Source organism: Winogradskyella thalassocola, from assembly GCF_900099995.1.
Taxonomy (GTDB): Bacteria; Bacteroidota; Bacteroidia; order Flavobacteriales; family Flavobacteriaceae; genus Winogradskyella; species Winogradskyella thalassocola.
This window is the reverse complement of the sequence record NZ_FNCZ01000003.1, coordinates 1-230,686: the sequence shown is the minus strand read 5'-3', so window position 1 is coordinate 230,686 and position 230,686 is coordinate 1. Positions and strand designations below refer to the sequence as shown.

221 protein-coding genes, 2 other RNA genes and 1 pseudogene (1 of these 224 cut by a window edge) are annotated in these 230,686 nt (G+C 33.0%); 126 read left to right on the top strand and 98 right to left on the bottom strand.

The features are described 5' to 3' along the window. The 5 genes in view from BLT80_RS10220 to BLT80_RS10200 are tightly spaced (at most 38 nt apart) and all read left to right on the top strand, a layout consistent with a single transcriptional unit that may run on beyond the window. Positions 1 to 533: the 3' portion of a DegT/DnrJ/EryC1/StrS family aminotransferase gene (locus BLT80_RS10220; RefSeq protein WP_092467586.1), read on the top strand. The gene continues 595 nt to the left of window position 1, outside the view; the window shows 533 of its 1,128 coding nt (coding positions 596-1,128); its start codon lies beyond the left edge, outside the window; its stop codon occupies positions 531 to 533. Then, a complete protein-coding gene (locus tag BLT80_RS10215; RefSeq protein WP_092467584.1) occupies positions 527 to 2,422 on the top strand; it encodes a polysaccharide biosynthesis protein in 1,896 nt (631 codons plus the stop codon). Before BLT80_RS10220 ends, BLT80_RS10215 begins: the two co-directional genes overlap by 7 nt. Positions 2,423 to 2,458: 36 nt before the next feature. Next, the gene (locus BLT80_RS10210) at positions 2,459 to 3,235 is read left to right on the top strand and encodes a polysaccharide biosynthesis/export family protein (RefSeq protein ID WP_092467582.1); all 777 of its coding nucleotides are present in this window, start codon (positions 2,459 to 2,461) and stop codon (positions 3,233 to 3,235) included. A gap of 28 nt (positions 3,236 to 3,263) precedes the next feature. After that, positions 3,264 to 5,618 (top strand): GumC family protein, encoded by a 2,355-nt coding sequence (locus tag BLT80_RS10205; RefSeq protein ID WP_092467580.1) that lies wholly within the window; start codon positions 3,264 to 3,266, stop codon positions 5,616 to 5,618. A gap of 38 nt (positions 5,619 to 5,656) precedes the next feature. After that, entirely contained in the window at positions 5,657 to 6,805 is a 1,149-nt protein-coding gene (locus BLT80_RS10200) for a polysaccharide deacetylase family protein (protein ID WP_092467578.1), read from the top strand. On the opposite strand, the gene BLT80_RS10195 is transcribed toward BLT80_RS10200, so the two are convergent. Beyond that, positions 6,806 to 7,978: a proline dehydrogenase family protein gene (locus BLT80_RS10195; protein WP_092467576.1), complete on the bottom strand. Its 1,173-nt coding sequence runs from the start codon at positions 7,976 to 7,978 to the stop codon at positions 6,806 to 6,808. 99 nt (positions 7,979 to 8,077) lie between these two features. On the opposite strand from BLT80_RS10195, the gene aroB reads away from it, so the two are divergent. Continuing rightward, entirely contained in the window at positions 8,078 to 9,148 is a 1,071-nt protein-coding gene (gene aroB / locus BLT80_RS10190; protein WP_092467573.1) for a 3-dehydroquinate synthase, read from the top strand. On the opposite strand, the gene BLT80_RS10185 is transcribed toward aroB, so the two are convergent. The 3 genes from BLT80_RS10185 to BLT80_RS10175 all read right to left on the bottom strand — a co-directional run bounded on the left by BLT80_RS10185 (position 9,145) and on the right by BLT80_RS10175 (position 11,420). Further along, complete coding sequence (locus BLT80_RS10185) at positions 9,145 to 9,657, bottom strand: DinB family protein (protein ID WP_092467980.1); 513 nt, start codon at positions 9,655 to 9,657, stop codon at positions 9,145 to 9,147. The two genes, aroB and BLT80_RS10185, sit on opposite strands and share 4 nt — an antisense overlap. Before the next feature lie 66 nt (positions 9,658 to 9,723). After that, the gene (locus BLT80_RS10180) at positions 9,724 to 10,203 is read right to left on the bottom strand and encodes an Lrp/AsnC family transcriptional regulator (RefSeq protein ID WP_092443151.1); all 480 of its coding nucleotides are present in this window, start codon (positions 10,201 to 10,203) and stop codon (positions 9,724 to 9,726) included. 74 nt (positions 10,204 to 10,277) lie between these two features. Next, on the bottom strand, positions 10,278 to 11,420 hold the full coding sequence (locus BLT80_RS10175; protein WP_092467571.1) for a M14 family zinc carboxypeptidase: 1,143 nt from the start codon (positions 11,418 to 11,420) through the stop codon (positions 10,278 to 10,280). 303 nt (positions 11,421 to 11,723) lie between these two features. Here BLT80_RS10175 and BLT80_RS10170 point away from each other — a divergent pair, with 303 nt between their 5' ends. The 3 genes from BLT80_RS10170 to BLT80_RS10160 are packed head-to-tail and all read left to right on the top strand — an operon-like array spanning position 11,724 to position 13,325. Then, the gene (locus BLT80_RS10170) at positions 11,724 to 12,104 is read left to right on the top strand and encodes a helix-turn-helix domain-containing protein (RefSeq protein WP_092467569.1); all 381 of its coding nucleotides are present in this window, start codon (positions 11,724 to 11,726) and stop codon (positions 12,102 to 12,104) included. Between the two features lie 41 nt (positions 12,105 to 12,145). Further along, on the top strand, positions 12,146 to 12,532 hold the full coding sequence (locus BLT80_RS10165) for a hypothetical protein (protein WP_092467567.1): 387 nt from the start codon (positions 12,146 to 12,148) through the stop codon (positions 12,530 to 12,532). Between the two features lie 4 nt (positions 12,533 to 12,536). Further along, on the top strand, positions 12,537 to 13,325 hold the full coding sequence (locus BLT80_RS10160; RefSeq protein ID WP_092467978.1) for a TerC family protein: 789 nt from the start codon (positions 12,537 to 12,539) through the stop codon (positions 13,323 to 13,325). A 29-nt stretch (positions 13,326 to 13,354) separates the two neighbouring features. Here the strand turns inward: BLT80_RS10160 and BLT80_RS10155 are convergent, their stop codons facing one another. The 10 genes from BLT80_RS10155 to BLT80_RS10110 all read right to left on the bottom strand — a co-directional run bounded on the left by BLT80_RS10155 (position 13,355) and on the right by BLT80_RS10110 (position 26,916). Continuing rightward, complete coding sequence (locus tag BLT80_RS10155; protein ID WP_092467565.1) at positions 13,355 to 16,012, bottom strand: DNA gyrase/topoisomerase IV subunit A; 2,658 nt, start codon at positions 16,010 to 16,012, stop codon at positions 13,355 to 13,357. Continuing rightward, complete coding sequence (locus tag BLT80_RS10150; protein ID WP_092467563.1) at positions 16,013 to 16,489, bottom strand: hypothetical protein; 477 nt, start codon at positions 16,487 to 16,489, stop codon at positions 16,013 to 16,015. It lies immediately after the preceding gene. After that, positions 16,486 to 18,345: a DNA topoisomerase IV subunit B gene (locus BLT80_RS10145; RefSeq protein ID WP_092467561.1), complete on the bottom strand. Its 1,860-nt coding sequence runs from the start codon at positions 18,343 to 18,345 to the stop codon at positions 16,486 to 16,488. The genes BLT80_RS10150 and BLT80_RS10145 overlap by 4 nt, the downstream gene beginning before the upstream one ends. A 199-nt stretch (positions 18,346 to 18,544) precedes the next feature. Beyond that, on the bottom strand, positions 18,545 to 19,957 hold the full coding sequence (locus tag BLT80_RS10140) for a glycosyltransferase family 39 protein (protein ID WP_092467558.1): 1,413 nt from the start codon (positions 19,955 to 19,957) through the stop codon (positions 18,545 to 18,547). A 9-nt stretch (positions 19,958 to 19,966) separates the two neighbouring features. Continuing rightward, positions 19,967 to 21,061, bottom strand: a complete 1,095-nt coding sequence (gene ychF / locus BLT80_RS10135; protein ID WP_092467556.1) for a redox-regulated ATPase YchF — start codon at positions 21,059 to 21,061, stop codon at positions 19,967 to 19,969. 303 nt (positions 21,062 to 21,364) lie between these two features. Then, positions 21,365 to 23,389: a DUF3857 domain-containing protein gene (locus BLT80_RS10130; RefSeq protein ID WP_092467554.1), complete on the bottom strand. Its 2,025-nt coding sequence runs from the start codon at positions 23,387 to 23,389 to the stop codon at positions 21,365 to 21,367. Continuing rightward, the gene (locus tag BLT80_RS10125; protein WP_092467552.1) at positions 23,355 to 25,184 is read right to left on the bottom strand and encodes a transglutaminase-like domain-containing protein; all 1,830 of its coding nucleotides are present in this window, start codon (positions 25,182 to 25,184) and stop codon (positions 23,355 to 23,357) included. Before BLT80_RS10125 ends, BLT80_RS10130 begins: the two co-directional genes overlap by 35 nt. 246 nt (positions 25,185 to 25,430) lie before the next feature. Next, positions 25,431 to 25,808, bottom strand: coding sequence for a hypothetical protein (locus BLT80_RS10120; RefSeq protein ID WP_092467550.1), 378 nt, complete (start codon positions 25,806 to 25,808; stop codon positions 25,431 to 25,433). 29 nt (positions 25,809 to 25,837) lie between these two features. Then, entirely contained in the window at positions 25,838 to 26,167 is a 330-nt protein-coding gene (locus BLT80_RS10115; RefSeq protein ID WP_092467547.1) for a hypothetical protein, read from the bottom strand. 236 nt (positions 26,168 to 26,403) lie between these two features. Beyond that, a complete protein-coding gene (locus BLT80_RS10110) occupies positions 26,404 to 26,916 on the bottom strand; it encodes a lactoylglutathione lyase family protein (protein ID WP_092467545.1) in 513 nt (170 codons plus the stop codon). A 157-nt stretch (positions 26,917 to 27,073) separates the two neighbouring features. Between BLT80_RS10110 and BLT80_RS10105 the strand changes: the two genes are divergently transcribed. Beyond that, a complete protein-coding gene (locus tag BLT80_RS10105) occupies positions 27,074 to 27,349 on the top strand; it encodes a winged helix-turn-helix transcriptional regulator (protein WP_092467543.1) in 276 nt (91 codons plus the stop codon). Positions 27,350 to 27,461: 112 nt separating this feature from the next. Here the strand turns inward: BLT80_RS10105 and BLT80_RS10100 are convergent, their stop codons facing one another. The 9 genes from BLT80_RS10100 to BLT80_RS10060 form a co-directional block, all read right to left on the bottom strand. Continuing rightward, positions 27,462 to 28,067, bottom strand: a complete 606-nt coding sequence (locus BLT80_RS10100) for a DUF6515 family protein (protein ID WP_092467541.1) — start codon at positions 28,065 to 28,067, stop codon at positions 27,462 to 27,464. A 254-nt stretch (positions 28,068 to 28,321) separates the two neighbouring features. Next, complete coding sequence (locus tag BLT80_RS10095) at positions 28,322 to 28,621, bottom strand: EF-hand domain-containing protein (protein WP_092467539.1); 300 nt, start codon at positions 28,619 to 28,621, stop codon at positions 28,322 to 28,324. Between the two features lie 135 nt (positions 28,622 to 28,756). Then, positions 28,757 to 29,485 (bottom strand): LytR/AlgR family response regulator transcription factor, encoded by a 729-nt coding sequence (locus tag BLT80_RS10090; RefSeq protein ID WP_092467537.1) that lies wholly within the window; start codon positions 29,483 to 29,485, stop codon positions 28,757 to 28,759. 2 nt (positions 29,486 to 29,487) lie between these two features. Further along, complete coding sequence (locus BLT80_RS10085) at positions 29,488 to 30,525, bottom strand: sensor histidine kinase (protein WP_092467535.1); 1,038 nt, start codon at positions 30,523 to 30,525, stop codon at positions 29,488 to 29,490. Positions 30,526 to 30,531: 6 nt separating this feature from the next. Continuing rightward, positions 30,532 to 31,752 (bottom strand): ABC transporter permease, encoded by a 1,221-nt coding sequence (locus BLT80_RS10080; RefSeq protein ID WP_092467532.1) that lies wholly within the window; start codon positions 31,750 to 31,752, stop codon positions 30,532 to 30,534. A 90-nt stretch (positions 31,753 to 31,842) separates the two neighbouring features. Beyond that, complete coding sequence (locus BLT80_RS10075; protein ID WP_092467530.1) at positions 31,843 to 32,586, bottom strand: ABC transporter ATP-binding protein; 744 nt, start codon at positions 32,584 to 32,586, stop codon at positions 31,843 to 31,845. A gap of 6 nt (positions 32,587 to 32,592) precedes the next feature. After that, positions 32,593 to 33,795 (bottom strand): efflux RND transporter periplasmic adaptor subunit, encoded by a 1,203-nt coding sequence (locus BLT80_RS10070; RefSeq protein ID WP_092467528.1) that lies wholly within the window; start codon positions 33,793 to 33,795, stop codon positions 32,593 to 32,595. A 15-nt stretch (positions 33,796 to 33,810) separates the two neighbouring features. After that, positions 33,811 to 35,139: a TolC family protein gene (locus BLT80_RS10065; protein WP_092467526.1), complete on the bottom strand. Its 1,329-nt coding sequence runs from the start codon at positions 35,137 to 35,139 to the stop codon at positions 33,811 to 33,813. A gap of 218 nt (positions 35,140 to 35,357) precedes the next feature. Next, entirely contained in the window at positions 35,358 to 35,711 is a 354-nt protein-coding gene (locus BLT80_RS10060) for a 4Fe-4S dicluster domain-containing protein (protein ID WP_092467524.1), read from the bottom strand. A gap of 155 nt (positions 35,712 to 35,866) precedes the next feature. Here BLT80_RS10060 and BLT80_RS10055 point away from each other — a divergent pair, with 155 nt between their 5' ends. The 9 genes from BLT80_RS10055 to BLT80_RS10015 all read left to right on the top strand — a co-directional run bounded on the left by BLT80_RS10055 (position 35,867) and on the right by BLT80_RS10015 (position 44,498). Beyond that, the gene (locus BLT80_RS10055; RefSeq protein ID WP_092467522.1) at positions 35,867 to 36,925 is read left to right on the top strand and encodes an acyl-CoA reductase; all 1,059 of its coding nucleotides are present in this window, start codon (positions 35,867 to 35,869) and stop codon (positions 36,923 to 36,925) included. A 118-nt stretch (positions 36,926 to 37,043) separates the two neighbouring features. Beyond that, positions 37,044 to 38,105, top strand: a complete 1,062-nt coding sequence (gene serC, locus BLT80_RS10050) for a 3-phosphoserine/phosphohydroxythreonine transaminase (protein ID WP_092467520.1) — start codon at positions 37,044 to 37,046, stop codon at positions 38,103 to 38,105. Positions 38,106 to 38,251: 146 nt separating this feature from the next. Beyond that, positions 38,252 to 39,202, top strand: coding sequence for a D-2-hydroxyacid dehydrogenase (locus BLT80_RS10045; RefSeq protein WP_092467518.1), 951 nt, complete (start codon positions 38,252 to 38,254; stop codon positions 39,200 to 39,202). Between the two features lie 100 nt (positions 39,203 to 39,302). Beyond that, on the top strand, positions 39,303 to 39,938 hold the full coding sequence (locus BLT80_RS10040; protein ID WP_092467516.1) for a DUF937 domain-containing protein: 636 nt from the start codon (positions 39,303 to 39,305) through the stop codon (positions 39,936 to 39,938). A gap of 216 nt (positions 39,939 to 40,154) precedes the next feature. Then, entirely contained in the window at positions 40,155 to 40,592 is a 438-nt protein-coding gene (locus tag BLT80_RS10035; protein ID WP_092467514.1) for a DUF6146 family protein, read from the top strand. A gap of 49 nt (positions 40,593 to 40,641) precedes the next feature. Beyond that, on the top strand, positions 40,642 to 41,136 hold the full coding sequence (locus BLT80_RS10030; RefSeq protein ID WP_092467512.1) for a DUF6787 family protein: 495 nt from the start codon (positions 40,642 to 40,644) through the stop codon (positions 41,134 to 41,136). Beyond that, on the top strand, positions 41,133 to 41,474 hold the full coding sequence (locus tag BLT80_RS10025; protein WP_092467510.1) for a hypothetical protein: 342 nt from the start codon (positions 41,133 to 41,135) through the stop codon (positions 41,472 to 41,474). Before BLT80_RS10030 ends, BLT80_RS10025 begins: the two co-directional genes overlap by 4 nt. A gap of 37 nt (positions 41,475 to 41,511) precedes the next feature. Next, positions 41,512 to 43,911: a TonB-dependent receptor gene (locus BLT80_RS10020; protein ID WP_092467508.1), complete on the top strand. Its 2,400-nt coding sequence runs from the start codon at positions 41,512 to 41,514 to the stop codon at positions 43,909 to 43,911. 17 nt (positions 43,912 to 43,928) lie between these two features. Further along, a complete protein-coding gene (locus BLT80_RS10015; protein WP_092467506.1) occupies positions 43,929 to 44,498 on the top strand; it encodes a type 1 periplasmic binding fold superfamily protein in 570 nt (189 codons plus the stop codon). A 49-nt stretch (positions 44,499 to 44,547) separates the two neighbouring features. On the opposite strand, the gene BLT80_RS10010 is transcribed toward BLT80_RS10015, so the two are convergent. Beyond that, positions 44,548 to 44,826, bottom strand: coding sequence for a hypothetical protein (locus tag BLT80_RS10010; RefSeq protein WP_092467504.1), 279 nt, complete (start codon positions 44,824 to 44,826; stop codon positions 44,548 to 44,550). 217 nt (positions 44,827 to 45,043) lie between these two features. On the opposite strand from BLT80_RS10010, the gene BLT80_RS10005 reads away from it, so the two are divergent. Both BLT80_RS10005 and BLT80_RS10000 read left to right on the top strand, forming a co-directional pair. Next, positions 45,044 to 47,485 carry a DUF5916 domain-containing protein gene (locus BLT80_RS10005; RefSeq protein ID WP_092467502.1) on the top strand — a complete coding sequence of 814 codons (2,442 nt, stop codon included), beginning with the start codon at positions 45,044 to 45,046 and terminating at the stop codon, positions 47,483 to 47,485. A 39-nt stretch (positions 47,486 to 47,524) separates the two neighbouring features. After that, positions 47,525 to 48,202 carry an ABC transporter ATP-binding protein gene (locus BLT80_RS10000; protein ID WP_092467500.1) on the top strand — a complete coding sequence of 226 codons (678 nt, stop codon included), beginning with the start codon at positions 47,525 to 47,527 and terminating at the stop codon, positions 48,200 to 48,202. Positions 48,203 to 48,209: 7 nt separating this feature from the next. On the opposite strand, the gene BLT80_RS09995 is transcribed toward BLT80_RS10000, so the two are convergent. Together BLT80_RS09995 and BLT80_RS09990 are read right to left on the bottom strand one after the other, a co-directional pair. After that, positions 48,210 to 49,403 carry a DUF3999 family protein gene (locus tag BLT80_RS09995; protein WP_092467498.1) on the bottom strand — a complete coding sequence of 398 codons (1,194 nt, stop codon included), beginning with the start codon at positions 49,401 to 49,403 and terminating at the stop codon, positions 48,210 to 48,212. A 19-nt stretch (positions 49,404 to 49,422) separates the two neighbouring features. After that, a complete protein-coding gene (locus BLT80_RS09990; protein WP_245710212.1) occupies positions 49,423 to 51,831 on the bottom strand; it encodes a DUF2339 domain-containing protein in 2,409 nt (802 codons plus the stop codon). A 207-nt stretch (positions 51,832 to 52,038) separates the two neighbouring features. Between BLT80_RS09990 and BLT80_RS09985 the strand changes: the two genes are divergently transcribed. The 5 genes from BLT80_RS09985 to BLT80_RS09965 all read left to right on the top strand — a co-directional run bounded on the left by BLT80_RS09985 (position 52,039) and on the right by BLT80_RS09965 (position 56,960). Then, complete coding sequence (locus BLT80_RS09985) at positions 52,039 to 52,806, top strand: alpha/beta hydrolase (RefSeq protein ID WP_175455585.1); 768 nt, start codon at positions 52,039 to 52,041, stop codon at positions 52,804 to 52,806. A gap of 2 nt (positions 52,807 to 52,808) precedes the next feature. Further along, a complete protein-coding gene (locus BLT80_RS09980; protein WP_092467494.1) occupies positions 52,809 to 54,221 on the top strand; it encodes a leucyl aminopeptidase family protein in 1,413 nt (470 codons plus the stop codon). 100 nt (positions 54,222 to 54,321) lie between these two features. After that, the gene (locus BLT80_RS09975; protein WP_092467492.1) at positions 54,322 to 55,521 is read left to right on the top strand and encodes an ATP-grasp domain-containing protein; all 1,200 of its coding nucleotides are present in this window, start codon (positions 54,322 to 54,324) and stop codon (positions 55,519 to 55,521) included. Between the two features lie 51 nt (positions 55,522 to 55,572). Continuing rightward, complete coding sequence (locus tag BLT80_RS09970; RefSeq protein WP_092467490.1) at positions 55,573 to 56,181, top strand: hypothetical protein; 609 nt, start codon at positions 55,573 to 55,575, stop codon at positions 56,179 to 56,181. Positions 56,182 to 56,195: 14 nt separating this feature from the next. Beyond that, the gene (locus tag BLT80_RS09965) at positions 56,196 to 56,960 is read left to right on the top strand and encodes an RDD family protein (protein WP_092467488.1); all 765 of its coding nucleotides are present in this window, start codon (positions 56,196 to 56,198) and stop codon (positions 56,958 to 56,960) included. A gap of 83 nt (positions 56,961 to 57,043) precedes the next feature. Here BLT80_RS09965 and BLT80_RS09960 read toward each other — a convergent pair whose 3' ends face one another. From BLT80_RS09960 to BLT80_RS09940, 5 genes and pseudogenes are all read right to left on the bottom strand, one after another. Further along, positions 57,044 to 58,246, bottom strand: coding sequence for a hypothetical protein (locus BLT80_RS09960; protein WP_092467486.1), 1,203 nt, complete (start codon positions 58,244 to 58,246; stop codon positions 57,044 to 57,046). Positions 58,247 to 58,252: 6 nt separating this feature from the next. Beyond that, positions 58,253 to 59,071: a type 1 glutamine amidotransferase gene (locus BLT80_RS09955; protein WP_092467484.1), complete on the bottom strand. Its 819-nt coding sequence runs from the start codon at positions 59,069 to 59,071 to the stop codon at positions 58,253 to 58,255. A gap of 45 nt (positions 59,072 to 59,116) precedes the next feature. Beyond that, a complete protein-coding gene (locus tag BLT80_RS09950; protein ID WP_092467482.1) occupies positions 59,117 to 60,211 on the bottom strand; it encodes a carboxylate-amine ligase in 1,095 nt (364 codons plus the stop codon). Positions 60,212 to 60,554: 343 nt separating this feature from the next. Then, positions 60,555 to 61,502, bottom strand: a pseudogene (locus BLT80_RS09945) (ATP-grasp domain-containing protein); the annotation flags it as partial. 42 nt (positions 61,503 to 61,544) lie between these two features. Then, the gene (locus BLT80_RS09940) at positions 61,545 to 62,249 is read right to left on the bottom strand and encodes an esterase family protein (protein WP_092467478.1); all 705 of its coding nucleotides are present in this window, start codon (positions 62,247 to 62,249) and stop codon (positions 61,545 to 61,547) included. Positions 62,250 to 62,712: 463 nt separating this feature from the next. Here BLT80_RS09940 and fumC point away from each other — a divergent pair, with 463 nt between their 5' ends. The 3 genes from fumC (at position 62,713) to hutI (ending at position 66,956) form a co-directional block, all read left to right on the top strand. Next, complete coding sequence (gene fumC, locus BLT80_RS09935) at positions 62,713 to 64,110, top strand: class II fumarate hydratase (protein WP_092467476.1); 1,398 nt, start codon at positions 62,713 to 62,715, stop codon at positions 64,108 to 64,110. A gap of 82 nt (positions 64,111 to 64,192) precedes the next feature. Next, on the top strand, positions 64,193 to 65,623 hold the full coding sequence (locus BLT80_RS09930; protein WP_092467474.1) for a T9SS type A sorting domain-containing protein: 1,431 nt from the start codon (positions 64,193 to 64,195) through the stop codon (positions 65,621 to 65,623). A 97-nt stretch (positions 65,624 to 65,720) separates the two neighbouring features. Further along, positions 65,721 to 66,956: an imidazolonepropionase gene (gene hutI / locus BLT80_RS09925; RefSeq protein WP_092467472.1), complete on the top strand. Its 1,236-nt coding sequence runs from the start codon at positions 65,721 to 65,723 to the stop codon at positions 66,954 to 66,956. Positions 66,957 to 67,014: 58 nt separating this feature from the next. Here the strand turns inward: hutI and BLT80_RS09920 are convergent, their stop codons facing one another. Next, on the bottom strand, positions 67,015 to 67,902 hold the full coding sequence (locus BLT80_RS09920; RefSeq protein ID WP_092467470.1) for a chromosome partitioning protein ParA: 888 nt from the start codon (positions 67,900 to 67,902) through the stop codon (positions 67,015 to 67,017). A gap of 111 nt (positions 67,903 to 68,013) precedes the next feature. On the opposite strand from BLT80_RS09920, the gene BLT80_RS09915 reads away from it, so the two are divergent. Beyond that, positions 68,014 to 69,033 carry a formimidoylglutamase gene (locus tag BLT80_RS09915; protein WP_092467468.1) on the top strand — a complete coding sequence of 340 codons (1,020 nt, stop codon included), beginning with the start codon at positions 68,014 to 68,016 and terminating at the stop codon, positions 69,031 to 69,033. Positions 69,034 to 69,189: 156 nt separating this feature from the next. On the opposite strand, the gene BLT80_RS09910 is transcribed toward BLT80_RS09915, so the two are convergent. The 6 genes from BLT80_RS09910 to BLT80_RS09885 form a co-directional block, all read right to left on the bottom strand. Then, complete coding sequence (locus BLT80_RS09910; protein ID WP_092467466.1) at positions 69,190 to 70,017, bottom strand: mechanosensitive ion channel family protein; 828 nt, start codon at positions 70,015 to 70,017, stop codon at positions 69,190 to 69,192. A 25-nt stretch (positions 70,018 to 70,042) separates the two neighbouring features. Beyond that, a complete protein-coding gene (locus tag BLT80_RS09905; RefSeq protein ID WP_092467464.1) occupies positions 70,043 to 70,225 on the bottom strand; it encodes a hypothetical protein in 183 nt (60 codons plus the stop codon). Continuing rightward, on the bottom strand, positions 70,209 to 70,802 hold the full coding sequence (locus BLT80_RS09900; protein ID WP_092467463.1) for an RNA polymerase sigma factor: 594 nt from the start codon (positions 70,800 to 70,802) through the stop codon (positions 70,209 to 70,211). Before BLT80_RS09900 ends, BLT80_RS09905 begins: the two co-directional genes overlap by 17 nt. An 81-nt stretch (positions 70,803 to 70,883) precedes the next feature. Beyond that, entirely contained in the window at positions 70,884 to 71,288 is a 405-nt protein-coding gene (locus tag BLT80_RS09895) for a DUF2721 domain-containing protein (protein WP_092467462.1), read from the bottom strand. Positions 71,289 to 71,425: 137 nt separating this feature from the next. Beyond that, positions 71,426 to 72,649, bottom strand: coding sequence for an alpha/beta hydrolase-fold protein (locus BLT80_RS09890; RefSeq protein WP_092467974.1), 1,224 nt, complete (start codon positions 72,647 to 72,649; stop codon positions 71,426 to 71,428). A gap of 11 nt (positions 72,650 to 72,660) precedes the next feature. Next, positions 72,661 to 73,059: a MotA/TolQ/ExbB proton channel family protein gene (locus BLT80_RS09885; RefSeq protein ID WP_092467461.1), complete on the bottom strand. Its 399-nt coding sequence runs from the start codon at positions 73,057 to 73,059 to the stop codon at positions 72,661 to 72,663. Between the two features lie 337 nt (positions 73,060 to 73,396). On the opposite strand from BLT80_RS09885, the gene BLT80_RS20280 reads away from it, so the two are divergent. The 3 genes from BLT80_RS20280 to BLT80_RS09870 all read left to right on the top strand — a co-directional run bounded on the left by BLT80_RS20280 (position 73,397) and on the right by BLT80_RS09870 (position 75,666). Continuing rightward, entirely contained in the window at positions 73,397 to 74,305 is a 909-nt protein-coding gene (locus BLT80_RS20280; protein WP_317041771.1) for a sensor histidine kinase, read from the top strand. Beyond that, complete coding sequence (locus BLT80_RS09875; protein WP_092467459.1) at positions 74,298 to 75,008, top strand: LytR/AlgR family response regulator transcription factor; 711 nt, start codon at positions 74,298 to 74,300, stop codon at positions 75,006 to 75,008. The genes BLT80_RS20280 and BLT80_RS09875 overlap by 8 nt, the downstream gene beginning before the upstream one ends. 67 nt (positions 75,009 to 75,075) lie before the next feature. Further along, entirely contained in the window at positions 75,076 to 75,666 is a 591-nt protein-coding gene (locus BLT80_RS09870; protein ID WP_092467458.1) for a hypothetical protein, read from the top strand. Here the strand turns inward: BLT80_RS09870 and BLT80_RS09865 are convergent. From BLT80_RS09865 to BLT80_RS09840, 6 genes are all read right to left on the bottom strand, one after another. Next, positions 75,661 to 76,500 (bottom strand): DUF922 domain-containing protein, encoded by an 840-nt coding sequence (locus BLT80_RS09865; protein WP_092467457.1) that lies wholly within the window; start codon positions 76,498 to 76,500, stop codon positions 75,661 to 75,663. The two genes, BLT80_RS09870 and BLT80_RS09865, sit on opposite strands and share 6 nt — an antisense overlap. Before the next feature lie 61 nt (positions 76,501 to 76,561). Then, a complete protein-coding gene (gene fabV / locus BLT80_RS09860; protein ID WP_092467456.1) occupies positions 76,562 to 77,752 on the bottom strand; it encodes an enoyl-ACP reductase FabV in 1,191 nt (396 codons plus the stop codon). A gap of 10 nt (positions 77,753 to 77,762) precedes the next feature. Continuing rightward, positions 77,763 to 79,163 (bottom strand): dihydrolipoyl dehydrogenase, encoded by a 1,401-nt coding sequence (lpdA, locus tag BLT80_RS09855; protein ID WP_092467455.1) that lies wholly within the window; start codon positions 79,161 to 79,163, stop codon positions 77,763 to 77,765. 99 nt (positions 79,164 to 79,262) lie between these two features. Beyond that, complete coding sequence (locus BLT80_RS09850) at positions 79,263 to 80,870, bottom strand: S41 family peptidase (protein ID WP_092467454.1); 1,608 nt, start codon at positions 80,868 to 80,870, stop codon at positions 79,263 to 79,265. Positions 80,871 to 81,199: 329 nt separating this feature from the next. After that, a complete protein-coding gene (locus BLT80_RS09845; protein ID WP_092467453.1) occupies positions 81,200 to 81,970 on the bottom strand; it encodes a LuxR C-terminal-related transcriptional regulator in 771 nt (256 codons plus the stop codon). 162 nt (positions 81,971 to 82,132) lie between these two features. Next, entirely contained in the window at positions 82,133 to 82,591 is a 459-nt protein-coding gene (locus BLT80_RS09840) for an Lrp/AsnC family transcriptional regulator (protein ID WP_092467452.1), read from the bottom strand. Positions 82,592 to 82,846: 255 nt separating this feature from the next. On the opposite strand from BLT80_RS09840, the gene BLT80_RS09835 reads away from it, so the two are divergent. The 24 genes from BLT80_RS09835 to BLT80_RS09720 all read left to right on the top strand — a co-directional run bounded on the left by BLT80_RS09835 (position 82,847) and on the right by BLT80_RS09720 (position 102,115). Then, the gene (locus BLT80_RS09835; protein WP_092467451.1) at positions 82,847 to 84,046 is read left to right on the top strand and encodes an aminotransferase class I/II-fold pyridoxal phosphate-dependent enzyme; all 1,200 of its coding nucleotides are present in this window, start codon (positions 82,847 to 82,849) and stop codon (positions 84,044 to 84,046) included. A gap of 147 nt (positions 84,047 to 84,193) precedes the next feature. Further along, positions 84,194 to 85,663: a Na+/H+ antiporter NhaC gene (nhaC, locus tag BLT80_RS09830; RefSeq protein ID WP_092467450.1), complete on the top strand. Its 1,470-nt coding sequence runs from the start codon at positions 84,194 to 84,196 to the stop codon at positions 85,661 to 85,663. 141 nt (positions 85,664 to 85,804) lie between these two features. Then, positions 85,805 to 86,443, top strand: a complete 639-nt coding sequence (locus BLT80_RS09825; RefSeq protein ID WP_092467449.1) for a peroxiredoxin — start codon at positions 85,805 to 85,807, stop codon at positions 86,441 to 86,443. 104 nt (positions 86,444 to 86,547) lie between these two features. Then, positions 86,548 to 86,856, top strand: coding sequence for a thioredoxin family protein (locus BLT80_RS09820; RefSeq protein WP_020897038.1), 309 nt, complete (start codon positions 86,548 to 86,550; stop codon positions 86,854 to 86,856). Positions 86,857 to 87,077: 221 nt separating this feature from the next. After that, a complete protein-coding gene (locus BLT80_RS09815; protein ID WP_020897037.1) occupies positions 87,078 to 87,335 on the top strand; it encodes a DUF6952 family protein in 258 nt (85 codons plus the stop codon). Between the two features lie 273 nt (positions 87,336 to 87,608). Further along, positions 87,609 to 88,961 carry a TrkH family potassium uptake protein gene (locus tag BLT80_RS09810; RefSeq protein ID WP_092467448.1) on the top strand — a complete coding sequence of 451 codons (1,353 nt, stop codon included), beginning with the start codon at positions 87,609 to 87,611 and terminating at the stop codon, positions 88,959 to 88,961. A 199-nt stretch (positions 88,962 to 89,160) separates the two neighbouring features. Next, positions 89,161 to 89,634, top strand: coding sequence for a Crp/Fnr family transcriptional regulator (locus BLT80_RS09805; RefSeq protein WP_092467447.1), 474 nt, complete (start codon positions 89,161 to 89,163; stop codon positions 89,632 to 89,634). 83 nt (positions 89,635 to 89,717) lie between these two features. After that, a complete protein-coding gene (locus tag BLT80_RS09800) occupies positions 89,718 to 90,128 on the top strand; it encodes a DoxX family protein (RefSeq protein ID WP_092467446.1) in 411 nt (136 codons plus the stop codon). A 207-nt stretch (positions 90,129 to 90,335) separates the two neighbouring features. Continuing rightward, positions 90,336 to 90,917, top strand: coding sequence for a Crp/Fnr family transcriptional regulator (locus BLT80_RS09795; protein ID WP_092467445.1), 582 nt, complete (start codon positions 90,336 to 90,338; stop codon positions 90,915 to 90,917). A gap of 83 nt (positions 90,918 to 91,000) precedes the next feature. Then, positions 91,001 to 91,891, top strand: a complete 891-nt coding sequence (locus tag BLT80_RS09790; RefSeq protein ID WP_092467444.1) for an MBL fold metallo-hydrolase — start codon at positions 91,001 to 91,003, stop codon at positions 91,889 to 91,891. Between the two features lie 68 nt (positions 91,892 to 91,959). Further along, positions 91,960 to 92,349 carry a nuclear transport factor 2 family protein gene (locus tag BLT80_RS09785; protein WP_092467443.1) on the top strand — a complete coding sequence of 130 codons (390 nt, stop codon included), beginning with the start codon at positions 91,960 to 91,962 and terminating at the stop codon, positions 92,347 to 92,349. Then, entirely contained in the window at positions 92,330 to 92,605 is a 276-nt protein-coding gene (locus BLT80_RS09780; RefSeq protein ID WP_092467442.1) for a hypothetical protein, read from the top strand. Before BLT80_RS09785 ends, BLT80_RS09780 begins: the two co-directional genes overlap by 20 nt. Positions 92,606 to 92,816: 211 nt before the next feature. Continuing rightward, entirely contained in the window at positions 92,817 to 93,386 is a 570-nt protein-coding gene (locus tag BLT80_RS09775) for a Crp/Fnr family transcriptional regulator (protein ID WP_092467441.1), read from the top strand. Between the two features lie 62 nt (positions 93,387 to 93,448). Next, entirely contained in the window at positions 93,449 to 94,453 is a 1,005-nt protein-coding gene (locus BLT80_RS09770; RefSeq protein WP_175455584.1) for an NAD-dependent epimerase/dehydratase family protein, read from the top strand. Positions 94,454 to 94,804: 351 nt separating this feature from the next. Then, positions 94,805 to 95,260: a hypothetical protein gene (locus BLT80_RS09765; protein ID WP_092467439.1), complete on the top strand. Its 456-nt coding sequence runs from the start codon at positions 94,805 to 94,807 to the stop codon at positions 95,258 to 95,260. Between the two features lie 58 nt (positions 95,261 to 95,318). Then, complete coding sequence (locus BLT80_RS09760; RefSeq protein WP_139181049.1) at positions 95,319 to 95,690, top strand: hypothetical protein; 372 nt, start codon at positions 95,319 to 95,321, stop codon at positions 95,688 to 95,690. Positions 95,691 to 95,848: 158 nt separating this feature from the next. Beyond that, a complete protein-coding gene (locus tag BLT80_RS09755; protein WP_139181048.1) occupies positions 95,849 to 96,898 on the top strand; it encodes an ABC-three component system protein in 1,050 nt (349 codons plus the stop codon). Continuing rightward, the gene (locus tag BLT80_RS09750) at positions 96,898 to 97,380 is read left to right on the top strand and encodes an ABC-three component system middle component 2 (RefSeq protein WP_139181047.1); all 483 of its coding nucleotides are present in this window, start codon (positions 96,898 to 96,900) and stop codon (positions 97,378 to 97,380) included. The genes BLT80_RS09755 and BLT80_RS09750 overlap by 1 nt, the downstream gene beginning before the upstream one ends. Further along, on the top strand, positions 97,380 to 99,185 hold the full coding sequence (locus tag BLT80_RS09745; protein WP_092467435.1) for an AAA family ATPase: 1,806 nt from the start codon (positions 97,380 to 97,382) through the stop codon (positions 99,183 to 99,185). The genes BLT80_RS09750 and BLT80_RS09745 overlap by 1 nt, the downstream gene beginning before the upstream one ends. 156 nt (positions 99,186 to 99,341) lie before the next feature. Further along, a complete protein-coding gene (locus tag BLT80_RS09740; protein WP_092467434.1) occupies positions 99,342 to 100,073 on the top strand; it encodes a BatD family protein in 732 nt (243 codons plus the stop codon). Between the two features lies 1 nt (position 100,074). Then, positions 100,075 to 100,680 (top strand): hypothetical protein, encoded by a 606-nt coding sequence (locus BLT80_RS09735; RefSeq protein WP_092467433.1) that lies wholly within the window; start codon positions 100,075 to 100,077, stop codon positions 100,678 to 100,680. 88 nt (positions 100,681 to 100,768) lie between these two features. Next, complete coding sequence (locus tag BLT80_RS09730; RefSeq protein ID WP_092467432.1) at positions 100,769 to 101,110, top strand: hypothetical protein; 342 nt, start codon at positions 100,769 to 100,771, stop codon at positions 101,108 to 101,110. 28 nt (positions 101,111 to 101,138) lie between these two features. Then, the gene (locus BLT80_RS09725) at positions 101,139 to 101,732 is read left to right on the top strand and encodes a hypothetical protein (protein WP_092467431.1); all 594 of its coding nucleotides are present in this window, start codon (positions 101,139 to 101,141) and stop codon (positions 101,730 to 101,732) included. Positions 101,733 to 101,842: 110 nt separating this feature from the next. After that, positions 101,843 to 102,115 carry an FAD-dependent oxidoreductase gene (locus tag BLT80_RS09720; RefSeq protein WP_092467430.1) on the top strand — a complete coding sequence of 91 codons (273 nt, stop codon included), beginning with the start codon at positions 101,843 to 101,845 and terminating at the stop codon, positions 102,113 to 102,115. 508 nt (positions 102,116 to 102,623) lie between these two features. On the opposite strand, the gene BLT80_RS09715 is transcribed toward BLT80_RS09720, so the two are convergent. The 4 genes from BLT80_RS09715 to BLT80_RS09700 are packed head-to-tail and all read right to left on the bottom strand — an operon-like array spanning position 102,624 to position 107,677. Continuing rightward, positions 102,624 to 103,373, bottom strand: coding sequence for a LytR/AlgR family response regulator transcription factor (locus tag BLT80_RS09715; RefSeq protein WP_092467429.1), 750 nt, complete (start codon positions 103,371 to 103,373; stop codon positions 102,624 to 102,626). Further along, complete coding sequence (locus BLT80_RS09710) at positions 103,370 to 104,404, bottom strand: sensor histidine kinase (protein WP_092467428.1); 1,035 nt, start codon at positions 104,402 to 104,404, stop codon at positions 103,370 to 103,372. The genes BLT80_RS09715 and BLT80_RS09710 overlap by 4 nt, the downstream gene beginning before the upstream one ends. 13 nt (positions 104,405 to 104,417) lie before the next feature. After that, on the bottom strand, positions 104,418 to 105,287 hold the full coding sequence (locus tag BLT80_RS09705) for a DUF4249 domain-containing protein (protein ID WP_092467427.1): 870 nt from the start codon (positions 105,285 to 105,287) through the stop codon (positions 104,418 to 104,420). 11 nt (positions 105,288 to 105,298) lie between these two features. Further along, positions 105,299 to 107,677 carry a TonB-dependent receptor gene (locus tag BLT80_RS09700; RefSeq protein ID WP_092467426.1) on the bottom strand — a complete coding sequence of 793 codons (2,379 nt, stop codon included), beginning with the start codon at positions 107,675 to 107,677 and terminating at the stop codon, positions 105,299 to 105,301. A 302-nt stretch (positions 107,678 to 107,979) separates the two neighbouring features. On the opposite strand from BLT80_RS09700, the gene BLT80_RS09695 reads away from it, so the two are divergent. After that, entirely contained in the window at positions 107,980 to 109,056 is a 1,077-nt protein-coding gene (locus BLT80_RS09695; RefSeq protein ID WP_092467425.1) for an FAD-dependent oxidoreductase, read from the top strand. A gap of 7 nt (positions 109,057 to 109,063) precedes the next feature. After that, positions 109,064 to 109,219, top strand: coding sequence for a hypothetical protein (locus BLT80_RS20070; protein ID WP_175455583.1), 156 nt, complete (start codon positions 109,064 to 109,066; stop codon positions 109,217 to 109,219). Between the two features lie 58 nt (positions 109,220 to 109,277). Here the strand turns inward: BLT80_RS20070 and BLT80_RS09690 are convergent, their stop codons facing one another. After that, on the bottom strand, positions 109,278 to 110,027 hold the full coding sequence (locus BLT80_RS09690; RefSeq protein WP_139181045.1) for a hypothetical protein: 750 nt from the start codon (positions 110,025 to 110,027) through the stop codon (positions 109,278 to 109,280). 299 nt (positions 110,028 to 110,326) lie between these two features. On the opposite strand from BLT80_RS09690, the gene BLT80_RS09685 reads away from it, so the two are divergent. The 3 genes from BLT80_RS09685 to BLT80_RS09675 all read left to right on the top strand — a co-directional run bounded on the left by BLT80_RS09685 (position 110,327) and on the right by BLT80_RS09675 (position 113,587). Then, entirely contained in the window at positions 110,327 to 111,562 is a 1,236-nt protein-coding gene (locus BLT80_RS09685; protein WP_092467423.1) for an ATP-binding cassette domain-containing protein, read from the top strand. Positions 111,563 to 111,664: 102 nt separating this feature from the next. After that, positions 111,665 to 111,961, top strand: coding sequence for a hypothetical protein (locus BLT80_RS09680; RefSeq protein ID WP_092467422.1), 297 nt, complete (start codon positions 111,665 to 111,667; stop codon positions 111,959 to 111,961). 138 nt (positions 111,962 to 112,099) lie between these two features. Beyond that, entirely contained in the window at positions 112,100 to 113,587 is a 1,488-nt protein-coding gene (locus BLT80_RS09675; RefSeq protein ID WP_092467421.1) for an ArnT family glycosyltransferase, read from the top strand. Between the two features lie 171 nt (positions 113,588 to 113,758). On the opposite strand, the gene BLT80_RS09670 is transcribed toward BLT80_RS09675, so the two are convergent. Next, on the bottom strand, positions 113,759 to 113,956 hold the full coding sequence (locus tag BLT80_RS09670) for a hypothetical protein (protein WP_092467420.1): 198 nt from the start codon (positions 113,954 to 113,956) through the stop codon (positions 113,759 to 113,761). A 377-nt stretch (positions 113,957 to 114,333) separates the two neighbouring features. On the opposite strand from BLT80_RS09670, the gene BLT80_RS09665 reads away from it, so the two are divergent. From BLT80_RS09665 to BLT80_RS09655, 3 genes are all read left to right on the top strand, one after another. Further along, positions 114,334 to 115,287 carry a hypothetical protein gene (locus BLT80_RS09665; RefSeq protein WP_092467419.1) on the top strand — a complete coding sequence of 318 codons (954 nt, stop codon included), beginning with the start codon at positions 114,334 to 114,336 and terminating at the stop codon, positions 115,285 to 115,287. Positions 115,288 to 115,437: 150 nt separating this feature from the next. Then, the gene (locus BLT80_RS09660) at positions 115,438 to 116,352 is read left to right on the top strand and encodes a VOC family protein (RefSeq protein WP_092467418.1); all 915 of its coding nucleotides are present in this window, start codon (positions 115,438 to 115,440) and stop codon (positions 116,350 to 116,352) included. A 92-nt stretch (positions 116,353 to 116,444) separates the two neighbouring features. Further along, on the top strand, positions 116,445 to 117,227 hold the full coding sequence (locus BLT80_RS09655; protein ID WP_092467417.1) for a hypothetical protein: 783 nt from the start codon (positions 116,445 to 116,447) through the stop codon (positions 117,225 to 117,227). A 57-nt stretch (positions 117,228 to 117,284) separates the two neighbouring features. Here the strand turns inward: BLT80_RS09655 and BLT80_RS09650 are convergent, their stop codons facing one another. The 3 genes from BLT80_RS09650 to BLT80_RS09640 form a co-directional block, all read right to left on the bottom strand. Further along, on the bottom strand, positions 117,285 to 118,424 hold the full coding sequence (locus BLT80_RS09650) for an acyl-CoA dehydrogenase family protein (protein WP_092467416.1): 1,140 nt from the start codon (positions 118,422 to 118,424) through the stop codon (positions 117,285 to 117,287). Between the two features lie 32 nt (positions 118,425 to 118,456). Continuing rightward, entirely contained in the window at positions 118,457 to 119,323 is an 867-nt protein-coding gene (locus BLT80_RS09645; protein WP_092467415.1) for an AraC family transcriptional regulator, read from the bottom strand. Between the two features lie 162 nt (positions 119,324 to 119,485). Beyond that, positions 119,486 to 120,208, bottom strand: coding sequence for a cupin domain-containing protein (locus BLT80_RS09640; protein WP_092467414.1), 723 nt, complete (start codon positions 120,206 to 120,208; stop codon positions 119,486 to 119,488). Positions 120,209 to 120,907: 699 nt separating this feature from the next. Between BLT80_RS09640 and BLT80_RS09635 the strand changes: the two genes are divergently transcribed. Genes BLT80_RS09635 through BLT80_RS09620 form a run of 4 tightly spaced genes read left to right on the top strand, consistent with a single transcriptional unit; the run spans position 120,908 to position 123,857 of the window. Then, positions 120,908 to 121,348, top strand: a complete 441-nt coding sequence (locus BLT80_RS09635) for a thioredoxin family protein (protein WP_092467413.1) — start codon at positions 120,908 to 120,910, stop codon at positions 121,346 to 121,348. A 1-nt stretch (position 121,349) separates the two neighbouring features. Continuing rightward, positions 121,350 to 122,330, top strand: coding sequence for an FAD:protein FMN transferase (locus BLT80_RS09630; protein WP_394331388.1), 981 nt, complete (start codon positions 121,350 to 121,352; stop codon positions 122,328 to 122,330). Beyond that, entirely contained in the window at positions 122,327 to 122,539 is a 213-nt protein-coding gene (locus tag BLT80_RS09625) for a DUF4266 domain-containing protein (protein WP_092467411.1), read from the top strand. The genes BLT80_RS09630 and BLT80_RS09625 overlap by 4 nt, the downstream gene beginning before the upstream one ends. After that, entirely contained in the window at positions 122,502 to 123,857 is a 1,356-nt protein-coding gene (locus tag BLT80_RS09620) for a DUF3570 domain-containing protein (protein WP_245710208.1), read from the top strand. Before BLT80_RS09625 ends, BLT80_RS09620 begins: the two co-directional genes overlap by 38 nt. A gap of 168 nt (positions 123,858 to 124,025) precedes the next feature. On the opposite strand, the gene BLT80_RS09615 is transcribed toward BLT80_RS09620, so the two are convergent. Continuing rightward, positions 124,026 to 124,496 (bottom strand): ankyrin repeat domain-containing protein, encoded by a 471-nt coding sequence (locus BLT80_RS09615; protein WP_092467410.1) that lies wholly within the window; start codon positions 124,494 to 124,496, stop codon positions 124,026 to 124,028. 76 nt (positions 124,497 to 124,572) lie between these two features. Beyond that, positions 124,573 to 126,804: a catalase/peroxidase HPI gene (gene katG / locus BLT80_RS09610; protein WP_092467409.1), complete on the bottom strand. Its 2,232-nt coding sequence runs from the start codon at positions 126,802 to 126,804 to the stop codon at positions 124,573 to 124,575. Positions 126,805 to 127,015: 211 nt separating this feature from the next. On the opposite strand from katG, the gene BLT80_RS09605 reads away from it, so the two are divergent. Continuing rightward, positions 127,016 to 127,258, top strand: coding sequence for a putative signal transducing protein (locus tag BLT80_RS09605; protein WP_092467408.1), 243 nt, complete (start codon positions 127,016 to 127,018; stop codon positions 127,256 to 127,258). Positions 127,259 to 127,382: 124 nt separating this feature from the next. Here BLT80_RS09605 and BLT80_RS09600 read toward each other — a convergent pair whose 3' ends face one another. Beyond that, on the bottom strand, positions 127,383 to 129,008 hold the full coding sequence (locus tag BLT80_RS09600) for an ABC-F family ATP-binding cassette domain-containing protein (RefSeq protein WP_092467971.1): 1,626 nt from the start codon (positions 129,006 to 129,008) through the stop codon (positions 127,383 to 127,385). A 339-nt stretch (positions 129,009 to 129,347) separates the two neighbouring features. On the opposite strand from BLT80_RS09600, the gene BLT80_RS09595 reads away from it, so the two are divergent. Further along, positions 129,348 to 130,808: a TlpA family protein disulfide reductase gene (locus BLT80_RS09595; protein WP_092467407.1), complete on the top strand. Its 1,461-nt coding sequence runs from the start codon at positions 129,348 to 129,350 to the stop codon at positions 130,806 to 130,808. 51 nt (positions 130,809 to 130,859) lie between these two features. Here the strand turns inward: BLT80_RS09595 and fsa are convergent, their stop codons facing one another. From fsa to ffs, 5 genes are all read right to left on the bottom strand, one after another. Further along, a complete protein-coding gene (fsa, locus tag BLT80_RS09590) occupies positions 130,860 to 131,513 on the bottom strand; it encodes a fructose-6-phosphate aldolase (protein ID WP_092467406.1) in 654 nt (217 codons plus the stop codon). 101 nt (positions 131,514 to 131,614) lie between these two features. Next, positions 131,615 to 132,028: a hypothetical protein gene (locus BLT80_RS09585; RefSeq protein WP_092467405.1), complete on the bottom strand. Its 414-nt coding sequence runs from the start codon at positions 132,026 to 132,028 to the stop codon at positions 131,615 to 131,617. A gap of 66 nt (positions 132,029 to 132,094) precedes the next feature. After that, entirely contained in the window at positions 132,095 to 132,658 is a 564-nt protein-coding gene (locus tag BLT80_RS09580; protein WP_092467404.1) for a hypothetical protein, read from the bottom strand. 4 nt (positions 132,659 to 132,662) lie between these two features. Continuing rightward, positions 132,663 to 133,466: an SDR family oxidoreductase gene (locus BLT80_RS09575; RefSeq protein ID WP_092467403.1), complete on the bottom strand. Its 804-nt coding sequence runs from the start codon at positions 133,464 to 133,466 to the stop codon at positions 132,663 to 132,665. Between the two features lie 144 nt (positions 133,467 to 133,610). After that, an RNA gene (ffs, locus tag BLT80_RS09570) (signal recognition particle sRNA small type) lies at positions 133,611 to 133,709 on the bottom strand. A gap of 126 nt (positions 133,710 to 133,835) precedes the next feature. Between ffs and BLT80_RS09565 the strand changes: the two genes are divergently transcribed. The 6 genes from BLT80_RS09565 to BLT80_RS09540 all read left to right on the top strand — a co-directional run bounded on the left by BLT80_RS09565 (position 133,836) and on the right by BLT80_RS09540 (position 139,509). Next, positions 133,836 to 134,837 (top strand): glutaminyl-peptide cyclotransferase, encoded by a 1,002-nt coding sequence (locus tag BLT80_RS09565; RefSeq protein ID WP_317041770.1) that lies wholly within the window; start codon positions 133,836 to 133,838, stop codon positions 134,835 to 134,837. 7 nt (positions 134,838 to 134,844) lie between these two features. After that, entirely contained in the window at positions 134,845 to 135,234 is a 390-nt protein-coding gene (locus BLT80_RS09560; RefSeq protein WP_092467402.1) for an acyl-CoA thioesterase, read from the top strand. 83 nt (positions 135,235 to 135,317) lie between these two features. Continuing rightward, entirely contained in the window at positions 135,318 to 136,091 is a 774-nt protein-coding gene (locus BLT80_RS09555) for a hypothetical protein (RefSeq protein WP_139181044.1), read from the top strand. A 152-nt stretch (positions 136,092 to 136,243) separates the two neighbouring features. Continuing rightward, positions 136,244 to 137,821 (top strand): right-handed parallel beta-helix repeat-containing protein, encoded by a 1,578-nt coding sequence (locus BLT80_RS09550; protein WP_092467400.1) that lies wholly within the window; start codon positions 136,244 to 136,246, stop codon positions 137,819 to 137,821. A 3-nt stretch (positions 137,822 to 137,824) separates the two neighbouring features. After that, complete coding sequence (locus tag BLT80_RS09545) at positions 137,825 to 138,748, top strand: alpha/beta hydrolase (RefSeq protein ID WP_092467399.1); 924 nt, start codon at positions 137,825 to 137,827, stop codon at positions 138,746 to 138,748. 167 nt (positions 138,749 to 138,915) lie between these two features. Next, positions 138,916 to 139,509, top strand: a complete 594-nt coding sequence (locus BLT80_RS09540; RefSeq protein ID WP_092467398.1) for a hypothetical protein — start codon at positions 138,916 to 138,918, stop codon at positions 139,507 to 139,509. A 124-nt stretch (positions 139,510 to 139,633) separates the two neighbouring features. Here BLT80_RS09540 and glyA read toward each other — a convergent pair whose 3' ends face one another. Continuing rightward, positions 139,634 to 140,908, bottom strand: a complete 1,275-nt coding sequence (gene glyA, locus BLT80_RS09535; protein ID WP_092467397.1) for a serine hydroxymethyltransferase — start codon at positions 140,906 to 140,908, stop codon at positions 139,634 to 139,636. Between the two features lie 110 nt (positions 140,909 to 141,018). Here glyA and fahA point away from each other — a divergent pair, with 110 nt between their 5' ends. Beyond that, positions 141,019 to 142,311, top strand: a complete 1,293-nt coding sequence (gene fahA, locus BLT80_RS09530; RefSeq protein WP_092467968.1) for a fumarylacetoacetase — start codon at positions 141,019 to 141,021, stop codon at positions 142,309 to 142,311. A 215-nt stretch (positions 142,312 to 142,526) separates the two neighbouring features. Here the strand turns inward: fahA and BLT80_RS09525 are convergent, their stop codons facing one another. Beyond that, the gene (locus tag BLT80_RS09525; RefSeq protein WP_092467396.1) at positions 142,527 to 144,419 is read right to left on the bottom strand and encodes a M61 family metallopeptidase; all 1,893 of its coding nucleotides are present in this window, start codon (positions 144,417 to 144,419) and stop codon (positions 142,527 to 142,529) included. Between the two features lie 84 nt (positions 144,420 to 144,503). Between BLT80_RS09525 and BLT80_RS09520 the strand changes: the two genes are divergently transcribed. From BLT80_RS09520 to BLT80_RS09500, 5 genes are all read left to right on the top strand, one after another. Continuing rightward, entirely contained in the window at positions 144,504 to 145,511 is a 1,008-nt protein-coding gene (locus BLT80_RS09520; RefSeq protein ID WP_092467395.1) for a glycosyltransferase family 2 protein, read from the top strand. A gap of 112 nt (positions 145,512 to 145,623) precedes the next feature. Further along, positions 145,624 to 147,549, top strand: coding sequence for a BatA domain-containing protein (locus tag BLT80_RS09515; RefSeq protein ID WP_092467394.1), 1,926 nt, complete (start codon positions 145,624 to 145,626; stop codon positions 147,547 to 147,549). Further along, positions 147,546 to 148,799 carry a dihydroorotase gene (locus BLT80_RS09510; RefSeq protein WP_092467393.1) on the top strand — a complete coding sequence of 418 codons (1,254 nt, stop codon included), beginning with the start codon at positions 147,546 to 147,548 and terminating at the stop codon, positions 148,797 to 148,799. Before BLT80_RS09515 ends, BLT80_RS09510 begins: the two co-directional genes overlap by 4 nt. Next, positions 148,799 to 149,128, top strand: a complete 330-nt coding sequence (locus tag BLT80_RS09505; RefSeq protein WP_092467392.1) for a hypothetical protein — start codon at positions 148,799 to 148,801, stop codon at positions 149,126 to 149,128. The genes BLT80_RS09510 and BLT80_RS09505 overlap by 1 nt, the downstream gene beginning before the upstream one ends. A gap of 5 nt (positions 149,129 to 149,133) precedes the next feature. Continuing rightward, positions 149,134 to 149,778 (top strand): alpha/beta hydrolase, encoded by a 645-nt coding sequence (locus BLT80_RS09500; RefSeq protein ID WP_092467391.1) that lies wholly within the window; start codon positions 149,134 to 149,136, stop codon positions 149,776 to 149,778. Here the strand turns inward: BLT80_RS09500 and BLT80_RS09495 are convergent. Beyond that, positions 149,775 to 150,281, bottom strand: coding sequence for a DUF4315 family protein (locus BLT80_RS09495; protein ID WP_245710206.1), 507 nt, complete (start codon positions 150,279 to 150,281; stop codon positions 149,775 to 149,777). The genes BLT80_RS09500 and BLT80_RS09495 overlap by 4 nt on opposite strands. Positions 150,282 to 150,283: 2 nt before the next feature. Next, positions 150,284 to 151,045: an MBL fold metallo-hydrolase gene (locus tag BLT80_RS09490; protein ID WP_092467390.1), complete on the bottom strand. Its 762-nt coding sequence runs from the start codon at positions 151,043 to 151,045 to the stop codon at positions 150,284 to 150,286. A 205-nt stretch (positions 151,046 to 151,250) separates the two neighbouring features. Between BLT80_RS09490 and BLT80_RS09485 the strand changes: the two genes are divergently transcribed. Next, complete coding sequence (locus BLT80_RS09485) at positions 151,251 to 152,705, top strand: nicotinate-nucleotide adenylyltransferase (protein ID WP_092467389.1); 1,455 nt, start codon at positions 151,251 to 151,253, stop codon at positions 152,703 to 152,705. Positions 152,706 to 152,785: 80 nt separating this feature from the next. On the opposite strand, the gene bcp is transcribed toward BLT80_RS09485, so the two are convergent. Next, the gene (gene bcp, locus BLT80_RS09480) at positions 152,786 to 153,241 is read right to left on the bottom strand and encodes a thioredoxin-dependent thiol peroxidase (protein WP_092467388.1); all 456 of its coding nucleotides are present in this window, start codon (positions 153,239 to 153,241) and stop codon (positions 152,786 to 152,788) included. A 46-nt stretch (positions 153,242 to 153,287) separates the two neighbouring features. Here bcp and BLT80_RS09475 point away from each other — a divergent pair, with 46 nt between their 5' ends. Together BLT80_RS09475 and BLT80_RS09470 are read left to right on the top strand one after the other, a co-directional pair. Then, positions 153,288 to 153,944 (top strand): endonuclease III domain-containing protein, encoded by a 657-nt coding sequence (locus tag BLT80_RS09475; protein ID WP_092467387.1) that lies wholly within the window; start codon positions 153,288 to 153,290, stop codon positions 153,942 to 153,944. Positions 153,945 to 153,991: 47 nt separating this feature from the next. After that, positions 153,992 to 154,543, top strand: a complete 552-nt coding sequence (locus BLT80_RS09470) for a hypothetical protein (protein ID WP_139181043.1) — start codon at positions 153,992 to 153,994, stop codon at positions 154,541 to 154,543. Between the two features lie 33 nt (positions 154,544 to 154,576). On the opposite strand, the gene BLT80_RS20065 is transcribed toward BLT80_RS09470, so the two are convergent. Next, the gene (locus tag BLT80_RS20065) at positions 154,577 to 154,720 is read right to left on the bottom strand and encodes a hypothetical protein (RefSeq protein WP_175455582.1); all 144 of its coding nucleotides are present in this window, start codon (positions 154,718 to 154,720) and stop codon (positions 154,577 to 154,579) included. A 57-nt stretch (positions 154,721 to 154,777) separates the two neighbouring features. Next, the gene (locus BLT80_RS09465; RefSeq protein WP_092467385.1) at positions 154,778 to 155,362 is read right to left on the bottom strand and encodes an RNA polymerase sigma factor; all 585 of its coding nucleotides are present in this window, start codon (positions 155,360 to 155,362) and stop codon (positions 154,778 to 154,780) included. A 318-nt stretch (positions 155,363 to 155,680) separates the two neighbouring features. On the opposite strand from BLT80_RS09465, the gene uvrA reads away from it, so the two are divergent. Together uvrA and BLT80_RS09455 are read left to right on the top strand one after the other, a co-directional pair. After that, entirely contained in the window at positions 155,681 to 158,470 is a 2,790-nt protein-coding gene (uvrA, locus tag BLT80_RS09460) for an excinuclease ABC subunit UvrA (RefSeq protein WP_092467384.1), read from the top strand. 1 nt (position 158,471) lies between these two features. After that, positions 158,472 to 159,134 (top strand): hypothetical protein, encoded by a 663-nt coding sequence (locus tag BLT80_RS09455; protein WP_092467383.1) that lies wholly within the window; start codon positions 158,472 to 158,474, stop codon positions 159,132 to 159,134. Here BLT80_RS09455 and BLT80_RS09450 read toward each other — a convergent pair. Then, positions 159,131 to 160,210, bottom strand: a complete 1,080-nt coding sequence (locus BLT80_RS09450; RefSeq protein ID WP_092467382.1) for a DUF3667 domain-containing protein — start codon at positions 160,208 to 160,210, stop codon at positions 159,131 to 159,133. The two genes, BLT80_RS09455 and BLT80_RS09450, sit on opposite strands and share 4 nt — an antisense overlap. 190 nt (positions 160,211 to 160,400) lie before the next feature. Here BLT80_RS09450 and BLT80_RS09445 point away from each other — a divergent pair, with 190 nt between their 5' ends. Continuing rightward, positions 160,401 to 161,666, top strand: coding sequence for a hypothetical protein (locus BLT80_RS09445; RefSeq protein ID WP_092467381.1), 1,266 nt, complete (start codon positions 160,401 to 160,403; stop codon positions 161,664 to 161,666). An 82-nt stretch (positions 161,667 to 161,748) separates the two neighbouring features. Here the strand turns inward: BLT80_RS09445 and BLT80_RS09440 are convergent, their stop codons facing one another. From BLT80_RS09440 to BLT80_RS09425, 4 genes are all read right to left on the bottom strand, one after another. Then, positions 161,749 to 163,206: an oligosaccharide flippase family protein gene (locus BLT80_RS09440; protein ID WP_092467380.1), complete on the bottom strand. Its 1,458-nt coding sequence runs from the start codon at positions 163,204 to 163,206 to the stop codon at positions 161,749 to 161,751. Positions 163,207 to 163,330: 124 nt separating this feature from the next. Beyond that, positions 163,331 to 164,620, bottom strand: coding sequence for a glycosyltransferase (locus BLT80_RS09435; protein ID WP_175455581.1), 1,290 nt, complete (start codon positions 164,618 to 164,620; stop codon positions 163,331 to 163,333). A 75-nt stretch (positions 164,621 to 164,695) separates the two neighbouring features. Further along, positions 164,696 to 167,128: a YfhO family protein gene (locus BLT80_RS09430; RefSeq protein WP_092467378.1), complete on the bottom strand. Its 2,433-nt coding sequence runs from the start codon at positions 167,126 to 167,128 to the stop codon at positions 164,696 to 164,698. 85 nt (positions 167,129 to 167,213) lie between these two features. Then, positions 167,214 to 167,486 (bottom strand): DUF4834 family protein, encoded by a 273-nt coding sequence (locus tag BLT80_RS09425; RefSeq protein ID WP_092467377.1) that lies wholly within the window; start codon positions 167,484 to 167,486, stop codon positions 167,214 to 167,216. Between the two features lie 133 nt (positions 167,487 to 167,619). Between BLT80_RS09425 and BLT80_RS09420 the strand changes: the two genes are divergently transcribed. Both BLT80_RS09420 and BLT80_RS09415 read left to right on the top strand, forming a co-directional pair. Beyond that, a complete protein-coding gene (locus BLT80_RS09420) occupies positions 167,620 to 168,576 on the top strand; it encodes a transporter (RefSeq protein ID WP_092467376.1) in 957 nt (318 codons plus the stop codon). 20 nt (positions 168,577 to 168,596) lie between these two features. Beyond that, the gene (locus tag BLT80_RS09415) at positions 168,597 to 169,715 is read left to right on the top strand and encodes a GTP cyclohydrolase (RefSeq protein WP_092467375.1); all 1,119 of its coding nucleotides are present in this window, start codon (positions 168,597 to 168,599) and stop codon (positions 169,713 to 169,715) included. A gap of 98 nt (positions 169,716 to 169,813) precedes the next feature. Here BLT80_RS09415 and BLT80_RS09410 read toward each other — a convergent pair whose 3' ends face one another. After that, a complete protein-coding gene (locus BLT80_RS09410) occupies positions 169,814 to 171,073 on the bottom strand; it encodes a cysteate-C-fatty acyltransferase (RefSeq protein WP_092467374.1) in 1,260 nt (419 codons plus the stop codon). A 404-nt stretch (positions 171,074 to 171,477) separates the two neighbouring features. On the opposite strand from BLT80_RS09410, the gene BLT80_RS09405 reads away from it, so the two are divergent. From BLT80_RS09405 to BLT80_RS09340, 15 genes are all read left to right on the top strand, one after another. After that, entirely contained in the window at positions 171,478 to 173,664 is a 2,187-nt protein-coding gene (locus BLT80_RS09405; protein ID WP_092467373.1) for a tetratricopeptide repeat-containing sensor histidine kinase, read from the top strand. Continuing rightward, on the top strand, positions 173,664 to 174,401 hold the full coding sequence (locus BLT80_RS09400) for a LytR/AlgR family response regulator transcription factor (protein WP_092467372.1): 738 nt from the start codon (positions 173,664 to 173,666) through the stop codon (positions 174,399 to 174,401). Before BLT80_RS09405 ends, BLT80_RS09400 begins: the two co-directional genes overlap by 1 nt. Positions 174,402 to 174,560: 159 nt before the next feature. Continuing rightward, positions 174,561 to 174,794 carry a hypothetical protein gene (locus tag BLT80_RS09395; RefSeq protein WP_092467371.1) on the top strand — a complete coding sequence of 78 codons (234 nt, stop codon included), beginning with the start codon at positions 174,561 to 174,563 and terminating at the stop codon, positions 174,792 to 174,794. 22 nt (positions 174,795 to 174,816) lie between these two features. Beyond that, the gene (locus BLT80_RS09390) at positions 174,817 to 175,386 is read left to right on the top strand and encodes a hypothetical protein (RefSeq protein WP_092467370.1); all 570 of its coding nucleotides are present in this window, start codon (positions 174,817 to 174,819) and stop codon (positions 175,384 to 175,386) included. A gap of 78 nt (positions 175,387 to 175,464) precedes the next feature. After that, positions 175,465 to 177,561, top strand: a complete 2,097-nt coding sequence (locus BLT80_RS09385; protein ID WP_092467369.1) for a leucine-rich repeat domain-containing protein — start codon at positions 175,465 to 175,467, stop codon at positions 177,559 to 177,561. 123 nt (positions 177,562 to 177,684) lie between these two features. Continuing rightward, a complete protein-coding gene (locus tag BLT80_RS20275) occupies positions 177,685 to 177,927 on the top strand; it encodes a hypothetical protein (protein ID WP_245710204.1) in 243 nt (80 codons plus the stop codon). Next, on the top strand, positions 177,924 to 178,073 hold the full coding sequence (locus BLT80_RS20270; protein ID WP_245710201.1) for a hypothetical protein: 150 nt from the start codon (positions 177,924 to 177,926) through the stop codon (positions 178,071 to 178,073). Before BLT80_RS20275 ends, BLT80_RS20270 begins: the two co-directional genes overlap by 4 nt. Then, complete coding sequence (locus BLT80_RS09375) at positions 178,073 to 178,651, top strand: hypothetical protein (RefSeq protein WP_092467368.1); 579 nt, start codon at positions 178,073 to 178,075, stop codon at positions 178,649 to 178,651. Before BLT80_RS20270 ends, BLT80_RS09375 begins: the two co-directional genes overlap by 1 nt. Before the next feature lie 4 nt (positions 178,652 to 178,655). Then, the gene (locus BLT80_RS09370) at positions 178,656 to 179,273 is read left to right on the top strand and encodes a hypothetical protein (RefSeq protein ID WP_139181042.1); all 618 of its coding nucleotides are present in this window, start codon (positions 178,656 to 178,658) and stop codon (positions 179,271 to 179,273) included. A gap of 28 nt (positions 179,274 to 179,301) precedes the next feature. Next, a complete protein-coding gene (locus tag BLT80_RS09365) occupies positions 179,302 to 179,754 on the top strand; it encodes a hypothetical protein (RefSeq protein ID WP_092467366.1) in 453 nt (150 codons plus the stop codon). Positions 179,755 to 180,121: 367 nt separating this feature from the next. Continuing rightward, positions 180,122 to 180,466 carry a hypothetical protein gene (locus tag BLT80_RS09360; protein WP_139181041.1) on the top strand — a complete coding sequence of 115 codons (345 nt, stop codon included), beginning with the start codon at positions 180,122 to 180,124 and terminating at the stop codon, positions 180,464 to 180,466. Positions 180,467 to 180,487: 21 nt separating this feature from the next. Beyond that, on the top strand, positions 180,488 to 181,048 hold the full coding sequence (locus tag BLT80_RS09355) for a hypothetical protein (RefSeq protein ID WP_092467364.1): 561 nt from the start codon (positions 180,488 to 180,490) through the stop codon (positions 181,046 to 181,048). A gap of 142 nt (positions 181,049 to 181,190) precedes the next feature. Beyond that, on the top strand, positions 181,191 to 182,309 hold the full coding sequence (locus BLT80_RS09350; protein WP_092467363.1) for a DUF6688 domain-containing protein: 1,119 nt from the start codon (positions 181,191 to 181,193) through the stop codon (positions 182,307 to 182,309). A gap of 3 nt (positions 182,310 to 182,312) precedes the next feature. Then, complete coding sequence (locus tag BLT80_RS09345; protein WP_092467362.1) at positions 182,313 to 182,816, top strand: carbon-nitrogen hydrolase family protein; 504 nt, start codon at positions 182,313 to 182,315, stop codon at positions 182,814 to 182,816. A gap of 219 nt (positions 182,817 to 183,035) precedes the next feature. Next, positions 183,036 to 183,548 carry a GNAT family N-acetyltransferase gene (locus BLT80_RS09340; RefSeq protein WP_092467361.1) on the top strand — a complete coding sequence of 171 codons (513 nt, stop codon included), beginning with the start codon at positions 183,036 to 183,038 and terminating at the stop codon, positions 183,546 to 183,548. A 56-nt stretch (positions 183,549 to 183,604) separates the two neighbouring features. Here the strand turns inward: BLT80_RS09340 and BLT80_RS09335 are convergent, their stop codons facing one another. Both BLT80_RS09335 and BLT80_RS09330 read right to left on the bottom strand, forming a co-directional pair. Next, positions 183,605 to 184,642 carry a cysteate synthase gene (locus tag BLT80_RS09335; protein ID WP_092467360.1) on the bottom strand — a complete coding sequence of 346 codons (1,038 nt, stop codon included), beginning with the start codon at positions 184,640 to 184,642 and terminating at the stop codon, positions 183,605 to 183,607. A 70-nt stretch (positions 184,643 to 184,712) separates the two neighbouring features. Next, positions 184,713 to 186,776 carry a S9 family peptidase gene (locus BLT80_RS09330; protein WP_092467359.1) on the bottom strand — a complete coding sequence of 688 codons (2,064 nt, stop codon included), beginning with the start codon at positions 186,774 to 186,776 and terminating at the stop codon, positions 184,713 to 184,715. 74 nt (positions 186,777 to 186,850) lie between these two features. On the opposite strand from BLT80_RS09330, the gene BLT80_RS09325 reads away from it, so the two are divergent. Continuing rightward, positions 186,851 to 187,174 carry a YbaB/EbfC family nucleoid-associated protein gene (locus BLT80_RS09325; RefSeq protein ID WP_092467358.1) on the top strand — a complete coding sequence of 108 codons (324 nt, stop codon included), beginning with the start codon at positions 186,851 to 186,853 and terminating at the stop codon, positions 187,172 to 187,174. On the opposite strand, the gene BLT80_RS09320 is transcribed toward BLT80_RS09325, so the two are convergent. Further along, positions 187,167 to 188,183 (bottom strand): threonine aldolase family protein, encoded by a 1,017-nt coding sequence (locus tag BLT80_RS09320; protein ID WP_092467357.1) that lies wholly within the window; start codon positions 188,181 to 188,183, stop codon positions 187,167 to 187,169. The two genes, BLT80_RS09325 and BLT80_RS09320, sit on opposite strands and share 8 nt — an antisense overlap. Positions 188,184 to 188,291: 108 nt before the next feature. Further along, positions 188,292 to 190,694 carry a zinc-dependent metalloprotease gene (locus BLT80_RS09315; RefSeq protein WP_092467964.1) on the bottom strand — a complete coding sequence of 801 codons (2,403 nt, stop codon included), beginning with the start codon at positions 190,692 to 190,694 and terminating at the stop codon, positions 188,292 to 188,294. Between the two features lie 103 nt (positions 190,695 to 190,797). On the opposite strand from BLT80_RS09315, the gene prfB reads away from it, so the two are divergent. The 4 genes from prfB (at position 190,798) to BLT80_RS09295 (ending at position 195,473) form a co-directional block, all read left to right on the top strand. Further along, positions 190,798 to 191,908 (top strand): peptide chain release factor 2 gene (prfB, locus tag BLT80_RS09310; protein WP_139181040.1). Its coding sequence is split into 2 segments (ribosomal slippage): positions 190,798 to 190,860 and positions 190,862 to 191,908, totalling 1,110 coding nucleotides; the frame shifts between segments, so codons are not numbered across the junction. A 32-nt stretch (positions 191,909 to 191,940) separates the two neighbouring features. Beyond that, positions 191,941 to 192,282 carry an arsenate reductase (glutaredoxin) gene (gene arsC, locus BLT80_RS09305; RefSeq protein ID WP_092467355.1) on the top strand — a complete coding sequence of 114 codons (342 nt, stop codon included), beginning with the start codon at positions 191,941 to 191,943 and terminating at the stop codon, positions 192,280 to 192,282. A gap of 97 nt (positions 192,283 to 192,379) precedes the next feature. After that, the gene (locus tag BLT80_RS09300; RefSeq protein WP_139181039.1) at positions 192,380 to 192,850 is read left to right on the top strand and encodes a hypothetical protein; all 471 of its coding nucleotides are present in this window, start codon (positions 192,380 to 192,382) and stop codon (positions 192,848 to 192,850) included. A 124-nt stretch (positions 192,851 to 192,974) separates the two neighbouring features. Continuing rightward, positions 192,975 to 195,473: a TonB-dependent receptor gene (locus BLT80_RS09295; RefSeq protein ID WP_092467353.1), complete on the top strand. Its 2,499-nt coding sequence runs from the start codon at positions 192,975 to 192,977 to the stop codon at positions 195,471 to 195,473. Between the two features lie 79 nt (positions 195,474 to 195,552). Here BLT80_RS09295 and BLT80_RS09290 read toward each other — a convergent pair whose 3' ends face one another. Continuing rightward, positions 195,553 to 198,141, bottom strand: a complete 2,589-nt coding sequence (locus tag BLT80_RS09290; RefSeq protein WP_092467352.1) for a zinc-dependent metalloprotease — start codon at positions 198,139 to 198,141, stop codon at positions 195,553 to 195,555. 253 nt (positions 198,142 to 198,394) lie between these two features. Continuing rightward, positions 198,395 to 199,057: an HAD family hydrolase gene (locus BLT80_RS09285; protein ID WP_092467351.1), complete on the bottom strand. Its 663-nt coding sequence runs from the start codon at positions 199,055 to 199,057 to the stop codon at positions 198,395 to 198,397. A 127-nt stretch (positions 199,058 to 199,184) separates the two neighbouring features. On the opposite strand from BLT80_RS09285, the gene BLT80_RS20060 reads away from it, so the two are divergent. After that, the gene (locus BLT80_RS20060) at positions 199,185 to 199,340 is read left to right on the top strand and encodes a hypothetical protein (protein ID WP_175455580.1); all 156 of its coding nucleotides are present in this window, start codon (positions 199,185 to 199,187) and stop codon (positions 199,338 to 199,340) included. A gap of 80 nt (positions 199,341 to 199,420) precedes the next feature. On the opposite strand, the gene acs is transcribed toward BLT80_RS20060, so the two are convergent. The 3 genes from acs to BLT80_RS09270 form a co-directional block, all read right to left on the bottom strand. After that, on the bottom strand, positions 199,421 to 201,328 hold the full coding sequence (gene acs / locus BLT80_RS09280) for an acetate--CoA ligase (protein WP_092467350.1): 1,908 nt from the start codon (positions 201,326 to 201,328) through the stop codon (positions 199,421 to 199,423). 35 nt (positions 201,329 to 201,363) lie between these two features. Beyond that, positions 201,364 to 201,720 carry a DUF779 domain-containing protein gene (locus tag BLT80_RS09275; protein WP_092467349.1) on the bottom strand — a complete coding sequence of 119 codons (357 nt, stop codon included), beginning with the start codon at positions 201,718 to 201,720 and terminating at the stop codon, positions 201,364 to 201,366. Positions 201,721 to 201,810: 90 nt separating this feature from the next. Then, positions 201,811 to 203,310, bottom strand: a complete 1,500-nt coding sequence (locus BLT80_RS09270; protein WP_092467348.1) for an aldehyde dehydrogenase family protein — start codon at positions 203,308 to 203,310, stop codon at positions 201,811 to 201,813. Between the two features lie 172 nt (positions 203,311 to 203,482). Between BLT80_RS09270 and BLT80_RS09265 the strand changes: the two genes are divergently transcribed. Next, complete coding sequence (locus tag BLT80_RS09265) at positions 203,483 to 204,397, top strand: AraC family transcriptional regulator (protein ID WP_092467347.1); 915 nt, start codon at positions 203,483 to 203,485, stop codon at positions 204,395 to 204,397. A gap of 28 nt (positions 204,398 to 204,425) precedes the next feature. Here the strand turns inward: BLT80_RS09265 and BLT80_RS09260 are convergent, their stop codons facing one another. From BLT80_RS09260 to BLT80_RS09250, 3 genes are read right to left on the bottom strand one after another with little or no spacing between them, the layout of a single operon-like run. Continuing rightward, positions 204,426 to 206,120, bottom strand: a complete 1,695-nt coding sequence (locus BLT80_RS09260; RefSeq protein WP_092467962.1) for a sodium:solute symporter family protein — start codon at positions 206,118 to 206,120, stop codon at positions 204,426 to 204,428. 19 nt (positions 206,121 to 206,139) lie between these two features. Then, positions 206,140 to 206,397 (bottom strand): DUF4212 domain-containing protein, encoded by a 258-nt coding sequence (locus BLT80_RS09255; RefSeq protein WP_092467346.1) that lies wholly within the window; start codon positions 206,395 to 206,397, stop codon positions 206,140 to 206,142. Beyond that, positions 206,375 to 207,775: an alanine/glycine:cation symporter family protein gene (locus BLT80_RS09250; RefSeq protein WP_092467345.1), complete on the bottom strand. Its 1,401-nt coding sequence runs from the start codon at positions 207,773 to 207,775 to the stop codon at positions 206,375 to 206,377. Before BLT80_RS09250 ends, BLT80_RS09255 begins: the two co-directional genes overlap by 23 nt. 170 nt (positions 207,776 to 207,945) lie before the next feature. Between BLT80_RS09250 and BLT80_RS09245 the strand changes: the two genes are divergently transcribed. From BLT80_RS09245 to BLT80_RS09230, 4 genes are all read left to right on the top strand, one after another. Further along, the gene (locus BLT80_RS09245; protein ID WP_092467344.1) at positions 207,946 to 208,482 is read left to right on the top strand and encodes a hypothetical protein; all 537 of its coding nucleotides are present in this window, start codon (positions 207,946 to 207,948) and stop codon (positions 208,480 to 208,482) included. A 128-nt stretch (positions 208,483 to 208,610) separates the two neighbouring features. Then, positions 208,611 to 209,708: a heparan-alpha-glucosaminide N-acetyltransferase domain-containing protein gene (locus BLT80_RS09240; RefSeq protein WP_092467343.1), complete on the top strand. Its 1,098-nt coding sequence runs from the start codon at positions 208,611 to 208,613 to the stop codon at positions 209,706 to 209,708. A gap of 35 nt (positions 209,709 to 209,743) precedes the next feature. Next, the gene (locus BLT80_RS09235) at positions 209,744 to 210,196 is read left to right on the top strand and encodes a hypothetical protein (protein ID WP_092467342.1); all 453 of its coding nucleotides are present in this window, start codon (positions 209,744 to 209,746) and stop codon (positions 210,194 to 210,196) included. Positions 210,197 to 210,339: 143 nt separating this feature from the next. Further along, positions 210,340 to 210,816 (top strand): nuclear transport factor 2 family protein, encoded by a 477-nt coding sequence (locus BLT80_RS09230; RefSeq protein ID WP_092467341.1) that lies wholly within the window; start codon positions 210,340 to 210,342, stop codon positions 210,814 to 210,816. Positions 210,817 to 210,928: 112 nt separating this feature from the next. On the opposite strand, the gene BLT80_RS09225 is transcribed toward BLT80_RS09230, so the two are convergent. From BLT80_RS09225 to BLT80_RS09195, 7 genes are all read right to left on the bottom strand, one after another. Then, complete coding sequence (locus BLT80_RS09225; protein WP_092467340.1) at positions 210,929 to 211,477, bottom strand: 1-acyl-sn-glycerol-3-phosphate acyltransferase; 549 nt, start codon at positions 211,475 to 211,477, stop codon at positions 210,929 to 210,931. Position 211,478: 1 nt separating this feature from the next. Next, a complete protein-coding gene (locus BLT80_RS09220) occupies positions 211,479 to 212,561 on the bottom strand; it encodes an iron-containing alcohol dehydrogenase family protein (RefSeq protein ID WP_245710200.1) in 1,083 nt (360 codons plus the stop codon). Between the two features lie 41 nt (positions 212,562 to 212,602). Further along, entirely contained in the window at positions 212,603 to 213,226 is a 624-nt protein-coding gene (locus BLT80_RS09215; RefSeq protein WP_092467339.1) for a CatA-like O-acetyltransferase, read from the bottom strand. Position 213,227: 1 nt separating this feature from the next. Beyond that, on the bottom strand, positions 213,228 to 213,935 hold the full coding sequence (locus BLT80_RS09210) for an HAD family hydrolase (RefSeq protein ID WP_092467338.1): 708 nt from the start codon (positions 213,933 to 213,935) through the stop codon (positions 213,228 to 213,230). Further along, a complete protein-coding gene (kdsB, locus tag BLT80_RS09205; protein WP_092467337.1) occupies positions 213,926 to 214,654 on the bottom strand; it encodes a 3-deoxy-manno-octulosonate cytidylyltransferase in 729 nt (242 codons plus the stop codon). The genes BLT80_RS09210 and kdsB overlap by 10 nt, the downstream gene beginning before the upstream one ends. A gap of 62 nt (positions 214,655 to 214,716) precedes the next feature. Next, on the bottom strand, positions 214,717 to 215,274 hold the full coding sequence (locus BLT80_RS09200) for a DUF4126 domain-containing protein (protein ID WP_092467336.1): 558 nt from the start codon (positions 215,272 to 215,274) through the stop codon (positions 214,717 to 214,719). Positions 215,275 to 215,281: 7 nt separating this feature from the next. Further along, a complete protein-coding gene (locus BLT80_RS09195; RefSeq protein WP_092467335.1) occupies positions 215,282 to 216,721 on the bottom strand; it encodes an ATP-dependent DNA helicase in 1,440 nt (479 codons plus the stop codon). Positions 216,722 to 216,876: 155 nt separating this feature from the next. On the opposite strand from BLT80_RS09195, the gene BLT80_RS09190 reads away from it, so the two are divergent. The 4 genes from BLT80_RS09190 (at position 216,877) to BLT80_RS09175 (ending at position 219,651) form a co-directional block, all read left to right on the top strand. Further along, on the top strand, positions 216,877 to 217,602 hold the full coding sequence (locus tag BLT80_RS09190; RefSeq protein WP_092467334.1) for a hypothetical protein: 726 nt from the start codon (positions 216,877 to 216,879) through the stop codon (positions 217,600 to 217,602). Position 217,603: 1 nt separating this feature from the next. After that, positions 217,604 to 218,410 carry a DUF3822 family protein gene (locus BLT80_RS09185; protein WP_092467333.1) on the top strand — a complete coding sequence of 269 codons (807 nt, stop codon included), beginning with the start codon at positions 217,604 to 217,606 and terminating at the stop codon, positions 218,408 to 218,410. Continuing rightward, entirely contained in the window at positions 218,410 to 218,946 is a 537-nt protein-coding gene (gene rsmD, locus BLT80_RS09180; protein WP_092467332.1) for a 16S rRNA (guanine(966)-N(2))-methyltransferase RsmD, read from the top strand. The genes BLT80_RS09185 and rsmD overlap by 1 nt, the downstream gene beginning before the upstream one ends. A 180-nt stretch (positions 218,947 to 219,126) precedes the next feature. Continuing rightward, positions 219,127 to 219,651, top strand: coding sequence for a sigma-70 family RNA polymerase sigma factor family protein (locus BLT80_RS09175; protein WP_092467331.1), 525 nt, complete (start codon positions 219,127 to 219,129; stop codon positions 219,649 to 219,651). 52 nt (positions 219,652 to 219,703) lie between these two features. On the opposite strand, the gene rnpB is transcribed toward BLT80_RS09175, so the two are convergent. After that, positions 219,704 to 220,014, bottom strand: an RNA gene (gene rnpB, locus BLT80_RS09170) — RNase P RNA component class A. A gap of 101 nt (positions 220,015 to 220,115) precedes the next feature. On the opposite strand from rnpB, the gene dnaX reads away from it, so the two are divergent. The 3 genes from dnaX (at position 220,116) to miaE (ending at position 223,240) form a co-directional block, all read left to right on the top strand. After that, on the top strand, positions 220,116 to 221,840 hold the full coding sequence (gene dnaX / locus BLT80_RS09165; protein WP_092467330.1) for a DNA polymerase III subunit gamma/tau: 1,725 nt from the start codon (positions 220,116 to 220,118) through the stop codon (positions 221,838 to 221,840). Positions 221,841 to 222,071: 231 nt separating this feature from the next. Further along, positions 222,072 to 222,656: a hypothetical protein gene (locus BLT80_RS09160; protein WP_092467329.1), complete on the top strand. Its 585-nt coding sequence runs from the start codon at positions 222,072 to 222,074 to the stop codon at positions 222,654 to 222,656. A 2-nt stretch (positions 222,657 to 222,658) separates the two neighbouring features. Beyond that, complete coding sequence (gene miaE / locus BLT80_RS09155; RefSeq protein ID WP_092467328.1) at positions 222,659 to 223,240, top strand: MiaE family protein; 582 nt, start codon at positions 222,659 to 222,661, stop codon at positions 223,238 to 223,240. An 80-nt stretch (positions 223,241 to 223,320) separates the two neighbouring features. On the opposite strand, the gene BLT80_RS09150 is transcribed toward miaE, so the two are convergent. From BLT80_RS09150 to BLT80_RS09135, 4 genes are all read right to left on the bottom strand, one after another. Continuing rightward, complete coding sequence (locus BLT80_RS09150; protein WP_092467327.1) at positions 223,321 to 223,851, bottom strand: porin family protein; 531 nt, start codon at positions 223,849 to 223,851, stop codon at positions 223,321 to 223,323. Between the two features lie 105 nt (positions 223,852 to 223,956). Further along, positions 223,957 to 224,862, bottom strand: coding sequence for a Ppx/GppA phosphatase family protein (locus tag BLT80_RS09145; protein ID WP_092467326.1), 906 nt, complete (start codon positions 224,860 to 224,862; stop codon positions 223,957 to 223,959). A gap of 2 nt (positions 224,863 to 224,864) precedes the next feature. After that, positions 224,865 to 226,919: a polyphosphate kinase 1 gene (ppk1, locus tag BLT80_RS09140; RefSeq protein WP_092467325.1), complete on the bottom strand. Its 2,055-nt coding sequence runs from the start codon at positions 226,917 to 226,919 to the stop codon at positions 224,865 to 224,867. Further along, the gene (locus BLT80_RS09135) at positions 226,916 to 227,404 is read right to left on the bottom strand and encodes a SixA phosphatase family protein (protein WP_092467324.1); all 489 of its coding nucleotides are present in this window, start codon (positions 227,402 to 227,404) and stop codon (positions 226,916 to 226,918) included. Before BLT80_RS09135 ends, ppk1 begins: the two co-directional genes overlap by 4 nt. A gap of 326 nt (positions 227,405 to 227,730) precedes the next feature. On the opposite strand from BLT80_RS09135, the gene BLT80_RS09130 reads away from it, so the two are divergent. Further along, positions 227,731 to 228,174 carry a hypothetical protein gene (locus tag BLT80_RS09130; protein WP_092467323.1) on the top strand — a complete coding sequence of 148 codons (444 nt, stop codon included), beginning with the start codon at positions 227,731 to 227,733 and terminating at the stop codon, positions 228,172 to 228,174. 32 nt (positions 228,175 to 228,206) lie between these two features. Beyond that, on the top strand, positions 228,207 to 230,686 hold a 2,480-nt coding region (locus tag BLT80_RS09125), incomplete at its 3' end, for an HYR-like domain-containing protein (RefSeq protein WP_449488740.1).

Sequence of the window (230,686 nt, the reverse complement as noted above, 5' to 3'; positions counted from 1 at the left end):
GAGCTATAGTTACTAAAACATTAAAGCTTAAAGAAAAAGCAGTTTTCTTAGCAACACAAGCTAGAGATAATGCACCTCATTACTTGCACTCAGAAATTGGGTATAACTATAGGATGTCTAACATTGTTGCTGGTATCGGTCGAGGGCAAATGACAATCTTGGATAGCCATGTCGCAAAACGTCGCTCTAATCATCAATTCTATTTAGATTCACTTAAAAATAATGATAGGATTACTTTTCTGCAGGAACCAGAAGGTTATTTTTCTAACCGTTGGTTGTCTTGTATTCTTTTAGATTCTGAAGAAACTCGTGAAGGCTTAAGATTAGCATTGGAAAAAGAAAACATTGAGTCTAGACCATTATGGAAACCAATGCACCAACAACCTATTTTCAAAAAATATCCTAGCTATCTTAACGGTGTTTCTGATGAACTATTTAACAAAGGGCTATGTTTACCTAGTGGCTCAAATCTTACTGATATTGAATTAGAAAGAGTTATTTCTGCAATAAATGCGTATTTTGTAACATGTTAGTTAAACTTCTAAATAAAATATCGAAAAAATATGCTTCAAAATGGCTTGTTCTATTATTTGATGTTATAATTGTAGTCGCTTCATTCTTCCTAGCATATCTAATTCGTTATAATTTTCAAATAGATTTTGATTTTATCAATCTACTAAATCAAGTTCCATATGTAACTGTTTTAGCAGCTATTAGTTTTATTGCTGTTGGTTCCTATAAAGGTGTTGTTCGGTTTACCGGATTTAAAGACATTATAAATATTATTATTGGTGCGAACATTTTGGCGACAATTCTAATATTTTGCACATTTTTAAGTAGAAAAGCATTAGGAGACGATAGTATTTTTAATATATCTGGCTCTATTATTTATATACACCTATTATTGAATATCTTATTCTTAATAGGATCAAAACTGTTTATAAAATCTATTTATAATCATATCACTCAAGATTTTCAATCTATTTCTAAGGTCTTAATTTTTGGTGCAGGCAATTCAGGAATGTTAACCTATGATGCCATTCAAAATGACACTAAAAGTGGCTTTGAAGTTGTTGGTTTTATTGATGACGATGAGCGTAAAATAGGAAAAAAAATTAACTTATTAAAAGTATACAACATAGCTTCAATTGACGAAAAATTCATTAAAAATAATGATGTTGAAGATGTTATCATTTCAATTCAAAATATAGACCCTACTAGATTACTCCAAATTACTGGTAACCTTTTCTCATTGGGTTTAAAAGTTAAAATTGTACCCCCTGTTCAAAGTTGGATAGATGGTGATTTAAGTGTTGGTCAGATTAAAGAAGTTAAAATTGAAGACCTTTTAGGAAGAGACCCTATCAATATAAAAAATCCTGATTTAGAAGAACAGTACGATAATAAAGTTATTTTAATAACAGGAGCTGCTGGTTCTATAGGAAGTGAAATTTGTAGAAAAATTAGCTTGTATAATTATAAGAAATTAATCTTAGTAGATAATGCAGAGTCTGCGCTTTATGATATTCAGCAAGAATTTAGACAAAAAGGCTTAGAAAACGTTGAAGCTATTGTTGCAGATGTTCGTAACAGAAGTCGAATCGACCAAATATTCAATCAATATAAACCTAAAATAATTTTTCACGCAGCGGCATATAAACATGTACCTCTAATGGAAAACAACCCCTTTGAGGCGGTAAGTGTAAATATCGGCGGCACTAAAAATGTTGCAGATATAGCTGTGAAACACAGTGTTGATAAATTTGTTTTAATTTCGACCGATAAAGCAGTGAACCCAACAAACGTAATGGGTGCAACTAAGCGAATAGCTGAGCTATATGTAAGCTGCTTGAAAGGAAAAGGGCACACAAAATTTATAACCACTAGATTTGGAAATGTTTTAGGATCAAATGGATCCGTTATTCCTTTATTTAAAAAACAGATTGAAAAAGGAGGTCCGTTAACCGTAACTCATAAAGATATCACTCGTTATTTCATGACCATCCCAGAAGCTTGTCAATTAGTTCTCGAAGCAGCAGCTATGGGTAATGGTGGGGAAATTTTTGTATTCGACATGGGAGAACCTATTAAGATTTTTAATCTTGCAACTAACATGATTATTTTATCTGGATTAAGATATCCTGAAGATATTGACATTAAAATAACAGGATTAAGACCAGGTGAAAAAATTTATGAAGAACTTTTAGCTGATGGTGAAAACACAAAAAAAACTTATCACGAAAAAATTATGATTGCAAAATCTAGACACGTTGATATCAGTAATGTTGAAAAACAAATTAATAAACTCACCGCTGTAAATTCTTTAACACAACCATTAGAAATAGTATCTTCAATAAAGCATTTAATACCAGAATACATCTCAAATAATTCAACTTACGAAGTGTTAGATATTAAGAAATAATCAGCGCTTTTAAACAAACTTATAACAATCAAAAAAATGAAAACACGTATTCTTATTATTTCCATACTAGCAATAATTACAGCAACATCCTGTGGATCTAGAAAAAATATAATCTATTTTCAAGATGAGCCTCTTTCCGAAGGACAATTATCATCAGAGCCAACTGAATTAACCTATAAGCCAGATGATATATTAACAATTAATGTTACTGCATTAGACCCAGAAACTGTAAGACCTTTTAATTTGTCTGTCGTTTCAAACGGTACTTTGGATGTAACAAGTAATCAAGGAGGTTTAAAACAACAAACCTACTTAATAGATTATAATGGTAATATTGAGTTTCCGGTTTTAGGAACGCTAAAGGTTGAAGGTTTAACACGTACTGAATTAACGGCTTTACTTACTGAACGTATTAAGGCAATGGCAAACGACCCTATTGTAAATGTTAGATTAGTAAATTTTACTATAACAGTAATAGGAGAAGTCAATAGTCCTGGAACATTTACAATGCAAGATGAAAGAGTTACGATCTTAGAAGCACTTGGTTATGCTAATGATTTAACAATATTTGGAAAGCGACGAAACGTTAAATTAATTCGAGAAGTTAACGGGAAAAAGAAATTCGCTAATATTGATCTAACTTCTATTAACTCCGTGAATTCTCCACTCTATTACTTACAACAAAATGATGTAATATATGTAGAACAAAATAATGCAAGAGTGCGCTCTTCAACATATAACCAAAATAATGGTGTCTTAATTTCAGCAATAGGTACGCTAACAACCATCTTAGCGGTGTTCTTAATAAAGTAGTTTATAAAACTATAACAGAAAAAAAAACATGAAAAGCAAATCTAAGTTAGCTAATAACGAATTAAAAGAACAGTTAGAATTAATTTTATCTCATTGGATAATAATATCACTTTGTTTAACAATTGCAGTTTTTTCAGCCTACTCTTTCTTAAGATATGAAACAAACCAATACAGTGCTAGTGCTACAATAAAAATTAAAGATGAGAAACAATCTCAAAAATTACCAAGCCTAGAAGATATCACCAGTAAAGGTTTATTTGCTAATGGGTCGAACCAAATTCTTGACGAAGTAGAAGTTATTAAATCAAGATCATTGATGTCTAATGTTGTAAAAAAACTAAACCTAAATATTGAATATTACGCGCAAGGAAGAATTAAAGAACAAGAAATCTATAAAAACCCACCGTTAATATTAAATTTTTTTGCTAGTGACTCCGTTGTTCATAAAGTAGACACAACACTTTTTATCAAAGTTGTCTCGCCAACAAAATACTTAATGTTTAAAGATAATGGAAAATCACTTATTGACAGAGATGAATCTTTAGGTAAATCCTATAATTTTGGAGACAGAATAAAAACTGGATTCGGAGATTTAGTCATTCTTCCGAATATTGGTAAATTTGCACCTATGATTGGAAGCAATCTAAGAGTCTCTTTAATTCCAACTAGAAAACTTGTAAATAGGTATCAAAAAAGTTTAAGTATTACCACAGAGACTGGATCTAGTGTCGTAAAATTAGGATTGAGTGACAATATTCCTCAAAGAGCAATAGATATTCTAAATCAAATAATTCGTGAATATAATACAGACGTTATCTTAGATAAAGAATCTGTTATCAAGGTTACATCAGATTTTATCACTAATAGACTCCAAATAGTATCAAAAGAATTAGAAGAGGTTGATTATACCGCAGAACAACTTCAAAAAAACAACAAGCTTACAGCTTTAAATTCTCAAGCTAATTTATATTTAGAAAGTGAAAAAATTACGGAAAACAGAATTAATGAGACTTCTAACACAATACAATTAATTGATTACCTAAAGGAAGAAATAAAACAAAAAAATAAAAGTTCAGATTTACTTCCACCCAACATTATTGAAGATGCAAATATTTCTCAAGTCACCAAAACGCACAACGAATTAGTTGCTCAACGTGATAAATATCTAAAGAATTCTAGCGAAAAAAACCCGATTGTTATAAACTTAAACAATCAAATAGACGCTCTTAAAGGAAATTTAGAAAACTCATTAGAGAACATGAAAAGAACGAGTGAGATAACTTTAAATAACCTTAATAGAGAAGAAGCCAGAATTCGAGGTCAAATTTATTCAGCACCAACAAAACAAAGACAATTTAGAAATATTGAGCGCCAACAAGGAATAAAAGAGTCACTATACCTCTACCTCCTGCAAAAAAGAGAGGAATCTGCTATAAGTTTAGGTATGTTCTCTCCAAATGCTAAAATTATTGATAAAGGCTATTCTTCTTATTCAATTGTGTCTCCCAATAAGATGTTAACCTATTTAGGTGCTATATTATTTGGACTAGCTTTACCTATTGGTTTCATCTATGGAAGAAAACTACTCGACAATAAAATCCATAAAAAAGAAGATTTAGAGAAAATTTTAGAGATTCCATATATTGGTCATATACCACAAACAAGTAAGAAACACAAACTAATTAACAAAGTAGATTATTCATCTAAAGCAGAAGCATTCAGGATATTACGATCCAATATTGATTTTTATTTAGCGAATACAAAAAGCCATTCTAAGAAATTATTTGTAACATCTACGACATCTCAAGAAGGTAAATCACATACTAGTACTAATCTTGCCATGTCAATTTCATTTTCAGAAAAAAAGGTTCTCTTAATAGAAGCTGATATTAGAGTCCCTAAAATACTAGAATATTTAAATAGAAAAGATAAACCCGAAAAAGGTCTAACAGATTATATTGTTGATAAATCTATTAAGCCTCTAGATATCGTAATAAAAAATAAAGAGAATCCCTTTTTCGATATTATCCCTTCAGGTACAATACCACCAAACCCGTCAGAATTATTAATGAATGATAGAGTTGGTGAACTTTTCAATTATTTTGACGAAAAGTATGATTATATCGTTGTTGATACATCTGCAGTTGGTTTAGTTAGCGACACATTACTTATATCGCAATATTCTGATATGTTTATTTATGTAGTAAGTGCTGACAACATTGACAAGCGACAATTAGTTCATATTGCTCAACCACTATTTGAAAAAAACCGTTTACCAAATATGACTTTATTATTAAATGGTGTAAAATCGAGCACTAAAGGATACGGTTACGGCTATGGAAATAGTCCTCAAAAACAAAAGAAATCGGTATTTAAAAAATAGAATACTCAAATTAAATATTATAATTTAGATAAAATTGAATGAGTGTATTAATGTTCCACAGTATCGGTTGCGAAAATGAAAATTGGTATCGTAAATGGCTTTCTGTTTCTTTAGATCATTTTGAGGCTTTTTGTAAGTTTTTAGTAAAGGAAAACTATAAAACAGTTTTTCTTGAAGAGTGGTATAATACTTCTACTGATCCCAATTACCAATCATCGAAGCAAGTTGTTTTAACTTTTGATGATGGGTACTTAGATAACTGGGTATATGTATATCCTATTTTAAAAAAATATAATTTAAAAGGCACCATATTTGTGAACCCTGAATTTATTGATGATTCTGTGGGAGTTAGAAAAAACTTGGATGATGTTTGGGAGAACAAAACAACGAGAAATCAATTAACTCCATTGGGGTTTGTAAATTGGGATGAAATAAAAATGATGGATAACTCTGGAGTTATTGACATACAATCACATAGTATGAGTCATAATTTTTATTTTCATTCTAATAAAATTAAAGATATATATGAAGGTCAACCGCATTTAGATTGGCTAGCTTGGTTCCATAAACCTGAGCGCAAACCCTACTACGTCACTGAGGACCAAAAAGGTTACGTTGCAAAAGGAACGCCTGTTTTTGAATTTGGAAGAGCATTAGAATTACGACGATATTTTCCAGATGAACGCTTAGTTAAGTATGCTACTGAAATGTATTCTGATACTGCAGACACAAAAGACAGTGCTTCATTAATACATAAATTAAATGAAAAACTAAGTATTTATCCTGGCTCATACGAATCAGATGAAGATATGGAAAAGAGATATCGTTATGAGATTTTTGAAAGCAAGAAAGTACTAGAAAATAAACTTAACAAAAAAATCGAATACTTCTGCTGGCCTGGAGGAGGATATAATGAATTGAGTGTTGATCTATGCATAGAAGCTGGTTACAAAGCGTCCACCGCTTCGTTTAAAAATAAACCATATGCAAAGAACTATTCAGACTTTAGAAAAATTAAAAGGGTTTCAATGACGTCCTTTGTTTCTACATCTAAAAAGAATTATTACGCAAACAGCTCTAATTTTCTAGTCAATTTATTCAAATCACATGAGGGTAAAATTCTTAACAAAAACTTATATCGTGCACATAAATTAAAACTAATGCTTTTAGAGAAATTTATTAAGTAATTACAACTTTCGTCTTCGTTTCTCCGCCTTCAATAAAGTTAACTCTCGACTAGTCTGACCAGAAACAGATGTATTCTCCTCTGCCCTTCTAATTAAATAAGGCATCACATCCTTAACAGGACCAAATGGAATATACTTCGCTACATTATAACCTTGAGCTGCCAAATTAAAGCTAATATGATCACTCATGCCATATAATTGCCCAAACCAAACGTTATTATCTTCCTTAGATATATTATGAGTTTCCATAAGCTCCATTGCTAAAAAGCAACTTGCTTCATTATGAGTCCCGATAAAAACTGAGATATCCTTTAAATTGTTGAGAATATATTTCAGTGTTTCGTTAAAATTATCATCAGTAGCTTTTTTGTTTTCACAAATAGGAGAATCATACCCTTTTTCTAAAGCTCTTTCGCGTTCTTTTTCCATATAAGCACCACGAACAATCTTCATCCCTATTTTAAACCCACTATCTTTAGCGCGTTGGTGTAAATCTTTTAAATAATCTAAACGGTCACAACGATACAATTGCAAGGTGTTATAAACGATAGTAACCTCTTTATTATAGCGTCGCATCATCTCCTCTACTAAATCATCAGCAGCATCTTGCATCCAGCTTTCTTCTCCATCGATAAGAACTTCAACATCTTTTTCTTTAGCAAGTTTACAAACCACATCAAATCGGTTTACTATTCTCTCCCATTCAGCGTCTTCCTCAGTGGTTAATTCTACTCCTTCAGTCTTCTTTTGATATAACAAAAAGCGTCCAAAACCAGAAGGTTTAAAAACCACAATCGGCATCGCTTCTCTATCATCACAAAAACGAATGATTTTTAATATTTTCTCTAAAGCATTATCGAATTGATTTTCCTCGGCTTTCCCCTCTACAGAATAATCCAAAACAGAACTGACACCTTCTGTATATAATTTATCTATTACAGGCAAACAATCTTCTTCGCTCACACCACCACAGAAATGATCGAACACCGTTGCTCGTATCAATTTTTCTACTGGCAGGTGAGCTTTCAATGCAAAATTTGTTGCTGCAGTCCCAATACGAACCAAAGGCTCAGAAGAAATCATTTTGAATAAAAAATACGCGCGTTCTAATTCTGAATCAGATTTTAAAGTAAATGCCGTAGCTGTGTCCTCAAAGAGTGATCTATTTATCATTAGCTAAAAGAATATAAATGCAAATATATTTATTATAGTCTTACATTTTTTTCTAAAAAGGAAGTATTTTCACGTCATATTTTGCACATAATTTTTAATATGGAATCTATTTCAACAAAAAATGCCGTAGTACACTTTAATTCTGAGGTTTATACGCAGCTAAACAACTACATAAAAACAGTAAAACCTTCTAAGATATTCATCTTAGTAGATACGAACACGCACGATTATTGTTTGCCTAAGTTCCAAGAGCGCATAGAATCTGGAGACATAGCTATTGAAGTTATGGAAATGCCAAATGGTGAAGAACATAAATCCATTGATATTTGTACTGGTGTTTGGGAAGCGTTGTCAGAATACAATGCGGATCGTAAAAGTTTATTAATCAATTTAGGTGGCGGGGTCGTTACGGATTTAGGTGGTTTTGTCGCTAGCACATATATGCGTGGCATAACTTATATAAACATACCAACCTCATTATTAGCGATGGTAGATGCATCTGTTGGAGGAAAAACAGGAGTAGACTTAGGGGCTTTAAAAAATCAAGTAGGAATTATAAATGAAGGAGAAATGGTCGGAGTAGATACCTCTTTTTTAGATACACTTCCACAAAATGAAATGGTTTCTGGTTTTGCCGAAATGCTAAAACATGGATTAATTTATGATGAAGCCTATTGGAATACCTTAACTCATCTCGAAAATTTAGATCTTTCGGATTTAGACGGCTTAATATACGATTCAATTGTCATTAAAAATACAGTAGTAACCTCTGACCCTACCGAACAAGGATTAAGGAAAATCTTAAATTTCGGACACACTTTAGGTCATGCTATAGAAAGTTATTTCATGGAAAATGCAGATAAAACTCCGCTCCTTCATGGTGAAGCTATAGCAATAGGAATGATTTTAGAAACTTATTTATCAACTCAAGTTTGTGGACTAAGCCATGATCACTTAGAAATAATCACAAAAGGGATTTTAAAAACATTTTCTAAAGTTGAAATCACTAAAGCAGATCAACAACATATCATCGAATTATTAAAATACGACAAGAAAAACAGTCATGGTGTTGTAAAATTTGTACTTCTTGAAGCTATTGGAAAACCAAAACTAGACTGTGTAGTTAGTAATGATTTAATTTTAGAAGCGTTTGATTATTACGCCAATTAAACATAACGTTCGTTTATAATTTCGAGGTGATGATTTTCATGTCCCATTATAATATAACCAATTGCTCTAACGGATACAGGAAAACCAGATGCTTCACCAATAAAAAGTAATGTATCTGTATCGAATGAACTAAATAGTGTAATTGTTGCTTGTCGTACAGCTCTATATTCCTCTAACAAGCTATCCATAGTACGCTTTTCTGCATTAGCATGCACAACATAATCGTCTTGCTCAAAACCTGCTAACGGTGTTTTATCTTGCCTAGAGATTCGTAGAGCTCTGTACGCAAAAACACGTTCAGTGTCTATAGTATGAAGTAATATGTCCTTTATAGTCCACTTTCCTTCCGCATAGGCATAACTATGTTTTCCTTGAGGAATATTAGAATAAAAAGAAACCATATCATCTAAATTTTGTTTCAATCCTTCAACGATACCTAAATCCTTATTTGTTGCCTCAATATAGGGTTTATAATAAGGATTGTATTCTGATATTTTTATAACACTCATATGATTAAATAAAAAAAGCCCTAAGTTAGAGTAACTAAGGGCCATTGTTAAAATATTCTATTTTGATTACAGTTCATTAAAAATGGTATGCATCAAACGTTTTTTATCATTAAGACTCTCTTCTAAAGAGATCATCGTTTCTGTTCTATAAACACCATCAATATCATCTAACATAAAGATAATATCCTTTGCATGCATCGTATCTTTAGCTCTAATTTTACAGAAAATATTGAATTTTCCTGTTGTAATATGCGCTACCGTTACATAAGGTATATCTGAAATTCGTTCTAAAACAAATTTAGTCTGCGATGTATTTTGTAGAAAAACACCAACATAAGCTATAAACGAATAATCTAGCTTTTGGTAATCTAACGTTAAGGATGACCCCATTATAATACCTGCTTCTTCCATTTTCTTTACTCGTACATGGACGGTACCTGCAGAAATCAACAATTTTTTTGCTATATCTGTAAAAGGAATACGTGTATTATCGATAAGCATATCGAGAATTTGGTGATCAACTTCATCTAATTTAAACTTTGCCATAATTATATAATCTTTAAACTAAACGCAAAAATAAAACATTTACATTAACAATTATGCATTAAAACTGAATATTTTTACGGTTTTAATGAGATTCTTTCATTATTCACAATTACGAAATCGATTTCGGAACCTGTAATTAGGTCAAAATTATCTGTCGTTTTAACTAAAAACCCGTTGGCTTCTATTTCTTTATGCCCATACTTATTATTTAGTTTAGAGAGTTCTTCAACTATTGGCACAAATTGTAATTTACCTTCAATTAAGACTTCTTTATATTGAATTGCAATATCAACCAAATCATCTAAATGAGAACACTTGGCATTTCTTATAATGATATCATAGAAACATTTTGCATTTTCTGGAATACCAAAATAGGCTTCATACTTACTAATATCAACTCCATTTACAATGACATCTAATCCTTTTAAAATAGCGACAAACATTAATCGCCTTACCTCTTCTCTATCGTAATCATTTTTGTAATGCCCCGCTTCATATAATAATGTTGGTACACCAAAGTTCTGAAACGTATCTCCAACACAATTCAAATTAAAGCCATCATCATAACGTCCAATTGCATTAGGAATCTCAGACTGTAACAATTCATTAATTTCAGCAATAATTGCCATGGCAGCTTTTCTATTGGTGGTTAACTGTCGTTCTTCGTCTTGTGCTGGTGACAAAAACGAAAGCGTTGCCACATGTTCTGTTTCACCAGCACTAAAAATTGTTCGTTGCCCATGAAGGTTAAAACAATAATCAGGCTTAAAGTCTGTATATATATGACGTAATACTTTACTTTCTGGCTGAGACAAATCTTGCGCATCTCTATTTAAATCAACTTCATTAGCATTAACACGTGTATAGCGTTCTGCTCCATCAGGATTTAAAACAGGAATTACCATTAAGGTGCACTCTTCTAAAAAACGTTTTCCAAGTTCATGGTCGGTTTCAAATAGATTAAAACAATCAAAAAGTGCTTTAGTCGATGTCGATTCATTGCCATGCATTTGCGACCATAATAAAATTTTAATCGGTCCATTACCTAATTTCAAACTATATATTGGTCGCTCCTCAACGGAATATCCTATAGTAGAAATTTTAGGTTTTGATAAGTTTCCTAAACATTTTTCTATATCAGAATTGGTAATATATCGACCATAAAGTTCTGGTGTTTTTACCTCAGAAAAAAGGTGGTTTAAAAGCTCTAAATTCATATGACTAAATTAATGGTTACAAATGTAATCATTTGATTAATTACATTTATAAACAATCAAAACACCACGATTAGTTACAATAGTAAACAAAGAATCCGACCAAAACGATTGACTAAACCAAAGGAACTGATAATTATTCGATCAGAACCCAAGTTGATCGTTAATGCATGTGTTTTCAGTGTTTTAACGCATAAAATCAAACTTAAAGTTTAACACCCATAAATATATATCACCACATTTAACGATTACACAAATACTATTGTTTACATTTGTATCGTTATACTTATAAAACCCAAGTTTACAATGATAAACTCAGTCGAATTCACAGAACGCCTACAAAAAGTTATCGATTTCTACAGCGAATCCGCCTCAAGTTTCGCAGAAAAAATAGGAGTACAACGCTCTAGTATTTCACACATTTTAAGCGGCAGAAACAAACCAAGTTTAGATTTTGTAATGAAGATACTTCACTCCTATCCAGAAGTTGAATTGTATTGGCTAATGAATGGAAAAGGGAGTTTTCCGAGAAGACCCAATATATCCGAGTCACCAAACTCAAACACACTCAAAACAAACCCAAAACCACAACCCCCTAATTTAAACGCTATCTCCGATTCTAATTCCGAAATTGACAAAATCGTAATCTTTTATAAAAACGGTACATTTAAGAGTTACAAGCCCTAATATTAATTGCAGTATTCATTACCTTTGTAAAAAGGATTTATATGAAGTTTTTTCTTTCAATATTAGCACTAACACTATTATCAAGTTGCTACTCAATAGAACGCGACTGTTCTGATTTTAAAACCGGAACTTTTGAATTTACGTACACTATAGATGGAACTGAGCACACCTCACGATTCAAGCGTACAGAAGAGTTTAATATTGATTACCACGAAGAAAAAGCTGACTCATCATCTATTCGTTGGATTAATGATTGTGAATTTATATTGAAGAAACTACACCCAACGAGCAATTCCGAAAAAGAGGCTATCCACATGAAGATCTTATCTACCACTGAGGATTCATATGCTTTTGAATACAAACTCGCTGTTAAAAGACCCAATAAGCCTTCACGAGTCGAAAAAGGTATCGCAATAAAAATTGAATAACATTATGCTCGATTTCTTACTGAGTTCTGACGCCATAATAGCGTTATTAACCTTAACGTTTCTAGAAATTATACTAGGTATAGATAATATTGTATTCATATCTATTGCCGCAAATAAATTACCAGAACACCAACGAAGCAAAGCTACCCGAATAGGCCTATTACTAGCCTTAGTACAACGGATTATCCTACTCTTCTTTGTTTCCTTTTTAGTTGGTCTTAGCAAACCTTTTTACACCATAGAAACCAGCTGGCTATCCATAGGGATCAGCTGGCAAGCCATAATTTTATTTGCAGGAGGATTGTTTTTAATCTATAAAAGCACTTCTGAAATACGAGAAAAAGTAGAAAATCCAACTCACGACGAGGATGCCGTAAAATCCAAAGCTATAAAATCACTTAGCAATGCTATTGTTCAAATAGTAATTATAGATTTTATTTTCTCAATAGACTCTATCCTAACAGCTGTAGGTATGACAAATGGACTACACCCAAATCACAACTACACGTTAGCCTTAATGATTATAGCCGTTATGATTTCCATTGGTATAATGATTGGCTTTGCGAATCCAATTAGAAAATTCATAGACAAACACCCAAGCGTACAGATTTTAGGACTTGCTTTCTTAATTTTAATAGGCTTTATGCTTATTACAGAAGCAGCACATTTATCACATACCGAATTTTTCGGAAATACCGTTGGTGCCATACCTAAAGGTTATTTGTATTTTGCTATAGCATTTTCACTTTTTGTTGAATTCTTAAACTATAAAGCCGTCAAAAAAAGCAAATAATAAACATAAAACTACTTTCTTAAATACTATTAGAACAAGGTCACCTGCCCTTTTTCATCCATCCCTAAGTCATGATCGTCGTCATCATCCTTAGACGAATTGCCGGATTCAGATTGAGACTCTACCACATCAACAGTTTCTTCATCAACCACTTCTATTTCGTCTGCAGGCACTTCCTCTGGCGCCTCATAAGGCAACGATTCAAGTAAGCTAATTTGATTTATTTTATCTTTAGTAAGCTGATTTCCAAGAGCATTAACCCCTTTTACTGAAATGAATTCTTCAAGATCAACCTCCATGTTTGGCTTACGCTCTTTACCACGTTCTTTGGTAAATTCCACATCTGCCATAGGCCTCCAATCGGTTGAAACAATCTCTAATTGCGAGTCTGGATGGTCTGATATAAAATCTTCTTCTCTACCTTCTTGCTCAATAATAAAACGTTTCACATAATAGCGTTCTTTTTCTCCGTCGTAATAAATAGCCGAAATAGGTTTTTTTGGAATCCATTTTTCTAATACAATCATATCGCTATCAAAATGCGTTGTCAATTCTGGAATAATCGTTTTTACGACTCCTGATTGATTAATAACAAGAAGCCTATCTTCACCTCTGAACTCGCCAATCAACTCACCTCTATTATCAACATTTAGGCGCTGAACTGTATCGTCAAACCAAATTTTACGCGGTTTTAAAGTAGACACACCTCTTTCTTTTAATTCTACACGTTTAATCGCATATTTAGTAACACGATTCCCCTTAGAAGCCCTACCTTTTATAAGAACTTCCGCAAAATCTAAATCCCATTTTAATTTTTTAATACTACCAACTTGACGCAACATAATAGTCACAACCTCTGCTTCTCCATTCGGGTTAGCTGAAAAATACCACAACGCAGAACCTTTACTTCCATTGGTTAAATCATATTCACGATCCCGAGTCATACTAGTCACAGCAAATCGTTTCACATAAGAAGGCCCTCCTTTACCATCGCGATAAATTAGATTATAAATAGTACGCTTGTCTTTTTTCTTAAAAACAGCGACATGAATAATATTCTTACCGATAAAGGTCTTAGAGTCCACTTTGGTCACCATCATAGTTCCCTGATCTGTAAAGACAATAATATCATCGATATCACTACAATCACAAACATACTCATCGCGTTTTAATGCCGTACCGACAAACCCTTCTTCTCTATTAACGTAAAGTTTTGTATTTCTTATCACCACTTTTGTAGCGTCAACATCGTCAAAAATTCTGATTTCTGTTTTGCGTTCCTTTCCTTCTCCGTAATCCTTTTTTAATCTTTCGAAATACGCTATAGCATAATCAATTAGGTTAGCTAAGTGATGTTTTACTTCAGCTATTTGATCCTCTAAGGCATCGATCTTTTGTTGCGCTTTATCAATATCAAATTTCGAAATACGCTTAATTCTAATCTCTGTTAAACGCGTAATATCTTCAACAGTAATAGCACGTTTTAAATGCTTAATGTGTGGCTGAAGTCCCTTATCAATAGCATCGATAACCCCATCCCAAGTTTCTTCCTCTTCAATATCACGATAAATACGTTTTTCAATAAAAATACGTTCAAGGGATGCAAAATGCCATTGTTCTTGAAATTCTGCTAATCGTATTTCTAATTCACTTTTTAAAAGCTGAACGGTGTTATCCGTAGAACGACGCAACATTTCGGTGACACCAACAAAATAGGGCTTATTATCCTCAATTACGCAGCCTAAAGGAGAAATAGAAGACTCACAACTGGTAAACGCATACAGCGCATCAATCGTTTTATCTGGCGACAAGCCAGAAGGTAAATGAATTAAAATCTCTACTTCCGCTGCCGTATTATCTTCAATCTTTTTAATTTTAATCTTCCCTTTCTCATTCGCCTTAAGAATAGAATCTATTAGCGATGTTGTTGTGGTACCAAAAGGAATTTCGGTAATCATTAAAGTGTTCTTATCACGTTGCGAAATCAAGGCTCTAACCCTTACCTTTCCGCCTCGTAAACCATCGTTATAATTGGTAAAGTCAGCGATACCAGCCGTTGGAAAATCTGGCAATATTGTAAAACGTTTTCCCTTTAAGTGCTTAACAGAAGCATCAATCAGCTCAATAAAATTGTGAGGTAATATTTTTGTAGATAAACCAACAGCAATCCCTTCTCCTCCTTGTGCCAATAACAAAGGAAACATTACGGGAAGGTTTATAGGCTCTTTACGTCTGCCATCATATGACGATTGCCACTCTGTGATTTTCGGATTATAAACAACATCTAAAGCAAACTTAGAAAGTCTTGCTTCAATATAACGCGATGCAGCCGCACGGTCACCAGTTAATATGTTCCCCCAGTTTCCTTGAGTATCTATTAATAAATCTTTCTGACCAATCTGCACCATGGCATCCGCTATACTCGCGTCACCGTGAGGATGGTATTGCATGGTATGACCAACAATATTCGCTACCTTATTATAACGACCATCATCTAAATCTTTCATAGAGTGCATTATACGACGCTGCACTGGCTTAAAACCATCTTCAATCGCTGGTACTGCACGCTCTAAAATTACGTAGGATGCATAATCTAAGAACCATTCTTTATACATTCCGGTAACCTTTGTAATCGTTTCTTGGCTACCGTCGTCCTCATTTAACAACTCGTCATGTTCTTCTATCATCTATATATCCAACTTTTTGCTTTTATTTTCCTTTATAATCTTTTTCAAAGACTGCCTTACATACTTTACCTTTTTACGCTTTAAAAGTGTAATATTAAAACGCTCACTAGAAATTTTCCCATTACTTTGTGTTGTGTAAACAACCAAACTTTTATAAAAATAGTAATTGACAATCTTGTAACCTGTAATTTTATGTCTAGCGACTTCTACTTTATTTTCTCTATAGTTGAAATGATCTGTGAGTATTAATCCACTATTCGTTATAATTACATTTGCGCCATCACTATCATACTCAAAGAATCGCGCTACAAAATGCACTATAATCACAGCTACCAGCAAGCCTATTAGCACATACATCGAGCTCCCTTCTACTAAATTATAAGATTGAAAAACCGTAGCCAATAAAACAGCTGCGATAATTAAGATAAAATAGATAGAAATTATAGTGTTTTTTATGTCTCTGTTATCAGTTCTCATAATGTATCTTCAATAACATCTAGTTCAACTTTAAGATTGTCAATAATAAATTCTTGACGAGTTGGCGTGTTTTTCCCCATATAGAAAGACAACAACTCCTCAATAGACATGTCTTTATCTAACATCACAGGATCTAAACGAATATCTTCCCCAATAAAATGCACAAATTCATCCGGAGAAATCTCACCTAAACCTTTAAATCGCGTAATTTCTGGCTTTGGCTTTAATTTCTCCATAGCATCGCGCCGTTCTTCTTCAGAATAACAATAAATCGTTTCCTTTTTATTTCGAACTCTAAATAAAGGGGTTTGCAAAATATACAAATGACCTTCTTTTATCACTTCTGGAAAAAACTGTAAGAAAAATGTTATTAATAATAAACGAATGTGCATCCCATCGACATCGGCATCAGTTGCTATGACAACGTTGTTATAACGCAAATCCTCAAGTGATTCTTCAATATTTAAAGCCGCTTGCAAAAGATTGAATTCTTCATTCTCGTAAACAATCTTTTTACTTAAACCATAACAGTTTAAAGGCTTTCCTTTTAAACTAAAAACTGCCTGTGTGTTCACATCACGTGATTTTGTAATACTACCAGAAGCTGAATCTCCCTCTGTAATAAATAAGGTTGATTCTAGATTTCTATCGTGCTTTGTATCCCCAAAATGCACTCTACAGTCACGTAATTTCTTATTATGAAGACTCGCTTTCTTCGCTCTGTCTTTTGCTAACTTCCTAATACCAGACAACTCCTTACGTTCTCGCTCAGCCTGAAGGATTTTGCGTTGAATTTTCTCTGCTGTATCCGGATTTTTATGTAAAAAATTATCTAAATATGTTTTTACAAAATCATTAATATAAGTCCTAACTGTTGGCAGTTCACCCCCCATATCTGTTGAACCTAACTTTGTTTTCGTCTGACTCTCAAAAACAGGTTCCATAACTTTGATTGCAATTGCCGTAACAACTGATTTTCTAATATCAGATGCTTCGTAGCTCTTTCCGTAAAACTCTCTTATGGTTTTAACTATAGATTCTCTATATGCTGCTAAATGCGTCCCTCCTTGAGTTGTATTTTGTCCATTAACAAAAGAGTGATACTCTTCACTATATTGCGTTTTACTATGTGTAATTGCTATTTCTATATCATCACCTTTAAGATGAATGATTGGATACAGCATATCTGACTCGTTGATATTCTCAGACAATAAATCTTTTAAACCATTTTCGCTGTAAAATTTTTCACCATTAAAAACAATGGTTAATCCAGGATTTAGATATACATAATTCTTAAGCATCTTAACCACATACTCGCTACGATACTTGTAATTTTTAAATATAATTTCATCCGGAATAAAAGATACTTTCGTTCCTTTTCTTCGAGAGGTATCATCTAAAAGTTCTTGATTGGTTAGATTCCCTTGTTCAAATTCTGCAGATGCTGATTTACTATCTCTAGTAGATTCTACTCTAAAATAAGATGACAACGCATTAACCGCTTTGGTACCTACACCATTTAAACCTACAGATTTTTTGAAGGCTTTAGAATCATACTTTCCACCCGTATTCATTTTAGACACCACATCTACCACTTTCCCTAGCGGAATACCACGACCATAATCGCGCACTATAACGCGTTCACCTTGAATCGAAATTTCAATGGTCTTACCAGCTCCCATCACATACTCATCAATGGAATTGTCTAAAACTTCTTTTAGCAGAATATAAATACCATCATCTGGAGATGAGCCATCACCTAATTTACCGATATACATACCAGGTCGCATTCGGATGTGTTCTTTCCAATCGAGTGAGCGTATGTTATCTTCAGTATAAGTGGACTCTTCTGACATAAAATTAAGCGGATATTTAGATGAAAGGCTAATATAAGATTATACCTTAAAACATGAAATAAGGAAGCGGTAAAGTAATTAACAAAACGGCATTAATATGTTGAGAACATTAGGTTTTACGAAATCAATCTCTAAAACACGACCGTTTATCATTTTTAAGACTATTCTCGAATACTTTTAAAGACAAACAAGCTATCAATTACTCTCTTTCGTACAACGACATAAAAACTCCTAACTGAGAATAACGTTTAACCAATTTCCAATTATTCATAATTTCATTTAACTCATCGTCTTTAGTCTGGTTATCTATATTAGATAGCAGTATGAATTTATTTGTTGCTAAATTAAAATCAGCATAGCGATCCGTTTCTGTTATAACTTTAAATTCTGAAAAGTTCCGTTCATTAAACCGAACTCTTGTACCTATTTCTGAAGTCTTAATTCCAACGGAATCAATATAATCTTCCATTTGATCCTCAACCGTATAACTATTTAAATACGCTAATGAGCTATCCCAAGACTGAGAAATCGTCGCAGGATAAATCCAAAAATGGCCTGAAACAAACATAAGCACAATAATAGAATAGATTAACGATTTATTAACTAGATTATAATGTGCTATTAAGTTGATAAGTAAGATGATTGCCAATAAGTAACAAATCATAAAATACCGATCACCAATCGGATTAGAAAACGGCACCATACCTATAAAAAAGATAAATGCAAACACAAAAAAGGCAATGGCTATTCTATCAATTTTAATGCTTCTATTCGTTTTGTTTTTAATATATCTCACTAAGAGAGGCAACAAAAATAGGGCAACAATAAAGCGTCCGTATTCTAGAAAACTTTTTACATACACTATACTATTAATCAGCACTTGTTTCACCCCTACAGATTGCCTCTGCATATTATAATTTTCCTTCTGCGTGATTAAAAACCAACCTAATTTTTCATATTGAAAATAACAAAATACTACAAAACTTAAAAGAGCAATTCCATATGCTAAATAGATAGATCTCTCGTTTTCTATCAATTTTAAGCGCGAATAAACAACATGAATTAACACTATAGCTATCACTATATAAATACCTCTAAGATTGATAAATAGCAAACCTGTCAACGCTAAAGAAAAGAGTACTGATTTAGTTTTGATAAGCGCATTTAAACTTAGTAACGTAAAAAACAACAATAGCATATCGTTATTTAAATTAGTCGTTTGAGCTACAAACGTAGGCTCTAAACACACGACCAAAACTGCAAATGCAGACACCGTTTTCAAGAAATTAGTTTTACAAAACAGTACTATTTGCCAAACCACACCAATATTAACAATTAGCAATAATAATCTTGAAGACCAAAGCGCTTTCTGAAAAATGGTCCAAAAAACAGCCAATAAAGCAATCCATAAAGGGGGATGACCAGAATTGTGATCTGTTGGGACAATAAACTCTGTTAAGCCATTAGCATAAATCCAAGTAGCGCGGGAAGATTTACTAATACCATCCCAAAAAAAAGGTGTCTGTTTTAGCAGTAGAAATTCTACAACTAACACACACACCAAAAAAAATAAAATCTGTTTAAAGCTTATCTTTTTAAAATAATTTATCATTTATGCAAGTTACACATTAAACAAGAAATGCATTACATCTCCATCTTTAACGATATAGTTTTTTCCTTCTACTCGCATTTTACCAGCTTCTTTTACTTTAGCTTCACTTCCAAATTCTACAAAATCGTTGTAAGCAATAACTTCCGCTCTAATAAATCCTTTTTCGAAATCGGTATGAATAACTCCTGCCGCTTGTGGACCTGTTGCACCTATATTTACAGTCCAAGCCCTTACTTCTTTAACTCCCGCAGTAAAATACGTTTGCTGCTTTAACAATTTATAAGCTGAACGAATTAATTTAGCAGAACCAGGTTCATCTAAACCAATATCAGCCAAAAACATCTGACGCTCTTCGTAATCGTCTAATTCGTTAATATCTGCTTCTGTACCAACTGCTAAAACTAAAACCTCAGCGTTTTCATCTTTAACGGCCTCTCTTACTTTATCTACATAAGCATTTCCTGTAGTCGCCGCACCTTCATCAACGTTACATACGTACATTACAGGTTTATCTGTAATAAACTGTGATGGCTTTACAAACTCTTCATAATCTTCTTCCGAAAACTCTAAAGCTCTTACCGAAATACCAGCTTCTAAATTTTGCTTTATTTTTAAAAGTACTGCTTCTTCTTTCTGCGCTTCCTTATTACCTGTTTTGGCAGCACGCTTCACTTTTTCTAACTTCTTATCAGCTGTTTCTAGATCTTTAAGCTGCAGTTCCATATCGATAGTCTCCTTATCTCTAATAGGATTTACATTACCATCAACATGCACAATATTATCATTATCAAAACAACGTAATACATGTAAAATAGCATCCGTCTCTCTAATATTAGCTAAGAACTGATTCCCTAAACCTTCACCTTTAGAAGCCCCTTTTACTAAACCTGCAATATCAACAATCTCTACAGTTGCTGGCAACACACGCTCTGGGTTAACGAGTTCTTCTAATTTTTGTAATCTTGGATCTGGTACATTTACCACACCAATATTAGGCTCTATTGTACAAAACGGAAAATTAGCACTTTGCGCTTTTGCATTAGATAAACAGTTAAATAAGGTTGACTTTCCTACGTTTGGTAATCCTACAATTCCAGCTTTCATCGAAAAACTTGTTTTTCGTTCCCACAAAAGCGGGAAACTTGTTAATTTTTAATCGCAAATTTTGCGATTGCAAATGTAGTTAATTAGTGGAATACTTGGATTATATTTTTTTGAAATGATTAGCACTAAGATTTTCGGCTCAATTCTTATTAAGAAAAAGCAAATATGTCTTACGTAGCTTCCATAACACATACGCATGACTCATCATAGATGCGCAAGAATTCAATAGCCATTACGATATATAAAAATTTAGTTAGAACGCCGCTTCTCAAATATTTATACTAGCAATTAATCAACATACAACTAAGTCCTTTTTAATTTAATAATCAATCTTTTGTTTTTTGCACTTTTCACCTGCTCATTTAGCAGTTTCAAGTCTTCAAATTCACCACTTGAGATTGTACTCTTTAAGACATTGTAATAAGAGTCTACTCTAAGTTGGTTGTCCTGTATCGTTTTTGCCTCAAATGTATAGTCTCCAACATCACTATTAAATTTAATATTACCATCTTCGATACCTAATACCTCTATAGCGCATGGAAATTCTAAATTAAACATTAAGATATCAGAGTAACTAAAGTCTAAATAATAGCTCAACTCAGAAGTCTCCGAATTAGTCTCTATCGTTTTATGGTTAATCAATTTATCAATAGAAAGACTAACTAAACTATCATTAATAAATGTCACTGCATTATTTAAAGTACCCTCACCGTTAATTATATAAGTAAATGGCTTATTACTATTTAGAGTTCTGTTAAAGACAGTGTCGATCTGTATGGTATTGTCCTCACCCTCAAATTCGGTTAAAGAATCGTAAAAATCACTTATTTCTTCATTTTGATTAAGTATACTAAAAAATGATCTCAATTCCGTTGACGGCCCTCCCGAAACCCTAAACCTATATTTAAAGGCTGTCGTTTTTTGTTCAATATCTACTTTACCGTAAATCGTTTGATTAAGGTTGTTATGATTTGAATTCATTTCTGGCAAATCAATGACGTTCACAGCTACCGAATCAACTTCTGCTAGTTTTAAATCTCTATCAATAAATTTATCTTTCTTCTTTTTCTTACTACTATAATAAGACTTAACCAATACAGCTTCAGTATTATAAAGAGCTGTAGGAATTTCATCAATTTGATACATATAAAAATCTTCGTGAGGATATAAGAACTTTAGATGACCATTTTCATTTTCAAAAGCAAAAAATATGTGTCCAAATTCACCCTTTCTAATTAAGTGGGTATCTATTGGCCCCAAACGTTTTTCTCTACCAAATACAGCCCAATAGTCAATCTCTAAATCTTCTAATAGCTGCCTGTAAAATCGTCTAATACTGAACGGATCGAACCTCTGCTCCTTTAAAAAATAACCATTCGATTTTATAAACTCGTTTCCATCTGTCGGTTGCATCGTAAAGTTATTTAAGACTTCATTATGCAATAAATTAAACTTGTAATATTTAGAGCTGTCTTGAGCAGCTCCAATCACTCTGCGCTTCCATCTTTTATAATACGATGACCTATCAGAATCTAAGGCCATTGGTTGCGTAAGAAAATTAAACTCTATGTTATATACATCCTTCCAAGTTTTCAATTCACTGTCTTTATTTTCTAATGTATAATACAAGTATGGTTTTTCACACGGCAAACAGTTTAAGTCATTTTTAACTACACCTTCAATTTTATCCTTTGAAAATTGTAAATAAATAATAGAATCATTACTCACTATTTTTGGCTCTGGAAAATCATTATAAGATTTATATCGCACTAACAAATTCGTACCCGTTTTTACTGAATATTGCGAATTTACACTCGGTAAATCTGAATATAAATCAACATAATTCAACAACTCCGATTCTTTTAAATTTTTATAATACACATATGAGGTTTCAATGGTATCTCCAGGCTCAACTGCCGGTACAGGATAGCTTATAGTACCAAATTTCTCTCTTTCAGAACTTCGTTTAAATACCAAACTAGAATCTAGCTCTACAACAGAACCATCTGCCTTTAGAGTTCTAATTTTAATTGTCTGTAAATGATTACTAACATATTCATCTAAATTTAAAAAAGCATAATCCTCTACCCCCTTCGTCGTATTGACAACTAACTTATTATTAACTGACACATACATTTTGTATCTCAGCCAGTTTTTTGCATACGTAACATCTCTGTAAGAATGTAAATAATAAGCATCCGAATTCTTACAAAGCTCTAAAAACGGATCTTCTGTTTTTACTTCTGAAGGTTTAAGACTTAAAAAGAGTAAACTTATACCTATAATAAATATGTTAGCCTTTAAGTTTTTTGAGAACAATCGGTTCATTAATTATCGTTTTAAATGAATTCAAAATTTTATTAATAGCATTGATATTTTCCTTTTCCACAAAAATATGGTCGAAAACGAAATCGTAATAATATTCAATTTCCATATTAGAAACAGCATTAATAGTCACTTTTAATGACACACCTTCTTCTTCATAATAATGCTCAATGGACTCAAACAACTCAATAGACTCGTTTAGTTTGATTCGCGCATTGACTATTTTATGAAACGTATTATTTAAATAGGTGCCCTCTATCAGTGTCTCTCTACTCTCCACATCTATTAACCTTGGTAGAAAATCAACAAACAAATATCTGCTTGAACCATCATTAAACGTTTTTCCATTAATAGAAATATCTCCTTTAAACTCTAATTCTTCTGGCACATCTGCCATGACTAAATTAGATATTTTTTGATTTCCTAAAATCCCTTCAAAAAAAGTGTTGCTAGATGTCGCAAAATCCTTTTGCCCTTCATAATCTTTAAGGCGTCTTAAATAATTACCAGAAACTCCTTTGTAATTAATTTGAAAGTCTCCTTCTATCAAATCATTATTTGGGTTGATTTTTAAATCTAATTGATAATTAATTTTGTTATCATTTGGTCTAAACCGCTCTACCTTATAAAATGAACCACCTTCGGCATTGACAATTAATATTGTGCGATCTTGAAGACTTTGCACAGGTGTACCTTCAACATGTATGGGATCTGTTGGATCTAATAATATCTTTGTATCATTAATATACGCTACACAAATCACATGATTAGCAGAACTCAATGATGGAAAATCACAATCACTAATATGATCGAAAGTCGCAGCTAAAGCCAAATCACTAATAATACCTTTGTACTGTAATGCTTCTGACAAAAAATTTGAAAGATCCTTACAATCCCCTTCTTTGTTAAGAAAAACAGTATTAGCATGTGAGGGAATAAATGCCCCCATCCCAATTTCTATGGCTACATATTTAAAATTACGCCTAACATAGTCATAAATAATATTAACTATTTCTGATAAATCCGAAACTCCATAAGTTAATTCATCTAATTTTTGCTTTACATCTGCATTTAAGCCTTTTTGAGGTAATACATTTTCAAAATACCAATCATTCATATATTTAGTAGATTGGTTTTTATACGATTTAGGCATGACTAACATTCGCATTAATGGCACTTTCATGTTTTTATAAATCCCAAAAAACTGCAATGGGTCTGGCTCTACTTTCATCGGTGACACTTTTATTTTCCATAAACAACTGTTTTCTGTATTAGTTGAATCGATCGAATGAGATGTTAATAACTCTTTATGAATGGTATTATGCTTTAGTTCAAACTCATGAGGAATATCTATTTCATAATTTAAAGTATCAATCTGATTATATGAAAACAACGGCAATCTTGAAAAATACATTAATTCGTTACACGTCACTGTATAGGTTAATTGTACTTCTATTTCTGCCGGAATAAAGACAGATTTCACTTTTTGACTTGTTATAAAATCTAAATCAACTTGCTCTTCTTTGATCTTTTTTAAGGCTATCTTTTTTAGGCGCCTCCCTTTTTTCTCAAAAAGCTCAATATCTGATACCTTCTCTAGTTCTATGTCATAAAAAATAGGATAAAGTCTTGGCTCTTCACTATACGGAAAATTGATAGTGATTTCATTCGCAAAAGATGAATCCTTAAGAATCTTAATTTTTTCAAACTTCGATACTATATGCATATTTTGTGAAGACCCTTCTGAAAACATGCATATTAATAGGATTAAAATAGATACTTTAAATAAACTATTCATAAAAAGAGGCAAACATTTTAGAGAATTGATTACATCTTGCAATATATATTTAATTTGTTTTTTTTTATGAATAATCCTTGATTTTTATAAATATAGACTTAAACTTAGATAGCTACTAAGTAATCTAAATGATATGCACTTGTGTTGTTTTAAACTAAAAAAAATCCCAAGTCAAAGACGCGGGATTCTATAAAATTTTAAAATTATTATGATATATCTAGCAACAAATGAGCGCCTAGTTTTAATCTAAGCCTGCATCACGTTTTTAAACGTAGGCGAACTTTCCGTAATACTACCTATTCCTTTTTTATTCACTTTAAAAGCAACATCTTTTGTAGTACTAAATAATATAACCGATAAAAAAGAGGTTTTCAAATGTGCTTTTAAAATAATTAATGCTTCCTCTAAAGCTATCTCTTCTTCGATGTCTTCAGTTTCTCTTGGCCTAAAACTGTATTTAAGCATCACCCTAAAATCATCTTTATCATAGATTGGTCTAAGAAATATATTTTTTAATTCGGGTTTACCTATAGTTTTAGCCATAGTTAGTTTTGCAAAAGTACGATCTTCTATACTTTGCTTTACCAGTTCCCAGAACTCTATAAAAACATCTTGGTAGTTCATAAATTTAAAAATGTGAGATCAATAAAATCTTACTCGCGGTCTAAAAGCTTTTTAGAAACTTTGTAAGCCGCAGAATATACCAATCCTTCTTGAAGTTTCTTAAAGTCTGAAAAGGCCTTAGTATACCATTTTGGATCGGTGGCCTTCTTTCTAAAAGCATCATGATCAGCAACATTAAATGCCTTACCTTCTAATGACGGTTCAATTTTATAAATACTAAGCCCAAAATGCTCAGCTCTTTTAAGAACGGTTGCAAAATCTGCTTCCGAAAAATAATGAATAGACACATCGTCAAACCCATCATTCACATTTTCTAAATCTATAAATATATTTTTTTCTAAAAATTCTGATTGCTCCATAGTAGTATTAATTCGTATTAAATCACTCGACACAGATAGTTACACCTAGTAAAGCGCAAAGTTAGTTTTTCTATGTCTCATATTTGTCCAAAGCATCATATATTTAATAAATTATCCGAAGCTAATACCTCACCCCATTAAATATTCGCTGAAACATATTTAAAAACATTCAGAGGAATTAAAATACAACCATCGTTCTGAATAAAACTATTAATAGCTTCTTTAACTGCAGTGACCTACTTCGCATAAGCTCCAGAAGAATACGTTAATTCATAACTGTGTGTATAAATCTCAAATACAATCCCAAAAGGGTCTTGAACATACACCATTTTATAAGGCTTGTCATTTGGATAATACTCACGAATAGGCATACGTTGCTTCCCGCCGTAATCCACAATTTTTTTAGTCAAACCTTCGATATCTGGGTCTTGAATACAGAAATGAAAAAGTCCTGTATTAAAAGGATTAAACTCCGGTGCTTCTTTTACTCCATTCGGAAAAGAAAACAACTCAATACCAATACCGTCTGACGTGGACATGTGAGCAATTTCAAACGTTTCCCAATCGTCTCCAAAAACATCAATACACATGAGACCAATAGCGGTTTCACTTTCTTTTTTAACGGTTGAAGGTTCCATAATAATGTACCAGCCCATAACTTCAGAATAGAATTTAACGGCTTTTTTAATATCAGGGACTGTGATCCCAATATGTGAAAATGATTTCGGGTAATTTTTATTTATAGTCATAACTTATAATTTAGATTACAAAATTAATCTATATTTGCCATATTGGCAATAACTTACTAAAAAGTAGTATAGTTACCAAAACGAGTAAAATAATGATTGCCAACATTATAAAAACATAATTTTGAAAAAAGAAATTAACTGCCCTTTAAATTTCACCATGAGTTTAATAGGAACAAAATGGAAACCTCTAGTCTTATTTCATTTACTAGAAGGAGGACTGCGCTCTGGAATATTACAAAAGAAAATACCAGGCATTTCTAATAAAATGTTTACACAAACGGTTAGAGAGTTAGAAAAAGATGGACTAATTAAACGAACTATTTTTCCCGTTGTACCTCCAAAAGTAGAATACAAATTAAGCTCTAAAGGAGAATCTTTAGAAGCTATTTTAAGAAACTTAGACCAATGGGGCTTGGATAATTCTAAAAACTAATACTCAATTTTCAACTCTGTTTTACACTTAGAAACAGAAAGAGGATAGCTTTTAAAACTACCCTCCTTCTCTTCTAAACAACTAATCTAATCTATCTAATTCATTCTTTGTTCTATTCTATATCTATAATACCAACAACCTCATAAGCTCTTGTGCCATCTACTTGTACTTTTTCGTAAAGTATATTGGCATATTCGTAATAGGTTTGTCCGTCTATGGTTACTTTTTCGTAATCTTCTGGAAGCTCGTAAACAACGGTGCCTACTTCTGGATCTACCACTTCATATTCATTATTTATTTGAACATAAAAGATACCTTGTGCGTTGTAATAGTTACGCGTATTATAACTAATACGTTTATAGTTAACAGGTAACGTTTTTATTCTAAACCCTACCTTTGGTGCTATAACAATGTAACGTCCTCTAGATTGGGTATAATACTTATTATTTCCATAATAGTAATTTTGACCATTATGTGTCACAACCGTTCTATTCGGCACCGATCTTACGGATACCACTTTCTTAGTCGGTTTTTTGTAGGTTACTTTTGAACTCGAAATTCTATTGTATGTTGTCTTTTTTGCAATGGCGCTAATTCGCTTTGTTGTGGTCGTAGTTACTGTTTTAGAATTACTTCGTTTTGTTTGAGCTGAAACCTGTGTTGACATTCCTATCAGCACCAATGCTGACAATACTATTGTTTTGATAAGTACTTTCATAATTTTAGTTTTTAATATGTTCAACTTTTTTAATCTTTAAATAAGACTTTATTTGTAATTGATAGTTTAAAGGTATTTGTATTATTTATGAAATAAAAAGCAAATAGACGGTTGCTACAATTGTATCTACGAACAAGAAAACTATATCGATATAGACATCTTAAAGTTTATACTTAAGCCATAATTATTAGTCATAAAAAAAGGCATGCTAAATACAAGCACACCCTTTTCAGCTATTAAATAAACTAGGGTATTTATTTTAATAAACTTAATAAGCCTGTTAATTCAGTTAGATTTAAACTTGAATTGCTATCTGTATCTAACACATTAAAATTCTCAGAAACAGAACCAATTGCCTCTGTTAAACTGATTACTTCATCATTATTAGTGTCTAATAAACTAAACAGAGTTGTGATTTGCTGCACCGATAAATTAGAACTTAATGAGCTTAATAACGTTGCTGCTTGAGATAGCGTTGATGTGTTAACGTCCTTTACACTATTACAACTAAAGAATACAGCAACCACAGTTAATGATAGTATTGTTTTTTTCATGTTTCTAAGATTTCTTTCTATTGGTGGTGCAAATGAAATTTGACTACATGGCATTGCGAAAAAGAATATACAAACCCAATTTATTTACCTCCTAATTGAGGTGTTCTATAGACGAAACATGAAAAAGATTTGTTATTATAAGGAGTTATTATTGATAAACTCCAAGAATTTAGATTTGTATTGCTCCGATACCGTTATACGTTGCTCGTTAATGATAATCTGACTGCGTTCAATAACATCTATATTATGTAAGGATACAATAAATGATCGGTGCACACGCATAAATTGAGATTCGGGTAGTTCTTCCTCTAACGATTTTAAACTCATTAAGGTTAAAATAGGTTTTGGATTGTCCTTTAACCATATTTTAATATAATCTTTTAAGCCTTCAAAGTATAAGACATCTGCTAATTTGACCCGTAGTTGCTTGTATTCGGATTTTACAAAGAGGAATTCTTTTTCTTTAGACAGGATGCTTTCTCGTTTCCCTTTTACCAATTCAAACCAGGTATTGGCTTTGTTGGCTGCTGCTAAAAATTCAGCATAATCAAACGGTTTTAGTAAATAATCTATCGCTTCAACTTTAAAACCTTCTAAGGCATAATGATCGAAGGCTGTAGTGAAAATAACACGAGTTTCTTTAGGCAACATTTTAGAAAACTCAATACCTGTAAGATCTGGCATTTGTATATCTAAAAAGAGTAAATCTACAGGATTGCTTTTAAGCACCTCCATCGCTTCAATCGCACTACTAAATTTGTTTTTTAGATCTAGGAACGGAGTTTTCTCTACATAACTTTCTACTAAATTGAGCGCCATAGGTTCATCGTCTACAATACTACAGGTGATTTTAAAGTTGCTCATGTTTAGTTGATTTCAATTTTTAAAGTGACTAAAAAACGGTCGTCTTTTACAATTGTTTTAAAGCTGAATTTATCTGGGTATAACAGTTCTAATCGTTTTTCTAAATTTTGAAGTCCGATACCAGAGCCACTTTTATCGTCAGTTTTCTTCGGGAAATTATTGTTTTCCACTGAAAATAAAACGGTGTTGTCGTCACTAGTCATGTTAATATCAATATTACTTGTTTTAGTCGCAGAGACACCATGTTTAAATGCATTTTCGATTAAGGAAATAAATAACAACGGCGCTATTTGAATGCCTGTTTCTTTGATAGGAAAACTATAACTCACAGTTGTTTTGTCTGATAGCCTTAACTTCATTAGATCGATATACTTTTTAAGAAAATCGATTTCCTTAGTAAGTGGCACCACTTCCAAATTAGTTTCGTACAACATATAACGCATTAGTTTGCTTAAACTATGTATAGACGATTTGGCTTGGTCTGGTGAAATATCAACTAAAGAATAAATATTGTTTAAGGAGTTAAAAAAGAAATGCGGTTGCAATTGGTAATGCAAATGCTGTAACTCGGACTTTAACTTTACATGCATTGCTTCTTTACGTTCCGCTTCGGTTTTATTCCAACGTTTTGTCGTTTTTAAAGCAATTGAAAACAACAGTGGCGCCATATAAGATAAGACTTGTATGTAAATAGCCATTTTAAATGGCGGCGCAACTCTGTTTGAGTTCTCAAGTCGTTTTTTTAGAATCTGTTGAAAGAAATTATCTTCAATATATTCTTTTAAAAACAAGAAAAAGGTAATCATTGCTGCATTTACAACTATAAACTGTAGCATTTTTTTAGGGAACAAAAAGCGATCTACTAAGACAAAATAATTGAAGTAGAATATAATAACAGAAAATACTAAAGGGATCCAGAAATGTGCTTTAACTCTATCTAACTCTTGTTCTTCACCATAAGACAACAAGTAAGGCAAACTAAATAGTGTTAACCAAACTAGCAGGTGTAAAAGGGCTGTAATTGTTTTATTCTTGTACATAATCTATTATTCGTAACGCAAAGCTGTGATTGGGTCTAAAGCTGATGCTTTTCTTGCAGGATACCATCCGAAAAATATACCAGTTACTGCACATACAGCAAATGAAATTACAATGGAATACAATGCCACGCTTGTAGGCCAATTTAAGAATTTTTCGATGAACACCGTTGCTCCGAGTCCTAATAATACACCCAAGACACCACCTGTGATACTAATTAGGATGGCTTCGATTAAAAACTGCATTAAAATATCGGATCCCTTACCTCCTACTGCCATACGTAAACCAATCTCTTTAGTTCGTTCTTTTACAGAAACATACATGATATTCATAATACCAATACCACCAATTAATAAGGAAATACTTGCGACTGCCACTAGTAATATCGTTAGCATTTCGCTGGTAGAACTAAATGTTGAAATTAATTCCTCCATTGAACGCACCGTAAAATCATCGTCATTACTATCCGTTAATTTATGTTGCACACGCAAAATATTAGAAACTTCTAAAACGGCTTCTGGCGCTTTTTCTTCGCTGATCGCAGAAGCCATAATTTGATTTAAATGATCGATAGCCAAAATACGTTTTTGTACCGTTGTATATGGTGCAATAACCACATCATCCTGATCTTGACCAAAAGTGTTTTCACCTTTTTCTTCTAAAACACCAATCACTTTAAACGGAATATTATTAAAACGAATCATTTGTCCGACCGGTTCTTCACCATCAGGAAACACATTTTCTACAACGGTTTGACCAATTACAGCTACTTTTGAAGCGGTTTGAACTTCTGCATCTGTAAACATGCTTCCACTCTGTAAACCGACGACTTTAATGTTTAAATATTCAGGATTAACACCATAAATTGATGATGGCCAGTTACTAGAACCGTTTATAACCTGACCTCTACCTTCTACCACAGGAGAACTATAACTTATTAAAGTCGATTGTGCTTTAATCGCTTCATAGTCACTTAATGTTAGCGATTCCATAACGCTAGCTTCTTGTCGTACACCACCTCTGGTATCAGCTCCCGCTTTTATAGTTATCATATTAGAACCCATTGCAGAAATGGAAGTACGAATACTTTCCTTTGATCCTTCTCCAATGGCTAACATAGCGATAACAGATGCTACACCTATAATAATTCCAAGCATCGTCAACAACGTTCTTGTTTTGTTAAGAATGATGGCTTTTGTTGCGATTTTAAATAAATTTAATAGTCTCATCTGTTTATATTTATTGTTTTTTTAAGGTCAAAATGGAATGCCACAATTACATATAAATTCATATTAGAATTTTGATATGGCATTTTATAATTAATCATCTTGTTTAGGTAATTTGGCTAATTCGTTTGCTGCAGATTGTACATTATGATTGTTATAATCTTGCATGACTTGTCCATCTTTTAATACAATGGTTCTGCTGCTAAAGGTGGCAATATCAGGCTCGTGTGTTACGAATGTAATGGTAATACCTTGCTTATTTAATTCTTGAAATAAGGACATAATCTCGTACGAGGTACGTGTATCTAAGTTTCCTGTGGCTTCATCGGCTAATATCATTACGGGATTATTCACTAAAGATCTCGCAATGGCTACACGCTGTTGTTGTCCACCAGAAAGCTGTGACGGTGTATGATGCAAACGTTCACCTAAACCTACTTTCTCTAAGGCTTCAATAGCACGTTTTCTGCGTTCTTCTGTAGATACCTTACTATTGTATAGTAATGGTAATTCTACATTTTCAATAGCCGATGTTCTTGCTAAAAGATTATAAGATTGAAAAATAAACCCAATCTTTTCGTTTCTGATGGTTGCTAATTCATTCCTGCTGAGGTCTTTTACACGTACACCATCAATTTCATAGGTTCCAGAAGTCGGTTGATCCAAGCATCCTAAAATATTCAGCATGGTACTTTTACCTGAACCACTCGATCCCATAATGGTCACAAATTCTCCTTCTTTAATATCAAACGAAATACCTTTTAACGCATGTACCGTTTCGGTTCCCATGGTAAACTCACGTTTTAAATCTTCAATTTTTATGATTGCTTTACTCATGATTCTTTATTTTTTCTTACCTCCTGGGCGTTGTGGCATAAAAGGACTTTCGCTTTTAGCTGCCGTACTCACTTCTGATTTGTCAACTTCTTTTAAACTATAAACGAGTTGATCTCCTTTAGAAATACCGCTTAAAATTTGTACGTTAACGCCGTCACTAGCTCCAAGAGTTACTGTTTTTTGTGTTATAGAACCGTCAGATCCCAATACCCAAAGGGCAGTTTCTTCTCTAGACCGTTCGCTCGTATTGCCCTCTAACTGATGTTGTAGGTTACACGCGCTTAGCGTTTCTCTTTCCGGTTTAAAATTGATGGCTTTGGCTTCTGCTGTTAATACATCATTCAATTCTAAAGTATAAATAGAGATGGTCGCTGTTAATCCTGGCTTTAGTTTTAAGTCAGGGTTATCTGCTTTAATTACAACGGTGTACGTTACTACATTTGAAGTAACCGTTGGATCTAATCTTACTTGAGTCACTTCACCTTCAAAGGTTTCACCGATATAAGCATCTACAGTAAATTCTACACGTTGCCCTTCTGTTACCTGTCCGATATCAGCTTCATCCACATCCGCTTCCACTTGCATTTCTTTTAAGTCTTGTGCAATGGTAAATAAGGTTGGCGTGCTCAAACTTGCTGCTACGGTTTGTCCTTCATCAATCGCTCTCGACAATACTACACCATCAATTGGTGAGTAAATATTGGCATACTCTAAATTGGTTCTGGCTTGTTGTAAATCAGAATAGCGTTGTGTTACAGTACCTACTGCAGTATGATAATTGAATTCAGCATCATCAAAATCAGATTTACTAATCACTTGATTGTCAAACAATGTTTTTTGTCTGTCGTAAATGGTTTTTGTGTAATTTCTTTGGCTTACAGCATTGTCATACACCGCCTGTGCTTGGGTTTTAGCAGCATTAAGATTCGTTTTATCTAATTCTGCAATCAACTGGCCTTCTGTAACCACACTGTTATAGTCTACATATATTTTTTCTACCACACCAGAAACTTGTGTTCCAACTTCTACTTGTGTAATGGGCTCCATGGTACCAGTAGCCGTTACCATTGTAGTGACATTCGCTTTTTTAGCTGTAATGGTTTTTGCTTCTATTACTATAGCTTCATCTCCACTTAGAAAAGTGTAGCCTACAACAGCTAATACTGCCGCAACTATGATGATGATTATGTTTTTTTTATTTTTCATGATGTTTCTATTTGTTGATTAAAGTGTAATTGCGTTTCCTTGATAAAATTGTAATAATTGATGGTATAAAATGCTTAAGTATTTCGCTTGTAAATAGTTTTGTTGTGCATTAGTATAGGTGTTTTGACTAATTACTAAATCGGTAGTGCTTAAGCCGCCTAGTTCATATTTTTTCTGCGCTAGATTATAAGATTGTTCTGCCGCTGTTTGCGATGCTTCTGCTGCGACCAATTGCTCTTGTGCTGACACTGCATTTTGATACGCAGTCTCCACTTTTTTGTACACCGTCTTTTCGGTTTGTTGCTGATTTATTTGTGCTTTTTCAATATTAATCTGTGCCGATTGCACTGCTGCTTTTGTCTGATTTCTATTGAAAATCGGAATGTTTAATGACAACGCTAGTCGTTGATTAAAATTCACATTAAACTGATCTGAGAAGTTATTATCATTGACACTTGTAAATCCAGAACCCAAACTACTTACTAACGATAAGGTTGGTAAATAGGCGCCTTTAGCAATGTCTAAACCTTTTTCGCTTACCTCTACGCCAATTTTACTCGCGCTAACTTCAGGTAGAATACCAAGTGCTTTATTATATATTGCCACTTTATCTAGCTCTAGCATAATGTAATCTGTATCGGTATTTAAAGTTTCAATCTCTATATCTTGAGTTGGATCTAACTCTAATAATTGTTTTAAGGCTATAATGTATTGTTGATAGTTGTTTTTAGCCGTGATAACAGCATATTTGTTTGTTGCCGTTTGACTCTGTGCTTCGGTGTAATCACTTAAGGCAATAGTACCTGCATCTAACCTTGCTTTGGCACGCTCAACTTCCTTTTCTGATGCTGCGACATTATTTTCAGCGATAGTAACAGCTTCTTTAGCATATAGAATTTGTAAATAGTTTTCTAAGATGCTTAGAATAATGTTGTTCTTCGTTTCTTCCTCTAGAAATACACTTTGGTTGAGTAATAACTCATTTTGAGCAATTTGATTATTAATCTGATTGCCTTGAAACAAAGTCATAGAACTATTAAGACTGACGTTGGTACTATATATTTGATCCGTAACATAATCGCTTGTAATCGGGTCAATAGAATTTCCGTTAGAAAATGTTTCAGATGCTGTACCGTATAGGTTTGGAAGTCTAGATGATTTCGCTTTACTGTAATCTACAACGGCTTGGTCGTAATTTAAAGCCGCATCCTTTATAGTAATATTGTTTTCTAAGGCATATTGAAGACACGCTTCTAAAGTCCAAAGTTCTGAGGTTTCAGAATTAGTCTCTTGCGAAAAGATAAACTGTGTGACTAGCAGTGTTATGATGATAAAAAGATGTTTCATTTTTGAGTGTATTTGATTTTACACTACAAAGATGAAACGATATCCTATCTTAATATAAAGCGATAGACGTTTGCGCTAATTCACTATATGAATTGTGGTATTTTATCGATGAGATTTTTTTATAGAATTTGATTTAAGCTGATGTAACCATTTCTGAAACAAAAAAATCCCAAGTCAAAGGCTCAGGATTTAATTATAATTTAGTGTCGATTGACGACTTAACCGTCAGGATGCATAAACTTCTGTTTCCCTAATAAAACGTCCTCAGTTTCCACATGGTCCTCATCTGGCACACAACAATCTACAGGGCAAACCGCCGCGCATTGAGGCTCTTCATGAAAACCAACACATTCCGTACACTTATCTGGAGAAATATAATATACTTCATCACTTATAGGTTCTTGCGTTTCGTCTGCATCTACTTCTTTTCCATTAGGCAAAACTAATTTACCTTTTAAACTTGTACCATCAGAATAGCGCCAATCATCAGCACCTTCGTAAATAGCAGTATTTGGACATTCTGGCTCACATGCTCCACAATTTATACATTCGTCTGTGATTATAATTGCCATAGTAATTTCTATTTTTATTGATCATTTAAAATGAGACTCACTTAATTCTGAAAAATTTAATTTATTATCAAAATCAAACCTTTTCTTGCTCATTTGCTTTGCTTAAATTTGCAATTGCAAAAATAAAGCCAAAACATCGCATAACCAAACCCATTATGGATTTAGAACAAAGAATTAACGCATTTGTAAAATTAGGTGCCTTTTTAAATCAATTTCAAGAAAACGAAGTCGTTAAAAATGAGACTTTAGAAGCTAATGATTTGTTTTTTGATGGCTTCAAACACCAACTAAAGCTTGCTCAAGAATATAATGGATGGTTCACAAAACAAAACATCACATTCACCATAAGCAATTGGTCTAATGCACTGACCGACAAAAACGTTAGACAATGGCTAAGCAAGTATAACTTCAACACTGCAAAACCACAAACGGTTGCCATTATTATGGCAGGAAATATTCCGCTAGTTGGTTTTCACGACTTTTTAAGTGTACTTATATCCGGACATAATGTATTAGTTAAGCAGTCATCTAACGATAAGCATCTACTTCCATTTTTAGCCAAATATTTAGAAGTTGTAGAACCTGATTTTAAAGGAAAAATCAAATTCACGGAAGAAAAATTAGAAAACTTCGACGCCGTTATTGCTACAGGAAGCGATAATACAGCGCGATATTTTGAATACTACTTTAAAAACAAACCGTCTATTATTAGAAAAAACAGGAATTCCGTTGCCATATTAACTGGCAACGAAACGAAAAAAGAACTAGAAGCGTTATCTGATGATATTTTTAGATATTATGGTTTAGGCTGTAGAAATGTATCAAAATTCTTTATCCCAAAGGATTATAATTTTGATGCCTTTTTTAATGCCGTTTACAAATGGCATCCTATTATAAATGAATCTAAATACGCTAATAACTACGATTATAATAAAGCTGTTTATTTAATGAGCGAATTTGATATGCTAGAAAATGGTTTTCTTATGATAAAAGAAGACGGCAGTTACGCTTCACCTATTGCCACATTGTTTTATGAAAGATATACTGACATCTCAGAATTACAAGAAAAACTAGCAACGGATTCAGACAAAATACAATGTATAGTTGCTAATGGATTTAGCAATAATGAAATTGCTTTTGGAGAAACTCAAAATCCTCAACTTTGGGATTATGCAGATAATGTGGATACTGTTGACTTCTTGCTAAAAATATAGCTTAAAAATTATCATTTTCATAACATCTTTTAGGCAATTAATTAGCACCTTTGTATCTGTTTAAAAATAATAGATTCAAGATTAATTTGTTAAAATCTTGAATTAAATTCAGAATAAAATGAAAAAACACAATTTTAGTGCAGGTCCATGTGTACTACCAAAATCGGTAATGGAGCAAGCAGCAGCAGCAGTTTTAAACTTTGACGATGGGCTTTCGCTTTTAGAGATTTCGCACCGTAGTAAACCTTTTGTTGATGTTATGGAAAATGCACGATCCTTAGCTTTAGAGTTGTTAGGACTTGAGGGTAAAGGTTATAAGGCGTTATTTCTTCAAGGTGGGGCTAGCACACAATTCTTAATGGTTGCTTTAAACTTATTAGAAAAAAGAGCAGGCTATTTAAATACAGGTACATGGGCAGATAAAGCGATTAAAGAAGCAAAAATCTACGATGATATTTACGAAATAGGCTCTTCTAAAAGTGCTAACTATAACTATATACCAAAAGGTTACGATATTCCTGAAGATTACGATTATTTTCACTGTACATCAAACAACACCATTTTTGGAACACAGATGAAGAGTTTTCCAAACTCTCCGATTCCTATGGTATGTGATATGAGTAGCGATATTTTTTCACGTCAGTTAGATTTTTCAAAATTTGATTTAATCTATGCTGGTGCTCAAAAAAATATGGGTCCTGCAGGAACAACTTTAGTGGTTATAAAAGAAGATATTTTAGGTAAAGTATCGCGTAAGATTCCTTCAATGATGAATTACAAAGAACATATTAGCAAAGGAAGTATGTTTAATACACCTCCTGTATTTGCTGTTTATGTTTCTATGTTAACTTTAGAATGGTTAAAAAACTTAGGTGGTATCAAAGCTATTGAAGAGGAAAATGAAAAGAAAGCGAGATTAATCTATTCTGAGATTGATTTGAATCCTTTATTTAAAGGCTATTCAGTTAAAGAAGATCGTTCTATAATGAATGCCACTTTCACTTTAGAAAATGAAAATCTAAAGGAAACGTTTGAATCTATGGTAAAAGAAGCTGGTATTAACGGCATTAATGGACATAGAAGTGTTGGAGGTTACAGAGCATCTATGTATAACGCGTTGTCTTTAGATAGTGTAAAAGCACTAGTTGAAGTGATGAGCGAGTTAGAAAGTAAGGCTTAAATTTTAGTATTCAGAAAGCAGTATTCAGTGCTCACTCAGATGCAATAAAAAAAGAGTTTTTCAGCAAGAAAAAATAAAATTTAATATTAACTATAAAATTACCCGAATCAGTTCTCTTTCTTCAAGAAAGAGTTAGGGATAGGAAAATGAAAGTATTAGCAAACGACGGAGTTTCTCAAAGTGGAATTAATGCATTAGAAGCAGCTGGTTACGAAGTCATCACAACAACAGTTGCACAAGAACAATTAGAAAACTACATAAACAAAAATGACATTTCTGTTTTATTAGTTAGAAGCGCAACGACAGTACGTAAAGATTTAATAGACAACTGCCCTAGCCTAAAAATTATAGGTCGTGGTGGAGTTGGTATGGATAATATCGATGTAGACTATGCACGTAGCAAAGGCTTAAGCGTAATTAATACTCCTGCAGCATCTTCTCATTCAGTTGCAGAATTAGTATTTGGACATTTTTATGGCTTAGCACGTTATTTACATAACTCTAACCGTGATATGCCATTAGAAGGTGATTCTAAATTTAAAAATTTAAAGAAAGCTTACGCTAAAGGCACTGAGCTTAAAGGTAAAACTTTAGGTGTTTTAGGATTTGGACGTATTGGTCAAGCGACAGCGAAAGTGGCTATTGGAGCAGGAATGAAAGTTGTTGCTTTTGATCCATTTTTAGAAAAAGCGAATTTAGAATTAGAGTTCTTTGATGGTCAGAAATTGAATTTTGAAATTGAAACGATATCAAAAGAAGAGGTTCTAAAACAAGCAGACTTTTTAACACTTCATGTACCAGCACAGAAAGACTATGTAATTGACGAAGCTGAATTCAAACAAATGAAAGATGGTGTTATCATCGCTAATGCTGCACGTGGTGGAGTTGTTAACGAAATTGCATTAGTTCAAGCTATTCAAAGTGGAAAAGTCTCTAGAGCTGCTCTAGATGTTTTTGAAAAAGAACCACAACCAGAAATTCAATTATTAATGAATCCTGCGTTATCATTAACTCCACATACAGGAGCTGCAACGAATGAAGCACAAGATCGAATTGGTACTGAGTTAGCTGAGCAAATCATAACTATTTTAGGTTAACAAATAAAATGTGACCAAACCGAATAAATTGAGTCCTACTATTGTGGGACTTTTTTTTGTACCTTGAAACATTCAAACTATTAACCTTAATTAAATAAAAATGGCAGGAATATTAGATTTATTAAACAGTGACTTAGGAAAAAGCATCATTAGTGGTGTTTCTGGTTCTACAGGAACAGATCAAGATAAGACAAGTAGCGTATTAACAATGGCGTTACCAGTACTTATGAAAGCAATGGAACGTAACGCTTCTACCCCAGAAGGTGCAGCAGGACTTATGGGCGCTTTAAGTAGCAAGCATGACGGAAGCATTTTAGACAACCTTAGTGGTTTATTTGGAGGTGGTGTTGATGATAATGTAAAAAATGATGGAGCTAAAATTCTTAGTCATGTATTAGGTAGTAAACAACAAGGCGTAGAACAAGTCATTGGTCAGAAATCTGGTTTAGATGCGGGTTCAGTAGCTAATATTTTGAAAGTAGCAGCTCCGATTTTAATGGGAGTTTTAGGTAAACAAGCTAGTCAGAACAACGTAAGTTCTCAATCTGACATTAGTGGCCTTTTAGGTGGTTTACTTGGTGGAAGCAGTACACAAAACGAACAGAGTTTCTTAGAAAAAATATTAGATGCAGATGGTGATGGAAGCGTTATTGATGATGTTGCTGGTATGGTTTTAGGAGGAAGCAAAAGCAAAGGAGGCCTTGGTGGTCTTTTAGGTGGTTTATTTGGTAAATAAAATTCCATTTTATAAAAATTATAAAGCAGTTCGTTTTTAATGAGCTGCTTTTTTATGTTCTAAAAACTAAACTTTACAAATAGATGGTGTTGCGCATTCAGAAGGTTAGTTTACTTAGTTTAGATTGTAATAAAGATAAATCTACGGTTACTTTGTGGTGTTAAATCGAAGTAAAAATCTAATCACACTAACATTTTTTTAATACCTTTAATACTTATGAAAAAGATTATCCCATTTATTATTATCCTAATTTTAATTGCTAGTTGTAAATCTTACAACACCAATCCAGTTATTGATAATGACAATAAGCACAGCTTAGTGCTAAGCGACACCGTTTCTATTAGTAGCGATGAAAACGATTATGAAATCATCATTATAGAACCCGGATTTAATTCATGGTTATTAAGCACTGCAAGACCAGAAGGCTATCACTCTCAACAATGGTTAGAATCTAGAAATGCTATTTTAGTGCAAGCTTGGAACCAAAGAAATTTACAACCACAGACGTATGACCCTAATCTATATGAAGTTAGAATTGATTATGACACACGTACAGACTACGGTTACGAAGTAAATTATAAATTATACAACTACTTTCTCTATTTTCAATTAACGTACAACCAACGTTTATCTTCTTTTACACCTAGAATTTAGCATAGAAAGACATCATAATTTATTAAATTTGCAGCACTGAAAGAGTGCTATGGAAAAATTTAAAAAACATTGGGAAATTCAACACAATTGGCAGTTGTTATTTCCCTTTTTTGGTTTAGTTATTTTAGGATATTCAGCTTTTAAAATATCTAATGCTTTTTTGGACAATTATGGATTGACTTTAACGATAGTTGCTGCACTTTTTGTTTTCTTTTTTTTATTAAAACTGACCTTATTCATATTTAAGAAACTTGAAAAGAAATGGATCCTCGATTATAAATGGGAAATGATCCGTGTATTTATGGTTTTTGCCTTTACAGGTACATCATCTTTATTTATTGGAAGGCCAATTATAAAGTTAATAGGAATTACTAAAGAAAACTTAAATCCTATACTCTACTGGTTTTTATTTATTATCATTGGGCTCGTTTTCTACCAAATTCTATTAGTAACTTTTGGATGGCTCTTTGGGCAATTCAAGTTTTTCTGGGAATTTGAAAAGAAAATGCTTAGTCGGTTTGGATTAAAACGCTTTTTAGATTGAAAATAAATACAGTAATAACATCACTATTTAAAACATTAGCAATTATGCTAGTGCTTTCTGTGTTGTTACCTTCTGTTGTAAAATTAACACACGCTTTTAATCACCATACACATGAAGTTTGTGATTCTGACAATGAGCTTAAAACTCACTTTCATGAGTCTGATTTAGATTGTGACTTTTATAAATTTAAGCTCACCAACAATTTATTTCTTGTATTTAATAACTACGAGATAATTACTGAAAAAACAGCTACTAAACAGCTATCTTCACATTATAGTTCTTTTAATAACTATCAGTATTCAAAAAGATATGTAAGAGGTCCACCTATGGTGAGTTAGAATTATAATTTTCTAATACTCTCATAAATCTATTTGAATGAAATCAATAATTATTGGTGTGCTCATCGCTATTTCTAGCTTTAGCTACAGCCAAAACTGCAATTATATTTTTTTAGGTGAAGTCAAAGATTTTCATGATGGAACAGCTATAGAATCTGCCACTATTCACATTAAAGAAAGTGATAAGTATTTAATTTCAGATTTAGATGGTAAGTTCAAAATTGAAAACCTTTGTTCTGGTACCTTAACCTTAACTATTTCTCATATTGGATGCGAAACAAAAACCGTTTCATATTCTATTGAAAATGATGTTTTTAAAATCATTTCTTTAGAACATCATTTAGAGGAACTTAATGAAGTTGTGGTGAATTCTCACTTAAAAACAGAAGGTACCAGTATAGAACAAACCCTAAACAAAGCCGATTTAGAAAAATACACCGATAAATCTTTAGGTGATGCTCTAAATTCGGTAAGTGGTGTGTCGTCGTTAAATACAGGAAATACAATTGTTAAACCTATGATACATGGTTTGCATAGTAGTCGGTTATTAATTATTAATAATAACGTGCGTATGTTTGACCAAGAGTGGGGAGACGAGCATGCACCAAATATTGATATTAATGCTAGTAACAAAGTTGAAGTGATTAAAGGAGCCAACACTTTAAAATATGGTAGTGATGCCATTGGTGGCTTAATCCTTATACAGCCTAAACGCTATGTTGCACGAGATAGCTTATTTGGTAGCACTATGTTATCGCTAAATTCAAATGGACGTGGTGGAAATGTAAATTCAGAACTGATTAAAACCTATAAATCTGGATTTTATGGTAGAATTCAAACAAGCTACAAACAATTCGGAGATTTTGAAGGTCCCGATTATAAGTTAACTAATAGCGGCTTAAAAAACATCAATGCTTCTGCCAGAATTGGCTACAGAAGTTTTGAAAAAGGTTTTGATGCCTATTATAGCGTTGTAAGTAATGAATTGGGTATTTTACAAGCATCACACATTGGTAATGTTAATGATTTAGTGACAGCAATTAATAGTAGAACACCACGTGTTATTGAAGATTTCTCATACGATATAGATTATCCTAAACAAAATATCTTACATAATTTAGCAAAGATAGAAGCCTATAAAAGGTTTAAGAATTTCGGAAAATTATCAGTACAGTATGATATGCAAATTAACAGACGGAAAGAATATGATTTAAGACGTGGTGATTTAGCAAACACACCTGTTATTGACCTTAGGTTGTTTACAAATTCTTTACAGACCAATTTGAATATTGATGCTATTGATAATCTTAAACTAGATACAGGCATATTAGTACGCTACCAGCAAAATGATGCTATTTCGGGCACTGGAGTCAGTCCTTTAATTCCTGATTTTGAAAAGTATGACGCTAGTATTTATGCTATTGGAAATTTTGATTTAAATGATTCTTCTGAATTAAGTGCTGGCGCACGTTATGATTTTACAAGAATCAATGCTGAGAAACTATACAACCTCACGGATTGGGAAGAGACCTATAATTACGATGAATTATTTCCACAGTTTGAAACCAATACTGTTGAGAATTCAAAAATATTAACACGTCCAGAATTTACATTCCATAACATTTCTGCTAATGTGGGCTATTCAAAGCAATTCAATAATGACATATCTTTATTTGTTAATTATGGTTTGGCAACGCGAGTACCTAACCCATCAGAATTGTTTAGCGACGGTTTACATCATAGTGCTGCGAGAATAGAAACTGGTTTGTTAACCCTCAATAAAGAAATCGCGAATAAGTTTGTGGCATCTTTAGAGAGAAATAATCAGAATTTTGGATTTTCAATCAGTCCGTATTTCAAGCATATTAACGATTATATACAACTCATTCCTGTTGGTATCACCACAACCATCAGAGGAGCGTTTCCTGTTTGGGAATATAATCAGATCAATGCACAAATTTTCGGTGTTGATATTGATGTCAATAAAAAAATAACCGATAAATTTAATTATAAAGGCAGTATAAGTCTTTTAAAAGGTGAAAACCTTACCGAAGACATACCACTTATACATATGCCTTCAACAAATTTCACTAATAGTATATCCTATTATAATGACGAGTTAAATCAATTATCAATTAATTTAACTCACAAAACTGTATTACAACAAAACGAATTTCCAGATTATAACTTTTATACATTTAACCCAATACTACAAGAAGATGTTTATGTAGACATTAGCTCTACTCCACCTGCGTATTCATTATTTAGTTTTAATAGTTCCGTTAGTTTTAAAGCGTTTAAAACCGGATCGTTAAAATTAGAACTTAATGTCGAAAATCTATTAAATACCAAGTATAATGAGTATTTAAATAGACAACGGTATTTTGCTGATGAATTGGGCAGAAACATTAACTTAAAAATAAAAATTAATTATTAATACAATAAATTCAAATTATGAAAAATATCAAATCAATAAAAGCAATAAAATTCTTAGCCTTACTTTTTGTTTCTAGTATAGCATTTGTAGGCTGTTCTAGTGATGACGATCATGGAGACGATCACGATCATGAAGAGGAACTTATAACGACAGTACGATATACACTTACCAACGGAACAGATGTTGTGATTTTAGAGTTTCAAGATTTAGACGGTGAAGGTGGTGCAGAAGGAACTTTTGATGTGTCTGGTCCATTAACAGCAAACACAACTTATTCTGGTGTTATTCAATTATTAAATGAAACAGAAAGTCCTGCTGATAATATTACTTTAGAAGTTGAAGACGAAGGTGATGACCATGAGTTCTTCTACACTCCAACAATTTCAGATATCACTGTTAGTAAAGATGATTTAGACGAAGATGGCAATCCAGTAGGAATTCTAACAACACTAGTTACTGGTGGTGCTGGAACTGGGTCTCTTACAATAGAGTTAATTCACGAACCTACAAAACCAAACGATGGAACCTCTATAAATGCTGGTGGTAGCACAGATGTAGAAGTTACATTTTCTATAGAAGTTCAATAATCTAAAATTGTAATACAGTTAAAAAAAAGCACTCTTCTGAGTGCTTTTTTTATGCTTTAGTTTCAACCTTATCCTTATTGAAAACATAAGTATAGACCCACATCAAAGTAAATGTTGGTATCACATCAAAGCCAGGTAACGCTTCCTCTACTAAAGTGATGACTCCTGCGACCTTACCAGCTTTTCCTGCATATAATTTGGTCATTAACCAGCCCGAAATTGGCGCCCAAATGATATCCGAAAATTCACCGATTCCGGGAATTATAAACGAGACTAAACCTAAAGCGTCTAAAAGCAGACCAATTACTAATTTTTTGTATTTATTCATATAGTGTCTTAATTACTAATGTGTTTAGAGCAATAATTATTCCAAATAAAATAGACTGCCATCTTCAAATTTAAATCTATAAATGGTAAGTGATGTCTTTTATTTTAACGTTTAATTAAGAACTTTGCTCAGCGTGAGAACTTAATTTTGTAAATATCGATGTAACAACCGCCAAATAATAACATCTATATCCTATTCTAAACGACTAAAACCATTTATGAACGCTCGTTCTTTAATTCTTTTGCTTACCGTATTAGGCGTTGCTACTTCTAGTATTGCTCAAAACAAAAAACCATTAAATATTCAACGTACCACACTAGAGCCAAAAATAGATGGCATTTTAGACGATGCGATTTGGGAAAATGCAGAAAGTGCGACAGGCTTTGTTTCTAATAGACCAGAAATTGGAAAAGAAGCTCCGCACGACGAACGTACAGAAGTAAAAATGACGTACGATGATAAAGCCATTTATGTTGCAGCTTATCTTTATGACGACCCTTCTAAAATAATGAAACAACTGACCAATAGAGATAATTTTGGTCAGACAGATTACTTTATATTAGTACTAAATCCCAATAACGACGCCCAAAACGACACCGCTTTTTATGTTTTTAGCTCTGGTCAGCAAGCTGATGCTATTCAAAGTCCAACTATTGGCGAGGATTTTGGTTGGAATGCCGTTTGGGACAGCGCTGTAAAAATTGTGGACGACGGTTGGATTGTAGAAATGAAAATCCCATACCGTACGTTGCGTTTCGCAGACCAAGACGAACCTACTTGGGGAGTGCAGTTCCATAGAGAGCTTAGACGATCTAGATCACGATATACTTGGAATCCAATTGATCCAACCCAAGGTTATTCCGGATTATACCATGCCGAAGTTAAAGGTCTTAAAGACGTAAAACCTCCCGTTAGGTTAAATCTCTATCCTTTTACAACAGGAATTGTAAATAACTATGACGGAGACACAGACACAGATTTAAAATTCGGAATGGATGTAAAGTACGGACTCACAGATAATTTTACCTTAGATGCGACATTGGTTCCTGATTTTAGTCAAGCCGGATTTGACAATGTTGTTTTAAACCTTGGTCCTTTTGAACAAACCTTCACTGAACAACGTCAATTTTTTACAGAAGGTGTCGATTTATTTTCTAAAGGTGGCTTGTTCTTTTCTAGACGAATTGGAAACAGACCTAGCGGAAGACTTAGTCTTGATGAAAATGAAGACGTCAACACACCTAATGAGGTTAAAGTTTTGAATGCGGTAAAGGTTTCAGGTAGAACTAAAAATGGCTTAGGTATTGGTTTCTTTAATGCGATTACAGAAAAAACAACGGCTACCATTAAAAACACAGTTACAAATGAAAAACGGAATGCCGTTGTCGAACCATTTGCTAATTACAATATCTTAGTTGTAGATCAACAATTTAATGGTAATTCGTCCGTAAGTTTAATTAATACCAATGTGCTTAGAGAAGGTCATTTTAGAGATGCTAATGCTACAGCACTAGTTGCGAATATTATTAATAAACGAAATACTTATAGTGTTGCAACAGATTTACGAATGAGCAATGTAAACTACCAAAACACAAGTAGTGAAACCGGTTTTAGCACCTATTTAAAGCTTGCTAAAATTCATGGTAATTTACGCTACAGCATAGAACACAGTTTCGCTGACACTGAATTTAATATCAATGACTTAGGTTTGCTATTGAGAAATAACTACAACTCTTTTAGTTCTGATATGTCATATCAAACCTTTGAGCCTAGCGGGAATTTAAATAACTATCGCATTAATGCCTTTTTTAATTACAATAGATTAGTAGAACCTAGCGTGTATTCTCAATCTAACTTCGGAGCCACATACCAAGCTACTACAACAAAATTAGATGGTTTTGGTTTTAGACTAAATATTGAGCCCGGCAAACAAAACGACTATTTTGAATCTCGAGATGGTAGACCATTTATATATGAAAACTATGTAAGTACTGGTGGCTGGATTTCATCGAATTACAACCGGAAATTTGCTTTCGATTTTAGAGCAAATGCTGGATCAATGTTTGAAGATGGCAGGGATTTATTTAATTATGATATTGAAGTTGAACCGCGTGTAAGGCTCAATGACAAACTTTTACTGATTTATCAATTTTACTATGATTTTACTAATGGTGGACGCGGTTATGCAACAGAAGAAGATGACCAATCGATTTTTGGCGAACGTAATAGACAAATTGTAACCAATAGTGTTTCTGCTAACTATGCATTTAATCCTTATAAATCTTTAGCCCTTAGTTTTAGACACTATTGGGATACGGTAAAATATGATGATGATTTATTTACGTTATTAGACTCTGGTAGATTAACTACAGATTCTGGTTATACAACAGATAACATAAGTAATGATCCCAATATTAATTTTAGCACTTGGAATATCGATTTAAGCTACTCTTGGCAATTTGCTCCCGGAAGTTTTTTAACGGCTTTATATAGAAATCAATTATTTAACAAGGATGCAATAGCTGAGTACAACTATTCAGAAAGTATTAATAATTTATTTGACCAACCTGTTCAACATACTTTTTCTATTCGACTTCAGTATTTTATTGACTTTAACGGTATGAAATCTATATTCAATCCTAATAAATCTGATTCTTAGTATTGTAGAATTAGGCATTAAGTATTACTTTCACATCGTATGAGTAAAACCGTTATTTCCGCAAAGCAAATTAAGAAAGCCTATAAAGACCTCGAAGTCTTAAAAGGTGTAGACTTAATCATTTTAGAAGGTGAAATCATTTCTATTGTTGGCGCATCTGGTGCCGGTAAAACGACACTGCTTCAAATTTTAGGCACCTTAGATAAACCCGATTATAAGTCAGATACAGAACTGATTATAAACGATCAATCTATTAAAACTTTAAATGATAAAGATTTAGCAAAATTCAGAAATAAGAACATTGGTTTTATATTTCAGTTTCATCAATTGTTACCTGAGTTTTCTGCTTTAGAGAATGTATGTATTCCTGCGTTTATTAATAACACATCAAAAGCTGATGCTGAAAAGCGCGCTATTGAATTGTTAGATTATTTAGGTTTAAAAGATCGCATTCATCACAAACCTAATAGCATGTCTGGTGGCGAGCAACAACGTGTAGCTGTTGCTAGAGCATTAATCAACAGTCCGAATATCATTTTTGCCGATGAACCTTCTGGGAATTTAGATAGCGAATCTGCAGATCAGCTTCATAATTTATTCTTTAAATTGAGAGATGAGTTTAATCAGACCTTTGTCATCGTAACACACAACCACGAATTAGCTGAAATGGCAGACCGTAAGTTGACTATGGTTGATGGGAAGATTGTTAGTGAATAACAAAAGACTAGCTCTTCTTCAACATCTTCAATGTAAAGCCTCCAAGGATTAAAATGACAATAAGAATAATGGCCCAAAGCCAATAACTGTTTTCAAATAGTGGTTTTACTTTTTCTTGTTTTTGCTTTATGATAACTTGCTCTGCTCCTATTTTTAAAGCTTTTAATGCTTTAGGTATTTTAGTTTCAAACTTAGCAATGTCGTAATTTGGTGTTCTCGCTGCGGGATTGCCATAAACCAACATATAATTTGCTGGTTCTGTAAATCGTCCCACTAATTGATGCTCGTAACCTTTTACAGAAATATCTTTTGTGGTTAGCGGCTGATTGTCGCCATTGTATATTGTTATTTTTAGATCCTTCGCAATCGTATTTGAAATTTTAAAACGATTGGCTTCAAGCGAGTTTAATATCGCATTTTTAATCGTTCTATAACTGTATTTCCACCCTTTTTCGGTTTTTATACTATCGCTTTTATATTCAATCTTTAAAGGTCTGTAATAATCAAACGTATTAGCAACGTCAATTTGTAATTGACTTATGGATACCGATTGTTCTAAGTCTAAATTAATTACGGTCGCTTTTTGATTCTTATCATCTGTGATTGCCATAGTCTTAATAGCATGATTCACAAAACTTCCTTCAGTAATTACGTATTTAAAAATCTGCGCTGATTGTAGTTCTAGCTGGTCTTTTTGTTTCACTAAAAGTCTAAAAAAACGGTATTTAGCATCCGGAAAATCTAGCTTGGTAAATTTAAAATCGGTCGTTTCATTTTTAATAGACATAATTCTATAATCTTCAAGAATTGTAAACCATTCTTGTTGATTTTGGCTGCCTTGCAATTCGATTCGCCAATCAAAATTTTGCTCTTTAAAATTTAGATGAATCTGATTAATAATATCTTCAGAATTTAACTGAAACGTAAAATAATAACCATTGGCTCCTTTCGTTTTATTGATGATATCAAATGAAATGGTTTTACTCACGATTTTTTCAGAAAGCACTTGCAATAAATACGGAGCTTCAATGGTATCCTTTTTTGTTATGCCATAAATCCGAAAGTCTGACAAATCAGAATTCACTTTTCCGAAGACAGCATCTGGCAATGTGAGCTTGTGCCACTCAGTACTCACATCATTTAATGCTCTTTTATAATTATAGCTTTCTATTTGTGCAGAGCAAAAGGCAAAACACCCCATAAGAAAACCTATAAATAGCCTAGTCGTTAACCTCATCCGTAATTTGGTTTTTGTATTTGTTGTATAAAAATGAAATGATTAAAAGCAGCACACCTAGCGATACAAATACAATGGTTTTTGAAATGGTATTAAGGTGTACAATATCATAAAAGAATAGTTTTATTAAGGTAATACCAAAGAAAATCATACCTCCAATTCGCAAATACGCTTTGTCTTTCCAGATACCAAAAGCAATTAATAAGAACGAATACACGCCCCAAAGTATGCTCAACCCAAGTTTATACGATTGCGTAGATTCCGATAGATCCATCCAATGAATAAGTTCGCTACTCAATACCCAGATTATGGAAACATGAAGTATAATATCGTAACCGATTTTATAGCCTTTGGCTATGCCTTCACGCTTAATAAATTTATAACACGTATATAATGCTAGTGCTAAAAAGGCAAAACACACATAACGAATCCATAAATGAAAGCTGCTTTGTGCAAAATATTCTGAAGGGTTTAAATAACTTTCTCTTAAGTCACTTAAGGCTAATAAACCTTGCGTTAAGAAAACGAATATACTGACCACTGTTAAGCCTAGGGCGATTTTCTCTAGCAATGTGTTTTTTATAAACTTGAAGTTGATAAACGACAACACTGCTACACATATTAAAGAATAATTGAGAACCCAAATGGTTTTAAAGTCTCTTAAGTCATAATTAAAGATCGACTCCTTATAATTGTCTTGAGTCGCGATGGATAAATTTGTAGTATGATATAACTGATCCCAATACATTTCAATTTCTAATCTAAAGGCGTAATAAGCAGTAAACACGAAAATTATTGGGATACCATATGACCATAAACGGTGCCAAATAGAAGTCGGTTGTGGTGCAGACGGATAGTCTTCTTTTCTATATAACCAAACAATAAATCCAAATGCCGAAACGAACAGTAACGAGGTTAAAAAATGAATATTAAAAATAAAAGGTATTTTATCCTCTAGTTCTAAGCCATAATAAGCACTATATGCAAAGGACCAATCTTGAAGAAGACTTATAAAGGCCAAAAGCATTAGCGGATACGATAATTTCTCATACACCGTAATGCCTTTTGTTCTCCCTAACCAGAACAATAACGCTGCTTCACTCACCCATAGTAAGGTCACCCAATTACCATCTAATTGTACCGGAATTGTAATGGTGATAAATACTAAAACCATAGCTGAAGCTAAGTAAAACAAGTTTTTATCTCCCAACTTCATTTTATAGAAAAGTACACTAACTATAAAATGAATAACCGCATTGCCAAGTGTAAACAATCCTAGCAGTTGTGTACCCGTTTCGTGGTTATCTAGAATAGCAAACCCAAAGCCGTAAAAGAAAAAGGAATTAAGTAGTAATAAAACAATATCACTCGTTTTAAACACCTCTTTTTTCAACATTTTATAAGCTAAAAATGTGACATAAAATATAATGAAGAATATACTTAAAAAACTTAAAGCCAGACTGAATTGTTCGTATTCATAGTATTCAAAAAAGAACCAGGACGCAAAAATGAGCCACGTAAATATGAACGCTGAATAGTAAAGTGATTTCCAATATTTTTTAAATGAAATAATTAAAATTCCAATATTAATTATAGCCATATAACTAAACAATACCTCTACTTGCCCAGAACCATTACTCAATAAAAACGGTACGGCATAAGCACCAACTAAACCAATATGTGCAATCACTTGCTTATTATAACTGATAGCTGCAACCACGGTAAATGTGGTAAAAACCACCATAAGTGCAAACGCAAAAACTTGAGGTATTAAATCGTAAAAACTATAGGCGAAAAAGGTGATAAAATATAAAATCACAATAGCACCACTAACTAAAACAGCACTGTAAGATTCATATGTTTCTTTTAGTTTAATACCAAATCCTAATAAACCAATAGCTGTTAAATAACCAAGGATAATCCGTGTTAATGGACTTATTAAATCATTTTCAATGGAATATTTAGCACCAATAGCCACACCAATTATAGTAATGATAATTCCAATTTTATTTAAAAGATTTTCACCAATAAACTTTTCAATACTCGATTTCGATTTTGGCTTTTTATCAGCTATAATTTTTTCTTCAGCTTGATATTCAGTTTCTAAAATAGGCTGCGTTTCATGATCAACAGATTCGCTAGCTTCAGTGATAAGTTCTACGACCTCTTTTAAATCTTTTACTGGTGATTCATCTGGCTGAATTTCCTCAAAAGTTGAAACGGTATTATCTTCAACGGAACCCGATTTTAAGTGATACAGTTCCTCTTTTAAACTATTAATTTCAGAAGAAAACTCGGCTTGCTTTTTAAATAGCAGCTCTAACTTCTCAATGAGTTTGTCAATAAGCTCTTGATTTGTTGCCATATACAATTGATTTGGTTGTCTTTTCATTAAGAAAGACAAGGCTAAAATAGTTTATATTATTAGAATCCTACAATTCAACAATTAAAGTTAGGTTTTAAACCATTTTAATCTCATTTCAAATTTAGCATATTAATTAACCTATCCTTTAAACATTGTTAACATCTGTTCAACTTTTTATGGCAATTAATATCATAAAATAGTACTTTCGTTATGCCTTAATTAAATTATATGACAGTGACGGAGTTCGAACCTATAATAGAAACACTAGAAGAAGCCTACGAAATACCACATCTTAATGCGACGCGTAAGATCTCGGCATTATTACCGCATGACTATTATGAAACTGAAAAACGCTATCCTGTACTCTACTTACAAGATGGTCAAAATCTATTTAATCCTGCTGCGCCTTTTGGTGATTGGGCTATAGATAAATCCATGGCACAGCTCGCAGAACAAGGTCTTGGTGATCTTATTATTATTGCTGTCGATCATGGAAATGAAGAACGTATAAGTGAATATTTACCTTATTATCATCCACGTTTTGGTGAAGGAAAAGGAAATTTTTATATTCAATTTATGATTGAAAAATTAATCCCATACATCAACAGCCATTATAGAACCTTAACCGATTTTGAAAACACAGGAATTGGAGGTAGCTCCATGGGAGGCTTAATTAGTTTACATGCAGGCCTCAAAAACCCTGGTGTTTTTGGTAAAATGATGATTTTCTCACCTAGCCTATGGTTATCTAATAAAATTTTTAAAAGCACTAAATCTTTTGAACCATTAGAAAAATCAAAAATATATTTGTATTCTGGTGGACAAGAAAGTGCAGAGCATTTGCCAAATGCACATAGACTTGGAGGTATTATTCAAGAAAAAATGATTAATGGGTATCATATTGATTTCCGTTTTTCTATAAATGAACATGGAAATCATTCTGAAGCGCATTGGAGAGAGGAATTTCCAAAAGCCGTAAAATGGCTCTATTTTAATTCATAATTATGACTTATAAACATACAAAAGCATTAGATACCACAAAGGACTTTATACTACCTTGTAGAAAAGACCAACTAGATACGATCAAAGAATTTTTACCTGTAGAAAATCCCGATTTCGACGGTAGTTTTTCTACGTATCAATTACTTTACGGTAAGGTAGGTAATCGTATATACCTCATTGGTTTAGGGGAAGATAAATATAGTGCTCAAACAGAAAATACATTTCACAAATTAGCATTCGAAACTCAGAAGCATTGGGATAAATCCATTCAAGTTTATGCGGAAGATTTAAGTGATGATGAAACAAAGAAAGCAGTCATTGGAATTGAAATGGCGCAATATGAAATTGGTGAATTCAAATCTAAAAAAGAAAAAGCCAATACCACTACAGTGTCATTTTCAGCATCTAAAAATCTTAAAAACATTTTAGAAGAAGGTACCTATACAGGTGAAACCATCAATAAAATAAAAGCCTTGGTTGATGCTCCACCAAATATTAAAACTCCAGAATATCTAGGAGATTGGGCAGAAAAATCAGCAAAAAAAGCAGATTATAAATGTACCGTTTTAAAGCATAAAGAACTCAAAAAACAAGGCTTTGACGCTGTTCTATCCGTTGGAAAAGGAAGTGTAAACAAACCTGTAGTGATCATTACAGAATATACACCAAAAACAACTAAAAAAGTAGATATCGCTTTAGTTGGTAAAGGTATTACGTTCGATTCTGGTGGATTATCTATAAAACCATCAACCAACCTTCACTACATGAAAAGTGATATGGGTGGAGCTGCTGTAGTTTTAGGTGTTGTAGAATTGGTGGCTAAATTGAAACTAAACATTAATATCGTTGGTATTGTGTGTTCAGCAGAAAATGCTGTTGATGCAGAAAGCTATAGACCAGGTGACGTGATTAACTCCTACTCTGGTAAAACCATTGAAATAATTGATACAGATGCTGAAGGCCGATTGGTTTTAGCAGACGGCTTAAGTTATGCTGTTAAAAACATTAAACCAGAATACTTAATTGATTTAGCAACCTTAACAGGAAGCGTGGTAAGAACTTTAGGTTACGAAGCTGCAGGCATGTTTACGCATAACCAAGATATGGCGAGCACTATGTCTGACATTGGTTACAAAGTTCACGAACGCGTGTGGCAATTACCAATGTTTGAAGAATACAAAACTGACTTACATAGCGATATCGCAGATATCAGGAATTTTAGTGGTAAACCTTTAGCTGGTGCGACTAATGCAGCACAATTTTTAGAGTCGTTTATTGAAGACCACAAAAACTGGATGCACTTAGATATTGCCGGAGTATCATTTGGATCTTCGCCTTATGCAAAGATGAAAAGTGCTTCAGGTTATGGCATTCAATTAATTACAGAATTTATTAAGAAAAAAGCTTCAAAATAATTATCAGTTTCGTAAATTGTTTGTTCATTATAATTATCAACCAATCAAACTGTGGCTTTACTATAACAAGCGAAGCCATAGAGATTCTAACTAAGAAAACATGTCCAAACAACCATTAAATTTCCTTTGTATTTCTACCTATTTTAAAGGTGAAGATTTTCTAAAAAGTGTTAAAGCTGAAGGTAATAATGTCTATTTATTAACTAAAAAGAAGTTAGATAAAGAACCTTGGCCATGGGAATCCATAGATGACACTTTCTATATTGAAAAGTGGAATCATGAAGACGTGGTAAAAGGTATCGCTTATAAATCGAGAACCATAAAATTTGATCGTTTTGTAGCACTCGATGATTTTGATGTTGAAAAAGTAGCACTACTTCGAGAGCATTTTAGAATGCCAGGAATGGGCAGAACTACGGCACACTATTTTAGAGATAAGCTCGCCATGCGTATGAAAGCTCTAGAAGAAGGAGTTAACGTCCCAGAATTTACAGACTTATTTAATAACGATTCTATTAACGACTATGCAGATCGTGTTAGTCCACCATGGTTAATTAAACCAAGAATGGAAGCCTCTGCAACTGGTATCAAAAAAATACAGTGTAAAGATGAATTGAGGCAAGTCATCAACGACTTAGGTGACGAACGTGATAATTATTTAGTCGAGAAATTTGCGCCAGGAGATGTTTATCACGTTGATGGATTAAATGTTGATGGGAAAGTGGTCTTTGCCAGAGTCAGTAAATATTTAGACACACCATTTGAAGTCGCTCATGGTGGTGGTATTTTTAGATCGGCAAGTTCAAAAATTGGTTCTAAAGAAGAAAAAGGCTTACAAAAAATGAATGCTTCAGTGATGAAAGCCTTCGGTATGCAATTTGGTGCGTCTCATACAGAGTTTATTCAATCTAAAGCTACAGGCGAATTGTTCTTTCTAGAAACATCATCTCGTGTTGGAGGAGCTAATTTAGCAGAAATGGTAGAAGCTGCTTCTGGTGTGAATCTTTGGGGAGAATGGGCAAAAATTGAGGCTGCTAATCTTAGAAAGAAAACCTACAAACTTCCTAAAATAAACAATCAATATGCAGGCATCGTGGTGTCTTTAAGTCGATTTGAACACCCTGACACTTCTAGTTTTACAGACAAAGAAATTGTTTGGCGTATGAATAAAGCTTGGCACATCGGATTAATCGTCGTTTCTGACTCTAGCGAACGTGTTTTAGAATTGTTAGATCAGTATACAGAACGTATTGGCAAAGAGTTTCATGCGAGTTTACCTGCACCTGATAAGTCTGTGTAATTTTTAAATCAATCTTTTATAATAGCCTTTTATCTAAAATCGGAAAATAATATGCTAAAATTATGGAAATTAAGTGATTCTAAAACCAATAAATTAATTCTAGTAAAAGACAACTGTATTTATAAAGGAAACCCAAAACCTGATGAATTAAATAAGCTAAATTCAGATTCGTCTGATCTCGCATTTTTAAATCACCTTTTTAGTATCCCATATTCATATATCACGAGTATTCAAAGTCAAGTTGGAAAGAATGAAATTAAAATATATTTTGGTAATGGTTCAGAAGAAGAACTAATTATAAAAGATAAAAACACAAAAAAAGAAGTTTTTGATTTTCTAAAACAAGATATTCCCCATTTTAAATATAGTTCTGAATTGCCAAGTGTCTTGAGATATGCCAAACCTCAATTTTTCGCTTTATTATTTATGACGGCATTATTTATTTGGTCTTTATATTTAGCAATTCAAATTGAAAATGGTGCTGAATACGAAATTATTGGAGGCGGAAGAAGTATTACTAGTATAGTCCTAGCCATTGCAAATTTAGGTGTTTTTAAAAATATTATAGGTTATATTATATTGCTTGGAATAATATCAATATCACTATTTGGAAAATTAAAATCACGCAGTGAAACAGAGTTTTTAATTAGGCAGAAGTAATAGATAACTATAGAATGAAAACAGAAACGAATAACCAATTTCAATTAGCAAGTAGAAAAAGAAGAATCGCAGCGTATATAATCGATCATTTTGCGATGAGTTTTCTAATCGTTTCAATTACATTTTTGGCGCTTGGATCAGATTTTTTAAACGAACCTGATTTTACCACCATCACAGCAACTATGTTAGTTGTTTTGCTTCCTGGATTTGTAGTCTATTTTGGGAAAGATGCAATTAAAGGCATCAGCATTGGTAAATGGATTATGGGAATAATGGTTAGAGATGAGGCCAATTCTGAAAATGTACCTTCATTTGGAAAACTATTATTTCGGAATTTATTTCTTATCATCTGGCCTGTTGAATTTATTGTACTGGCGGTAAGTAATGAGAAAAAACGACTTGGAGATAAAGTCGCTAAGACTATTGTAGTTAAAAACCCTAATAAACCGAGTAAAACACCTCGAGTTATTGCTTTAATTGGTATTGGTATCGTTTTTATAACTTTTATGGTGCTGTTCACAGGGTCTGCAATGAAAAATTCGAACGCTTACAAAATAGCCGTTGAAAACATAGAACAAAATCAAAAGATTTTAGATGAAACAGGCGGCATAACAGGTTACGGTATGATACCAACTGGCAGTATAAATATTAGTAATGGTTATGGAGAAGCGCAATTAAAAATTAAAGTTCTAGGAAAAGACAATGATCTCAGTGTTGGTGCTTACTTAACTAAGCAACCGAATGGTGAATGGGAGGTCATAAATCTTTCTAAAGAATAGTAATTTTAGCGCTGATAACAATCTTAATCATCAGCATTTCAATAAATCAATAACTTACTTCTAGAAAATAGCAACGAGAGATATTATCCCTCAAAAAAACCAGTGCTACCTCCTACCCACGTTTTATCCTTATTGTATTTTACTCCAACCATTTCACCTTTACTTAAGCGCATCAAGTTGCTTACAATTTCGGTTTTGTTGGTTTTAGAATTGTGAAGCATCATCATTCTTATTTCGCATTTTGCTGGCACATCCATCGTTTCAATAACTGGTGCATAGGCCACTTTTTCTTGCAATAAATAATTCGATTTATTAGAAATAGCATCAATCATATCTCGTGTTACATGAATCTGAACTCCTGCGCCTGCAAATGAATACAACGGTTTTAAAACGTAGTTTTCTAAGTCAGTCGGAATTTGCTCAAGCGTATCTAAATAATAAGATTTTGGCACATAATCCCCTTTTAATAAAGGCATGGTGTATTTGCTAATTCGGTAAAACCAGTTAGGGTGACCAATCCATTCGGCATCAATCTCATCTTGAAAACTGAATTCTGTCTTCAAATCTGTACGTTGGTGTAATTCATCAAAAATAATACGATTGTATATTTTAAGAACTTCCACTTCACCTCCATCTTTATCTAAATAAAACAGTGTTTTCCCTCTCTTTTTTAAATCAGTAATACAAAGTACTTTTATACCAAGCTTTGCAGCTGTAGCATAGAAATCTATAGCTGTAGCTTGTTGTTCTGGTTCTATTTCTAGTAGAATAACTTGCTTAGGATCAGTATCACCTACAATTTCTTGCTTTAAAAGGTTTATATAATCGTTGGTAGTCATGCCATTAAGATGTTGCGAAAAATCACTTGGAATAGTGTCTCCAAAATGCTCGCGATACTTACTACCTATCAATTCTTGAAAAAAGTATAACGAAGGAAACCCTTGTAATTCGATCAATTTCGGAGTCAATTCGCCATTTTCATCTTTACAAATTCCAAAATCTAATTGTATAAATTTTGAATGTTCATCCTCGTTTGGCACAATCGTATTGGCATCAAAAAAAGCACCATCTGTTAGCTCCTTAAAGTTCGGCTTATCAATAACAGACATAATATCATTACAAGCGTCAACCAATTTTTGTTTTAAACCTTTCGGAATAAAAACGGGTGTTTCTGCAATTTTAAATTTAACCTTAAAATTAAATGACGTATCAATATCGTCTAAGAAAGATTGATACTTTTCTTCAGAGAAATTAGCATTATAAGCGTCGCGGATAGTCTTTATCATCTTAAATTATGACATTACAGGTTGATTAACTTTACTAATTGCATTTCGAATAAACTTTGGTAAAATAGTATTATAAGTCAACTCAATTTTTTCAGGATCATCAATACGATCCATCATTTGGTTATACTTTTCTTCGCCAAAACTATCAATAACCTTCTTTTTATTTTCCGCTTCTCCAAAATAGGCCTCCATGCTCACAGGTTCAGCTTCAGGATGAAATTGCGTTCCCACAAATTCGTCAGAAAAACGAACGGCCATAATAGCACGTTCTAATTCGACATGTGTTCTAATCTTTTCTAAACTTAAAATAGTTGCTCCATGGTTTTTAAAAACAGTTAAGCGTGGCTGAATAAGTTGCCAATCGCGAGAATCTACCGCAAAAAACGGATCGCTTAAACCTTCAAAAATGAGATCATTATGCCCTTTTTTCGTTTTATGAACACGTAAAATTCCAAAAGAAGTACTACGTCTAGGTTTTAACTCTCCTAATTGAAAATAATGACACATCACCTGAAATGAATAACAGATAAAAAAGACAGATTTTTTTTGTTCAGAAGATGATTTATTAAAATCCCAAAGCTCTTGCATTAATTGCAAGTATGGTTTCCTCCACGCGCCGTCATCTAAAGGACTTCCTGGTCCGCCACTAGAAATATAAATATCGAAGGATGTATCTGGTATTTCTAATTTTGCTCTAACATTGAAGATTTGGAAATCAACTTCATCATTAAATGTACTCACAATTTCTTTAATGCAACGCAGCCCCTGATTGGGTGCATCGTTATTCATATCTAAAATTGCTAGTTTCAATTTATCTTTTTTCATATCAATTTGCCGCAAAAGCGGTAATCCATTAAGTAGGGTTTATTTTTATAATCCTGAAATAGTTTGTTCTGTAATATAGTCAACCACTTTAGTAAGGTCGTTTGTTTGTTTAAAAATTTCTAATTGACGGTCTGCACCTGTACCATTCTTAAGCATTTGGTGAATGTATTCAATTTCTTTTCTAGAACCTAAATCATCTACAACATCGTCAATAAACTCAAGTAATTCTAGCATTAAAAGTCGCGTTTCTACTTCAGCTTCTTTTCCAAAGTCAATCATTTTTCCATCAATTCCATAACGACTTGCTCTCCATTTATTTTCGTTTATCAACGCACGATGGTAATTCATAAAATTAAGATTATGCTTTCTTAAATCATATAATTTAGCCACTAATGCTTGTATAATTGCAGTAATACAAATGGTTTCGTCAACGGTCAAAGGTACATCACAAATTCGAACTTCTAAAGTTGGAAAAAATGGGTGTACTCTAATATCCCACCAAATTTTCTTTGGGTTATCAATACATTTCGTCTTCACTAAAAGATTCACATAATTTTCGTAATGTGCATAATTTTCAAAAACACCAGGAATACCTGTTCTAGGGAATTTATCAAATACTTTAGATCTAAACGACTTAAAGCCTGTATTTCTGCCTTCCCAGAAAGGAGAATTGGTTGATAAAGCATATAAATGTGGTAAAAAATAACGCATGGCATTTACCAAATGTATAGCCATCTCCTTATCTGCCATTCCAACATGAACGTGCAATCCAAAAATTAAATTAGAACGTGCTGTATCTTGTAATTCCGTAATTATTTCATCGTAACGCGGATTAGGTGTAATGAGTTGATGTTCCCATTTTGAAAATGGATGTGTGCCTGCTGCACCAATTTTAAAACCTAAATCGTTCGCAATACCTGATATTGATTTTCGTAAATGCGTAATTTGTTGTCGAGCATCAGTAACATCTTCACAGATATTTGTTCCTACTTCTACCACAGCTTGATGCATTTCAGCTTTAACTTGGTCGTTAAGGACTTTGGCTGCCTCTATAACTATTTGTTGGTCGTGAGAAATTAACTCGCGAGAAACAGGATCAATAATTTGATACTCTTCTTCAATACCTAATGTGAACTTCATATAAAACGAGGGTTAGATGAAACCTGACTATTAAAAATAATCAGGTTTTTGAGAAATTCTATTTTTTGGCAGCTTTGGTCTTAGTTGCCGCTTTTTTAGCAGAAGCTTTCTTTTTAGCTACTTTTGGTGCTGGAGCTTTTTTTACAACCGGTTTTGGTGTCGTTGAAGCTTCACTAGCGACAGTCTTTGCTGGGGCTTTTTCAACCTTTGCTTTTGCTGGAGCTGTTTTTTTACTTGAGACTGCTTTAGTTGAAGTCTTTTTAACTGCTGCCTTTTTTACAGGTGCTTTTTTAGATGACGCTTTCTTAGTAGAAGTCTTCTTCTTTGGTGCTTTTGGAGCTGCAATTTGATCTGTAACAAAACTTCCCCAAGTAAGGTTCATTTGACCCTTTTTGTATTTCTTTGCTTTTGCAATCGCCATATCAGCTGCGTTCTCCACAATCCAATCAAAATTTTCTTGGCCTACAGAATTAATATCAGCATCTGGTGCCGGATTACAAAAATCAATAGCATAAGGAATACCATCTCTTACTGCAAACTCAACAGTATTAAAATCGTAACCTAAAGCTTTATTTAATTTGATACAGTAGTCTTCTACTAAATCTAAAATTTTCTTATCAACTGGATCTCCATCTAATACATAACGTAAGTGGTGTGGATTTCTAGGCTCATATTGCATAATATGAATTTTATCAGTTCCTAAGGCGTAACATCTAAAATATTCAGTAAAGTTGATTTCTTCCTGAAGCATCATCACTAAATTCTCAGTTTCACCATGCTTTTCCCATAAATCTTCCGGACTTTCTACACGGTAAACACTTTTCCAGCCTCCACCATCATGTGGTTTCATGTATGCAGGAAAACCGATTGTTTTAAACATTTTTTCCCAATCGAAAGGAAACTTCATGTTTCTAAAAGAATTGGCATCGGTATCTGGTGGACGATGAGATGATGGTAAAATAAACGTTTTAGGCACTGGTACTCCAATAGATTCAGCTAATGCATTATTAAAGAATTTTTCGTCTGCACTCCACCAAAAAGGATTGTTTATGACAGCTGTTCCTGTAATAGCTGCATTTTTTAAATACGCTCTATAAAAAGGAACATCTTGAGATATTCTATCTACAATAACTGCATATTCATCAGATTTTGCTTGTTCTACAGTATCAATAGACACAGCTTCTGCAACCATATCTTCTATACCTTGTGCTTTAATTTTTTCGTTAACTCTGTCTATAAATGCCCAAGGGAAGGTATCTTCTTGACCAAATAAAATGCCTATTTTTCTCATATTGAAAATAAATTTGATGGTTTAATTAATTAGTTAGTTAGTTTATAGTTTTGATAGATAATGTGGAAACATTTTATTCCATAACGGCCAGTCGTGCTTAGCTGATTTATGTTCATCGTACCAGAAAGGTATGTTTTTTTCTGTTAATATACTAGCCATTTTTTTATTGGCATCTAAACAAATATCCCACTCACCTACTCCTAGAACAATTTTCATATTCCATAAATCAGGATGGTTAGCTCCTGGTAGAAAATCTACAGGATTGTTGAAAAACACATTATCGTCATAGTGGCCGTCTACGAAAGATTTAATATCAAAAGAGCCACTCATACTAAACATATGACTTACACGTTCTGGATGTCTAAAAGCAAAATTCGCAGCTTGATACCCCCCAAAACTAGGACCTGCAACCGCTACCTTATCTGTACCTTTATCATGGCATACTTTATTAACCACTTCGTTCATAATGAATTCATCGTACCATACATGATTTTTAGCACGTTCTGCAGGATGAATATTCTTATTATACCAGCTTAATTCGTTGATACTGTCTGGACAATAAATTTGAACCAAACCTTGCTCAACAAACCATCTTGCAGATTCCACAAGTTTCATGTCTCTACATTCATTATGCTTTCCCATTGTTGTAGGGAATAGAATTACCGGATAACCTGCATGTCCAAAAACAAGCATTTCAATATCCTTGCTTAATGTTGGTGAGTACCATTTAAAATGTTCTTCTTTCATGTATTTTATAAATTATTCCTCAAAGGTCACATAGAACATCCTTATAAAGTCTATAGCTACCCATGCAGCTTTTAGACAAGGACGTTTCAATTGTTTAATTTTTAGTTAGTTAATCGAAATTTTAAGTCGGCTAAAATAAGCTATTTGTATCAATATTTAATTCATTGTTATTGAAAACTAAACAGTTAATCAATCACTTAATATAAGGACGTTTTTAAATATCGTTATTTAAATTGTAAATCGATTAACTATAGTAATTGTTTTTATACCTTTTTAATAATTCTACATTTATAGCAGTTTAAAATTGCTAAATCTGTAAAAGTTAAAATGTACTTATTTTTATGAAAAAAAATTTAATACTTATTAACTATTTGAATTAAAACCTGTTCAAATAAAACCTTCTTTTAAATCAATAAAAACTTACAAAACCGTTAAATTTGTAGTACATCAAATATCAGTACACATGAATTACCGAATAGAAAAAGACACAATGGGCGAGGTTAAAGTGCCTGCCGACAAACTTTGGGGAGCACAAACTGAACGCTCTCGTAATAACTTTAAAATTGGTGCTTCTGCATCTATGCCTTTAGAAATCGTTTATGGCTTTGCCTATTTAAAGAAAGCAGCGGCTTACACCAACTGTGATCTAGACGTTTTATCTAAGGAAAAACGCGATTTAATTGCACAAGTTTGTGATGAAATATTAGAAGGCAAGCATAATGATCAATTTCCATTAGTCATTTGGCAAACAGGTTCTGGGACGCAGAGTAACATGAATGTGAATGAAGTGGTAGCTAATAGAGCGCATCAAATTGCCGGACAAGTTATTGGTGAAGGCGAAAAAACAATTCAACCAAATGATGATGTCAATAAATCACAATCCTCTAATGATACGTTTCCTACAGGAATGCATATTGCAGCGTATAAAAAAGTTGTAGAAACTACGATTCCTGGTGTTATTCAATTACGAAATACGTTACATAAAAAATCTTTAGAATTTAATACGGTTGTAAAGATTGGTCGTACACATTTAATGGATGCGACTCCATTAACTTTAGGACAAGAATTTTCTGGTTATGTGTCTCAATTAGATCATGGCTTAAAAGCTTTACAACACACTTTACATCATTTAAGTGAACTCGCTTTAGGAGGTACTGCTGTAGGAACAGGAATGAATACACCAGAAGGTTATGATGTTTTAGTAGCGAAATATATTGCTGAATTTACAGGCTTACCTTTTGTTACTGCTGAAAACAAATTTGAAGCTTTAGCGGCACATGATGCTATAGTAGAAACGCATGGTGCCTTAAAATTATTAGCAGTGTCATTAAACAAAATAGCCAATGATATTAGAATGATGGCTTCTGGTCCTCGTTCTGGAATTGGTGAAATTATAATTCCTGCAAACGAACCAGGTAGTTCAATAATGCCAGGAAAAGTAAACCCAACACAATGTGAAGCATTAACTATGGTTTGTGCACAAGTTATGGGTAATGATGTTGCGATCTCTGTTGGAGGCACTCAAGGCCATTATGAACTTAATGTGTTTAAACCAATGATGGCCGCTAATATTTTACAGTCTGCTCAATTATTAGGAGATGCATGTGTTAGTTTTGAAGAACATTGTGCAAGTGGCATTGAACCAAATCACCAAGTAATAAAAGAGTTATTAAACAACTCATTAATGCTAGTAACAGCACTAAACACTAAAATCGGCTATTATAAAGCAGCTGAGATTGCAAATACAGCACACAAAAACGGTACTACTTTAAAAGAAGAAGCTGTAAATTTAGGTTATGTTTCTGCTGAAGATTATGACGAATGGGTAAAACCAGAAAACATGGTTGGGAGTATAAAATAACGATTAAAAGCACAAATACACGTTGAAACGCATTGGGTTGCATTTATTTACTATATTCGTATCTTACAAAAACTATGAAATTATGAAACAAAAATTACTTCTACTATCTGGTTTGTTATTATTAAGTTTAACCAGTAATGCTCAAATTGAAGTTACTAAAAGCACAATTGATGCTAGTACGCCTGCTAAGCCGTATGCTGTAGCAACAGCAGACTTAACTAACGATGGTAATATCGATTTAGCGATTGGCACCTATGATAGTAGTGTAGTAACATGGTATAAAAATAATGGTGATGACACCTTCGAAACAGGAATCACTCTTGAAGCAACGGGTACAGCTGCACTATCCTATATTGAAAGCATTACCATTGCTGATTTAAATACTGATGGTCATAATGATATTTTAGCTACAGGATCTTATAATGATAATTTAGTGTGGTTCGAAAATAACGGAGATGAAACTTTTCAACCTGCTGTATTAATCGCAACAGGAATTGCAGGAGCTGGAGCAGTAAAAGTCGCTAATATTGACAATGATGTTAATGATAATCTAGATATTATTGTAACCGCTTATACTTCAAACTCAGTTGTTTATTTTTTAGGAAATGGAGATGGAACTTTTGGAACGATGCGAACCTTAGCTCTGGAAGGTACCGGAGCGGGACCTGCATCTTTTGATATAGGAGATTATGACGATGATGGTGATTTAGATGTTGTTGTTGGCTATACCGGAAATGGAGACGTTAAATTATACGATAATACGGTTGCACAAGACGGTCTTGATATCGATGGAAACGTAATATTTGTACCATATACTAATACTGTAGACGCTGACAATGGATGGCTATGGTCTGTGATTTTTGCTGATGTAAATAATGATGGAAATCTAAACATAGTTAAATCTGATTCTGAGCCAACTTCAGGAAATCCAACATTAGCTTGGTTTACTAACGCTTCTAGTGGAATAGACACTACTTTTACGGAAGCTATAGTTTCAACAAGCTTTTCACATGGTGGAGCTGTTAGTGTTGCAGACCTAAATAATAATGGTTCCAACGATCTAATTCTGGGAAATAGTTACGTGTCTGGAGTAGATTTAATTTGTTTTGAAGGCCATGCGTCAGGAACTTTAAGTGATGAGATTGTTTTAGATGATACTACTGGTTCCATCTTCTCAATGGCTTTAGCAGATTTCAACAACGATAATAAATTAGATATTGCTGCAATTAGTTACCTCGCAAATGACGTAACTGTTTTTTATAACAACACAACCCTATCTACAACTCAATTTAAATTAACAGATGTAGTTCTATATCCAAACCCAACAAAAGATTTTTTAATGTTTGAAGGTTTAGATAATAACATCACAGTTTCTGTTTACGATCTTTTAGGAAAACAAGTCATTTCTCAACCTCTAGCTATTGGAGAAACACTTGATGTTTCAGAATTAGCACTTGGTATTTATACGCTAAAAATAAATAATGAAGTGACTTCAAAATTCATAAAAGAATAAAATAAGAGTATTAAATACTTATAAAACGCTAGTAAATTATGACTAGCGTTTTTTTTTGTTCAAAAAAATAGCAATCTTTACAAAAACACCAATCCATATGTCCATACTTATTACTAATATTAAGCAGCTACTTCAAGTTCACGAACATAACGTTACAATTATTAAAGGTAGTGCTATGAAAGAGCTTTCATATATAGAAAATGCGTACGTTTATATTGATTACGATACCATTATAGAATATGGTAAAATGGAAGATTGCAGTAGTATTGAAGCCGATACCATTATAGACGCCACCGGAAAAATAGTATTACCATCTTGGTGCGATTCTCACACGCATATTGTTTATGCAGGAGACAGAACTTCAGAGTTTGTGGACCGAATTAATGGATTAAGCTATGCCGAAATAGCCAATAAAGGCGGTGGAATTTTAAACTCTGCAAAAGTACTTCAAGAAACGTCTGAAGACGATTTGTATGACCAATCTATAAAGCGACTTAATGAACTTATAGCCATGGGAACTGGAGCTGTGGAGATTAAAACAGGCTACGGTTTAACGGTTGAAGCCGAATTAAAAATGCTTCGGGTTATAAAGCGTATAAAACAAGAAAGTTTAGCAATAATCATTCCCACCTTATTAGCGGCACACGCTATTCCTGAAGAATTTCGATCAAAAAAACAAGATTATATTAAGTATATCACTCAAGAATTGATTCCAAAAGCTGCTAAATTAAATATCACTAAATATGTTGATGTGTTTTGCGAAGAAGGCTATTTTGATATTAAAGATACAGAAGCCATTTTAGAAGCTGGAAATAAATATAATTTACGACCAAAAATTCATGTTAATCAATTTAATATTCTTGGTGGTATTGCGCTTGGTGTAAAACACAATGCTTTATCCGTAGATCATTTAGAAGAATTAAATGACAAGGATATTGAAGCTTTAAAAGGAAGTGATACGATACCTGTAGCTTTACCAGGTTGCTCCTATTTTTTAAGTATTCCTTATACCCAAGCACGAAAAATTATTGATGCTGGTTTGCCTTTGGCAATTGCTACGGATTACAATCCTGGATCCGCACCAAGTGGAAATATGAATTTTATAGTCAGTGCTGCTTGTGTAAAACTAAAACTGACTCCAGAAGAAGCGATAAACGCTGCAACTGTAAATGGCGCTTATGCCATGGGAATCAGTAATATGTACGGCAGCATTACACGAGGAAAAAAAGCAAATCTCATTATTACTAAACCAATGAATCATTATAGTGAAATACCATATGCTTTTGCTCACAACCCTATTGAACAAGTGATAATTAACGGTCAAATATTATAACAAAAAAAATCCAGAAGCGAACTTCTGGATTTTTTTTATCAATTTATCAAAGGTGTTTTTATTTCAATTCAAATTCTGAAGAAGACACTAATGCTTTATCACTAAAGACATTTACTTGATAACGTCCTTTTTCGAATTTTGAATCTTTCAATTCATTTATATATTCACAAATATTTAAATTTCTATTCTCGTAATTAAATCTACTAATTAGACTGTAGTTTAAGACTTGGTCTTCAAATTCAATCTGATCGTTAGAACCTAATACATTATTCTTAGGATCAATGACTTGTACATACAATTCTTTATCTCCTGCTTCTGTTAGCATGTTCTTAGCTACAGTAAAACAAACTTTAATTTTATCACTGCGGGTTGCACGCTCTGTTGGTATTTGTTTACCACTGTTTCGTTCAATAACCCCCATCCCGACTAAACCAACAGTTTGTAATGCTGCTGCATCTTTAACAACTGTTGCAAGTTCTGTGTTTTGGACTAATAACGAATCGGTAAACATGGTGCGCTCAGCTAACTGAACTTGTGTACTATCTAAAGACGATGCTAAGTATTGGTTCTCCCCTTTTAAACGATCGTTTTCAGTTAATAAAACGTCCATTTCTTCTTGTAAGGCCATATACTTCTTTTTGTAGTTCCATAAACTACCAACGCTATTTTGAGATACTTTTAATGAATCCATTAAGCCTTGTATACGCTCTCTTGCAGCAATTAAATCTTGATTTTTAATTTCACTCTCAGCGATGGCTTCATCATAGTCTTTTGCCATGTTGTTGAGATCATTCATCACCTGTTTCTTTTCATTCACTAATAATTTTTCATTCTCCTGCTTTTCGCTGTAAAGTTTAGAGGTGTAAAAAGCAGTGACTAAGAATAATACTAATAATATGCCTAATCCTACTTTTAATCCTGTACTTGATTTTTGTGAACCTTCCATAAATTGTTTGTTTTAAGTATTGTTAATTCTTGTTTTTTTAATCTTAATTTAGAGGCCAAAGTAATTAAATAAAAATGTACTTTTAATTTATTATTCTAATTTTTTATCCAAATGGAGCATCTTATAGTATTTACAGAAAAAGAAAAACAATTGCTTTTAAAGAAACGTAAGGGTGAAACAAAATTTGGAGAACATATTCAGCTAATACCTAACCTCACTAAGATATACGATGATATTGTAAATTTAGATGTTGACTATGTTGTTTTCGGAATAAAAGAGGATATTGGCGTCACTGCAAACTTCGGTAATACAGGGACTCACAAAGCTTGGGACGCTACTCTAAAAGTTTTGTTAAATATACAGAGTAATGAGTTTACTGCCGCAAAGCGAGTTTTAATCTTAGGGCATTTAGATTATAACGAGGAACGCAATGCTATAGCGGATTTAGATCTTTCGAAAAAAAAGCAGATATCTAGAGTAAGACATCTTGTAGAAACTATAGATAAAGATGTTACCTATGTTGTGTCGTCAATTATTAATGCTGGTAAAATTCCTATTATTATAGGAGGTGGTCACAATAATGCTTACGGCAATATTAAAGGTTGTGCTTTAGCAAACAACGGAAAAATAAATGTGGTGAATTTTGACGCACATTCTGATTTTAGAGCTGAAGAAGGCAGACATAGCGGTAATGGATTTAGCTATGCTTTTGCGGAGGGATTTTTAAAGAACTATTTTATTTTTGGATTGCACGAAAACTATACGTCTGATACGTTGTTAAAAACGATGAAGAAAGTTAAAACGATAAAACACAATACTTACGAGGCTATTGAAGTTAGAAATGAATTCGATTTTACTTCTGAAATAAAATATGCTTTAGACTACATTTCTGATAGAAAATTTGGAATTGAAATTGATTGCGACGCCATTAGAAATATACAAAGTAGCGCTATGACACCGAGCGGTTTTAGTGTCAAACAAGCTAGGCAATTTGTGAATGGTTTTGGGAAGCATGAAAATGCAACATATCTTCATATTTGTGAAGCGGCACCTACTAATAAAACCGAAACTAAAATTGGGAAGTTAATTACCTATTTAATTACTGATTTTATTCGGGCCAATAAGTCATAACCATGCTGTATTACTACATAGCAGTAAATAGTTTTTACGCTATTATTGGTTAAATAAAAAACCCTCTTCAAATTATTGAAAAGGGTTTTAAATAGCTCAAGCACATGCAGGATCGTATTTTATGCAAGCATAAAATCTATAATCCTAACCTTATAGTTAATCCTGCATTTGAACTTGATTTTCTGTAATATCTTTTATAGGAACAATAAGTTTACCTTCTGAATTTTTTAATATGACAGAGATACTTTTTACAGCTTCTATTTCATAAATCTTATCATTAAAGATAATTTTCTGCCCAACCTCAAAGGTCTTACGCGCATAAAATGTATTTAATAATTTAGCGACAACTTCTCTTGCTCCCAAACCAAAAGCGATGGAAAAGGCTAACAAGAAGCCTGCGATTATCATATTAATATTGTTGGTAATTATATCCGTGTTAATACCAGCTTGATTTAAAGCTGTAATAGATATAAATGTCAGTAATAAGAAAAACACCACTTGGCTAATCATCTTACCACCTGACAAATCCATTGATTCGAATAATTTTTTCAAACCATTCTTAACAAAATTGGCAAAGATTAAACCAATTACAAATATAATTAGCGCTGCAAATAATTGTGGTAAATAAGACAACAAGGCACTAATCTGATTAGAAATAATCTCTAATCCCATAATATCTGATGCTGTAATTAATAAAATGATATACATCAACCATTTTACAGAACTAGAAACAATCTTAACAGTATCAAAATTGAGTTTTTTACCTTCAATAATCTCAATTTCATTTAACTTATCATCTAACTTATTGGCCTTTGCTAATTTTAAAACCTTCTTAATAAGCTTAATAACAAGCTTCGTTATAATCCAACCAATAATTAACACAATTACTGCCCCAATTATATTAGGAAATACTTTAGTAATCTCTAACCACATAGTAGTTAACGATTGCATAGCAATATCTTTAAATTCTGTTACTTTTTCCATACTAATACTATTACACTAAGATTTTCTACTTATTATCGTTTTTTCGTCTACTTGTTACACTGTCTATAATATGACCAATATTATACGAAAACAATTCTGCCAATTCCATAAAGAGTTTTGCTATAGCAATATCATGCATAACTTTCTCTTTCAGTTCCAGCGGGACCTCCTGTAAAGGTTTATCTAATTGCTTAAATGGATTCTCCATCTTTCGTATAATTTGTGTACTTATGTACAAGTTTATCTTTCGCTCTTTTTAATCGCATTTTAACTGCGCTTTCTCCAATATCTAAAACGTCAGCCAATTCTTTAATTGATAAATTATCTTGATACTTTAATAATAACATCATTTTATCATCTGGTGAGATGAGTTCCATAACGTGCTTCAACTGCTCTACTCTCATGCTTTCAAACTCTAGAGTAGAATCAACATCTTCACCTATATTCTCAATATCAATATTTTCAGTACTAATAGTTTTTTTCTCAAACTTTTTGGCAGTATTTCTAGTGACATAATTCACACAATGATTATACGTAAAAGCATACAACCATGTCGAAAATTTAGACTTCCCTTTAAAACTACCTAATTTGACATAAACTCTTAAAAACACATCTTGAGTTAAATCCTTGGCTTCATCAGCTCCATTCGCAAATCCATAACATTTATTATAGACCATGTTCGCAAATCTATCGTACAGCACTTCGAACAACAAAGTGTCGTTAGTTTTTACGATAGCTTCTACGAGCGCTTCATCGGTTAGACTATGAATAGCGTCTTTTGTCAAGGGATTTTTTAGTCGGTATTAAATTGGTTATTAATATTAAGACACTCAATATTTAAAGAGGTCACAAAAAAATTAAACTATTTATTTTTTAACATGATTTTCAATATCTCCTAAATGATGTTGTAAAGATTTTGCTGATATTTGGATTTCCCATATTAAAAACAATAAGGATAAAATAAGAAGTACTAATCCTAAACCAAATGCCCAAACTGCTACAATAGGATAATGTATATAAATTAAGAACATCGTTAAAACACAAAATAATAAACTCGTAATCCCTGCAATCTGCATATACCGAGTTAACTGTATTCTTAATTTTAAATTCTTAATTTGTCTGAGAACGGAAGCGTCTTGATCCTTTAAATACTTATCGCTAAGATTTCGGATGATAGCAGCATAGGCTAAAAACCGATTTGTATAGGCTAACATGATTAATGATATTGCCGAGAATAAAAGTGCTGGTGTTGTGAGCGTTAGTTCTTCCATAATCTATTTTTACAAAATTACAGAAATAAAACTCTAGATAATAAAAAAGCGAACTTTATAAAGTTCGCTTTTAAAATAATATTTGATTGTGTTTCAAGAAGTTGTTCTATTACATCGCTCTATGAAGATACGACCTTCTACTCCCCTAATTTCAGAAGTTTGGCTTTTGCATCCTCATTACCATCTATCTCAATAGCTTTTTTATAATATTCAATAGCTAAAATTTTGTCTTTTTGAGCTACATAATAATCCCCTAACGCAACATAACTGTTTGAGTCATTTGGATAGAAATCGAGATTCATTTCAAGAAATGCCAAGGCTTTTTTGGGTAGATTATGACCTTGAAGCATAAAGAAACCAACATCATTTAGCAATTGCCAATTGGGCTTAACGTCACGTTTCATGCGCATACTCAATTTTTTATAATGCACATAATAGGGTTCTGTTAATTGTTTTATTGAATAGCTTTTTGGGGTATTAAATCTCCACATTTCAGGAAATGGAAACCAAGAATATATAGATCGCAACCCATTGTATTGAGCTGGTATAACAACACTTCCGTGATCTTCGCTTTTAAAATACTCCCATGTAAAATTAAGTTTGTTATTATGTTTAACCAATACATCATGAAACTTTAAATTAGCTCTAATTCCTTCAGTAGACTCAGTTTTATCTCTTCTTACCTTTACTGTATCCATAGCTTTACCAAGACTATTAGCGACTGCGATATATAATGATTTCTCTTTCAGGTTTTTCGTATTGATTTTTTCTTCAGCTTCTTTGACCAAATATTCATTATCCCACCAAAGGCTCGGATCTATTGCTAAATAGTTATCAAAAACACTATCATAATTCAAAAAAGTGTAGAGTACAAATAAGCCACCTGTGGAATGACCAATGATTGTGTTATTATTCTCTGCTGGGTATTTATTATTTATAAAAGGTTGTAATTCTTGTTCTACAAACTTTAAGAAATTACGAGCCCCTCCAGAAGTTTTTGATTCATGTCCACGCTGAAATGGAACATTGGTTGGTGTAAAATCCCTTGTTCTATCGGTATTCGTTATGCCTACAATAATTGAATTGGGAATCGTCCATGGTATTAATTGCTTAAGCATCGCAGTGATAGAATAAAAATTCTTTGATGCATCTAGCACATAAATTACTGGATATTTTTTTGAGCTATCCGTACCTTCTGGGACTTGCACCCAAATTTCTCTTTGCTCTTTTAATACTTCAGAATACAAACTATCAAGTTCACCAATTATAATTTCTTTACTATCATTTTGCTTGTGCTGTGCGTTGCTTTTAGCATAAAGACACAAAACTATTAGGACTATTATTATTTTATATTTTTTCATTTTAATACGCATTAGGCTTCTTCTTCAGATTTCAATGTCCATTTGAAAATTAAAATACCTAATCTGCCTATGATAAAAGCAAACAGGCCAAATGTTACGGTAAGTAAGGCGACTTTTAAACCTGCTGAAAAAAGATCTGGTCGCGTCTCGCCTAAAGCTTCTACCATATCAAATAGTCCAATAACGCCTAATAATGAACCTAGACAACCTATAACTAGTGATAATAAGCTTGAATCCACAGCTAAGCCAATCATTTTTTTAGATGTCTGTTGGTCATGCTTATTAATAAATGCTCTTGCTATAAAAAATAAAGACAATAGAAAACAAATTAGAATTATGTACATTACAGGTCCTCCGTCTGTAAATATTCTTCCAATGAAAAGGTGTTTAGGTGCAAATGATAAAGTCATGATTTTGTTTTTAAAGTTAAATTCATTCAAATTTACATCAAGAATTCATTGATAGAAATACAATGCGACAAAATACCGTTTTAGGATTGGATTTAACTGAATTGTCAAATCCGGTATTAAATTGGTCATTTGTCTACAAAACCTTAATCAGAAAAAAAAATAATCTAATATTGTAATAGAGAAAGACCTTTTTAATAAAAAAACGCACATTATCAAACAATTAACCCAATCATTATTACATATATTATTCTGGTGCACAGTACTATTATTTTTCGCATACCTTATTGGTGTAGACAATACAATTAACAGTAATATATTTTACTTCTCATTATTTTTAATGCCTGTAACCATTGGCACAACTTATATTTCAATATATAATCTTATTCCTAATTATTTAATTGTCAAACGGTATTGGTTATTTGGTCTTTATTGTATTTATACGTTGATCATTTCCATATGCGCTATAGCCTTTTCAATGTTTTTGGGCTTATTTTTCCTGTCAAGCCTAGAAATTGATATCAATACAATAAGTCGAAGTGCCATATTTATAATGATATGTATTTACTTAGTCGTCATTATAGTTAGTGCATTTAAGTTGTTAAAATTTAATCTTCAACAATCTAAAACCAATATCAAACTCGAAACCAAAATCCTCGAAACACAACTAAAATTAAAAGAGCAAGAATTAAAATATTTAAAAATGCAGATTCATCCGCACTTTTTATTCAATACCCTAAACACCATGTATGGTTTTGCGTTAAAGAAAGCTGATGAAACGCCAGAAATGATTCTAAAACTATCTAATCTTTTAGATTATTTGCTATACCAAGTTGATAAGCCCTTTGTGCCTTTAACGGATGAGATTAACCATATTAAAGATTATATAAGTTTAGAACAACTGCGTTTTAATGATACTCTAGAAGTTAATTTAAGTGATAAAAGTTGCTCTGAGAATATGAAAATTGCCCCAATGTTATTTTTACCTTTTGTAGAGAATAGCTTTAAGCATGGCAAGATTAAAGATGGCAAACTGACTATTAACATTGCATTTAAATGTAAAAACAACAGTATCCATTTTAGTATTAAAAATTCGCATTCTAAAACAGGTACAATTCAACCTGGTATAGGATTAGACAACATAAAGAAACGACTAGAACTACTCTATAAAAATCAGTATGATATAAATATTATAGAGAATAACCATTTTTTCGAAGTACAACTAAAACTATCATTAATCAATGTCTAAAAGCATCTCTTGTATTATCGTTGACGATGAATCTATAGCTAGAGACATCATAGCTTCTCATTTATCTAAGATTGATACTATTGAGGTTGCTGCACAATGCAAAAATGCCATCGAAGCTTTTAACTTTATGAGCAATAATACAGTGGACTTAGTCTTTTTAGATATTAACATGCCAGAGATATCAGGAATCGCTTTTGCAAAATCCATAAACAAAGACATTAAGATTATTTTTACCACAGCCTATAGAGATTATGCTGTGGAAGGTTTTGATCTACAAGCTGTCGATTACCTACTAAAACCTATTGCTTTTCCGCGTTTACTACAGTCTGTAAACCGGTATTTTGAAGTCTTTTCGAGTTCTGAAGAAACAACTACGAACGCGTTAGATAACAATGATTTTATATTTGTACGTTCTGACCGAAGAATGCAAAAAATAAACTTTGACGACCTTCTCTATATTGAAAGTTATAGCGATTATATTAAAATTTATCTTTCAGACAGTGTTATAGTCACCAGAGAAACGATTACCGCCATTGAGGCGAAATTACCAAAAACACGTTTTTTAAGAATTCACAGATCTTATATTGTGGCGTTAGAACACATACAGTCATTTACAAATGAACATGTTACAGTTAATCGGAAAGCGCTTTCCATTAGTCGAAGTTATAAGAAAGAAGTTTTAAAACATCTAGAAAATTTTTAACTTTAAGAAATAAACGCCCAAATCGCAACGTTACAAAGCAACGACCTTTGTATTGAAACCTCATTAAATGAATGATTACCTACATAATACTATTCCTAATTTAAAACCATTTAACTATGAGGTTCATCACGATTCTCATTTTATAAATAAACAATGGGTTTTAATAAATGGCATTTCTAAAAAGAAATCGATTTATACATTTAAAGCAGATAATATTCTGGAAATTTCCAGGAAAGATCATGTGATTAAAACCTCATGGAACATTACTATTCAGAATATCTTTTCTATTGAAACCGAAGATGGAATGATTACTGTAAAAGCGTTTTTTAAAGATGATGATATTTTGGTGCTAAACAACCAGAGCAAAGAAGAATTTGCTATGTACATTAACGCGACCAACTATGATGACGATATAAATTCAGTCGAAGATATCCAAGCCTTCCTAAAAGACAAATATAAAAAGAAGGTCAGTACTATAATTTATGATCACGAATTCTATTACATCGAAAAATCAGAAGAATTTGGACCTTTTAAAGTTGAAGTCTTAGCCGAAAAAGTAAAAAATGGGGATATCAGTGCCTATTGCTTTGTGCGCGATATTAATGAACACGATTATAAGAACCGTATGCGAATTGAGGATTTACTACACGAATTATAATACTTGTTTCTTATATAAATCATATTTGGCGAGTTCAATTTCTACAATGGCTTCCCAATGTTCCTGAGTTTCTTTTTTATCACCATATTTGGTTTCATCGTCATATCGGTTTTGACGTTCGTTCAATTCATTAAAAACTTTATCAAAAATGGCTTTAGCTCGCACAAGATTCTCACTAGTTACCTTGGCATCTATTAACTCTTTTCTAAGTTTTCTTGTATATATTTCGGTAATATCGAAGTGAATTTGCTCATGTCTTAACACATAATCATTTCGTCCATTTAAAGCCACCCAACTTTCATTGGTATTAAATACGCTTTGAACAAAAATTTGCCCCTCTTTTAAGTAATTAATACCCGACTCGTATCCAAAACCAGAGTTCGTTAAGGCTAAGGTATTTGGATTATTAATTACATCTGGCTCACCTTTAAAATCATCCCAAGTTAATTTTCTATTTTCACTCCATTCAATCTCAGTTTCATAAATCTTTGGATCGGCAACCTTATAAATTGTGGCTCGTAATCTATGGCATGTACTCCATTTATCTGGAGTTTTATATTCCGTTATTTTTATAAGATTAGCACCGGCTTCTCTTGCCATTTTCTTAAGACTGAGAACATTCTCATAATATGTGCAATTCACTGCTAAGCCACCGTCTTTAGCCTGTATAACACCAATAACATCACCTGTAATTAATTGAGTATCGTGTATAACTAAAACAACCACTAATTCATCCTTAGAAAGTGGAGGGAAATTTTTATCTATTTTACTTTTTAACCTAGGTGAACAGGTCATAAAAATCACAAATAAAAAATAAAAGAATTCTTTTTTCATTAAAACTTAATTAAAACAAAAAAGCGAACTCCATGAGTTCGCTTTTAAAAATAAAATTGTTTTACGATTGCAATCCAGGAATAGCAACCATTTCATTAACATCCTTATCGTAATCAACACCATCAACATTAAAGCCAAATAGGTTGAAGAAATCTGTTTTATAACCGTCTAAATCACCAATGTTTGGTAACGTTTCAGTCGTCGCTTCTTTCCAAAGCTCTAATACTTTTGCTTGAATATCATCTCGCATTTCCCAATCGTCAATACGAATTCGCCCTTCGGCATCCAATTGTAAATCTTCAGCATATAAACGCTCATTAAATAAACGTTCAATTTGCTCTATACAACCTTCATGAATCCCCTCTTCTTTCATCACTTTATACAATAATGAAATGTATAACGGAATTACCGGAATTGCAGAACTCGCCTGCGTTACTAAAGCTTTGTTTACAGAAACATAACCTTTTCCGTTGATATCTTTTAAAGAATCTGTAATCTCAAAAGCAGTAGCCTCTAAATGATCTTTTGCACGACCAATCGTTCCTTTTCTATAAACCGCTTCTGTTAATGAAGGGCCGATATAAGAGTACGCAACCGTTTTAAAATCTTCAGATAATACATCTGCAGATTTTAAGAGGTCAATCCACATTTTCCAATCTTCACCTCCCATTACGGCAATCGTATTATCAATATCATCACCTGAACAAGGCTCTATTGAAATTTCTTTTACGACTCCTGTATGAAAATCTACGGTGTTATTTGTAAATGTTTCTCCAATCGGTTTCAAAACAGATTTAAAACGCTCTCCTGTATCTGGATGTGTTCTTACTGGCGACGCCAAACTGTAAATAACCATATCAATCTTCCCTAAGTCGTCTTGAATTAATTTTAAAGTTTGTGCTTTAATTTCGTTTGAAAATGCATCTCCATTGATACTCTTAGCATACAAGCCATCTTTATGCGCTTGGGTTTCAAAAGCGGCACTGTTGTACCAACCTGGTGACGCCGGACGGCCTTCTGTAGGTGGCTTTTCAAAAAACACACCAATTGTTGAGGCGTTAGAGCCATAAGCACTAGTAATTCTAGATGCTAAGCCAAAGCCTGTTGATGCTCCAATAACTAAGACCTTTTTTGGGCCATTAGTTGTTGGGTTTGATTTAATATAGTCTATCTGACTTAATACATTTTGCTCACAGCCAACTGGATGTGATGTTAAACATATAAACCCTCTAGTTTTTGGTTCTATTATCATATTATATAGTCTAAACGTGTAATGCTCTATCTTCTGTTGCTGCTAAAGCGGCTTCTTTTACGGCTTCTGCAAATGTTGGGTGTGCATGAGACATCCGTGAAATATCTTCGGCGGACGCTCTAAATTCCATAGCGACTACAGCTTCTGCAATTAAATCGGCACAACGTGCACCAATCATATGAACTCCTAAAACCTCATCTGTAGTTTTATCTGCTAAGATTTTTACAAAGCCATCAAGATCTCCACTTGCTCTAGCACGACCTAATGCTCTAAATGGAAACTGACCCACTTTATACTCAACATTAGCTGCTTTTAATTCTTCTTCTGTTTTACCAACAGCAGCCACTTCTGGCCATGTGTAAACCACTCCTGGAATTAAGTTATAATCAATATGTGGTTTTTGCCCTGCTAATGTTTCAGCAACAAAAACACCTTCTTCTTCCGCTTTGTGTGCTAGCATCGCTCCTTTAATAACATCACCAATAGCATAGATGTTGTCGACGCTAGTTTGTAAGTGGTCATTAACCTCAACCTGTCCTCTATCATTCATTGCCACTCCTGCTGCATCAAGATTTAAACCAGCGGTATATGGCTTACGACCCACAGATACTAAACAATAATCTCCTTTAAATTCTACAACTTCGCCTTTCTTATTTTCTGCCTTCACAATCACTTCATCTCCATGGCGCTCTACAGACTGCACTTTATGAGACAACATCATTTTACATTTGGCTTTCTTAAAGACTTTATTCAATTCTTTAGATAAGCCTGCATCCATCGTTGGTAAGATTCTGTCCATATATTCAATGACAGTAACCTCAGCACCTAAACGACGATACACTTGTCCTAACTCTAAACCAATAACTCCACCACCAATGATAATAAGATGTTTTGGAATCTCTTTCAATTTTAAAGCTTCAGTAGATGTGATAACACGTTCTTTATCTAAAGTAATAAACGGTAATGTTGATGGTTTAGATCCTGTAGCAATAATAATTTTCTTTGCTTCAATCTCTTGTGCATCTTTACCTTCTATTGTAATATGAGTGGCATCTTTAAAAGACCCAAGACCTTCAAAAACATCGATATTATTTTTCTTCATTAAGAAATCAATACCACCTGTAGTTTGATCTACAACAGCTTGTTTACGACCAATCATCTTTTCTAAATTCACTTTGATGTCTCCAGGGATTTCAATACCGTGTTCTTCAAAATGTTTAGTCGCTTCTTCGTAATGATGCGAAGAACTTAATAAGGCTTTACTTGGAATACAACCTACGTTTAAGCACGTACCACCAAGCGTTGAATATTTTTCAATAATAGCTGTTTTCATGCCTAATTGTGCGCAACGGATTGCCGCTACATAACCTCCAGGTCCAGAACCAATTATTGCTACATCGTATGATTTCATAAAGAATAGTGTTTATCTGATTAAATATAATGCCTGCAAAAGTACAATTTTGATTACTGATTTACGAATTTTAAAAGTCATTATTAAAGACCGCTATATTTATTTATTTTGTTCTAAATCCTTTAAAACCCACTCTAATTCTGGATCAACGTTATGTAAACGATCTTCATACGTTGGAAGTATTTCAACATCTGGTTTTACACCATAACCGTCTATCTCAGTTTGATTGTTAGGGCCAATATATACTAGGGGTATTCTAATTTGCATTTTGGTATTGGGTAAATTATAATATTTATACATCCCTGCAACTGTTCCATTGTAAGCACCACCTGTTTCTTCACCTACAAAAATTGCGCGTTTTTTTCCATGCAGTTTTGCTGATAAAACAGCTGAGGCAGAAAACGAATTCCCATTAATTAGGACATAAATTTTACCTTTAAAATTTAATGGTTTTGCCTCTTTCTCTTTAGAGGACTTAAGCTTGTAATATAGAACACCCTCTTTTTTTTCTGTTTTAAGAACTTCTAATGTCGCAATTATTGGAGACACTAAAACAAAAGCACCTTTAATCATGTTAGGTGAATTACTAATCATACTTTTTAGAAACGGAGTCCTTGAATTGACTTCACTCGGATTAATCATGTTAAAATTTTCATCGGTGAGGTATGAATACAAATAAGTAATTTGATCTAAACTTCCACCAAAGTTATTTCGCAAATCAATAATTAATGTTTCTGTTTTTAGAGAGTCTAGGGTTTTAAAAGTCTCATCATAAAAATCTTCATAGTTTCCATATGAAAATCCTCTAATTTTTAATAAGGCTGAAGCACTATCCTTACCTACAAAATCTAAGTTACGCGCATATTCATCTTTAACATAGTCATAGCCGTATTTTTGATTGTTCTTTCTTTTGGCTTTACTTTCTAATTTTTTCGCTTTGCGTTCGGCTTTAGTCAGCCTCGAAGTTCGCTTATTTATGTTCGTTAATGAATCTGATTTGATAGCGTCTTGCTTAAGCGTGGTAGTATCTTTTATTAAGACACGTTTATACATTTTTACAAATGTAGAATCCATATTTCTTAAGGTAAAAGTAAGACTATCAAAACGACCTTTATCTTTTGAATATAACGACATAAAACGAGTCCCAGTATATCTATTATAGAAGGTGGTGTTGTAACCATCAGAAGCTATAATTTTTTTATAATTATTGATTAAATCCTGAGGGGTTTCGTCTTCAATTTTTAGAACTTCTGCATTATTATAAACAGAGTCATTACCTCTAGCGTTAACAATAATGAGCTTTTCATCTAAGTATTCAAAATTCAAATTATTGATATCAAATTTAGTTTTATTTAAGGCTTGACGCTCTTTTTTAGTAAACTTAATGCTTGGTGGAGATAGTGACATATGGCCTTGACCTACATATTTAGTAACCGCAGCGAGTTGCTTATAAAATGTTCTACTATCCATAGGCTCGTCGATGGCACTCTTTAAACTATCGAACTTAAAATCGAGTACGTCTTTAGAGGTGAACTGATACAAATGCGGATGATGACGCTGCAATTGGTCATAAACCTTATCTATATCTTCATGTAAGTCTTCAACGGAATGTAATTTGGTGACTTGCATATTGTGTTTTTCAACACTGGCGCAAGATGTTAATAGTAATAATATGGTACAAAGAAATAGTAATGTTATTTTACTCATGGTAATTGATTTTAAAACTGATTGATGATTGCATTATAGCTTATATCTATAAAGACGTAAAAATATTAAGAAAGGTTGCTTATCAAATAGTTTTTAAGATAGAAGTTCAGAAATTTCTTAAAACTGAGACAAAATAATCGACACTAAAGTGGCAGAATCAATGTGGATATAGCGGTATAAACTAAGGCTTGAAGAAAACAAAATAGTCCAAACTTTCGATTAATGACAATAATCTTAAGAATGGACTTATTTTACCCTTGATTTATAGCTCTACAAAATTGCATATAAATATATTACGCGGCAATACTCAATTTAAGTATTTATTAATTTTACAACCAATGTTGATTCATTTTTAACATCCCTACAAGCTCTCCTGTTGATGAAATATTAAGCTTTTTCAATATATTTCTTCGGTGTGTATTTACCGTATGAGAACTTATATTTAACTTCTTTGAAATTTCTTTACTAGATTGATTTAACACAAGTAAGCGAATCACATCGCGCTCTCGATGACTAATACCATCATTCAATAATTTTTGAGAGAAGTTATTAAAAAACAGCGTTTCGTACTCCTTGTTGGTATTTAACAATTTAGCTGTTGCGGTTATTTCCATTTTTATATTTGGATCTAAAACCGTGTAATGAGCTAAACCAATAATAGGCTTGCCTTCAGAATCAAAAACTAAAGGAGTGGTATTCTGAACAATATTCATGTAAACATCATCACTATTTTTAAGTCTAAAATTCCATGTGTAATTAGCATCTTTTCGTTTGTCTTCCGGAATTTCTTCAAGTGTAAACGTCATCAAGCTATTGAGTGCGCTTAACCAAGCATCAATATCGTCTGGGTGAATTCTACTCCAGAAATAACGCATACCTAATGCCTTTAACTCATTAGCATCTAGACCTAAACATGTTGTAAAGTTTTTACTTATATATTCAAAAGTTAAATCTTGCGTATTAGTGACGCAAAAAAAAGTAGAGCTGTAAGGTAAGTATTCATCGAGTTCTATAAACTTCTCGATGTGCTCTTTTAGAAACGGCTTGTCGTAGGATTTAAATATAAACTTGTATAAATCCTTAATTTCAGTGTATCTCATAGTGTAAAATTATGAAATTTATCGAATTACAATATCCTAGCCTTTAATTAAATGAAACACAAACACCATAACCAACATATTATCAGCACTTTTACCGCTCTGAATTCATTGTTAAAGACACAAAATGAGGACACATTTTTAACCTAAAGCGTTCTTCCCATGTTAAAGTGTAATGGCCGTGGTATGCTTTACTTCATTAATCATAAACATACTGTGTGTACTGCCTATATGATCAATTTTGGTGAGTTTCTCGACCATAAATTCTCTAAAGGCTTTCATGTCTTTAACAAGTACTTTTAGCAAGTAGTCATAATCACCACTCAAATGGTAACACTCTAAAACCTCATGTAGCTGATTCACTTCACGCTCAAATTTCACGACATAATCTTGAGAATGTTGGACTAACTTTATGTGACAAAACGCGACAAAGTCTTTCTTAACTTTACTCTTATCCACCAAAGCCACATACTGCTTTACAATACCGCTTTTTTCGAGTTTTTTAATGCGTTCATAAACGGCAGTGACCGATAAATTTAATTGAAGAGATAAGGCTTTGTTGGTTTGCTTACTATCATTTTGTAGTAATTTAAGAAGTTCTCTGTCAATAGCATCAAAGGTCATACGTTTATTTTTTCGGAAATAATTATAGAATACCCAAATTTAGCGATAATAAACCCATTAAAAATGAAATTTGTAGATAATTAAACCATAAATCAGAGTCGCTATTGATTAATCATCTAAATATGTCGAAATTTGGAATACATAAACACTAAATAAAATTATTATAACACGAGCATATTCGAAATCTTATCGCCTTAAAAGAGATGGTAAATAGCGAATTGCATGTGACCATTAACAAACACTAAAAATAAACTCATGACTTTTAAACCTGCAAACAATATACAAGACTTACAATACTTTGGAGAATTCGGTGGGGTTAACCCATCTATTTCAGATTCATCTACATACACCTTTTTATCAGCAAAAACCATGTTCGATACTTTTGAAGGTAATGCCGATGGTTGTTATTTATACTCACGTCACTCTTCTCCATCTAATTTATATTTAGGGGAAGCCTTAGCGGCTATGGAAGGTACAGAAACGGCTACAGTTACCGCTTCTGGTATGGGAGCTATTACTCCGGTAATATTACAACTTTGTGATGCTGGTGACCATGTAGTGAGTAGCAGAACCATCTACGGCGGGACTTATGCCTTCTTAAAAAACTTTACTCCACGTTTAGGGATCTCTACAACCTTTGTGGACATTACGAAGTTAGATACGGTTGAAGCGGCAATTACTCCAACAACAAAAATATTATACTGCGAATCGGTTAGTAATCCACTATTAGAGGTTGCAGACATTAAAGGCTTGGCTGCCATCGCTAAAAAACACAATCTGAAATTGGTGGTAGATAATACCTTTTCACCCTTATCCATTTCACCTATTAATTTGGGTGCTGATATTGTAGTACATAGTTTAACCAAATTCATCAATGGCTCGTCTGATACGGTTGGTGGAGTCGTTTGTGGTACACACGAGTTAATTAACGATTTACGAAACGTCAACAGCGGAGCGGCCATGTTATTAGGATCGACAATGGATAGTCTACGTTCTGCGTCGGTATTAAAGAATCTAAGAACCTTGCATATTAGAATGATGCAACACAGTCATAACGCCACCTATTTAGCAGAACAGTTTGAAAACGATGGTTTAAAAACGGTATATCCAGGATTAGCCTCTCACCCATCGCATGAGTTATTCAAATCGATGATGAATGAAAAATACGGTTTTGGTGGTATGATGACCATTGATGTAGGGTCTTTAGATAAAGCCAATGCCTTAATGGAAATGATGCAAGAACGCAACTTAGGTTATTTAGCAGTGAGTTTAGGATTCTACAAAACTTTATTCAGCGCTCCTGGTAGCTCTACCTCTTCTGAAATTCCGGAAGACGAACAAGAAGCCATGGGCTTAAGCGATGGCTTAATTCGCTTCTCTATCGGATTGGATGCCGATATTGAACGTACTTACAAAACCATGAAAGCCTGTATGAAAGAATTAAACATTCTCTAAGTTAAAATCATATGTACTTTATTAAAGGTTAGATGCTTATACAACAGTAAGCGTCTAACCTTTTTTTGGTGTCCTAATCTAGGATTCGTATTCCATTTGCAAATGGCTTAACAAAATCGTAACATTACGACACTAAACTGAACGAAAATGCAAGAAAACGACAACCTAAGTGAGATTAAAACAGAAGATCAAGTAATTATAGACAATAAAGAACTTAGTTTTTTTGAAGCACTTATACCTGTTGTGATTCTAATGGCCATGTTAGCCTATAATATCTTTCTCGTTGAAGATCAAGAATGGCTTGGCGCGTATACCAATCAAATTATTTTAGTTTTAGGTGGAGCGGTTGCTGCAATTGTGGGCTTTTTTAATAAAGTGAGCCTCAGTGTTATGCTAAAAGAGATTTGGGAAAACCTGAGAAGTGTGTTTGTGCCCATCATGATTTTATTCTTAGTCGGAGCCTTAGCGGGTACATGGCTCGTTAGTGGTGTCATCCCTGCTATGGTCTATTACGGTTTACAAGTTTTAAGCCCAGAAATATTTTTACCCGCTTCCGTTATCATTGCCGCTGTCATCTCTATTGCTACAGGGAGTTCTTGGACTACCTCTGCAACCGTTGGTATTGCTTTAGTGGGTATTGGAACCGCTTTAGGTATTAATCCAGGTATGATTGCCGGAGCCGTGATATCTGGAGCGTATTTTGGAGATAAAATGTCACCTTTAAGTGATACCACTAATTTAGCACCTGCTATGGCAGGGACGGACTTGTTTACGCACATCAAATACATGGCCATTACAACCGTACCTACAATCATTATCACTCTTATTGTTTTCGGTATTATTAGTTTCAATATAGATACAACCGGAAGTGCGGATATCAGCAACCTTCTCGCGTCTATAGATCATACTTTTAATATCTCACCATGGTTGTTTTTAGTGCCTGTTGGTGTAGTGACCTTAATCTTATTAAAAACAAAACCTTTATTAGCATTAGCGTCCGGAATTATCTTAGCGATCATCTTTGCGTTCGTGTTTCAAGGTAATATTTTAGAAGGGCTGTCTGAATCGAAATTTACGGCTATTACAAATTCAATTCTTACCGATACGGCTATCGTTACAGATAATCCTAAATTAAACGATCTGTTCTCATCTGGTGGAATGAACGGCATGCTTTGGACCATCTATTTAATTATATGTGCCATGATTTTTGGTGGCATCATGGATGGTATCGGAGCACTTTCTAGAATCACAAAAGCCTTACTGTCTATAGCCACATCTATATTCGGATTATTTGCCAGTACCGTGCTAAGTTGTTTAGGCTTAAATCTTATTGCTTCAGATCAGTATTTAGCGATTGTTATTCCTGGAAAAATGTTTAAACAAGCCTATGAAGATAAGGGCTTAGCTCCAGAAAACTTAAGTCGTACACTCGAAGATTCTGGTACCGTAACCTCTGTCCTAATTCCTTGGAACACTTGTGGAGCTTACCAAAGTGGCGTTCTAGGTGTCGGTGTGGGCGAATATATTGGCTATGCTATTTTTAACTACTTAAGTCCATTTACAACCTTATTATTTGCAGCCTTAAATCTTAAAATTAAGATGCTAAAAGCGAAATAGTTTTTAATTATTCAAAATAAAACTTAGTATAGCTAAAAGCTATTGCTTTATAAAAAATTAAAATTTGCTTAACGTATTAATTCCCTAATGAAAAGTATCTTTGTAGTAGAAAATTAATAATCAATTTAAAACTATAAAAACATGGCATTAGTAGGAAGACAATTTCCAGATTTAGACGTAAACGCAATGAATGATATGGGCGACACTTTTAAAGTGAACGTTCTAGAAGAAGCACGTAATAACAATAAAAAAGTAGTATTATTCTGGTACCCAAAAGATTTCACTTTTGTTTGTCCAACAGAATTACACGCATTTCAAGCCGCTTTAGGTGAATTCGAAAAAAGAAACACCCTTGTAATTGGTGCATCTTGTGACACAGCTGAAGTACACTTTGCTTGGTTAAGCACATCTAAAGATAATGGTGGAATTGAAGGCGTAACATACCCAATTTTAGCAGATTCTAATCGTAACCTAGCGTCAGCATTAGGGATCTTAGATATTTTCAACGAACAATTTGATGAAGAAACTGGTTTAGTAACTGTTGAAGGTGATAACGTAACATACAGAGCTACGTACATCATTGACGAAGAAGGAACCATTCAACACGAAAGCGTTAACAACATGCCTTTAGGTAGAAACGTTAACGAATACTTAAGAATTATCGATGCGTTAACGCACGTACAAGAAAAAGGTGAAGTTTGTCCTGCAAACTGGGAAGAAGGTAAAGAAGCAATGCAAGCCAATGCAAAAGGGACTGCTGCTTATTTAGCATCTCATTAATCTAAAAATTTAAAATTTATGTCATTGCGAGCAAAGCGTGGCAATCTGTTTATTAAAATAGAGATTGCTTCACGTTGTTCGCAATGACGTATAAAACAAAAATCATGATACAAGAATTAGAACAAGATAATCTTCAAGAGATTATCAATAGTAATGATACAGTGATCGTACAATATTCAGCGACGTGGTGTGGAAATTGTAGAATAATGAAACCTAAGTTTAAGAAATTAGCAACAGAGCACGAAGGAGCAACCTTTGTGATCGCTGATGCTGAAAAATTTCCTGAAAGTAGAAAATTAGCAACGGTAGATAATTTACCAACTTTTGCAACATTCAAAAACGGTGAATTTAAAAGTCAAGTACAAACTAATAAGTTCGATGTTTTAAAAGAATTGGTGGACGACGCTGTGTAACACACCATTTTTAGGTTGAGCACAGTCGAAACCTATCTGTCAGGTTGAGCGCAGTCGAAACCTATTGGTCCGGTTGAGCATTAGCGAGATCAAAATACATGTTGAGCGAAGATAGCTTACATCGTAAATCAAAACCTCTATAACAGGTTAAACTCAGTCGAAACCTATTTGTCAGGTTGAGCGCAGTCGAAACCTCTTAATAATACAAAACACCATCAGCAATGAAACTACCCGTAATAAAACACCTAACACAATTCATAGAAGACAATGACGAAGATTACATCATTGAAACTATAGAAACACTTGAGGCCTTAACCGAAGTACCGTCTTTAAAAGATGAAGAGCTCGACGTGATTGGAGAATTAATCTCTAATATGTATGGAGCCATTGAAGTCAATAAAATGATCAAAGATGGAGCCACTAAAAAAGATGCCGTTAACAACTTTATGAAACGCGTTTTAGGGTCTATAGATAAGTAATTGAAAAAGAGAATTACCCCTTTTAAACAGTTTCAGTTCCTATGAGTTAGCTATCATGGTTTTCCGTAACCTATATGCATTAGAGGATTGCAACTTGGCTTTTATCTGAGAAAACCAGTATGTAACTTTTCGTATAGATTTTTGACGAAATACACTTAACTTCGTTGCTAGAATATAAAAAGCTACTATATTTTGCTCTATTTTCGGGATATGAGTAATAAAAGTTACTGTATAACGAATTGTGTGTCATTAAAAAAAACCGAAATACAAAGAATGGAAAATAAAACATACAAGAAAATATCTAATTGGTACCGAAAATTCCAAATTAGTAAATCACCTCAAATGAATTTAGTTTGGGGATTCTTTTTGTATACGCTAATTGGATTTATTTTACTGTCTATTCCTTTATTTCACAAAACCGACATTTCTTTTTTAGATAATTTATTTATTTCAACTTCTGCTATTTCAACTACTGGACTTGTGACAATAAGCGTTTTCGATTCCTATAATTTTTTCGGTCAATTTGTTATTATGGCTTTAATACAAATTGGCGGAATTGGATATATGACGCTAACGACATACTATTTATTGTTTACTACCAAAAAAATAACACATTGGCATAGTAAATTAATAGGAACGGAATTTACATTACCTAATACAATTCAGATAAAAGATTTTATCAAAAGCGTTATTGTTTTTACCCTAATAATGGAAACTATTGGAGCTATACTTTTCTACTTTGCCTTTACCAATTCTGGAATGGGGAGTTTAAAAGCAATTTGGTTTTCAATTTTTCATAGTATTTCATCGTTTTGTACAGCTGGTTTTGGATTGTTTAATGATGGTTTCGAAAGCTATCAAGACAATACTTTTATAAACACAATTATTTCTGTATTGGCAATTTCTGGTTCTTTGGGTTTTATTGTAATTACAGATTTGTGGTATCGAATTAGGGGTAAATCAAAAGAAATTTCGTTCACAACTAAAATCATTATCTATGGGTTTTTGTTTTTACTTTTTTTAGGAACTTTACTCATTTACACAACAGAATCATCCTCTATTCTCGGTTCGAATAGTTCACTTATGACCTCTTTCTTCCAAGCAATGTCAGCTATGACAACAGTTGGGTTTAACACAATACCTATCGGTCAATTATCCTTGCCAATATTATTGCTTATAACCTTTCTTATGTATATTGGAGCTTCGCCTTCAGGAACAGCAGGAGGAATGAAAATAACGACATTGACGGCAATGCTATCGATATTAAAAAGTCGATTGTTTGGTCAGAAAAAAATCACATTTTTAAACAGACTTATTCCATTTGAAAGAATATACGTTGCCACATCAACTTTTATGCTTTACACGAGTTTAATTTTCTTGTTTTCATTTTTACTTTCTTACTTTGAAAACTTTTCTTTTGACAGCATATTATTTGAAGTAGCATCCGCTTTAGGAACAGTTGGATTAAGTACTGGAATTACAGGAGATTTAACTAACGTTGGGAAAATATTGATTATTATTTTAATGTTTATTGGACGAGTTGGAGTTCTAACTTTTGGATTTGCATTATTGCAACAAAAAGAGAACGATTCTAAAAAAATTAGAACTGATGATTTGGCTGTATGAAAAAATTAATAATTAGAAAAATAGAAAAAACGCCACACAACACCGTATAAAATTCATTGCTAGTTATAGCCTACTTACGAAAACCTTCTCGGATTTTCTATTCGGTTTGTATTTGCTAACTTTAATGCTTAAACACGCAACGAAATCATACACAAAACCGTTGTTTGCCATTTAAACAAACCTTAATAAGACTTGAAAATTGAAAAAAATAAACGTAAAAAAAGGAGCTGTATTACAACGAAAAGGGGATATAAGTTCCAAGGTTTATCTTGTTGAAAGTGGTTTGTTACGAAGCTATACAATTGATGATAAAGGGAAAGAACATATATATATGTTTGGTCCTGAAAATTGGTTAGTTGCTGACAGTTGTGAACCCAATACACCTTGTCAATTATTTATAGATGCTCTTGAAGACACCATTATAAATGTCGCTACAAAAGAAGAATTACTAAAGGAAGGTCCAGACCTAACTGCCTTATTAAGACGTTTAGATACTATGCAAAATAGAATTATAATGTTAATGAGTTCAAATGCAAAAAAAAGGTATGAGCATTTTACTAAAACGTATCCAAACATTATTCAAAGAGTTCCGCTAAAAATGGTAGCTTCTTATTTAGGAATTACACCTGAAGCCTTGAGTCGTATCAGAAATGAACTTTCTAAAAAAAAATAAACCAATATTATTTCTTGATGAACATCAATGCATAGGCTTTCAAAAACTATGAATTTTGTTCTATAAATAAAATTTAAAGTATAATGACAAATCAAAAAAGTAACAAAGCAATTAATATAGCATTATGGATTGCGCAAGGATTATTAGCCCTAATGTTTATCATGGCTGGATTAATGAAAGCTACACAACCGGTTGAAGCACTTACAGAAGCGCTTCCATGGGTAGCAAATACACCGATTGCATTGGTTAAATTTATAGGAGTTAGTGAACTATTGGGTGGTTTAGGATTATTAATCCCTTCAATTTTCAGATGGAAACCTAATTTAACGATATTGGCAGCTCTTGGCTTAGCCTTGATTATGGTATTAGCCGGTGGATTTCATGCTTCTAGAGGAGAGTTCTCTGCAATAGGAATGAATGTAATTTTACTAGGACTTGCACTTTTTATTGCTTGGGGACGAAGAAAAAAAGCACCTATACTTGCCAAGAAATAATGTGAAATTACTGGCTTTATAAATTACGTAAGCTGAATAAAAACAGGATACAACAATGTTTAAAAGCAATAGCGGTTCAGGTGTAAACTTGAACCGCTATTGCTTTTATTTAACTATATTGCTTAGTGAGATGTAAGTGCAGATAAATCCGCTACTACTCTTATACTAAAGACTAAACATTGGGCGTAATATTGAAATCCTTCGAATATGACAGAATTACTAACACAAAATATATTAAACCATATTACGCTTTCAAAAAAAGAGCTAGAAAGTTTTTGCAGCTTATTTAACCAAAAAGAAGTTAGAAAAAAACATTTCCTCATGCAAGAAGGTGAAATTTGCAAGTTTGAGGGCTTTGTTACCAAAGGGCTTTTCAGAGTATATCACATAGACAGTAATGGATTTGAACAAGTACTTTATTTTGCTCAAGAGAATTGGTGGATAACCGACATAGACAGCTTCACTAATGAAAAACCATCACAACTTTATATTCAAGCATTAGAGGATAGTGAAGTATTATTAATTTCAAAAAAAGATAAAGAGTTTGCTTATAATAAAATTCCTAAAATAGAGAAACTGTTTAGAGTCATGACTCAAAAAACACATATCGCTTTACAACGAAGAATCATAGATAATTTAAGTAAAACAGCAGACCAACGTTATATAGACTTTATTGAAAAATATCCCAAGCTCTTTCAACGATTAACCAATGTGCAAATTGCCGCTTACTTGGGCATAAGCCACGAGTTTTTGAGTAAAATTAGACGAAAAATCGCTAGTAAAAAATAATTAAAAATTCATTTATTGAACTTGTTCAATGTTTTGAAGTAGGTAATAATCGCATCTTTGTACCATCATTAAATACAAGCAAAATGAAATCAATTATTTCAACATCATTATTAACAATTTTAATTTTATTCAAAATGAACGCACAAGCACAAAGTTTCAAAACAATAGAAACAAACAAATTTAAACTTCAAGTTTACAACGCATCAGAAAACAGTTTTGGCGTAGCATCAGTAATTATCTCAGGTAAAAACGATGCCGTATTAATAGATGCACAATTTACATTAGCAGAGGCAGAACAAGTTGCTCAAGAAATTAAAAACTCAGGTAAAACATTAACGACTATTTATGTGTCTCATGGTGACCCTGATTTTTATTTCGGATTAGAAGTATTCAAAAAATATTTCCCAGAGGTTACGGCTTATGCATCGCCTGCAACAGTAGAACATATTAAGGCAACAGCTCAAAAGAAATTGGAAGTTTGGGGAGAAAGATTAGGTGATAAAATTACATCTAACGTTATTTTACCTCAAGTTCTAAAAGAAAATTATATTGAGTTAGAAGGCGAAAAACTAGAAATCATTGGATTAGAAAATTTCCCAAAAAGAACCTTTGTATGGATTCCATCAATTAAAACAGCTTTAGGCGGAATTAATGTGTTTGGCACAACATTTAATGTATGGATGGCAGATGCACAAACAACAGAAGTACGTAATAATTGGATTTCAATTTTAAATACCATCAGTGATTTAAAACCTGAAATAGTAATTCCTGCACACGCAAATACTAATTCCGATTTCACTATTGATGCTGTAAACCACACTAAGAATTACATTCAATTTTATGAAGACGCTTTAAAAAGCAATACTACTTCTGAAGATTTAATAGCAACAATAAAATCAAAATATCCGAATTTAACTTTTGAAACAGCTTTAATGCTAGGAGCAAAAGTGAACACAGGAGAAATGAAATGGTAAGATTTATAATAATTATCAACTTGACATTGCTTTTAGTAGTGTCAAGTTGTTCATTTAAAAATGAAACGATGACGAATTTAGAAATCATAAAAAGTACATATGAAGGTAAAACTTCAGAAGAAAACGGTAAAAACTTGGCCAAACATGTTGCTGAAAATATTAGTTGGACAGAAGCTAAAGGTTTTCCTTATGCAGGAACTTATATTGGTTTAGAAAGTGTGACGGAAAATGTTTTTCAGCGCTTAGGTAGCGAGTGGATTGATTATAAATTTTCACCCGAAGATTATATAGCAAATGAAGACAAAGTAGTTGCTTATGGCACATATTCCGGCACCTATAAAAAAACAAACAAGTATTTTGAAGCTCGGGTTGCCCATATATGGAAACTAAACAATGGTAAGATTATCAGTTTTGAGCAGTTTGTAGATAGCAAATTGGTTGACGAAGCAATACGTTAAAACACTATGCCCAACACCGTATAATAAGATTGACTCAATTGATCCTTATGAAATAAACGTAGCGATTTATAACAATGGAAAACCAATAGAAATTAATGAAGAGAATGGTTTTTTTTTTAGTGATTCAGGTCGAGAATATGAATTGAAATTAAAATTTACAAATGCCAACTCGAAACCGAATAGTCTAAATGTTGGAATTCAAACAAATGTGCCTGGACCAAGTTATGAATTACTAATTGAAAGAAAATATGAATAGACATTTTGGATAATTAACGGTGTGATTATGTTATTCGCTCTAATTTGTGGATACTATGGATTTAGAAAAAAAAAGCCAGCAGGTAAAACCGTGTATAATTAATTGGGTAGTGCACTGCCAACTTACAAGCATTCCTGCGGAATATACTATCTGTGATATATTTGCTAAATTAGGTGCTTAACCATACACAAACACTATTTAAATCATACCCATGAAAAACTTACACCACTATATCCAATCGCGATGTACCCTATCTCAAACCGATAGCCGTTTAGTGGAAACCTATTTTACCTCCCAAAATGTACCAGCCAACACCCTACTCTTAGAAACCGGAAAAATAGAACGCTATGTGTATTTTCTAAGTGAAGGCATTGTAAAAGGTTATGAAAATGTTGATGGTAAAATTGTAGTGCAACATTTAGTAGCCGAACACGATTTCTTCACCTCCCTAGAGAGTTTTATGAGTGAAACTCCAGCGCCAGACTATTACGAAACTGTTACCGATTGTAAACTTCTTAAAATCTCTAAACCAGATTTCGAGTTAATTCAAGCACAATCGACATTTTGGAGTGACTTTATAAAAACGGTCACCAACGAGCACCTCAATTGTAAAATAGAACGTGTTAAAGATTTCCAGGTATTATCAGCAAAAGAACGCTATCTAAAATTTATAACACAACAGCCTAACCTAGCCCTAAACGTCTCTATAGACAATATCGCTTCCTTCTTAGGTATGGAACCGCAATCTTTAAGTCGGATTAGAAAACAGATCACTATCTAACATTTGTTATTTTTCAACGCGGCATTACGGCAGACCTTTACGCAAACAAAAAAACAATAGTGATGAGTAAAGACTTAGCCTTAGTAACCGGTGGCAATGGCCATTTAGCAAACAATCTAATCCGTTTGTTGGTATCCAAAAACCAAAACGTAAGAACAACCGTTAGAGATATAAATAACACCGCACCGTTTAAAGGTTTAGATTGTGAAGTGGTACAAGCCAATCTTCTAAACAAAGCAACCCTAAGAAAAGCATGTAAAGACGTCACGCACATCTATGCTGTAGCCGCCAACTTTAGCATGTGGGCAAAAGACCCAAAAACGGAGATTTACGACAACAACCTAAAAGGCACCCAAAACCTGTTCGATAGCGCTAAAGCATGCGGCGTTAAAAACATCGTCTATGTCAGTTCTGTGGCAGCTTTAGACTTTAACACCTTACCGGCCAACGTAGATAACGGTTATAATACAGACCGACGAAACTGGTATTACAATTCTAAAAACGATTCTGATAAACTGGCTTTAGCCTTAGGTGAAACATACAACATCAGAACCGTTCTCATTTTACCATCGGCAATGATTGGCAGCCAGGCCCACAAACTCAGTTATTCTAACAACTTAGTCTACCAAATTTTAAAAGGCGAAATCCCTGTAGACACCAACGTCACCTTAAACTGGGTAGATGTAAAAGACGTCGCTTTTGGCGCGTACCAAGCCATGCTAAAAGGCAAAGACCAAGAACGCTATATCCTCTCTAACCCAACACACACCACCTTACAAGACAGTGTAAACATAGCCGCAAAGCTGTATCCAGAATTACAATTAAAAACCCCTAAAAAAGTACCCAAATGCTTATTGTACACGGTGGCTGGTCTCATGGAGTTCAGCAGTAAACTCACAGGAAAAGAACCCTTATTGCAACGGCATTATTTAGATATGTTTTATGGACTTAAACAAGATTATGACATTCGTAAATCTAAAGAAGAATTAGACTTTAATCCTAAACCATCAAAACAAGCTTTAGAAGAAGCACTTAGGTATTTAAAAACGGATTGGAAAGTGCAGTAGATTTAATCCATACTTATAATATATAGGAATATAAAACCACTTGGCGAAAGCTTGGTGGTTTTTGGTTTTTATAGAGTTTCAATTTTTATGAATTGGCGATTACGGTTTACCGTAAGTTATTTAGAATAGAAGGTTTTAACTTAGCTTTTGACGAAGAGAAGCTATACGTAACTTTACGTATAGGTTTTATAAGAAATAGAATTAACTTCGTGGCTGATGACTTTAAATATTTAAAACACTTGCTATTACGTGGCTAATTTGTGTGATATGAATGATAAAAGTTATGATATAACTAGTTAGCAACAAGTTGAAAAAACCGAACTGTATTGAATAAATAACACAACCGATAGAATGAATTTTTTATTAAAAACTAACTGGTTAGAAATCTTATTAATATTTGTTATAATTTACGTTGTAAGTTATGTAGGTGTGTATTACAAGGACTGGATTAAACCTCAGAATACTAAGGGTAAAACCACAACGGACAAAAGAAATGATATCAAAAGCAGATACCAACCTAAAGCACTTGCGAAAGAGCAAACCTATAATAATTTCTCTAAGAAAGATACACTAAAATCTTTGATTAGGGAAAGAATGATTAAAGTTATTAAAGAGACTTCTGAAAAAAGCCCAATGAAAGACACACCACTTGAAGGTTTAATTATTCAGAATGCTATTGGAACTGCAAGCGAAAAATATAAAGTACACTTTTTAAAAGAAAGACACAAACTTGGAATGACAGAACAAGAAATCAAAAGTGTAGTTGACGAAGTTACTAAAGAAATGTTGGAAAGGTTTTTAGAATAGAAATAATATGATTTGGTTTATTTTAATAGTTATTGTCTTATTTATTGTATTCAAATTTATGAATGACTTAAATAAGGACAAGTATGATTTACAAAGTACTTCATTAGATGAAAAATTTAAGTTTGTTGTAAATATGCTGAACGAAGGAGTTTTTAATGGCAATGGTAATATTACAAAATTAGAGAATAGGAGTTTCAACCTTTACGAACAAGGTTCAAATCAAATTATAAACTTTCATTATAGCACAGGAACTCTGACAATCACTTGGAGATATAAATACTTTCAAAAAGAAGTTGTTCACACAAAAGACTTTTACGAAACAAGAAATTTGAGCATTTTTGAGCAACAAAAAATAGCGGAACAAATGATTAGTGAAATGATTCAAATTATTGAAAACCATAAAAATAACGTAATGAAAGATCTAATTTAAAAGCCAGTTGCCAACACCGTATAAAATTAATTGCTTGGTACGAGTTTATTTACGAAAGTCCTAACGGACTTCTATCTGTGATTAATTTGCTAAATTAGGTTCTTAAAACACGCTACTAATCTTATCCATAAACATTAGCTGTAAGCTAAAAAAAACGAATGACATACTACAAAACATCACATCAAGTCAATTTTGGTAAGAGGATAATACCTCTTAAGATGATTGAGCATATGTCATTTGATGACTGGGAAGATTTTATTGAAGAGTGGGTTGACATAAAAAAGACTGAATATTTAGAAGCTGAAAGATTCGGAGGTGCTGGAGATAAAGGAAGAGATGTTGTAGGCTATGTAACTGATAAAAACAAACCAAACTATACTTGGGATTGTTTTCAATGCAAACATTATGAAAATGCATTAAGACCTGCTCAAGTATATAAAGAATTTATTAAAATATTATACTATACTTTTAAATTAGAATACCCAATACCTAGAAAATTTTATTTTATTGCACCAAAAGGTTGTGGAACTTCACTTTCCAAATTACTTCAAAATCCAACCGAACTAAAAAATGCATTAGTAAATAATTGGGATAAACATTGTAAAATTGACACTACTGTAGGTGGAATTAAATTAGAAGGAGAATTTTTAAACTGGGTAAATAATTTTGACTTTTCAATTTTTTCAAAAATTCACACTAAGAATATTTTAAAAGAACATATTTCGCATCCAAATCATCTAATAAGGTTTGGTGGTGGACTACCTGAACGTGAAAAATTAGATACCGATACTATACCAAGTTCAATCCAAAGTTCGGAAACCACATACGTTAATCAACTTTTAACTGCATACGGTTCTGAAAGCAAAGAAGATTACAAAAATGTAATAGATTTAGATTCAAAAGAACATTACAAAAACCATTTTACTAGAGCTAGAATAAGTTTTCATCATGCAGAACAGTTAAGGAATTTCACTAGAGATAACCTACCCATTGACACCTTTGATGATTTTCAAAAAGAAATATTTGAAGGTATTGTTGATATTGTAGAAGATATTCATTCGAATAGCTTCATAAAAGTAAAAGAAGTAGAAAAAGAAGCTAGTAAAGTAATAATTTCCTCAAACCCACTAAAGGACGTCAGCCTAATTTATGATAAGAAGGGAATTTGTCATCAGTTAGTTAATGATAATAAAATTAAATGGACATAATGAAAACTAAAAAAAACATAAATCCATTCAATAACAGTGTTGAATCTGGTCTTCGAATCTTAACTATATTAAATGAGGCATTTCCAAAATCTTTTGATTTACAAAACCTTGTTTATCTAGATTACCTAACTATACATTCAGCAGACATTGACAAAACAACGCAAAGTCTACATCCCGCGGTACCTTATCGATCAGGTGAAATAATGGTTAGAAGTTCAATTATAGAAAAAGGATTAAATCTTTTTATCACAAAGAACTTAATTGAAAAACAATATAATTTTAATGGTATAGAATATAAGGCAACTGAAAATGCAATGCCATTTCTTGAATCTCTGGAAGAGCTATATTCAATCAAACTTCAAGAAAAAGCGAATTGGGCTATTAATAAATTCTCAAAACACACCAAACAAGAACTAAAAAATATTATGACTCCAAAATTATCAGAGATAGATAACGAGTTTAATATTGAAATTTTACAATAATGAAAACAGGGTTCATAATAAAAGAGTTAAGACTGATTGGTAAATCAGTTGAAAATGCAAGTATCGTTTTTAAAAAAGGCGTTAATATCATTACTGGTCCTTCAAACGTGGGTAAATCATATATTTTCCAATGTTTCAATTATATGTTTGGTGGTTCAAAACCTCCAAAACCTATTAAAGAATCAAGAAATTACGATTTTATCTATTTAGAATTAATTGATTCAACAAACACAACTTATACTTTATTAAGTGATTTAAAAGGTGGTAATTTTAAACTTTATAATTCATCTATAGATAAAATTAAAGAAACTGATGAATTCGAAATTCTTGATAGAAAACATAGTCCCTATAATGAACAAACTGTTTCCGCTTTTTTACTTAAACTAAATAATCTTACAGGCAAAAAAATCAGAACAAACCAAAAGGGAAAAACTAGACCAATTTCATATCGTGATATTGTAAAATTCTCAATGGTTAATGAATCCAAAATCACTACTGAGGAATCATTAATAGTTAGTCATTATACAAAAGCTACCGAGGAATCAAATGTTTTAAAATTAATTGTTACAGGAAATGATGATAGTACTATAATTGAATCCCTTTCTAAAAACCAAATAGCAAATAGGAAAGGAAAATTAGAAATATTAAAAGAGTTTATAAATGACAATACTAAGGATTTAAAAACTTTTAAAATTGAACCATCATTGATGCTGAATGAAACTAATTCTTTAATTAAAAAATTAACAGAAAACCATTCTAATCTTCAGAATAAATTCAATGAAATAGAAACTGAAAGAGTAAAAACTTTAGTCATTCTTCATAAAAAACAATCACGTAAAAGAATAATCGAAGAGTTATATAAAAGAACAGACTTATTAAAATCTCATTACTATTCAGATGTATCACGCTTAAAATCGACTATTGAAACAAGTGTTTTATTAAATGAAGAAAATCATTCTACCAATGGTAATTGCCCACTTTGTAATGGAGAAATAGAAGAAAAATGTTCAATTGCAGACATAAATAAAATAATAGATTCTTGCAGTAGAGAAATACAAAAAATTGAATCATTGATTCAAGAATTACTTGAATCAGAAAAAATATTAAAAGAAGAATTTAAGGATATCTCTATAGAAGTTTCTGATTTAGAGAATATCATAAATAAATACACTTTAGAAATTGATAAAGGAGTTGGCTTGGAAATGGGGTTGATAATTGAACAAATCAACCGACAAAATGAAAAGAAAAGTATAGCTCTTGGAGCTTTATATAAATTTGAACAGCTTGAAAAATTTAAAGCAGAAAAAGAAAAACTAGAAAATTCTATACCTAATTCTAAAGAAACATTTGAACATATATCAACTGCATCATTAACACCTCTTTCAAAAGCGATAAAATCTGTTCTTAAAGGTTATAATTACCCAAATCTAACTGATGTCAGTTATAGTGAAGAGCAAAATGATTTTGTAATTTCAGGTGAAGACAGAAATCTATCTGGGAAAGGATATCGTGCAATCATTTATTCTGCTTTTATTGTAGCACTCCAAGAATTATTAATTCAAAAAGAATATTCAATAGGTGTGCCAATTATAGATTCTCCATTGGTAACTTATCGCAAACCTGAAAATGTAGATGAAATAACAATAAGTGATGACTTAGCAATGGATTTTTATAGATATATAACTACTCAAAGTGAATTACATCAGGTAATAGTTATTGAGAATGAAGAACCACCAACGGATGTTAAAGACAAAGTAAATCATATAAAATTTAGTAGAAAGAATGGCTTTATCCCAACAAAATAAAAGTCTACTAATAACATATTATTTATTAATAACAATACTATACTTATAAAAACCTTGTAATGTTTTTAAATAACCGGTTCGATGCACTCGGTTCTATTCGATATTTATTCACTAAACTAAAGCCTCAAACACACAACCCATCCTAAACCAACTCACATGAAAAAAACCATCCTATTAATTTTAATCCTTTGTTCTTTACAAGCCATTGCACAACAAAAACTGGAAATCGAAATCGATAACCCAGAACCCAGAGTTGGACAAAAAGTGACCTTATCCATTAACGTTGATTTTTTAAATGAGTACTTAAAAAAAGAATTAGGAAAGAATATCAATGTCACGCGTTCAAGCTCAATTTTCGGGATGTCATCAGAAGATTTTGAAAGAGCCATTATATTCGAAAAAGCAAAAACATATAACATCGGACCATTCGATTTTGAATTTAATGGTAAAACATATACCACGAATACTATTGAAGTCAATGTGCTTCCGAAATTACCCATGGAAAATGGCCTTTGGTTAAGACAAACAGAATTTGAGGGGCAACACTACCTAATTCTTGAACAGTTAATCAGTAACACATCCAATAAAACAGTAACTGAAAATGGTGGCTATTCGCATACCATTGGCGGAGTTATGCCAGAAGGTAAAGCATTCGCTGAGTTAAATGAGGACTTAACACAAGGCATTCAATTAAGCAATTACAGTTCGGCCACGAACTCTGTAACACCTGACGATGGTGAATTGTTTGGTGTTGGTTTTTCGTATGCAATTAAAAAATATAAAATAACATTTGACGAAGATTATAAAGGAGAATACGTCATTTCGGAATCGGATTTTAATAATTTACCTGAAAACTTCGATATCGGAAATATTAAATTAAAAAAATAATATGAAAAATACATTACTAATTCTAGTCTTACTGTTTATAAACTTAAGCCATGCACAAGAAGATTATGAAGTTGAAATTAACGGCAAAACCTATGATATAGCTTTAGATAAAAATTACGAGTTAGATTTAAACGGAACCAAAATTAAACTTAACGTAAAGCAAAAAGATACTTTAGTATACACAGATCCCTATTTTAACTTTAAATATCCAAAGGACTATAAAGTAGGAAAAACAATTATTGATAGCGAAATTGAACAATTAATGCTAATGACAGCGGAAGGTTCAGGATTTATTATTCAAACATATTCTGGTATTAATCCCACCATGTTAAATGAATTAATGATTAATGAAGTCACAAAAGAAAGTGTTAATTACGGATTTAAATTGGTAAGAGAAGATTACGAAAGAACCTTAGATTCTGGCTTAAAAATAAACGTGAACAAAGCCGTATTAACGTATAAAAACGAAATAAATATTTACGAAGTTGCTTCTGTCGGTAAAAAAGACTCAGGACTAATACTCATGTCTATGGAAATGAGCGATATGGAAAATTCTATAGGCAAAAACCTGATTAATATGATATGGAATACCCTTGAGATAAAATAAATAGTTTACGGAATGAAGTACAGTAACACAGAACAGACGAGCAATATACATTGGGGAAATAAATCTTGTCGTATATAACCAATCAACAATGAGCACAAAACAACACAATCACTTAGAAGCCTATCTTAAAGACGAAATGCTACAACTCAAACTTATGAGTTTTACCATAAAAAAAGCAAGTAAGCGATTTAATTTATCTAAAGACGAGGTTAAAAGTACTTACTTAAAGGTGAGGTCAATGATAAGAAAAGAGGCTATAAATAGAGGAATAGTTTACCTTTTATTAAGCACTATATTCTTGTTTGTCGGTATCAAATCTGTACAAGGTAATTCAGGATATATTTATTTAGGAGGTTTATTACTTGGTTCTGCTGGAATTCTGACAGCTTTAGGCTATTTTGTCTTAGCGATAAAAGGAAGTTCTCAGTAAATATATTTTACACTAAAAACCACAAAACATGAAAAAAATAATCGGCATCCTAATCTTAGCAGTCCTACTCGTTTCTTTCACAAATCAAGACTTAAAGGGCTACATCACCTTGTTTGAAGATGCGAGTAGCGCCAAGTATTACAAATACGGTGACAGCCATTATTTCGAATCTTTTGACAACGACAAAGAAACAATTGGAGACAAGGAATACTATGTCAGATACCGAAAATACGGCTGGGGAACTGTAGATACCACCTACTATAGAAAAGGCTCTGAAAACTACTACCATATCAATAAAAAAACCTTAGAAGAATCTATTATTCTCCCAGTAAACCCTAAAGTGGGTGATCAGTGGCTAGAACATGATAAAAGCTGGAGTTATGAAGTTATTGCCGACCAACAGAAATTTAAAACACCTGCAAAAAAATACAAAAACTGTATTAAAGTGCGCTGCACACAACTAACCAATAAGGATAAAAGAAAAAACAAAGAATACCTACTCTACTACTCACCCATATATGGATATGTAGGCAATGTAGACGGCAAAGGCAAAATTCTAAGCTATCTAAGCGACCTAAAATTAAACGCTAAAGAAGGAGAGGTCATTGGAGATTTTAAATAGACTTCATGAACGCAAACAAAAAATAAGTAGATATAGCTTGTATCGTTTTCAATTAGTGGGAGTTGAGTTATAAAACACTTTGTATAACCAGTTGGCATTAATATAAGAAAATGAGAAACCTAATCTTGATATCAGTCATTGCATTGAATTTAATATCCTGTAAAAATTCACAAAACATAGAGGATATTGTTGTAATTGGTGGTGGACTTATGGGAAGTTCGACCGCCTGGGAGCTTTCTAAATATCAACAAAATGTTTTACTGCTTGAGCAGCAAGATTCAATTTATACTTTTGGTTCTAGTTTTGGAGAGGCAAGAATTTCAAGAAGTTTAGGTCCGAAAGAAGATGTTTTGGCTCAACACAAAAAGTTGTGGGGTAGATAAATTTGAGACAACTTTGCTTTAAAAAATTCAATGTCCTCAGACACTCTATTTTCAGCTGCCAATTTATTATTCCCTGAAGTACCGGTAACTTATTTTGATTTAACCAAACACGAGATAAAGGATGAAAAAATACATTTTTACTCGATAATCGAGATTTAAATGCTCCGAGGCTTGCCTCGAAATAAAATGGTTTGTTACTTAAAATGCCTTGTGAGCTTGCCCCGAGGTTTTTTACTTTACAGAGTTGAACGAGACTCCTAAGGAATTTATTAAATCTAAACTTTTTTCTAAAGGTTTCTTCCCAGAAGCTACTGTTCAATATTTTCCAATACCAAGGAAGAATGTATTTCTACACACAACACGTCGTAGATGACTTAATGAACCCACAGATAAAGCAGTTACAAGGGTTTGAAATTAGTAGCAAAAGGAATTAGTATAATTAGTGAGTTTACTACTTTTTTAAAAAGAACTCTATTAGCTCTGGTGCTTCTAGTATAACGTACTTAGTTTAGTAGGATAACCATTTTTTAAATTTGCCTGTTTTTTCAATGGCGACAGGCACTTGTTCTTCATCTGTAGTGGGGTCTAGATGTAAAATGATTTTAGATTTTGAGGAATAGTACATTTTTGAAATCGCTTTTCTATGCACCATATATTTTCTGTTTACTCGATAAAATTGTGAAGGATTAAGAATCTCTTCTAATTTTTTTAAAGAGTAATCTATAGGAATTCTTTTGTTATTCTTTTTTTTGATAAATGTTAATTTATCTTCTGAGTATAAGTAAGCAATATCATCTACTTCAATCGTCACAAGAACATTATTCATTTTTACCAGAAATCGTTTTTTATAAGTATCTATAGGATGATAGAAGATTTTGGTATAGTCAGGAGCATTTTGATTGCTATATTTTTTAAGTTTTTCCAGACTACGCCTCAATGATACTTTAGGAATGGGTTTTAGTAAATAATCGATACTATTTTGTTCAAAGGCTTTGATAGCATATTCTGAGTATGCTGTTGTAAATATTATTTTAGACTTTATGTCGTTTATTAGGTTGAATATCTCAAAAGAATTACCGTCAGATAAATTGATATCTAGGAATATCAAATCTGGGGTGTTTACAGATAGGTATTCTACAGACTCTTTAACTGATGACAGGATCTTTTTAATGTGAATTTCTTGATCTAATTCCTGAATCATCTTTTGCAGTTTGATAGCAGCAATATCTTCATCTTCTATTATTATAGCATCAATCATATACTCGGTTGTATTAAAGGGATTCTTGCCACATAGGCATCGTCTATTATTTCAAAAGTAGGAATACTATCGTGTATTAATTTATATTGATTTATTAAGTTCTTATTTCCTATGCCTAATGATGTGTTGAGCTTAACATCTTTTCTAGGTTGGTAATTATTTTTTACAACCACAGCATCATGGTCAGTATACACCTCAATAATTAATGGTCTGGTTTTCTCTACAACGTTATGTTTTATAGCATTTTCAATTAGCAACTCAAGCGTCATAGGAGGCACTAAATAAACGAGCTTGTTGGAGTTGATATTGTATGTGATTTTTATGCTTTCGCGAAAGCGAATTCTTTGTAATTCCATATAGGAGTAAATCAGGTTCATCTCATTTTTTAGAGACACAACTAACTCTTCACTATGGTCTAGATTGTAACGGTACACATTAGAAAGTTCTTGTAAGAAATGTTCTGCTTTCTCAATATCTATGGTCATTAAGCTATATAAGCTATTAAAACTATTGAATAGGAAATGAGGATTTAATTGATTTTTTAATGCGTGATATTGCGCTATGGTTCGTTCGTTTTCAATTTCATTTAGTTTCATTGTAAACGCTTGTTTTTCGGTTTCAGACTCAAAGAAGGCTTCCAACATATATACAAAAAGAACAATGCAAAATACAGCTGTAAAAGTAGCCCAAAAGAATACGCCTGTTATAGAAACATCCCTTTCCCCTGGGGACGCGACCTCAGCAATAGTCGCTGCAACATATGAAAAAATAAATGACTTTAAAAGAATAAAACAAAGCCATACCCACCTATAATAATTGTTCTTTTTTAGGCGAGGACTATTCAGAAAAGGCAATTTTACCAAATAAAAACGCAAGTAATAAATACTCCATGCAAAAGCCAGTATAATACATATGTAGGGAAAATACTTTACTGGGTCAAGCGGTGTTTCATCTGCAGCATCCTTTAAAAAGTTTACCACTAACACTAGCGTAGCTATTAAAAGGTAAAAAAAGAATCGTTTTCTATTCATTTGGATACATTTTCTATTCTTCCACGACCACCGAACCTTCTTCTACGTCTACCGAGTAGAAATAGCCTACTGCTCTATTACTTGGGGTGGTTAGGTTAATCACATTACTTCGAATGGTTGCTGGGGGAGGATTCCCACCAAAACCTCCTGAACTACCCGTTTGAGTGAAAAGTTCGAAAAGATAGTCAAAATATTCTTCTGATATACCTAATTGTTGCCCCGTTGCTAATTCTCCTGGCTCAAAAGTTATTTCCCTGTTAAGAGTTACTCCCGAGCGCATTTGCCCATCAAAAAACTTATCGGAAGTTATTAAATTGAATGAATTTCCTGCATCGGGAATAATAAAATACTCACCATCTTTTACGACTCTGTAATAATAATAATTTTCAATGTCTGCTGGATCCTGAGAGTCGAATTTTATAAAATAACCACCTGTAAAGAAAATAGTTTCTTCTTCAAATTCAGTATAAAAATTGGTGAATGTAGGCGCTTCATTTAACGGGTCTGCTCCTTCATACGTTTCTCCATTCCATTCAATAGTAATCGTGTATGTTTTATCTAGCACGGGCATCATTGCATTGGCATAATACCCATCTCCCTGATGACTAAAAACCCACGTCTCTGTTCCATCAGTTATAGATACAGTTGCATCTGTAACTGGCGGATTGGGTTCATTAGATAAAAAATTAATCGTAGTAGTAAGCCTTATTTGTTGTGTTGCCAATGGACTTGTTATATTTCGTTCTAAACCACCATTAATTACCAGTTTTGGGGTCGATTCGGCTATGGTAATATCATCAGTAACATCGGTCTCACAGGAAATTGTAAGGATGCTAATACACAAGAATACGATAAGCTTATATTGTTTTGTGATTGTTTTCATATAGTTTGGTATTAAAATTTGAATTCATAGGTAATAGATGGTACAATTCCTAGAAAAGAGAATTTACTTGCTTCGGTTTGTCCTGTTGGTACATCTATATTGTTCATTTCTTCTGTACGCTCTCTAAAAAAGATGGTCGATGCATTTTTTCTATTATATACATTTCCAAGACTAAATATCCAGGTGCCATTCTTTCCTTCTTTAGGATTTAATGTTGCTGAAAGGTCCAAGCGATGAAAAGCGGGCAACCTATCACCATTTCTGCCATCATAATCGGCAACAAGCAAACCGTTTTGTTCAAATTTGCCTGTAGGATAGGTCACTGGTTTTCCTGAACCGTACACAAAGTTTCCTCCAAAATCCCAGCGATTATTAAATTTATAGATTCCTGTAAGACTTAACTCATGAGTCTGATCGTTATTGGAAGGATAATATTCGTTATTATTAATTCCTATCACTTTTCTTTCAGAACGAGCTAAAGTATAACTTAACCAACCCGTTAATTTTCCCACATTTTTATTAAACTGAAGCTCTAACCCATAGGCGCGTCCATTTCCTTGCACAACTTGTGTTTCAATATTTTCCTGAAACAGTAAATCTGCGCCATCTACAAAATCGGTTATATTTCTTAAATCTTTATAATACGCTTCTACGCTGAAGTCGTAGTCATTGTTTTTTAATGTTTTAAACAAACCTACTGCATATTGATCTGACGATTGTGGTTTCAGGTACGGTCCACTAGGCGCCCAGATATCCAACGGAGTTGCCGAAGTGGTATTTGAAATTAAATGTAGGTATTGATAGTTTCTATTATAACTTGCTTTTAGTGAAGTTGTTTCATTCAGCAAATACCGAAGCGATGCACGCGGCTCTAAATTATTGAAGCTTTCAATTACATCTCCCGATTCATAACTAGTTTCTCCAATGGCTTCATTTTCATCAAACAAATCTAACGTAGAATTGTACGTAAGGGGCGTTCCATTTGCATAGGTTGCGATATTTTCTTTACCAATACGCTGAAAATTAGACCAGCGAAGGCCATAATGTAAACTTAAATTATCGGATATTTTAGTTTCGAAATCCAGATATGGCGCTATTTCAATAGCAAATTTTTCCTGAAACTTTTCTGCTGTAGTAGAAGAATTGTTAATTGGTGCAATCTCTCCAGGGTTAAAATTATAGTATGTAAAATCTACTCCTGAAGTTAAGGTATTTCCTGGACTTACATACCAACGCAATCTAGGTTTTAAATTGTAGTTAAGAATACTAGATTTCCAGCTAAATTCAGATCCAGACGTAAGTAGTTCTACTTCATAATCATAATCGCTATAAATTGCTGAAGTTTGAAAAAACAGTTTATCGCTTAATTGGCTTGTCCATCGTAAGGTAGCAGATGTATTTCCATAAGTATTTCCAAATACGTCTTCTATAGCAAACCTATCTTTTCCCAAATAGCCCGAAAGGTATAAGCGATTGGTATCGTTTAGGTTGTAATTCATTTTTAAATTCATATCATAGAAATACAGTTTTGTATCTTCTAAGTCTTCGGAAAGTGGCGCGAAAACATCTATATACGAACGTCTTCCTGCGATAAGGTAACTTCCTTTTCCTTCTTCATTATCGCCTTTGTTTATAGGTCCTTGTAATAAGGCTCTACTTGATATAAGCCCAATTCCTAATTCGCCTTTAAACTCTTTTAAATTTCCTTCTCTTTGTCTAATATCCAAAACGGAAGACAAGCGTCCCCCGTATAAGGATGGAATTCCTCCTTTATATAATTTTACATCTTTAATCGCATCTGCATTAAATACTGAAAAGAAACCTAATAAATGCGACGCATTATAAATTGTTGCTTCATCTAAAAGAACTAAATTTTGGTCTGTAGAGCCTCCTCGCACATTAAAACCTGACGATCCTTCATTCACGCTTGAAACCCCAGGCAATAACTGAATAGATTTCAAGATATCTACTTCTCCCATTCCTGTAGGTAACTTCTTGATTGTCTCAGCTTTTATGGTAGATACGCTCATTTCTGTAGATTTTACTGCTCTATTTGCTTTAGTAGAGGTAACTACAATTTCGTCCATAGTATTTACATCTTCAACGAGATCAAAATTTAACTTTAGATTTTGATCTAAAACAATCTCCTTGGTAATTGTCTTATGCCCTAATGAAGAGAAGGTTACTGTATATGTTCCTTTTTCTAAGGTTATAGAATAAAAACCATATTCATTAGTTACCGTTCCAGTGGTTGGACCTAAAATAATGTTTGCTCCCCATAAACTTTCTCCAGACATTGCATCTTTAAGATATCCACTTAGCGTGAATGTTTCTTGAGCCTGTGAAGTCATAAACAGTAATCCAACTACAAGACTTATATATAATTTCATTTGCTATTATTTTTAAATTAAAAAGCAAAATTATCTAAGTGTTGAATGTTTTTAATTTAGAAAATGATAAGACTGGATTTTTTCTGATAAAGCAAAAAAAAATGTATATCAAGATGCATTTTTAATAGATTGGAAACGTCAGAAACTGAAATTAATAAAAATATGTCTTTTAAGAAAGCCTATGGATATCTTGAATGAGCTCCCGCATGAAAATGAAAAGTATGCAACGCTGAAAAAAGCGTTGCACTTGATCCGATGTTTTCTCATTTCTAAAACAAACCTCTGTAAAGGAAACTGAACATTTGATTGATTTTCTCAATAAAGGAGAGTTAAAAGAATTATATTCAATGCAAGATATTTACACTACTTCACCAGTTACGAATATCTATACTCAATCACAATTAAATGACATTGAAAATTTGGTTGATGGACAATTAGTTAAATATGAATATGCATCAACTAAAGAGGAAGCAGAAGAAAAATTTGAAATGAAAATTTCAGATACTACTATTGTTATTTGTGTATATAAGCAATATACTGGCACCCTTAATCCGAAAGTGTTAATTAAAAAACTTCATCAAAGAATAAAAAAATCTGGAAATCGAGTACAATACAATCAAAAAGTAACTGACCTAAAAAAGGAGGATGGAATCTATAAGATTACCAATAGCGATACTAAAACCGGAATTAATAAAACTATTTTAAGTAAAAAAATAGTTGCTGCTGCTGGCCCATATAATGGAACATTAGTAAAAGATATAGCACCATATTTTAGTAGTTTAATTATTCCTAAACGACTATTTCTTTCATTCCTAAAAATTGATTCAGGCAAGTATGATGAATTAACTCTCGAAGAAAAAAATAGGATTAGAGAGTCCTACCCAGTTGCATATCTAAACTCTGAAATATTTTATTCTATGATTGAGAAGTTTGACAGTGACCAAAGACCTTTGTTAAAAGTTGGAGGGCATTTTTTAAGGACAGAAATTAAGGATTTAGATGAAGTGTGGGAAATGCAATTAACCGAGCAAGAAATTCAGTGGAGTAAAGAAAATACAGCGGATTATTTGGCTAAACTCAATTTACCAATAAAATCCTCTGATTTGGAATTTGCCAATGGCTATTCTTGTGTATATTCATTAACGGAATCTGAAATACCATACGTAAGTCACGCATTGAAAAACGGAACAGACATTGATTCAATTTTTTTACTTGTCGGAGGAATGTCTGGTATTGGTGCAAAAGGTTCATTAGCGTATGGCCTAATTGCAGCAGACCTCTTAATTGGTAATAGAAATGAGTCTTTTATGTATCAAAAGGCAAAATCAGCTTTAGGTTCTGAAAGATTGATTAAAGACATACAGAGTATTGATAAATAAAATACTAATGCCAACAATGGCTATAAGTAAGTACCATGCCACCTATAAAGATAAATACATTATCATAATGACCTTACGTGGTAAAAACTTATCTAGCAAAGCGACGATCGATAGTTATGTAAAAGATTATCTTGAAGCAATTAATAAAGATGTTCTCATTTAATCTTAAAGGAATAATCGAATCAACATTATGAAAAACACAATCGCAACCGTCCAAGTCCCTAGACACATTTCAAAACCGCAATACCAACACTATCTTTTTCATTTATAACATACAACGCCCCATCAATCTCTTGATAAAACCGCACACCAAGCACACAAAGTACAGTGCCAAGACTACTAGGCAAAGTATCAGGCTCTAAAGTCAACGCAGACCCAGCATAAGAACGATCTAAAACCAAAGGAGGAGCCGTATGTAGCGCATAATCCAAGCCATCAAAATCAAAATCCAACACGCCATACGTTAGTGCAATATGGGTAGCATCAGCCACAAAGCCTACTTGTCCAATATCAAAATCGGTAATGGTTAAAGCCAAATGATCACTAGAAACTTCTAACCCAAATGGTAAAACTTGCGGTACAGCACACGCTGGCGTATAGCTAAACTGTTCCAACAATTGCAAACCATGCGCCTGCCCTATCCCATCAGCAACACGGCGTTCCCCTCGTTTATGCGTCGTATCTAAGGCTTTTAGACGCGTAAACAAGCCCATCAAACGACTATGAAAATGGGTGAATTTGTGACCCTTATAAAACGGATACAATGCAGATCTAAACGCTTTATTCACCGCAGAGCAATGGCCAAACTCATTCGCATTTTCGCGCACACGCTGCATACTAGCCTTGCGCTTTATTGCTTTTCTAGTAAATCCACCACCCGCTTTTCGTGCAATGGGCTTGCCATTCAAATAATAAAAATTAATACCATTTAGCGTCCCAACTAAAGGGACAATTCCAGTCTGTTGTGCCATAACATCATATTTTAAGTTAAACACCTACAATACAGCAATATACAAAATATTATAATACAGGTTATAGCCTAACTGGAATCATGAATTCAGGAATAACACTAATAGCCAGAATAGTAATACGGGCGTATGACCTTAAGTCATGAATAGTTAAAGGCTTCGATTTGGCCTACTAACAAAAATTCTAGCGGATGTTCTATTACGTTTTTATTTGCTAAATTGGGTGTCTATACACGTCATAAAATCACACAAAAAACCGTAAGAATCAGTACCACACACAATACCTTCCAAATCAAACCCAAATGAAACCATCACATCAGCATTACGCCATTGAAGACACAGCGCATTCACCACTAGCGCACTGGTTATCAGGCTTACTTGATGGCTCCTATAAACTACCAGGATTAGAAGGCAAACGAGGGCTGTTATTTTCAAATGCTACCTTAGAAGAATGTATTGAAGAAGAAGAAAAACACGATAATTTTGAGCTCACATCGGGACTAAACAGAAGCTTGAGAACCTTATCTACGGGTGAGCAAAAAAAAGCATTGCTATCTTATCTACTGCAACAAAACCCAGATTTTATAGTCTTAAATAATCCTTATGAAACCTTAGACAAAGCGTCTGTATCTGAATTAAAACAGCAATTAATGGCATTGTCTAAAGACATGCCAATTGTATTTGTTTTTAACAGGCAAGAGGATCTCTTACCCGTAATCACCCACGCCATTACCTTTGAAAAAGACAAGCTTAAAGCCGTGGTCCCCATTGAAGACTATACGTTTAAAAAACGTGAGTTTGTTTTTGAGAAAGACATTCCACCGGCAATAACAACGTACACCAATATTCCAGAAGTGCTTGTGGAGCTTAAGAATGTAAATGTGAATTATGAGGATCATTCCATTCTAAAAGATATCAACTGGACTATTAAGAAAAAAGAATTTTGGCATTTAATAGGTCCTAATGGCTCTGGTAAAACGACCTTATTATCCATGATTTATGGAAACAATACTAAGGCTTATGGTCAGGACCTATATCTCTTTGGGAAGAAAAAAGGTTCTGGTGAAAGTGTTTGGGATATCAAACAGAAGATTGGCTATATCAGTCCTGCGATGCTAGAATTATTTAAACGAAGCCATACCGTAGAACACATGATTCTTTCAGGATTTTTTGATAGTGTGGGCTTATACCAAACCCCATCTACCTTACAAATACATACGGCTGCGCAGTGGATGGACGTCTTAAATTTAAGTCAAGAAAAGAATACCTCTTTTCTTAAGTTATCACCAGCTGTTCAACGCTTAATATTAATAGCAAGAGCGATGATTAAGCATCCGCCTTTGCTAATCTTAGATGAACCTTTAATTAATGTAGATGATGAAGGTAGAGCGCTTATTTCTGCATTAATAAACAAAATAGCTAAGGAAAGTGAGACCAGTATTTTGTTTGTGGCACATCGTGATGAAACTAATATTCACCCTGATTTTATTTATGAGCTTCTCCCCTCTCCTAATGGTTCTGTTGGTGTACAGAAATAACATATAGCACTGTGTTGTGTTGCTAGTTAGCTATGCTTGGATTAATTCGGTTTTTATTTGCTAAATTAGGTGCTTAATCATAATAGTCCGTTTACAGAATAAATGAAATTTAAAGGCATAATACTATTACTTTTGGTTGGTCTTAGTTGCAATAACGCGAATGAAAACAAATTGAATTCAACGCCATCAGATCGGTTCGAATTACTTCCAGAACCCGATAAAGCTGAAAAAGAACTCTATTTTAAAAATCTGAATCTGAATGCTTTCCTTAAGAACCCAATTGACTTACCAAGTCTCAAAAACTTAAAACATAGTAACGATACAACAACTAGTAAGAGTTATGCTTTGGAATATCATTTTCAACCAGAAATACAAGATGCACTATGTTATACCTGCTGATAAGGACTGTAAACACAGAGACATCGGACTATAGTTAACCGCATCAATCAATCAATCAATCAATCAATCAATCAATCAATCAATCAATCAATCAATCAATCAATCAATCAATCAATCAATCAATCAATCAATCAATCAATGAAAAAATATCTACCAATACTTCTAGTGTTATCGATTGTTAAACTCACAATTCAATGGTTTGGAAATAAAAATTATGGCTTCCATCGTGATGAATTACTACACTTATCGGCTAGTGAACATTTAGATTGGGGCTATATGGAATTCCCACCATTTATCGCCTTCATAGGAAAAATGGCCTATCTGCTTTTTGATTATTCATTACTAGGAGTGCGTCTTTTTCCAACACTTGCTGGTGTTACGATTTTGGTGTTATGTGGTTTAATGGTAAAAGAACTTGGTGGAAAATCTAAGGCTATTGTATTAGCAGGCATCTGCATTTTGGCATTTCTTCCTTTTTATCGAAATCACACCTTATTCCAACCTGTGGCATTCAATCAATTATTCTGGACCTTAGGTTTTTATTTTGTGATTAAGTTTATAAACACTCAAAACAAAAATTTCCTGATGCTTTTAGGAATCACTTTAGGTTTAGGATTAATGAACAAATACACCATATTAGTTTGGGCTTTTGGATTATTTATTGGTTTGTTTTTCTATGAAAAAGGAAAGGTATTTAAAAACAAATGGCTTTACATTTCGGCAGTAATGGCACTACTGATAGCCTTACCTAATATAATTTGGCAACTACAAAATGATGTGCCACTTTTGCAACACCTGCAAGCGCTTAATAAAAGTCAGTTAGACGATATCAATCCAATGGAATTTGGTTTGGCTCAATTAGACTACCCGTTTACACTAATCATTAGTCTCTTCGGGGTCTTCGCTTTAATCGCAGGTAAAAACTTAAAAAAATACAGAGCCGTAGGTATCGCAGTCGTGGTTATTTTTACAACCATGTGGTTACTTCAATCTAAAGCCTACTACGTGTTTGCTATGTATCCGGTTCTTTTTGCAGCTGGTGCGGTTAAAATTGAAGCCTTATTGGTTAAAAAACCATTTTGGGTATACGCCATCGCCATAGTTACTTTACTGCCTTCAATATATTTTATTCCAGAACTTACACCCATCTTGCCCATTGATAGCTACGTTAAATATGCTCAAAAAGAAGAGCTAAATGGACGCGTGGAATTAACAGGAGACTATGCGGATATGTTTGGTTGGGAAGAACAAGTAAAATTGGTTGATAGTGTTTATCAATCCTTGTCTGCAAAAGAACAAAACAATTGTGTGCTTTGGGCTGAAAACTACGGAGAGGCTGGCGCACTCAAAATTCTAGGACATCAATACAACCTTCCAAACCCAATAAGCAGACACGGCAGTTTTTGGACCTGGGGTTACGGCAATAAAGATGCAGACGTTTGGATTAGTTTAGGTAACGAAAAGCCATCCGTAGAATCTGTATTCGAAGACGTTCAGCTCGTCAAAATCATAACCCATAAATATGCTATAGGCGAAGAAAATGGAATACCACTCTATATATGTCGAAAACCTAAAATTGACATCGAAAAATGGTGGAAAGATTACGAGCCACATATTTTTGACTAAACAACATTCATTGCATCGCACTACCTCATCTATGTCCTAGGTTCTGACCTAGGTTAAAAAAAATTGAGAAATATTTAAGCTGTGATTGATGCGCTAATTTTGAGTCAAAAAACAAAGTGTAAGTCATAGAACGCATCACAACGTTTTAGAAATAAAAGAACAAACAATGAATTACTTGTTCACCAATTCAAACTGGGTTTCAATAGGAATCCCAAAATTGGCCTCTAATTCTTTAATACTCTTTTTATAGTAATCTGTTGGAGGTGGTAAGCTAAACGTAGCCCAAAAATGCGCGGTATATGTTACCTCAATTTCTTCCATCTGAAAACCCTCCAACATTACCCCAAAACTATTCTTAATAATAAACATTTGAAGAATGACTCAAAAACAACGAAAAACCTTATGATTATAGTGGAATTAAACTTTATCTATATGCTATTATGTATTATATAATCGGGTTTGGCTTTATAGTTTACTCAATCGTTATACTAGCAAATTATTACTGTTGAACTTGAAATACGTAAAGGTGTTTTCGGATTTGACATTTTAGAACATAAAAAACTGAATTAAAACAATTACAGAATAAAAACGTCTGGTAACAAGGTATAAAAATAATTACTACTTTAGTGCTTAACCAAAGATAGTTGCACGCTTAGTACATCTGATTTTTCCTTCGGGAACAGCCTTAGATAGTAATCCACAACTATGCGAATACGAAACGTTCGATGTCATCTGAAATCATAAATATGAAGAAACTTGTAGTGCTAATTTTAGCAACCCTTTTATTTAATTGTCAAAATAAAAAAAAGGATAAACACACAATTTCAGGCACAAATTTGGAGCTTATTGGCGACACCATGTTCTTGAAAAAGTTTCAACACTTTGACTACTTAGATAAAAATTATATTCTAGACATTGCTGTAGTAAATGATAAAGGAGAATTTTCATTTGAAGTTAAAGATACGTACCCCAAACTGGTGAGTATAACTAATCACAATAAACCCCCTAATACTTATCAAGTTTTTAAAGATTCCCCAGAAATATTCTATTATTCATTTTGTGCAAACTTTCTCGCAGAAACACCAACCCTTTATCTTGAAAACAACTCTAATTATATAATTAAACATTGGGACTCTAAACTAAATGATAGTTCTATTGTATACAACAGTAAAAAACTCAACCAACTAAGAAAATATTATCGAAATGTTGATTACAGGAAAGGTTATATTGATAATAATCGCGAGTTTTTAGATATCACAAAAGAGGAGGCTTGGAAAAATGTGAGTAAAATAAGGGATTCGTTTCTTAAGGATTTTGATCTAGACCAAGATGTTAGTGAGAATACGTATGAGCATTATCTAAAAACAGAAATTACCTTAGGTGCAGTTAACGACTTTTTAATTTGGTATTTTAGGAAGACAGATAATACTATTGATGATGATTTTTATAAAACGTTAATGGAAACCTATAATTCAGAACACTGGCATCCAAATAGCGTTGAGTACTATAAATTAACCGAACATTACATAAATTATAAACTCAATACAAAGCACAATAAAATAGAAAAATATTACGAACCAAGTATTGAAAAATATGAGGTCGCAAAAGCATATGCAAGAGAAAATATAAAAAAATTATATATTCAAAACATTGAAAGATTAATACACGAAAATAATACGACATCCAACACCGACAATTAAGGGCTAGGTCATTGCCTATTTACGAACAGTCCTACGGAATATTCTATCTGTGACTTATTTACTAACTTAGAGGCCCAACCACACCACACCCGAGCGTAGCGAACAGACCAAGTAAACCATATACGAAACCATTAGCACCAATTAAAAAAAATGAATCCAAATACGTTGCATGCTATAAAATATAGAACGACCTTGATGGTCTTCACTGTTCTAATATTTCAAATTGTTGGATGTAAACAGCAACCTGAAAAACCCGAAGAGACTGAGAAATTGAGTAAAGTCAATTTCCATCATGTTCATCTAAATGTCACAGACAGAGATTCAACTATGGCATATTATCAAAAATACTTTGGTGCAACTCAAGTAAAATATCGAGATCGCGTGGATGCTCTTTTTACGGAAAAATCGTTTTTACTAATGAATCTTGTCGATACGGCACCATCAACACATTTGGGCTCTAGTTTATGGCATATGGGGTGGTCTGGTGTAGATGGTCAATCTGAGTTTGATTGGAGAGTCAATGAGGGAATAGCAATACATACCGACATTACACCGCTTGGTGATAATTTTTGGATGTACTTTCTTGGTCCAGAAAAAGAAGTTATAGAGGTATACACAGGAAATAAAAACCATAGATTTGAACACATACATTTACTATCAACTGATGTTGATAAAACGATGAACTGGTTTGAATCCCATCTTGGCTTCATTCCAGAATATGAAGAAGCAAAGCAATGGCAGAATAACGAGCTGCGGTGGAAATGGAATTTATTAATCATCAATAATATTAATATCATTGTATTTGGTAAACCCGTTGAGGAAGAATCATGGTGGTCTAACAAAGAAATGAAACCTACTGATGGTAGCGCAATTGATCATATTGGTTTCTCTACTGAAAATATTGAACTTCTAATGACTAAAATGAGATCTGATGGGCTAGATATTGTTCATGATATAAAAATAGATTCTATTCATGGTATGAAAAGTTTTTTTATTAGAGGTCCAGACAGTCTCCTAGTAGAAATAGTACAGGAAAAGCTAATTCCTGAAGGGATATGGCACTGATAATCCGTATAGACTAAACATTTAAATATTAGGTGCAGATCCCAATAACATTACATACACAAAACAAAAGACACATAAATAGAACACTTCATATGCACAAAAAAGGACTTATAATTTTACTACTCATCTTAGCCACTACCATTGGATATTCGCAATCTGAAAACATCAAAATAAAATCAGAGCATCTTAAAGAAGCCAACTATCTAAAAATGGATGACTTTTATTTGACACATTATCTATATATCGATTTATTCTTAAGAGAGAATCTATTTCCAACGGCAAGTCCAGAAGAGGTATCAACAATACTAAAAGCTATAAAAACGTATGTTTCTGTAGATACTCCTTTAGAAATTGAGATTGAAAAACCTGGTGACAGAAATTATGTAATCAAAATGGCCATCTTAAAAAAAGATGATGGAACTGAGCTTTTAATTGCATTTACAAATTGGAGTACAAAAGAACGAAAATTTGAAAAAGAGATAAAAACTGAAAATGATTCCTATACCAGATGGTATTTTCTAAATGACAATAAAATGACGTATCGCAAAGATATGTCTGCTGAAAATGATTATGAAACCATGTCTAAATCCGATTTAGCAAATGCCTATCTGTTTGATGAATTATCAGACAACGATACGAAGATTAAAAGTACAATTGACGACGCTTTAGAAGAAAGTAATGTAACAGTTGTAGAAGATATCACATCTCATTTAATTCTTTTAAAACATCAAATTTTCCTAAGAGATCACGACAATATCGCAACGCAAACAGATTATATAAATGAGCTAATTGAGACCAATGAAACAGAATTTGATCTTAGAGGTGTAAAGATGGCATTTATAGCCACTAAATTTCAAATAGAATTAATGAAGTAAACAACGGTATACAACCATGTGTTAGTACAGCGCGACTCCCAAAAAGCAGTGCTAATTTTAATGTTTCAATAAAAATTCTCCGGTAATATGCTGCTGCTCCTTTTCGGGCAAGGTATGAAAACTTGCGGCTTGTACATCTCGGAAAAGGCGTTCAAGGTGATGCTTTTTATAAAAACTTTGACCGCCTACAATGCCCATAGCTTTAGCCACCGTGTCCTTGCAGGCATTAGCAACCAGTGTCTTTCTAGTTAATATGTCAACACCCATTTTAGTTTGAGGCTGAAAATCTAAATTATTGGTGATGGCAATCATATCCTTGTGTAGCACTTTTGCCAATGTAAGGCTATTGTGCATATCACCCAGCATAATAGGAATATGAGGGGATTTACGCTGCTTTACCTTTAACGTTTCAAGAGTAATCATCATCGCTTTCTCAGCGATACCAATATAAGGTGCCATAGTTAATGGTAATGCAACGGTAAGGACGGCATTCCAAAACATTGGAAATTCCCCTTTCAGTCTTTTCATCACAATAGCTTCACTGGGAATAAACACATTGTCGAGAGTAACAGTCTGCGAACCTGTACCACGCATACCTAGCGTATACCAATCATCTAATAACTGTATGCCTTCAGTATGCATAGCAACTGTAAAGTGTAAGACTTGCCAACCTTGTTCCGGGTCATTATAAGGCATGCTGGTCACCAAAACATCCCCTGTTGCAGATTGGCTTGCAAATTGCTTCCGACCTGAAACCAAATAGCCTGTATCCGTTTTTATCATAGTCCCATTAGAATCAAGCCAATCACGTGCCCCTGTGCTCACCAATACCAAATTGTTTCTAACCACCTCTTTTAGAAATGTATCTCCAGTGCCATGGTGTTTGTATTTCCATATATTGGCAGCTAGAAGATGATGATGCATGGAAAGTGCCAATGCGGTAGATGGGCAATAATGTGCAATGGTCTTCAATATGTTACACATCTCCTCAAAAGGAACTCCACCTCCACCCAATGCTTTAGGAATCATGGCCGTTAAATAGCCGTTTGTTTTTAACAAGTCATAATTATCGGCAACAAAAGTAGCGTTCTGGTCATGGGCAATGCCGTTCGCTGCTAACTGTTCCCCTAATTCCACAATACCAGACAACCATTCTTTTGAAGCGGCTTCGGGATCTATATGTTCTTTAATTTCCATAATTAGAAGTTATACATGTTTTTATACTGGTATTAAACGGACAGTTGTGCTTTTTGAAATTTCAATGGAGTGACGCCATGTTCGGTCTTAAAAACTCTTGTAAAATGCGCCGGACTCTCAAAACCACAATCAAAAGCCACTTCATATATTTTCTGCTGTGTATGCTCTAATAATGTTTTAGCATGAAGAAGACGCTTTTTAGTGAGCCATTTTCCTGGGGAAGTCTCGTAGGCATTATAAAAATCACGATTAAAAGTACTTAAGCTGCGATGTGTTAGTCTGGCAAACTCATCTAGAGATAGATTATAAATAAAATTAGCCTCCATGATATTTTTAATAGAAGGCTTGACGTCTTGAGCAAGCTCTTTAAAATAACTCCCAATTTTGGGATTAGATGAGAGCGATAAAATATTGACTAATAATTCCTGAAATTTAATCTCCATCAAGTATTTTGAAGGCTTTTCCTGATTAAAAAAATATTCCACCATAGACGTAAAATAGGTATTTAACGTCCTATCTAATTTTAGAGGGATCACACTATCACTAGGGATCTTGTTTTTTAGACTGCTGCCTATATCTGGTTTTTGGGAAATAAAATCTTTTATATAATCATCAGGAATAAAAATAACCATAGCACAAAAATCAGAGTCAAAAAACTTATGAATAATGTTCGCACCTTTTTTTACAAAAAGCACCTCATTAGCATGAGCCATATAGCTGTGTTCTAAGGTTCTCCATTTCTTTTTACCCTCTAGTATATATATAAAGTAATTGAGATGAGACCATGCGGTGAAAATGGATTTTTCCTCCATACACCGATATTCTGAAAACATAAGTGATGACACTTCAATTTTCTTGAATGTAGGGTTGTTTTTAGCTGTATCGTAACCGTTTCCCATAGTTTTTTAATAAGGTATACACTTTAAAGTTACAATTTTATAGTAGAATCAGCTCATAAGAATCATAATATCAAAGATTAAGCGTTTTATATTGACCATTTTAAAAGTAATTATAGACACACTATATGAGTGATGCAATCCATTCAAACTAAAACTAAAATGCTAATCAAGCGTTGCCGGTTTTAAGATCATGTCATTTTCAGATGCCAGTTTTGCAAATGCTTCTGCACTTAGTGCTGTGGACTGTTTTCCTGGTTCCGCACTTACTTTTTTAAAGAAATTCAACAAGCCATGCTTAGCATTTGGTATCGTAGCAAATACCAATTTTAAAGGGGTGTCACCGGTATTTTTAAAAGAATGCCATTCCCCTGGTGCGGTATACCACACGTAACCCTCTTTAACAACGGTCTCTATACGCTTAGCGTTCTCGTAACTGATAACTATACCACTTCCAGAAAGGAAATAAGCAATTTCTTCCGTTTTGTTATGCTTATGTTCAGGGAGCGCGCCACCGACTCCTAACTCATATTTTGCAAAACCTGAAGATGCATTGGGGTGACTTTCAGCATCCATATAAACTTGAAGCATACCGCCTGACCCTAGTTGGTCTTTACTTTCCGGAAAAATCCATAATTCCTCGATATCTTCTGGATTCATGATGCGCTTACCAGTATCAGATTGAGAAGAATGACTATGCGTATGCGGTTCCGTTTCGTCTGCATGATGATGTGATTCTATGTTTTCGTCATCAGCAGAAAGTGTAGCGATGTCCTCATTAGTTTTTTTCGGATGGTTATCGTTCTCTCCACAACTTTGAACGATACTAAATAGCACTAATAAAACACTTAATACCATTACTTTAATAACATTTTTAGTTTTAATCATAATTGTTTTTTTTAAGGTTTTACAAAGATTTAGTTTATGATAATACAAAATTAAATAGAATATATACAGCTCAATTGACCAAGCCTTTCAATAAATTGACTGAGTCTGTCAAAACGATAATTTTGAAAGAAATTGAAATCTGATTTTGACTATAAAGAATAAAAAGGCAATGGCAACACCTCTTATGATGTAATACCAATTCTCTCCAACGTATAAAAAACCATTCTATTTTTGCTTCGCCAGTTTACCGTAATCATGCCTATGATCGTTTTATGCATGAAGTGATGCCCTTAGACTAATAAAAAAACACCAAAAACCCCTTCCCAATTTGATGACCTAACACAACCAATCAAGATAGGTTTATCATAAATGAGATCCATTTTCACTCAAAAAAACGCAAATACAAAACATAGGTTATAGCGTGGTTATAGCATACTTATACTATAGTTATGATAACCTTATAGCATGATAGATTTAACTCAAACAAAGGTAAACTCCCTGTAAACATTAATAAAGCACGCGCCATACTTCAATAACAAAACAAAGGAGCTCAAAAAATGCCCTAATGAGCAATTTTTACACTCCATTTTTAATTACATAAAATATAAACCCAGCCTGCAACAAAAAAATATTACATGCGTTGATAGGTATTGGTCAAATACTTGACTAAGGAGTTGTCAGAATTAAATATATAGTCTAATGAAAAGAATAATTGCAGTAGTAGTTCTAATGATTGTTGGTGTTAATACCGCAAGTGCTCAAGAATGGCAAACCGATTTTGCAGTTGCAAAAGAAATTGCCACTAAAGAAAGTAAGCCTATCATATTAGTCTTTCAAGGTTCGGATTGGTGTGGACCATGTATTAAGCTAGACCGAGAGATTTGGAGTACAGATACATTTAAAGCCTATGCCAATGAAAATTATGTAATGCTAAAGGCCGATTTTCCGAAACGAAAGAAAAATGCATTATCTGAAGCGCAAACAAAAGCAAACGCACAACTTGCCGAAACATACAATAAACAAGGGTTCTTCCCTTTCGTGGTAGTCTTAGATTCTAATGGTAAAGTGCTAGGAGAGAATAGTTACAAAAAAACGACACCCGAGAATTATATTAAAGAATTAAACGCTTTTATAAAGTAATTTGAAACATACATTCGCCATAGTATTGCTAATCTCAATGATGGTTAGTACAGCACAAGAGCCCTATAAGCGCACGCTTAAACTTATGGGGAGTCGGTTTGACATAACGGTTGTGGCAAACGATTCTACACAAGCAAATAAACATATAGATATAGCAGTCGCAGAAATTTCAAGAATTGAAAAGTTAATCTCCTCTTGGGATGAGGATTCCCAAACCTCAGAAATTAATCGCAATGCAGGAATTAAACCTGTTAAGGTTGATGCAGAACTCTTTAATCTAATTGAAAGAGCCATTGGTATTTCAAAATTAACCGATGGAGCATTTGATATTAGCTATGCGTCAATGGATAAAATTTGGAAGTTTGATGGTAGCATGACCACTATGCCTTCGGAAAAAGAAATTACAGCATCTGTTGAAAAAGTAGGTTATCAAAACATCGTTCTAGATAAAAACAAGAGCACCATCTACCTTAAACTAAAGGGAATGAAAATTGGCTTTGGCGCAATAGGAAAAGGCTATGCTGCAGATAAGGCTAAAACCTTACTCATATCTAAAGGTGTCACTTCAGGAATCATAAATGCATCTGGCGATATGAATACTTGGGGACAACAAACCAATGGTGAAGATTGGAAAGTTGCCATCACCAACCCAATGGATAAAAATAAAGTCTTTGCATTGCTTCCTATTACAAATGGAGCTGTAGTAACATCTGGAAATTATGAAAAATATGTCAACTTTAACGGTAAACGCTACACGCATATTATAGATCCAAGAACAGGTTATCCTTCTACCGGAATTATAAGTGTGACTGTATTTGCACCAAAAGCTGAATTGGCAGATGCCCTTGCAACTTCGGTTTTTGTGATGGGAAAAGAAGCGGGTTTAGACCGCATTAATCAATTACCTAAAATAGAGTGTATTATCATAGATGATAACGGAAATATTTCAAAATCAAAGAACATAGAAATCAATAAATTATGATTAAAAAATTTATATATGCCGCAGTAATAACAACTTCTCTTAGTAGTTGTGTTGTGGTGAAGGAATATGAAAAAGTAAATATTAACGACCCTGATATGGCACTATCAGATAAGAAAGCTGATCGTAATACCTCTACGATGCATTCTTACCGTGAGGCAGCTGTAGGAGCAAATGGTGGGAAAACTGGAGGTGGCTGCGGCTGTAACTAATAAATCAATAAAATTGAAAAAGATAATTTTAATAGTTTGCGTATTTGCTTTTGCTAAATCTTATGCGCAAGACTCAACTAAAGTGTATAAAAAACGTGTGTTAGAAACTACAGAAGTAGATTTTTTAACCAGTTATTATGCTCAAGATGGAGATAATGCTGCAGTAAGTGGCGGCATTGGAACAGAAGAGTTAACGGATGTTACAGGAACCTTTGTGGTGTCCATCCCTTTAAATGATGATGACGTCTTAACTATTGATGCAGGTGTTTCAGCGTATACGTCAGCCTCATCAAGTAATATTGATCCTTTTGATGATGGTACAGCAGACCCTTTTCAAGCATCCTCTGGGGCATCAAGTAGTGATCTTTGGGCAAATTTAACAGGAAGTTATACGCACAGCTCTGACGATAGAAATGATATTTGGTCGGCAAAAGTATCTGTATCCTCTGAGTACGATTATTTTTCAGTTGGAGTTGGAGGAAGTTATACGAAACTATTCAACGAGAAGAATACCGAAGTAAGTGTTAACGCTAATGTATACATCGACACCTGGAATGCTATTTATCCAATTGAATTAAGACCTTTTGGTGACAATGGCAATGGCTTAAATAATCGTTTGTTTATGCAAAACACCATAACAGGTAACCCAAATTATAACCCCATATTTAACGAGTTTCAAGATGAAGGACGTAATTCTTATGCCTTAGGATTTGGATTCTCTCAAATTCTTCATAAAAACGTACAAGGATCGTTAGCTTTAGATTTTGTACAGCAAGAAGGTTTATTATCTACACCTTTTCAACGCGTATATTTTAGTGATGTAGCAGATTCATTTATTGATGATTTTCAATTGGCTGATGCGAATGAAAGTTTACCAGATTCAAGATTTAAAGTGGCTGCTGGTGGTCGCTTAAACTGGTATTTAAATGAAACGGTTACCGTCAGAACATTCTATCGTTATTATTTTGATGATTGGGGCATTAATTCTCATACAGCTAGTATTGAAGTCCCGATAAAAATCACTGATAAATTCACACTATATCCATCTTACAGGTTCTATAATCAAACCGCAGCAGATTATTTTGAACCTTATGAGACGGCCTTATCTACAGATGAGTATTATACCTCTGATTATGATCTTTCTGAATATTCTGCCAACCAATTTGGTTTCGGTGTCTCGTACACCGATATTTTTGCAAAAGCACATATCTGGAAATTTGGACTAAAAAGTATTGACTTAAAATTCTATCAATATGATAGAGATACCTCTTTTAGTTCGAGTATTATTACAGCAGGATTTAAGTTTGTGATGGATTAATTACAAATTGGAAATTTGGTTGTTTCTAACATGCTATAGCGTTATACAAGTATAATAATTCCAAAGAACACTAAAACTGTATGGCGTCTAAAACAAAAAAAACTGAGTTTAAAAAAGCCTTAACCAGCTAATTTTAAACTCAGTTTTTAATTAAATCAATATTATATACTAGCTTAAAAGCTCCACAATCTCATGAAACTGTTTATCTCTGGCATAGTCTAAAGCCGTTTTACCATCGTTATCTTTAATGCTAATATCTGCTTTATACTCTATAAGCAATTTTACAATAGCAACCTTGTTATATTGTGTAGCAAATATCAAAGCTGTGATACCATTAGTATTCACCGCATTAATATCGGATCCATGTTCTAATAAGGTGGTTGCTAAGGCAACATTCCCTTTAAAACTAACACCAATCAATGCCGTATTCCCAGAAGCATCTTTAGCATTAAGATCTGCCTTGTGTTTAATAAGTAGTTGTGTGGCCACATCATTATCAAAATAGGTCGCTAAAATGAGTGGAGTAAATCCACGAGCTTCTTTTTCATTAATTAATTTCGGATTTATATGTATTAAGGCTTCTAGTCTATCTTTATCTCCAGAACGAATCGCCTCAAAAAACACATCGATATCTCTCATGATCTTTCTATTTTAGAATAAAAAGGAATAAGTTTTTAAACTCACCCCTCTTTACATGTTATATGAATTCCTTTAATTATTTTAAGTCAAAACGGTCTAAATTCATCACTTTAGTCCAAGCCGAAACGAAATCTTTTACAAAACGCTCTTGCCCATCGTTGGCACCGTACACTTCTGCAATTGCTCTTAATTCGGTATTAGATCCAAAAATTAAATCGGCTCGCGTCCCTTTAAAGATAACGTCTCCTGTTTTACGGTTACGACCCTCAAAATAGCGATCGTCTTCTGACGTTGCTTTCCATGTGTAGGTAAAATCAAGAATAGTCTTAAAGAAATCATTAGTTAAATGACCAACCTTATCTGTAAATACTCCATGATTTGAACCGTCATAATTAGCACCTAATACACGTAAACCACCAACTAAAACGGTCATTTCTGGAACAGATAACGTTAATAAATTAGCACGATCGATTAATAAATCTTCTGCGGCTATTTTTAAGTCGGACTTAATGTAATTTCTAAAACCATCAGCTAAAGGTTCTAAATAATCGAAAGCTTCAATATCCGTTTGTTCTTGTGTAGCATCACCTCGTCCATCTGCAAAACTTAAAGAAATAGTAATACCTGCATTCTTTGCGGCTTGTTCTACTCCAACGTTCCCTGCCAAGACAATTACATCTGCTAGAGAAACATCTCCACTAAAATCAGCTTTAACACGCTCTAAAACCGCTAATACCTTATTTAATTCTACAGGATTATTAACCTCCCAACTGCGTTGTGGCTCTAAACGTAAACGCGATCCATTAGCTCCACCGCGTTTATCAGAACCTCTATAGGTTGATGCAGACGCCCAAGCTGTCGTCACCATTTGAGAAATTGTTAACCCTGAATCCGCTATCAAACCTTTTAATGTAGACACGTCAGCATCACTTAACGAATAATCAACTTTTGGCACAGGATCTTGCCATAGTAATTCTTCCTTAGGAATTTCAGGACCTAAATAACGTGAAATTGGTCCCATATCACGGTGCGTTAATTTATACCAAGCACGTGCAAAGGCATCTTCAAATGCTTTATGATCGGCATGAAAACGTTTAGAAATTTCTAGATAAATAGGATCTACTTTAAGTGCAATATCTGCCGTAGTCATCATTAAATTTTGTCTGCCATTAGCATCACCTGCTTTTGGTGCCATACGAGCATTAGATGTTGCTGTTGGTTTCCATTGGTGTGCACCTGCTGGACTTTTAGTTAATTCCCAGTCGTAATTTAATAGAACATCAAAATACTCGTTATCCCAACGTGTCGGATTTGGTGTCCATGCTCCTTCTATGCCACTCGTAATAGTATCATCTAAAACACCTGTCCCGAATGAATTCTTCCATCCTGTACTCATTTCTTCAATAGGGGCTCCATGTGGTTCTTTACCAACATAATCATTAGGATCTGCTGCACCATGTGCTTTTCCAAACGTATGTCCACCAGCGACAAGCGCTACAGTTTCTTCATCATTCATGGCCATTCTTGCAAACGTCTGTCTCACATCTTTTGCTGAACCCATCGGATCCGGATTTCCGTTGGGTCCTTCTGGATTTACATAAATCCAGCCCATCATTACCGCGGCTAATGGATCTTCTAAATCACCATCTTCATAACGTGCTTCATTTTCCCCCCAAACGGTTTCACTTCCCCAATAGGTATCCTGTTCTGGTTCCCATACATCTTCTCGTCCACCAGCATAACCAAACGTTGGAAAGCCCATAGATTCTAAGGCACAGTTTCCTGCGAGGATCATTAAATCTGCCCAAGAAATCTTATTCCCATATTTTTGCTTAATAGGCCATAATAACAATCTGGCTTTATCTAAGTTGCCATTATCTGGCCAACTATTAATAGGTGCAAAACGTTGATTTCCGGCTCCTGCTCCACCTCTTCCATCTCCGACTCTATACGTTCCTGCACTGTGCCAAGCCATTCTAATCATTAAGCCACCATAATGTCCATAATCTGCAGGCCACCAATCTTGTGAGTCGGTCATTAAATCAGTAACATCTTTTTTAAGCGCTTCAAAATCTAAGCTATTAAACGCTTCTGCATAATTGAAATCGTCTCCCATCGGATTAGACTTCGATGCACTTTGACGTAAAATATTAAGTTTTAATTCGTTTGGCCACCAATCTCTATTTTCAACACCACCTCCAGCAGTGTGCTTAACAGTGCCACTTAAATAAGGACATTTAGCTGCGCTTTCATTGATATCAAAATTTTTGCCTTGGGGAGCGTCGTTTTCGTGAGGATTCTTTTCCATGTATTACAATTTTATGTGGTTTAATTTTTTATAAATTTATGCATTAATACGCTTTACGCTTAAGATACGCATTTTTTAAATTTATTTTTTGATAGCTAAAAACTATTAAAAAACAAAAAACTATAGCTAACACAAATAAAATTATGAATTATTTAGTAAATAATATCGAGAAAATTTCGTAACTTTTAGTCATCAATTAAAACATATCATTATGAGCACTACAGAATATACAAAAGTTTACTACGGAAATTTCATTTTAGTTACACGAGTAAAAGATGAATTAGAACATGTTGGCATTATACCAATTATTAAGGACGAAGGAGAATCGCAACGTTTAGCAGGTTACGCGTCAATGAACCAAGGGTTTCAAGACCTTTATGTTCATAATGATGAACTAGATAAAGCAATGGAAATTGTGAATAGAGTGAAAGCTGAAATGGAAGCGGCTTCTTAATAAAGAAAGCAATTAGATTGGCTTTATAAACCTTTACTATTTTTAATAAGCACTTCCGATTAGAACAAAAAAATGCTGATATTTTTTAATATCAGCATTTATATTTTAAAGTAATAAGCGTGTATTAAACAGTTGCGCCATACATCTTTTCACGTTGTTCTTTTATCTTTTTATCACTCATGTATTCATCAAACGTCATGTAACGATCAATTACCCCACTTGGTGTTAATTCTATAATTCTATTACCAACGGTTTGAGCAAACTCGTGATCATGTGTTGTTAACATAATTGTTCCTTTAAAGTTTGTTAGCGAATTATTAAATGCTGTGATACTTTCTAAATCTAAGTGGTTGGTTGGTTCATCTAACATTAATACGTTAGCTCTCATCATCATCATACGACTTAACATACAACGTACCTTTTCACCTCCTGATAAAACATCTGATGTTTTTAAAGCTTCTTCTCCACTAAAAATCATTTTTCCAAGGAATCCACGGATGTGAACTTCTTCACGTTCTTCTTCAGTTGTTGCCCACTGACGTAACCAATCTACTAATGATAATTTATTATTAAAGAATTCGCTGTTGTCTAATGGTAAATACGATTGTGTTGTGGTTACTCCCCAATCAAACTTACCTGAATCTGCTTGTTCTTTCCCATTTAATATTTGATAAAAAGCTGTAGTGGCTCTAGAATCTTTAGAGTATACGACCACTTTATCTCCTTTATTTAGGTTAATATCAATATTGCTAAATAAAACCTCATTTTCTAAACTAGCTGATAAGCCTTGAACATTTAAAATCTGATCTCCAGCTTCACGATCGCGTTCAAAAATAATAGCTGGATAACGACGACTAGAACGTTTAATATCTGAAATATTTAATTTTTCAATCATCTTCTTTCTACTCGTTGCTTGCTTAGATTTGGCAACGTTAGCAGAGAAACGACGAATAAAATCTTCTAATTCTTTCTTCTTTTCTTCAGCCTTTTTATTCTGTTGTGCATGCTGTCTTGCCGCTAATTGAGATGACTCATACCAAAACGTATAGTTCCCAGAGAAATGGTTGATCTTCCCAAAATCGATATCGGAAATATGTGTACAAACTGAATCTAAAAAGTGTCTATCGTGAGAAACTACAATTACACAGTTTTCATAATTTGCTAAGAAGTTCTCTAACCAAGATATAGTTTCATAATCTAAATCATTGGTAGGCTCATCCATGATTAACAAATCGGGATTTCCAAATAACGCTTGTGCTAATAAGACACGTACTTTTTGCTTCCCATCTAAATCTTTCATTAAGGTATAATGGTATTCTTCCTTAATTCCTAAGTTAGACAACATCGCGGCAGCATCACTGTCTGCATTCCACCCATTCATTTCTTCAAACTGCACTTGAAGCTCTCCTATTTTCTCAGCATTTTCATCTGTATAATCGGCATAAAGTGCATCAAGTTGAGATTTTAATTTATGTAAAGGCTTATTTCCTTTTAAGATGGTTTCTAAAACCGTGTCTTCATCATGTAAATTGTGATTCTGTTCTAAAACAGACATACGCTTGCCTGGTTCTAAATGGACACTTCCAGAAGTTGGATCCATTTTACCTGCAATAATCTTTAAAAACGTAGATTTCCCAGCACCATTGGCACCAATAATACCATAGCAATTACCATTATTAAATGTGGTGCTTACTTCGTCAAAAAGTATGCGTTTTCCGAATTGAACTGAAAGATTAGAAACTGATAACATGTCTTTAAATTTTAATCTATTAACCTTTTTATAAGTGAAGGCAAATTTTTGAGAGTGCAAAAGTAGAAAATTAAACGCAAAATCTGCTATTTTACAGCATTATGAATCTTAAAAAAGTTGTAAAATTTAAAATGAAAGACGTTTCTGAATCCTATTACGACTGTTATGTTTAAATATAGTAAAAGAAGCCGCTAATAATATAGAATGGTAATTGCAACACATCTAAGATTTATGCATTTGGTTGAAATTATAAGACTTACTCATAAGATTTAACGAGGTATTAACAGCAGATGCGTAAAGCTTCATATATTTTTGTTTTCTAACTATTATAAATTTTACATGCTAGCTCTCCGTATAGTTCTTACTGTTGCCTTGTTTTCTACTGTTTTTGGATGTCAATTCAAAACAGAAAATACTAGTGACTATGCCTATATTGGTGGTGAAATTATTAATCCTAAAAATAATAGTGTTGTCCTTTATAATACCAATGGGCAGATTTTAGATTCAATTACTCTCGATGCTAATAATAGATTTATTTTTAAAATAGATAATCTTCATCCTGGTTTGTATTCTCTAACCCATGGCGGTGAATACCAAATGTTATTGTTAGAACCGAATGATAGTATTATGTTTAGACTGAATACTTACGACTTTGATGAGTCTTTAGTGTTTACAGGTAATGGTGCCAGAAAAAATAATTATCTCCTTAAAACCTATTTATCTAACGAAAAAGAAGCGAAGCAATTAGTTGCATATTCTAAAATGGAACCGGAGGCTTTTAACACCTTTGTTGAAAACCGACGACAAAAACAACTGGAAGCATTTTATGAATTTTTAGCTCGTAATGAAGAATCAGATTTCTTTAAATCAATTATTGAAGCGAATATTAATTACAACACCTATGCAGACAAGGAAATTTATCCATTTGCATATTTTGGTAATAATAAGCTCATTCATATTAAGGATTTACCTGAGAATTTTTTCGCACATAGAAAAAACATCGATTATAATGCCAGTCATTTAAGTCGATTTTTTGCTTACAATCGATTTCTATTTTCTCATATCGATAATTTAGCCATTCACGATTACTACAAGAATAATGCCTATCACAGTAAGTTTAATAGACATGCAATGGGTTACAATAAATCTAAATTAGATTTAATAGATAGTATTATTTCAGATCCAATCATTAAAAATAATTTATTAAAATATAAGGCAAGAGAATACATAAGTTATAATCATACTGAGGATGAAGCGAATGAATTACTCAATTATTACTTAGAAAAAAGCACGAATGAGGAAGATAAATTATACATGAATGACCTAGTCTCTTCCTTAAAATTATTACGTCAAGGTAATCCTTTACCTAATATTTCTATTGTAAATTATAACGATACAGAGCATTTTATAAATTCGATAATCACAAAACCTACCATTATATATTTCTGGTCTTCCAATTCTAAATCACAATATAGAAATAGCCATTATATGGTTGATAAGTTGAAAGTAAATTTCCCTCAAACGGATTTTATATCGATTAATGTCAATGATAATAATGATAAATACTGGAAAAAAATTATTGATAATTACAACTTCCCCACTATAAACGAATTTAAATTTAAGAATTCAAAAGAAGCGCGCAAAATATTAGCTGTTAACTATTTAAACAAATGTATTGTGGTTGATGAAAATGGAATTATTTTACATCCTAATGCAAACATCTTCAATTCTAATTTTATAGAAACTCTTGAAGACCTATTACACCAAAAGCATCTTATTGTGAAACAAGATGCTCTTTAAGTATTAGTTATTTTAGTTTTCACATCATAACTATTAAGTTGTATGCCTAGCTTAATTCCCTTTATTGTAATCTGCTAAGAATTTTTCTAAACCACTATCTGTTAATGGGTGTTTAAGTAAGCCTGTGATAGAACTTAAAGGCCCTGTCATAACATCTGCTCCTAATTTAGCACAATCAATAACGTGCATGGTGTGACGAACAGAAGCTGCTAAGATTTGTGTTTCAAAAGAATAGTTATCATAGATATGACGAATCTCTGCAATAAGGTTTAAACCATCTGTAGAAATATCATCTAAACGACCAATAAATGGAGATACATAAGTGGCACCAGCTTTAGCCGCTAATAATGCTTGACCAGGAGAGAATACTAAAGTAACATTGGTTTTAATGCCGCGATCCGAAAAATATTTACAAGCCTTAATACCATCTTTAATCATTGGTAATTTTACCACAATCTGATCGTGTAATTCAGCTAAGGCCTCACCTTCTCTAACCATACCTTCAAAATCGGTAGAAATAACTTCTGCAGAAACATCACCTTCTACAATATTACAGATCGCAACATAGTGCTTCATAATATTGTCTGTTCCTGTAATGCCTTCTTTAGCCATTAATGATGGGTTTGTAGTTACACCATCTAAAATACCCATATCTTGAGCATCTTTAATCTGCTCTAGGTTCGCTGTATCGATAAAAAATTTCATAAAAACTTGTTTTGAATTGTTGTGTTTTTGATTGTCGCGAATTTACGACTTTAAGCCTCATTTACAGAAATGATTTTTCAGAATATATTAACAATAAGACTCTAATTAATAATTATGGTAAACGTCTTAGATGTAGAATGCTCACACAAAGAATCTTCGTATTGTCCCGAATCTTCATCATAATACTCTGGTGGATCAACATATAAGTAAACTTTAAACGTATACGTCCCCGAAGTCCGAGGTGTTCCTTCTATAGAAAGTGTTCTGAAATTAGCAAACATTTGCAAGCCTTCTGGCAAGTCATCATAGATTTCGTAGGTATATCCATAATCATCATCGTTAGGTTCATTTTTTATTTCGGACGTAAAATCTTCATAGTAATAACTGTTCACAAAACCGACATCGAAAGATTTGTTTGGTATTTCTGGCCTTCTATTGATAATACACTCTATTATATTTTCGCATCCAAAGCATAAAAAGCAAATAGCGATAGGAAGAAGTTTTAGGAGTTTCATTCTTATTGATTTCTGATTATCTCTCACAAATAATATACCAATATTTTAAAATTATGAGCTGTTTGATTATGATTCTATAAATAGTTCTATTTTGATTTCTCCACTATCCATTTTTCTTACGACTGCTGCTGACAAATCGAGATCACCAATATCGTGTCCCCAGATTCCATATTTACCGTTAGTTTCATTTCTGTTTATTAAACCTTCTCGTTCTTCGATTGGTATGGTTTTAACGCTGGACGTACGCTCCTCTACTTCGTATATTTTATGATATACGATACTTATGTTTTGAGCCAATTCTTTTCGTGTAAATCCAATTGATTTGTCTGATGTGATTGTAAATTCAACAGGATTATTTAATGGATAATCTATAATTAAAGTCGCTTTATTACTATTAACAACGATATCATCTTTTCCTATAAGGTTATTCAATTCTAAATCGGGATTTTCAATAGAAACCCAAGGAATAATGCCGTTTTCAAAGTATTCTAAATCATCTTTTTCAGTTACATCAACTTGAAATAAAATTTCTATCACGTCTTTACCTACTTCTTCTGATTTTTTTTCAGTTTCAGTTTTACATCCTAAGATTAAACACGCTAATAAAAATGTGACAGTTAAGTTTTTCATAGTATTACAACTTATAGTGATTCATTAATAACTTCTCGTATGTAGAATCTGGAAGAATACGTTTTAAAACAATCGAAAATTTTTGCATAAAAGCTCCAACCTTATAATGGATTTTTGGATTTTTAGTCTGAATGATTTTATAGATGGCGCCGGCCATTTGCTGCGGATCACTTCCACTATCCACGTGTTCGTCCATCATACTTAAGGTTTTTCCGTATGTTTCCTTATAAGGAGACTCCTCTAAAACGGGAGCGTGATAACGACCAGCCGCTATATTGGTTGCAAAATCACCAGGTGCGACATTAGTCATATTAATATTAAATCCTTTTAATTCCATTCTAAAGGCTTCTGTAATTAATTCGAGAGCACCTTTACTTGCGCTATAAACGCCTCTATATGGTAACCCCATATAACCAGCAATAGATGTTACGTTAATTATTAAGCCTGAATTTTGTTGCCTCATTATTGGTAGAACCGCCTTAATAACATTAATAGGTCCAAATAAGTTGGTTTCAAAATTGCGTTTTATTTCCGCATCAGGAATTTCTTCAATTGGCCCCGTAATACCTGCGCCTGCGTTATTTAAGAGTACATCTATTTTAGATTCTTTAGTTAAAACTTCAGCTATACATTTAGAAATCGTTTCAGCCTTGGTAACGTCTAACGCTATGACGGGAAATTTACTATTCGGATAACGATCAGGATTTCTACTTGTGCCATAAACCTTAAAACCTTTGGTTTGAAGAAATTCACCAACAGATTTTCCTATTCCTGACGATCCACCTGTTATTAATACAACTTTAGACATACTATTTTTTAAATTATAATATCGAAAATACAAATTCTGAAATTAGTAGACCTTTTAATACTATGCTAACCTCGATTAGAACTTATATAAACTGAAAAAATCTCGATTCGCCGAGGCTTTCAAGATTTGAGTTTAGGGTACAAAAAAAGGCAAGCTACCTACATCACACCGCTACGACCATTTACCTTTGCTGCGTTCCCGCCCTGGAGGATTCAACAGGAGCTGGTTGTGTAGGACTTGCCAGCTGCAAAGATACAATCTTTTAATACTTTCGCAATAATTATATAGAGATTTTTAAACTGAATTTAATTTAATAACTTGCTAAAAATTCAAATAGACGTTATGCATATTTCTAAATGTTTCATTCTCTTGGCTTTAAGCTTAATTTTATCTAATTGTGGTGAAACAAATGCTTCAAAAATTTCTAGTTTATCGATACATACTTCCGTAAAATCTTTAATGCTTGGTGATACCTTGAAGCTTTCTATCAATAATCCGAAAAACCTAGAGATTACTAAGGTCAGTTATCAAATAAACGGTAAAACTATTGAAGACCAAAGTGTTTTAAATGACATTACTTTAGGTAAGAAAGAAATCACAGCAACCGTTAATTTAGGAGATAAAACAGAAACCTTATCTAAATCCGTTCAGATCTTTAATAATATTATTCCTTCATATTACAAATACGAGGTTCTAAATACCTACCCTCACGATATTACATCATATACACAAGGTCTGGAATTCTACAATGGAGAATTATATGAAAGTACAGGGCAACGTGGAGAGTCTAAACTTAGAAAAGTAAATTTTGAAACTGGAGAAGTCTTAAAAAACATGAATCTCGAAGATGAATATTTTGGTGAAGGTCTAACTATTCTCAACGATAAAATTTATCAATTAACATGGCAAGCTAAACTCGGATTTGTTTATGACGTCAATACTTTTGATAAACTAAGCACGTTTAAATATGGAACGAGCAAAGAAGGTTGGGGAATTTGTAATGATGGTAAAACACTTTATAAATCAGATGGTACTGAGAAAATCTATTTTTTAAATCCAAAAAACCTTAGCGAAAAAGGCCATATCGAAGTTTATACTGAAAAAGGTAAAATCCCGAATTTAAATGAAATGGAATGGATTGATGGTAAAATTTTCGCTAACATTTACCAACGTAATGGTGTCGTTATCATTAACCCAAAAACTGGTGGTGTTGAAGGTGTTATAGATTTTAAACCATTAAGAAAATTAGTCACACAACATCCTGAATTAGATGTTCTTAACGGTATTGCTTACCACCCAGAACGTAAAACCATTTTTGTAACAGGAAAAAATTGGGACAAGGTTTTTGAAGTTAAAATAATGAAACAATAATAGCACTGTGCACGTATTCGAAAAAACCATTACCGTTACTAAAGACGATATCGATGATCTAAACCATGTAAACAATGTGCGCTACGTGCAATGGGTTCAAGATATTGCTAAGGATCATTGGTTGGCTTATGCTACGAAAGACATTTTAGAGGCATACTCTTGGTTCTTGGTGAATCATTATATAGAGTATAAAAGTCCAGCATTGCTTGGCGACCAACTTCTATTAAAGACGTATGTCCCAAAAGTTGCAGGTGTCAGCACTATTAGACACGTCGAGATTACCAATATTAAAACCCAACAACTCGTAGTAAACTCAAAAGCAAAATGGTGCTTTATGGATGCTCATACACAACGTCCTACACGTATACCTCCAAAGATCGCTGAACTTTTTAATTAACACTTTATTAGGTTAAAGTTTTTTTAAAACCCAGATTTCTTTCAACTTAATCCCTTTACTTTAACGCATCAATCAAATCAAGTATGCGTAAAATTACTATTCTAATCTTTTTGTTATGTCTCCCGTTTGTACACTTTGCCCAAACGCTAAACGGAAAAGTGTACGATGCTACAGGCACCGTTAAAAACATAAAAATCTTTAATGAAACCCAAAATAGGGTGACGTTAACTAATGAAGATGGTAATTTTAGTATTAATGCTAAAGTGAATGACACCATCTCTTTTCAGTCTTTATTCTATCATCCTAAAGCTATAGCATTAAAAGCATTTCACTTTGATGGCACAGCCGTTTTTGAACTTAAAGAAATACTAACAGAACTCGATGAAGTTGAAGTTAAAGCAGAATCTGAGCAACCCGTTTTTGTAGAAGAAACTTATAATATTGAACTTAAAAAAATAATTCAGGAAGACATAAAAAATCATCCCGAAAAATACAAACCTGCAGGAGCTACTTACGGTCCAGATATCTTTGCGATTATTGGCTTAGTTGCTAATCTTCTTAAAAAGAAAGATAAATATATTGCCCCCACATATCAACCGATTACCTATACGCAAATGGATTCCTTATTTAGTAAGAGTTCATTTTTCAACACGAAATTAATAACTGATAATTTAAAAATTCCGGCAGACAAGAAATATCTATTTTTTGATTTCTGCGATGCTAAGCAAATGAGTTCTAAGCTCCTTAAAGAAGAGAACAAAATGCAATTCTTAGAAGAGTTAGTGGTTAGCAGTCAACTATTCTTAATATTATTAGATGAATATGGTGAAAAAAGCGTTAAGCAAAATAAGGATTAACAGTTCTCATTCCTGCGAAGGTATTAATCGCATATAGTTATGAATTTAATCTTGATTTCATTAGAATTATAATCTTCACATATTTATACTCAACTATAATAAATGCTAACTTTGAAAGTTATATTTTTAAGCCTTAATTATATTTAACACTTATGAAGCGATTGCTATCATTTTTACTTTGTTTTGGAATTTTATTATTTTGGAGTTCTTGTCGTAATGATTTTGAATTTACACCAAGCAAAGGAAATCTTGGTTTTGCCAAGGACACTATTTATTTAGATACTGTTTTTACCAATATTGGCTCTAGTACTTACAACCTAAAAGTTTACAATCGTAGTGATGATGATATTGTAATTCCGACTATTCAATTCGAAAATGGTGTGAATTCTCGTTACAGAATGAATATTGATGGCACCACAGGATTAGAAGGCGCTCAAGAAGGTCAATTCTTTGAAGATGTAGAGTTATTAGCTAAGGATAGTTTGTTCATTTTTATTGAAACTACAATAGATATTTCAACTTTAGGTGCCTTAGAAAATCAATTTTTATATACAGATAGAATCTTGTTTGATTCTGGAAGCAATCAACAAGATGTTGATGTGGTAACCTTGGTTAAAGATGCTGTTTTTATCTATCCAGGTAAAGATGAAGATACTGGTATTGTTGAAACACTAAGCTTTGATGTCGATGGAGATGGTACACCTGATGAAACTACATTACAAGGTCGATTTTTAGACGATAGCGAACTCATCTTTACCAACGAAAAACCTTACGTTATTTATGGTTACGCAGGCGTTGGTGCAGGAAAAACTTTAACCATGGAGGCCGGAGCACGTGTGCACTTTCATGCAGACTCCGGAATTATTGTCACAGATAATGGTGCATTAAACATTAATGGTGCATTAAGTCCTGATCAAGAGACTTTAGAAAATGAAGTTATTTTAGAAGGCGATCGTTTAGAACCACTTTACGAAGATATTCCAGGACAATGGGGAACCATTTGGTTGTATAACGGAAGTGAAAACAACACCATTAATTACGCCACTATAAAAAATGCGACTATTGGCGTATTGTCTGAAGGAGACCAAGATGCTCCTAACGACAAATTAACGATAACCAATTCTCAAATCTATAATGTAAGTAGTTTTGGAATATTGGGACGCGCAACCTCTATAAAAGCAGAAAATGTGGTCATTAATAATGCTGGTCAATCGTCTTTTGCGGGAACGTTTGGTGGAAAATACAACGTTACACATTGCACCATTGCCAATTATTGGAATAGTAGTTTTAGACAATTCCCCTCCCTACTTTTAAATGATTTTATAGTTGACGAAAACAACGCCGTTTTTACAAATGATTTAGTTGAAGCGAACTTTAATAACTGTATCATTTATGGCAATGATAATCCTGAGTTTTTACTAGAAAATGAAGGAGATATATTCAATTATAAATTTACAAATTGCTTGCTTCGATTCGATAACAACGATCTTCAAGGCAATGGTAATTACGATTTTGACGATGAATCATTTTATGTAGGCAATGAATTTAATCAACAACCAGATTTTGAGAATTCTTCCGAGAATATGATGCGTATTGGTGCCGATTCTGGAGCAAACGGCATTGGACTTTTTACTTTTGCTTCTCAAGTTCCTAATGATATCTTAGGTGAAAACAGAACGGCTTCGCCAGATGCTGGTGCTTATCAAAGTGTTGTATTTGATGAAGATTAATATATGTCGACTAAGAAACGTCTAAAACTCTTAAAACGTGTTTCATTAGCTACACTAATTCTTGGGGCATTAGTTATACATTTTTTTGTGCCTCGACTTATTTCTGAAATTAGGAATCCTGTCGTTGGTTTAATAAAAAGAAACAAAAATATCAGCTTCGAGGTCTCTTCTAAAAAGGATTCAAAATTAAATCAGAAAGAAGTCGTGTTTAGTTCTTTTGATGACCTTAAGTTATCTGCGCGATTAACCTATTCGAGTATAGATACAACCAAAGGAACCGTTATTCTATTGCATGGCATACGCTCTAATAAAGAGCATTTTATGGAACTCAGTAATTTCCTCTCAGCAAACGGATTTAACTCCGTGGCATTAGATTCTAGAGCTCATGGAAAAAGTGAAGGTAATTTTTGCTCTTTTGGTGTCAATGAAAAAGAAGATATTAAAACACTTATAGATTATTTATCTAAAAATGAAAACTTAAGCCATTTTGGAATTTGGGGACAATCCTTAGGAGGCGCTATTGGTTTGCAAGCCATGGGCTACGATAATAGAATTGAGTTTGGCATTATTGAAAGTGCGTTTTCAGATTTTAAAAGTATTGTGAATGATTATTTCGATCTTCATGCTGGATTTAGTTATACTCCTTTTTCTAATTATCTTGTTGATAGAACAGGACAAATTGCAGAATTTGATCCCAATGACGCTTCGCCAATTGCATATTGTAAAAGCATAAATCAACCCATATTAATTGTGCACGGTAATGAAGACGAGCGTATTAATATAAAATACGCGAGAGCTAATTTTTCAAAAATTCCAAGTTCTAAAAAAGAGTTTATTGAAATGGATTCTGCCAATCATTCTAACGTTTGGAAAGTTGGCGGAGATCCCTATTTTGAACATGTCTTACAATTTATGAATGCACAATAAAGCATAAATATCATTTCATTAAAAGCCTTCCCTCTCTAAATTCCGTTTAAAACTTAAATCTATACTAGTTAAGATTATCTAGACTTGAAAATTATTTCTTTCAAAGCTAATTCGTTTGGAATAATTGTTGAACACGTTTTTATAGTTTAACCTTAAAACGCAACATTATGACTTCAAAAATTAATCTCAGCATTTTTGTTCTATTAGGTTTTTTAGCATTCAATACTAAAGCCTTAGCGCAAGATGAAAATTTAGACCTTTTCAACCAGCAATTATTTTTCTATTCCAATTTAGATTATGATTTCTATGATGGTGAAATTACCATGAAAAATAATGAAACTATAAATGGTTTTGTTAGTTTAAATCACATTGATAATCAACAATACGCAGTGATATTAAGTACTGAGGACGGTTGTATCTATATTCCGAATGAAGACGTGAGTTCAGTTACGTTATTTGATATAAATAAAGGAGAAACTACAGCAACCAAATTTGTAGCTATTGAAGGTTATGATAAGTTGTTTCGTGAACTCTATATAAAAGACGAAGATTCTGCAATTTATGATTTACTAGAAGCACCTTACGATTCTAAAATTATAAATGACGTTTATATAAAAGAGAACAATACACTTGTTAGTATTGATGATTTTTGGACTTCAGGACCTAAAAAAGATATAATCAATTATATTAATGAAAGAGATAACACTGATTTTAAGCGAAAAGATTTTAAATCTTTAAATACCTTATTTGCTAAACTATAGTAAGCGTTAATAATATAAAAAGCCTTTCAAATTAAATTGAAAGGCTTTTTTAATATAAATTTCAACCCGTATGGTTTTAACTTCGATAACGCTTAGTTACAAAACTTTCGAGGTCAGATATATTTTAAGCATTGAATAAAGCGCGTCCACCCATTAGTGCATTTACTTTTTCTGCAACACCTGCTAAAACCGTTTCATTGTCATGATTTTTAAGAGCTTCATCCACTAAATCTACAATGTATGGCATATCGCTTTCTTTTAAACCTCTAGTGGTTACTGCGGCAGTACCTATTCTAATTCCAGAGGTTACAAAAGGAGATTCTGTATCAAAAGGCACCATATTCTTATTCACCGTAATATCTGCTTTTACTAAAGCGTTTTCAGCATCTTTACCAGTAATGTTTTTATTTCTTAAGTCTATTAACATCATGTGGTTATCAGTTCCACCAGAAATTAAGTTATAATCTTTAGCAACAAATGCTTTAGCCATAGCAGCTGCATTATGTTTTACTTGTAACATATAATGCATAAACTCATCCGTTAAGGCTTCACCAAAAGCAATAGCTTTAGCTGCGATAATGTGTTCTAATGGTCCACCTTGATTTCCTGGAAAAACAGCAGAGTCTAATAAACCAGACATTTTACGAAGTTTACCGTTCTTTAAAGTAATTCCGAATGGGTTATCAATATTTTCGCCCATCATAATCATTCCACCTCTTGGACCTCTTAAAGTCTTATGAGTCGTTGTTGTAACAATATGGCAATGTGGCATTGGATCACTTAAAATTCCTTTTGCAATTAATCCTGCAGGATGCGAAATATCAGCTAATAAAACAGCTCCAACACTATCAGCAACTTCTCTAAACTTAGCAAAATCCATATCTCTAGAATAGGCAGAAGCACCAGCAATAATCATTTTTGGCTTTTCTTTTTGCGCTTGGTCTGCTAACATATCGTAATCAATAAGACCCGTATCTTTCTTTACACCATAAAATGTTGGACGGTATAATTTACCCGAAAAATTAACAGGAGAACCATGTGTTAAGTGTCCACCATGAGACAAATCAAAACCTAGAATAGTATCACCAGGACTTAAACAGGCGTGATATGCTGCTGTATTTGCCTGACTTCCAGAGTGTGGTTGTACGTTAACATATGCAGCACCAAATAAGGTTTTAGCACGATCTATAGCTATTTGCTCAACTTCATCGACAACCTCACAGCCACCGTAATAACGCTTGCCAGGATACCCTTCGGCATACTTGTTAGTTAGTACAGAACCTGCAGCTTCCATAACTTGGTCGCTAACAAAATTTTCTGATGCTATTAATTCTATACCATCAATCTGGCGTTCTCTTTCGGCTTTAATAAGTTCAAATATTTGTTCGTCGCGTTGCATAAATAAAGTGTTTGTTAAATCGATACAAAAATAGTGAATACATTAGTTTAAATATCAAAAATTATGTAGGTTTGAATGAATTTAATGAACAATTAATCAACAATAACTCTATGCCATTATCCGCTAACAATCCAGATCGTACCTCATGGTTACATGTCGGTAAAAACTCAGATTTCCCAATTCAGAACATTCCTTTTGGTGTTTTCTTAACTAGAGACGACATTATAACGATTGGAACACGAATTGGAGATACGGCAATTGATCTTGGTGCATTGCATCAATTAGGCTATTTTGAAGGGATTCCTTTAACAGACGATATTTTCCTTCAAGATACATTGAACGATTTTATTGCAGATGGTAGAAAAACGTGGCGTTTAGTTAGAAACAGAATCGCTGAGATTTTTGATGCTGAAAATGAAGCTTTAAAAAATAACAATCCACATAAAGAAACTATTTTATTTCGTTTAGATGAAATTGAAATGCAATTACCAATACTTGTTGGTGATTATACAGATTTCTACGCGAGTAAAGAACATGCTACCAATGTTGGTACGATGTTTAGAGATCCTGAAAATGCATTAATGCCAAATTGGGTACATATGCCAGTTGGTTATCATGGACGTAGTTCGTCTATTATTCCTTCAGGAATTCCGATTCATCGTCCACAAGGACAAACCTTACCAGAAGGTGCTAACCAACCTGTTTTTGGACCTTCTAAATTAGTAGATTTTGAATTAGAAATGGCTTTTATTACAACTGATGCTAATGATTTAGGTGAACCAATTCCTATTGAAGAAACTGAAGAATACATCTTCGGACTCGTATTATTTAATGACTGGTCTGCACGCGATATTCAGAAATGGGAATATGTACCACTAGGACCGTTTTTAGGAAAAAGTTTTGCGTCATCGATGTCTCCATGGATTGTAACTTTAGATGCATTAGAACCTTTTAGAACTGAAAGCCCGAAACAAAATCCTAAACCTCTAGAATATCTTCAGACCAAAGGAAAAAAGAGCTTAGATATTAATTTAGAAGTTGGTATTCAGCCAAAAGGTTCAAAAGAAACTACGGTTTCTAAATCGAACTTTAAGTATATGTACTGGAATATGGCGCAACAATTAGCGCACCATACGGTAAATGGTTGTCCTGTAAATGCTGGTGATATGATGGGAAGTGGCACCATTTCTGGACCAACACCAGATTCTTACGGTTCTATGTTAGAATTGAGTTGGAAAGGCACAAAACCATTAAAAATGAAAGATGGTACTGAACGTAAATTTATAAATGACCACGACACAGTAATTATGAGAGGGTATTGTCAAAATGATGACATACGTATCGGTTTTGGTTCTGTAAAAACAGAATTATTACCTGTTTTTGATTCTAAGAAAAAGAAGTAATTTTTAAAACTATAAAGTAAAAGGAAGACCGAAGTCAATGGACAGAAGTCTTCCTTTTTTTGTTATAATTTGAAAATTAAATTGAGATTTTAAAAATTATAACACCTACTACCTACCTAATAAAAAATAAAAAAAACCAGAGAACGTAAATTCTCTGGTTTAATTTAAAACTATCAACCGAACCTGATTTAGGACGATTTAAATATTCAATAAGATTAGCCTTTTAACCAAGCTGCTCTTACCGCTTTTTGTGCTTCTGTTACATTCTCATCTTCTATTATAGATTCAGATGGCGCATAAGCTTTAGTTAATGTTGTCATTATCTCTATTGGCTTTCCATCACGTTCTAAATCCATTATAATCTCTTGTCCTTCTTTCCATTCAAACATTCCACTTATAACATCATTAGCATTAAATAATGTTAATTCTCTACCATTGACCTTCTTTATAACATCACCAGCGACAATACCTTGAGCTTTCCAAAAAGAATTATTTAACGCCATCGGAGAAAAGAAAATCGTACCTTTAAGTTGGTCTCCATCAAAAATGATATTTTGTTCACCAGCAAAAATATAATTAGTTTCCATGTCTGTTTCACCAAAAGTTAAACCAACTAATGCTAAATAATCCTTATAATTAATTGGTAAATCACCTTGAACATGTGTTTTTAAGAATTCACCAACACTTGGATAAGTCATTGCCGTAATTTCAGCAATTAGCTTATCATCTTCAAAAGGTTTATTCCCTCCGTATTTAGCAGATAATTCTTTCATTAAGGATAACATACTTCTGTTGCCATCACTTTCCTTTCGCATTAATATATCTATACACATGCCTATTAATGCCCCTTTATAATAAACATTATAATAGTTAGTGGCATAAGGTTCATTTAATACATTTTCACTCATAATTGTGAAACTCATCGCATCATCCCAACGCTTAGATGTATTAATTTTAGAATACAAAGTATTATAAAATTTATTGTTTTCGATTAAACCTTCATACACTTGAAAATGCTGCGCAAAATATTCAGTCACACCTTCATACATCCATAAGTGCTTAGAGAATGTAGGGGTATTATAATCAAAATAATGTACATCTTCAGAATGAACCGATAATGGAGTTACAATATGAAAAAACTCATGTGCAATCACATCTATCACGGACTCTTTAAGACTTTCAGGACTTTCATCTTCGGCAAATACACCTACTGTAGATGTTTGATGTTCTAAAGCACCATAGCCTTTAGGGTCGTTCTGACCACCTCTAGATAAATACAAATAGATATCGTATCGTGGAGTGCTATTTATATCACCTAAATATCTTTTTTGTGCCTCCATCATTTTAAAGACGGTTTCCTTTAAACTCTCCGCTGTATGTTTTTTTGTAGGTGAATAAAGGCTTAAGACAATTTTTATATCACCAACCATAAACTCTTCTACATCCAGTTTTCCATACATCATTGGATTATCAGTAATATCAAAATAACGTTGACCAAAATAACTAGTTGTCATAGACTTACCATCTTCACTAAGCGTTGTTCCTTTATCTTCTAAAGCAGACGTTCTTATAAAATCGGAAGGTGCTGTTACATCTACAGCATATTGAGCATTCTTTAATGAATCAAAATAACCAATAAATCCATGTAGATTTAATACAAAGTTTTCATCTTCAATATTTGTTCCTGCTGGAGAAAATGGCTCTTCTCCACCAATACCTCCAACGCTTTCAATATCAAAGGTATCATTGACATAATACTGAAGCTTATCTAATTTTTCTGCATCTGCAATAGTCCATGTATTGTCATCAACTTTTGTTGTAGCAAGTTCATTTCCATCATAATCTAAGGCTTTAAAATCATCAATATATTTTCCATAATCGCCAATTGAATAAGTTCCTTGTACAACTCTTGGCAATCTGTAAGTCACAGTTTCAGTAGTAAAACGACCAGGGTTAATAGTTACTGGTACGCGATCATTATTAACCGCTGTTAAATCTAATGCTGTTTCAATAGGATGGCTTACTGCTAAATCATCTACGTTTGTTTTTACAGATCCACAACCGACCAAAACGATACTTAAGCCAAGAATGGCAAAATAATTCTTCATGTTAAAATTTAATTTTTTTTAATAGACGCACAAATCTACAATGTGTTACTACTAAAAACCTAAAGGTTTTGTTAAATTCGCAACATGTCACAACCATTAGCCAGCATCGTCATTCCTTTTAAAAACACAGAAGTATTTATTGCTGAATGTCTTAATTCAATTTTGAAACAATCCTACTCCAATTGGGAAGCTATTTTTGTTGATGATTATTCTGATGACAGTTCATGCACTATTGTTGAAAGTTTTACCGAAAAAGATTCTAGAATAAAACTTTATAAAAACGACGGCAGTGGAATTATAGACGCCTTGCAAACAGCATACAATCATTGCTCTGGAAGTTATATCACTAGAATGGATAGTGATGATATTATGACTCCAATCCGGCTTGAAACCATGGTTAACAATCTTGAAAACCACGGTAAAAAACATTTAGCTGTTGGGCAAGTCAAATACTTTAGAGCTGATGGATTGAGTGATGGCTTTGCGCGTTATGAGCAATGGCTAAATTCTTTAACAACTGATGGCAAAAACTATTCTGAAATCTATAAAGAATGCGTCATTCCATCTCCTTGCTGGATGCTACATCGTGAAGATTTTGATGCTTGTGGTGGTTTTAACTCTAATATCTATCCCGAAGATTACGAATTAGCATTCCGGTTTTATAAAGCTGGCTATACGTGTATTCCTTGTGACAAAGTATTACTTCATTGGCGAGATTACAGCACACGCACCTCTAGAACACACGAGCATTATGCCGAGAATTCCTTTCTAGATCTTAAAGTCCATTATTTTTTAGAGTTGAATTATGATAAGACGAGGCCATTAGCAATTTGGGGAGCTGGAACTAAAGGAAAAACTTTAGCAAAAATACTTTTAAAAGAAAACATTCCGTTTTATTGGATTTGCGATAACCCAAAGAAAATAGGAAAACACATTTACGATCAAGAACTTTATAATTTTGATTATCTAGCAGAACTTCAACAGCCTCAAAGTATTGTTACCGTTGCTAATTCTGATGCTCAAAAAGAGATTAAAACCTATTTTGAAACCAAAAAAATGCAAGCGATGATTGATTATTTCTTTTTCTGTTAAAATTCTCAAAAGCGGAACGAGGTAATAGCTTATGATTATATATATTTGAATCATTAAGACTTGTCAGGTTTTTGAAACCTGAAAGGTCTGTAAAAAACTATAATAACAACGCATGCAGTTTAAAAACCCAGAATTACTTTACGCCTTATTTTTGCTGGTAGTTCCTATTCTGATACATTTATTTCAGCTTCGTCGTTTTCAGAAAGTTGAATTTACCAATGTTAAGTTTTTAAAATCGGTAAAACTTCAAACGCGTAAAAGTTCTCAGCTAAAAAAATGGATTACGTTATTAACGCGCATGCTACTCTTAGCTTGTGTGATTATTGCATTTGCACAACCTTTTATTCCGAATACTGAAGATTTTAACGACACTCAAGAAACGGTTATTTATTTAGATAATTCCTTTAGCATGCAAGCTAATGGTCGTAATGGTACCTTGCTAAATGAAACCATTCAAGATATCATCAACACCTTACCAGAAGATGAGTCTATCAGTTTATTTACAAATAATAAAACCTATAGAAACACTACGGTTAAAGCCTTAAAAAATGATTTAATCCAGCTAACACATTCTCCTACACAGCTTAATTATGATGCTGCTTATTTAAAAGGAAAGCAATTATTTTCAAATCAAGGTGGTGCCACTAAAAATTTGGTTTTGGTTTCCGATTTTCAACAAAAAGAAAATCTTTTAAATTTTGAAACAGATTCTACCATTCAACTTAAATTGGTGCAACCAAAATCTACTTTAGTGTCTAATATTAGCATCGATAGTATTTTTGTTTCTAATACAACAGCCGAAACTTTAGATCTTATTGTAAAACTATCTAACGAATCAAAACCCATTGATAATGTAACTATTTCTTTATTTAATGATGATGTTTTACTAACTAAAAGTGCTATTGATATAGACAAAGAAGCTGAAGCTACATTTACCATTCCTAATAATAAAGTGCTTAATGGAAAATTAATGATTGATGATGCTGGTTTACAATATGACAACACATTCTATTTTAACGTTAATTCTAAACCAAAAATTAAAGTTTTAGCCATTAATGAATCTGCCGATGATTCGTTCTTAAATCGGATTTATACAGATGATGAATTTGACTATAAAAGCTTTAAACTAAATACGCTTAATTTTAATTTAATTCCTAATCAAAACCTTATTATACTTAATGAGTTAAACACCATTTCAAATGCCTTAAAAACAGCTTTAGTCGCTTTTAAAAACGATGGTGGAAAACTAGTAATTATTCCTTCAAACGAAATAGACTTAGAAACTTATAATCAAATATTTAGCGACTTAAACATAAATGCTTTAGGTAATCAAAATACCAACGAAAAACGAATCACGAGCATTAACTATGACCATCCACTTTTAGCGAATGCTTTCTATTCTAAAGTCACTAATTTTCAATATCCTAAAATAGAAAAATCGTATCGTTTTTCTTCAAATTCAAATGCCATTTTATCTTATGAAGATGGCTCTCCATTTTTAGTAGGAAACACAAATGCATATGCGTTTTCTTCAGCATTAAACTCAGAAAACTCAAACTTCAAAAATTCGCAATTAATAATTCCTGTGCTATATAATATGGGATTACAGAGTTTAAAACTGTCAAAATTATATTATACCATTGGGCAACCCAATACGATTGCAATTCAGACTGCTATTGGTCAAGATGATATTTTAACTTTAGATTTAGAAGAGACTTCAGTTATTCCGCTTCAAAAAACATATAGTAAATCTGTGGTTTTAGAAACGGAAGATTTTCCGAATACAGCGGGCATTCTGCATGTAAAGAACAAGGAGACTATTCTTCAAAATTTAAGCTTCAATTACAATAGAGTTGAAAGCAACTTAAGTTACTACGATTTAAGTACTTTAAATAATGCTACGGTAGATCATAGCTTAGAAACGACCATTAATACTATAAAAAGTAGCACAAATGTTAATGCGCTATGGAAATGGTTTGTTATTTTTGCACTAGCATTTTTAATAGTAGAAATGTTACTTCTAAAATATCTTAAATGAACGCACTCATAAAATCTGCAACCATCGTTGATTCTAAAAGTGATTTTCACAATGAAACGGTTGATATTTTAATTGAAAAAGGTCGTATTTCCAAGATCGCTAAACACATTACCAATCCTAAAAATTATAAAGAAATAATATTAGACAACTTGCATGTATCGCAAGGTTGGTTTGATAGTAGTGTATCTTTTGGAGAACCTGGTTATGAAGAACGCGAAACCATATCTAATGGTTTAAAAACAGCAGCGAATTCTGGTTTTACAGCTGTGGCTTTAAACGCTAATTCTTTTCCTGTAATTGATAGTTATGCGGATATAACATTTGTAAAGTCTAAAGCTCAAAATAATGCGGTAAGCCTTTACCCTATTGGTGCCTTAACACAATTAGGCAAAGGCGAGGATTTAGCTGAGTTATTTGATATGACGAATGCCGGAGCCGTTGCTTTTTATGATTATCAAAACCCGATTTCTAATCCTAATCTTATGAAAATTGCATTGCAATACGCAAGTAATTTTGATGGTTTGGTATGCTCATTTCCACAAGAATCTCGAATTTCTAGACTTGGAGTCGTCAATGAACATATCAATAGCACCAAATTAGGATTAAAAGGAAATCCGGCTTTAGCGGAAGAATTACAAGTAGCTAGAGATTTATTTTTATTGGAATATACCGAGGGTAAACTTCATATACCAACAATTTCTACCGCAAAATCTGTTGAATTGATTAGAGCTGCAAAAGCTAAAAAGTTGAATATAACCTGCAGTGTTACTATTCATAATTTAGTTTTTACCGATGATGTTTTACACGACTTTGACACGAATTTTAAAGTGCTTCCTCCTTTAAGAACTCAAACCGATTGTGATGCTTTAATTGAAGGTTTAAAAGATGGTACTATTGATATGGTAACCAGCGACCATAATCCTATTGACATAGAACATAAAAAGATTGAATTCGATTTTGCTAAATATGGAACCATCGGTTTAGAATCTGCTTTTGGTGCTTTGCAAACACTATTCACCACTAAGAAAACTATAAACCTTTTAACACAAGGAAAATCTAGATTTAGAATTTCAAACACCACGATTAACGAAGGTGAAGTTGCTGATTTAACGTTGTTTAATCCTGATACGACTTACGATTTTGGCATTAATAATATTACATCGCGCTCTAAGAATAGTGGTTTTTTAGGAACACCACTTAAAGGTGAAACCTATGGCATCATCGCTAATGATAAAATTGTTTTAAAATAATGGATCAAAATATAATAGACGAAGGTAAAACTTTAGGTTTAGTTGCTTACTTAACCTTATTTGGCACTTTAATTGCGTTTTTTATGAATCAAGATAAGCGTAATCCGTTTACAGCATTTCATATTAGGCAAGGTTTAGGATTAGGTTTAATGTACATCGTTATTGCTTTTGTTATTAGTAGTTTAGATAGTATGATGATTAGCATGTCCTTCTGGATTTTCTTTTCAGTCTTATATCTCTATGGCATATACGGAGCCATAACAGGTCAACTTAATAAGATACCATTACTTGGTGATTTCTTTCAAAAAGCATTTAATACTATAGGATAACAATTATGTCGAAACTACATTATATAACAAGACCTTCTTCTTTAAAAGAAAACGCACCACTTTTAATTATGTGCCATGGTTATGGCAGTGATGAAAATGATTTATTTTCTTTTGCTTCAGAATTGCCGGAAGAATTAATGATTATTTCATTGAGAGCTCCGTATGCGATGCAACCTTATGGAAACGCGTGGTATGCCATAAATTTTGATGCCGATAAAGGTAAATGGAGTGATAATGAACAAGCGAAACAATCTGTAAATCTGATTGCTGAATTTATTGATTATGCTTGTGGGACTTATAACGTAGATTCAAAAAATGTAACCCTTTTAGGGTTTAGCCAAGGTACCATCTTAAGTTATGCTGTAGCATTAACGTATCCTGAAAAAGTTAAGAATATCGTCGCTTTAAGTGGTTATATTAATGAAGATATTTTACCCGATACGATAGACGAAAGTGCCGTTTCTCATTTAAACTTCTTTTGTTCTCATGGTTCCGTAGACCAAGTGATTCCTGTAGATTGGGCTCAAAAAGCTCCTGTATTTTTGAAAGCTTTAGGTATCAATTATGTGTATTCAGAATATCCTGTTGGACATGGTGTTGCTCCTCAGAACTTTCATGATTTAAAGGCTTGGTTGGATAAGTATATCTAATTCAATTTAGGATATAAAAAATACTCAACCAATTTATATTTAAGGTCGTTATTTTCATCTATAGAATAGGTCAGGAATATTTCACCCCATAATTCACCATCGGTAAAATTGGCTACAATCCATTTGTGGTTCATAACCCTAACTTTATTAATCAATAATTTAGAATTGGTCGTAGAGACATAAGGCACTATCGGGTGATCGTCTCCTTCATAATCATTCATGTTATAAAGTCCTTCAACAATAGCAGGAATCAGTTGCTCAGGATCATAACCAAAAGCTTCAAAATAACTATAGGCATCTTCATTTCTATCTATGCTAAAATAACTCAACTCAAAGTTTTGTTCTTCTAAAGTCTTTATAGCCGCATCTTTTTCAGAAACTTTGGCCTTGACTTTTACAATATCTGCTTCGTATTTTTCAATAATATTTTTTGAATTCACATATTGAAAAACGAGCAACAATAGTGAGAAAATAAATAAATACATTAAAATTTTATTCTTCATATCTAAATAGTAATTTGTAAGTTATCATAAGCTAAAAAAACGTTTTCTGGTAATGATTTTTGAACATCATCATGGAACCCTAATAGATGGCTAATATGTGTTAAATAAGCACGCTTAGGTTTTACTTTGGCAATAAACGCTAAGGCTTCTTCTAAATTGAAATGTGAAATATGTGGTTTAATTCGCAAAGCATTCACCACTAAAACATCTAAATTTTGAAGCTTTTCTATTTCAGAATCAGCAATCGTTTTCATATCTGTTAAGTATGCAAAATTATGAAATCGATAACCAAAAACCTGAAGTTTATAATGCAAGCCATCAATAGGAATAACATTAAGGTTTCCTGCTAAAAAGGGTTCATTCTTAACTTCTATTTTAGTAACACTAGGAACACCTGGATACTTATTTTCTGTGGTGAAAATATAATCAAAACGTTTCTCTAAAGCATTAAAAACACGTTGATGTGCATACAAATCTATATCTCCTTGTCTAAAAAAGAACGGTCTAATATCATCTAAACCCATCGTGTGATCTGCATGTTCATGGGTAAAAATGATGCCATCAATTTTAGAAACTTTAGCTCTCAGCATTTGTTGTCTAAAATCTGGGCCACAATCTACTACAAATGTAAAATCATCCCATTCGACTAATATTGAAACACGTAAACGTTTGTCTTTAGGATTTTCACTTAAACAGACAGGGTGATCGCTCCCTATAATTGGAATACCTTGTGATGTACCTGTACCTAAAAATGTGATTTTCAAAACTAATGAATTTCTAAAATGAGTCTGAATTGTAATACTCTCAAAAAAACGTCCTATTTCCCTTTGTATTTAACTATAAAGAAAAAAAACACGCTCTACATTTATTATATTTTCAATTCAGAAATGTATTGACAAAAATAAACTTATTTTTTTGTTTGCAACAACAAAACAGTACCTTTGCCAAAACGACGCAAACCCAATATCTATGAAGGACATAACGTACACAGGCGATTCTGATTTTGAAAATATACCATCTCTAGCAGACAAAGCTTTACGGATTAACCTTAACGCAGATATCTATGGTACCTTTTCTGAAATTGGAGCCGGACAAGAAACTGTACGTCAATTCTTTAGAGCAGGTGGAGCTTCCGGAACTATTGCTAAAGCGATGTCCGCTTACGATAAAGACTTTAGTGACGCGATTTATGGGATTGAAGATGATAAACGCTATGTTACTGAAGCTAGACTTCGAAAGATGTTAAATCACGAAGTTAACCTAATGGAAAAGCGCATAACGAGAGACAAGCATCCAAACAAAATTTTCTTCTCTTATGCCAATACAGTTGCAACGATAGATTTTGCAAAGAAATTTAAAGGTCATGGTTGGGTTGGCATCAAGTATCAAGTTGGTCCAAATCAAGAATATAATGATATCATAATCCACGTTCGTTTTAAAGAGACCGATGCGCGATTACAACAAGAAACCTTAGGTAAATTAGGCACTAACTTAATTTACGGTGCGTTTTACAAATACAACCAACCTCGTAAATTATTACGCTATTTATACGATCATTTAGATAAAGATCAATTAGAGATTGACACTATTAATTTCTCAGGTCCTGTATTTGAAAACGTCGATAATCGTTTAATGAGTTTACAATTAGTTAAAAACGGAATGACAGATGCCGTAATGTTTGCGCCAGATGGTAATAACGTGTTGCCTGCTCGTGTTTTATACAAAAAGAACATACTTACCCTAAGAGGAAGTTTTAGACCTGTCACCAAAGTAAATATGGACATGTTTGAGAAATCTTACGAAATGTTCATTAAAGAGAATAAGGTTGAAAAAGAAAAAACTCAAGTTATTTTCGAAATCACATTATCCAATCTAAGAGCAGAAGGTGAAATTGACGAACAAGATTTTATGGATCGTGCAAAACTGCTATGTTCTTTAGGACAAACCGTCTTGATTTCTAACTTCCAAGAGTATTATAAATTAGTAGAATACTTCTCTCAATATTCTAGAGCAAGAATGGGATTAGCAATGGGAGTTAACAATCTTGTCGATATTTTTGACGAGAAATATTACCGCCATTTAAGTGGGGGAATCTTAGAAGCCTTTGGAAAACTGTTTTACAAAGATTTAAGAGTGTATTTATACCCAATGGAAAACGAAGATGGTAGCGTAACTAATAGCGAAAATCTTAAAGTTCATCCACGTATGAAAGAATTATACAAATTCTTTAAATACAATGGTAAAGTAGTAGACATTACCGATTACAATGCATCTAACCTTACTGTGTTCTCTAGAACGGTTCTTAAAATGATTGCAGCGAATGAAGAAGGATGGGAAAAAATGTTACCTGAAGGTGTTTCAAAATTAATTAAAGAAAAGAGCTTATTTGGTTGTGAATCTGAAGAGATTATGCATAAGAATTGATATTCAATTAAAAAACAAAAAAGCGACCATTCATCTACCAAACGTAGTATAATGGTCGCTTTTTTTTGTCCGATATTTTGTTATTCTCCTAATATCTGCTCTGCATGAGCCTTGGTTTTTACTTTTGAAATCACATCTTTTATAATACCATTTTCATCAATAACAAATGTAGTTCGGTGAATACCATCATACTCTTTTCCCATAAATTTCTTTGGTCCCCAAACTCCAAAAGCTTCAATGACTGCTTTATCTTCGTCTGCTAATAATGGATATTGAAATTCGTACTTGTTCTTAAAATTAGATTGCCTTTTAGCACTATCTGCACTCACTCCCAAAATCTCATAACCTTGCGCTTTAAAACGATCGTAGTTATCATTAAGGTTACACGCTTCTGCCGTACAACCTGGAGTACTTGCTTTAGGATAAAAGAAAACAACTAATTTCTTGCCGTTATAATCAGATAATGAAATGGTATTACCTTGTTCATCTGTTGCTGAAAAATCTGGTGCCTTATCTCCTACTTTTAAATGTGTCATAATTACGTAAATTTGTATTAAATCTCTGATTAGGTAAAAATACAAAATGACTAAACAAGAAAAAGTAAATTTCGTTATAAATACATTGTATAAATTATATCCTGAAATTCCAGTTCCGCTAGACCATAAGGATCCATATACGTTGTTAATTGCCGTTTTAATGTCTGCGCAAAGCACTGATGTACGCGTCAATAAAATTACTCCGTTGTTGTTTGAGCGTGCAGACAATCCTTACGATATGATTAAGTTGAGTGTTGAAGAAATAAGAGAGATCATAAAACCCGTTGGCTTATCTCCAATGAAGAGTAAAGGTATTCATGGTCTATCACATATATTGATTGATAAGCATAATGGAGAAGTTCCTAAAACGTATGAAGACTTAGAAGAATTACCAGCTGTTGGACACAAAACGGCTGCTGTAGTTTTATCACAAGCTTTTGGAATACCTGCATTTCCTGTAGATACGCATATTCACCGCTTAATGTACCGTTGGAATTTAACCAATGGCAAAAACGTGGTACAGACTGAAAAAGATGCTAAACGCATATTCCCCAAGGAACTTTGGAACGATTTGCACCTTCAAATTATATGGTATGGTAGACAATATTCGCCTGCTCGTGGATGGGATTTAGAGAAAGATATTATCACCAAAACAATTGGTAGAAAATCGGTTTTGGATGACTATTATAAAAAGAAGAAATAAATGGGGCTTGGAACAATTATTGGTGCGGTAATGCAAACCATCAATCTATGAAAAAACTAATCATTCTCCTTTTAGCATTTGTGGTTACTTCTTGTATTCCCGTGAAAGTTGCACCTAAATTTAAGAATCAAGATTATAAGGTCATGTTGGCTAAGAAGTTTCAGAAACAAATGCCCAGAGAAACAGCTTTCATATTTAAAGACGCTAAAGATGCTGAGGAATTTTACAATTATATCAACAAAAAATACAGATTAAATGATATTGATGTTGGTTACAATGTTCCTTTTCAACTCAATGGTGAAACCCTTTATTTATCTTATCATGAGGCTGAACGCATTGATAAAAACGTAAACCTTCCTCTAGTTTTAATTGACGCAAAACGAGAAAGTAACGGAAATTCACCCTTATTCGAAAACAATTATGCAAGTAGAACAGGCCATTGGTATATTATACTAACCGTTTATGATGAAAACATCAAAAACTGCTTAAGAGATAAGCATCCTCTAAAGGAAAAAACAATAGAATATTTAAAAGATTTAAAACAAGAATATCTAACAACTCAAAACTATGAAGAGTTGCTATTAACAAAAAAATCCTGATGCTTTAACATCAGGATTTTTCCTTAAATTAAATTAATTTAGAAGTGCTTCAAACTTCAATTTATTATACTTTATAACACTTAAAGCCTTTGAATAATTCAAAAGTAAACTTATGGTTTCATCTTTTGGATTTAGGTTGTATTGTTTTGGGGAAGCATCAGAGTAAATTTTTGCCATTTTAACAATTTATGAGTTAATATATAGCAAAAACGTACATCTATGTACTTTATTGTATCAATTAGTTAAAATGATGTTGTTTTGATCAATTACTTTACGCATATTAATTAATGCATATCGCATTCTCCCTAAAGCAGTATTAATACTTACGCCAGTACGTTCCGAGATTTCCTTAAAACTCATATCTTGATACATACGCATTAAAAGCACTTGTTTTTGATCTTCTGGCAATTCTTCAATAATACGTCTTACATCAGATTCTACCTGGTCTTTTATAAGCACCTTTTCAGCATTTAAAGTAGAATCACTTAGCACCGAAAAAATACTAAACTCACCTGCATTATCAAATTTTGGCATACGACTATTTTTTCTAAAATGGTCGATGACCAAGTTATGAGCAATACGCATTACCCAAGGTAAAAACTTACCTTCTTCGTTGTACTTCCCGCGTTTTAGGTTCTTAATTACTTTGATAAAAGTATCCTGAAAAACATCTTCAGTAACATCTCTATCATAGACTTTAGAATAAATAAAACTATAAATTTTTTGCTTGTGCCTTTCTATTAAAATTGAAAGCGCATTCTCGTTACCGTTAATGTAGTTGCTGACCAACTCTGCGTCTTGGATAAGTTCGTTTTTCATAATAATTACTTTAGTCCTTAGTAGTTGCTTACTAAGTTTGGGGTTACTAGCTGTTTTCTAAAAGTAATATTATGCTATACGCAGATGTTTTTTAAATTATGAATAAGTTTCAAATATAACAACAATCATTCCAATTAAACAAAAAAAAGTACTAAAATTTAACATTTTGTCGGATAAAGCGCGCCTTTTATAGATATAGCTTAAATCAAAATGAGTGGTTCACAGCTTAAATTTATTGGCTCTAACGAATTATAGCAGTTATATTTATCTTTATTTGGTATTATAGTATCTTTGCAAACTTAGATACTAAACTTACCTATGAATACTACTGTTTTAGACGTTAGCCCAAAGGAAAATATCATTATAAAAGGTGCAAAACTGCACAACCTTAAAAATATAGATGTCGTTATTCCTAGAAATAAATTGGTGGTTATTACTGGTTTATCGGGTTCTGGGAAGTCGAGTTTAGCTTTCGATACACTTTATGCTGAAGGTCAAAGACGCTATGTGGAAAGTTTAAGCAGTTACGCACGTCAGTTTTTAGGGCGACTCAACAAACCTAAAGTAGATTATATAAAAGGTATTGCTCCAGCTATAGCTATTGAGCAAAAAGTAAACTCTACAAATCCACGATCAACTGTTGGTACAACAACAGAGATTTATGATTATCTAAAATTATTATTTGCAAGAATTGGAAAGACCTATTCACCTATTTCTGGTGAAGAAGTTAAAAAGCATACGGTTTCGGATGTCATTAATTATATTTCAAAATTTGAAGAAGGCACCAAATTATTACTCTTAGCTCCTATTATATTAGAAGAAGGTCGAACCATTGAAAACAAGCTTCAAACCTTACAACAGCAAGGTTATGCGCGTATAAAAGTGAAAGACGAAGTTGTTAGAATTGATGATGCCTTAAAACAAAACATTAAATCTGATAAAAATCTATTTTTAGTAGTCGATAGAATCGTCTTCAAAAACGATGAAGATTTTTTAAATCGATTAGCAGACGCTGTAGGAACCGCTTTCTACGAAGGAGTTGGTACGTGTATTATAGAATCACTTTTGGACAAGAAACAAACCGTATTCAACAATAAGTTTGAACTTGATGGCATGTCTTTTTTGGAACCAAATGCACATTTATTCAGCTTTAATAATCCATATGGAGCCTGCCCTAAATGTGAAGGCTATGGAGATGTGATTGGAATTGATGATGATTTAGTAATACCGAATACTGAATTATCGGTTTTTGAAAATGCCATTTTTCCATGGAGAGGAGAAAGTATGAGCTGGTACAGAGATCAGTTGGTTAATAATTCGCACGAATTTGATTTTCCTATTCATAAGCCTTATTTTCAATTAAATGATGCCAATAAAGCCCTCATTTGGAAAGGTAATGAGTACTTTGAAGGTTTAGATACGTTCTTTGCTGAACTAGAATCAAAAGCTTATAAAATACAGAATCGTGTAATGTTATCGCGTTATCGTGGTAAAACAAAATGTAATGTTTGTAAAGGAAAACGCTTGCGTGTAGGAGCGAGCTATGTAAAAATTGATAATGCAACTATTACAGATTTGGTTGATTTACCTATAGACGAATTAACTGTCTTTTTTGAAAAATTAAAGTTAAGCGACAGTGATACTAAAATCGCAAAACGTCTCTTAACAGAAATCAATACACGACTAGGTTTTTTATCTAATGTAGGCTTAAATTATTTAACCTTAAACCGAAAATCTAATACACTTTCTGGCGGAGAAAGCCAACGTATAAATTTAGCAACATCTCTTGGAAGTAGCTTAGTTGGTTCTATGTATATTTTAGATGAACCAAGTATTGGCTTGCACCCTAAAGATACCGAACGTTTAATCGAGGTTTTAAAATCGCTACGAGATTTAGGAAATACCGTTATCGTCGTAGAGCACGATGAAGACATTATGAAAGCTGCGGATTCTATTATTGACATCGGACCAGAAGCTGGTACTCTTGGTGGTGAAGTAGTCGCTGTTGGTGATTTTAAAGACATTCTATCTGCAGATACACTCACCGCAAAATACTTAAATGGCCAATTAGAAATTGAAGTTCCTAAAAAACGAAGAACTTCAAAATATAATATCGAAATTGTTGGTGCTCGTGAGAATAACTTAAAAAATGTAACGGTTAATTTCCCCTTGGAAATGCTAACAGTTATTACTGGAGTTTCAGGTAGTGGAAAAAGTACTTTAGTTAAAAAGATTCTCTTTCCTGCAATACAAAAGAAACTTACCGGATTTAGTGATAAAATTGGTCAGGTTTCAGAAATCAAAGGCAATCATAGCAATATTCAGCATGTAGAATTTGTAGATCAGAATCCCATTGGTCGATCGTCGCGTTCTAATCCTGTGACTTATATTAAAGCTTATGATGATATTAGAGCTTTATATGCGTCTCAAAAATTAAGTAACATCCGTAATTATGCTGCCAAGCACTTTAGCTTTAACGTGGATGGTGGACGTTGTGAAACCTGTAAAGGTGAAGGCGAAGTTACTATTGAAATGCAGTTTATGGCAGATGTGCATTTAACTTGTGAAACCTGTGGTGGTAAACGCTTTAAAAAAGAAGTATTAGAAGTTAAGTTTGAAGGCAAATCAATAGATGATATTCTAAACCTTACGATTGATGATGCTATAGATTTCTTTAAAACCCACAAACAAACTAAGATTGAAGGAAAGTTACAACCGTTGCAAGATGTTGGATTAGGTTATGTCACTTTAGGGCAATCCTCTTCTACCCTTTCTGGTGGTGAAGCGCAACGTATTAAGCTCGCTACATTTTTAGGAAAAGGAAGTAAAAGTGATAATGCGCTTTTCATATTTGATGAACCTACAACCGGACTTCATTTTCACGATATAAAGAAGTTATTAAAATCGTTTCAAGCATTAATTGCCAAAGGCCATTCTATTATAGTCATTGAGCATAATATTGATTTAATTAAATGTGCCGATTATATAATTGATTTAGGACCTGAAGGAGGAATACATGGTGGGCAACTCGTTGCTTCTGGTACACCTGAAGACATTGTAAAAAACAAGAATTCAGTTACAGGAAAATATTTAAAAGAAAAATTATAGGATGGATTTACCTGAAGGTTTTCATAAAGAAGTTATTGAAGCTAGAGAAAATGCGCTTAACAATAATGATACTATAGAATCTAAAGTTTCAACCTCTCCATTAAAAACTGGTGGTGCAAGTTTTAAAACTAATGTTTTAATTCAAGAAAATCCTTCTAAATTAATTTACAAACCTTCACTTGGAGCTGCACTCTTCAGTTTTATATTTTTAGCTGTTGGTTTGGGAGTTCTATTTTATGCTTTATTTCCCTTGTTTCAATCCCATATTGAATCTGTTTCTATCCCTTGGTTTTTAATTCTTTTTGGACTTATTTTTTCTGGTGCAGGTGGTTTCTTGTTTTACATATTTTATAAACCGCGGGTTTTCGATAAGCAGCAAGGACTTTATTACACGACATATGCATTTAAAAATCATCGATCTAAAAGAAAAGCATCTGAAGACTATTTATTCTTAAAATCAATAATTGCCATTCAAATTATAGGAGAGCATGTAAAAAGCGACGATGGTTCTTATAAAAGTTTTGAACTTAATTTAATTCTAGATGATGCTTCTAGAAAAAACGTCGTCGATCATGGAAACCTTAAATCTATCATTAACGATGCTGAAATTTTGAGCGAATTTCTAAATATTCCCATTTGGCATGCTGGTTCTATGAATAATTAATAGAACATAAAAGAAAAGAATAAGATAGCAAAAGCCGTAAGTAATACAAAAGGAAAGAATACCATTGTAGATAGAGACGTTTTAATAAAACTTAAAAACCATCCTTGATTATAAAAGCGTTTCATTGCTATGAAAAGGTATAAGAAACACGATAATGCAACTAAAAAATCTATCCAATTTGATATATCATAAACTAAGTTGACGCCAAATATGATGCTTAAAACGGTAAAAACGAACGAGAAATAGTAAAAACTAAATACCAAATGATGTGCGTAAGATCCTCTTCTAAAGTAGAACAGTTTAAGAATTAATGCAAAAATTGGCAGTACAAAAAACAAGGCAATTGGCACAGTATCATAAAACATACCTATAACGTTACCCGCATCTTTTGCTTTATAAAATTTGAGTTGCTGAATATAAAATTTTTGCCAGAACCAGCCATCATCTTCTTCTAAACCCATAGCTTTATAGATGTCTTTATCCGAAGCATTGACACTAAGTAAAGAATCAATTTCTTCCTCATCAAAATTAAAAGACACATCATTCTTCTTAGGTAAATTATCTAGAGTTACTATAGAGTCAATTTCTTTATCACTCATGCCTGTAATAAATTTATTACTCTTAAGTGCATTTTCAATTTCTTTTCGAGCTATAGAATCTTTAATATGCTTTAGAGAATCTCTCTTTATAGTTTGAACAGAATCCAAAACGACGGTACTATCTTTATCAAAGATTTCTTGAAAGCTATTATTAAGAGTATCAACTTGTTCCCTTGCGCTAAACGAAAAAATAAAGAAAAACACCACTGAGATAAACAAATACATCTGAGCAGGATGCAAATACAATAAACGCTTTCCTTTTATAAACTCTTTAGCTAAATAGCCTGGTTTAAATAGTAAAGGAATAAAGCTTTTAAAAAAGCGTGCATCAAAGGAAAAGTAATTACTAATCGTATTATAAAACAAAACACCTATCGTAAGTTCGTCATTTGTTTTTTGACCACAATGTGGACAAAACTGAAAACCCTCATCAAAAGGTTGCTCACAGTTTTTACAATTTACTTCGTTGGTATTCATAATTAATGATTAGTATGGTTTAAAAGTAATAAAATATATGACAACCTCAATGTCTTTAAGCGGGTTGCATCTTATCGCTATTTCTTCTTTCTATGATTAACAAATCACAACATATTGATTAGTAGAACTATATCTTTTTGGCACGTTGTTTGTTTCATACTAAACGAGTTTAATTTAAAACCCAATTATTATGAAACGAATTGTATATTTATTTGCAGCTTTAGTCGCTATAAGCACTACTGCATTCGCAACCACCAACACAACATCAGAAGCAGAGGCTTCAATTAATAACTATGTGAAAGGTTATGGCAATTCTTTCATATTTAATGAAGCCGGAATTGAATTTTCCGTTTTTGCTGATGGTCAGTTTGATTTTTATTTACCAAATTATGGACCAGACGTCAACGTAGGAATTAATACTCCAGGCTTTAGTTTAAGTTTTAATTCTGGATATGATTATAATCCTTATTTACAATACGATAGTTTTGGAGCTATTATTCAAATTGAAAATACACCAATATATTACGATTATTACGGACGTGTAAACCAAATTGGAGACATTTTTATCAACTACAATAGTTTTGGTAGAATTAGCAGAGTTGGTGGATTAAATGTGTACTACAGAAACAATGTGTTTTATAGATATGATGGCTACATTAACATATATAACAGATCATATGTTTACAGACCATGGCACCGATTTTACGCTGCACCACACGTTAATTTTTGTATTGTGCATGTAAATCCATACAGACAATATTATGCACCTGTGAGACATATTTATTACAGACCTTATACTAATAATGTGAGACATTATAATATTGGAAGACGTGATGATGGCTATGCTGTAAGAAGAACGACCACCACAACTAGAACACGTATCAGTTACGCTCAAACTCCGAGAAATAGAGCAGAACGTAATATTAGAACACAAGCACAACGTAGAAATGAAACAATAGCAAGTACAAGAACAACACGTTTAAATGAAACGAGTACAAGATCTACAGTTTCACGAAATACAGATGCAACACGTAGAACGAGCACAAGAGCTGTATCGAGAGAAGTAACACCTTCACGTTCTACGACTAGAGCTACAACTCCTGTAAGAACAACGAGAAATAGTACAGCAACACAAACAACGACTAGAACGATTACACCAAATAGAACTCAGACACAACGTTCTACTAGTGTAACACCGACTAGAAGTACAAATAGAAATGTGACCAGAAGTAATTCTTCTGTGTCTAATAAAACAGAAACTAGAAATAGTTCAACGGTTAGAAAACCAATTGCAACTAATTCTCGTATATCTACTAAAACAACGTCACAAAGTTCAAGACAAGGAAATGTGACTAAAAATAAAACAACGTCATCGTCTGTAAAGGCAAGATCAAATTCAAGTAGAACAAGCAACCAAAGTTCTACAAGATCTAACTCAAGACGATCTAGAGGTTAAAAAGTTTTATTGGTTGGTTAGAAGTTCCCGTATGTAGTATGCCTCAAAGCACCTTACGGGAATTTCTTGTTTTAAGAAGTACCTAAAGTTTTAGGTACTTTTTTATTTGTTCTGAAATATCTTCGGAGACATTCAACTTGTAAATTAGGATAATATAAATGAAACCAATTAATCCAGATTTTAAAATGATGTTAGCAATAGGATAAAATGGGAATTCCCAAAAATAGAATGCTAAAATCAATACAATTAAAGCTAATACAATTTTAGCCGAACCTGATGTAAATGGTAGCATATTAAATTTCTGCTTCACGAATATTATTTTAATAGTATTATAGATAAATACCGCCAAAAACGTCGCAAAAGCAGAGCCTTCAATACCATAGACAGGAATAAAAATAGCATTCAATACAATGGCCATAATCGCAAGTAATACACCAAAAAACAAAACCATTCTGTAATAATCACTATTAAAAAGAATAGCATTATTATTCCCTAAACTATTATCATAGAGTTTCGCCAAACTTACAATAAGCACTACAAAAAGGCCACCTGTAAATTCCTCTGGAAGGATTTCATAAAGCTGATTAATATTTAAAATAATGAGCAGAAAAATAAAACCACTCACTACTAAAAGTGTCATAGAGCTTCGTTGGTATAAATCTTCTAAAGCGACGTTATCATTTTCATTAAGGTATTTGGCCGTTAATGGCAACATAATTTGATGCATAGCACGTTGCGGAACGGCAATAACTGTAGCAATAAAAATAGCAACACTATAGTAAGCAACTTGTTTAATATCTGGCAACATTAGGCCTATCATAAACTTATCGATATCGAGGATAAGCATCGCCACCGAACCTGCAATAATCATTAAAGCCGAATACTTTAATATTGAAAATTGATTCTCTAATTTTTGAAATATTAACTTCGGAAATCTTACTGAATACGCATAGAGTTTCATAATTAGCATTCGTAAGACATAGACACCAACGAGGGCTATAATAAATTGGTCAACCGATAACCAATCTAAATACACCGCAAAAAGTAATACCATGATACCTACGCGATGGAAAATCTCTTTCATTACATTTCCAAAAACCGTTTGCATTTGCACTTTTGTCCACGCAAAAAAGATTTCGAAATAGGCCATGGCAATAGCCAAAATAAAAATATGCCAAACGTAATTTTCTACAATTTGGTTTTCACTGGAAAGCCAATCAACAATAGCATCATACGCAAAATAACCTATAAAACCGGTTGGTATAATAAACAATAGAGGCAAAAATAGCATCAGTGTTAAAAAACTATTGATACTGTTTTTTGATTTAAAAGATGAATAGAATTTCACAATGGCATTATGAACTCCAAACGCCATAAAAGGCATCATAATATTGGCTGCAGAAAGTAAAAATGCGACCAGTCCATAATATTGATCTGATAAAAAGTTGGTGTAAAGAAAAAGCGTATTAATGGCACCAATACCAAAGCCCAAGTACGTTGTAATGGTGTTTTTGAAAGATTGGTTTAATACAATTCCCATAGTGAAGCAAAATACGATTAATTAAATTTAAAAATTTAATATACTACTAGAAAACACCCCTAATGTCTCCTCTAGTGGACATTCCTATTAATAAACTTTTGAGTATTGTCACTTTAAGTGGACTTTAGACGTGTTTTAACAAACCTGCTAATTTTTCAGTTAAAGCTTTGCGACTATAAGGTTGTAAACCAATAGCATTTACTTTTAAAGTTTTATTCTGAAAAGCCTCGAAGTAACTTAAGAGTTGCGTTTTTAATTCCACTTTTTGATGGTAGTTAAAATATGTTCCGGTGTTGGTTGATTTGATGATTTGCTCTACATCTGAATCTTTTGGACCTATCGCTAAAATTGGTGTTTCAGAAATGAGATATTCAAAAATCTTTCCTGGAATTATGGCTTTGGTATCTTCTGAATCGATTTCAATTAATAATAATAATTGTGATTTCATTTGAAACCTTAACGCTTCATCATGACTCACATAACCAACAACATTGATATGATCTTTTAATCCATTTTGATGAATGGATTCTATAACATCATCACTAACGACACCTATTAATTGTAATTTGAATGCTTCAGAAAAAGCACTATTTTCTTCAATTAGTTCCGAAAGGGTTTCCCATAAAACCACAGGATTGCGTTCTGATAACAACGACCCAATATGAGATAAGGTAAACTTTTCATCCTTCCCTTCTACTCTAACTGAATGGAAATCGTAACCATTAGTAATGACAGAAATTGGTTGACTCGTTTTAGTTTGGAATTCGTTTTTGGTATGGTTGCTAGTCACTATAATTTCATCTGCTGAATTTAAAACGTTCTGTTCTAAATGAAGATGTTTTGCTTTTGAAGCAGCCGTTAATTTTAGATCCTTATGATACCCTATAGTGGTCCATGGATCTCTAAAATCGGCTAACCATTTTACACCTAATGCTGCTTTTAATTGTAAGCCAATTAAATGTAAACTATGTGGAGGGCCAGTTGTTACAATAGTTTCAATTTGATGTTTTTTAATATAATCTGATAAAAACGAAACTGAAGGCTTTACCCAATTTTTACGTGCATCAGGAATAAAATAATTACCTCTCACATATAACATCGTCTTTTCAATCAACGACTGCTTTTTAGCTTTGGGAATCACTCCAGAACTGATTTTTTTAGAGCCTCCTTTAGAAAACAAACTCGCTAAACCATAAGGTTCATTAATCGGTTGTTTTAAAATAGTAATTGTATTAGGAATTTCATTCACCAAACTTTTATCCATTATAGGATAGTTTGGGTTTTCAGGACAATACACAATAGGCTCAATACCAAAATCAGGTAAGTACTTTACAAATTTTAACCAACGTTGCACGCCTGGACCTCCTGCCGGTGGCCAATAATAGGTTATTATGAGTACTTTTTTTTTGCTCATTTCTGTCATTCCTGCGAAAGCAGGAATCTACTTTTTTTTACTAATTATGGATTCTTGCCTTCGCAGGAATATCAATTAGTCTTTTATATTTTTAAAAGAATAAAATATCCCTAACAATAATAAAATGCCTAAAATAACCGAACTTGCCAAAGCCACCTTACTTCCTGTTTTTACAACTTGAGGTTCGAACTTAAATTCTATAGTGTGATTACCTTTTGGAACTTCTAAAGCTCTCAATACATAATTGACATGGAAATGTGGAATTAATTCACCATCAATGTAGGCGTTCCATCCCTGACTATAGTATATTTCAGAGAACACCGCTAAACCATTGTTTCTATTATTGGATTCGTATTTTAGATAGTTAGGTTTAAATTCTTTTAACTGAATAGTTGCTGTTGAATCTAATTGATAAATTGGTTTTAAGTTATTTTCACTTACCACTGATTTTTCTAAAACAGCTGTACTTTTGGTATCTAAACTGTCTAACGCCATAATTTCCTCATTGGCATTAGCAACAACTTTAAGTTTTGAAACAAACCAAGCATTTCCGTTAGCATCTGTGTTTGTGTAAGGGAAAATAGTGTTTTGTTCTTCTGCAATGATATATTTGGTATTAAGCATGTTGAGAACATTCATATTGTTCTTATAAACATGAAAGTCTAAAAGCTCATTATATCTACCCATTCTTGCTGCACTATAACCAAATAACGAGTTATGGAAATACGCTGCTTTGGCTGGTTTTCTTTGACCTTCAGAAGACATATCTAAAACTCTAAAGTGCCCTTTATCACTCAGTATTTCTTTATCCGCCGCATTAGCTTGATATGGTTTATCCACTTTTAACGCAGACACAAAACTATCGTTATTTACATATTGTTTATCAACTGAAACTAAATCAAACAGTATTAATACAGCAAACACGACCACAACTAATGTTTCTGATAATTTCTTTTTTAGGAATAAGAAAACGGTTCCGGCAGAAAGTAAGACAAGAATTAAGGTCCTTAGTGTATCTGTCGTCATTAGCGCCTTTCTATCTTTAATAATAGAATCAATAAAAGGTTGTCCGTAAGCTCCTATATATTGATCATCTCTAAAGCTTTCAAAATCGAATAATGCAGATTTAAAAAGCAAAAAGAGGATTGCTAAACCTGCTGTGATTCCTACAGAATATTTTAAAGCTTTTAATTTTTCTTCATCTTTCTGAAAGTCATTAAACAATCGTACCAATGCAAAAATTCCTAAGACAGGAATACATAATTCCAGTATCACCTGTATAGAGCTCACCGCTCTGAACTTGCTGTATAACGGCACATAATCAATAAAGAAATCAGTTAAAAATCCAAGATTTTTTCCATAAGACAATAACAGTGATAAAACAGTACCACCAACAAGCCACCATTTTAATCTCCCTTTAACTAAAAATAAGCCTAATACAAATAGAAATAGAATAACAGCTCCAACATAAGCTGGTGCTTCTACAATGGGTTGATCTCCCCAATACATAGGTGCGTTTCTAGCCGCATCTAGCGCATCTATTGGAGAAGCTCCTAAATTAATATAAGCCTTATAGGTTTCGGAATCTTTACCAACATCTTCAGAGTTTCCGCCTCCCATAAACTTAGGGATGTACAGATTAAACGTTTCTAAAATACCATAACTGTATTCAGTAATGTAGTCTTTACTTAGTCCGGTTGTAACTTCTTTTGCAGAACCATCAGGATTTATGGTTAAATCACTTTGACCTCTAGCACTTTCTTTAACATACTCTTGGGTTGCCATTATATTTGTGGCATTAAGACCAACCGCTAAAATGGCTGCGACAGACAATACACCAATAGACTTAAAAAAATGCGGTAACACTTTTTTTCTGTAGGCATCAATAAGATATGCTAAGCCTAACACTAAAACCAATAGTAAAAGGTAATAGGTCATTTGAAAGTGATTGGCGACAATTTCTAACCCTAAGGCTATAGTCGTCAATAAAAATCCTAGTATGTTTTTCTTTCTGAACGTGAGCACAATACCTGCAAGTACCAAAGGCATATAAGCGATTGCATGTGCTTTCGCATTATGACCTACGCCAAGTATAATAATGAGATAGGTCGAAAACCCAAAGGCTAATGCTCCCAATGCCGCCAACTTAAAATCGACTTTTAAAGACAATAATAAAATATAAAATCCTATAAAATATAGGAATAAGTAATCTGCTGGTCGTGGTAAAAACCGTAAGGTTAAATCGAGTTTCTTAATATAATTATGTGGATATTTTGCACCTAACTGATAGGTTGGCATACCACCAAAGGCACTGTTAGTCCAATACGTTTCTTCTCCTGTGGTTTGGGCAAACTCTTTTTGTTGTTCTGCCATACCAATGTAATGCATAATATCACTTTGGTTAATTTTTTTGCCTTGTAATACAGGACTAAAGTAGGCTAAAGACAAGGCTACAAATCCTATTAAAATTAAGACATGCGGCAATAAACGTTTTATAGAAAATGACATGAGAATGCTTTAAGTTGAATGATTCTGAAAAGTAGTTATTTTTTTTGAAACATCATTAGAGTTTCCTCCATGTACAAAAAATTGATTAATCAATTTCTTCGTAATCGATATATTCTCCTACTTTTTGATTTGAAGATTTATTATCATTAGGCATTTTATCGATTACTGTTTCTCCTTCATTCTGCTTTTGTTGTTGTCTTTGCTGGTTAGGGTTTTGAAAACCACCAAATTGGCCTCCAAATTTTTCTTCAGCTTTTTTGGCAACAAACTTCAACAATAACGGCGCAAAAAGACGTGCTAAAATCTTAAAGCCAAAGTAAACTAGTAAAATAATTAAAATAGTTCTCAGTAATCCCATGATAAACATAATATAATCATCAAAAATACGATTATACTCATTTATAATCCGATTAAATTCCTTAAAAAAAGTATAAAATATCTATATTTGACTTCAATCTGCAATAGACCGAATGGTTTTAAATCCATAAATAATGCGAATACTCAAATCTATACTTATATTAATTCTTACTATCAGTTTTAATTCTACCTACGCTCAATATACCGAAGTGATTAATTCTAATCGCCCTGGTGTATCTAAAAGTGCCTTTTCTGTCGGAACAGGAATTGTACAATTTGAAGCAGGAGCATTTACAGTTAAAGAAGAGCACGCCCTTGCTGATTACGATGTCTCAGGTTTTGGACTCGATTTTGCTTTGAGATATGGTGTGCTATTTGAACAACTAGAGCTATCGCTCGATGGAGTTTACCAAAATGATAATATTACATATAATAGTGCTCTAATTCCTGTTGAGGACAAACGCTCTAATTTTAAAAACTTTACTCTAGGTGCTAAATATTTGGTTTACGATCCTTATAAAAATGCTGAAGAGGCAAAACCAAATTTATATAGCTTTCATGCTAATCGAAAATTTAGCTGGAAATCTTTAATACCTGCTGTTTCAGTTTATGCAGGTGCAAATTTTGATTCAAAAAACAATCCATATACTGCGCCAGGTGTTGAAGGAGTTAGCCCCAAAATAATGGTCGCTACGCAAAACAATTTTAATGGTGGATGGGTTTTTGTAATGAATTTAATAAAGGATAGAATTGGATCAGATTATTCCGATTTTCAATATATTTTTACTTTAACGCATTCTTTTACTCCACAATGGGTTGTATTTGGAGAAACACAAGGTATTAAAAGTGATTTTTATGCAGATAATATTTTTAGAGTTGGAGGCGCTTACCTTTGGACTAAAGATTTTCAATTAGATGCCAATATTGCTTTCAACACCAAAGACACACCTACGGTCTTCAATATTGCTTTCGGAGCGTCGTATCGTTTAGATTTTCATAAAGATAAAGAAATTGACAACGGCAACGGCAATGACGGTAATTTTAAGAAAAAGAAGAAAAAAGAAAAGAAAATAGATGATTTCGAGTCTTAATTTATAGCCTTCATAACTACATGATAACAATTAAAGAAGCCACATCAAAAAAGGACTTAAAAGCATTTGTTCGGTTCCCTTTTAAATTATATAAAGACTCTAAATATTGGGTACCACCTATTATTAAACAAGAGTTAGAAACCTTTAACAAAGATAAAAATCCAATATTTAAAGATGCTGAAGCACGGTTTTTCTTAGCTTATAAAGCTGGAGAAATTGTTGGTAGAATTGCAGCTATAATTAATTGGTTAGAAGTTGATAAACAAGGCATAAAAAAAATGCGCTTTGGTTGGTTTGATTTTATTGACGACTTAGAGGTCAGTAAAGCATTGCTAAACACCGTAGAAAATATTGGTAGAGAACAACGACTAGAATATACCGAAGGCCCTGTTGGATTTTCTAATCTAGACAAGGTTGGAGTAATGACTGAAGGATTTGATTACCTCGGAACCATGATAACATGGTATAATCATCCCTACTACATCAACCATTATGATGCGCATGGTTATAGTATTGAAAAAGCATACTCAGAAAATAAATTTCCTTTTAAAAATGTAAAACCTGAGTTCTTTAAAAAAGCTCAAGAACTTATTAAACGTCGTTATAAGTTAAGAGCTCTTAAACTTACAAAAACAGAAGAAGTGATGCCTTATGCAGATCGTATGTTTGATTTGTTTAATGAAAGCTATTCATCCTTATCATCCTTTGTTGAGATAACAGATATTCAAAAAGAATATTTTAAAAAGAAATTCATCAGTTTTGTTAATCCTGAGTACATCAAATTTGTAGTAGATGAACATGATATACTAGTTGGTTTTGCTGTAGTTATGCCAAGATTTGCTGAAGCTTTACAAAAAGCAAATGGTAAATTATTTCCTTTTGGATTTTCACATATTCTAAAAGCTAAAAAAAATAGCAAAGACGTTATATTTTACTTAATAGGTATTCATCCAGACTATCAGAATAAAGGTGTACATGCCGTAATATTTAACGAATACTACGAAACGTTTAAAGAGAAAGGCATAGAAACCTGCTATAGAACACCTGAGCTAGAAGATAATTTTGCGATAAAACAAATATGGAAACATTTTGATCCTAAAATTTATGTACGCAGAAAAACGTTACGAAAAAACTTATAGAGATTAGTTGTTGATTGTTGATTATTGATTGGAAATAAAAAAACGATCACCACTATTAAGCGATGACCGTTTTTCTTTTATAGTATAGAATGAATTAATTATTCACCCATTGCTGCTATTAATGCTGCTGACATTCTTTTATAAGTACCGTTTACTAAACGTTCTCTAATAGCATCAAAAGCATCTAAAGTTTCTCTTACATCTTCTAAAGTATGTGTTGCTGTAGGAATCATTCTTAGTAAAATTAACCCTTTAGGTATTACAGGATAAACCACTATAGAACAGAATATTCCGTAATTTTCACGTAAGTCTCTTACCAAAGCCATAGCTTCAGGAATACTTCCTTTTAAATATACAGGTGTTACACAACTTTGCGTTGTTCCAATATCAAAACCACGCTCTTTTAAACCAGATTGTAAAGCATCAACGATAGTCCAAAGATTCTTTTTAAGTTCTGGCATTGTACGTAACATGTCCAAACGTTTTAATGCACCAACTACAAGTTGCATTTGTAAGGACTTAGCGAACATTTGTGAACGTAAGTTATACTTTAAATAGTCGATAATTTCTTTATCTGCTGCAATAAAAGCACCTGTACTCGCCATTGATTTTGCAAACGTTGCAAAATAGACATCGATATCATCTTGAACACCTTGCTCCTCACCTGCTCCAGCACCTGTAGCACCAAGTGTACCGAATCCATGAGCATCATCTACAAAAAATCTAAAGTTGTATTTTTTCTTAAGTGCAACAATTTCTTTTAAACGACCTTGTTCTCCACGCATTCCAAAAACACCTTCCGAAATCACTAGAATTCCACCACCTGTTTGCTCTGCCATTTTCGTAGCGCGCTCAAGGTTTTTTTCTAAGCTTTCTATATCGTTGTGCTTATAGGTAAAACGTTTACCCATATGTAAACGTACCCCATCAATTATACAAGCGTGTGCATCTACATCGTAAACAATAATATCATCTTTAGCCACCAAAGCATCAATGGTCGAAACCATACCTTGATATCCAAAATTTAATAAGTATGCAGCTTCTTTATTAACAAAAGCAGCCAGTTCGTTTTGTAATTGCTCATGTAAATCTGTGTGACCAGACATCATCCTTGCTCCCATTGGGTATGCAGAACCGTACTTAACACCAGCTTCTCCATCTACTTTTCTAACTTCTGGATGATTTGCTAAACCCAAGTAATCATTGATACTCCACGTTATAACATCTTTTCCTTGAAACTTCATTCTATTAGAGATTTCACCTTCAAGCTTTGGAAACACAAAATAACCTTCAGCCTGAGCTGCCCATTTTCCAAGTGGTCCTTTATCTTTATAAATCTTCGCAAATAAATCCTTCATGCTTTAAGTTTACTGTTAATCAATTGTTTACATAAAAAATTATGCGTTTTCAATCAATAATATTTAGTTAATTTAATCTAGTTAGTGCTCGCAAAATTAATTAATTATATTATGACTGCATAATTTATTTAATTAAGTATTAACTAAGTTTTGAACAATAAAAAATCTAATTTAAATTAACTTCTTCTATTAGAAATCTTTCAGCTTTATTTATACTTAATTAATAATAACTATATTTTATTACCTAATACGCTTATTGACTCAAACACCGCACTTATATCTTCAGTCACTTCAGAAAAAGATTCTTTGTACATTAGTATACCATATTATAACTATTTTGATTTTATTTGATAGTTAAATCTAAAGGCTTATAATGAAGTCTTAATTATAGCCATTCAATATTTATGAAGATTATCGTTTCATTTTTTATTATTTTATTTCTATCTATTTCTACTACTATTTCCTCGCAAACTAAGGTTATAGACAGTCTAAATAACGAATTAACTATCCATAAAGAAAAGGATACAACAAGAGTAAATATATTGTATGGATTAGCAATTTATAATTTTCAAAACGATTTGGAAACGACCAAATTACATCTAAAAGAAGCCGAAGATTTAAGCAATGAAATAAACTATATAAAAGGTAAAGCCAAAGTTTTATACTTAAAAGGCATTTTAGAAAGTAGAAAATCTAATTATAAAACAAGCTTAGACTTTTTTAAGGGCTCATTAAAGCATTACGAATCCATTGATGACCAAGCTGGAATTGCAGCAGTTTACAATGCCTTTGGAATAACTCACTTTATACAATCTGAATACGACGAAGCTATATTCTCTTATCAAAAAGCATTTGAAATTCAGAAAAACCAAGGAAAAACAAGCGATGTTATTAATAGCCTACTAAATATAGGGAATGTATTTAATGAAACCGGACGTTACGATGAAGCTATTTCAAATTACAAAAAAGCATTAAATCATAGCGTAGAAATTAATGATGAAACTAACATTGCGACTATAAATTATAATTTAAGTGTTCTTTATAAAGTACAAGGCAACTATCCATTAGCTATAGAAACTACTAATAATAGTTTAGAATTTAAAAAAACAACGGGCGATACGCTTGGTATAGCTCATATCCTTAGTAATCTCGGAGAAATTTATACATCCATCGAAAAATACGATACTGCCTTAGAATACCACAAACAATCTTTAAACTTCGCATTACAAAAAGAGAGTAAAAGTTTAGTCGCAACAAACTACAATAACATTGGTAATTATCATCTACATAAAAAAGAGTATCCTAAAGCACTCGAGTATTATAACAAATCTCTAGAAATAAGTCAGAAAATTAATAATATAAAACAAGTTGTTGCATGTTTTTTGAATCTTGGAGAGATTAATTTATTACTTAATAGACCAGTAATTGCGAGAGAAAATTATGTAAAAGCAAACGAAATTAGTCTAAAGGCAGACAAGAAAGATTTCGTAGCTTACAGCTTTTTAGGAATTTCTGAAACTTATATACACGAAAAGAAATATAAAGAAGCACTTCCTTTTACTCAAAAAGGCAAGAAATTATCAGAAGAATTAGAGCTACTTGAACCACAAAAAAAAGCTTCTGAATTACTCAGTGAAATATATAAATACACAAACAACTACAAAAAAGCTTTTGAAAGTCTTAAACAATTTAAAACTTTAAACGATAGTCTTTTTAATAAAGAAAACATTGAAAAAATAACACAATTAGAATTTGATTACAAGTACAAACAAGCTTTAGACTCTGCAAGCATAAGGGAATTGAAACTGACTAAAATAGTAGATACAACGTCGCTAGATCTAAAAAAATCACAACGTAATTTATTACTTGGGGTTATCGTATTTTTAGTCATCGTTTTAATTTTAGGTACTATTATCTTCTTTTTAAGATTGAGAAATGAAAAATCTAAATCTCAAAATATAGAAATAGAACAGAAATTGTTACGCTCGCAAATGACACCTCATTTTATATTTAATTCATTGTCTGTTCTTCAAGGCATGATTTTAAATAAAGAAAACAAAAAAGCGGTGTTTTACTTATCTAAATTTTCGAAATTATTGCGTATCATTTTAGAGAACTCAAGAGATAAAATCGTACTGCTTGATGAAGAACTAGAAGCTGTAAATAATTATTTAGAGCTTCAGAATTTAGAAGAAAGTCAAGCTTTTCAATATACTATTCTTATAGATGAAACCATAGACTCTACTTTGTTTAAAGTACCACCAATGCTCATACAACCTTTTATTGAAAATGCAGTGGAACATGCTTTTAAAAATCAGGAAGACAATCGTAAAATTGATATTCAACTTAAATATGTGAATAAAAAATTAATTTGCACCATTACAGATAATGGTATTGGAATTGATGCCGAGAAAGAACCTAAAAAACAACATAAAAAATCATTAGCAACAACTATAACTTCTGAACGATTGAAAGTCTTGTCTAAAGATTTTAATATGAAAGGCTCTATAAGTATTGAAGATAGAAAAAAATATAACGCTCAAGGAACCATAGTTACTTTAGTAATTCCTTATAAAATAGATACAGTATAATGAGGTCACTAATCGTAGAGGATAAAGCATACATTAGAAAAGGATTACGTAATCTATTACAGCTCATTGACAAAGACATTGAAGTTATTGGAGAATGCGAATCTGTAAAAGACGCTGTTGTAGTTGCAAATGCCTGTAAACCCGAATTAATTTTTCTAGATATTAATCTTACCGATGGCAATGCTTTCGATTTCTTAGAGCAAACAGAAAACTTAAAATTTAAAGTTATATTTATTACTGCTTATGAAGAGTATGCCCTAAAAGCCTTAAAAATTGGAGCTGTAGATTATCTATTAAAACCTGTTGACATAGAAGAACTTAAAGTTGCTATACAAAAAGTTTCTGAAATGTCAATTACTGTACAAAAGCAAAAAATAGAAGCTGCAAAACAGGTCTGGAACAATGAGAGTTCTAAACTCATATTATCCCTTCACGATAGTTTTCAGGTTATAGATTTAAGCGAATTAATGTTCTGCGAAACAGATAAAGGTTACACGACATTTTATTGTAACGACGGTAAAAAATATATGGTTTCAAAAACATTAAAGGAATTTGAAGATCCGCTTTCTAAAGCCAATTTTATTCGTCCACATCAATCGTTTATGGTGAACCTAAAGTTTATTGATCGCTATGATAAATCTGGTACTATTCACCTTAAGAATGGAAAAAAGATACCCGTATCTACTCGAAAAAAGGAATCCTTCTTAAATACATTTTTAAGTTGGACCAAAATATAATAACCTAAAAAGCAACCTACTATAGTTATTCTACTTGTTTTTTACGGATATTTCTTCAAGTGCCGCACTTATTTATTTTAATATACCAGACATAGATTTCCTGTTTTTTTCTTCGCTTGTACCATATACATTTATCTCTCAAATCGATAAATTATTTATATGGAAACTATTAAATCAAACTTAGGTAAAGGAGGATTACTACTTGCTGCTATGGGCATTATGTCCATAATTCTTTCATTTTTCAACTACAATATCAGATTACTTTCTTGGGTAGATGCTTGGGGTAACACCATGGGATGGGTTATTAGAATCCTCCTTATTGTTGGTGGCGGAGCTTTGTTTCTATTCTTCGGAAACGCTCTAGAAGTTGACGTCGATGTAGACGAACAATAAAATTAACAAAGAACAAAATAAGATGAAAATATTAAAACAAACAATAGTACTAGTAATAGCAATATCTACATTAATAGCTTGTGGAAGAAACTCGGGGCAAAAACCAGCAACAGCAGATGGTTTTTCGGATATTGAAAGTGACATAAAAAATGAATTTGGCAACGATGCTTATTATACAGATTTAACAATTACTTATAATAAATCTATAGGGAATATTATAGGAGTTACTGTAACCAAAGATCCTAGTTCTTTAAAAATGGAACAGTGGAATCAAACACAAGGTGTTTGGTCACAAAATCAACAAATATCTCTTGAGGTGCCACAAGGCACAAAAGCAGAAGACTATATGTTTCAGTTAGATGATAACATTAATCTAAAAACATTAGGAAAGTTAGCTGAAAAAGCTAGCAAACAATTAACAGCAGATAAAAAGCTTGAGAACCCAACATTAGCTATGGCATTTGTAAAGTTTCCAAAAAATGGTGATATCTCTAAAACCGAATATACCATAATGTTAAAACCAGAACATGGAGGTACCACATTTACATTTAGTTATGACCTAAGTGGAAACCTAATAAAAATGGATTACTAAACCACGACCAAATTTTACTTTAAACTTTAATTTAAAACCAGTTCCCTTGTTTTAAGGGGAATACAAAATCAATTTCTTATGAAAAAATCACTACTTATTTTAATAACCTTATTTACAGTTGTAATGGGGTATTCGCAAACGTTTACTGTTGGTAATTTTACTTACTCGGTGAGTTCTACCGTTTCTAATACAATTAGGGTTTTAGACTATGATGTGTCGGGTGGTACAGTAGTAGATATTCCTACTTCAGTTACATACAATTCAACAGTTTATACCATAAATATTATTGCTGCTTCTGCTTTTGCTAATAAACAATTAACAAGTGTTACAATTCCAAATACTGTTAATTTAATCTTTGCTTCTGCTTTCTTAAATAATCAATTAACGACGGTAACCATCCCAAATAGTGTCTATAGTATTTCAAATTATGCTTTTGCCAATAATCAACTGACTAGTATTATAATTCCAGAGAGTGTTAGTGGTTTTGCGTCACAGGTCTTTACTAATAACCCATTAACTAGTGTTACCTCATTGGCCTTAACACCACCGACTATAACTACTGGAGCTAATGACACATTTAACCCTGACCGTAGTAATATTGCATTACATATACCAAATGGAACTATGGATATATATGTTACAAATCCAAATGCTAGTGCCGATTGGTCCGGTTTTAACCCTGTTACGGAAGCTTTAATTGTTGGAGACACTTTTGTTGAAGATTTTATAACTTATCAAGTTACTTCTTTAACGCCTGATACTGTTCAAGCTATAGATTATGATATGGCTGGAGGTACTGTTGTCGATATTCCAGCATTTGTTCCTTATAGTAATACAAATTTTGATGTTACCAGAATAAATAACAATGCCTTTAATAATAAAGGTTTAACTAGTGTTACCATTTCAGATAGCGTAACGAGTATAGCAAATCAAGCTTTTGTATTAAATTCTATATCTAGTTTAACCATTGGAGAAAATGTTATAAATATTGATGGTTTAGCATTTTCCAATAATAACTTAACTAATGTTGTTATTCCTAATAGTGTTACAAATATTGGATTTAGAGCATTTGATGCTAATCAAATAACCAGTGTTGTAATTGGTAGTAATGTTACAAATATTGAGTCTATTGCCTTTAGAAACAATCCTTTATCCAATATAACATCATTGGCTGTTGTGCCACCTACCATTGTAACATCTGCTACGAATCCACCAAACACTGACTCTTTTGACTATGACCGAAGCAATATTAATTTAATCCTAACAGGAAATACTACTGATGAATACGTAACTGATAGTGGTGCATTATGGACAGGCTTTAAAATGGTTTTTGAAGCCACTTCTGCAACTACACTTAAAGTTACAGATTATGATTCAGCAAATGGTGCAGCTATTACTATACCTGCTTCTATTACTGTTCCTAATGTAACTGTATTTGATGTTACAGAAATTGGAGGTTCAGCTTTTTATGATAAAGGATTAACTGATGTTACCATTCCTGAAGGTATTACTACGATTGGAACTTCTGCTTTTGAAATAAATAATTTAACAAGCGTGTCTATTCCAGATAGCGTAACTGCTATTGGCTTAACAGCTTTTTCTACTAATTCTATTACAAATCTTTCATTAGGTATTAATGTTGAAGAAATAGGTATTGGTGCTTTTGTAGGAAACAACCTTACAGATGTTACTATTCCAAGTACTGTTACAAATATTGGTTTACTCGCTTTTGGTAACAACCCATTATTAGCTAATGTTACGTCTTTAGCGATGGTGCCACCTACAATAACCACAGGAACAAACGACACTTTTATTTTTGATCGTGGTAATACTGCTTTACACATACCAGTTGGCACTACTGATATTTACGTTACAAATCCAAATCCTGGAGCAGATTGGTCAGGTTTTAATCCAGTAACAGAAGATGCTGTTTTAAGTACTTCTAATTTTGAGTTAGCCAACGACGTAAAAGTAGTAACAACGACAGATGCCATAAAAATAATAGCGTCTAACAACATAAAATTAGAAAACTATACCCTTTATACTATTGCAGGACGCAAAGTGGCTGCAGGCATAGAACATAAAATACCAACAAGCTATTTAGCAAGTGGTATCTATATTTTAAAACTAGATTTTAATAAAGGGACCGTAATTAAAAAAGTGGCTGTGAATTAGATATTAATTAAAGTGTTTTAATAGTAATGTGCCAAAAAACTATTTAAACCAAAAATTGAAAGCCACTTTTACCTTATAAGTTAAGGTGGCTTTTAAATTGAAAAAGATCAAACAATATAAGTAATGGAAAAAATTATTACAACTAAAAACGAGTACAACTCTTTAGATGCGATTAACATGTATTTAAAAACAAAAGCATCAACGTATGACTTTACTAAAGAATATGACAGTTGGGATGTACGAACAAACGTTCATGGACAAATGGAACAATGTATCATATTAAAGAAGAGTGCAATGCACGGCATGAAGGTTCATTTTGAAAACGAAAACACACTAAAAATGACATACATCATACCAAAAAAATGATGCATGCTTATTTCGGTAAAAGTCAGAAACGCTATCGAAATGTTTTAGAAATCGTTACAGGAAAAATAAAAGACACATTATTAGCACCTGCCCAGCGTAAAGCTTTCAAAGAAATGGAACAGGTATTTCAAAAGATTTCGGCGTAATGAAAAAATCAATACTTATAACGATACTATCATTAACTGTATTTAGCTCTTGTAATTTTAAAGGACCACTTTCAATAAGTAATGCAGAGGACCTTGTTGAAATACAAGACATAATTAATGAAAACTTTGATGGTGAATCTGACGTGTACTTTTTAACCCTCTCAGGATCAAAATTAAGTAGTGATATAAGTTCTATAAATAGAAAATACGATTTTAAAGAGATCACTTTTAGTGATGTCTATTTTGTTTCAGATAATAAATTTACAGATCCAAAGCAAACGACTACACCTTTTGGCACCAAAGCACTTTTGAAAATCAAAGCTATAGATGTGTCAATAATACCAGAGAAATATAATGAAGCCTTAGACATTTTAGCACAAAAAAAATTATTGGTAGCAGACAAGTCATTTCCTTTATCTCGTTGGACTTTTGAAACAGATAGTGAAGGTCATGTTTGCTCAAATTTCACAATAAACTATTATATAAATTCAACATCACAAGGTCGTAGTAAAACCACTACTTATGGTTCGTATCGTTTTAAGGTGGATAGTAACAATACTGTGACTTTTATAAAATAAAAACATGAATAAAATAGGCCATAAAACAAGCGCTCTTATTATGATGTTTTGCATTTTAATGAGCTGTGGTGAAAGTAATTCAAAAATAATATTGAATACCAAAGAAGGTATTGAAAGCATTAAAGAACTACTACAAAAAGAATTTGACGAAAACAAAGCGATAACAAGATTAAGCATTTCTAATAAAAACCGGACCTCCAATGAGGTAGATCAAATCACAATAATGTTCGTAGAAAATGATATGAATGTGATGTGGTTTTACTCTTTAACAACAGCAAAATTATTTAAACCAGAATCAAAAGCGAAGCATAATACACCACATAAAGCTCTCAAAATAAAGGAGTTTAATATAGATAAAATCCGCTCTTATTTTAATAAAGCGGTTACAATGATAACTACAGAAACCGATGAGTTTAATAATTTTCAGATAGGAAGTTATGATATGGACATCAACCAAGATTCCAACAAAATAGAACACTTTTTTAAAATATATGCCAATAAAACAGATGAAAAAACCAGTTTTTATGGAAAAAGAATAAAAGGAAACATGTTTAGCTTTTCTTTTAAAACAGACAAAAACGGAAGTCTTAGTTCTAAAGATTTGGACGTTTTTAAAAAATAAATCGAATCAACAATATAAAAAACAAAACATGAAAGTAACCATTTTTAGAGCCGACGAAAATCCTTCAATAGAAGAAATAGAAAAACTATTAATAGAAAAATTAGGAGATAAATACCAATATAAATCAACAAGAAAAGCAACTAGTTTGGCAGGTAAATTAGTAAAAAGCAACTCCGTAGATGGCATTACGGTAATAAAAAATGCTTATCACAGAACAGTCGTGAGTACAGAAACTATTGACGACGCTTCTCTAGATAGTGGTAAGCGTACATCCATTTATTTTTCTGAAGCTACATTAGCAGGTTGGTTAAGTTTATTACATAATGAAGCTGGTTTTATTGGCAGAATAATTATTCGTGCAATTTACGGCAGCTCAGATGAAATTTATACGGAAGTAGAAACCACCATAAAAACAAATATTAAAGGAGAAGATGAAACTAATGAATATGGTCTTGGGTCATTTTTAAAAAGTCGTATTTAAGACTAAAAAAATGACTTACTACTAAAAAAATGAACAAGTCTTTATTCAATTTAGTATATTTAATTGGCATCAAAAACTACGACAACGATAAATGAGTAGGAGTTTCAAGATCTGTAACAGATTTCGTGTACTTTGCCTATCTTTTCAGATTTAGCTGTAGATGAAGCTTACCAAAAGATTGGTCTCAGAAAAGGGGTCATTAGATTAACAAAAAAGAAACACTTATCGCATTGCATACCTCAGAATTTTTGTATGCAGCAAGAACCATTTATGAGAAAAGAGGATTTCGTAAAACAAAAGAAATAGAATATCTTGGAAAAGATATTGGATAACTCACGAAGCTATGAAAATGCATTTTGAATAAATTATGAATACTCTAAAACGCATTCTTAATTACAGTGTGTGGACACTAGTTTCAATCGTGTTTGCATTCATTTATATGCGCATTATTTTAGGTCCTAAACCAGAAGAGCCAACAGGTTTTTTAACGTATATCGTTTCATTAATTTATGAATTCGCTTTTGTTCGGCTTGGGCTAATCCTTGGCGGTATTTTTGCCCTGATTTATATTCTTGTCGATATTTTCTACTTAAATAAAAGATTAAAAAAGAGCCGAAATTCAACAATCATTCGTGTACTAATTATTGCTGTAATTGCTATTATCATATGCACCACACATTACATATTAGAAAAGGTTATTGATGTAATTTAATACGTTTAAAAAACAAACAAAATGAAGAACATACTTATAGTAATCGTTATGGTGTTTTTATCCTCATCAAATAAAGAGACACCAACTAAAAATCATACGGGTTTAATCGCAACCTCAAAAAATGTTGAAACAACAAAAAATTACAATCCTGAAATTATTACTGAGACCATCAAAATAAATGATGAAGAACTAAGATCTGACTTATACAAAGGCACTCTAAATAGTAACATTAAAATATCGTTGTACTTAAAAGAACAAGAATATGCTTGTGGAGGTTCAACCTTTTTTTATGCCATGTATAAATACGAGAATCAAGACAAATGGATATTATTAGATGTGACAACTAATCGAGAACAAAACAACTACTGCATGATTGAAAGGAACTTCTCTGGCGTTTTATTCTTAAAAGAAACCTCAACCACATTAAACGGAAAATGGATAAGTCCGGACACAAGCAAACAATTTAAAGTAGAATTAAAAAGTGAAGAATTAGACATCAAATTTGCAAAAGATCATACCGCTGTTGAAACACTAGACGAGATTCTATTTGATGATTTACTATATAATGCAAATGATTGTTAAGTTTTAAATAGAACCTATTATTAGAACTATAATATGAATTACGTAAAATCGATTAATATGTAGAGTTTTAAGAACTATATTCATAAAAGAATTAAACTTGTATAAAACGCATTAATGCTATCTTGAAAACCAAATCATTACTATGTTTCCAATAATCTTTCTACTAGTTGTAATTCCTATAAGCTTTGTCGTTTTTAATTTTATCTATTATATCATTAAGGGTAGAATAAAAACAACAGAAAAAATTTTTAAAACCTTTCAGATATGGAGCGTTGTAATTGTTCCTGCTTCTTTCATTATAAACGCTGATGTCGGAGTCCTAAACGATTGTTGTACAGATAGTGCATTATTTTCACCTGAGCATAGAATAGGAATTTATACATTACTCATCACCTATACCCTATTCTATTGTATTTCAATTTTCAGAAAAAACATTTTACCACCTATTGCTGAGTTGTTTACCAATTCCTTTTTAATACTAGGCTTAATCATTAATGTCCTGTTGTGTTTTCATATCCACCCAATGGAACTTGGAGTATTCTTATGGATTTTGGGCAATGTACCAGTCATCTTATTATTATTTATGGAATTAAATGAAAACCAGAAACGATTAAAACATCATATAGAACACAATGATTTGCATTCAACCAACTCCATTGGAAAATTAAGTTTATCTATTTTGAAATTGGAACCCATTTACAAATACCCAATTTTAGCGCTGATTTTAGTTCCCCTTTTAATATTATTATCTTTATTTCTTTTAATTTTCGGACAGAAACCAGACAGCATTATTAGTGCATTTACAGAAACCTACAAACATGGTTTTTCTCAACTAGACCATCTGTGTGACAATGTAGAATGTGGAGGTCATTTTTTGTGTTCTGTTGGGGCAAACGGACACCAATCCATAGTAAAACCGATTCGATATGGCGAACGCCATGGAAATAAAATAATTTGTAACAGGCAATTATTAATTTCTAATGCCTTTGAAGATTTAATACAAGATAAATGCCCTAAAATTCACAACATCATCCGAAAAAACTATAATAACGTTGGAAACTTAATTCACAAGTATTACTATATCTTCAATATTAAATTGGTTTCGGATGTAATCTACATTCTAATTAAGCCTTTAGAATTGTTCTTTCTTTTTATACTTTATACATTTGACAATCAACCAGAAAACCGAATTGCCATACAGTATTTAAGCAAAAAGGATAGACAAAAATTAAGCGCTCTAAAAGTCGATACTACGACATAAGAAATGAAAATTTGTATTGCACAAACACAATCTTTAAAAGGAAACGTTCAAGAAAACATTAAAAACCACTTGAATATCGTTAAACGTGCCATAAAATTAAATTCAGATTTAATAATCTTCCCTGAATTATCAATCACTGGCTACGAACCAGAATTAGCCAAAGAACGTGCCACAACAATTGAGAATAACATATTTGATCGATTTCAGGAATTATCAGACAAAAATGACATAATTATTGGAATTGGCATGCCAACTCAATCTACAGATCGTATATATATTAGTATGCTAATTTATCAGCCTTATAAAGAACCAATTGTATATTCCAAACAACTATTGCATGCTGACGAAATACGTTATTTTAGTTGCGGAACCAGTCAAACGTTTCTAATCATAAATGAAACGAAGATTGCAATTGGTATTTGTTACGAAACATTACAACGCGATCATTTTTTAAAAGCAAAAGAATATGGAACAGATATTTATATTGCCAGTGTAGCCAAATCATAAGAAGGCATTGAAAAAGCTTACGCACACTTTTCCGAAATTTCAAAAGAATTTAAAACACCAATATTAATGTCTAATAGTATTGGATTTTGTGACAACTTCTTAAGCTTCGGTAAAAGTGCAGTATGGAACAAAAATGGTGACCTCATAAATCAGATGGACTCTAAAAATTAAGGCCTCATAGTTTATGACTCCATATTAGAATCGACAGAACTACATCAATTGAAAATTGAAAAAGGAGAACCATCTGACTTAGAAGCCCTATTTCAAATTTACCTCAAAGGAAAAAATGATTTAGAGCACATGGAAATTTTTCAATGGACAGACAATTATCCAACACGTTCTATCATAGAAAATGATTTAAACAACGGAGTACTTTACACGCTTAAAAACAATAATATAATCATTGGTGCGATCAACATAAGCGAAACACAAGAAGTAGAATACAAATCCATTAATTGGAAATTTGATAATTCTAAAGTATTAGTCATTCATAGACTGGTTGTTAATCCAAAGCATCAAAAACTAGGATACGCAAAAACACTCATGGACTTTGCAGAGCGTTTCGCAATGGAAAATAATTATTCTTCCATAAGATTGGATGCCTATAGTCAGAATACTAGAGTCATTGAATTTTATAAAAAACGAAATTATTTGATACGAGGAGAAGTCAATTTTCCTGAAAGAGAGGACACATTTTACTGTATGGAAAAGGAAATATTAGCAAAACACTAGACATAAAAAAACCTATCACAGTTGCCCATGATAGGTATTATATTATAAAAAGTAATTTACTTTATATATTCTATAGTTGATTGTACAACACGTTTGCTATCAAAAAAGCCTTGATCTTCCATCCACTTATCGTTATAAACTTTACTCATATAACGCGATCCATGATCTGGAAATACAACTACTACTTTATCCGTTGGCTTAAACTCACCTTCTTCTTGTAATTGCTTAATGGCTTGCATTGCTGCTCCACTTGTGTAACCTACAAAAAGACCTTCTGTATTAGAAATCTCTCTTGCCGTATGGGCACTTTCTTCATCCGTAACTTTTACAAATCTATCTATAGCATCAAAATTTGTTGCAGTAGGAATCAAATTCTTACCTAAACCTTCAATTCTGTAAGGATAAATTTCTTTATCATCAAACTCACGTGTTTCATGATATTTTTGTAATACAGAACCATAAGCATCCACTCCAATAACTTTTACATTAGGATTTTGCTCTTTTAAATACTTCGATATTCCAGAGATTGTTCCTCCTGTTCCACTACAAGCAATTAAGTGTGTAATTTCACCATCTGTCTGATCCCAAATTTCTGGACCAGTTGTATTGTAATGAGCATCAATATTCAGTTGATTAAAATATTGATTGATGTAGATAGAACCTTTATTCTCTTCGTGTAAGCGTTTTGCGACTTCGTAATAAGAACGCGGATCGTCTGCTTTAACATGTGCAGGACAAACATAAACCTTTGCTCCCATAGACTTTAACATGTCTATTTTATCTGCAGAAGATTTAGAGCTTACAGCCAAAATACATTCGTATCCTTTAATAATACTAACCATAGCAATACTAAAACCTGTGTTACCAGACGTCGTTTCTATAATAGTATCACCAGGAGTCAAAACACCTTGACGCTCAGCTTCTTCAATAATATGTAATGCAATTCTGTCTTTTGAAGAATGACCTGGATTAAACGCTTCTACTTTAGCATAAAAATCGCCATCAAAGTCAGCAGTCATTCTATTTAATTTGATTAAGGGAGTGTTACCTACTAATTGTAACACATTATCAAATACATTTTTGTTTTTGTTCATAAATGAATTTTTTCAGCAGTCGTTATTTATTAGACACCTAAAACCTCGCAAAGGTAACATTTTTTTTTAATTATTCTGAAATTCCTTCTAAATCAAGCAGGAAAGCAAACTCTTCAGCATCTTCTTTTAAGCTTTCAAAACGTCCGGAAGCACCACCATGACCTGCATCCATATTCGTTTTGAGATATAATTTATTAGCATCTGTTTTTAGATCTCTAAGTTTAGCAACCCATTTCGCTGGTTCCCAATATTGCACTTGCGAATCGTGCAGTCCTGTTGTAATCAACATGTTAGGATACGCCTTCGCTTCTACGTTATCATAAGGCGAATACGATTTTATATAATCATAATAGAGTTTATCGTTCGGATTCCCCCATTCATCATATTCTCCAGTCGTTAACGGAATAGAATCATCTAACATCGTCGTAATAACATCTACAAAAGGTACCGCTGCAATAATACCGTTGTATAATTCTGGTGCTGTGTTAATAATGGCTCCCATTAACAAACCTCCTGCACTGCCTCCCATAGCATATAAATGTTGAGACGATGTGTAACGCTCTTTTATTAAATGCACCGAACAGGCTATAAAATCTGAAAATGTATTTTTCTTGTTTAATAGCTTTCCATCCTCATACCAATCACGACCTAGATATTCTCCTCCTCTAATATGGGTAATGACATAAATAAATCCACGATCTAATAAGCTTAATCTAATCGTCGAAAAATAAGGATCCATTGTAGAACCATAACTTCCATAAGCGTATTGCAATAATGGATTCGTTCCATCTTTTTTAATGCCTTTACGATATACAACAGACATTGGGATTTTAGTGCCATCTTCAGCAGTTGCCCAAATACGTTCTGAGATGTAATTGTCTTTATCAAAATTCTTATCTAAAACTTCCTGTTCTTTTAGAACAATTTTAGTTTTAGTGCGCATATTAAAATCAATAACCGATGACGGAGTTGTCATGGCATTATAACCATAACGTAATATTTCCGTTTCAAAATCTACATTGGTTCCTGTATATGCTGTGTAAGTTTCATTATCAAAAGGTAAATAGTAATCTTCCGTTTCATCCCAACGTTTTATTCTAATTTCATTTAAACCATTCCTGCGTTCACTAATTACCAAGTAATCTTTAAAAATATCAATGCCTTCAAGTAGTACGTTGTTTCTATGCGCTATAACCTCACTCCAATTTTCTATAGTTGTATCAGAATCAGGCGTTTTCATCAACTTAAAATTCGTTGCCTTATCCTTATTGGTAAGAATATAAAAATGATTGTCGTAATGTGAAATACTATATTCTAAACCTCTTATTCTTGGTTGAAAAACCTGAAATTTTCCTTCAGGATTATCCGCATCTAGAATATGATATTCATTTGTTAACGTGCTATAACATGCAATAATGATATACTTTCTAGATTTTGATTTATAAACCGCAGCACCAAACGTATCATCACCTTCTTCAAAAACAAGTTCGTCTTCAGAATTATCTCCTAGGCGATGTTTGTAAATCTGAAAAGCTCTAAGTGTCACCTCATCCTTTTTGGTGTAAAACAAAGTGGCATTGTCATTTGCCCAACTTGAAGAACCTGTAGTACTTTCTATTCTGTCGGAAGCGACTACATGTGTTTCTAAATCTTTAACGTAGATATTATAATTACGTCGTCCTGTAGTATCAATACCATAAGACACTAATTTATTATCCGGACTAATACTAATACCAGCCAATTTGAAATAACTTTCCCCTTCAGCCATGACGTTACAATCAAATAACAACTCTTCAGGATTATCTAAACTGTCTTTTTTACGTGTATAAATTGGGTAATCTTTTCCTTTTTCGAATTTAGTGATATACCAATAGCCATTGTATTTATAAGGTACAGACGAATCATCCTCTTTTATTCTGGCTTTCATTTCTTCAAATAAATCTGACTGAAAATCTTTTGTATGTGCCATTTCAGAATCGCAATATGCGTTTTCAGCATTAAGATAATCGATCACTTCTGGATGCTCTCGGTCCTTCATCCAAAAATAATTATCAACACGAACATCTCCATGTTTTTCTAATTGATGTGGAATTTTCTTGGCAATAGGAGGAGTGATATCCGAATTTTTTATCATTTGTTATGAAAATTTAGTCTAAAAAGAGGCGCAATTTAGTAATTTTGTGCCTGAATAAATTAAAAGATAAGATTATGTTTGGAGATATGATGGGAATGATGGGCAAATTAAAAGATGCTCAAAAGAAAGTAGAAGAAACAAAACAGCGCTTACATACCGTTTTAATTGACGAAGCGAGTACTGACAATAAATTGAAAGTAACGATTACAGCCAATAGAACAATTAAATCTATTGATATTGCTGATGAATTACTTCAAGATAAAGACATGTTAGAAGATTATTTAATCCTAACACTAAACAAAGCGATTGAAAAAGCAACCAACGTTCACGAAACAGAAGTAGCTGCTGTCGCTAAAGAAGGCATGCCAAATATTCCTGGAATGGATATGTTTAAATAGATTTTAGCTCACTTAAAAGTTTGTCATGCATTTGGTCTGTATAATCCAAATGTGTGACCATTCTAAGTTTATTACTTCCCATTCCTATAATATGAATATTCTTTTCTTTTAAGTTATTCAGGAATTGTGCTTCATCCACACCATCATTTAATTCGAAAATGACAATATTGGTTTCAATAGGTTCTACTTTTCTAATTATGGATAATTTAGATAACTCCGCTCCTATTTCTTTTGCTCTTTTATGATCGTCTGCAAGTCGTTCAATATTATTATCTAAAGCATACAAACCTGCAGCAGCCAAATAACCAACTTGTCGCATATTACCTCCAAAAAGCTTTCTTAAACTCAAGGATTTTTTCATAATCTCGGCATCACCTATCAACACAGAACCGACCGGACAACCTAAGCCTTTACTTAAACAAACTGAAACCGTATCGAAAAGCTGACCATATTGCATCGTCGTTTCGTTTTTAGCAACCATAGCATTCCATAAGCGTGCACCATCTAAATGAAACCCTAGGTTATTAGTTTTACAGACCTTTTTAATGTTTTCTAATTCCTCAAAATCCCAACACGCTCCTCCACCTTTATTGGTTGTGTTTTCTACCTCAACTAAACTGGTTTGACTGTAATAATATTCTGAAGGATTAATAGCTTCTTTTACGTGTTCTGCCGTAAACATACCGCGATCACCATCAATGAGTTTACAAGACGCTCCACTATGAAAAGCCACTCCTCCAACTTCATAATTATAAATATGAGCGTATTTATCACAAATAACTTGTTCTCCTGGATTGGTATGCAACTTTATAGCAATCTGATTCGCCATACTTCCTGATGGAAAAAATAATGCTTTTTGTTTGCCAAATAATTTTGCTAAACGTTCTTCTAATTCATTAACTGTAGGATCTTCTCTAAAAACATCATCGCCAACTTGGGCAGACATCATAGCATCTAACATGCCTTTTGATGGTTTTGTAACGGTATCACTTCTTAAATCTATAATCATATATATTTCCCATGAAAATGGGATTTTTTTTAGTTAAACAATTTTTTTTAATAGGTTTTGACTTTAATTTACCTTGAGCGTAGCCGAAAGATTCGACCAACATAGAGTTCAATTTGAATTGTAATTACAAATATCGCTACCTATTGGTGAACCATCTGGTATTTTAGGTGAACTTTCTAATTTGAATTTTTCTCGATGCTCGTAAAATTCTTTAATCATAATTCCGTATTGCATATGCATCGCTTCAAGATTCAAAGATTGTCTTAGAAGGTCAGATATCGTTTTATTGGCAATCGCTTTAGTCTGAAAATAGCTTTCTTCATTTGTTGCTAAATTCATAAGATATTTTAAAACATTGACATTGATTTGATATTGTATTTCCGTTAGATATGAATCTGTATGTGTTTTCTCAAAGGACGCTTTTAAAAGGTCATCTATAACGTCTTGTAAACTCAATTGATTTTCATCTAAACTTTTCTGCAAAATTAAACGATTAGCACGTTGCGGATGCAATAAAAATTTCAATGTCATATCACTTGCCGTATTTGCAGCACTTAAAGGATCAAACGCGACTCCTGTTTTGCCTTTAAAAGATTCTCGCGAACTTTTATAACCGAAAGCTCTAGGCGGAAACAAGTCTAACTTATCTTTTGGTATCGCTAAAGTTGATGCCTCCAAAGTTTTTAAAACAGCAGTTAAAGTTTCCTTTTGTGTAGATGCACTAACAGATTTAGATCGTAACTGTTCATCTCCTTTAACGGCATAATTATAATCTAAGCCTCCAATAACCTTTGTCGCTGCTTCTACCTGAAAACGATGGTAAAAATAAAGAGGCACAAATACATCTTCTAAAACTGAATAAGGTTGATAAGCTTTAATATTATCTTCAGAAAAATTAGCAATGGCTTGTTTTCGTAAGTCTAAAACAGCATTCAACTCTTCCGTTGGTGTTTTTCCATTATCCCACAAATGTGCCAAAGCATGTGCTCCGCCAGCTGCTCTCGCATCAGAATCGGTAATAAAACGTAAACCATCATTTTGTGCTTTTTTCAATATGCCATGTAAGGCATCTTCCTCATTCGTCTTTTTATCAAATTCAGAATAACTATAAGCGACGGTGACTTTATCCCAATCACCAATTCCTGTGGCATAGGCATTACTAAAATCAATTTCACCATCTTTTAAAGTAACCTGAGGATGTGGATAATCCATAACCGATGCTCTGTTATTTGTACTTGCGGCAAAATTATGAGCAAACCCAATAGTATGTCCGACTTCGTGGGCACTTAATTGTCTAATTCTAGCTAAAGCCATATCTAACATAGGCTGGTAATTATCATCACGTTCTGCAAACGGCTTATTCATTAAAGCTTGCGCAATGAGAAAATCTTGACGAATACGTAAGCTACCTAAACTCACATGCCCTTTAATAATTTCACCCGTTCTAGGATCCACAACACTAGCACCATAGCTCCAACCTCTTGTACTGCGATGTACCCACTGAATCACATTATATCTACAATCCATAGGATCTGCATCTTTTGGCAGTATTTTCACCTGAAATGCGTCTTTAAATCCAATGGCTTCATAAGCTTCATTCCACCATTTCGCTCCATCTAATAAAGCAGAACGCACAGGTTCTGGTGTTCCTGGATCCAAATAATAGATAATTGGGGCTTTAGCCTCACTCATTTTAGACCTCGGGTTTTTCTTTTCCAAACGATGTCTAATAATAAATCGTTTAGTGATATCCTCTTCAATAGGTGCAGCATAATCCATATAAGACATCGAAATCGCTCCACTACGCGTATCAAAAACTCTTGGTTTATAGTTGCTATCTGGCAACTTAATAAACGAATGATGTTGAACAACACTCACTAAAGAAGCCGTTGGCGTTACACTTCTTAAATTCTTACCCGTTGGTTCACCTTTAAAAGTCAGTAAAGCTTCAAACTCTACATTCTTAGGAAACGCTTTTGTGCGCTCTAAGGATAAAGCGCTTTTTGAAGCATCTAATTTATAAGTTCCTTCTTTCATCTTTTTTAAACGATGGGCTACACCATGGGTATCCTCCATTAAAAACGGAGTAAAATCAATGACGTATACATCGTCTTTTTCAGACATAATTTTAAACCCAAATAATACGGACTTTGCAAAAGCCTGTTGGATACTCTTCTTTTCTAAAGTGTTTTTAGTGTTTGCTCGGTATTTTAAATTGGGTTGAATGAGTAATAATTTGTTTCCCGCTTTTTCAAAATAGACAACACGCTCAGTTCCTAACTGACCTCTATCTAAACCGATGTCGTTGCTTCCAATTCCTGACGCTAAAGAATTCACGTATAAAAATTGATTATTCAATTTCTTAACTTTAAGATAGATTTTATCGGTACTTTCTTCATAATAAAAGTCGAAGTAGCCTTCGTAGGTTTTTAGATCTTTCTTGTCTAAAATTTGAGCTTGAAATTGAGAGCAGATCAAAAAGAATCCAAACAGAACGTATAATTTTTTCATAATAAAGTATTGAGTCATAAAACTACGGAATTTCCAAAAAACCGATTCAAAATTATGGCACTTTATTAACGCGCCTTATATTTGTATAAAATTATCTTACACTATGATAACATCAGATCAAATAAAAGATCTCAATTCCCGTCTAGACGTACTTAGACAATATCTTTGACTTAGATGCTAAGCTCATAGAAATCGCTAACGAAGAAGAGCAAACTTTTGACCCTAATTTTTGGAATGACTCCAAAGCTGCCGAATTGATTATGAAATCTATTCGTGAGAAAAAGAGTTGGGTTAACGACTATAACGACGCCAAATCACTTTTTGAAGACTTAGAAGTTATTTACGAATTCTACAAGGAAGACGAAGCTCCGATGGAAAATGTTGAAGAACGTTTTGAAACGGCAGTTAATGCGATTGAAAAATTAGAATTCAAAAACATGCTTTCTGAAGAAGGTGACAGTTTAAGTGCTGTATTGCAAATTACAGCTGGTGCCGGCGGAACAGAATCTTGTGATTGGGCAAACATGTTAATGCGTATGTATCTTATGTATGCCGAAAAAAGCGGTTATAAAGTTAGAGAGCTTAACATGCAAGAAGGAGATGTTGCTGGGATAAAAACTGTAACTTTAGAAATTGAAGGCGATTTTGCTTTCGGTTGGCTTAAAGGCGAGAACGGCGTCCATCGTTTGGTACGTATTTCTCCTTTTGATAGCAACGCCAAACGCCACACGAGTTTTGCTTCAGTATATGTTTACCCATTGGTTGATGATACTATTGAAATAGATATTAATCCATCTGACATTGAAATCACAACAGCCAGATCTAGCGGAGCTGGTGGACAAAATGTAAACAAAGTTGAAACAAAAGTTCAGCTTTTACATAAACCTTCTGGAATTCAAATTCAATGTTCAGAAACACGTTCTCAGCACGATAACCGAAATAGAGCAATGCAAATGTTGAAGTCTCAATTGTACGAAATTGAGTTACAAAAACAAATGGCACAGCGTGATGATATTGAAGCTGGAAAAATGAAAATTGAATGGGGAAGTCAAATCAGAAATTACGTAATGCATCCTTATAAGCTAGTTAAAGATGTACGTTCTGCTCACGAAACAGGAAATGTTGACGCTGTTATGGATGGTGCTATTGAACCGTTTTTAAAAGCATACTTAATGATGATGGGACAAAAAGAAGATTCGGCATTAAAATTGTAATATTATAGTTACTAAAATAAAATCTGCATAAAATGATTGAAATATACCACAACCCACGATGTTCCAAATCGAGACAAGGCCTTTCTATATTAGAAGAATCCGGTAAAGCATTTGAAATTATAAAATACCTAGAAGAAGATTTAACATCTGTAGAACTACAAGACGTGATTATAAAATTGGGTATAGAACCTATAGATTTAATCCGAAAAAACGAAGCTATTTGGAAATCGGAATTCAAAGGAAAATCCCTTTCTGATAATGAAATTATTGCAGCTATGGTTAATCATCCAAAACTCATAGAACGTCCGATTGTAATTAATGGAGATAAGGCTGTAATTGGCAGACCACCAGAAGCAATCAAAGACATTATATAACTTTACCAACATGAAACGAGCATGTTCAAATTTTTATCAACTAAGAAAATGATTTAAAGCGAACAGCATGTGACCATAAAACAATAAACACAAACACATGAAAAAGACAGTTTTACTAGTTTTCATCATTCTCTTAAGCTTAAATATTAACGCTCAAATGCGAGGAGGTAGCCAGAACAATATTCCTCAAAGCAATAGAGAACCTACGGAGCAAGAAATTGCAAAATACGAACGCGAAGCTGAAGAACGAAAAGAAGAATATATTGCCAATTTCTTAACGACTCTAGAAGCAGATGATTTTCAAAAGCAAATCATTAAACTAAATATAAACAGTTTTCTTGAAAAGAAAATAGCATTACTAAAAACTAGATTTGAGCATCATCTAGATCGTGATACTGCTATAAAAAATTTAGAAGACTCTCACTTTTTAGAATTAAAGGAGCTCATTTCTGAAGCTGATATGGGTAAAATAAGAGAACTGATTAAAGGTGATTTTAATGAAAAAGAAGTCGTAAAAAAGAAGAAGAAAAAGCGTAAGAAAGATAAACGTAAAAACAACAAAGACTAAAGGGTTTTTAGACAACTTTAAATAAATTCTGGCCCTATTTCTCTTTAACATAAGATTAACCAAATATAAAACAATGAAATGTATTTTTGCATTTAATCAATGCATCAAATACTAACTCATTGCGATGAAACTACACACCTTAACTACACTATTCCTTATCTTTTCATTCACCTTTTCCTTTGCTCAAAAAGAGTTTAAAATTGAAGGTACCGTTATTGAAGAAGACACTAACATTCCTTTAGAATATGCTACAGTTGTTATTAAAACAAAGGCAGATAATAAAATTATTACTGGTGGTATTACCGATACAAAAGGAAAATTTAAGGTAGAAGTTCCAGAAGGAGCTTACATTATATCTGTAGAGTATATATCGTATAAAACAAAAAGTTTCCCGGAACAAAACATTACTAAAGACACCAATTTAGGCACTATTAGTTTAGCCTTAGACGTCGACACTTTAGATGAAGTTATGGTCGTTGCAGAGCGAACTACGGTAGAAATAAAATTAGACAAGAAAGTTTACAACATCGGAAAAGATTTAACAACCGCTGGTGGTACTGTAAGCGATGCGCTTAACAATGTACCGTCTGTTGCTGTAGATGTTGAAGGAGCCATTAGCCTTAGAGGTAATGAAAACGTTCGTATTTTAATAAACGGAAAACCTTCTGCTATGGCTGGTTTTGGAGATAGCAACATCTTAAGTCAATTACCAGCAGAAGCGATTGAGCGTGTCGAAGTGATTACGTCACCATCTGCAAGATACGATGCTGAAGGTACAGCCGGAATCTTAAATATTATATTAAGACAAAAAGAAACGTTAGGATTCAATGGATCTGTTAATTTAACTGTCGGAAATCCAGACAATGTAGGTGTATCTGCCACACTAAATTACCGTACAGAAAAATATAACTTATTCTCAAATTTTGGATGGAGATATTCCGACGCACCACGCTTAAGTGATACCGATGTTGAATATTTTGACCGCACTGTTGATGGTGACATTGTAACACCTCAATACCGAAACATTCACGAAAAACAAGATGTAGATAGACTGAATAGAAACTACAACTCTAATATTGGCATGGAGTACTTTCTAAATGAATCGTCCTCACTTACAGGTAGTTTTTTCTACAATTTTGGTACTGATGCCGACGTATCTATAAATAAAAGTGAGCGTTTTAATGATAGTAACGTTCTTATCGAAGAAACACGTCGTAGAGAAAAAGAAACAGAAAAAAGTAATAGTTATCAAATTGCATTGAATTATGTAAAACGTTTTGGAGACGATAGCGATCATAAATTAACTGCAGATTTTCAATTTGAAAATGACGCTGAAGATGGTTATACATATTTAAATGAAAATTATGTAAGCACAAATCAAACAGATCCTTCACCTTTTCAAATAGAACAAGAGTTTACAGATGAAAAGCAAAAGGAATATTTACTTCAAGCTGATTATGTTTTACCTCTTGGTGCAGATTCTCGTTTTGAAGCTGGATATCGTGGTAATTTTAAAAATACCAATACTGATTATCAGCTAGACCAAGAAAACTTAGTAACAGGAGATTTAGAACGAAATGATGGCATTTCTAATATATTTGATTATACCGAAAATGTAAATGCACTTTACACGCAGTACGGTACAAAATTTGGTCAGTTTTCATTTTTATTAGGACTGAGATTAGAAAACACACAATTAAAAGGTGAAGTTGATTCAGGCGACACAAGTGGAGAACTGAATTTTGAAAAAAATTATTTAGGCTTATTTCCAACGGTTAACCTTATTTATAATCTTTCGAATAAGGATTCTGATGTTGAAGAAAGTGTAACACTAGGTTTTAATAGAAGAATAAACCGTCCACGTGGTCGATATATTAACCCATTTCCATCACGATCTAGTAGAACAAACATATGGCAAGGAAACCCAGATTTAGATCCTGCATTTTCGAGCACATTCGATTTAGGGTACTTAAAGCGTTGGGAAAAATTCACAGTGACAAGTTCTATTTATTACCAACATGAAACTGATGCTTTTGAACGTATTCAGGAAAATACAGAAGAGCAAACTACAGATGGTATTGATATCATTAGAACAATTCCAATTAACCTTTCTACAAATAAGCGTACAGGAGCTGAATTAGGCCTTATGTACAACCCAGCAAAATGGTTGCGATTAAATTCTAGTTTCAATTTCTTTCAGTTTGAAACAGAAGGTGATTTTAATGGTATAGATTACAGTGCAAAAAACACAAGTTGGTTTGCGCGCTTTAGCTCTAAGGTTACTTTACCATTAGCGATAGATTGGCAAACTAGTGCTTTTTACAGAGGCCCAAGACAAGATGCACAATCAGAGACAGAAGGTATATTTTCTCTAGATTTAGCCTTTAGTAAAGAGATCCTTAATAACAAAGCTACAATATCATTAAACGTTAGAGATTTATTAAACTCTAGAAAATACCAAAGTGTAACGACTACAGATTTCTTTAGACGTGATGGTGAATTCCAGTGGAGACAACGCCAAGTTAATCTATCATTTATTTATAGATTTAATCAGCAGTTAAATAAACGTGAGCGCTCAAATCGCCCAGGAAACGGCGGTGACGACATGGATTTTGAAGGATAAAAACAAACCCTAAAAATAAAAGCACAAATTGCTAAATGAACGGCAATTTGTGCTTTTTTTATGCGCTTAAGTCTCGTTATTATTTTACTTCTTTAAGTGCATTATCAATTAATGTACGTAAGTGCTCTTTATGCGCTTTACTAGAGACATTACCACTAGGTGTTGCCATAGTTCTAATCTGCTTTAAATTATAAAGCGCCATCGATTTGGCATTATTAGAATAACGACTACTTTGTTTTCCTGTTAGCATATCAATAAGTGTATTGGTATAAGAAATTTGTAAATTTTGTCTAAACGAATTTACATTTTTATAAATATCTGCTTTAAAAATGGCTGAGTTTAAATCGGTCATGAATTGAGATAAATTGTATTCATTACCATACAACTCACTATCTGTGATTCTCTGTAAGGTATTATAATGCAAAACATGTCTCAATACATTCTGTTGATACGTTAATACTTGTTGATGAATTTTAGGATCTTCTGTACCTCTCATAAAACCAAAACCACGTCGTTGCATCGCTAAATCATTATATAACTCACTTGGTGCACTAAAAGCTGTAGGCGCAAAAGCATATTTAGTTAAAGCATTCATTGCACGCTTTTGATCCTCTAGACTAACTGGTGTAAACGGCTGCGTACCGCCTTCTTGCCCAATCATTGCTCTATCTACATAAACACCACCAATAAATCTTGAAATGACATTAACAGCAGTAGCACGTTGACCACTCAATAAGTAATAAGCACGTCTTAATTCTTGATATGATTCTCCGGTTTTAGCGAATTTAGTTTTAACATCACTCATCATGTTATCGACTAACTTAATTCTATCAATAGAATACCCAATTTGATCGTTAGACAAATCCCCAATCATCACTCTAGGATCAATTGCTTTTCCTGGTGCACGCATATCATCCGCATCATTACCAAATATTAATTCTGGTTCAGTACTTCTGTTAAGCAACGCTACTTTTTCCCCTTCAGATTTAAAAGGTGTGTATCCAAACTGAATTGCCCAAACATCATAAGGCCCAACAGATGTATCGTAATATTGACCTTGCTTAGCTCTGTCGTTAGTAATATTAATACCTGCGTAATCCATAACAGAACCAGTTAAACATTTCCCTTCTATAAATTCTTTGTCTGCTAATTCCTCAGGTGAAAATAATTGACTTGCTTTCATATTATGATTAAGTCCAAGTGTATGCCCAACCTCATGCATAATTAAAGCTAGCATCGATTCTTTTTTCATACGAGACATTTCTAAATCTGATCCCCCTGTAGTTTCAATTAATGCTTGCCCAAATAAGGTGTTTTCGTGCATTACATGACCAAAAGAACATAATACTTTATTCTTTTTTAAATACTCTGATGCATCAAATTCAGTATCTGCTTTTGCTAAATCAAATAATTGATCGTAGAACACTCTATTCGTAAAATGCACATATTCTAACATAACATCAGCACCAATTATTTCTCCCGTTTTTGGATTCACAAAACTAGGTCCATATCCTCCAAAAGGTGGGTTTGGTGAAGACGTCCAACGTAATACATTATAGTTAATATCTCCAGCATCCCAATCAGCATCATCTGGTTGCATTTTTACGACCATTGCATTTTTAAATCCTGCTTTTTCAAACGCTTTATTCCATTCTAAAACTCCTTGTGTAATTGTTTCTCTCCACTCTACAGGTGTAGAATTCTCCATCCACCACGTAATAGGTTTAACCGGCTCTGAGATTGCTGCTTCAGGATCTTTTTTAATTAAATTCCAACGGTGTACTAAATCTTTATATGGTGCGGAATTAGTAGCCGTTTGGTCGTTAACTTGGGTTGTAAAATAACCGACTCTTGGGTCATCAAACAGAGGCTCATAGCCGTTATCTGGCATGGCAATTAAACTATGAAACACCTTAATACTTACGTTTCTACCATCGGCTATAGCTTGAGACCCACCATTTAATACTGAAGGACTTGAGTATACATATTCAACCTCAAGGTTTGTGTTATCTTCATAATTATTGATCGAATTAATTTTTGTTTTTGTCTTATCAAGATTACCAAGACTAAAAGCCATTGGACTAGAGCCTGGAAAACGAGGTGGTTTAACTTGCGTAAACGTTTCTTTTAAAAATAAACCATCTGCTTTTATTAAATATAAACCCTCTTTTTTATCATGTGCTTCAATTTTTACAGTTGCCATAATACCTTCGCTCGTATTGGCGTCTTTAGATTTAGAAATCGCACTTTCGGGATCAAAATAAAAGGATGTATTTTGAGATACAAATTCTATTTTATCATAGTACTTCTTTACCTTAAAAACTTTTGAACCTCCATAGGCCCCTCTAAATCGACCAGCATCAGTAACTCCATTTGAAACTTGGTTAAAATGAATATAATCTTTATCTAAATGCGCTTCACTGACCACCATCTGTAAACTACCTGTAATGGTATCTCTATACATTGTAAAAAGGCCTTCTATCTTTTTGCTTGACTTGGTAAGATCTTTTATTGATTTTTCCTTTTTTGGTTTTGGCGCAGGCGCTTCCGTTTTACTCTTTTTGTCTTTCTTTTTACGCTGAGCTTCTAAATTTTGTGGTACTATAAACGCACACGCAAGTAACGCTAAAGACAAAAGTCTAAAGGCAATTCGTTTTTTGATATTCATAATGATGAGTTGTTTGTTAATATAAGTTTGACACTGTACAAGATAAGAAATATCTAAATAAGACACACATATAGACAAGTCACTATATAACAACTAGTTAACACATACCCTTGTTACATAAAATATTAAAAATTTATACACCAATTGCGTCGAGAACCTATCGAAGCAATAGAAAACAGAATAAAAACAAATGACATTAATAAGACATAAATAGCACTAGCTATATCAATTTAAAAACTATACTAGGCTAACATTAATGCTTAAAAAAGAGGTGCTCTTTTGAATACGCCAATTCTTTAAAATCAGAAATCACAACATTAGCTTTTGTGTAATCTTGACCTGATGAATGTTCACTTTTAAAACCTGCACAAAAAATACCTGCGGAATGTGCTGCTTTTATACCATTGGTAGAATCTTCAATCACCATACATTCCTTTTTATCGAATCCGGTGTGTTCTGCAGCTTTAATAAAGATTTCTGGATGTGGTTTTGATTTTTCTAAATCGGCTCCACTAAATTTACCGATGAAGAATTGATTCAATTCAAAACGATTAAAGATGCGGTTTATATTTGGCATAGATGCAGATGATGCCACAACTAATTTTAAACCGTTAGAATGGTAATCTTTTATACGATCTAAAACACCTTCAATTAAGGTGAGGTCTGAATCGTTTTCAAACAAGAATTTAAAATGCTTTCGTTTAATACTAACTAGCTGCTCCGGTTCGTCATTCAAATTAAAATGATCGACTAAACGTTTACAAATATTGATGGTAGATTGCCCCGTAAAAGATTCATAAAGTAAATCATCTACTTCGATATTAACATCATTGAACATTTGATAATACGCTTTACGATGTAAAGGTTCCGTGTCAACAATGACACCATCCATATCAAATAATACTGCTTTTAGCATAACATTTTTTAATTTGAAGCGAAGATAAAAAAGTAAATGGTATTCTTAAATCTAAGAACTAAACAATACTATTATGTATATATTAAATTATGCTTAGTTTTACACTCTGAAAACAATTTCAAAAACAATGGCAAAACAAGGCAAAGAGAAAAACACAAATAACAAAGCCAAACATACGAAACTTATTAATCAGATAAAGAATAAGAAAAAGTCTCAAGTTGAAGAGCGCAAAGCACGTTTAAAAGCTATTGTTCAAAAATCAAAAGAGTCTAAATCTGAATAGATAAACCCTACGGTTTCAAAAACAAAAAAAATCCAAAACTTAATTTAAGTTTTGGATTTTAAATTTAGTCTGAATACACTTTATTTCACATTATTAATAATATCCTGAACGACTTCAGGATTCAATAATGTACTTGTATCGCCTAATTGATCCGTTTCATTAGCTGCAATCTTTCTTAAAATACGACGCATAATTTTACCCGATCTGGTTTTCGGCAATGCTTCTGTAAATTGAATTTTATCGAGTTTGGCTATTGGTCCTATACGATCTGTAATAAGCTGATTAATTTCCATTCTTAAATTTCCATGATCTCTACTCTCACCAACATCCTTCAAGGTGACATAACCATATAATGCATTTCCTTTAACATCATGTGGAAAACCTACAATGGCAGATTCTGACACCGCTGGATGCTCATTAATGGCATCTTCAATAGGAGCTGTTCCTAAATTATGACCAGAAACTATAATGACATCATCTACTCGACCTGTGATTCTATAATAACCAACCTCATCTCTTAAGGCACCATCTCCTGTAAAATACATATTATCATAAGCAGAGAAATATGTATCCTGGTAACGTTTATGATTTCCCCAAATCGTTCTTGCCATCGCTGGCCAAGGAAATTTAATACACAAACGTCCTTCCACTTGATTACCTTTTAGCTCTTGACCATTCTCATCCATTAATGCTGGTTGAACACCAATAAATGGTAAGGTTGCATAAGTTGGTTTTGTTGGAGTAGAAAAAGGAATTGGTGTAATCATAATACCTCCTGTTTCGGTTTGCCACCACGTATCTACAATCGGACTCTTCTTTTTTCCGACGTTTTCATCGTACCAGTGCCATGCCTCTTCGTTTATAGGTTCTCCAACAGATCCTAACACTTTTAATGATGATAAATCATATTTTTCAACAAATTCAGATCCTTGTTTTGCTAAAGCCCTAATAGCCGTTGGTGCGGTATAAAATTGTGTGACTTTATGTTTCTCTACAATATCCCAAAAACGTCCGTAATCTGGATAACTCGGCACACCTTCAAACATTACAGATGTAGCACCATTTGCTAGAGGTCCATAAACAATATAGCTATGACCAGTAATCCAACCTATATCTGCAGTACACCAAAACACGTCATTATCACGATATTGAAAAACATTTTTAAACGTATAAGCCGTATAAACCATATAACCTCCAATGGTATGAACCATACCCTTGGGTTTTCCTGTTGAGCCCGATGTGTATAAAATAAATAACGGGTCTTCCGCGTCCATAACTTCGGCAGTACATTCTGCATAAGCATCATCTAAAAGTGGCTGCAACCAAACATCAGGCCCCTCTTTCATATATACATCTGAATTAATTCGGTTCACAACCAAAACAGATTCTATACTTGGTGTATCATTTAGAGCTTCATCTACAATTCCTTTTAAGTCAATTGTTTTAGAGCCTCGATATGAACCGTCTGAGGTTATTACCATTTTGGCGTTACAATCATTAATTCGAGACGATATTGCTGTTGCAGAAAAGCCCGCAAAAATGACAGAATGAATAGCACCTATCCGTGCACATGCTAAAATTGAAATTGCTAATTCTGGTATCATTGGTAAGTAAACACAAACGACATCTCCTTTTTTAACACCCTTATCTTTTAACACATTCGCCAATTTACAAACACGTTCATGCAAATGCCTGTAAGAGATATGCTCTGCTTCTTCATCTGGATTGTTAGGCTGAAATAAAATAGCCGTTTTATCACCTCTGGTATGTAGATGTCTATCTATACAGTTTTCTGTAATATTAAGCTTAGCATCTTCGAACCATTTGAATTCAGCTTTCTTAAAGTCATAACTTAAAACATTAGACCATCGCTTTTTCCATGTAAAATGTTCTTCAGCTATTTCTTCCCAAAATTGTTCTGGATTACGTACTGATTTTCTATAGACTTGAAAATATTCTTCAAATTGTTTAATGTGGTAATTACTCATATGTATTAATTAGTTTTTTGGCGCTAAAAAGATAGTTATTTTGGATTGAAAAAAGAAGCTTCTTCCTCTGTTAATAAACGCGAATGAATTAAAAACCGAAGACCTAATGGAATCTCTAATGAAAAGCTAGCACCACGACCTTCAGTAACATTAACAGTCAAGTGGGTATGCTTCCAATATTCGAACTGATCTTGGTTCATATAAAAATTCACTCCTTCAACTTCACCTAAAAGAATATCACTTTCATCTAAATACATATCTCCTTTTTCAAAAATCATCGGTGCAGACCCATCACAGCAACCTCCACTTTGATGAAAAATTAAATCTCCATGTTTAGCTTGTAACTGCCTTACGATTTCTGCCGCTTTCTCTGTAATTTCTACGCGTTTCATAGTCTTTTATATTTAGAATTGAAGTTGAGTTCATTAAAAAGGACTGAATTAAATATTCTAATCCAGCCCTAATCAGCTATTAATATAATGCTAAAAGAAACCTAATTTGTTTTTATCATAAGAGATTAACATGTTTTTAGTTTGTCTATAATGGTTCATCATCATTAAATGATTCTCTCTACCAAATCCAGATTTTTTATAACCACCAAACGGTGCATGAGCAGGATAAGCATGATAACAATTTACCCAAACTCGGCCGGCTTTAATCGCTCTCGGTATTTGATATAACTGATGTGCATCTCTAGTCCAAACTCCTGCTCCAAGACCATACATCGTATCGTTAGCAATTTCTATGGCTTCAGCCTCATCTTTAAATTTAGTGACACAAACCACAGGACCGAAAATCTCTTCTTGAAAAACTCTCATCTTATTGTGACCTTCTAAAATTGTAGGCTGAATGTAATAACCATTTGCTAAATCACCCTCTAACTTTGCAGCTTCACCACCTGTTAAAACTTTAGCTCCTTCTTCTTTACCTATTTTAAAATACGCCTGAATTTTTTCATATTGATCATTAGACGCTTGTGCCCCAACCATTGAGTTGATATCATAAGGACTAGTTTGTACAATAGCTTTTGTTCTTGCAACGACGCGTTCCATAAAAGCATCATAAATATCTTCTTGCACTAAAATTCTCGAAGGGCAAGTACATACTTCACCTTGATTAAACGCAAACAAAACGGCTCCTTCAATGGCTTTATCTAAAAAGGCATCATCTTCATCCATCACACTATTAAAGAACACATTTGGCGATTTCCCTCCTAACTCCATCGTCACTGGATTTAGGTTTTTAGAGGCATATTGCATAATTAATTGTCCTGTAGTAGTTTCTCCTGTAAACGCCACTTTATCAATTTTAGAACTCGAGGCTAAAGGTTTTCCTGCTTCTGGACCAAACCCATGAACAACATTTAATACACCTGGAGGAAACACATCTGCAATTTTCTCCATTAATAACGTTGCTGAGGAAGGAGTTTGTTCTGCTGGCTTTAATACCACACAGTTACCGGTTGCTAATGCTGGAGGTAATTTCCACGACAACATTAATAACGGAAAGTTCCAAGGAATAATTTGACCAACAACCCCTAATGGTTCTTTAATATTCATGGATAAGGTATGTTGATCTAACTCAGTAGCACTTCCTTCTTCTGCTCTAATACATGCAGCAAAATAACGCCAATGATCTACAGCTAAAGGAATATCCGCGTTTAGCGTTTCTCGGATGGGCTTTCCATTATCACAGGTTTCAACAACGGCAAATTCTTCTAAATTGGCTTCTATAATATCTGCTACCTTATTTAAAAGTCTTGCGCGTTCTGCAGCTGATGTATTTCCCCAAGCATCTTTTGCCGCATTTGCAGCTTCAACGGCATTTTCTACATCTTCTTTTTGTGATCTTGGATATTTTGCAATGACACTTCCATCTACCGGAGATGTGTTTTCAAAATAGTCTCCTCCAACTGGTGGCACAAATTTTCCGTTTATAAAATTGGAATACTTGTCTTTAAATACTGGTTTAGAATAGCTCATACCTTAATACGTTTTATTGTTAATTATTTATTTATTTAGCATAAAAATTATTTATACTTTAGTTTTGATAAAGTTATTTTATCAAATCCCAATTAACTTGAACATATTGATTATCTTTTTGAACATATCTATTATTAACAAATTTTAAGACTAATTTTTTGTAATATTGAATATGAGCAACTTATTATCGCAACATAAAATTCATAGAAAACTAACTACATTAGTAGAAAATAGGACGACTTATAATGCGGAATATGCTGAACTTAATATTTATGAAACACATGCCATCGCTGAGAAAGTGTCTTTAACTTTCGACTTTCCTATTATAGCTAGTATGCTTACTGGAAAAAAAGTAATGCATCTTGATGGTTTTGATGCTTTCGACTTTTTCCCAGGAGAATCTGTAGTTATGCCTACAAATAAAGAAATGATTATTGATTTTCCGATAGCCACAAAACATAAACCCACACAATGTTTGGCCTTAGGTATTGATGCTTTTAAAATTTTAGAAGTCGTCGAAAAATTTAATCATCATGTGGCCATAGAAAATGAAAATAATAATTGGGATCTAGATAAAACCACATCACATCTAATAAATAATGTTGATGTGAACCATTTATTAGAACGACTTACTTATACCTTTACAAATAGTAATAAATCTAAAGATGTGTTACTAGATTTAATGATTCAAGAATTAATCGTCAGATTACTTCAAACCAAAGCGAAATCTCTAATTGTTAATGATACTCATATTTTTAATGATACCAGAATTGGCACTGTCATTAAGTTTATTAAAGATAATCTAACCAATAAAGATATCTCAGTAGATCAGTTGGCGAAGAAAGCTTATATGAGTACGTCTCACTTTCATAAGCAGTTTAAAAATACTTTAGGCATTTCTCCTATTGACTATATTAATTCGGAAAAGATTAAGTTTTCTAAAAAACTTATTAAAGCATCCCCAAATTTAAGAATGTCTGAAATCGCGTTTCAATCTGGTTTCAATAATACGAGTTACTTCAACAGACAATTTAAGAAAACGGAATTGATGACGCCTCAACAATTTAAAGCTTCCGTGAATAAATAAGTCTCGTTATTACTACTTTACAATTTAATTAATGTTCACTAGCTTCACCAGCACCACTAGGAATTCTAATGTCCTCAACTAAATCTTGAACATTTTGAGGTGGCTCTTTCGTGAATTTCATTATAGCTATTGATACGATAAAATTAATGAGCATAGCAACAGTACCAAATCCTTCTGGTGAAATTCCAAACCACCAATCGGCTTTATCACCACCACCAAACCATCCAAACTTAAATTTAGTCATGTAAAATAACATCGTCGTTATACCTACAACCATACCAGCTATCGCTCCTTCTTTATTCATCTTCTTATAAAAAATACCTAAAATGATTGCTGGAAAGAATGACGCTGCGGCTAAACCAAAAGCTAAAGCCACTGTTGCAGCTACAAAACCTGGTGGATTAATCCCAAAATAACCAGCTACACAAACCGCTACAACAGCTGATAAACGCGCAGCTATTAATTCGCTCTTTTCAGAGATATTAGGATTTATCATTTTCTTAATTAAATCGTGAGACACTGATGCCGAAATAACTAATAATAAACCTGCAGCAGTAGATAATGCAGCGGCTAATGCACCAGCCGCAACCAATGCTATAACCCAATTAGGAAGTTTAGCAATTTCAGGATTTGCCAATACCATGATATCATTATCAACTACTAATTCATTTTTAGAGGCTTCTGCTACATATTGAATTATACCATCATTATTTTTATCCGTAAATGTTATTAATCCTGTAGTCTCCCATTTCTTAAACCATTCTGGCATTTCTGCATAAGGTTGATTAGATACCGTTTCAATCATATTTGTTCTTGCAAACACGGAAACCGCCGGAGCTGTAGAATATAAAATTACAATAAGTAACAACGCTAATCCTGCAGATTTACGAGCATCTTTAACACGTTTTACCGTAAAGAATCGAACTATAACATGTGGTAATCCTGCTGTCCCGACCATTAATGCTAAAGTAATCGCAAAAACATCAATCGTAGATTTTGAACCTTCGGTATACTCCGTAAAACCAAGATCTGTACTTAATCCGTCAAGCTTATCTAATAAATACGTTCCTGAGCCATCAGACAACGTACTTCCAAATCCTAATTGTGGAATCGGGTTACCGGTCATTTGAATTGAAATAAAAATTGCTGGAACCATAAACGCAAATATGAGTACACAATATTGTGCAACTTGCGTATAGGTAATGCCTTTCATACCACCTAAAACAGCGTAAAACAATACGATTATCATCCCTATAATAACTCCGGTATTAATATCAACTTCCAAAAAACGAGAAAACACCAATCCTACACCTCGCATTTGTCCTGCCACATACGTAAACGATACAATAAGTGCACAAATAACTCCAACTAAACGTGCCGTGTTAGAGTAATAACGATCACCAATAAAATCGGGAACGGTAAATTTCCCAAACTTCCGTAAATATGGTGCTAAAAGTAAAGCCAGTAACACGTAACCGCCTGTCCATCCCATAAGATAAACAGCGCCATCATAACCCGCAAAAGAAATGATACCAGCCATGGAAATAAATGACGCCGCACTCATCCAATCTGCTGCGGTTGCCATTCCATTTGCTAAAGGAGATACTCCGCCACCTGCAACATAAAAATCTTTTGTAGAACCTGCTCTAGACCAAATTGCAATTCCGATGTAAAGTGTAAATGTGATACCGACTAATATATACGTCCATGTTTGAACATCCATTTCGGCCATTAATAATATATTATTCATCATAACCGAATTTTTTATCTAGGTTATTCATCAATTTCACATACACAAAAATGAGTACAACAAACACATACATTGATCCTTGTTGTGCAAACCAAAAACCTAATTTAAAACCTCCTAGTTTTATGGTATTCAACTCTTCTTTAAATAAAATGCCGGCACCATAAGACACCACAAACCATATGGCGAGTAAGATTAAGACATATTTTATATTGGCTTTCCAATAGCCTTTAGGATCTTTCTTTTGTGTCATGTTTAGTCTGTTTTAATTGAGTGGTATATCGTTTTAATTCAGTAATCACTTTTGGTGCTAGGATTAGTGTAGCTAACATCGTCGGAATTGCCATTAAAGCAAAGACACCATCAATAAGATTAATCATCATGCTTAAGCTTGTAGTTGCCCCGATGAGGATACTTAAAATATAGAAGTAATTGTAGTAATGCTTTTTATCTGCACCAAAGAGAAATGACATACATTTTGTACCATAATACGAATATGAAAATAACGAACTCATACTAAAGACAGCAATACAAAGTAACAACAAGTATTTTCCATAGTTAGGCAACACATCTGCAAAGGCAGAAGCGGTAAGACTCACTCCATTATCGGAAGTCGTTTCCCAAACACCAGTAACTAAAATAGCCAATGCTGTAAGTGTACAAACAATTAAGGTATCTATTGCAGGGCCGAGCATAGCGACCAAACCTTCTCGAATAGGTTCATCAGTTTTGGCTGCACCATGAGCCATTGGTGCTGTCCCAATTCCGGCTTCGTTAGAAAATGCTCCGCGCTTAATTCCATGTAGAATTAATGCTCCTAAAACTCCACCTAAAAACGTATCGTCTTTAGGATAATAATTAGCCGCAAAGGCATCTGTAAATATCAGTTTTAGATAGTACACTAAAACATCGCTATGTGCTACAAGAATGATAATAACCAATACAAAATATAAAGCCACCATACTTGGCACTAAGCGCGATGCTACATTTCCAATACGTTTGATACCGCCCAAAATAACTAAAGCTGTAATAAATACTAAAATTACACCAATGGTGAGATTAGTATACAATCCAACCTCTACGCCATTCGGGATTAATAAAATATCATTTAAGGCTTGTGTAAGCTGGTTGACATTAAAAACAGGTAAGGCTCCAATTAGTCCACATAGACTAAAAAAGACCGCTAAAGGCTTCCAAGATTTTCCTAAGCCTTCCATAATAAAATACATTGGGCCACCTTGAATTTCGCCCGCACTATCTTTACCTCTATACATAATTGCTAAACTAGAGGTGAAGAATTTTGTAGACATCCCTACTACGGCACTAATCCACATCCAGAATACAGCTCCTGGTCCACCAATAGAAATGGCTACAGCAACACCTGCAATGTTTCCCATACCAACGGTTGCCGACAGTGCGGTAGACAAGGCCTGAAAATGAGAAATTTCCCCAGGATCATTTGGGTCGTCATATTTTCCACGAAGCACATTTAAGGCATGGCCTAAATACCGAAATGGTAAAAAATGAGAGCGTATTAATAAATATAAACCTCCACCAATTAATAAAATAAGCAAAGGCAAACCCCAAGCTAATGATGAAAAGTCACTGAGTAGTTGATTTAAAAATTCCATAGATTATAAATGTAGTAAACGGTTTGAATTTATGGTAAAATGTTTACAATTAATTTATAAATGGGAATCTAAGTTATTGATTTTAAGTAGGAGAATATTAAATTAGCATAGCGCTTGATAACGGTCATTAAGAGTGACAGCAATTATTAAAGTTGTAAAACATATGAGGAATGAAGAACATATTAGCATATTCAATACTTTTAATTTTGATTTTCAGTTGTAATCAAAATGACTTTTCTGATACTGAACTTTATTTCTTAACGGATAAAGCATCATATAGCGTTAATGACTACTTTAAAATAACTGTTGTAGTATCCCCTAAAAATGGAGAAAAGAAAATCAGAATTAAAAAAAACCTTAATAATCTAAAAATTTCATTTCATGCAACAAGCACGAAATTAGGATTCTCACAAGAATTAAAAAAACATTTCATTGAGGGACCAAGTTTGACGAAAGACGAAAGCGAATATATCGATGAGTTTACCATCTCAAAAACTCATCCATTTAAAAAGACTTTTAAGGGACAAATTTCAGAATCAAAAGAAAGCATCATTTTAGAAATACCTGAATTGAATATAACAGATAGTGTAGCTAAATCAAAACTTCTTGTAAACCCTAAACTAACTATAAAAGGAAATTTTCACACAATTTATAGCGTAAAAGAAGAATACTTTATACCAAAAGCTATTGAAATATTAATAGAATAAAACTCTGGTAAAACACAGTGAATAAAATGATCTCACACTCCAAAAGAGCGTGAGATTATTTTATTCCAGCTCCAAAACACAACATTTGCAGACCAAAATAGTACATTTGCAGACCAACCAATTTTAACTTGAGCACAAACCGTTTGTATTTTATAGATGCTGTAAGGGCATTCGCTATCTTAATGATGCTACAAGGGCATTTTATAGATACACTTTTAGAAGTTTCATACCGAAATCCTATGTATCCGGCTTATAAAGTTTGGGAATACTTAAGGGGTATTACGGCACCAACATTTTTTACGATTTCTGGTCTTATTTTTTCCTATTTAATAATTAGAGCGAAGCAAAACGGAACGATTAAGAAACGTATGCACAAAGGTCTAATACGAGGCGCCATGCTTATTGGTATTGGCTATTTGTTACGTGCGCCTATTTTTGAATGGCTAACGGGTAAATTTCCTGAGTCTTTTTTAGTCATAGATGTACTGCAATGCATAGGACTATCATTAATACTTGTAGTATGTATCTACAAGATTACATTTAAGAAAACCTTGCTGTTTTCAATAATTATGTTACTTCTAGGATTGGCTATTTTTATAACCGAACCCTTATACCGCTATTTGGAATTGCCTAAAGTTCCTATGTTGTTTTCAAATTACTTATCAAAGGCAAATGGTTCTATTTTTACTATAATTCCTTGGTTTGGTTATGTGGCCTTTGGTGCTTTTATAGCTACATTATTTTATCGATATGTGGAACGTCCTAAATTTAAAACAGCTATTGTTTCTGGTTTTTTTGTTGTTGGGATTGCGCTTATTTTCGGCTCTTCTGAAGCATTGATGAGACTCTACTATACCTTCGACATTTCGATTTTAAAAGAGGTTGCTTACTATAATTATCTTTTTACCAGACTAGGCAATGTATTGATTTTGTTCTCTTTATTTTATTTAGCAGAAAACTACATAAAACAACCGTTAATTTTAAAAATTGGTCAAAAAACATTATCCATTTACGTTATTCATTTCATTATCATTTATGGAAGTTTAACGGGGCTTGGACTACACCAGACTATTGGTAGAACTTTAGAGCCGTGGCAAGCTGTAATTGGCGCCCTACTCTTTCTTTCTGTAGTTTGTTTTATCTCATTTTATTATGCCAAAACGAATGAGTTTCTCTATTCTAATTTTCAAAAAATCATTGATAAGATTAAGAAATACACACGTTAAATTCATTACTTTTAGTTCGCTTAAATAATTTTATTATGAATTCATTCCGCATACTAATTCTATTAATTACTTTGTGCTTATTCTCTTGTAACCGCATCGCAAACAAAACTAAAGAAGGTTTAAATAGAGGAGGTGAAATCGTTGGTGAATCTGCGACAGAATTCTTTGATGGTGTTTCGGAAGGAGTTGACAAAACCTTAGAATGCAAAATTGTTTTATCAGATAGCTTATTAAAAAATGGTTTAAAAACAGGCGTCTACACGGTTGATAGTCAAAATCATAATAACAACAATAAACTCACCTTATATTTAATTTTTGAAACAGCGCTGGACACAGAAGTTATCGCTAAAGCTTATAATAAATCTGGATTAGAAATCGGTAGAGCAAAAACCACAATACAAGGACAAAAAGGTGATGCAGGTTATTTTGAGTTTTTATTTGACCAACAGACAGACATCGGTTTTAGAAATACAATTAGTATCGAGTAGAAAAAGACCATCTCGTTAAAGATGGCCTTTACTTTTCATAGCAATTAAATCCCATTCGAAGAAAAGAATATGAGTTAATAGCATTCTACTTACGTATTTTTGTATGGAATGGTTTTACAAATCTTTAAACTAATTTTAACCCTATGGAAAACATCGTAGAAAAATTTTATACAGCTTTAAGTCATTGTGATGGTCAAACGATGGTATCTTGTTATCATGAAGACATTGTTTTTGAAGATCCTGCGTTTGGGATTTTAAAAGGAGAACGCGCTAAAGCCATGTGGTTAATGTTATGCGAATCTCAAAATGGAAAAGGGTTTAATGTTGAATTTTCGGATATAAATACTAACGATAAAACGGGTTCAGCACATTGGGAAGCCATTTATAATTTTAGCAAAACGGGACGAAAAGTACATAATAAGATTGATGCCTCTTTTGAGTTTAAAGATGGCTTAATCATTAAGCATACAGATGAATTCGACTTACATAAATGGGCGAAACAAGCTATGGGCATTAAAGGAATTTTCTTTGGTGGTATGCAGTTCTTTAAAAACAAGCTACAAAGTCAGACAAATTCTATGTTAGATAAGTTTCTAGAATCAAAAAAGCTATCTAATTAAATCAGATAGCTTATTGAGGCAATGTTTCTTTTTAGGGACTTGGAGTTTACTTTATGTTTCATTGCAATATAAATACTTCAATTCTTGTGCCAAATTCTAATAAAATGCAAATCTAACTGTATTCTTTTACCTTTCCTTCTACATCTTTAAAAAAAGTTTTCATTGTTTTAAAATCGGCTTCAATATCATCGGTCGGATAAAAAGGTTCTGATATTTTATTCTGTTTGTTCTTAAAATCTAAAGTAAACATTATAATAGGCACATTGGCCTTTTTGGCGATATAGTAAAACCCTGTTTTCCAATTTTCTACTTTTTTTCTCGTGCCTTCTGGCGCTAATGTTAATCGGAATTCATCAGTGTCATTAAATAATTTTGCAATAGCTTCTACTTTATTTTGACCAGAGGTTCTATCTAATGCGCGACCACCAATGGCTCTGAAATAATAACCAAATGGCCAAGTAAACAATTCTTTCTTACCAACAAAATTGGTTTTAACATTGGTTATTTTACGTAGCAAAACTCCCATATAAAAATCATGCCAACTGGTATGAGGCACTGCAATAATGACTGCTTTTTTAATAGTATCTTTTGAAAAGTTAGTATTACCAACAACCTTCCAACCTAATACTTTAAAATATATGAATTTTGCTAACCAGCGCATGTTACATTTTTTTATATAACTCTTGAAGCTTTTGTCTGGTCATAATTGTTTTCCAGTTTTTACCAATAGCATTTTCCCAAAGAGGTTCTAAACTTAGTGCAACGTCAATCATAATGTCAAACTGATCTTGCTCTAAATCTGCACAAATGCCCAGAGGTATTTCAATATTATGTTTGGCTTTCATCTGTTTAAAAATAGCCACTCCTTCAGGATAAAACTCTTCTAAATGATCAAATACAATACAGTTTCCGATACCATGTTTAACTCCTAAAAGATAACCTAAACCATAACTCATAGCATGTGCTACACCAACTTGCGAATAGGCAATACTCATGCCTCCATGCCAAGAAGCCATCATTAATTTATCTTGTGATTCTTCAGGACTTAATGAATCTCCTAAGAATATGTCCTTACAAAGTTCATATGCTTTTTCGCCATAACTTTGGCTAAATGCATTTAAATATGTTCCTGTAAGCGACTCTACACAATGTACAAAGCAATCCATACCTGTATAAAACCACTGATCTTTTGGAACATCTTTAGTTAATTCCGGATCTAAAATTACTTGATCAAAAGGCGTATAATCACTATTTATACCGAGCTTACGAACCGGACCAGTTAAAATTGTAGTTCTAGAAACTTCTGCTCCCGTACCAGAAATTGTTGGAATACCAACATGATAAATCGCAGCATGCTTAATTAAGTCCCAACCTTGGTAATCTTTAGATTCACCTTTATTGGTTAGCATTAAAGACACTGCTTTTGCAATATCTAAAACTGTTCCTCCACCAATACCAATAATACCAGATGGAAGTTCACTATATTCTAATATAATATCTTCAACTAACTGATCTATTTGACCTGTGCTAGGCTCTTCTTTGGTAGGTACATATATAATTTTATCCTTATAGGACAATGTAATGCGAGACGTTAACCAATGATTGCCTTTAAAGACATCATCAACATAAAATATAAATGGTGCGTTGCGTCCTTTGCGCTTTAGAGCGAGGATTTCATCGAGTTGATTAAAACTTCCTCGTCCAAAAACAACTCTGGACACCATTGGATAATTTTTGAATATCATTTACTTTATATCTTTAACAAAAATAACAACTTAGTTTATATTTAATAACTATTTAAATGAAATTGTAATCTTTCATTAAATAGCCCAATATGATAGCCATCTACCAAGGCGTGATTAACACTGATAGCGACTTGCATTTCTTTTTTTGCTCCTATACTTTCCATTTTACTGAATGCTAATTTAGGAACGGAATCTTTTTCTCCTTTAAAGGGTTCTTTATGCCCTGTAAAACCTACCCAGGGTAAGGATGAACAATGTACACAACCCATTGAATCTACAGGAGGAAATAAATCATTAGAATTAAAAATTCTTTCTTTTTCTTTAAAAAAATTAGCTTGAAATTCTAAAATATTTTCATCATAATTTATAAACGAAAACCCAAAGGTTTTATTAGGTCTTAAGATGGTCGCTGATGCATGTATGGTATCAAATACAACAACCTCGTTAGATGCGTTTATTCTATATTTAAAATTTTCAATTTCATTAATAGCTTGCATGGTCGCATGCAAATATTTCACAAAAAAGGACACTTCATTAGAACGCGAAAACTCATAAGCTTTAGTCACATCTACCTTAAAGGTTACACCAAAATAAGGATCTACGAAGGTGTTAAAAAACTCAAAGTGAGCTTGTCTGTTCCAAGTATGTTTATCGAGTATTTTCAAATTATGAATTAAAAAAATCTAAAATTTCCGTTAAACATTCTACGGTTTTATATTCAGAACCGTTGGCTTCTTTTTTAGTCACCTTTTCATGTTCCCAAGTAGTATGAAATGGTACATGAATAGCTTGCGATCCAATTTTTACTAAAGGCAAAATATCAGATTTCAATGAGTTTCCAACCATTAAAAAGGACTCTGGCTCAATATCTAATCGCTTTAACAATTGTGTATAATTAGTTTCATGCTTTTCACTTAAGACTTCTATATGATGAAAGTATTTTAACAATCCTGATTTTTCTAATTTTCGTTCTTGATCTAATAAATCACCTTTTGTCGCGACAATTAACTTATAATGTTTAGATAATGTTTTTAACACCTCTTCTACCCCATCTAACAGCTCAATCGGTTTATTAATCATGTCTTTACCTATGATTAATATTTTGGAAATAATAGCGTTAGAAACTGTTCCGTTAGATAATTCTACAGCCAATTCAATCATAGACAAAATAAAACCTTTTACACCATAACCGTATGTTGGAAGGTTTACAATTTCCATTCTAAATAGCTCTTGGTCTATTTTATTTGGTGTTTCGTAATGCGATAATAGTCTCCCTACTTCTTCTTCCGCTTCTCTAAAATAGGTTTCGTTTACCCACAGCGTATCGTCGGCATCGAAGCCTATTACTTTTATGTTACTGTAATCTACTTCCACAAACGTTTCGCTTTTTCTAAATCTTCTGGTGTGTCAATTTCTACACCTTGTATTTTAGTTTCTACCATTTTAATACGCTTTCCATATTCTAAATATCTGATGCATTCAATTTTCTCAGACGCTTCAAGAAATTGCATTGGTAAAACCGCAAAATCTAATAAGGCTTGCTTTCTAAAGGCATAAATTCCTTTGTGCTTAAAATAACGCGCGCCAACATCTTTACCTCTTGGAAACGGAATTGGGCTTCGCGAAAAATACAAAGCAAAATTCTGCTGATCTACGATAACTTTTACGGTGTTTGGGTTATTTATTTCTTCTAAATCTGTGATTTCAACCATTAAGGATGCTAAATCAATTTCCTTATTAGTATCACCTTTAAAAACGTCAATCACTTTTGCTAAACTTTCACCTTCTGTAAAAGGTTCATCTCCTTGTACATTAATGACAATATCACACTCTACATTTGCCACTGCTTCAGCAATTCTGTCACTTCCAGATTCGTGTTCTTTTATGCTCATAATGGCTTTTCCTCCATTATTAACAATCTCATTAAAAATGATGTCACTATCTGTCACCACATAGACCTCGCTAAATAAATTAGTCGCTACAGTAGCTTCATAAGTTCTAAGAATTACAGATTTTCCTGCTAAATTCTGCATCAATTTTCCTGGAAATCGAGATGCACTATAACGTGCAGGAATCATGGATATAATTTTCATCTATATGATTTGTATAATGAATTCATTCAATTTCAAAAATAAGGTTTATAAGATGATTTCTGTCACTTTGAACGTAACTTTTTATAGAGTTTATAAACCAAATAAAATATGAATAATACTAAAATAAAAGCCAGAATCGGTAAAAAGATGGAGACAATGGACATTACAACAGACGTCCCTGTTTCAATGGTTGACACTACTGGGTTTCCAAAGCCTGCAGTAGAAACTGTTGATCCCAAACGCGTTGCACTTGCAGTACTCTTTACGGCAGCTGCAGTTCCTCCTCCTGCTATAATAGCTAAAGCCCAAGTAATCACTGGACTTAAATCTGCAACCGTCGAAACCATAACCGCAGTACCTGCAATGGTAGCTAAAGGAATGGCGATGCTATCTAATAAATTATCAACCACCGGAATGTAATACGCTACAATTTCGACTAAAGTTGCGATACCTAGAGTAATCACAGCTGCTGTACTACCAATCCATTGCCAAGATTCATTTAGTTCCCACACATTAAAATAGGCAGCTAAACTTAAGGCGAACAATGGCAAAAAGACTCTAAATCCTACAGAAGCTGAAAGTCCGATGCCTAAAAAAATACTTAGAATTGTTTCTGTCATAACGTAATTAGTTTGAATCTTTTTCTACAAACATTTCATCTTTAAAACCTATTAGATATAGTTTTTCTTTAGCTCTAGTAATCGCTGTATATAACCAACGAATATAATCTCTATCCATACCATTTGGCAAATACGGTTGTTCTACAAAAATGGTGTTCCACTGACCACCTTGCGATTTATGGCAAGTAATTGCATAAGAAAATTTTACTTGTAAGGCGTTGAAAAACTTATTGTTCTTTACTCCTAAAAAGCGTTTATATTTTGTTTCACCTTCATAATCCTTAGATACTTCTTGGTATAATCGGTTTGATTCTTCGTAACTTAATGAGGCACTTTCAACATCTATAGTATCTAAAAGTAGTACGGTTTCAAAGGGTGTCATATTAGGATAATCTACCATTCTTAACTTTACCTCTGCAAATCTAAAACCGTATAATTCTTTAATGCTAAAAATCTCCAAGACTTCAATAATATCTCCATTGGCAATAAAACCAGCTTCGCTTGTAGGTTTTAACCAAAAATAATTATTCTTAACCACCATTAAATAATCTCCTGCGGACAACTCCGTCTCATTAAATAAAATACGTTGTCTTATTTGTTGGTTATAAGCATTAGCACGTTTGTTACTTCTGACAATAATTGCCGTTTCCTCGTAACCATCGGCACTGTAGGCATCATTAATGGCATCCATAATTTCGTAGCCGTCTATTAACCGTACACTATCTGTAAACCCATTGAGATCAAATTTAAAACTCTCGTAAAAATTAGATTCTAAAACTGCTCTAAGCTCTGTGGCGTTACTTAAAATACCAGAGCCTTGTTCTTGTCGTACAACTTCATCCAATTCAATTCCAACAACATCTTTATTATAATTTAAACTGAGTCTGTTTTCATCTAAGGCCGGACTTAAATCCGATTTTACAGGTGGTAACTGCGCTTTATCTCCAATTAAAAGTAATTTACACTCATGACCAGAATACACATATTGCATTAAATCATCTAGTAAAGAGCTACTATCAAATGATTTTGTATCCGAAGGAGTATCTGGTATCATGGAAGCTTCATCTACAATAAAAATAGTATTGCGATGCTTATTCGGTTGCATTACAAAATTGACACCACCTCCTTTATCTTTTTTAGGGAAATAGATTTTTTTATGAATGGTAAAGGCCTCTTTTTTCGAATAATTAGAAATAACCTTAGCTGCTCTTCCTGTTGGAGCTAATAAAACAGCATTTTTTTTTGCTTGCCACAAATTTGAAACTATGGTACCGATGATGCTTGTTTTTCCAGTTCCAGCATACCCTTTTAATAAGTAAATTGAATTTTTGTTAGTATCAAAAATAAACTGAGATAACTGCATTAACACCATGTCTTGCTTAGAAGTTGGCGCAAATGGAAATTTAGATTTTAGTAGCGAATAGAATGCAGATGCATTAGAAATCATAGAGAAAATAAATATATAGCAAGATAGTATTATTCTCTCTTTTTAAAGCGCATATTTCATTTAGTTCGTTATTTTTAATCTTTTTTATTTTAGATAGTTTTAGCGAACAAAAAAAAATTGTAGATTTGCGATAGACCTAATAAATAAAAACTAATATGGAAGTAATTATAGCAATTGTAGTTATTATAGTATTAACCATTGGAATTGTATGGTTAATAGACAAATTTGTGCCAAAAAAAATAAAACCAGTAATTAATATCGTATTATGGGTCTTAATATTTTTCTTAGGTTACAAGACTTATATGTCTGTATACAAAGAAATCGAATTTAACCAATTAAAAGAAAAACGTTTTGCCTTAGTTATTGATCGTCTAATTGATGTTAGAGATGCGCAATTAGCATATAAAGATGTTAACGGAACTTACACTGATAGTTTTGATAAATTAATTAACTTCGTAGAGACTGGTAAAGTGCCAATTACACAAAGACGTGATACTTTGGTATTAGATGAAGAGAGAACAAAGTTATTTGGTGGAGTTGAAACCATGAAAACCATAACTTTAATAGACACCTTAAGTTTTTACTCTGTTAAAGATTCATTATTTAAAGGTAGTGACCGTTATAAAACCATGATGAATGTAGGCGTTGGAAAAGAAGGTGCTAAATTCAAACTTCAAGCTGGCAAATTAGAAGAATTTGCTGTATTTGAAGCAAGCGTCGAAAAATCTGTTATCTTAGATGACCAAGAGCCTTACTTAGTAGAAAAAGAAAATCAGGTTGTATCTGTAGATGGTGTTAACGGACCAACTTTAAAAGTAGGATCTATGACCGAAGTATTCACAAAAGGAAACTGGCCAAAAAGTTACACAAATAAAGAATAGTTTGAAAATAAATGATATTAAAGAACTGTCCATTCAAATTAATTTGAATGGGCTTTCTTTTTGTATTCTAAATAGAACTCAAAACACCCTTGAATTTCTCAAAACAATTCCGTTTGAGCAGAAAACGACTCCTATTGAAGTTCTCAATTATTTAAAAGCAGAGTTAAGTAGTAACACCGTTTTTTCTGAAGATTTTAATGCTGTGTTAGTGATTCATCAAAATGAATTAGCAACATTAGTCCCTGAAGAATTGTATAATGTTGAGCATAAGGCCGACTATTTAAAATTCAACTCAAAAATACTGAGAAACGATTTTATTACAGAAGATGACATCGCTATAAATAATAGCGTTAATGTTTATGTTCCCTATGTAAATATTAATAATTACATCTTTGATACGTTTGGAGAATTTGTTTATAAGCACGCGTCAAGTGTTCTTATCAATTCACATCTACAACATACAGAAACCAAAGAAGAACCAATAGTTTATCTCAATATTAATAAAAGCACTGTTGAAGTATTAGTCATTGAGAAAAACAAACTTCAACTATTTAATGTTTTCGAATACTTCAGTAAAGAAGATTTTCTCTATTACATTTTATTTGTGTTTGAACAGTTAAAACTAGATGTAGAAACTACTTCAATTGAATTAAGTGGTAATATTGATAAAGATGATGATCTATACAATGTACTTTACACCTATGTAAGGCATGTTCATTTTATAGATAAAGATTATAAATTTTCGGTATCCACTGATATAGATAGACGTTATTTGCATAAACATTTTTTAATCTTAAATTCTTTTTAATGCGTATTATATCCGGATTGTTTAAAGGCAGACGTATTACAGCTCCTAAAAAATTACCTGTTAGACCAACAACTGATATGGCAAAAGAAGCATTGTTTAACATCTTAAATAATCAATATTATTTTGATGATATTTCGGTCTTGGATCTGTTTTCAGGAACAGGAAACATAAGCTATGAATTTGCATCAAGAGGTACTGAGCACATTACAGCTGTTGATGAAAATTTCGGTTGTATCAAATTTATAAATGAAACCGCTGAAGCTTTCGAAATGACGATCAGCACTATTAAAAGTGATGTTTTTAAATTTCTTGAGAAATCAAAACAAAAGCATAGTATTATTTTTGCCGATCCGCCTTATAATTTTGAATTAGATGCTTTTTCTAAAATTCCGGAATTAGTTTTTAAGAATGAATTACTTGAGGAAGAAGGAGTATTGGTTGTAGAGCATTCTAAACATACTGACTTAAGTCAGCTAGAACATTACTCACATTCCAAAGGCTATGGTGGGAATATGTTTAGTTTTTTCTCAAAGTAACTCACTATCAGATTCGTAGGTTAATTCCTAATTAAATAAATTCACTAACTTAGTAACCTTAAGTAACTTCCCTATAATTATTATCATCCTACTGATTTTAATAGCTCCACCTATTACGTGTTTTTGCTCCAAAATTGATTTGTAACTATTAATCAATTATATAATTTAAAAACAGCTATTATGAAAATCTCAAAAAAGGTTATTATTCTGTCATTTCTATTCCTAGGCATCAGTTTTATTACCAACGCACAAGAAAGTAAAGTGACCATTGAATTTAAAAATGCAGAAACAGCAGCAGAACTCATTAGAACTTACACTGAATCATTACAAAAAGGAGACGTAAATGCTATGAACTCTCAACTTCATGAAAAAGCCATGATATATGGATTAGGCGGAGGCTTAGACTCCTTAAACGTACAACAACATAAAGAATACTACACTAACAGCACCAACCAATTTAAACACTCCATAAGCGGAGATTTATATTTACCCGTAAAAGTTGAAAACAACTGGAATGAAGGTGAATGGATATTATCTTGGGGAACAAACACAATTACGAACAAAAAAACAGGACAAGAAATTGTAATCCCATACCATACAGCTTCTTTGATTCAAGATAATAAAATTATATATATACGCTACTACTACGATATGCTTAACGTATTAACAACTCAAGGTTATACGATTACACCTCCAAAAAAATAACTAAAACCTTTATATAAACACAAAAACCATCTATTTCTAGATGGTTTTTTTATGCTTAAGTAAATCTATAAGCCGAATTCTGTACTCTAATAAAAGAGCCCTTATCATTTATCTACGCTTACTGTTGCCAGCAAGCTTTAGCTGTCTACCCTCTAACAATCGCGCGTGTACGCTCAAGCGTTAGTATACATGACATTGCACCACATAGAGTTTACCTGGTTTCACTACAGCATTACCTGTACATACTTTCTGTTGCACTTTTCCTCACCTTACGATGGGTGGCTGTTAACCACTATGATTGCACTATGGTGTTCGGACTTTCCTACCCTAAATAAATTTAGAATCGATAAGGCGATCTACTTGGCGCAAAAGTACATAAATTGTTAATAACTCATGTTAAATTTTGGCAGTAACAATCGCCTATTTATAGGTTATTCTTAAATTTGTAATTCAGTAATTTTTTAATGGAACATTTTGTAGTATCGGCTCGTAAATACAGACCACAAACCTTTAAGGACGTTGTAGGTCAGCAAGCTATTACAAATACTTTACTAAATGCCATTGAAAACAATCACTTAGCCCAAGCTTTATTATTTACAGGTCCTCGTGGTGTTGGTAAAACAACGTGCGCACGTATTTTATCTAAAATGATTAATAGTGATGGCAATACAAGTGAAGATGAAGATTTTGCTTTTAATATTTTTGAATTAGATGCCGCTTCTAACAACTCAGTAGATGATATTAGAAGCTTAACAGATCAAGTTCGTATTCCTCCGCAAGTTGGAAAATACAAAGTCTATATTATTGATGAGGTACATATGTTATCTCAAGCGGCTTTTAATGCCTTTTTGAAGACTTTAGAAGAGCCACCAAAGCACTGTATTTTCATTTTAGCAACGACTGAAAAGCATAAAATCATTCCGACCATATTATCGCGTTGTCAGATTTTCGATTTTAAACGCATTACGGTTTCTGACGCTAAAGAGTACTTAAAATATATAGCCAAAGAACAAGGGATTGACGCTGAAGATGATGCGCTTCATATTATTGCTCAAAAAGCAGATGGAGCCATGCGAGACGCCTTATCTATTTTTGATCGTGTGGTTAGTTTCTCGGGTAAAAACTTAACCAGACAAGCCGTTACTGAAAATTTAAACGTACTAGATTACGAAACGTATTTTACGAGTACGGATTTAATCTTAGAAAATAAGATTCCAGATTTACTAGTACAATTCAATACCATTATTTCTAAAGGCTTTGATGGTCATCATTATATTGCAGGTTTGGCCTCTCACTTTAGAGACCTCATGGTTTGTAAGAATCCAGCAACCATTCCATTGTTAGAAGTTGGTGAAGATACCAGTCTGAAATATATGGAACAATCCAAGAAAACAACACATAGTTTTCTAATGGAAGGCATTCGGCTAGCCAATGACTGTGATTTAAAATATAAGACTAGTAAAAATCAACGTTTACTCGTTGAGTTAACACTTATGCAACTTGCCTCTATCACTTTTGATGGAGAAAAAAAAAATCTTAAGCACTTCATAATTCCTCCTTCGTATTTTAAAGCGAGAGGTATTACCCCTATTCCTGTTACGAAACCGAAAACGGATGTTGAACCATCTAAAAATCCTATTGCAGCAAAACCAATTGTAACAAAAAAAGAAGCGGTTTCTGTAGTTGCAGAACCTGTCACAATTCCCAAAATCTCTATAAATCAACCAAAGAAGTCAACCTCAGGCTTATCCTTAAAGAGTATTAGAGAAAAGAAGGAGCATCAATTACGCCAAATGGAAGTGGTTATTGATGAAGACAACCTTCCTAAAGAGCCCGTAACACAAGAAGCTTTAAGTGAAGCATGGAAACTGTACACCGCTCAGATGGACAAGAAAGGTGAAAAAATCATGGCCTCTATCTTACAAATGGATCACCCAAGACTAGAAGGTACAACCATTTATTTAACCTATTCTAATAACACCAATAAGATTGAATTAGAACGTGCTGAGTTTCCTTTAATGGCTTTTTTGAAGAAAAAATTACTTAATTACGATCTTAAATTAGATATTACAGTTAATGAAGAGGTTGCTAAAAAATATGCCTTTACACCAATAGAGAAATACGAAAAGCTTAAAGAAAAGAATCCGAATATTGAAGTGTTACGGCAGATGTTTGGGCTTGATATTTAGATTAAAACATCATCCATTCTGAAAACGCATAACCTATGAAAAAAAAACTTACCTTTAATCATCATTATTGTTAGCGTTCTTGTAACTATTGCTCATTTTATATTCACAGAAAAATTTGATCGCGGTTTTTGGCTGTCTGTAACATCAAGTGCTTTAGTTATTATAGCGATGGTTTTAACAATTATAGAAAGGAAAAAATAAAGACCCAACTCGTCTTAAAAATTAAAACTGATGAAACATTTACTAGGATTTTTAATCATTACCATATTAGGATTCACAAGCTGTGAAGGCCGAAAAACACAAAGCCAGGCGCTATCTGAAAGCATTCAAGAATTCAAAAAAACAGTGAATTTTGAAACCAATGTTTATATTCCTGAAACCTATTTAGAACAAGAAATTGACACTTTAATGAGTAATGGTTTTCGTGTAAAAATAAAGACCTATTCTGACATGTCTAATGCTGTTCGTTTTTCTAAAATAAAAGATACTATTAACTATCAAACCTATTATAGAAATTTTAAGTTCGATGTTAGTGTTACCAAAGACAACAAACTGATTTATAATGAAAGTTTTGACAAGCAAAAAGTAAACAAAGACTTTAATTATAGTGCCAATTTAGTTGCTGGCTCTGACCTATATAACTTTGATACTTTGGCGGTTTTAAAAACTATCCAAGTTAACGATGACCCTACTTATACAAATATGGTGTTAATTGATATTATGTATGCTATTCCTGAATCTGATAGATATGCTTCACACACTTTATTTATAAATGAAAACGGAAAATCGAATATTGTTCAAGTTGAAGTAAAATAATTATGTTAGGACTAAAATTACCAACCGATCCAAGATGGGTAAATATCGTTGAAAAGAATATTGAAGATATTTTAGTAGATCATGCCTATTGCGAGCAAAAGGCTGCAAGTACAGCGATTTCATTAATTGTAGGTTTCCCTGAATATACAGAGTTAGTACAAGAAATGGTAGAACTCGTCAACGAAGAAATGAGCCATTTTAAAATGGTACACGATTTAATATTAGAAAACGGGTGGACACTTGGTAGAGATCGTAAAGATGATTATGTAATTGCGTTAATCAAGTTCTTTCCAAAAGGAGGAAGCAGAACGACACAATTGGTTCATAGATTATTATATGCAGCCTTAATTGAAGCACGAAGCTGTGAACGTTTTAGATTATTATCTGAAGAATTAGAAGATAAAAAGTTAGCAAAATTCTACCGTAAACTTATGATTAGTGAAGCTGGTCATTACACTATGTTTTTAAATTTTGCAAGAAAGTATGGTGACAGAGCTGAAGTTGACCAAAAATGGGAAGCGCTTTTAGATTTTGAAGCTGATATTATGCGAAACTTAGGGAATAAAGAAACAATTCATGGTTAATCCCATCTTAATTATAACATAATAAAAAAAAAGCCTTAACAAGTGTTAAGACTTTTTTTTTACTATTATAAGTTTCTTATTTAAATTTTGATTCCAAAACCAAATTGAATGACATGATTTTTAGCTTCAAGATCTGTTAAATCTTCATCTAAAATATTTGTAATTCCGTAATAATATCTTGCATCTAAAAACAGCTCATCAGTGATCATATATTCAGCTCCAGCTACACCAGAAAATGCAAAAGTAGAAAACCCATCAGTGTCTTGCCAGGTCTTTAAAGCAATTTGAGGTCCAACTCCTAACATAAGATCGTCGCATAATGAAAACCTTAAAAGAATTGGAAGTTTAATATAATCTGCTCTAATTTCTGGATCCTTACCACCTTCGGCAGACCATTGTAATTCTGTTAACAACGATAAATTATCTGTAACATTAAAATCAACAAAACCACCAAAAGCAAAACCATTTCGGTGTTTATTTTCAAAATTAGCATCTGGATCAAAGTCTAGGTTTGAGACATTTAAAGCTCCTCTTACACCATATTTAATATCTTGAGACATTACAATTGTTGTAAAAGAAACAAATACTAAGGCAAATACATATTTTTTCATAAGTTTTCGATTTGAGATTACGAAGATATATTAAATAATAATTCCCTATCAATTAATAGGTCTAGATAGAAAAAAATCGGACAAATGGATTATTATGTATTAATACTATACTACCACACTAGAAACCGTTTCGTAATACATACTTTTAATAATACCATCTGACAGTCCTATTTTTGGAACATATATGTCTTTTGCTCCACTCCATTTCATGGCAGACAAGTATATTCGGGTTGCAGGAATAATAACGTCTGCCCTATCTTGATTTAGATTTAACTTTGTAATGCGTTCTTCGTAAGAATAATTTTGTAGCATTTTATAATAGCTTGTTAAATAGAAATAGGTTAATGGTTTACCAATATCTTTTCCAGAGATTTTAAAAATCTTATTGATGTTACCACCAGACCCTATTAATTCTATTTTATCGTATTGCTTCGTGTTTTCTTTAATCCAAAGTTCTAACTCTTGCCAGGTTTCACTCTTCACAATATCGTTTAATAATCTTACAGTTCCGATTTTAAACGATCTAGACATTTTTTTAATTCCATTGTGAATGATTGAAAATTCAGTACTACCACCACCAACATCGACATAAAGATATGTTCTATTAGGATTAATAAAAGATTGCAAATCTGTTGCCGCAATTATAGCAGCCTCTTCTTCACCATCAATAGTTTCTATACTAATCCCACAAGTTTCGAGAATTTTCTCAGATAAAGGCGCACTGTTTTTAGCTTCTCTCATAGCAGACGTTGCACACGCTTTGTAACGTGTTACTCCATGAGACTTAATAATCAGACTAAAAGCTTTCATAGTATCTATCATACGCTCTTGGTTATACTCTGATATTTCACCTTTTAGAAATACATCTGCTCCTAATCTAATAGGTACACGAACTAATGAGTTCTTTTTAAAGATTGTCGGTTCATCATCTTGTTCTATAATATTAGAAATTAATAACCTTACGGCATTAGATCCAATATCAATAGCTGCAAATTTCTGTATCTTCAACATAATTATCCTTCTAAATTATTTAAGTAATATTTATATGTATCAAATTGCGCTCTTACTTTCGGATTATCGTTTTTTCGATAAGAATTATCTTGATTTTCGTTTATGACACGTGCTTTAACATTATCATTCCAACAAATATCAAATAAATGTTGTAATTCAACCTTAATATCTTCATCATAAATAGGACAACTGACTTCTACCCTATTATCAATATTTCTGGTCATCCAATCTGCAGATGAAATGTAAATTTTTGGATTGTTTTCATTCGAAAAAATATACAGTCGAGTATGTTCTAGGAATTTATCTATAATGCTGATAACTTCAATATTTTCACTCATACCTTTAACACCTGGCACTAAACAACAAAGCCCTCTTATTATCATCTGAATTTTTACACCAGCCCTACTTGCGTCATATAATTTATCAATCATCTTATAGCTACTAATGCTATTCATCTTAAGTTTTATATAGGCAGGTTTTCCTTTTTTAGCGCTTTCTATCTCCTTATCTATTAAAGCAAATAACTTGGTTCGCGTATAGTGTGGTGAGGTGATAATATGTTTATACCTATTAATTTGGTAATTAACTTCAAAAAAATCAAACACCTTATTGATTTCTTTTAAGATTTTTGCATTTGCAGTCATTAAGGTAAAATCCGTGTAAATTTTTGCGGTGGATTCGTTAAAATTCCCTGTACTAATAAAGCCATATCGTACTAACTTATCATTTTCTTCACGTTCAATAACACACATTTTACAGTGGACCTTTAATCCCGTAACTCCAAAGAACATTTTTATACCTTCATCTTGCATTTGTTCCGCATAATTAATATTTGCTGCTTCATCAAAACGCGCTCTAAGCTCTATGGAAACCGTTACTTTTTTACCGTTTTTAGCCGCATTAATTAAGGAACTGGCCACATGAGAGATTTGAGCCAATCTATAAATAGTAATTTTTATAGTTTTTACTTTTGGATCCAATGCAGCTTCCCTAAGAAACTTAACGATATAAGAAAAGGTATGATAAGGCGTATAAACCATATAGTCCTTTTTTGCTATGGTTTTAAAAATACTCTCTTCTAAACTAAGTCCTTTTACAGGAAGTGGCTTAATTTTCTCATAGAGCAAATCCGTTCTACCTAAACTTGGGAAACTCATATAATCTCTTCGATTATGATATCTGCCTCCAGGAATAATACTCTCTTTTTCATCAATAGACATATGCTTCAGTAAGAAACTTAAAGTGTCCTTATCAATATTCATATCGTAAACAAAGCGCACTGGCTCACCACTTTGTCTGTCTTTAACACTTTCTGAAAGTTTATCTATAAAACTTTTACTTAAATCGCTGTCAAAATCTAACTCACCATCTCTTGTAATCTTAATCATGTGAGCACTAATACTATCATATTTAAAGATGTTGAAAATATCATCTAAACAATATCTTAAAATATCATCGACCATTATAATATAGCTAGCACCATTTATGCTAGGCAATACAACAAAACGATCCATTGTAGAAGAAATCTCTATCAATGCTACCTGATCCTTACTTTCTGAACTAGTCATTTTCACAGTTAAATATGCAGAAATATCCATGAGTTCTGGCAAGGCCACATCTTCATTAAGCATTATTACCACTAACGCAGGACTTAGCTCTTGGTAGAAATAATTTTTTATAAAATCGTGATGAATACCTTCGATTTCGGTTTCATTAATAACATGTATATTCTCTTTTTGAAGCTCTAAATCTATTTCTTCCAAAATCTCCAAACTGTAGCTTTGTTGTGCGATAACAATTTGAGTTATTTCCTCTAATAGATCGCCTGCTTTTATACCACCTAATTCAGATTTACCTCCTTTTCCGGCTTCATAAATTCGTTTTACAGTGGCATACCTAACTTTGAAGAACTCGTCTAAATTATTAGAAAAAATACCTAAAAAACGTAACCTTTCAATGAGAGGCACATCTGTATCTGAGGCTTCTTGCAACACACGCTCATTAAACTTTAACCAACTTAATTCTCTATTAATATATATGTTTTTATCTTTTGTCATTCTTTTAAATCCTTTGGGATTATAATAAATTCTGTCTTTCCTTTTTTTAAATCTTTCCAATCTTCAATATCAAAGGTAAGTTTCACTAAACCACTTGTAGGAAGATTATCTATAAATCTATCCCCAAATATATTAGAAATTGACGTGAAAGCATGATTATGACCGAAAATCATAACCTTATTTAATTCGTTTGATAATGATTTAATAAAGTTAATTACATTTCTCCCATCAAAATCATATAAGTCTTCTACAATTGTAATTCTGCTTTTAGGAATTCCTAGTGATTTAGCAAAAATTTTACATGTACTTAGCGCTCTATTTGCAGGGCTTGAAAACACCATATGGGAAACCTCTTCTTTCATTGCTAACTCCTTAGCTACCAAATTTGAATCATCTATTCCTCTCTGTTTTAATGGTCTTTCATAATCTATTACATCAAATTCCCAAGATGATTTCCCATGTCTTACGAGTAAAATTTCCTTCATATTCTATCGATTAAATACGTTTTTTTTCGACAAAAGGTTGCGTATGTCCGTTTTGACGAGTATATTGCCCCTTCAACTTGATAATTTGAATATCAGTGAAGTTATGAGTTATTTTGATCCGTAAATTTAATGTAAAAGACCCCAAATTAAAAACTATATTAATAAATCCATGTTTTGGTATTTAGATATCAAAATCCCTTCCCTCTAAATATTTTGATTACCCAATTAAACATAATATATGTTTAATTAATAATTGACGTATTTAATTATCAAAAAAAGTAAAACATCGCAAAGCGACCATATAATTTGTTAATCAATTTTTAACTATGAAAACAATAATATCTATCATTTTTGTTGGGCTAAGTTTCTTGTCTAGTTATGGACAAGATTTAAAGCTATCAATTATTCAAAATTCAGATGAACCTGATACAGCAAAAGAGCATTTCTATTTAGTAAAAGTTACTAATACCAGTCGAAAAGCTACATTGTTTTCAGTATCTGCTTTTAACGCAAAATGCAGTAATGAGAAATCGATCGAAACAGACTTTACTCAAGAAATATTAAATAATAACAAAAGTCTTGGAGATAAAGAACATACTATTAAACCTAATGAATCTATGGAAGTATTTGTTAAGCTTACGAAACCAAAAAATTCTAAACTCAACTCATGGAATTGCACTCAGGTCAATGCTATTTCTAAAAACGGCGACGTTATAAGCAATACTGTTAGTATTGAATCCTTCATTCCGGATCCAAAAGATTTCAATTAATCCTACTTAATACAAACTAAACTTTCGGGTTTATGAAAAAAACTACTCAATTCTTCCAATTAAACAAGATCTTACTAGGGCTTACCCTAGTTTTAAGCTTTGCATCCTATGCACAAGTTAAAGAGACTTTTTCACCTCGCTTTAATCAAACGGTTAAGGGAGATATAACAATTATTGCAAACAACATGATCTCTAGAACGTCTACAGGAGATTATACAGGCAATAGTGGAAATCATAGCTACTCTAACAATGTCTATGTTGACATTGATTCTGATAATACCACTTTTAATTCTAGTAGTGCAAATTTCTCTAATCCAGATCCAAGCCAATCGTGTTTAAGTATTAGAAAAGCTTATTTATACTGGGCTGCTGCAGATAAAGAACCTAATAATAATTTAAACTCAGAAAATCAACCTAATTGGAACTACAATGATATTAAACTGATGCTTCCAGGGCAAACGAGTTATACGACATTAACAGCAGATGATGTTATTTTTAGAGGAAGAGATACTCATTTTAGTAATGATCCTTATATATGTTTAAAAGATATAACGGCTGATGTCTTAGCGGTTTCTGATCCTTATGGAAAATATCAAGTAGCCAACGTTGAAGCGAAAACAGGAAGCTTATCAGGACATAATGGCGGAAACACAGGTACATCTGGTGGTTGGCAAATTGTATTTATTTATGAAAGTCCAAATTTACCATCAAAAAACATAAGTCTTTTTGACGGTTATGCCCACGTAAGTGATGGTGATTCTGGTACCGATAAAGATTTTGATATTGATTTTAATGGGTTTCAAACGATTTCTTCAGGTCCTGTAAATGCTAAAGTTGTAATTGGAGCATTAGAAGGAGATAGAGATTTGGCTGGTGATAGACTGCAAATAAAAAATCCTTCAGGTAATTTTGTAGATATTTCTGCTCCCGAAAGATCTTCAAGTAATTTCTTTAATAGTAGAATTACGGTCGGAAACTCTAATTTCACTGATAGAAGTCCAGCAAGCACAAATACCCTTGGTTTTGATGCTGCTGTTTTTGATTTAGATAATGGCGGTTCAAGCAATTCTAAAATTGGTAACAGTCAAAATTCTGCTCAAATTAGATTAACGTCTACCCAAGAGACCTATGGTTTATATTTGTTAGGTTTATCTATTGATGTTTGGGCACCTGATATGAATCCAATTGAAATGGGTTTAACTTCAGGAAGCAATCCTGCAGCGCCTGGTTCAACTTTAGGTTTTGATTTTAACTTACAAAACCTTGGTAATGATAATGCTATAAATCTTCAGGTAGCAACAATTTTGCCGTCTCAATTAGAATTTATCCCAGCTAATCTTCCTAATGGAGTTACATATTCATTCGATATTAACACAAGAGAACTTATCTTTTTTATTCCAGATGGAAATTTGAATGTTGGCAGCCCTCTTTTTAATGTAGGATTCGATTTAAAAGTTAAAGAAGAATGTTATTTTTTAGAAGAAAATTGTGATTTATCATTCGAAATACAATTTGATGCAACTTATAATGGTATACTAAATCCTTCCTTACAAAATACGCTAAGTTCTGCATCTATTGACAACTGTAATGTTGGTGTTCAAGATCCAACAATAATTAATGTAATTCAACCATCAGAAGCTACATGGGCTTCAGCAGAAAATGACTTAGATAGAATAGTTGATTGTAATGACCCTGCTTCACTGGTGGCGGCTCAATCTTTAGAGCCAATCACAGACAAATGTGACTTCACTTACACTAAAGTTTCTGGAAGCTTTGTATCTGATCAAAATTGTTCGAATTCAGGAACATATACTAATACATGGACGTTTACGGATGCATGTGGTCGTACAAGTTCAGAATATGTACAAACGATATCCGTTGGCAATACAAATGGACCAGATTTTAATGAATTAGAATTACCAGAGAATATTACTGTTCAATGCGATGCGATTCCTGATGCACCAGCACTTACAACTTCTGTTAGTTGTGGTACAGCCAATATTTCTTATAATGAAATAAAAACAGATGGAAGTTGTTTAAATCAATTCACGTTAACACGTGTTTGGACTGCTACAGACGACTGTAATAACACCAATGAGCACACACAGATAATTACCGTATTAGATACTACTGATCCTGTTTTAACAATACCGAATGACGAAACTCTTGAGTGTGGAGATAGTACAGATCCTGCCAATACAGGGATAGCGACAGCTACTGATTCTTGTGGAGATGTATCAATCTCCTTTGTAGATGCTTTTGTAGATATTTGCGGAGACGGTAATATTTTTAACAGAAATTCTTCAGCTACTGGAACAACAATGATTACAAGAACTTGGACTGCTACTGATGCATGTGGAAACACAACGTCAGCTGATCAAATCATTACTGTTCAAGATAGTGTTAATCCTATATTAACAGTGCCTAATAATGAAACTGTTGCATGTGGTGATAGTATTAATCCTGCTAATACAGGTACCGCAACAGCTACGGATACTTGTGGTGATGTAAC

What these genes read in the sequence shown, in the direction of transcription:
- BLT80_RS10060 (WP_092467524.1), bottom strand. Translation starts at nt 35,711, where the DNA reads ATGGCAATTATAATCACAGACGAATGTATAAATTGTGGAGCATGTGAG.
- BLT80_RS09950 (WP_092467482.1), bottom strand. Translation starts at nt 60,211, where the DNA reads ATGAAGTTCACATTAGGTATTGAAGAAGAGTATCAAATTATTGATCCT.
- uvrA (WP_092467384.1), top strand. Translation starts at nt 155,681, where the DNA reads ATGAATACTACTGTTTTAGACGTTAGCCCAAAGGAAAATATCATTATA.
- BLT80_RS10045 (WP_092467518.1), top strand. Translation starts at nt 38,252, where the DNA reads ATGAAAGTATTAGCAAACGACGGAGTTTCTCAAAGTGGAATTAATGCA.
- BLT80_RS10125 (WP_092467552.1), bottom strand. Translation starts at nt 25,184, where the DNA reads ATGAATAGTTTATTTAAAGTATCTATTTTAATCCTATTAATATGCATG.
- BLT80_RS09755 (WP_139181048.1), top strand. Translation starts at nt 95,849, where the DNA reads ATGACATACTACAAAACATCACATCAAGTCAATTTTGGTAAGAGGATA.
- BLT80_RS09375 (WP_092467368.1), top strand. Translation starts at nt 178,073, where the DNA reads ATGAAAAAATCAATACTTATAACGATACTATCATTAACTGTATTTAGC.
- BLT80_RS10115 (WP_092467547.1), bottom strand. Translation starts at nt 26,167, where the DNA reads ATGGAGCAATCAGAATTTTTAGAAAAAAATATATTTATAGATTTAGAA.
- BLT80_RS10200 (WP_092467578.1), top strand. Translation starts at nt 5,657, where the DNA reads ATGAGTGTATTAATGTTCCACAGTATCGGTTGCGAAAATGAAAATTGG.
- BLT80_RS10105 (WP_092467543.1), top strand. Translation starts at nt 27,074, where the DNA reads ATGAGTTTAATAGGAACAAAATGGAAACCTCTAGTCTTATTTCATTTA.
- fsa (WP_092467406.1), bottom strand. Translation starts at nt 131,513, where the DNA reads ATGAAATTTTTTATCGATACAGCGAACCTAGAGCAGATTAAAGATGCT.
- BLT80_RS09915 (WP_092467468.1), top strand. Translation starts at nt 68,014, where the DNA reads ATGGAGCATCTTATAGTATTTACAGAAAAAGAAAAACAATTGCTTTTA.
- BLT80_RS09920 (WP_092467470.1), bottom strand. Translation starts at nt 67,902, where the DNA reads ATGGAAGGTTCACAAAAATCAAGTACAGGATTAAAAGTAGGATTAGGC.
- BLT80_RS09265 (WP_092467347.1), top strand. Translation starts at nt 203,483, where the DNA reads ATGAGCAACTTATTATCGCAACATAAAATTCATAGAAAACTAACTACA.
- BLT80_RS10065 (WP_092467526.1), bottom strand. Translation starts at nt 35,139, where the DNA reads ATGAAACATCTTTTTATCATCATAACACTGCTAGTCACACAGTTTATC.
- BLT80_RS09410 (WP_092467374.1), bottom strand. Translation starts at nt 171,073, where the DNA reads ATGAAGGATTTATTTGCGAAGATTTATAAAGATAAAGGACCACTTGGA.
- BLT80_RS09515 (WP_092467394.1), top strand. Translation starts at nt 145,624, where the DNA reads ATGCAGTTTAAAAACCCAGAATTACTTTACGCCTTATTTTTGCTGGTA.
- BLT80_RS09645 (WP_092467415.1), bottom strand. Translation starts at nt 119,323, where the DNA reads ATGGGAAACGGTTACGATACAGCTAAAAACAACCCTACATTCAAGAAA.
- BLT80_RS09285 (WP_092467351.1), bottom strand. Translation starts at nt 199,057, where the DNA reads ATGCTAAAAGCAGTATTATTTGATATGGATGGTGTCATTGTTGACACG.
- BLT80_RS09600 (WP_092467971.1), bottom strand. Translation starts at nt 129,008, where the DNA reads ATGTTATCAGTTTCTAATCTTTCAGTTCAATTCGGAAAACGCATACTT.
- BLT80_RS20270 (WP_245710201.1), top strand. Translation starts at nt 177,924, where the DNA reads ATGATGCATGCTTATTTCGGTAAAAGTCAGAAACGCTATCGAAATGTT.
- BLT80_RS09395 (WP_092467371.1), top strand. Translation starts at nt 174,561, where the DNA reads ATGGAAACTATTAAATCAAACTTAGGTAAAGGAGGATTACTACTTGCT.
- BLT80_RS09555 (WP_139181044.1), top strand. Translation starts at nt 135,318, where the DNA reads ATGCGTAAAATTACTATTCTAATCTTTTTGTTATGTCTCCCGTTTGTA.
- BLT80_RS09470 (WP_139181043.1), top strand. Translation starts at nt 153,992, where the DNA reads ATGAAAAAACTAATCATTCTCCTTTTAGCATTTGTGGTTACTTCTTGT.
- BLT80_RS09800 (WP_092467446.1), top strand. Translation starts at nt 89,718, where the DNA reads ATGACAAATCAAAAAAGTAACAAAGCAATTAATATAGCATTATGGATT.
- BLT80_RS09260 (WP_092467962.1), bottom strand. Translation starts at nt 206,120, where the DNA reads ATGGATGTTCAAACATGGACGTATATATTAGTCGGTATCACATTTACA.
- ychF (WP_092467556.1), bottom strand. Translation starts at nt 21,061, where the DNA reads ATGAAAGCTGGAATTGTAGGATTACCAAACGTAGGAAAGTCAACCTTA.
- BLT80_RS09360 (WP_139181041.1), top strand. Translation starts at nt 180,122, where the DNA reads ATGAATACTCTAAAACGCATTCTTAATTACAGTGTGTGGACACTAGTT.
- glyA (WP_092467397.1), bottom strand. Translation starts at nt 140,908, where the DNA reads ATGCAACGCGACGAACAAATATTTGAACTTATTAAAGCCGAAAGAGAA.
- BLT80_RS09435 (WP_175455581.1), bottom strand. Translation starts at nt 164,620, where the DNA reads ATGAGCAAAAAAAAAGTACTCATAATAACCTATTATTGGCCACCGGCA.
- arsC (WP_092467355.1), top strand. Translation starts at nt 191,941, where the DNA reads ATGATTGAAATATACCACAACCCACGATGTTCCAAATCGAGACAAGGC.
- ppk1 (WP_092467325.1), bottom strand. Translation starts at nt 226,919, where the DNA reads ATGACAAAAGATAAAAACATATATATTAATAGAGAATTAAGTTGGTTA.
- BLT80_RS10185 (WP_092467980.1), bottom strand. Translation starts at nt 9,657, where the DNA reads ATGAGTGTTATAAAAATATCAGAATACAATCCTTATTATAAACCCTAT.
- BLT80_RS09325 (WP_092467358.1), top strand. Translation starts at nt 186,851, where the DNA reads ATGTTTGGAGATATGATGGGAATGATGGGCAAATTAAAAGATGCTCAA.
- BLT80_RS09365 (WP_092467366.1), top strand. Translation starts at nt 179,302, where the DNA reads ATGAAAGTAACCATTTTTAGAGCCGACGAAAATCCTTCAATAGAAGAA.
- BLT80_RS09300 (WP_139181039.1), top strand. Translation starts at nt 192,380, where the DNA reads ATGAAAAAGACAGTTTTACTAGTTTTCATCATTCTCTTAAGCTTAAAT.
- BLT80_RS09425 (WP_092467377.1), bottom strand. Translation starts at nt 167,486, where the DNA reads ATGGGATTACTGAGAACTATTTTAATTATTTTACTAGTTTACTTTGGC.
- BLT80_RS10000 (WP_092467500.1), top strand. Translation starts at nt 47,525, where the DNA reads ATGAGTAAAACCGTTATTTCCGCAAAGCAAATTAAGAAAGCCTATAAA.
- BLT80_RS09965 (WP_092467488.1), top strand. Translation starts at nt 56,196, where the DNA reads ATGAAAACAGAAACGAATAACCAATTTCAATTAGCAAGTAGAAAAAGA.
- BLT80_RS09290 (WP_092467352.1), bottom strand. Translation starts at nt 198,141, where the DNA reads ATGAATATCAAAAAACGAATTGCCTTTAGACTTTTGTCTTTAGCGTTA.
- BLT80_RS09345 (WP_092467362.1), top strand. Translation starts at nt 182,313, where the DNA reads ATGAAAATTTGTATTGCACAAACACAATCTTTAAAAGGAAACGTTCAA.
- BLT80_RS09595 (WP_092467407.1), top strand. Translation starts at nt 129,348, where the DNA reads ATGCTAGCTCTCCGTATAGTTCTTACTGTTGCCTTGTTTTCTACTGTT.
- BLT80_RS09135 (WP_092467324.1), bottom strand. Translation starts at nt 227,404, where the DNA reads ATGAAGGAAATTTTACTCGTAAGACATGGGAAATCATCTTGGGAATTT.
- BLT80_RS10015 (WP_092467506.1), top strand. Translation starts at nt 43,929, where the DNA reads ATGAAAAATATCAAATCAATAAAAGCAATAAAATTCTTAGCCTTACTT.
- aroB (WP_092467573.1), top strand. Translation starts at nt 8,078, where the DNA reads ATGGAATCTATTTCAACAAAAAATGCCGTAGTACACTTTAATTCTGAG.
- BLT80_RS09890 (WP_092467974.1), bottom strand. Translation starts at nt 72,649, where the DNA reads ATGAAAAAATATAAAATAATAATAGTCCTAATAGTTTTGTGTCTTTAT.
- BLT80_RS09820 (WP_020897038.1), top strand. Translation starts at nt 86,548, where the DNA reads ATGATACAAGAATTAGAACAAGATAATCTTCAAGAGATTATCAATAGT.
- BLT80_RS09770 (WP_175455584.1), top strand. Translation starts at nt 93,449, where the DNA reads ATGAGTAAAGACTTAGCCTTAGTAACCGGTGGCAATGGCCATTTAGCA.
- BLT80_RS09275 (WP_092467349.1), bottom strand. Translation starts at nt 201,720, where the DNA reads ATGAAACGCGTAGAAATTACAGAGAAAGCGGCAGAAATCGTAAGGCAG.
- BLT80_RS09520 (WP_092467395.1), top strand. Translation starts at nt 144,504, where the DNA reads ATGTCACAACCATTAGCCAGCATCGTCATTCCTTTTAAAAACACAGAA.
- BLT80_RS20070 (WP_175455583.1), top strand. Translation starts at nt 109,064, where the DNA reads ATGCCAACAATGGCTATAAGTAAGTACCATGCCACCTATAAAGATAAA.
- BLT80_RS09660 (WP_092467418.1), top strand. Translation starts at nt 115,438, where the DNA reads ATGAATCCAAATACGTTGCATGCTATAAAATATAGAACGACCTTGATG.
- BLT80_RS09545 (WP_092467399.1), top strand. Translation starts at nt 137,825, where the DNA reads ATGTCGACTAAGAAACGTCTAAAACTCTTAAAACGTGTTTCATTAGCT.
- BLT80_RS09765 (WP_092467439.1), top strand. Translation starts at nt 94,805, where the DNA reads ATGAATTTTTTATTAAAAACTAACTGGTTAGAAATCTTATTAATATTT.
- BLT80_RS09495 (WP_245710206.1), bottom strand. Translation starts at nt 150,281, where the DNA reads ATGAAGAATAAAATTTTAATGTATTTATTTATTTTCTCACTATTGTTG.
- fabV (WP_092467456.1), bottom strand. Translation starts at nt 77,752, where the DNA reads ATGATAATAGAACCAAAAACTAGAGGGTTTATATGTTTAACATCACAT.
- BLT80_RS09715 (WP_092467429.1), bottom strand. Translation starts at nt 103,373, where the DNA reads ATGATTGATGCTATAATAATAGAAGATGAAGATATTGCTGCTATCAAA.
- acs (WP_092467350.1), bottom strand. Translation starts at nt 201,328, where the DNA reads ATGAGTAATTACCACATTAAACAATTTGAAGAATATTTTCAAGTCTAT.
- BLT80_RS09430 (WP_092467378.1), bottom strand. Translation starts at nt 167,128, where the DNA reads ATGTCATTTTCTATAAAACGTTTATTGCCGCATGTCTTAATTTTAATA.
- BLT80_RS09870 (WP_092467458.1), top strand. Translation starts at nt 75,076, where the DNA reads ATGAATGATTACCTACATAATACTATTCCTAATTTAAAACCATTTAAC.
- BLT80_RS09735 (WP_092467433.1), top strand. Translation starts at nt 100,075, where the DNA reads ATGAAAAATACATTACTAATTCTAGTCTTACTGTTTATAAACTTAAGC.
- BLT80_RS09250 (WP_092467345.1), bottom strand. Translation starts at nt 207,775, where the DNA reads ATGGAATTTTTAAATCAACTACTCAGTGACTTTTCATCATTAGCTTGG.
- BLT80_RS10035 (WP_092467514.1), top strand. Translation starts at nt 40,155, where the DNA reads ATGAAAAAGATTATCCCATTTATTATTATCCTAATTTTAATTGCTAGT.
- BLT80_RS09235 (WP_092467342.1), top strand. Translation starts at nt 209,744, where the DNA reads ATGAATTCATTCCGCATACTAATTCTATTAATTACTTTGTGCTTATTC.
- BLT80_RS09975 (WP_092467492.1), top strand. Translation starts at nt 54,322, where the DNA reads ATGTCCAAACAACCATTAAATTTCCTTTGTATTTCTACCTATTTTAAA.
- BLT80_RS20060 (WP_175455580.1), top strand. Translation starts at nt 199,185, where the DNA reads ATGGCAAAACAAGGCAAAGAGAAAAACACAAATAACAAAGCCAAACAT.
- BLT80_RS09160 (WP_092467329.1), top strand. Translation starts at nt 222,072, where the DNA reads ATGAAACATTTACTAGGATTTTTAATCATTACCATATTAGGATTCACA.
- kdsB (WP_092467337.1), bottom strand. Translation starts at nt 214,654, where the DNA reads ATGAAAATTATATCCATGATTCCTGCACGTTATAGTGCATCTCGATTT.
- BLT80_RS09775 (WP_092467441.1), top strand. Translation starts at nt 92,817, where the DNA reads ATGAAAAACTTACACCACTATATCCAATCGCGATGTACCCTATCTCAA.
- BLT80_RS10090 (WP_092467537.1), bottom strand. Translation starts at nt 29,485, where the DNA reads ATGAGCAACTTTAAAATCACCTGTAGTATTGTAGACGATGAACCTATG.
- BLT80_RS09670 (WP_092467420.1), bottom strand. Translation starts at nt 113,956, where the DNA reads ATGTTTATTATTAAGAATAGTTTTGGGGTAATGTTGGAGGGTTTTCAG.
- BLT80_RS09175 (WP_092467331.1), top strand. Translation starts at nt 219,127, where the DNA reads ATGAAAATCTCAAAAAAGGTTATTATTCTGTCATTTCTATTCCTAGGC.
- fumC (WP_092467476.1), top strand. Translation starts at nt 62,713, where the DNA reads ATGAATTACCGAATAGAAAAAGACACAATGGGCGAGGTTAAAGTGCCT.
- BLT80_RS09130 (WP_092467323.1), top strand. Translation starts at nt 227,731, where the DNA reads ATGAAAACAATAATATCTATCATTTTTGTTGGGCTAAGTTTCTTGTCT.
- BLT80_RS10160 (WP_092467978.1), top strand. Translation starts at nt 12,537, where the DNA reads ATGCTCGATTTCTTACTGAGTTCTGACGCCATAATAGCGTTATTAACC.
- BLT80_RS09540 (WP_092467398.1), top strand. Translation starts at nt 138,916, where the DNA reads ATGACTTCAAAAATTAATCTCAGCATTTTTGTTCTATTAGGTTTTTTA.
- BLT80_RS09200 (WP_092467336.1), bottom strand. Translation starts at nt 215,274, where the DNA reads ATGACAGAAACAATTCTAAGTATTTTTTTAGGCATCGGACTTTCAGCT.
- BLT80_RS10175 (WP_092467571.1), bottom strand. Translation starts at nt 11,420, where the DNA reads ATGAATTTAGAGCTTTTAAACCACCTTTTTTCTGAGGTAAAAACACCA.
- BLT80_RS09970 (WP_092467490.1), top strand. Translation starts at nt 55,573, where the DNA reads ATGCTAAAATTATGGAAATTAAGTGATTCTAAAACCAATAAATTAATT.
- BLT80_RS09230 (WP_092467341.1), top strand. Translation starts at nt 210,340, where the DNA reads ATGGAAAACATCGTAGAAAAATTTTATACAGCTTTAAGTCATTGTGAT.
- miaE (WP_092467328.1), top strand. Translation starts at nt 222,659, where the DNA reads ATGTTAGGACTAAAATTACCAACCGATCCAAGATGGGTAAATATCGTT.
- BLT80_RS09635 (WP_092467413.1), top strand. Translation starts at nt 120,908, where the DNA reads ATGAAAAGAATAATTGCAGTAGTAGTTCTAATGATTGTTGGTGTTAAT.
- serC (WP_092467520.1), top strand. Translation starts at nt 37,044, where the DNA reads ATGAAAAAACACAATTTTAGTGCAGGTCCATGTGTACTACCAAAATCG.
- BLT80_RS20065 (WP_175455582.1), bottom strand. Translation starts at nt 154,720, where the DNA reads ATGGCAAAAATTTACTCTGATGCTTCCCCAAAACAATACAACCTAAAT.
- BLT80_RS09795 (WP_092467445.1), top strand. Translation starts at nt 90,336, where the DNA reads ATGACAGAATTACTAACACAAAATATATTAAACCATATTACGCTTTCA.
- BLT80_RS09550 (WP_092467400.1), top strand. Translation starts at nt 136,244, where the DNA reads ATGAAGCGATTGCTATCATTTTTACTTTGTTTTGGAATTTTATTATTT.
- BLT80_RS09385 (WP_092467369.1), top strand. Translation starts at nt 175,465, where the DNA reads ATGAAAAAATCACTACTTATTTTAATAACCTTATTTACAGTTGTAATG.
- BLT80_RS09730 (WP_092467432.1), top strand. Translation starts at nt 100,769, where the DNA reads ATGAGCACAAAACAACACAATCACTTAGAAGCCTATCTTAAAGACGAA.
- BLT80_RS10205 (WP_092467580.1), top strand. Translation starts at nt 3,264, where the DNA reads ATGAAAAGCAAATCTAAGTTAGCTAATAACGAATTAAAAGAACAGTTA.
- BLT80_RS09405 (WP_092467373.1), top strand. Translation starts at nt 171,478, where the DNA reads ATGAAGATTATCGTTTCATTTTTTATTATTTTATTTCTATCTATTTCT.
- BLT80_RS10150 (WP_092467563.1), bottom strand. Translation starts at nt 16,489, where the DNA reads ATGAGAACTGATAACAGAGACATAAAAAACACTATAATTTCTATCTAT.
- BLT80_RS09835 (WP_092467451.1), top strand. Translation starts at nt 82,847, where the DNA reads ATGACTTTTAAACCTGCAAACAATATACAAGACTTACAATACTTTGGA.
- BLT80_RS10215 (WP_092467584.1), top strand. Translation starts at nt 527, where the DNA reads ATGTTAGTTAAACTTCTAAATAAAATATCGAAAAAATATGCTTCAAAA.
- BLT80_RS09845 (WP_092467453.1), bottom strand. Translation starts at nt 81,970, where the DNA reads ATGAGATACACTGAAATTAAGGATTTATACAAGTTTATATTTAAATCC.
- BLT80_RS09255 (WP_092467346.1), bottom strand. Translation starts at nt 206,397, where the DNA reads ATGACACAAAAGAAAGATCCTAAAGGCTATTGGAAAGCCAATATAAAA.
- BLT80_RS09655 (WP_092467417.1), top strand. Translation starts at nt 116,445, where the DNA reads ATGCACAAAAAAGGACTTATAATTTTACTACTCATCTTAGCCACTACC.
- BLT80_RS09315 (WP_092467964.1), bottom strand. Translation starts at nt 190,694, where the DNA reads ATGAAAAAATTATACGTTCTGTTTGGATTCTTTTTGATCTGCTCTCAA.
- BLT80_RS09580 (WP_092467404.1), bottom strand. Translation starts at nt 132,658, where the DNA reads ATGAAAAACTTAACTGTCACATTTTTATTAGCGTGTTTAATCTTAGGA.
- dnaX (WP_092467330.1), top strand. Translation starts at nt 220,116, where the DNA reads ATGGAACATTTTGTAGTATCGGCTCGTAAATACAGACCACAAACCTTT.
- BLT80_RS09995 (WP_092467498.1), bottom strand. Translation starts at nt 49,403, where the DNA reads ATGGGGTGTTTTGCCTTTTGCTCTGCACAAATAGAAAGCTATAATTAT.
- BLT80_RS09745 (WP_092467435.1), top strand. Translation starts at nt 97,380, where the DNA reads ATGAAAACAGGGTTCATAATAAAAGAGTTAAGACTGATTGGTAAATCA.
- BLT80_RS09605 (WP_092467408.1), top strand. Translation starts at nt 127,016, where the DNA reads ATGAGCACTACAGAATATACAAAAGTTTACTACGGAAATTTCATTTTA.
- BLT80_RS09810 (WP_092467448.1), top strand. Translation starts at nt 87,609, where the DNA reads ATGGAAAATAAAACATACAAGAAAATATCTAATTGGTACCGAAAATTC.
- katG (WP_092467409.1), bottom strand. Translation starts at nt 126,804, where the DNA reads ATGGAAAAGAATCCTCACGAAAACGACGCTCCCCAAGGCAAAAATTTT.
- rsmD (WP_092467332.1), top strand. Translation starts at nt 218,410, where the DNA reads ATGCGTATTATATCCGGATTGTTTAAAGGCAGACGTATTACAGCTCCT.
- BLT80_RS09665 (WP_092467419.1), top strand. Translation starts at nt 114,334, where the DNA reads ATGAAGAAACTTGTAGTGCTAATTTTAGCAACCCTTTTATTTAATTGT.
- BLT80_RS09295 (WP_092467353.1), top strand. Translation starts at nt 192,975, where the DNA reads ATGAAACTACACACCTTAACTACACTATTCCTTATCTTTTCATTCACC.
- BLT80_RS09335 (WP_092467360.1), bottom strand. Translation starts at nt 184,642, where the DNA reads ATGAACAAAAACAAAAATGTATTTGATAATGTGTTACAATTAGTAGGT.
- BLT80_RS10140 (WP_092467558.1), bottom strand. Translation starts at nt 19,957, where the DNA reads ATGATAAATTATTTTAAAAAGATAAGCTTTAAACAGATTTTATTTTTT.
- BLT80_RS09350 (WP_092467363.1), top strand. Translation starts at nt 181,191, where the DNA reads ATGTTTCCAATAATCTTTCTACTAGTTGTAATTCCTATAAGCTTTGTC.
- BLT80_RS10020 (WP_092467508.1), top strand. Translation starts at nt 41,512, where the DNA reads ATGAAATCAATAATTATTGGTGTGCTCATCGCTATTTCTAGCTTTAGC.
- BLT80_RS10145 (WP_092467561.1), bottom strand. Translation starts at nt 18,345, where the DNA reads ATGTCAGAAGAGTCCACTTATACTGAAGATAACATACGCTCACTCGAT.
- BLT80_RS09740 (WP_092467434.1), top strand. Translation starts at nt 99,342, where the DNA reads ATGAAAAAAACCATCCTATTAATTTTAATCCTTTGTTCTTTACAAGCC.
- BLT80_RS09710 (WP_092467428.1), bottom strand. Translation starts at nt 104,404, where the DNA reads ATGAATAGAAAACGATTCTTTTTTTACCTTTTAATAGCTACGCTAGTG.
- BLT80_RS09400 (WP_092467372.1), top strand. Translation starts at nt 173,664, where the DNA reads ATGAGGTCACTAATCGTAGAGGATAAAGCATACATTAGAAAAGGATTA.
- BLT80_RS10005 (WP_092467502.1), top strand. Translation starts at nt 45,044, where the DNA reads ATGAACGCTCGTTCTTTAATTCTTTTGCTTACCGTATTAGGCGTTGCT.
- BLT80_RS10170 (WP_092467569.1), top strand. Translation starts at nt 11,724, where the DNA reads ATGATAAACTCAGTCGAATTCACAGAACGCCTACAAAAAGTTATCGAT.
- BLT80_RS09720 (WP_092467430.1), top strand. Translation starts at nt 101,843, where the DNA reads ATGAGAAACCTAATCTTGATATCAGTCATTGCATTGAATTTAATATCC.
- BLT80_RS09650 (WP_092467416.1), bottom strand. Translation starts at nt 118,424, where the DNA reads ATGGAAATTAAAGAACATATAGATCCCGAAGCCGCTTCAAAAGAATGG.
- BLT80_RS10075 (WP_092467530.1), bottom strand. Translation starts at nt 32,586, where the DNA reads ATGAGTAAAGCAATCATAAAAATTGAAGATTTAAAACGTGAGTTTACC.
- BLT80_RS09705 (WP_092467427.1), bottom strand. Translation starts at nt 105,287, where the DNA reads ATGAAAACAATCACAAAACAATATAAGCTTATCGTATTCTTGTGTATT.
- BLT80_RS09220 (WP_245710200.1), bottom strand. Translation starts at nt 212,561, where the DNA reads ATGATATTCAAAAATTATCCAATGGTGTCCAGAGTTGTTTTTGGACGA.
- BLT80_RS09420 (WP_092467376.1), top strand. Translation starts at nt 167,620, where the DNA reads ATGCGAATACTCAAATCTATACTTATATTAATTCTTACTATCAGTTTT.
- BLT80_RS20275 (WP_245710204.1), top strand. Translation starts at nt 177,685, where the DNA reads ATGGAAAAAATTATTACAACTAAAAACGAGTACAACTCTTTAGATGCG.
- BLT80_RS09150 (WP_092467327.1), bottom strand. Translation starts at nt 223,851, where the DNA reads ATGAAAAAATATGTATTTGCCTTAGTATTTGTTTCTTTTACAACAATT.
- BLT80_RS09980 (WP_092467494.1), top strand. Translation starts at nt 52,809, where the DNA reads ATGACTTATAAACATACAAAAGCATTAGATACCACAAAGGACTTTATA.
- BLT80_RS09850 (WP_092467454.1), bottom strand. Translation starts at nt 80,870, where the DNA reads ATGAGTAAAATAACATTACTATTTCTTTGTACCATATTATTACTATTA.
- BLT80_RS09510 (WP_092467393.1), top strand. Translation starts at nt 147,546, where the DNA reads ATGAACGCACTCATAAAATCTGCAACCATCGTTGATTCTAAAAGTGAT.
- BLT80_RS09875 (WP_092467459.1), top strand. Translation starts at nt 74,298, where the DNA reads ATGTCTAAAAGCATCTCTTGTATTATCGTTGACGATGAATCTATAGCT.
- BLT80_RS10120 (WP_092467550.1), bottom strand. Translation starts at nt 25,808, where the DNA reads ATGAACTACCAAGATGTTTTTATAGAGTTCTGGGAACTGGTAAAGCAA.
- BLT80_RS09465 (WP_092467385.1), bottom strand. Translation starts at nt 155,362, where the DNA reads ATGAAAAACGAACTTATCCAAGACGCAGAGTTGGTCAGCAACTACATT.
- BLT80_RS09685 (WP_092467423.1), top strand. Translation starts at nt 110,327, where the DNA reads ATGAAACCATCACATCAGCATTACGCCATTGAAGACACAGCGCATTCA.
- BLT80_RS09270 (WP_092467348.1), bottom strand. Translation starts at nt 203,310, where the DNA reads ATGAGCTATTCTAAACCAGTATTTAAAGACAAGTATTCCAATTTTATA.
- BLT80_RS09750 (WP_139181047.1), top strand. Translation starts at nt 96,898, where the DNA reads ATGAAAACTAAAAAAAACATAAATCCATTCAATAACAGTGTTGAATCT.
- BLT80_RS09450 (WP_092467382.1), bottom strand. Translation starts at nt 160,210, where the DNA reads ATGAATACCAACGAAGTAAATTGTAAAAACTGTGAGCAACCTTTTGAT.
- BLT80_RS09440 (WP_092467380.1), bottom strand. Translation starts at nt 163,206, where the DNA reads ATGGGAATTGTATTAAACCAATCTTTCAAAAACACCATTACAACGTAC.
- BLT80_RS09620 (WP_245710208.1), top strand. Translation starts at nt 122,502, where the DNA reads ATGGTGGGAAAACTGGAGGTGGCTGCGGCTGTAACTAATAAATCAATA.
- BLT80_RS09905 (WP_092467464.1), bottom strand. Translation starts at nt 70,225, where the DNA reads ATGGAGAATCCATTTAAGCAATTAGATAAACCTTTACAGGAGGTCCCG.
- BLT80_RS10155 (WP_092467565.1), bottom strand. Translation starts at nt 16,012, where the DNA reads ATGATAGAAGAACATGACGAGTTGTTAAATGAGGACGACGGTAGCCAA.
- BLT80_RS09840 (WP_092467452.1), bottom strand. Translation starts at nt 82,591, where the DNA reads ATGACCTTTGATGCTATTGACAGAGAACTTCTTAAATTACTACAAAAT.
- BLT80_RS09190 (WP_092467334.1), top strand. Translation starts at nt 216,877, where the DNA reads ATGGAAGTAATTATAGCAATTGTAGTTATTATAGTATTAACCATTGGA.
- BLT80_RS09525 (WP_092467396.1), bottom strand. Translation starts at nt 144,419, where the DNA reads ATGAAGAATTATTTTGCCATTCTTGGCTTAAGTATCGTTTTGGTCGGT.
- BLT80_RS09885 (WP_092467461.1), bottom strand. Translation starts at nt 73,059, where the DNA reads ATGACTTTATCATTTGCACCTAAACACCTTTTCATTGGAAGAATATTT.
- BLT80_RS09955 (WP_092467484.1), bottom strand. Translation starts at nt 59,071, where the DNA reads ATGAAAAAAGATAAATTGAAACTAGCAATTTTAGATATGAATAACGAT.
- BLT80_RS09575 (WP_092467403.1), bottom strand. Translation starts at nt 133,466, where the DNA reads ATGTCTAAAGTTGTATTAATAACAGGTGGATCGTCAGGAATAGGAAAA.
- BLT80_RS10055 (WP_092467522.1), top strand. Translation starts at nt 35,867, where the DNA reads ATGGATTTAGAACAAAGAATTAACGCATTTGTAAAATTAGGTGCCTTT.
- fahA (WP_092467968.1), top strand. Translation starts at nt 141,019, where the DNA reads ATGCCATTATCCGCTAACAATCCAGATCGTACCTCATGGTTACATGTC.
- BLT80_RS10210 (WP_092467582.1), top strand. Translation starts at nt 2,459, where the DNA reads ATGAAAACACGTATTCTTATTATTTCCATACTAGCAATAATTACAGCA.
- BLT80_RS09725 (WP_092467431.1), top strand. Translation starts at nt 101,139, where the DNA reads ATGAAAAAAATAATCGGCATCCTAATCTTAGCAGTCCTACTCGTTTCT.
- BLT80_RS10085 (WP_092467535.1), bottom strand. Translation starts at nt 30,525, where the DNA reads ATGTACAAGAATAAAACAATTACAGCCCTTTTACACCTGCTAGTTTGG.
- BLT80_RS09615 (WP_092467410.1), bottom strand. Translation starts at nt 124,496, where the DNA reads ATGAGAGATATCGATGTGTTTTTTGAGGCGATTCGTTCTGGAGATAAA.
- BLT80_RS09195 (WP_092467335.1), bottom strand. Translation starts at nt 216,721, where the DNA reads ATGATTTCTAATGCATCTGCATTCTATTCGCTACTAAAATCTAAATTT.
- BLT80_RS09930 (WP_092467474.1), top strand. Translation starts at nt 64,193, where the DNA reads ATGAAACAAAAATTACTTCTACTATCTGGTTTGTTATTATTAAGTTTA.
- BLT80_RS10030 (WP_092467512.1), top strand. Translation starts at nt 40,642, where the DNA reads ATGGAAAAATTTAAAAAACATTGGGAAATTCAACACAATTGGCAGTTG.
- BLT80_RS09640 (WP_092467414.1), bottom strand. Translation starts at nt 120,208, where the DNA reads ATGATTAAAACTAAAAATGTTATTAAAGTAATGGTATTAAGTGTTTTA.
- BLT80_RS10110 (WP_092467545.1), bottom strand. Translation starts at nt 26,916, where the DNA reads ATGACTATAAATAAAAATTACCCGAAATCATTTTCACATATTGGGATC.
- nhaC (WP_092467450.1), top strand. Translation starts at nt 84,194, where the DNA reads ATGCAAGAAAACGACAACCTAAGTGAGATTAAAACAGAAGATCAAGTA.
- BLT80_RS09680 (WP_092467422.1), top strand. Translation starts at nt 111,665, where the DNA reads ATGAAATTTAAAGGCATAATACTATTACTTTTGGTTGGTCTTAGTTGC.
- BLT80_RS10195 (WP_092467576.1), bottom strand. Translation starts at nt 7,978, where the DNA reads ATGATAAATAGATCACTCTTTGAGGACACAGCTACGGCATTTACTTTA.
- BLT80_RS09585 (WP_092467405.1), bottom strand. Translation starts at nt 132,028, where the DNA reads ATGAAACTCCTAAAACTTCTTCCTATCGCTATTTGCTTTTTATGCTTT.
- BLT80_RS09505 (WP_092467392.1), top strand. Translation starts at nt 148,799, where the DNA reads ATGGATCAAAATATAATAGACGAAGGTAAAACTTTAGGTTTAGTTGCT.
- BLT80_RS09390 (WP_092467370.1), top strand. Translation starts at nt 174,817, where the DNA reads ATGAAAATATTAAAACAAACAATAGTACTAGTAATAGCAATATCTACA.
- BLT80_RS09825 (WP_092467449.1), top strand. Translation starts at nt 85,805, where the DNA reads ATGGCATTAGTAGGAAGACAATTTCCAGATTTAGACGTAAACGCAATG.
- BLT80_RS09990 (WP_245710212.1), bottom strand. Translation starts at nt 51,831, where the DNA reads ATGAAAAGACAACCAAATCAATTGTATATGGCAACAAATCAAGAGCTT.
- BLT80_RS09355 (WP_092467364.1), top strand. Translation starts at nt 180,488, where the DNA reads ATGAAGAACATACTTATAGTAATCGTTATGGTGTTTTTATCCTCATCA.
- BLT80_RS09320 (WP_092467357.1), bottom strand. Translation starts at nt 188,183, where the DNA reads ATGATTATAGATTTAAGAAGTGATACCGTTACAAAACCATCAAAAGGC.
- BLT80_RS10130 (WP_092467554.1), bottom strand. Translation starts at nt 23,389, where the DNA reads ATGAACCGATTGTTCTCAAAAAACTTAAAGGCTAACATATTTATTATA.
- BLT80_RS09700 (WP_092467426.1), bottom strand. Translation starts at nt 107,677, where the DNA reads ATGAAATTATATATAAGTCTTGTAGTTGGATTACTGTTTATGACTTCA.
- BLT80_RS09895 (WP_092467462.1), bottom strand. Translation starts at nt 71,288, where the DNA reads ATGGAAGAACTAACGCTCACAACACCAGCACTTTTATTCTCGGCAATA.
- BLT80_RS09815 (WP_020897037.1), top strand. Translation starts at nt 87,078, where the DNA reads ATGAAACTACCCGTAATAAAACACCTAACACAATTCATAGAAGACAAT.
- bcp (WP_092467388.1), bottom strand. Translation starts at nt 153,241, where the DNA reads ATGACACATTTAAAAGTAGGAGATAAGGCACCAGATTTTTCAGCAACA.
- BLT80_RS09225 (WP_092467340.1), bottom strand. Translation starts at nt 211,477, where the DNA reads ATGCGCTGGTTAGCAAAATTCATATATTTTAAAGTATTAGGTTGGAAG.
- BLT80_RS09455 (WP_092467383.1), top strand. Translation starts at nt 158,472, where the DNA reads ATGGATTTACCTGAAGGTTTTCATAAAGAAGTTATTGAAGCTAGAGAA.
- BLT80_RS09940 (WP_092467478.1), bottom strand. Translation starts at nt 62,249, where the DNA reads ATGAAAGAAGAACATTTTAAATGGTACTCACCAACATTAAGCAAGGAT.
- BLT80_RS09500 (WP_092467391.1), top strand. Translation starts at nt 149,134, where the DNA reads ATGTCGAAACTACATTATATAACAAGACCTTCTTCTTTAAAAGAAAAC.
- BLT80_RS09485 (WP_092467389.1), top strand. Translation starts at nt 151,251, where the DNA reads ATGAAGGACATAACGTACACAGGCGATTCTGATTTTGAAAATATACCA.
- BLT80_RS09475 (WP_092467387.1), top strand. Translation starts at nt 153,288, where the DNA reads ATGACTAAACAAGAAAAAGTAAATTTCGTTATAAATACATTGTATAAA.
- BLT80_RS09865 (WP_092467457.1), bottom strand. Translation starts at nt 76,500, where the DNA reads ATGAAAAAAGAATTCTTTTATTTTTTATTTGTGATTTTTATGACCTGT.
- BLT80_RS09675 (WP_092467421.1), top strand. Translation starts at nt 112,100, where the DNA reads ATGAAAAAATATCTACCAATACTTCTAGTGTTATCGATTGTTAAACTC.
- BLT80_RS10010 (WP_092467504.1), bottom strand. Translation starts at nt 44,826, where the DNA reads ATGAATAAATACAAAAAATTAGTAATTGGTCTGCTTTTAGACGCTTTA.
- BLT80_RS09625 (WP_092467411.1), top strand. Translation starts at nt 122,327, where the DNA reads ATGATTAAAAAATTTATATATGCCGCAGTAATAACAACTTCTCTTAGT.
- BLT80_RS09445 (WP_092467381.1), top strand. Translation starts at nt 160,401, where the DNA reads ATGAAACGAATTGTATATTTATTTGCAGCTTTAGTCGCTATAAGCACT.
- BLT80_RS10095 (WP_092467539.1), bottom strand. Translation starts at nt 28,621, where the DNA reads ATGAAAAAAACAATACTATCATTAACTGTGGTTGCTGTATTCTTTAGT.
- BLT80_RS09760 (WP_139181049.1), top strand. Translation starts at nt 95,319, where the DNA reads ATGAATGACTTAAATAAGGACAAGTATGATTTACAAAGTACTTCATTA.
- BLT80_RS09690 (WP_139181045.1), bottom strand. Translation starts at nt 110,027, where the DNA reads ATGGCACAACAGACTGGAATTGTCCCTTTAGTTGGGACGCTAAATGGT.
- BLT80_RS09960 (WP_092467486.1), bottom strand. Translation starts at nt 58,246, where the DNA reads ATGATAAAGACTATCCGCGACGCTTATAATGCTAATTTCTCTGAAGAA.
- BLT80_RS09910 (WP_092467466.1), bottom strand. Translation starts at nt 70,017, where the DNA reads ATGGAAAAAGTAACAGAATTTAAAGATATTGCTATGCAATCGTTAACT.
- BLT80_RS09785 (WP_092467443.1), top strand. Translation starts at nt 91,960, where the DNA reads ATGACGAATTTAGAAATCATAAAAAGTACATATGAAGGTAAAACTTCA.
- BLT80_RS09245 (WP_092467344.1), top strand. Translation starts at nt 207,946, where the DNA reads ATGAAGAACATATTAGCATATTCAATACTTTTAATTTTGATTTTCAGT.
- BLT80_RS09145 (WP_092467326.1), bottom strand. Translation starts at nt 224,862, where the DNA reads ATGTTGAAGATACAGAAATTTGCAGCTATTGATATTGGATCTAATGCC.
- BLT80_RS10080 (WP_092467532.1), bottom strand. Translation starts at nt 31,752, where the DNA reads ATGAGACTATTAAATTTATTTAAAATCGCAACAAAAGCCATCATTCTT.
- BLT80_RS09790 (WP_092467444.1), top strand. Translation starts at nt 91,001, where the DNA reads ATGAAATCAATTATTTCAACATCATTATTAACAATTTTAATTTTATTC.
- BLT80_RS09370 (WP_139181042.1), top strand. Translation starts at nt 178,656, where the DNA reads ATGAATAAAATAGGCCATAAAACAAGCGCTCTTATTATGATGTTTTGC.
- lpdA (WP_092467455.1), bottom strand. Translation starts at nt 79,163, where the DNA reads ATGAAATCATACGATGTAGCAATAATTGGTTCTGGACCTGGAGGTTAT.
- BLT80_RS20280 (WP_317041771.1), top strand. Translation starts at nt 73,397, where the DNA reads ATGCCTGTAACCATTGGCACAACTTATATTTCAATATATAATCTTATT.
- BLT80_RS10100 (WP_092467541.1), bottom strand. Translation starts at nt 28,067, where the DNA reads ATGAAAGTACTTATCAAAACAATAGTATTGTCAGCATTGGTGCTGATA.
- BLT80_RS09415 (WP_092467375.1), top strand. Translation starts at nt 168,597, where the DNA reads ATGATAACAATTAAAGAAGCCACATCAAAAAAGGACTTAAAAGCATTT.
- hutI (WP_092467472.1), top strand. Translation starts at nt 65,721, where the DNA reads ATGTCCATACTTATTACTAATATTAAGCAGCTACTTCAAGTTCACGAA.
- BLT80_RS10040 (WP_092467516.1), top strand. Translation starts at nt 39,303, where the DNA reads ATGGCAGGAATATTAGATTTATTAAACAGTGACTTAGGAAAAAGCATC.
- BLT80_RS10180 (WP_092443151.1), bottom strand. Translation starts at nt 10,203, where the DNA reads ATGGCAAAGTTTAAATTAGATGAAGTTGATCACCAAATTCTCGATATG.
- BLT80_RS09330 (WP_092467359.1), bottom strand. Translation starts at nt 186,776, where the DNA reads ATGATAAAAAATTCGGATATCACTCCTCCTATTGCCAAGAAAATTCCA.
- BLT80_RS10165 (WP_092467567.1), top strand. Translation starts at nt 12,146, where the DNA reads ATGAAGTTTTTTCTTTCAATATTAGCACTAACACTATTATCAAGTTGC.